This is a genomic window from Thermodesulfovibrio sp. 3462-1, from assembly GCF_040451425.1.
In the GTDB taxonomy this organism is placed as follows: Bacteria; Nitrospirota; Thermodesulfovibrionia; order Thermodesulfovibrionales; family Thermodesulfovibrionaceae; genus Thermodesulfovibrio; species Thermodesulfovibrio obliviosus.
In genome coordinates, this window is the sequence record NZ_CP144374.1 from 403701 (window position 1) to 634386 (window position 230686).

A 230686-nucleotide genomic window follows, 5' to 3' on the forward strand; every position below is an offset into this window, starting at 1 on the left:
CAGTTGGGTATCTTGACAAAATTGCAGATTCTCTTTACAAACAACAATCTTTAATTGGTGCGAGACTGAGTAAAATTGAAAGCATCAGCGATTATAATCTTGAAGTGGAAAAAAATACAAAACAGACCCTTTCAAATGATCAGGATGTAGATGCTGTTCAGGTTATTTCAGAACTAAACCAGACAATGACAGTACTGCAGGCGATGAGAGTTACTCTTACAGATTTCTTTCGTAACACACTCTTTGATTTTCTGAGGTAATTTTGTTAGTTCTTACAAGAAAACAAGGACAATCAATAAGAATTGGCGATGATATCTTAATTAAAATTATCGAAATAGAAGGTTCACAGGTAAAAATTGGCATTGAAGCACCAAAAGGAGTAATCATATTTCGTGAAGAGCTTTATGAAAAACTTCGTGAAAGTAATATAGAAGCATTGAAAACCTCTAAGGAGCTTAAACCTGAAGACATAATGAAAGGAGCATCAAAATGATAATTATTAAAACAACACGTTTTGGCGAGCTTCAGATTGATGAAAATGAAATAATTACCTTTCCTTACGGAATTCCTGGAATTCCATTTGAAAGATTTATTGTAAGAGAATGCCTTGATCCTGTAAAATGGCTTATTGCTGTTGATGATCCTGATGTGGCAATGCTTATTGTTTCTCCATTTAAATATTTTCCAACCTATGGATTTCAATTAAGTGATGAAATTGTTAGTCTTCTTCAAGCAGAAAAAGAGGAAGAACTTGAAATTTATGTGGCTTTGCTTAAATACAACGATGGTGTAGCTGTAAACTTGAAATCTCCTTTTGTGATAAATAAAAATAAGAAAATTGGAGCTCAAATTTTACTTGAAGATGAACGCTATGAATTCAAAGTCCCAATAAAAAGATAAAAAATGAAAGTTTGGAAGGCAAAAGCAAAAATTGATTTAAACTTCAATGGGTATGAATTTAAAATCAAACCCGGTGATAAATTCCTTTTTGCTGAAGATGTTTTTAAGCTTCTTCCTGAAAATGTGGGTAAAGCCTTTGAGCAGACTCACAGTGTGCTTCCACCTTTCTACAGAGGTGAACCCCTTAATGGTAAAACTCTTCTTGTGATAGCTCAGGCTGCAATTGGTGATGCTTTATGCATGACTCCTGCATTAAGGGAGATTAAAAAGCGATATCCAGATATGACTTTGAATGTGAGTATTTCAGGTAGAGCAAGACCTGTGCTTGAAGGACTTTCATATATTGACAGTCTTGTTCCGATGCCAATTCCTTTTAAAGAAGTTTCAAGGTCTCACTACATTGTAAAAACTATTGAGATGGTTAACACTCCTCAGTTTGACAATCTCAGCCTCATTGATTACTATCTTTGGAAGCTTTATATTTATAAAGCAGAAAAGGAAACTCCAGATATTCAAATAGATGAAGCTGTGCTTAATGAGATGAAAGAACGATTTGACAAAATAAGACAAGCCTCTGGTGGCAAAAAAGTTTTACTTTTTCACTACCTTGCCTCATCTGTGCATAGAACACTACCTCCAAAGCTTTTAAAAGAAATAGAAGATTTAATCTGGAATGAGTATGTTCCTGTTATATGCTCACTTCCTGAGGAAGATATAACTGTAGAGACTGCTTTGGATGTTTATGGAATAAGGGCTGCAAATTTCTCAGTTTTTATGAAGGATATAAGATATCTCATTGCATCTGTAGCACTGTCAGATGCTGTTATTACAGCTGATACTGCAACACTTCATATAGCAGCAGGACTGAATAAGCCAACTGTGCTTGTTTCAGGACCAATTGATCCAAGCTTTCGTGCTGAAAATTATTCAACAGTTATTCCAGTAAGAGCAAACTATACAGGCCAGAGCTGCATTTCACCATGTATGAGGCATGCAACCGAAGGACCCTGCATTGAAGCCCAGATAAAAAGACAGTTTTATAGCCCTTGCATAGAAAGCATTCCTCCAAAGGTGATTTATTTCGCTCTTAAAGATGCTGAATTAATGATTCAAAAGGAATATGAAAAACCTGAAAAATGTATTTTATGCGAATTCAATGGCAATATTCCTCTCTTTGAAGTAATAAATGGTTCAAGGGTTTTTGAATGTCCATCATGTGGTTTACATTTTACATATCCAATGAAGATAATGGATTATGATGAAGCATATAGAAAAGAGCATAAAGATTTGTTAGATTTTGCAAATATTGCTTATGAATCCTATCTTAATGTGGAAGAGGAAACAAAAGAAATAGAAAAATGGCAAAATCTTCCCAGATTTAATGTTCTTATTCCAATTCTTTCACAGATTCCTAAGGGAAGACTCCTTGATGTTGGCTCTTCAACAGGATTTTTTATGTTAATTGCAAAGAAATTTGGATTTGAACCCTTTGGAATGGAAGCTTCAGAAAAAGCTCAGAAAATTGCAAGAGAAAAATACAAGCTCAATGTTGTTCAAGCAATGTCTTTTGCTGAACTTACTGATGATTTTAAAAAACCATATAAAGTTATTACAGCCTTTGAGGTCTTGGAGCATGTGCATGAGCCTTTAAATTTTTTGAAAGATATTTACTTTCTTCTTGAAAATGAAGGATTTCTTATCTTAAGCTGTCCACCTTTTTATAAATTTGAAAACACAGCTAAGGGATACAGAAAATACAAATGGTGGTATGGTGATTATCCACCAAATCATGTTACCCGATGGAAACCCTGGACACTTTATTATGCCCTTAAAAAAGCAGGTTTTGATGAAGTCCACATATTTACAGAACCTTTGATCCCAGGCACAGTTCTTGAAGGTGTAACTCCTCATGGATTTAATCTAAGGCTTGCTGATGGAAAAATTGTAGAAGTTGATGCCAATGTGACAAAAGCAGTTGTTTTAGAAACCTTAAAGCCTTTATATCTTAACTCACGCTTTCTTGGGAATTTTCAATATGCAATAGCTGTGAAAGGAAAAGTTTCAATCAATCTTGAAGAAATTATAAAAAAAGCAATAAAATATTCAGCAGTTGAAATAATCTGGGGAAGAGGAGATTGATATGCATTTTGATCCAGCTATATTTTTTTGGATTTTTCTCGTAATAATCGCAATTCAGCCAATTATAAGACAAAAACTCCTTGAAAATGCCAGAATGAGGCTTATTGCAGAGATAGAGAGAAAAAGAGGTAGCCGTGTAATACTTCTTGTTCATAGGCAGGAAACGATGAGTTTTCTTGGTTTCCCGATTATGAGATTCATAGATATCAATGATTCTGAAGAGGTTTTAAGAGCAATTCATTTAACCGATGATGACATGCCAATTGACCTTGTGGTGCATACTCCAGGTGGTTTGGCAATAGCTGCAACACAGATAGCAAGAGCTCTTTCAAGACAAAAAGGAAAAGTTACAGTTTTTGTCCCTCATTATGCAATGAGCGGTGGTACTTTGATTGCTCTTTCAGCAGATGAAATTGTAATGTGTGAACATGCTGTACTCGGTCCTCTGGATCCGCAGATAGCAGGACAGCCTGCTGTTTCAGTTTTAAGTGTTCTTCAGAAAAAGCCTTTAAATGAAATTGATGACAGTACCTTAATTCTTGCAGATCAAGCTGAAAAGGCGATAAGGCAGATGAAGGAAACAATAATAGAAATTCTTTCACATAAGCATCCGATTGAAAAAGCTCAGGAAATTGCAGAAAAACTTGTCTCAGGGGAATGGACTCATGATTATCCAATAAGCACAGAAGAGGCGAAAAAAATAGGACTTCCTGTAAACACTGATATGCCCAAAGAGATTATGCTGCTTATGAATCTTTATCCTCAGCCTGTAAGACAATCAGTTGAATATATCCCTGTAAGAAAAACTGGTAAAGTATAAATTTCATTTAGCTTTGAAAAAGACTCAGAGATTTTTTGCACTCCATCGATATTTATAAGATTTTGAGCATTCTTTTTAAAAAATAATTTTTCCCTTTTTCAGATAGAGTTCAAAATCGGCAACTCTTTTAGCTGAATCTTTATCATGTGTTGCGATGATTATGATTGAATTAAGCTTTTGTTTTAGTTGAATAATTATGTTTTCTATTATTTCTACATTTTCTTCATCTACAGAGGCAGTTGGTTCATCAAGAAATAACACTTCTGGTTCTAAAACAATTGCTCTTGCAATGCCCATTCTTTTTACTTCTCCGCTTGAAAGAGTAAGGGCATTTTGTTCTTTTTTATGAAGCAATCCAACAAAATCAAGAGCTTTTTCAACCCTTGCTTTTATTTCTTTTTTATTCATCCCTCTTACTTTTAATCCGTAAGCAACATTTTTAAAAACTGTTGTATTGAAAACTCCAATGTTTGGTAAAAGCAGTGTAATTCTTCTTCTTAAATTTAAATTATTCTCAATGGTTTTAATGCTTTCGGAATAAATAACCTTTCCACTGTCAGGATTTTCCAAGAGTGCACAAATTCTTAAAAGAGTTGATTTTCCCGATCCATTTGGCCCCATCAAAACATAGATTCCGCTTTTTTCAAATGAAAAGGAACAGCTATCAAGAACTAATTTGCCATTGTAAGATTTTGTAATGTTTAAAAGATTGAGACTTAAAGCCATTGAAATTCCTTTGTTCCCTTTTTCTGAATTGAAAACAAAACAATGTTTATTGCAAAGGAAATTGTAAGCAGCACAATCCCAAGCGCCATTGCGAGTTCAAAGTTACCTTTGTCTGTTTCAAGTGCGATGGTTGTTGTCATAACACGGGTATATCCTGCAATGTTTCCTCCAACAATAAGTATTGCTCCAACCTCAGCCATAACTCTTCCAAGTGCTGCACAAACTCCAGCCATTATTCCATATCTTGCTTCATTTATAATTGTAAGAGTCATTTGAAAAGCTGTAGCTCCAAGAGTTTTTGCAGCAAGTTTCACCACAGGGTCCACTTTAACAATTGATGAATGAGTAATTGCTGCAACAATTGGAAAGGCAAGGATGCTTTGAGCAATAATCATCGCAGAGGGAGTATAGAGAAGGCTTAAAAAACCAAGCGGTCCGCTTCGGGACAGCAAAAGATAAAGAAACAATCCAACAACAACAGGAGGAAGCCCCATGAAGGTGTTAAGTAATGTTATGAGAGTGTTTCTGCCAAAAAAATTTTTTAAACCAAGCACAGCTCCCGCAGGAATACCCAGAATTGTTGATATCACGAGAGCTGTGCCTGAAACCCTAAGAGACAAAAATATTATCTCTAAAAGTTCTCTGTCAAGATGCAGGATAAGATAAAACGCCTGCTTGAACGACTCTAAAATAAAATTCATTTTGCATTGGGAATAAACAACTGATTTCCAAATTTGTCCTTAAAAGATGCTATTGCATTTTGCCCTTCCTTTGATATGATCCAGTTTATAAACTCCATTGCTTCTTTATATTTTACATGTTTATGTTTTTGGGGATTTACTGCCATAACACCATATTGATTAAAGAGAATTGGATTACCTTCAAAAAGTATTTTCATATCAAGCTTGTCTCTTATAGCAAGCCATGTTCCTCTGTCAGTAAGGGTGTATGCTCGCTTTTCATTTGCGATTCTTAAAGTCTTTTCCATTCCCTGACCTGCTTCAAGATACCATTTCTGTCCCTTTGGATTAATTCCTGCCATTTCCCATATTTTTAGTTCTTTTACATGGGTGCCTGATTTGTCACCTCTTGAAATAAAAAGGCTTTGTGAGGAAGCAATTCTTTTAAATGCATCTGTTGCTTTCTTTAATCCCTTTATTTTTGCTGGATCGTTTTCAGGACCCACAATGACAAAGTCGTTATAACAAACATCATGACGGTTTACAAAATAGCCTTGTTGGACAGCTTCAAGTTCAAGTTCTTTTGCATGAACAAATACTGCATCAGCATCTCCTCTTTTTCCCATTTCAATTGCTGCACCTGTTCCTCTTGCAACGACCTTTACTTTAATGCCTGTTTTTTTCTCAAAAATTGGCAGAATATGGTTGAGTAATCCTGAGTTTTCAACCGAAGTAGTTGTAGCAAGAACAATCACCTTTTCCTGAGCAGTTGAAACAGTTGCAAAGAAAAACAGTAAAAAGAATACACTTGCTAAAATTTTCATCTTACTCCTCCTTGTATTTGATTATATATAACGATGTCCATAAAAAATTAAATTTTGAAATTTTTAATTTCCTTTTCAAGAAATTTTTTAAAATTTTTATGAATTCTCCAGAACTGATCAATTGCTTTTTCAGCAACCTCTGTAACTGTAGTTCCACCGCCACTTTTACCACCAACTTGTGTTTTCACAAAGGGCTTTCCTGCTTGTCTATTCATTGAATTTATAAGTTTCCATGCCTGCCTGTATGACATGTTCAAGGATTTAGCAGCCTTTGAAATTGAACCATACTGCTTGATTTTCTCAAGTAGTGTGACTCTTCCATAGCCAAGAAAGGTTCCTTCGCTGCCTTCAATCCATATTTTCCCTTTAAGTTCATAGCCTTTCTGTTTTCCGCTGCCAGTAATACAAAACTGATGTGGATCTTTTAATGCTTTTCTTCCTCTTTTTTTCACGATATGGAAATATACAATAAAATATAACGAGATGTCAAGGATCTTCAGCCTGACATCTCGTTATACAGGAGAAAATGGAGGATGCTGTTACGCCAGATTTTGTCAGACTCGCAATTGCAGAAAAGATAGTTTTATCACGAAACACTTTCATTTTCATTCCAAGCCTGATGGAAGCATTCCCCGCTTTTTTATATTTTTCGCTCGTTAAGAAATCTTACCCAAACAGGACAGTGACTCAATTAGCTTAATTCTAATGGCAATTTTTAAATGAAATTTTTTCTTGACAAATGAGAATGATTTTCATTAAAATAAAAATAGAAAAACTTTCAAGGAGGTGATTAAAATGCCTTGGGGAGACAGAACAGGACCTCTTGGAGCAGGTCCAAGAACAGGCAGAGGATTAGGATATTGTAGTGGTTTTGCAACTCCAGGATATATGAATCCAGCGCCAGGTAGAGGTTTAGGAAGGGGTAGAGGATGGAGATGTTTTGGAGGTTTTAGAGGAAGATTTAGATGGTTTTGGAGAACACCTTTTTTCGGAATTTCTTCAAGAGAGGAGGTGGATTTACTCAGAGAAGAAGCAGAAATGCTTAGAAAAAATCTTGAAGCTGTTGAGAAGCGTTTGAGTGAGCTTGAAAAAGGTGAAACAAAGTAAACCGGAGGTTTTGCCTCCGGTTAAATTTTTATTAGGAGGAAAAAAATGAAAAATATTGCAATCTTAGCATGCACAATGATTAGAGAACAAAATCTGTGTCCTGGTGATGCAAAATGTCTTGTTGCTTTTATGCATAAAGAAGGAGAATTTGAGCGTTATAAAAATGAAGATGCTGCTATTGTTGGAATTATGAACTGTGGTGGCTGTGAAGGAAATAAAAACAGAGCAGTGTGTAGCCTTGCTCTTTTAAAATCGCAACTTGCAGATCTTGGTGAAAATGTTGATGTTTTACACATCGGAACATGTATTATGAAATTTTGTCCGAGAAAAGAAGATATCATATCAGCTATAAAAGAAAAAGCAGGTATAGAAGTAATTGAAGGAACACATAAATATTAAATATGCACCACCAACAATTTTTGGTAAATAGGAGGTTAAAATGAGATTAGCAATAGCAACAGAAAATGGGTATGTAGCTCAGCATTTTGGAAGGTGCCCTGGCTTTACGATAGTTGACATTGAAGATGGAAAAATTATAAATAAAAATTTAATTGAAAATCCAGGTTATAAAGCTCACCAGCCAGGCCAGGTTCCGATGTTTTTAAGAAATCAAAGTGTGACTCATGTTATAGCAGGTGGGATGGGTCCAAATGCTGTGATGAATCTTCAGGCAGCAGGAATAAAGGTTATTGTTGGAGTAACAGGAAAAGTGGAGGATGTTATTGCTCAATTTCTGAGCGGCACACTGAGTGGCGGAGAAAGTCTTTGTGAGCATGGTCATGGAAACTGTAAACATTAAAGGTTAAAGGAGGAAAAATCGTGAAAATATGCATTACATCGCAGGGTAATGATTTAAACTCAGAGCTTGATCCAAGATTTGGTCGTTGTAAGTATTTTATTTTTATTGATACTGATACAATGCAGTATGAAGCAGTTGAGAATCTGTGGAGGGATGCTCAGCAGGGAGCAGGCACGCAGGCAGGTCAGTTTGTTGCCTCAAAAGGCGTTAAAGCTTTAATTACTGGCAAAATAGGACCAGGTGCAGAAAGAGTTATAAAAGCAGCAGGAATAAAAGTTCTTGAAGCTCATGGTAAAATAATAGATGTAATAAATAAACTTCAGGAGGAGGGTAAATGACAGAGAAAAAGGAAAGCTGCCAGTGCGATGAAAGACAGGAAATTAAAAAGGATATTGCCTTAAAGGCAACTGTTTCTGCAATCAAAAAGAAAATTTTAGTTCTTTCAGGTAAAGGAGGAGTTGGCAAAAGCACTGTTTCAACAAATCTTGCTGTAGGACTGTCACAAAAGGGCTATCATGTGGGATTGCTTGACATTGACATTCATGGGCCGAATATTCCAAACATGCTTGGCTTGCAAGGATTCCCTCCGCTTATAACTGATATGGGGCTTTTTCCCATAAAAATGTATGATAATCTTCAAGTGATTTCAATTGGTTTCTTCCTTGAAGAAAAAGATACTCCTGTTGTATGGCGTGGACCTTTAAAACACAGGATGATTGAGCAATTCTTGACCGATGTTCGCTGGGGAGCGCTTGATTATTTAGTTGTTGACTCTCCTCCAGGAACAGGAGATGAAATAATATCAATTGTTCAGCTTCTTGATAAGGTTGACGGAGCAGTTATTGTTGCTACACCACAGGATGTTGCATTAGCTGATGTTCGCAGGTCAATAAAATTTTGTCTTGAAGGCTCAATTCCTGTACTTGGGATAGTTGAAAATATGAGCGGATTTGTGTGCCCTTATTGTGGTAATACTGTAGAAATATTCAAAACTGGTGGAGCAGAAAAGCTTGCGCAGGAATACAAAGTGCCATTTCTTGGTAAAATTCCAATTGATCCGAAAATTGTTGAAGCTGGAGATGATGGAAAGCCTGTAATGATTTATTATCCGAATAGCAAACCAGCAGAGGCTTTCTCAAATATAATTAACAAAATTATGGAAGTCTTAAAAGTATGATTATTGACTTAACTATTCTTTTTGATAACTATCCTCAAGAGGAAGGGTTTGAAACAGGTTGGGGATATAGCTGTTTTGTAAAAAAAGCCTATGGTGGAATTCTTTTTGATACAGGAGCAGATGGAGAAAAATTGCTTAGAAACATCCAACGAGCAGGGATAAAGCCTGACAGAATTACAAGAATTATTATCTCTCATTTTCATAAGGATCATTCAGGTGGCTTAAAAGAGATTGCAACAATTAGCAATAAAGCTGAAATTTATGTAGGTGCATCACTGTATGAAGAGATAAAAAAATCATTGCCCTCAGCAAAAATCTACAAAGTAGACTCTGAGCCTCTTGAGATAATGAATGGAGTTTATCTTACAGGTGAGCTTGGAGAAAAGATAAAAGAGATATCCCTTGTTATAGATACAGGCAGTGGTTTAGTAATTGTTACAGGCTGTGCTCATCCAGGGATAAAGGAAATCATAGATAAAGCTCATCAAATAGTTAATGATAAAATATTTGCAGTTATAGGAGGGTTACATCTTAAGGATAAAAAGGAGGATGAAATAGCTGATATAATAAAATTTCTTAAAAATGAAGGAATAAAATACATTGCACCTTCTCATTGCACAGGAGATCTTGCAAGATCGCTTTTCAAAAAAGCATTTGGTAAAGGTTTTATAGAAGTAGGAGTGGGAAGTCATATATATATTGGAGGCTCCTGTGACTATGTCTAATCCTTTTGAATCTTATGTTACTGAGTATGACAAGTGGTATGACTCAGAAAAGGGAAAGATTATATATGAAAATGAAGCAAAATGTATTCAAAAGTTTCTTGGCAGTTGTAAAGATAGAATTCTTGAAGTAGGAGTTGGGACAGGAAGATTCGCTGTTTTATCCAAAAATGTTACAGGAGTTGATAAAGCATTCTCTCCACTTAAAATAGCAAAACTGAGAGGAATTCCAGTGGCAAGAGCAAAGGCAGAGGTTTTACCTTTCAGGGACAAAACTTTTTCCTGTGTAATGTTTATTGTAACTCTTCCTTTTGTTGAAAATGTTTTCCTTGCACTTAATGAAGCAAAAAGAGTCTTAAAAGACAACGGTAGTATAATTGTTGGAGAAATCTTTCTTGATTCTTATTTAGGCAAATTATATGAAGAAAAGAAAAGACAGGGACATCCCTTTTACAGATTTGCAACATTTTATCATTTCACTGAGTTTCAGGAAATACTCTCTCAATGCTGTTTAAAAACTGAAAAAGTCTTTGGAACATTGAAAAATTTTTCCTTTCAGAATCCTGAGCCTGAAGAACCTGAGGAAATAGACATAAAAAATTTTGAAGAATTACCAGGTTTTGTATGCATGGAGATAAAAAAATGGTAATTTCAGTGGCAAGTGGAAAAGGTGGAACAGGAAAGACAACAATTGCTGTATCTTTGGCATTAAGTATTGAAAACTCTCAGATAATTGATTGTGATGTTGAAGAACCAAATGCGAGGCTTTTTTTAAATCCAGAAATAAAACAAAAGATTGAGGTAACCTCTGTTATTCCTAAGGTTGATAAAGAAAAATGTAATCTTTGTGGCTACTGTAGCAACGTCTGTGCTTACAATGCCTTAAGCGTGATTAAACTTGACAGCTCAGGTGATGTTATTTTATTTCCTCAACTGTGTCATGGATGTGAAGGATGTATTTTGCTATGTCCTGAAAAAGCAATGCAAAAAGACTATAGAACAATCGGAGAAATCACAGTGGGCAGCAGAGAAAATGTTGAATTTATTGAGGGAAAGCTTAATATTTCAGAAGTTCTTGCCCCTAAGATAATTGAAGAAGCAAAGAAATTTATAAAGCCAGATAAAATTACAATAATTGATGCACCTCCAGGAACATCATGCCCTGCTGTAGCAGCTGTTAAAGGCTCTGATTTTTGTATTCTTGTTACAGAGCCAACTCCTTTTGGGCTCCATGATCTTGAGCTTGCCTACGAGGCAACCAGAGCTTTAAAGATTAAATCAGGCGTTATTATAAATAAAAGTGGAGATGATCAGCTTATAGAAGAATTTTGCAGAAAAAATAAAATCCATGTTTTACTGAAGATTCCTTTTAACAGAGAAATAGCAGAAACTTATTCAAAAGGCATTCCCCTTGTAAAAGCAATGCCTCAATATAAAGAGATTTTTCAGAAAATTTATAAAGATATAAAGGAAAACCTATGAAACAGATTTTGGTAATAAGTGGAAAAGGTGGAACAGGGAAGACATTTTTTACAGGATGTCTTGCAACTGCTTTACATAATAAAGTTTTAGTAGACTGCGATGTAGATGCTGCAAATCTTCATTTACTTTTACATCCGCAAATAAAACAAGCTCATGATTTCATAGGAGGAAAGATTGCCCTGATAGATAAGACTAAATGTATTCAGTGTGGAGTATGTAAAGAAGTTTGTAAATTTGACGCAATAGACAATGATTTTCAAGTTGAGGAACTTTCCTGTGAGGGTTGCACAATCTGTAGCTATGTATGTCCTGAAAAAGCCATACTCCTTAAGGACAGAGTTTCAGGTCAGTATTTTGTATCTGAAACAAAATATGGCACCCTTGTTCATGCTCAGCTTGGCATAGCACAGGAAAATTCAGGGAAGCTTGTTACAAAGCTTAGAGAGCTTGCAAAAGAGATTGCGCAGATAGAAAAAGCTGAGTATATAGTAATTGATGGACCTCCTGGGGTTGGCTGTCCTGTTATGGCTTCAATGACAGGTGTTGATCTTGCTATTGCAGTAACAGAGCCAACCCTCTCAGGAATGCATGATCTTAAAAGATTGATAGAGCTTGCAAAGCATTTTAAGGTGCCTGTTAAGGTTGTTATAAATAAATATGATTTGAATGATGAAATGAGTTCACAGATGGTTAAAGAGCTTGAACATTTAGGCATTGAAGTTTGTGGCAAAATTCCATTTTCAGAAGAAATTTTAGCTTCAGTGAAAGCATGCAAACCTTTTTTAGAGTTCGCAAAAAACAGTTTAGCCAGTGAGATTGCGGGACTGATAGATAAAATTATTTAAAATTAACCTTAACCATGTGAACTGAGCAAGAGATGCAAGGGTCATAAGCTCTTACAAGCATTTCAAGGGCAAGTGTTATCTCTTCTTGAGACTGGTTTATGATTTCTGGAACGAGCTTTAACATGTCAAGCTCTATGTTGTGTGTATTTTGATTTGTGGGAATAACACAGTTTGCATTTCTAAATATTCCTCTTTCATCGCACTCATAGTGATGAATCAACAATCCACGTGGAGCTTCAACAACACCAACTCCTTCTCCAGCACGCTGTGGAAGTTTACCAAGCTCATTTATATCAGGAACAATTATCTCATCATAGTTTATTCCCTTTTGCCAAAGAAGCTCTACAATTCTTATGGCATCTTCAACACAATGAACACACTCAACAATCTGAGCTACGGTATTAAAATAGGGATTTATGCATTTTGGTTTCAGATTCAAAACCGTGGCTGCTTGCTTTGCTTTTGGATGAAGCTTTTCATGATTTAGATTAAATCTCGCAAGTGCTCCCACAGCATATGACTCTCTATGCCAACGAGTTCTTTTAGCAGTTGCATAGGGAACAATGAATTCATTTGTAACATTTTTATATTCATATTTGCTCACTCTGTATCCATCTGTTGAACCAATATCTCCGTATAGCAGTGGATACTCATCTTCATCGTTAATAAGTGCTACATACTCTGTGTCTCTTTCAAACTCTGGGAAAGTGAGTTTACTGAAAAGTTCAACAGTAGCCTCCACATCGTGCTTTAGCTCCAGAAGCCTTTTATGCATCTCTTCAAGATCACCTGGGTTTGGAAGTTTTGTAAATCCACCAATAACCGCACTGATTGGATGAACATGCCTTCCAACAAGTATGTCACACAGTTCATTGCAGAGCCTTTTCATTCTAAGTGCTCTTCTTACAAAATCAGGGTTAGATTTTATAAGAGGAACAAAACTTGGAACACCAACAAGGTCTGGAGCAACGAGAAGATATATATGAAGAATGTGACTGTCAAGCTGTTCATAATGAAGTAGAAGCTTTCTTAAAAGTGTGGTTTGCTCAGTTGGTTTTATTCCCAAGGCGTCCTCAGCTGCCTGAATTGATGCAAGAGTGTGTGCACAGGAACAGATTCCACAGATTCTACAGGTTATGTGAGGTGCTTCATAAATCGAACGACCTCTCAGGAATGCCTCAAAAAATCTTGGAGACTCAACGATTTCAAGTCGGCAAATTTCGAGCTTTCCATCTTTAACTTCAACTACAATGTTTCCGTGTCCTTCAACACGGGTTAGATAATTAACATTAATACTAATGTTTTGAGTCACGATTTATCAAGCTCCTTGCACTTGTTATACATCTCTATTTTTTTTATTAAAAAATCTTCAGGTATATTGTATTTTTTAAGAACTTCTTTGAAACCCTCTATATTTGGATTAATTGTAAGTCCTCTACAACCATAGCAGATATTGCCATTATTAATACACCATGAGTTACATCCTGCCTTTGTAACAGGTCCCATACAGGTAAGTCCTCTATCATACATGCAGATATTTTCATTTAGTTTGCATTCAACGCAAACAGGATACTCAGGCACATAATAGGGTATTCCCTGAAGTATGCATTTAACAACAGTAAGAAATTCTGGCTGGTAAATGGGACATCCATTAATAAAATAATCTACCTTTACAACCTGATGCACAGCTTTTGTATGAATGGTAGGGAAAAATTTATATGACTCACCATAAACATATTTACCCACTTCTTCAAGCTGAAAGGAGTTTTTCATTCCATTAATACCACCAATTGTGGCACAGGAGCCGAGAGCAACAAGAATTTTGCTGCGCTCTCTTATTTTTTTAACTCTCTGCACAGCATGTTCATCTGTAATGCTTCCTTCAACAAAGGCTACATCAAACTCTCCATCCCACTTTTCAGACATTACTTCTCTGAATTCAACAACTTGGACAATATCAAGAACATCAATCAGTGGTTCACCTATGTTTGCCACCTGAAGCTGACATCCTTCACAGCAGGCAAAATCAAAAAATGCAACTTTTGGTTTACTCATCAGAGTGCCTCTGCCATATCCATTATTTCTTTAAAAGTGAAAACAGGACCATCTTTACAGCAATAAAGATTTTGAATCTGGCACCTTCCACATTTACCCATCCCGCATTTCATATGTCTTTCAAAACTGAGCAAAATCTGATCAATTGGTAATCCCTTTGCAAGAAGCTCTTTTATTACGAACTTATACATAACAGGAGGTCCTACAACTGCAGCATAGGTCCTCACAGGATCAATATCAACTCCAGGGATTAGTGAGGTAATCAGTCCTACATTTCCTTTCCAGTCAGGGTCTGCTCTGTCAACAGTACAGGCAAAGTGTATATCAAGCCTTTTACTCCAGTCTTCAATTTCATCGGCAAAAAGAAGCTCTCCAGGGGTTTTGCATCCAAAAAGTATATGTATTTCGCCGAAATCTCTACGGTTATCAATTGCATAAAGTATCAATGATCTCAGCGGTGCAAGTCCTAACCCCCCAGCTATTATTAATAGATCGTGTCCTTCAATCATTTTTATTGGGAATCCATTCCCATAAGGACCTCTAACTCCGATAATGTCTCCAGCATTTAATTTATGAAGAGAGTTTGTGACTTTTCCAACTGCTCTTACGCATATTTCAAAGTATTCCCTATTAAGAGGAGAAGAACATACAGATACAGGAATTTCACCTATTCCCATTAAAGAGACCATTATGAATTGACCTGGTTCAAAATCAAGCCATGTGCTATTTTCAAAAGCTATTTTGAAAAGTTTTTCCTTTTCTGTGAGAGGTTTTATATCCAGAATTCTTGCTTTTTTTAGATTATAGGGTGAATCCTTTATAACCACTTGCGCCATATTTTTGTCTCTGACTCCTTTATGAGAGATGTCAAAACTTCTTTAAGATTAATTTTTGCCATACATGTTCTGGAGCATCTTCCACAGCCTGTACAAAAAACCATACCATAACGGTCAATATGATATCTGAATTTTCTGTAAAATCTATGTCTCTGTCTTGCTGAACGCTCTCTGCGAAAATCTATTCCACCTGCAACCTTTGCAAAAGGATCAAGTTGACAGGAAAACCACACTCTGTATCTTTCACCTGCCTCAAGACTTAAATCAACTTCTTCTTTTATATCAAAGCAGTAACATGTAGGGCATACTGCTGTGCAGTTTCCGCAACTAAGACACCTCTGTTCAAGCTCTTTCCATACAGATGCATTAAAGGAACGGTCAAAAAGGTCTGGAAGATATCTTCTTTCTGTTGGAACTTCGTTATTAAATATTTTTAGTTTTTTCTCTCTCAAGGCTTTAAGTTCTTTTATATGAAATTCCTCTGCAGGTTTAAATAACTCTGTTTTCTCAATTATATCAGAGCCTTTTGAAGAATGAATGTGAACTATAAAATAATCCCCAAGTTCTGTAAACATCAAATCATATCCTGTTGTTGGTATATGGGCACCAACAAATGAACAGCTTGCATACTCATCGCAATAATCATTACACTCAAGCCCTATTATTGTTATATGTTTTTTTCTTATTAAATAGCCAGTGTCTTTAGGTTTGTCTGAAAGAACCATATTAAGGCATTTTATTCCAGCTATATCACAAGTATGGACACCAAAAAGGATTAAATTTTCATAGTCAACAGTAGGTTCAATTTTTAAATTCTCTTTTACATCAAACTTTAACAAGGTTTCTTTCTGTGGCATAAAATATTTCTTTGGTGGAATTATTGTTGGAATATATTTAAGACTCACTTCATCAGCAGATTTTATTTCTTGAAAAGTATAATTTTTAAATCCCTTATAAACAGGTGCAGCCACTTTGGAAAAAGAAATTAAAGAGTTTATGAAATCATTAATTTTTGATTTTTCAAGTATTTTATATTGTTCAACTTTCATTTTCTGCCCAAAAAAACAATGAATTATAGTTTTTCAAAATTAATTTTGTCAATATATTTGTGAGCAGATTCAGAATGAGAGAGTTCTTTTTTTGCTACTTTATCAAGAATCCCATTAATAAAGGCAGCACTTTCTTTTGTGGAATATTTTTTTGCTATCTCCACTGCTTCATTTATTGTGACCTGATAGGGTATATCATGACGAAATAATATTTCATAAATTGAAAATCTTAAAATATTTTTGTCAATCGGTATAATTCTTTCTAAATGCCATTTTTCAGTATATTTTTGAATTGTTTTATCAATAACATCAATGTTTTCAATTGTTCCTTCTATCAATTGATTTGCAAATGTTTTTATATCATGATCCTGTTCTTCATTATTTCTTTCCCAGAATTTTTCAATTTCTTCCTGCAATAAATTATAATCACACATTTTCCTTGTATTTTCATTCATTTCACAGGCATATAAAAATTGTAAAACATATTCCCTTGCTTTTCTTCTCTTCATTTTTACCTGATTTCTAAGGCTATTTCAACTCTTCCATAACTCTTGCCATTTCAATGGCTACCATAGCTGCATCCCATCCTTTATTCCCTGATTTTGAACCAGCTCTTTCTATTGCCTGTTCAATAGTATCAGCTGTAATTACTCCGAATGAAACAGGAATACCTGTTTCTAATCCAACAAGGGCAATTCCTTTTGATACTTCAGCAGCGATGTAGTCAAAATGAGGAGTTGCACCTCTGATCAATGTGCCAAGACAGACAATTGCATGGAATTTACCAGTTTGAGCTAATTTTTTTGCAATTATGGGAATTTCAAATGAACCAGGAACTCTCACAATCTCAATGTCTGTCTGCTGTGCTCCGTGCCTTATTAAAGCATCAATAGCACCTTCAAGAAGGCGTGAAGTAATAAATTCATTGAATCTGCTTACAACGATTCCAAATTTTAGTCCCTGCGCATCAAGTTTTCCTTCAATAATTTTCATGTTTTCCTCCTATGGATAGAATAATTCAAATCTTCTCATTCTAACATTTATTACTAAAGCAATTCCTATAAAATTAGCAACTAATGTTGTTCCACCATAACTCATAAATGGTAAAGGAATTCCTACTACTGGCATGATTCCAAGAGTCATTCCAATATTTATGAAAAAGTATAAAACAAAAATTGAAGTAAAACCTATTGAAAGAAGTTTTCCAAACTCATCCTTAGCAATTATTGAGGTTTTCCAGCATCTGATAAAAAGTGTAAAATAAAGCGTTAAAAGTATGAAGCATCCTATAAATCCCCATTCTTCTGCAAAAATAGGAAAAATAAAGTCAGTATGTCTTTCCGGAAGAAATTTTAAAGGTCCCTGTGTACCTTCAAGAAATCCTTTGCCAAAAAGTCCACCAGAGCCTACTGTAATTACTGATTGCATAATGTTGTAACCAATTCCTTTTGGATCTATGCTCGGGTCAATAAAAGCAATTAATCTATTTTTCTGATATTCCTTCAGTCCTTCCCACAAAATTTCCCATAAAAAAAATATTGAAATAATAAATATAAAAAGAAGAAGAATAAGCAATCTTACAGGAAGCCCTTTATAAATAATCATTATAAATGTAATTGCAAAAAGCAACACTGCTGTTCCAAGGTCAGGCTGTTTAATAATTAGCGAAAATGGTATTATTCCAAAAATGAGTAATGCCTTCAGAGTATCCTTTATTGATAGAGGAGATTGTTTGTCTTCCAGAAAGGCTGAAATACTTATGATAAAGATTATTTTAAATACTTCTGAAGGCTGAAATGAAAAAAATCCAAGATTTATCCACCTTTTTGCACCCATTGCTGTTTTACCTGTAAAAAGAACAATAATAAGAAGTAAAATTCCTATTATATAAAAGATTAGCCAGAAATTTTTTAGCTTGATATAGTCAAAGGTTACAAAAGCAATCAAAGTTAATGTGGCTATTGCAAGCCATATTAATTGTTTAACATAAAAAGGAGGTTGTTCTCCCTCATCAAGAGGTGGTCTTGTGGCACTATAAAGTGTTAATATACCGAGAATGCATATAAAAAAAACTATAGCAAAAGTAATCCAGTCAAAATAGCTAATCAGCCTTCTATCAATTTTTAACATTTAGTTGCCTCTTTTTAAGAATGTATCCTTCAAGAATGTTTTTTGCTACAGGTGCTGCAACAGCTCCTCCACTTCCTCCATGTTCAACAATTAAGGAAAAAGCCATTTCAGGATCGTCCGTTGGAGCAAATCCAATAAACCATGCATGGTGTTCAATATTTTTATATGATACTTTTTCTTTCAATTTTTTGCTAATTACCTGAACTGTTCCTGTTTTGCCGCCAAACTTTATAATATAAGAACGAGCTCCTGAAGCTGTTCCTTCTGGTTCATTTACCACTGCTGATAATGCTTTTTTAATTATTTCAAGATTTTTAGGATTAAGATTCAAATTTTCCTTTTTAGCCTCATTACCTCTGATTATGTAAGGAGTCACCTTGACCCCTTCATTTACTATTATAGCCATAACTCGAGCCATCTGCAGTGGAGTTACTTTCAAAAATCCCTGTCCAATGGAAGTATTAAATGTATCTCCTAAAAACCATGAAGCTTTTTTGTCATTTTTTTTCCATTCATCATCTGGAACTAATCCTGCTTTTTCATCTGAATTAAATCCTGTAGGACTACCCAGACCTAACAAGGTAGCATATTTATGTATTTTCTTTATTCCGAGAATTCTGCCAAGTTCATAAAAATAAACATCACAAGATTCAACAAGAGCTTTTCTGAGGTTGACAGGCCCATGTCCTCCTTTTTTCCAGCATCCAAATGTCCAGGCTCCAAAACTTATACCTCCAGTGCAGTTTACCAGTACTTTATCAGGAGTTATAACTCCTTCTTCAAGTCCAGCCAGTGCAGTAATTACTTTGAAGGTTGACCCAGGAGCATACAATCCTTGAATTACCCTGTTAAGCAAAGGATTTTGTGGATTATTTATTAATTCATTCCAGTAATGTTGTGGAACACCCTCTACAAATATATTTGGATCAAAGGATGGAGAACTCACTAATGCTAATATTTCTCCTGTATCGGGTTTTATTGCAACAAAAGCTCCTGTTAGAGTTTCCAGAGATTTGTAGGCTGACTCCTGAAGTAAAGCATCAATTGTTAAATAAATATCTTCACCTTTTACAGGAGGTGATTCTTTTATGAGTCTCAATTCCCTGCCCAGAGCGTCAACCTCTACGATTTTTTCTCCAGGAGTTCCCCTTAGTTTGTCATCAAATATTTTTTCCAATCCTGTTTGTCCTACCATGAAATAGGAAGGCAAATTTTTATATTGGAGGTTATCTTTTATTTGTTCTTCAGTGATTTTACCGAGATATCCTAATAAATGAGCTGTTGCAGGACCAAAGGGATAGTGCCTTTTTATTTCTGTTTCTATTATTAAGCCTGGCAGTTCTGAACGCCTTGCTTCCAGCATGGCAATTTCTTTAAATGTCAAATCTTCCTTTATTCTAATAGGCATATAAATACTTTCATATTTCTTACTGAGCTTTTTTTCTATTTCTTCTGCTGATAGGTTAAGAATTTTAGCTAAAATATTTATGTCAACTTTATATGCATATTCAGGAGAAATTGAAACAGCAAAAGAAGGAATATTTTCAACCAGCGGTATGCCATTTCTATCATAAATAATTCCCCGTGGAGCAGGTATTTTTATTATTCTAATTCTATTTTGTTCAGCAAGTTTTTTATACTTCTCTGTATTAAGTATCTGAAGTTGCCAGAGCCTTAGCAGAATTATAATAAATATTAAAAAAATCATAGTGGCAAATATATAGTCCTTTTTTCTCATGGCTTTCTCCAACTCAAGAGCAAACCTATTGGCACATTGATAAGTCCTTTTATAAATAAAGCTTTAAAAAGTTGAAGATTTACACTAAAATTAAAAAAATATATCATAATCGAACTATAGATAACCTCGTCTATTAAGGTAAAAATGAAAATGACCAAAGCTTTGAAAGTTTCAGTCCAGTGAAAAAAGAGTTGCCTGACCAGGATAATTAATAAAACACCTGTAATTGTTTTAGATATGATTGCAGGACCAACTATTCCTTGAAAAAGATCTTCTACTGCCCCAACAGTTACAAAAAATAACACAGGTAAAGTTTCTGAAGGTGCGATTTTTTTTTGTTCTACCTTTGGGAAAAAATAATGTATAACAAAAAGATAAATCAATAAAAAGGAGAAATTGAAATTTATGTTGCCAATTGTAAAAGCCTGTTCAACAAAAAAGGTAAAAAATATGAATATGAACCATTTAATTACAAATTTCATGTTAAACTTTTGATTATCGCCACTTCTTCGATTTTTGAATCTGACTGATATGGAATAACTTCTATATTTTGGAAAAATCCTTTTTTGCTAATTTTTTTTACTACTCCCACTTTAATTCCTTCAGGAAAAATGCCATCTGTTCCAGAGGTAATTAATCTGTCTCCAACCATTATATCTTCTTCTAAAGGAATATATTTAAGAGCACACAGACTTGTCCCTGTCCCGCTTACTATACCTTCTGAGCGAGTTCTTTCAACTCTAACAGCAACAGAAAAGTTTGGATCAGTCAGCAAAAGTATTTCTGAAAAATTCGAAGAGGTAAAAATCACCTTTCCTACTAATCCATTTAGTGTTATTGCAGGCATTCCTGTCTTTATCCCGTGGTTAGCTCCTTTATTTATCCAGATAGTTTTAAGGAATTTATTTGATCCAGCTCGTATTACTTTGGCTATTGTTACGATTTCTTTATTTTTTTCTTTCAGATTTAGTAGTTCTTTTAGTCTTTGATTTTCTAAAATAAGCTCATTATAAGATTTCTGTTCTAAAGTCATTTGATATAGTTTTTCTTTTAATTTTCTATTTTCTTCTTTGAGATATAAAATCTCAGAAAAAAAATTTTTTAAAGATTGCACAGGTGAAATGATAGGCGAAAAATCAATTTTACCAAAACTGATTAGCCCCCTAGATTGGTAGCTTACAAGAAAAAAAGATATTACACATATGCCAATTATAATTAAAGTTGTTGTTTTTTTTATCATCAGTTAACATTAAGAGAAACTCTTTTGAGAAGGTCAAGCTTGTCAAGCATTGCACCGCATCCTTTAACAACAGCCTTTAGCGGATCTTCAGGAATTATCACAGGGACTCCTGTATGTTCTCTTATAAGGATATCTAATCCTCTCAATAAAGCTCCTCCACCAGCCAGAACTATTCCTTTGTCTGCTATATCAGAGGCAAGCTCAGGAGGTGTGTTTTCTAAGGTAACTTTTATTGTATCAAGAATAATAGATATAGGCTCCTGTAAAGCTTCTCTGATTTCTTCCTCAGTAACAGTTATTGCTTTTGGAATTCCTGTTATTAAGTCTCTTCCTTTAATTTCCATTGTTCTGTCAGAATTCATAGGATAAGCACTACCAATATTTATTTTAATTAGTTCAGCAGTTCTTTCTCCTATCATTAAGTTATATTTTCTTTTGATGTAGGCTATTATTGCTTCATCCATTTTATCTCCCCCGACCTTTACTGCCTTTGAACAGACAATGCCATCAAGAGAAATTACAGCAACATCTGTGGTTCCACCTCCTATGTCAACTATCATATTGCCAGAAGGTTCACCTACAGGAAGTCCAACTCCTATTGCTGCAGCCATAGGTTCTTCTATAAGATAAACTTCTCTGGCACCTGAAGCAATTGCAGCATCTTTAACAGCTCTTTGTTCAACCTGAGTTATACCTGAAGGCACTCCAATTATAATTCTTGGTGAAATAAAACATTTTCTATTATGAGCTTTTGTAATAAAATACTTAAGCATTTGTCCTGTTGCGTCAAAATCAGCTATAACGCCATCTTTAAGAGGTTTTATTGTGATAATATTGGATGGAGTTTTACCCATCATTTCTTTTGCCTCAGTGCCAACAGCAACCACTTTCTTGCTGTCTCTTCTTACAACAACAACGGAGGGTTCATCGCATACAATTCCTCTACCTTTTACATAAACCAGAGTATTTGCTGTTCCGAGGTCAATTGCCAGGTCATTAGAAAATTTTCCTACTATTTTTTGAAGAAACACCATTGTCCTCCCTGATATAGATTTAATTATTATTTTAAAATATTTTAGATTTATTCTTCTATGACTGAAGTTTTAGCCATGTAATCACCTAATCTTTTAGCATCTGGATCACCGACAATAAGTGTAAATTCAAAGGCAAACAATGCAACGCAAATTATCCAGCCAATAATTGGTATCAGTAAAAAAAATACTGATAAAGCTAAAGGTAAATTTCTAACTATGGAGTCTCTAAAATCTGCTTTACTCTGTCTGTCTGTGTTAATAACTTTCAGCCTTAAAAATTTTTTTCCAATACTGCAACCTTTAAATAAACCATCACTTATTAGTAAATAAAAAATTCCTATAAAAAATCCTCCTTCATGAAAAATTTTCCACAGGGCTGCAATAATCAGTAAGTCAATTAACTTAGCAATGCTCCTGAAAAAAATATTACCATGTTTTGATTGATTATTAATCATTTTTATTGTTCTATTTTTATTTTAAATATTCTATAATATATTAGCACTTGCCTCTTTTTAATATAAACAATTATGATAGGATACAATAAAATTTGTTGATAAAGCAAAATGTGAAAATAGAAATTTACAGAGGAGGGTAAAATGGGTAATAAAATTGTAAGGGTGAGTTGTTGGTTGAATTTTATTATTTTTTTGTTATTTTTTTATTGTATATCATTAACTCATGCAGAAATTATTGCTAAACCAGGAACTTTTGATCATTTTCAGTTTGATGTCCCGGATGTATTGACAGCTGGTAATGAATATAAAATATTTATCATAGCATTTGATGCCTTTGGTAATCCTGTTACCATGCCTGCTGAAAGCCTTAAAGAATATAAATTAACTGTAACAGGCTCAGCTATGATATCACCTTCTCAATTTAAGTCAAGTGAAATAACTCAGTCAGGTCTGGCAATTAGATTTAAGGATGAGAAGGCAGAAGAAGTTGTGATTTCACTTTATGAAATTAATAGTCCTTTCCCCATTATTGAAAAAAAGATAAAAATTCTGCCAGCAGAGATATCTAATCTTAATATAAAAGTGCCTGCTTCAGCAAAAGCTGGTAGTGATTTTGAAGTATGGATTTCAGGTAAAGATCGTTTTGGTAATGTTGTTTGTAAAGATTTTGAACCTAAGGATTTGAATTTATTTTTTAAGGGTGATGTGTCTCCTCAGATAAAAGAAATTCAGTATATACCTGAAAGCTGTAATGTGAGAGTAAAACTTTTTTCAGAAAAAATTGGAATTTTCCAAATTGAAGCAGATTTATTGAATAAAAAAATCACAGGTAAAAGTGAAAAAATAGAGATTTTAAATGGTCCTGTAAATTCTTTTATTGTTAATGCACCTGAAAGCGCTGTTGTTAATGAACCTTTTGATATAACCATATTGGCTATTGATAAATTCAATAATTTTGTTAAAGATTTTGCAACACAAAAAGAAAAAATAATAATAGAAGCACAAGGCAAAGGTTATATCTTCCCTTCTGAGTTATCATCTTATGCCTTTTCAGATGGAAAAGCTAAAATTAGCCTTCGCTATGATAGAGCTGAGGATATAAAAATAGTAGTTAAAGTTGCCAATGACAGTTCAATAAGAGGAGAAAGTGGTGTTGTAAAAATTGTTCCACCGAAAGTAAAAAGATTTGAAATCATATCACCTGAGACAATTATTGCAGGGCAGAAATTCAAAATAAAAATTATTGCTTATAATCATCTTGACAAAGTTATGTCCAATTACAATTTGTATGGCAGTACAGTTATATTAAAATCATCAGGTTCAGGTACTCTTACTCCTAATAAAGTTCCTCCATCAGAATTTATTAATGGAGTTGCTACTGTTGAAGTGATGTATGATAGGGCAGAAAAATTTAATATCTTTGCAACAACAGAAGAAAAAGAGATTCCTTCAAGGGAAATTAAAATTGCTGAAGAAAAGAAAATAGAAAAACCAAAGAAAAAAATAGTTGAAAAAAGAGAAGTAAAAAAAGCAAAAACTAAAAAAAGAATTGTCAGTAAAGATCAGATTTTAGAACTTAAAAATATCTCTCTTGTTGAAACAAAAAATAGTTCCTCCATCACTCTTTTTATACCAAATGTGGATAAATACGGTGGATATTATCCAAAAACAAAAAAAGAAGGAAAAATTATGTCAGTTTCATTAGAAGTTTATCCTGTTAAAAATAAGTTAGAAGCACCGATAAAAATTGAATCAGATTTTATAAAGGAAGTTTCTTTATCTGAAAAAGAAAACAAAATTATACTCAATATAACCCTTAAAAAGCCTCTTAAATATCGTATTACAAAGAAAAAAGATGAACTTCTTGTAGAGTTTAGGAGACCTTAATGGGTTTATTTGACAAACTCAAGGAAAAATTAAGCAAGACAAAGCAACATATTGTTGAAAAAATTGAGGCTGTTGTTCCAGTAGGTAAAAAAATTGATGAAACAACAATAGAAGAAATAGAGGAGATTTTAATATCCTCTGATGTTGGTATACAGGCAACAGAACAAATTACATCTATTCTAAGAAAAAAAGTAAAAGAAGGAGCATTAAAAGACTACAGCGATCTCAAATCTCTACTTAAAAATGAGCTTTATAAAATTCTTGAAAACGGAACCAGTCTAAATTTATCCTCAAAACCTGCAGTAATCATGGTTGTTGGAGTAAATGGAGTTGGAAAAACTACAACTATTGGGAAGCTGGGTTATAAATTCATAAGTGAAGGTAAATCTGTTGTTTTTGCTGCTGCAGATACCTTTAGAGCTGCAGCTATACAACAGCTTGAAATATGGGCAAACAGAGTAGGAGCTGATATTGTCAAACATAAAAGTGGTGCAGACCCAGCTGCTGTTGTTTTTGATGCAGTGCAGCATGCCAGAGCAAAAAAAAAGGACATAGTGATTATAGATACAGCAGGAAGACTTCATACAAAGCAACCATTAATGGAAGAGTTAAAAAAAATCAACAGAGTTATAAAAAAATCAATTCCTGAAGCACCCCATGAAATTTTGCTCATATTAGATGCTACAACAGGGCAGAATGCTATTAAACAGGCTCAACTTTTTAATGAAGCTATAGGATTAACAGGAGTTGTAGTAACAAAACTTGATGGAACAGCAAAAGGTGGCGTTATTTTCGCAATAAAGAAGGAAATAGGCATTCCTGTTAAATTAATCGGTATAGGCGAAGGAATTGATGATTTAAAGGAGTTTAACCCTAAAGAGTTTGTTGAAGCTTTGTTTGATTAAATTGCGGGGAGAGGATTTGAACCTCTGACCTTCGGGTTATGAGCCCGACGAGCTACCAGACTGCTCCACCCCGCGATAATTTTAATATACCTTAAATAAACATGGTTTGTCAAATGCAGATTGTAATTGCTTCAAGAAATAAAAAAAAGACAGAAGAGTTAGGGAGAATTCTTAAAGATCTTAATATAGAACTTCTTTCAATTAACGATTTTCCAGAACTTGAAGAAGTTGTAGAAGATGGACTAACTTTTCAGGAAAACGCTTTAAAAAAAGCACGATATGTATGCCAGAAAACAGGCTTGCCTGCTTTGGCTGATGATTCAGGTCTTGTGGTTGATGCATTAGGAGGTGCTCCAGGAGTAAGGTCAGCGAGATATGCAGGAGAAAATGCAACTGATGAGGATAATATTAAAAAACTTTTAAAAGAATTAGAAGGAATTCCTCTGGAAGAAAGGACTGCTCAATTTGTATGTTGCATTGCTCTGGTTTTTCCGAATTCAAAAGAATATTTATTTTGGGGTTATGTGAAAGGTAAAATTACAGAGACTCCAAAAGGAAGCTATGGTTTTGGATACGATCCCGTTTTCATACCTGAAGGCAGTTCAGTAACTTTTGCTCAGATGTTACCTCATGAAAAGGACAAAATAAGTCATCGCAAAGAGGCACTTGACAAATTAATAGAATTTTTGATAAAACTAACGACAAATTTATAAGGAAAACTTATTGCAAAATTATAAAATTTAAGTTGCTTTTTAAGCAATAATAGGTTAAATTATAAACCAAAAGTTAATTTTAATCTCAAAAGGAGGAAAAAGTGAGATTAGTATTCTTAGGTGCTCCAGGAGCAGGAAAAGGAACGCAGGCAAAAAAATTGGTGGAAAAATACGGAATTCCTCAGATATCAACGGGAGATCTTTTAAGAGCAGCAGTTGCTCAAGGAACGCCTCTTGGAAAGGAAGCAAAGGCATACATGGATAAAGGTGAGCTTGTTCCAGATTCAGTTGTTCTCGGGATGGTAAAGGAAAGGCTTGCACAAGATGATTGCAAAAAAGGTTTTATTCTTGATGGCTTTCCAAGAAATGTTGCTCAGGCTGAAGCCCTTGACAAGATGCTTGCTGAAATGAACATTCCGTTAGATTTAGCACTCAACCTTGATGTTCCTTTTGATGATTTAATGAAAAGGCTTACAGGTAGAAGAACTTGTAAGTCCTGTGGGCAGATGTACAATATCTATTTCTCTCCACCAAAAGTTGATGGCAAGTGTGACAAATGTGGTGGAGAGCTTTTTCAGAGAGATGATGATAAAGAGGAAACTATTAGAAAAAGACTTGAAGTTTACAGGGCTCAAACAGAACCATTAATTGATTACTATTCAAAAAAAGGAATTCTTAAAACTGTATCAGGCACAGGTAGCATAGATGAGATATTTAGCAGTATCTGTGCAATCTTAGAAAAAATTAAATAAGGAGGGAAAGGTATGCCAGATGTAAGAATTAAAACACTGCCACCGCCACATGGTGGAAAACTTGTGGAGAGAGTTGTTCGTGACCCTGAGATGGCAAGAAAACTAATGGAGAAGTGCTCTGCAGTTTATGACATTAAGCCAACCCTTTTTAAGGGCAATCCTGTAAGAAATGTTTACAGGGAAATAATGTCTGTATGTTATGGATTTTTCAGCCCTGTTGAAGGCTCAATGACAAAGGCTGACTTGGAAAGTGTTCTTGAAAAGAGAAGACTTACCAGCGGTTGGGTTTTCCCCTATCCAATTCTTTTTGACATTTCAGAGGAAGACTTTAAAAAGCTTAAAGTTGGACCAGGTGATTGGCTTCTCTTGAGACTTAAGGGAGAACCCTTTGCAATTCTTGAAATTGAAGAAGTTTATGAAATCGTGCCAGGTGATGTTGCTGTAAGAACCTTTGGAACACCTGAGAAAAATCCTGAGGTTGTAAAATTTCCCTTTGACCAGAAGCACACTGGGTATAATATTTACTGCTCATTAAATCCTATTATTCTTGCTGGAAAATACACAATAATAAATGAACCAAAAATCAGACCACCATTTGACAGATTCTGGTATCCACCAAAGAGAGCAAGAGAAGAGTTTGAGAAAAGGGGATGGACCACTGTTATAGCACATCAGACAAGAAATGTCCCCCATACAGGTCATGAAGCATTGATGAAAAATGCAGCATATATCGGTGATATAGAACCTTCTCATGGTATTGTTGTCAATGCAATAGTTGGTGCAAAAAGAATTGGAGATTTTCCTGATGAAGCAATCGTTGAAGGCCATGAAATGATTCATCTTGCTGGCTATATTAAACCTGAGCGTCATCTTGTAACCTTTACACTATGGGATATGAGATATGGAAATCCAATTGAATCTCTCATTCATGCAGTAATCAGACAGAATATGGGAATTTCCTTCCATATGTTTGGAAGAGACCATGCTGCATTGGGTGAGTATTATGATATTTACGCAACTCAAATTCTATGGTCTAAAGGTATTCCAAGCTTTGGTTTTGATGCTCCACCATATGCAGTGGAAGGTGGATTTTATATAAGGCCTCAGAACATTGCAGAATTCTGGTATTGTCCAAAATGCCTTGAATTTGCATATTCTGGTAATTGTAATCATAAGGGTATATACTCAAGATACTCTGGAAGCTTTATCAGAGGACTTATAAACGAAGGCGTAACACCACCACCACAGATTTATAGACCTGAAGTTTACAAGGTTGTTGTAAAATGGTGGCAGAAATTTGGATATCCATTTAATAATGAGAAGTATCTAAAAGAGAGGGAAGAAAGACTTGAGGTTGATCTCCCTCATATGGAACTCCCAGCTCACTTAAAAAAATAAAGGAGGTGAAAGATGGCTAAGTATTTTGGCGTAATAATTGATGAAAAAAGATTGGCAGCTATAAAGGGAACTCCCTTAGAGGAAAAAGTTGAGCCAATTTTTGGTGGAGCATTAAAGCGTCTTGTGATTGAGGTTTCTGATGAACTCGGGCAGAAAGTTATTGAGCAGTTTTCAAAAGCAAGATTTGATGCAAGAGGATTTATTGAAGAGACTCCTGCTGCATTCAAAAGATTAGTATTTAAGAAAATTGTAGAGAAAAAATCTTTGGGTCCAGAGGTAATAGAGGCTGCTGTTGCTGAGATCCCTTCAATTAAAGAAGAAATTGCAAAAGAAGACAGAGAGCTTCCAGTTCCCGATATTGACATAAGTGATATACTGGAACTACAAAAGAATCCAGTACAAAAACCAGCATAATAAAACAAAAAAGGAGGTTAAGCTATGCCAAGTTTTGTAATTCAAGAGAAGTGTGATGGTTGTAAAGCACAGGACAAAACTGCATGTCAGTACATTTGTCCTAATGACCTTATGGTTTTGGACAGAGAGAAGATGAAGGCTTACAATCAGGAGCCTGACCAGTGCTGGGAGTGCTACAACTGCGTAAAGATTTGCCCTCAGCAGGCAATTGAAATAAGAGGTTATGCAGACTTTTGTCCTCTCGGTGCAAGCGTTATTCCAATGAGAGGTCAGGACGCAATTATGTGGACAATTAAATTTAGAAATGGCTCTATTAAAAGATTCAAATTCCCGATCAGACTTACACCAGAGGGTTATTGGAATGCTGACAATATCTATGCAGGACTTCCTGAGCCTGATTATTCAAAAATTAAACAACCTGGCTACTTTAATTATGAAGCCAGAAAAGAATAACTAAAAAGGAGGGATAACATGGAAAAAGAGACTTGCACATTTTCATACTGTCAGAGACCAGATGTTGTTGAGATTGAAACAGATTTTCTAATCATTGGTGGTGGAATGGCTGCTTGTGGTGCTGCATTTGAAGCTTGTAGATGGGCAACACCAAAGGGGATTAAAGTAACACTTGTTGACAAAGCAGCAATGGATCGTTCTGGTGCAGTTGCAATGGGTCTTAGCGCTATTAACACCTACATTGGTGAAAATAAAGTCGTTGACTATGTAAAATATGTTCGTGCAGACCTGATGGGAATTATCAGAGAAGACCTTGTGTATGACCTTGGCAGACATGTTGATGATTCTGTTCATATGTTTGAGGAATGGGGTCTTCCAATCTGGAAAAAAAGCGATGATGGTTGGTCGCTTGATGGATTCCAGGCAAGAGACCAGGGCAAACCAAAGCTTAAAGATGGTGGAGTTCCATGCCGTTCAGGTAAATGGCAGATAATGATCAATGGGGAATCATATAAGGTTATAGTTGCAGAGGCTGCTAAAGCTGCCCTTGAATTTAACAGAAAAGCAACTGGACAGGCTCAGAATATATATGAGAGAGTATTTATAGTTAAACTTCTTAAAGATGCAAAAGAGCCTAACAGAGTAGCAGGTGCAGTTGGCTTTAGCGTAAGAGAAAACAAAATTTATCTCTTCAAAGCAAAGGCTATTCTTGCAGCCTGCGGTGGTGCAGTTAATGTTTTCAGACCAAGATCAACCAGAGAAGGAATGGGAAGAGCATGGTATCCAGTATGGAACTCTGGTTCTGGATATTACCTTGGTATTACTGTTGGTGCTGAATTGACAATGATGGAAAATAGATTCGTTCCTGCAAGATTCAAAGATGGATATGGTCCAGTTGGTGCATGGTTCCTCTTCTTTAAAGCAAAGGCAAGCGACTCCCTTGGAAATGACTACTGCGCTAAGGATACTCCAGAATTTCAGGATGCTGTGAAGAAATATGGAAAATGGGCAGAGGCTTTAGGAACTGCTATTAGAAACCATCTGATGATGCAGGCTATGAAACAGGGTAGAGGACCTATTCTTATGAATACCCACACTGCAATGCAGGAACTTGCAAAGCAGATGGATGCAAAGAGACTCAAACACCTTGAAGCAGAAGCATGGGAAGACTTCCTTGACATGTGCATTGGTCAGGCAGGATTGTGGGCAGCCTATAATGTAGAGCCTGAGAAGGTTCCATCTGAAATTATGCCAACAGAGCCTTATCTCCTTGGCTCACATGCTGGCTGTGCAGGATTCTGGGTAAGCGGACCTGGTGACATCCCCGGTGCACCAGCAGAGTGGTTCTGGGGCTATAATAGAATGAGCACAGTTAATGGTCTTTTCATGGCTGGTGATATTGTTGGTGCATCAGGACATAAGTTCTCCTCAGGTTCACATGCAGAGGGAAGAATTGCTGCAAAAGCAGCAATTGCCTTCATACTTGATAATTCAGGATACACACCAACAATAGCAGAAGATCCAAATGCTCTGGCAGCAGAGCTGTATCTGCCATTTGAGCTTTATGAAAAATATAAGACCTACTCAACAGATCCAAAAGTTAATCCATACTACATCAAGCCCGATATGTATCAGGCAAGACTCCAGAAGATTGCTGATGAGTACTTTGGTGGAGTTGGAACATGGTATATGACCTCTAAGACAATGATTGAGGAAGGTCTTAGGAAGCTTCAGGTTCTCAAAGAGGATGCTTCAAGACTGGCTGCAGCAAATCTCCATGAGCTTCTCCGTTGCTGGGAGAATGTACACAGAACACTCTCACTTGAAGCTCATGCAAGACACATTCTATTTAGAGAAGAATCCCGTTATCCTGGCTATTACTACAGAGGAGACTTTGACTTTGTTGATGATAACAACTGGCGTGCTTTTGTCAACTCAGTTTATGATCCAGCTACTGATACATTTACACTTAAGAAAGTCCCATACGTCCAGATATTCCCAGACTAATACAGAGTCAGATTTGGGAGGGGATTATCCCCCTCCCTTTAATTTTAAACATTGAAAAGAGATGATTATAAAAATTCGTAATGCAGTCAAAGCTGTATTACGAATTTTTGTGTTTAAGAATTTATTTAAAGGAGGCTACCGATGAGCGCTGAAACAAACCGCATCTTGGTAATTGGTGGAGGATTCAGTGGGTTAACTGCAGGTATTGAGGCTGCCGAGACAGGAGCAGAGGTTATAATTGTTGAGAAAAATCCTTATCTCGGCGGAAGAGTTACTCAGTTGAATAAATACTTTCCAAAAATCTGTCCACCAATGTGTGGTCTTGAGATTAATTTCAGGCGTATAAAAGTTAATCCAGCAGTAACATTCTACACCATGGCAGAGGTTACATCAATTAGTGGTGGACCAGGAGATTATACAGTAACAATAAAATTGAATCCTCGTTATGTAAATGAAAACTGTACAGCCTGCAATGCCTGTGCAGAAGTTTGTCCAGCTGAAAGAGATAATGATTTCAACTTTGGATTGAACAAGACTAAAGCTATTTATCTGCCGTTTGAACAGGCTTTTCCTCTTAGATATGTCATTGACAGAACAGCATGTCCAAAGGATTGTGCAGCTCCCTGTGTGGATGCCTGTAAATATAATGCAATAGACCTTAATATGCAACCTCAGACAATTGAAATTAAAGTTAACTCAATAATTGTCGCAACAGGTTGGAAGCCTTATGATGCTTCAAAGATAGATAATCTCGGATTTGGAAAGGTTAAAAATGTTATAACAAACATGATGCTTGAAAGACTCGCTTCTAAAAATGGGCCTACCCAGGGACAGATTTTAAGACCATCTGATGGAAAGCCTGTTGAGAGTGTTGCCTTTGTTCAATGCGCTGGAAGCAGAGACGAAAATCATCTTCCCTTCTGTTCATACATCTGCTGTCTTGCTTCTCTGAAGCACACGCTGTATATAAAAGAGCAAAATCCTGATGCTGAGGTTACAATCTTTTACATTGACATAAGAACTCCGGGCAGATATGAAAAGTTTTTCAATCAAGTTAAAGAACAAACAGGAGTTAATCTTATCAAAGGAAAAGTTGCTGAAGTCCAGCAGGATAAGGATTCAGATGATGTTATTGTAACTGCAGAAGATATGCTCAGTGGAGAAAAAATCAGGAAAAAAGTAGATATGGTAGTTCTTGCCACAGGAATGCAGCCAGAGGGCTTTGAAATAAAAATTCCAGGGCTCAAGTACGCAATAGATGGATTTGTGGTTGACTCTGACGGCTTATATTCTGCAGGTTGTGCAAAAGCTCCAATGGATGTAGCAGGTTGTGGAAAGGATGCCACAGCTGCAGCCCTCAAGGCAATTCAGACTGGAGTAAGGAGGTAATCTATGGAAAAGAAAATAGGACTATATATCTGCAAAGGCTGTGGTATAGGTGAAGTAATTAACACGGAAAAGATTGTAAATATAGCAAAAAATGCATTAAGAGTTCCAGTAGTAGCTGAGCATGATGTTTTATGCAGCAAAGAAGGTATTAAATTAATAAAACAAGACATTGCTGAGCAGGGAGTAAACAGCATCGTTATAGCAGGATGCTCTCCAAGAGTTAAAACCTATGAATTTACCTTTCCTGGTTGCTTTGTAGAGAGAGTTCCTCTTAGGGAGCTTGCTGTCTGGGCAATAGAGGATGATGCTGAAAAACAGCTTGCAGCGGAAGATTACATTAAAATGGGAGTTATAAAGGCTCAAAAAGGAGATATTCCAGAGCCCTACATTATTGAAATTGCTAAATCAATTCTCGTAGTAGGTGGTGGAATCTCAGGAATGACAGCAGCGATAGAGGCAGCTCGTGCTGGATATGATGTTGTTCTTGTTGAAAAGGAGGCTGAGCTTGGAGGTTTTGCAAGAAAACTTTACAAAAGAGTGCCAACAGATGATTTTACAAAGGGAGTTCTCGGAGATGTTAATCTTGAGCCACTTATAAACGAAGTTACATCAAATCCAAAAATAAAGGTTTATACATCGTCAAAAATTGAAAGAATTGATGGACAACCCGGTGATTTTGATGTAACCATTCTTAAAGGAGACTCTACAGAAACCATTAAAATTGGTGCTATAATTCAGGCAACAGGATGGAAACCCTATGATGCTAAAAAACTTGCCAAGAAATATGGATACGGTAAGTTCAAGGATGTAGTCACTAATTTTGAGTTTGAAGAAATTGCAAAAAATAACAATGGTGTAATCAAGAGACCTTCTGATCACAGAGTTGTTAAATCTGTTCTTTTTGTTCAGTGTGCAGGGCAGAGAGACCCTGAGCATATTCCATATTGTTCAGGAATGTGCTGTGCTACAACACTTAAGCAGGCAAGATATGTTACAGATGGTAATCCTGACGCTATAGCAATGGTTATTTACAAAGATATTCGTACTCCAGGAAAGCTTGAATATTATTACAAAGAAGCTCAGAATACACCTGGAGTTATGCTTGCCAAAGGAGAAGTTACAGGAATTAGAGAAGAATGGGATAAATTGATTGTTACTGTGGAAGACTCTTTAATTGGCGAAAAAGCTGAAATAGAAGCAGAAATGGTTGTTCTTGCCACTGGAATGGTCCCAACAACAAAAGAACCGCAGGATTATCTTATTGGACTCGCAGAGGCTGCAGCAAAAGGTGATGAAGCAAAGGCAAAATATATTGAGACAACCAAAAAACCGGAATTCATTCTTAATCTTGGATATCGTCAAGGACCTGAACTTCCTTTCCTTGAGGGTGGATTTGGTTTTGTTGATTCTAATTTTATCTGCTTCCAGTATGAAACCCGTAGGACAGGTATATACGCGGTTGGACCAGTGCGTCAACCTATGAATATGGCTGAATCTCAGGAAGATGCCCGTGGTGCTGTATTAAAAGCAATTCAATGCATTGAACATGTTGCAAAGGGAATGGCTGTTCATCCAAGAGCATGGGATACTTCTTATCCAGAACCAAATCTTTCAAAGTGTACAGCATGCAAGCGCTGCACAGAGGAGTGCCCCTTTGGTGCAATTGATGAGGATGAAAAAGGCATTCCATTCTATAAACCAAACAGATGCCGTAGATGCGGGACTTGTATGGGTGCATGTCCAGAAAGAATAGTTTCATTCAAAGACTACAGCGTGGATATGATTGGTTCAATGCTTAAGAATGTTTCTGTACCGAGTGAAGATGAAAGACCTCGTATTATAGTGCTTTGCTGTGAAAATGACGCATTTCCTGCAATAGAGACAGCAGCATTTCACAGACTCAAACTTGACCCTGCATTGAGATTTATTCAACTAAGGTGCCTCGGCTCTATGAACCTTGTCTGGATTGCTGATGCTCTTTCAAGAGGTGTGGACGGAATGTTACTGCTCGGATGTAAATTTGGCGAAAACTATCAGTGTCATTTTGCAAAAGGCAGTGAGCTTGCCAAATACAGACTTGGTAAGGTTCAGGAGACTCTTGACAGACTTCAACTTGAATCAGACCGAGTTCAGATGTATGAGGTAGCAATTGATGAGTACTGGAGAATTCCTGATATAGTAAATGAATTTATGGAGAAAATTAGACAAATCGGTCCTAATCCATTTAAGGGCTTCTAAGGAGGAAAGATATGGATACAATAAAACCAGATTTACAGTTTGCAAAAGAGATTATAAAAGCAGGCGGAGAATCTTTGAAAAAGTGTTATCAGTGCTCGACATGCACTGTTGTATGCCCGCTCTCACCTGATAAAGCACCTTTTCCAAGAAAAGAGATGCTTTATGCTCAGTGGGGGATTAAGGAAAAACTTTTCCAGAATCCTGATATATGGCTTTGCCATCATTGTGGTGACTGCACAGCCTACTGTCCAAGAGGAGCTAAACCTGGCGAGGTTTTAGGTGCTGTAAGAAAGCTCATGATACAAAACTATTCTCCACCTAAGTTTCTTGCAAAATGGGTATCAGATCCTAAGTATATTTTGCTCATATTCCTTATTCCATTGCTTTTCTTTCTCGGTGAAATGGCAGTTCTGGGTTACTTCAGTGGAGCAGAGATTCCAAGAGGGGAGAATGGCGAGATGTCCTATGTGGCTTTTTTGCCTGCAGTTCCATGGATTGATGTTCCTTTTATGGCATTGGCAGCTTTTGCAATAATTTGCTTTTACAATGGCGTTAAGCGATACTGGCTTGACCTTGCACAAGGAACGGAGATTAAGCGCAAGGATATATACGGATGCATATGGGAAACCATAAAAGACATACTCCTTCATAAGAAATTTCAACTCTGCGGTGTAAATAAAGGAAGATATACAGCTCATATTCTTGTTCTTTATGCCTTTATCGGACTTGCTATAACAACTGGTATAGCTGCTTTTTATGAATGGGTGCTGAGATGGGAGTCTCCCTATCCGCAGACAAACATTGTGAAGATTATCGGAAATATAAGTGGAATCGCGCTTATTATAGGAATGTTCCTTGTGATTGTAAACAGAAGTAAAAATTCGGCAAAACAGGGACTCGGAAGCTATTTTGATTGGCTACTTATTACGATAATTGCTGGAGTGGGTGTTACAGGATTTCTTGCTGAAATTCTGAGACTTGCTGATGTAGAAACTCTTGGATATGCCTCATACATTGCTCATCTTGTATTTGTATTTGTTCTTTTTGCATATGCACCTCACTCAAAGATGGCACATATGGTTTACAGAGCAACTGCAATGGTTTTTGCAAAAGCATCATTGAGAGAGGAAGCTTCCCTAAGGCAGGAAGAAGCAGCATAGAGAAAGGGCGGCTTATGCCGCCCTTAAATTTTTATTTTTCAAAAACGAGTTTCTCACTAACAGGTCCAAGAAGTGTTATTGAAAAATCTTTTTCTTTTAAAATTGATGCCATATCCCTCACTTCATTAAATGTAACTGATTCGAATTGCTTTATTTGCTGCTGAAGAGTATAATACTGTCCAAAATATAGCTCCTGATAGGCTAAATTGTGCATTACTGAGCTTGGAGATTCCTGAGAAAAAATAATTTGCGATATTGTCTGAGTTTTTGCCCTTTTAAATTCTTCCTTTTTCAAGTTTTCAGGAATTTTTTTTAATATTTTAAAGATTGTTTCCACTATTCTATTTATTTTTTTAGGTTCACAGGCAGTATAAACTCCAAATAAACCTGTATCATGATAAAAGGAAGTAAAAGAATAGATATTATAAACCCAGCCTCTTTTTTCTCTTATTTCCTGAAATAGTCTTGAGCTGACGCTTCCACCAACAATACAGTTAAGCAGAATTAAAGCATATCTGTGAGGACTGTTGAAAGGGAAAGTCTCTGTTCCCATACATAAATGGATTTCGTTTAAGTCTTTTTCATGGATTTTAATACATGGAGAAAAAAGGGAATTACTATTTATCACGACATTTTTAAAAATTCTGGGTTTGATGTTTTTCTCAAGGCTTTCAATTAATCTTTTTTCATCAAAACTTCCTGCGCAGCTTATAATAGAGTTTCCGTAAAACTCATTATAACGGTCAACAATATCTTTTCTGGTTATTGTTAATACTGCTTCCTCTCTGCCAAGAATAGGTTGTCCAAGTCCATCTGGGAATGAGTTTTCCATAAAAAGATCATGAACAAGCTCATCTGGTGTATCATTTATTGTTCGGATTTCGTCAAGAATAACAGAACGTTCTTTTTCTATTTCTTCCTCAGGAAAAAGGGGATTTGAATAAATATCTCCAATAAGTTCTATTGCCTGAGGCATGTAAGTATCAAGAACTTTTATATAAATTGAAGTAAACTCTCTTGAAGTAAAGGCATTTATATCTCCTCCCAGAGTATCAATTTCAAGAGATATTCTGTGCGCATCCCTCTTTGGAGTTCCTTGAAAGAAAAGATGTTCTATGAAATGGGATAATCCATTTTTTGAAGAAGGTTCATGTCTGGAGCCATGTTTTATCCATACTCCAAGCACAAAAGATCTGTAGCCTTTCATTTCATTCATTAATACAGGGATGTTGGAGGACAGATAGGTTTTTTTAATCATAAAGATTAATTTTTTGCGATAGTTCTGGCTTCAATTTCTCTTAAAGCCTCTTTTCTGCTCAGGCGAACCCTTCCAAGTTCGTCAATTTCAATTACTTTTACAGGAATCTCATCTCCCACTTTTAGTACTTCAGATACTTTATGAATTCTTTTATCAGCAATTTGAGATATATGTAGTAATCCTTCAACTCCTGGCATTATTTCAACAAAAGCTCCAAAATCTGCTATTCTTGTTACTTTACCCATGTAAATTCTTCCCAGTTCTGCTTCCTGAGTAATTCCTTTAATGATCTCAATGGCTCGTAGAGCTGAAGCTTCTTGGGAAGATGCAATTTTGATAATTCCCTCTTTATCTTCAATGTCTATTTTTACCCCTGTTTCTTCTATAATGCTTTTAATTACCCTTCCTCCTGTGCCAATTATATCTCTAATTTTTTCAGGTTTGACCTGTATTTTATATATTCTTGGAGCATATGGAGAAAGCTCTTTTGGCTGACTGATGGTTTCATACATTTTTTCGAGAATAAATAATCTTGCATGCTTTGCCTGCCCTAAAGCTTTTTTAAATATTTCATAATCTATGCCAGGAATCTTCACATCCATCTGAAAGGCTGTTATACCTTTTTCAGTTCCTGCTACTTTGAAATCCATATCACCATAATGGTCTTCCATCCCGAGTATGTCAGTAAGTATCACAACTTCATCGTCCTCTTTAATGAGGCCCATCGCAACCCCTGCTACATGAGCTTTTATTGGAACTCCTGCATCCATCAAAGAAAGACTTGCTCCGCATACAGTTGCCATTGAGGATGAACCATTTGATTCAAGAATGTCTGATACAACTCTTATGGTATATGGAAATTCGTCCTTAGAAGGAATTACATACTGTAGAGCTCTCTCTGCAAGATATCCATGACCAATTTCTCTTCTTCCAGGTGCTCGTAAGGGCTTAACTTCTCCTACACTGAATGGCAAGAAATTATAATGAAGCATAAATGTTTTAAATATTTCTCCTTCAAGAGAATCAACTTTTTGTTCATCTTCTGAAGTGCCAAGAGTTGTTGCAACAAGTGCCTGTGTTTCTCCTCTTGTAAATAAAGCAGAACCATGAACTCTTGGTAATATTCCCACCATGCATGTAATTGGTCTTATTTCATCAGGTTTTCTACCATCCACTCTCAGTCCTTTTTTTACAATTCTCTGGCGCATAATTTTTTTTACTACTTTATCAAAGGCACTACTAATCTTGAGGAAATCTATCTCTTCTGTACTTAAATTTTGTATGCATTCATTAAGTAGTTCCTCAAGCGCCTGCTGTCTTTCAAGCTTTTTTTGTAGAAATAAGGCATTTTCAATTTTTCCTGAAATGATATTTAAAATGGCTTCTTTGAGATTTTCATCTTCTTGGGCTTTAATTTCTCTTTTTGATTTTCCTGCTAAAAGAGCAAGTTTTTTCTGGATAGCGATTGTTTCTTTTATATGAGTGTGAGCAAACTTTAAAGCTTCTATTAGAATTTCTTCAGAACACTCTTGAGCGCTACCTTCAACCATGGTAACAGCTTCTTCTGTGCCTGCAACCACAAGATTGAGGCTGCTTTTTTCAGATTCTTCATTGTCAGGATTTAAAACAAACTTTTCTCCAATTAGACCAACTCTCACAGCTCCCACAGGTCCATTAAATGGAATATCAGATATAGTCAAAGCAGCTGAAATTCCAATTATACTTAGAATATCCGCAATGTTTTCATCTCCATAAGAAAGAACAGAGGCAATTCCCTGGGTTTCATAATTAAATCCTTCAGGGAAAAGAGGCCTTATAGGCCTGTCAATCAGACGGGAAACCAGAATTTCTCTATCCGTTGGTTTACCTTCTCTTTTAAAAAAACCTCCTGGAATTTTACCTGCAGAATAGGCTTTTTCCTGATAGTCAATGGTTAGTGGAACAAAATCTACTCCTTCATTAGGAGTTTTTTCAGCAACTATAGTACATAATACATATGTATCACCATATTTTACTAAAACTGAGCCATTTGTTTGTTTTGCAAAAACGCCTGTCTGTAAAATAAGTTTTTTCCCTTTAATATCCAGTTCTACTTCCATGTCCCCTCTTTTTCCTTCAATTATTTTCTAATATTAAGTCTTTCAATGAGCTTATCATATCTTTCTCTGTCAATCTTTTTGAGATAGTTTAGAAGCTTTCTTCTTTGTGCAACTAATTTAATGAGACCTCTTCTTGAATGATGGTCTTTTTTGTGAATTTTAAAGTGTTCAGTTAAATAATTAATTCTTTCAGTTATAATAGCAATTTGTACCTCAGGTGAACCTGTATCAGTTGGATGCATTTTAAAACTTTCAATAATCTCTTTTTTTCTTTCTGGAGAAATTCCCATACCTTTCACCACCTTTCCTAAAAGATTAACTTTAAAAATTAACATAAAATTAAAGATTTAGTAAAGTTTTAGGCTTCGGTACTGACTGAAATAAGCTTAAAATCACCTTCTAATTCCTTAAGAAGGTTTAATCTATTTTGATGACAGCTCAATATAATTACCTGATTTGATTTTGCAATGTCCTGGATTAAATATTTCATGCCCTTAACAAATCTTTCATCATCTGAGTGGGCGAAGGGCTCATCAAGTATTAAAGGAATTTTTATATTGTTACTTAAAGCCTGAGCAAGAATGACTCTCACAGTAAGGTATATCTGTTCCACCATTCCTCCGCTGAGTTTACTTTCAATTTCTTTCTCCGATAAAGCATATTCAATTTCTGGCACTTTTATATTAAAGGAAAGGTCTTTGTTAAAAGATATGTTTACTGTTTTGCCTGTTATTTTACTTAAAAGCTCAGAAGCTGATATATTTAATTTTTCAGCCCAGACTGCATGATGTTTCTTTGTAATATTTTCAATTACTTCAAAAGATTTTTGTAAGGCTTTCTTAAATCTTTCCAGAGTTTCTAATCGCTTTGCTAAAGTCTCTATCTTTTCATCTATCTCTTCAATTTCTTTTCTGTACTGAATAATTTTTTCATAATCCCTCTGAAGTTGATGAATTTTGTCTTTTAAATCCTCTTTAGCCCTGAGTAGTTCTTCTTTTTTCTGTTCATATTTTTCAATATCTTCATAATTTATTTCCCCATCAGTGAGAATTCTTGATTCATAAAAGTTTATTTCCTCATTGGAAAGAAGATTTTTCTTGAATTCTTCAATTTTTTTCGCATTTTCTATAAATTCTTTGATTTCTTTCCTGTGCATATTCATTTTCTTAAATACATTGAAGAATTCCTGTCTGTCATTTATAAAAAATTTAGAAATCAACTGGTCTATATTCTCAGAAAGTCTTTGAGTTTTCAGTTGCAATTCTTTTATTTCATTGTTTAATTTTTTGTTTTCACTGTAAAGTTTGAGTTGATAAAAAAGTAGAGGAATACATAGGGCAATTCCTGAGTAAAATATTTTATTTGTTAATCCTCCTATGATGCTTAATAAGGCTATTATGAGAACCAGAAAGTATATTTTTTTTGATAAATTTTTTATCTCACTATGCCTCTGCTGTTTTGATTTTAAACTCTGTAGCAATGCCTGCATTTCATTTTCGTAAAGAATTATAAATTGCTGCTCTTCAGATTTTAGATTTTCAAAATCTCTATAAAAATCAACGAATTTTTTAAATTCCTTTAATTCCTGATTTCTTTTTTCAAGTTTCTCAATCTCTTTCCTGTAAAAATTATCTCTATGAATTTTCCATTTAGCATAATTACTGTCAATCTCTATTAGTTTATTGTTTATTTTTTCTAATTCATGCATTTTTTCAGCATAATTTTCAATAAGTTCTGCCTGCAAGTCTGTCAAATTTTTAAAATATGACTTTTCTTTTTCGTATTTAGCAATTTCTTCTCTCCATATTTTTATTGCTGTATCCAGCTTGCCCTTTGTAGCAAAAGGAAAGAGTATGCCCGTATGAATGCTTTCATGAAGTGCCTCTTTTATTTTGGCTAAGGCTACTGATGCTGAAGTATCCTGAAAACCTGTATCAATAGCTCTCTCTAAAAAAGATGTAATTGAATAAAGCTCCTTTGTATTTATTCCTGCCTTTTGAGTTAAAAAAGAAGTATTGATAAAAATTTCCCGTGATAGATTAAAAATAATCTCTCCTGGTAATTTTCTTATAATTCTTCCTTTATTTTTGGTCTCAATTTTTACTGGATTTCCATTCTTAAATATTTTATATCCATCGTAATTTCTTATAATCTGATAGAAATCATTTTCCGATTCAATCTCTATCTTAATGGTGCCATTGTGTAAAAGATGAGAGCCTTTTAGAGGATATAGGGCTTCAAGCATAGAGTTTGCAAGAAGGGATTTGCCAGCTTCATTTTTGTCAAAAATAATACAGCAGGGATGTTCAAAAATAAATTCCCTTAGCCTGTATATTCCTACATTTTCTATGAATACTCTTTTTATTTTAATCATAAAATTTTGGTATTAATGTTTTCCCGGCAAAAGCATCAAGTCCGTATATTAAAGCATCTTCAATAATTTGTTTTTCCTCATCCTTTGCCAGTTCTCTCATTTTGAGCATTTCATTAATAAAGAGTCCAATCGTTGTTTCTGGTGAGATTTCCTTTAATCTCTCAAATCTCTCAATATCAAATTTTGTGAATTCAGAAATGTCAAATAAAATTTTATGTTCAGAAAAAAGTTCTTTTAAATAGCTAATATTTAAATCTCCCATGCCTTTGATTTTTAAAATAAAAAGGGTATCCTGAGGAGCATCACTCTCTGTGATTTCAGTAGATATTATATTTTTGACTTTTTCAATATTTTGAGAGGCTGAAATCTCAATTTTTTTGATGGAAAAATCACTTAACCCTACAAATTCTGTTTCAATTTTTGTTTTACCACTGTCTTTTACAATTTCAACAATCAGTCCACCCCTTTTACCATATTCATAGATTGAAGTTGGCACCATACTTCCTGAATAGGCTGCTTTTATTCCTGAGTCATCATAGATTTCCGAGTAATTATGATAATGTCCTAAAGCAATGTAATCAAAGCCTGATTTTAAAATATCACTGTCTTCAAAGGGATGCCAGATTTCTTTGCCTTCAGGATTAAAGTTAATTCTTGATGCGTGAATAACTGCTATATTAATTTTTGATGGATTAATATCTTCGATTTTATCAAAAGCTCGCATTTGTCTGCTAAGACAGGGTTTTCCATAAATATTTACATTTTTAAAGGAGAAATATGAAAATGTCGGTTTTTTAAATATTTTCACATTTTCTTGCCATCCTTTAAATCTGAGTATATTAAGAAGTTTTTCATCATATGGACAATTAGGTGCTAAAAAATCATGATTTCCAGGTGAAATAATAACAGGTTTTGGATAGATTAATTCAAAAACTTCGTTTAAAAACTCTATATCTTCCCTGTAAATTTTATCATTTTCAAAAAAATCTCCTGCCACTATCATGGCATCAAGCTGCTTTTCTTTAATGATTTTAAATGCTTTTAAAAGAGCTTGTTTACAATAGTTAAGTCTATCTATTCCCTTGATTTTTAAACCTAAATGAAGGTCAGAAATTTGTAAAAAATTAAATTTCATTCTTTTATTATAAAAAAATACTTGACATTATATGAAAAATTTGGTATTGTTTACATCAAATCCTTAATTTATCAATAAAAAGGAGGTAAGTAGTTATGACAAAGGCAGAATTAGTAAGCAAAATTGCAGGGAAGGCAGAGCTTACAAAGGCTGAGGCAGCGAAGGCACTGGATGCTACAATTGATGCGATTAAAGAAGCTCTCAAAAAAGGCGACAAGGTTACATTAGTAGGTTTTGGCAGCTTCTATGTTTCAAAGAGAAAGGCAAGAAAGGGAAGAAATCCAAGAACTGGACAGGAAATTAAGATTCCTGCAACAAAAGTTCCTAAATTTACAGCAGGAAAATCTTTGAAAGAAGCAGTAAAGTAATCTCTGAAAATTTATTTTAGGGGAGGAGAAAATCTTCCCCTAAATACTTTTTAAAAGTGAAGGATTGGTCTGAGTTTCTTTTAAAACATATCTTCAGAGAAAAAATTCCTCCGAAACAGCAATTAAAAAATTTAATTCTAAAAGCTTCTGAGCTTTTTACTTTTTCAGATTTTAAAAGACCTATAGATTACATGAAAAATCAGGATATTTTAAAAGGCTATCTTGCCTATTTTTTCCCTGTAAATTTGTCAAAAGTATATGGAATTCTTAAGGAGCTTTTCAGGCATCCTTCAATTTCTCATAAAAAAGATTTAAAAATAGTTGACATTGGTTGTGGTCCCTGTCCAGCAGTTCTGCCAGTTTTTAAGCTATTTGAGCAAGGAATAATTTCAGCAGGCTATATCAGATATGAAGGTGTTGAATTAGAAGATCAGGCTATGAATTTTGCAAAGGAAATGATTGAGAGATTTAAACCATATAATTTGTCAGTAAATTATGAATTTTTAAAAGCTGATGCATCTGATGTAAAAACTTATGTTGAATTGAAAGAATTAAAACCTGACATAATGATTTTTTCAAATTCTATGGGAGAACTATTCGATAAACAAGGAATAAGCCAGGAGGACTTTATAAAATTCATAAAGTATTTTATTTATCGTAATGAAAATTTTACTCTAATTATTATTGAACCAGCAACTAAAAGAAGTTCTATGAGGCTTCATAAACTCAGAGATAGCCTGATTGATGAGCTTAAACTTTATCCTTACAGCCCTTGTCTGAATAATCTTGCATGTTCTGCTCTTAAAGCAAACAACTGGTGTTATGAAGAAAGGAGATGGATTCCTCCAGAATATCTTTCGTTTTTAAGCGCAGTGGGACTGCAGGTAAATTATCTTAAATTTAGCTATGTAATTTTAAGAAAAGATGGGATAAACATAAAAGATACTTTTCCAGAACATGAGATGGTTATAAAAAACACTTCCCATCTTCTCAATGAAAAAGGAAAAAGCAGATTATGGGGATGCTGGGATGGAAGACTTGTTGATATTGAGAGATTAAAAAGAGACTATATAGAAGATGATTGCTGGCTGAAAATTAAAAAAGGCTGCTATTTTTCTTTTTCTGAGTTTATTGAAGTCTCAGAAAAAAAAGTCCGCATTCCTAAAAATTCTAAAATAGAAATTTTTTACTGTCCTGAAATTGTATCTTTTATTTCCTTGTAGGCAAGACGGGCAATCGCTCCTGCAGTATGAACTTTAAGTTCCTTTTTATTTTCACCTGAAGCTTCTTCTAATTCTTTAATCTTCTTTAATGCTATCTCAGGGTCTGAGCGAAGTATCATTCTTACTGTATTTTTTGTAATTCCTACTATGCTCGCTATTTCTTCCTCGCTTTTTAAAAATTTTTCTTTAAGCACAACTGCATAAGAAGCCCTTGCTAAAGCAGGAAGCCATGTAAGACTTCTGTATTCAGCAAGTTTTCTAATTCCACCAAGAAGCTCAATTGTTTTGAAAAAAACTTTTTGTGTAATCTCCTCAACATCAGAAGATTCATCTTTTTGAGGCTTGACTTCAATAACCATTTTTTACCTCCCAATAGGTTCAAGGATTTTTACAAGTCCTGTTTCTGTTATTTCAAGAAAATGCGTTTTTGTATCATGACCTGAAAGTCTACAACCATCAATTCTGAAAAGTCTTACAATATCACCGATTTCTTTTTTATAAAGTTTCATTTTGTATGCAGAATCAACCAGTTCTTTAGCTAAAACCATTGTTCCATCAACAATGTGTCCTACAGCATATCCTCCTGCAGCCTCTGCAGTAAGTTCTTCGTGTCCGCTTCTTTTTTGTGATACAAGGAGTGCTGTTTGATACCATTTTTTTAAAAAATTGAAAATTTGCCTTACCACAACTCTTGCAAGCATTTCTTTATTTTCAAAAAGCCCTGTAACAGAATCAATCACTGTAAATTTAACTTTATAGTTCTGAATTACATAGGCGAGAGTGGAAAGAAGTTCAGGAATATTTTCCCTTAAGCTTCCATAGGAAGCAGCATCAATCAAAATTATGTTGTCTTCAAATTTCTCAAAATTATATCCCATTGCCTGCGCTCTGAGCCTAAGCCCAGCAACAAGAAAGTTTGCAGGAGCCTCAACAGTTATAAAGGCTACTTTATATCCCTTTCTTGCCTGTTCTACAGCAAATTGTTCAACCATTAATGATTTTCCTGTGTCTGAAACTCCTGTAATATTAAAAACAGAGTAGGCTGGAATTCCTCCAAGAGGCTGATTAATAAGCTTACCATCTTTTAGTGTAACTATATAAAAAAGCTTGTCAAGCCCTTCAATTCCTGTTGAGACTCCTTCTATTTCTGGAGCTTTTTCAAGTGCCTGTTTAGCTGTAAATATAGCCTTCTTAACAGGCTCAGGATATTCTTTCTGTTCTTTTAATGTTTCTGTAATTTCAGTTTCCTTTTTCATTTTATGTCTTCAAATTTTTAATCAACTCTTCCACTGTAATGGCAGGCATTGTCATGAGTTGAACTGTGCCTCTTGAACCAAGTTCAACAGACATTTTCATCACTGTGATATTATCTGGAGCCTCAATAATGTTTACAAAATCATAGGGTCCAAGAACAGCATACTGCGCAATTAGCCTGACTCCCATTTTTTCAATCTCCTTGTTGACTTCAGTAATTCTTTCAGGCCTTTCCTTTAAAGTCTCTCTTCCTTCATCTGTAAGAGTGCTTAAAATAACATAGTAAGGCATAATACACCTCCATTATTTTTTTAAATTATACCAATTTTTTTAGTAAATTTTTTATAATTAAATTATGGATTACATGGTGATTTTCATAACAGCACCTAATGAAGAGGAAGCAGTAAAAATAGCAAAAACTCTTGTTGAAGAAAAACTTGCAGGTTGCGTAAATATCATAAAAAATATTCGTTCCATTTATTCCTGGCAGGACAAAATTGAGGATGAGCCAGAAGTTCTGATGATAGTTAAAACACGCTCTGAGTTGTTTGAAGAGCTTGAAAAAAGAGTAAAATCACTTCATTCCTATACAGTGCCCGAGATTATAGGATTAAAAATTAAAAAAGGCAGTGAAAGCTATTTAAACTGGCTTAGTGAGGTTACAAAATGAAAGAGGAAGCTTATACTTCTTTGATCTGTAAGAAATTTTGCAACTACTATAAACCTGGCAAAGAAACTGAATTATGCGGAGGATATTTTTATCTCAAGCAATATATTACCTCTCGTGAGTTAGATGGAATTATTGAGATATTTCATTTAAATAATGAGGCAGTACCAGTTCAGGGTTTATCCTTCCTCTGTGATAAATGCGATTTTAGAGAAGATGGATGTGATTTCTTTGTCAATAAAAGCCAGATACCCTGTGGAGGATATCTGATAATTAGCAGACTCCTTTATTATTTAAATTTCTGAAAAAGGAGGAAGTGTAGTTTTTCTTACTCTCACTGTATTTGCATGTGCTTGCAGTCCCTCAAGGCTTGCAAGCACCTCAACATATGAAGCAAGTTTATTAAATCCTTTTTTGCCAACCTTTATAAGAGAACTTCTTTTTAAAAAATCATAAACTCCTAAGGGAGAGAAAAATCTTGCAGTTCCAGATGTTGGAAGAGTATGATTTGGTCCTGCCACATAGTCTCCAATGGGCTCAGGAGTCCATTGCCCTAAGAATATCGTTCCAGCGTTTTTTAAAAGGGGTAACAGTTTTTCAGGATTTTCTGTCATAATCTCAAGATGTTCCGGTGCAATCTCATTGGCAACATCACATGCTTCATTCAAAGATTTAACAATTATAATGGCTCCGAAGTTTTTAAGAGATTTTTTAGCTATTGATGCCTTTGGTAAAGATTTAAGCTGTACTGATATTTCCTTTTTTACTGCCTCTGAAAGCTTTTCAGAATTTGTGACAAGAATGCTACATGCCATCTCATCGTGTTCAGCCTGACTGAGCATATCAGCAGCTACAAAGGCTGGGATTGCTGAGCTGTCAGCAATAATAAGAATTTCACTCGGTCCTGCAATCATGTCTATGTCCACTTCACCGAAAACAAGCTTTTTAGCTGTTGCCACATAAATATTTCCCGGTCCTACGATTTTATCAACCTTTTTTACTGTCTCAGTTCCATAAGCCATTGCTCCTATTGCCTGTGCTCCTCCAATTCTGTAGACTTCCTTTATTCCGAGAAGATGTAAAGCAGCACATACTGTTGAATTTAGTTCTCCATGAGGCGTGGGAACACATATTGCAATCTCCCTTACTCCTGCAACCTGAGCAGGAATAATATTCATGAGAACCGTTGACGGATATGAAGCTTTGCCTCCTGGAACATACGCTCCTAAACGCTCAATAGGTCTTATTAGCTGTCCAAGGGTAATATCTTCCTCTTCATACTGCCAGGAGTTTTCAAGTTGATGTTCATGAAACTTACGGATTCTTTCTGAAGCAAACCTGAGTGCATCAATGACTTCCTTTGAGACATTATCTGCCTTTTTTTTGATTTCATCAGGTTCAATTTTAAGAGGAAGGTTGTGTCTGTCAAACAACTTTGTATATTTAATTAGGGCTTTATCTCTTTTTTTCTTAACTTCATTGAGGATTTTTTTAACATTTTCTTCAATTTCAGGCTCAGATGTTGACCTTTTACGGAGTTTTTTTATAAACCTTTCAAGCTCTATTTTATCTTTGATCGTAAGCATAAACCCAATCCAACCTGCTTTTCAGTAACTGTATCTCTAACTATAGCCTCATAGATATCTTCTGCTGTTACTATACTTCCACCGGGTCTTCCATATAAATAAACTTCAGCCATGCCATTTACAGCAAGCCTTACATCTTCAACCATCTGTCCTGCATTGAATTCAACAACAATGAATTTTTCAATTTCCTGAGCAAGCTGTCTTATTGGCTCTTCAGGAAATGGAAAGAGTGTGATTGGTCTTAAAAGTCCTATTTTAATTCCTTCCCTTCTGAGCCTTTTTATTGCTGAAATTGAGATTCGTGCGGCAGAACCGAAGGCTACAATAACAACCTCTGCATCCTCAATAAAGTAGGTCTCATATCTGACTTCCTTTTCTTTCCACTGTTGATATTTTTCCTGTAGCTTCCAGTTGCGTTTTTCAAGCTCTCCTTCTCCCATAAAAAGAGTTCTTATGAAACGGGATGGTCTTCCTTTTGCTCCAGTTAAAGCCCAGGAGGATTTATCAAAAGTTTTTAATTCTGGAAATCTCTGAACAACGGGCTCCATCATCTGGGCAATTACTCCGTCTCCAAGAATCATTACTGGATTTCTCCATTCGTCTGCCTTTTCAAAGGCAAGTATTGTATAATCCCACATCTCCTGAACACTGAAGGGAGCATATACAAGCAAACGATAATCTCCATGTCCTCCCCCTTTTACTGCTTGAAAGTAGTCAGCCTGACTTCCTGATATATTTCCAAGCCCTGGTCCCCCTCGCATCATGTTTACAATAACTGCTGGCAACTCAGCACCTGCAAGATATGATATTGCTTCCTGCTTAAGACTTATTCCTGGAGAGCTTGATGAAGTCATTACTCTAACTCCACATGCACTGGCACCGTAAATCATGTTTATTGCAGCGATTTCACTTTCTGCCTGAATAAATACCCCTCCTGCCTCTGGCAGCTTTTTTGATAAGTATTCAGGGATTTCATTTTGAGGTGTTATAGGGTATCCTGCATAAAATTTTAATCCTGCCTGAATTGCAGCTTCTGCAACAGCTTCATTTCCTTTCATTAAGATTTTATTCATGAAAAGCCTCCTATATATTTTCAATAAATTCCTCAGATGGAATGCCACCCTCGGAATGAAGAAACAGTGCATCTTTCATGATTTACTGAATATAATTACTATATCATCTACAAAATTTACTGTCAATATTTTTTGAATTGTATGATATAATTTATAAACTTTCCTATCAGGAGGCTAAAATGAAGGCAATTATGAAGGCTTTTAATAGAGCTGTTGCCCTTGACAGCAGTATTCATAGAAATTTAAAAGTAAAAATGCCAGAAAACTACTCATTCATGAAGAATGTTGAGATTGTTCCTCTTACTTACTCTGAAATTTTATCTGCTACAATGTATTATCCAGTTATGTTCGGTCTTCAGGAAGGAGTTGTTTTCCCCTTTGCTGTTACAGGAATTAACGGTAAAAATATATTTTTAAAAGAAAACGGAGAATGGAAGGTTGACACTGTTCCAAATGTTTGCAAGCACTATCCTTTTGGAGTTTTCAAAGAAGTAGATGAATATACAATTATTTTTGATGAAATTTATGCATCTGAAGATGGACAAAGATTGTTTGACGATGAAGGAAATGAAACTGAATTTTTTTTCACAATAAAACAGGGACTTACAGAACTTGCAAGAGATTTTCATGATGCAGAGGAGTGTTCAAAAGAGTTATTTGAAGGAGGATACTTAAAACCTTTAAATCTTGAAGTTGATACAAAACTCGGTAAAATGCAGTTTCACAATACACTAATGGCAAACATTGAATATCTTTCCAAGCTCCAGCCTGAAAAGCTTTATACTGTCAATTCAAAGGGTTATCTTTTAATTCTTCATGCTCATTATCTGAGTCTTAGAAATTTCAAGCTTTTTGATATATTTGCAGAGTTCTGAGATTAAAAATTCTGTTTCCAGACATTTTCTTTCTTTACATACATCTGGAAAACAGGGTTTACAGCTTTCATAACGAATTACTGTAAGATTTGCACCGATAGGATGCCAGACTTCAGGATCTGTTGGACCAAAAATAACAATTGAAGGAACTCCAAGATAGCTGCTTAAGTGGCTTACTCCACTGTCAAGCCCAATATAAAAATCTGCTTTTAGAAGAATTTTTGCTATTTCAACAGGATGCTCTGCATAAACTGAGTTTTTAAAGTTTTTTACCAGCTCAGATTCAGCTGGTCCAAGTAAATAAAGAGTCTCAAATCCGTAGTCTTTTAAAATTTTTTCCAGCTTATAGAAAAAAATTAAATCAGGATTTTTCTTTTTTGAACCACTTCCAGGATGAATGATGCAAAAATTATCATGTTTTATTTCTGAAAAAGGCAGTGTAAGAACCTTTGAAAAAGTTTCATTCTGAAATCCAAGTTTTTTTAAGTAATAATCAACAATCCAGAGCTGCTCTCCTGGAATTGGATTGATATAAATTGAGTTATTGCTATGTAAAATATCCCTGTTTTGTGAAAAAATTATATTTAAATCAAACTTCTCTTTTGGCTCATAAAATATTGTTTTTTTGCAAAAGCCTGCTTCTTTAGCGAGATTAAAATATTCCGTATTTCCCCACACAGTCACTTCATATCCCTTTTTTACCAGAATTTCAAGAAGTGGATAAACAAGGATACTGTCTCCTAAGCCTGCCATGCGATAAACAAGAGCTTTCATGATATAATTTTAAATCATGTATAAAATTAGAACAAATCGTGGAGAAATTTTTGAAGCTAATAAAGAAACACTTCTTCAGATTTTACAAAAACATGGAATATATGTTCCTACATCTTGCGGAGGCAGGGGAAATTGTGGAAGATGTAAGATTAGAATCTTAGAAGGTAAGGTAAAATCAGACTCATTTTTCGGAATATCAGAATATGAAAAAGCAGAAGGTTTTGTTCTTGCTTGCCAGAGTTTTCCAAAAAGCGATCTTCAAATTGAATTGCCTGCTCAGTTAATTACAGTCTCTGAAAGAATAGCTCTTGCAAAAGCAGAACTTATTGAAAATATTTTTAAAACTCAGCCATCTCTTTTAAGTCCCCTTGTTGAGAAACTTCATTTAAAAATAGACCCCCGGGAGGCTCTGGCGGATTTTGAAAATTTAAAAATCGCAGCTTGTAGAACTTTATCAATATCACGAAAACTTGCAGCAGAGCTTTCAGATTTTTTAAGACAAAATCAGTGGAATATAACTTTAGTATTATCAGAGGATGAAATTATTGATTTTCTTTCAAAAAGACTCTATGCAGTAGCCATTGATATAGGAACCACAACTGTGGCAATGGCGCTGATTGATCTGGAAAAAGGCAGGATTCTTGATGTGGCAACCTGTTACAACTCTCAGATTAATTACGGAGATGATGTAATTACAAGAATTGTCTTTGCAGAGGAAAATCCTCATGGACTTAATGTTTTAAGAAAATGCATTGTTGATGATATCAATGCTCTTGTCAATACAGTTTTACTAAGGCATGAAGATGGCAAAATTTACTGTGTTATTCTATCTGGCAACACTACAATGTGTCATCTTTTCTGGGGAATTAATCCAAAGTATATAAGACAGGAGCCTTACACTCCTGCTTTAAACTATTACCCTGTGTGGAGAGCTTCTGATGCCCGGCTTTTGCTGGAGGCACAAATACCTGTTTACACTTTTCCCTCTGTTGCCGGTTATGTAGGAGGAGACATTGTTTCGGGAGTTCTGGCATCCGGGCTTTACAACAATGAAGAGCTCTCATTATTCATTGACATAGGAACAAATGGTGAAATTGTTATTGGAAACAGAGAGTTTCTTGTTACTGCATCAACCTCTGCAGGACCATGCTTTGAAGGAAGTGGAATAAGCTGTGGAATGCGAGCAACTCAGGGAGCTGTGGAGTCTTTTAAATATCATAGAGAAAGTGACAGTTTTGAAATTAAAGTTATAGGCAATGTAAAACCACAAGGAATATGCGGAAGTGGAATGATAGATATTGTCTCCGAACTTTTCAGTAATGGAGTCATTGATCAGAAAGGCAAGCTTCTTCCTGATAGATCCAGACACATTGTCTTCAGTCAACTCTCACGCGATGATTCAAGATTCATTATTTCATCTGACTGTTACATAACTCAATCAGACATTGACAATATTATCAGGGCAAAGGCTGCTATCTATGCAGGGGTCTCAACACTTCTTGAAGAAATGGGGATAAGTGAAAAAGAATTAAAAAAAGTTTACATAGCAGGAGGATTTGGTGAGTTTTTAGATGTGAAAAAGGCTATTAAAATAGGGATGTTACCGAATTTTCCAGAAGAAAGGTTTATTTTTTTAGGTAACACATCCTTAACAGGTGCTGTTTTATGTCTCTTAAGCAAAGAGTTATGGAAAGCAGCAAATGAAGTTGCTCAAAAAATGACATACATTGATCTTTCCCGTTCTAAAAAATTCATGGATGAATATATTTCTGCGCTCTTCCTGCCACATACAGATTGGGAAAGATTTAAATAATTAAGTTAAAATAAGCATAAATCAACTTTGGAGGATAGGATGAGAGTTTTCAATACATTGACCAACAGGCTGGAGGAATTTGAACCTTTGAATGACAAAAAAGTGGGCATTTATGCCTGTGGAGTTACTGTTTATGACCTCTGTCACATTGGTCATGCAAGAAGTGCTGTTGTTTTTGATGTGATTGTGAAATATCTTAGATACAAAGGCTATGAAGTTAAATTTGTGCGAAATTTTACAGACATTGACGACAAAATTATAAATAGAGCCAATAAAGAAGGTGTATCATGGAAGGAGATTGCTGAAAAGTATACAGAAGAATATTACAAAGACATGGATCATCTTGGAATAGCAAGAGCTGATGTAGAGCCAAAGGCAACAGAACATATAAAAGAGATGATAGAGATAATTCAAAAGTTAATTGAAAAAGGATATGCCTATACAGTAGATGAAGGTGATGCAAAGAGTGTTTATTTTTCCGTAGAAAAGTTTCCTCAATATGGAAAGCTTTCAAAGAAAAAGATTGATGAGCTTATGAGCGGTGCCAGAGTTGAGGTGGATGAAAGAAAAAAGAGTCCTCTTGATTTTGCCTTATGGAAGGCATCAAAGCCTGGAGAACCCTGGTGGGATTCACCCTGGGGTAAAGGAAGACCTGGATGGCACATTGAGTGCTCTGCCATGTCAATAAAGTATCTTGGTGAAACCCTTGATATTCACGGTGGCGGTGCGGATTTAATATTTCCCCACCATGAAAATGAAATCGCTCAATCAGAGGCATATACAGGAAAAACATTCGCAAAATACTGGATTCACAACGGATTTGTAACGATAAATAAAGAAAAGATGTCAAAATCTCTCGGAAATGTTTTAAATATCAGGGATTTGCTTGAAATCTATGATGCTGAGGCTTTGAGGCTTTTTCTTCTTTCAAGTCATTATCGCAGTCCCATAGAGTTTACCCATGAGTATGTAAAAGAGGCTGAAGCAACCCTTGATAGAGTTTATAGCACAATAATGAGAATTGATGATTTTGAAAAAATTGAGCCAAATGTCAGAAACAGCTCAAATTTTGAAAAAATTAAGTCAGACTTTGAAAATCTTAAACCAGATTTTGAAAGAGCAATGGATGAAGACTTCAATACTGCAAGGGCGCTGGCAGTAATATTTGAATTCATTAAAGAGCTGAATCGGTTCATGGATAAAAGACCTTCCGGTAAAGAAGAAATAAACCTGCTTTTTAATTCAAAAAAAATCATCAGAGAACTCGGCAGTGTCTTAAATTTATTTCAGAGGGAGCCAATTCAGTGGCACAGGGATTTGCTTAAAATTAAGAAAATTGAGATTACAGAAGAGGAAATTAATATGCTCATAGAAGAAAGATTTCAGGCAAGAAAAAACAAAGATTGGCAGAGGGCTGATAGCATCAGGCAACAACTTCTTTCAAAGGGAATTATTCTCGAAGACAAACCAGATAGAACAGTATGGAAAGTAAAAATTTAATGTATATTTATGGTGTAAATCCTGTTGTTGAGGCTTTTAAAGTTCCACAGGCTTTAAAAGAGGTATTCATAGCAAAAAAAAGGATTCTAAAACTTAAAGAAATCATTGAACTTGCTGAGAAAAATTCAATTCCTGTGAAAATTGTTGATGAAGCATTTATTGAAAAGATTTCACAGGGAGTTCATCAGGGAGTAGTTGCAAAGATAAAACCAAAGGAAACAATAACGCTTGATGATGCTTTAAATATTGCATCACATAAAAATGAACCTGCCTTTTTCTTGATTCTTGATTTAATTGAAGATCCCCAGAATTTTGGAAGCATATGCAGAGTTGCTGATGCAGCAGGAGTTCATGCAATAATTTATCAGGAAAGACGCTCTGCAGGATTGGTTCCTTCTGCATGGAAAGCCTCAGCTGGAGCTCTTTGGCATGTCAATCTTGTGCAGGTCAACAACATCAAATATGCAATAAGGGCTTTAAAAGAGCATAACATTAAAATCTACGGAGCTGAGGCAAAGGCAGAAAAGCTTTATTGGAAGAGCGATTTTACTCAACCAATGGCTTTAGTGGTTGGTTCTGAAGGAAAAGGAATAAGGCAGACAGTGCTTTCTTTATGTGATGAAGTGGTAAAAATCCCGATGAAAGGTAAAGTAAACTCATTGAATGTATCAGTTGCTACGAGCCTGCTTGCTTTTGAAGTATTAAGACAGAGAAGTAAAATAATTGATTGAATCAAAAATAAAATAAGGAGGAAGCTGTGGATGAAATTATTAAAGCAATTATTCTTGGAGTGATTCAGGGAATTACAGAGTTTTTGCCAATTAGCAGTACCGCCCATCTTGTAATTACGCCATGGATTTTTGGATGGAGTGGTGAATTGAACTCTTTAAGCTTTGATATTGCTGTTCATTTGGGTACTTTAATTTCACTTATTTACTGCTTTTGGAAAGACTGGATTGAAATTCTCTTTAAAGATACAAGAATGCTCGGGTTTTTGATAATTGGAACCATCCCTGCTGGTATAGCTGGTGTGGCTTTTCATGATTTGATAGAAACTTCCTTAAGAAATCCCTTAGTAATTGTTTTTACTCTTGTAGCTGTTGGCTTTTTAATGCTTTATGCAGAAAAAATAGGGAAAAGACAGCGAAGCTTTGTAACACTTTTTGATGCAATAGTTATTGGTTTAGCTCAGGCAATAGCTTTAATTCCTGGAGTATCGCGCTCAGGAATCACAATTACTGCAGGATTATTAAGAGACCTGACAAGAGATTATGCTGCTAAATTTTCTTTTTTGTTGTCAACTCCTGCGATTGCAGGTGCTGCATTCCTTGATTTTCATAAATCATTAAAATTAAATTATTCCCATGATTATTCACTTTTTATTGTGGGAATTATCTCAGCAGCCATAACAGGGATTATTGCAATTAAATTTCTTCTCAGCTTCCTCAGAAAATACCCTCTGAATCTTTTTATATACTATCGATGGATTTTAGCAGGAGTGATTTTTTTGTTATATTTTCTTAGAAGCTAATGCAGAAAAAGATATATAAAAAATCTAAAAAATTTATTCCCGTTCGAGAAATTGAAAGAGGTGCAAATTCTCACACTTTATCTGCTTCTGATATAGTTAAATCAGTTTTACTCGTAGCCTTAGCAGTTTATGTTTCTGTATGTCTTTTTAGCTATAGTTTTCTGGATCTCTCTTTTCTAACTTATACAAAATCAAAGCCTGTAAACTGTGGAGGAGTAGTGGGTTCTTATTTGGCTGATTTTTTATTAAGCATATTTGGAGTTGGAGGATTTTTAATCCCCCTTTTGCTTCTTTTTTTAGGGATAAAAAGATTTAATGGCAAACCTATTGCTTTTAGAAAAATGCCATATATTTTAACTCTTTTATTTTCTTTGTCTGTTATGCTTGAACCTTTAAGAAAAATTATTGAAACTTATAAAAAGCTTCCCACTGGAGTTTCATGGATAGCTTTTCATGGGAGTGAAGCTTTTTTATCGCTCGCTGGAACTTATATTTTATGGAGTTCTGTATTTATTGCATCAGTTATTTTGCTTAAACCTGAAATAATAAGAAGAAAGAAAATGGAAGCTTCTGAAAAATCTACTTCTGAGAAAGAAATATCTGAAAAAGAAATAAAGGTGGTTAAGGTATCAAAATCTGAAGAACCAATAAAGGATGTTAAAATTTCAAAAACAAAACAAATTGAAAAAGAACAAAGAGTTGAAACAGAAAAAAAAGGTTTTCTTATTCCACCACTTTCTTTACTCAAGGTTGAAAAAACAGATGAGAGTATTTCAAAGGATGAAATAATAGCATCTGCCCGTAGCATTGAGGCAAGATTTGCAGAATTCGGCATTCATGGCAGCATAAAAGAAGTTCATCCAGGTCCTGTTGTGACAATGTATGAGTTTGAGCCAGCAAGTGGAATAAAGCTGAGCAGAATAATTACCCTTAGTGACGAGCTTGCTCTTTCTCTGAAAGCTCAGAGCATAAGAATATACCCAATTCCTGGAAGGTCAGCAATAGGCATTGAAGTTCCAAATAAAAAGCGGCATATTGTAAGACTTGGTGAAATTATCGCCTCTGAAAAGTTTCAGAACTCATTATCCTATCTTACTCTTGCACTTGGGAAAGATATATATGGGAATCCTGTTATAACAGATCTTGCAAAGATGCCTCATCTTTTGGTTGCGGGTGCGACAGGTTCTGGTAAAAGTGTTTGTCTCAATACAATGATACTCAGTCTTCTTTATAAGGCAACTCCTCATGATGTGAGGCTTTTGCTCATTGATCCAAAACTTCTGGAACTTTCAGTTTATGAAAATATTCCCCATTTAATGTCACCTGTAATTACAGACCCAAAAGAAGCATCAGAGGCATTAAAGAAAGTTATTGTTGAAATGGAGCGTAGATACAAACTTTTTGCATCAAGAGGCTTCAGAAACATAGAAAGTTTTAATCAATCAGTGCAAGAAGATGAAAAAGTTCCATATCTTGTTGTATTTATTGATGAATTTGCAGACCTTATGTTTACAGCACCAACAGAGGTTGAACAGGCTGTAACCCGCATTGCTCAAATGGCAAGAGCATCAGGAATACATCTTGTTGTTGCAACCCAGAGACCAAGTGTTGATGTAATAACAGGCATAATAAAAGCAAACTTTCCTGCAAGAATTGCCTTTCAGGTTACATCCAGGGTAGATTCCAGAACAATACTTGATACACAAGGGGCAGAGAAGCTTCTTGGAAGGGGTGACATGCTTTTTATGGTTTCAGGTGTGAAGATAATCAGGGTTCATGGTGCTTATGTAAGTGAGGAAGAAGTAAAAGCAGTTACTGAATATCTTCGCAGTCAAGGTAACCCGGATTACTCCCTTTTTGAATCAATTCAGATTCCTCAAGATAAAAAGGAAAATGGCAAGACAGAGGAAACAAACAGGGATGAACTTTATCAAGAAGTTATTGAATATGCTCGCCAGGCTGGAGAGATTTCAATTTCTCTTATTCAGCGAAAATTCAAAATAGGCTATAACCGTGCAGCAAGAATAATGGATTTACTTGAAGAAGACGGACTTGTAGGTCCGCCTCAGGGTGCTGGTAAACCGAGAAAATTTTTGGGATAAAATTTAACTTGCATTTTCTGAAGAAGTTGTGCTATTATAAAAATTGTCTGGTGGCTATACCGGAGGGGAAACACCCGTTCCCATTCCGAACACGGAAGTTAAGCCCTCCAGGGCCGATGATACTATGATCGCGAGGTCATGGGAAAGTAGGTCGCTGCCAGGCATTTTTTATTTATACAAAACCTTTCTGTAAAAATCTACCTTTATAAATTCCTATTAAAACAGCATAGAAAAATTTTACTTTACTTTTTATGATGTAGCATGTTATAAAAGATTAGCTTTGCATTTTGCAAGCTTTTAGCACCTGCCATTGGTGGGAGAATTAAAAGGAGGTTTTAAGAAGTATGGCTTTTGAAGGACGTGTTAAGTGGTTTAACGAGTCAAAGGGATTCGGGTTTATTCAGCAGGACGGCGGACAGGATGTCTTTGTCCATTACACCTCAATTAAGGGTGATGGATTTAAGACTCTGAAACAGGGTGACAGAGTGAGATTTGATGTTGTTGAAGGAGATCGTGGACCTAAAGCAGTTAATGTAGAAAAAATCTGACAACCCGAGGGACCTCATACGAGGTCCCTTCTATAAACTTTCCTATGCCTCTTCCAGAATGGGTTAAAAGCCAGCTTAAAGAAATTAAAAAAACGCAGAATTTTTTAAAAAATCGCAGATTAAACACTGTATGTGAAACTTTAAGATGTCCCAACAGAAGTATTTGTTATAAAGAGTCAATTGTTACTTTTATGATTCTTGGCAATGTATGCACAAGAGGATGTAAATTCTGTAATGCAGAGAAAGGAATTCCTGAAAAAATTGATTCTGAAGAGCCTTTAAGAATTGCCAGAGCAGTTAAAGAGCTTTCCCTGAAATACGTTGTCATAACTTCCCCAACAAGAGATGACCTAAAAGATGGTGGAGCATCTCATTTTGCAAAAACTGTGAAAGAAATTAAAGAAATAAATCCAGATACTTTGGTAGAAGTTCTTGTTCCAGATTTTCAGGCAGACATAAAATCCATCAAAAAGGTTTTGGATTCTGATATTTCAGTTTTTGCCCATAATATTGAAACAGTGCAATCCCTTTATGGATATGTAAGAGTTGGTTGTTATAGCCGTTCATTAAAAGTTCTTGAATCTGCAAAAAATTTTAATTCAGAATTAATTACAAAATCAGGATTCATGATTGGATTTGGCGAAAGTATGAGTGAAATATTTCAGACAATAAAAGATTTAAAAAATGCAGGTTGCGACATTATTACAGTGGGACAGTATCTTCAGCCTTCAAAAAAAGCTCTGCCTGTAGTAGAATATAAAAAAGTAGAAGTATTTGATGAAATTGCTGATTTTGCTTTAAAAGAAGGCATTAAAGTTGTTTTAAGCAACCCTTTAATAAGAAGCTCTACAAGAGCTTATGAAGCCTATAAAGCAGTAAAGGTGGGAGAATATGGAAAACTTTGAATTTTTTAATCCAACAAGAATAGTTTTTGGCAGAGGCACAGAGAATAAAATTGGTGAGATTCTTAAAAAAGACGGAGTTAAAAAGGTATTATTTGTTTATGGTAAAGAGTCAATAAAGAAAATAGGACTTTATGAGAGAGTCCTCAAGGCATTAAAAGACAATGATATTGAATTTATTGAACACAGCGGAGTAAAGCCAAATCCTGTGCTCAGTCATACAAAACAAGGAATTGAAAAAGCCAAAGCAGAAAAAGTAAATGCCATACTTGCAGTGGGAGGTGGTTCTGTTATTGATGAAGGAAAGACAATTGCAGTAGGAGCTAAAAGTGAAAAAGATGTATGGAGGTTTTTTAAAAGGCAGGATGAGATAAAATCTGCTTTGCCTGTTTATACAATTTTAACTCTGGCTGCAACAGGAAGTGAGATGAATGAAAATGCTGTAATCACAAATGAAGAAACTCAGGAGAAACTGTCAATCTCCTCAAAATATATATTCCCTAAGGTTTCTATACTTAATCCTGAATTAACCTTCAGTGTTTCTGCACAATATCAGGCATATGCAGCAGTAGATGCTATTGCCCATACAGTAGAGTACTATTTCAGTGGTTCTTACTGCCCGATGATTCAAAATAGATTTATTGAAGGATTAATTAAAACAGTTATGGATACTACAGAGAGCATTCTTAAAGAGCCTGACAACTACAATGCCCGTGCAGAGTTTATGTGGGCTGCAACTCTGGCTTTGAATGGACTTGCAAAATTGGGGATAAGAGGAGGAAGTTTTCCCAATCACATGATTGCTCATGCATTAGGTGCTCTTTATGATCTTCCACACGGTGCCTGTCTTAGCATCATTATTCCAGCATGGATGAAGTGGTATAAGGATAAAAATCCTGCACAGTTTAAAAGATTTGCAAAAGAAATATTTAATAAAGAAACAGCTGATGACGGAATTTCAGAGCTTAAGGCATGGTTTAAAAAAATTGGTGCACCTGTCAGTTTGAAAGCTGCTGGAGTCAAGGATTTTGAGATCTCAAAAATTGTTGATAATGCTTACAACATCGCTCATGTATGGCAGATAGGTTACACAAAAGAGACATTGACAGAAATAATAAAAAATGCAAATGATTAAATAAAAAATGGAGGGATAAAAATGTTTGATTTTCCAAGAATTAAAAGACTGCCTCCTTATGTATTTGCAGTGGTAAATCAATTGAAAACTGAATTGAGAAGAAAAGGTGAGGACATCATAGATCTTGGAATGGGAAATCCTGATCTACCAACTCCAAAACATGTAGTGGAAAAGCTATGTGAAGCAGCAAAGAATCCAAAAAATCACAGATATTCAGCAAGCAGAGGAATCACTCAATTGAGATGTGCTATTTCAGAGTGGTATAAAAGGAGATTTAATGTTGATATCGACCCTGAAACAGAGGCAGTTGTTACAATTGGTTCAAAAGAGGGTTTGAGCCATTTACTTTTAGCAGCAGTGCAACCCGGTGATGTGGTGCTTTCTCCATCTCCAGCTTATCCAATTCATCCCTATGGAGCAATAATTGCCGGTGGAGATGTGAGAACCTTTAGTGTATGCCCTTGTATGGATTTCTTTGAGGAACTTGAACGAGCTTATAAAAATTCATGGCCCAGACCCAAGATTTTGATAATTAATTTTCCTCATAATCCAACAACAGCAGTGGTAGAGGATCTTGACTTTTTTAGAAAAGTGGTTGACTTTGCTAAAGAAAACAACATTATGGTCATACACGATTTTGCCTATGCTGATCTGGTTTTTGATGATTATAAAGCTCCAAGTTTTCTTCAGGTTCCAGGGGCAAAGGATGTGGGAGTTGAATTTTTCTCTATGACAAAAAGTTATTCAATGGCTGGATGGAGAGTAGGCTTTTGTGTTGGCAATAAAGAGATTGTTGGAGCACTCACGAAAATAAAAAGCTATCTTGACTATGGAATGTTTCAGCCAATTCAGATTGCTTCAATTGTAGCATTAAGAGGACCGCAGGATTGTGTTGAAGAAATAAGAAAAACTTATGAACGCAGAAGAAATGTTCTCATAAAAGGATTAAATCAGGCAGGCTGGAAAGTTGAACCACCAAAGGCAACAATGTTTGTGTGGGCAGAGATTCCAGAACCTTTCAAAAAAATGGGTTCTCTGGAGTTTGCCAAATTTTTAATAAATGAAGCAAAGGTTGCTGTATCTCCAGGCATAGGTTTTGGTGAAGGAGGAGAAGGTTTTGTCAGATTTGCTCTTGTTGAGAATGAACACAGAATAAGGCAAGCTTGTAAAGGTATTAAAAGGGCATTAAATTTGATTCCTCAGGTAAAGAAAATTAGAAAAGTAGGATAAGGAGGGGTAATGAAACAGGTTAGGGTTGGTGTTATTGGCTTTGGAACAGTTGGAACGGGAACAGTAAAAATTCTTCTTAATCAGAGAGAGTTAATTAAAAAAAGAACAGGCATAGATGTAGTGTTAAAAAAAGTTGCAGATAAAGACATCGAAAGACCGAGAGAAATAACTCTTCCAAAAGAGCTTTTGACAACAGATGCATGGGAAATCATAAAAGACCCGGAAATTGATATAGTTGTTGAAGTTGTAGGTGGCACTACTGTCGCAAAACAATTCATTATGGAAGCCTTAAAAAATGGAAAGCATGTTGTTACAGCAAATAAGGCTTTATTGGCAGAACAGGGAAATGAAATATTTAAAGAAGCTTTATCCAGAGGATTAAAAATTGGTTTTGAAGCCTCTGTTGGAGGTGGGATCCCCATTATTAAAATAATGAGAGAAGGTCTTGTGGCAAACAAGATGCTTGCAATTTATGGAATAATCAATGGAACAACCAATTTTATCCTTACAAAGATGACTAATGAAGGGATTGATTTTCAGGATGCCTTAAGGCAAGCACAAACTTTAGGGTTTGCAGAAGCAGATCCAACCCTTGATATTGAAGGGATTGATTCAGCTCACAAGATTACCATTCTGGCATCTTTAGCCTATGGAATTCCTTTAAGTTTTGATAGAGTTTACTGCGAAGGGATTACAAAGATAACTGCGCAGGATATAGCCTTTGCAAGGGAATTCGGATATAAAATCAAACTTCTTGCAATAACAAAAATTCTTAATGGAGAGATTGAGCTAAGAGTGCACCCCACAATGGTGCCAGAGGATTATTTAATCTCTAAGGTTGATGGTGTTTTTAATGCCATATATGTGGAAGGAGACAGTGTAGGCTCAACTCTTTATTATGGAAGAGGTGCTGGAAGCATGCCTACAGGAAGTGCAGTTACCGCAGACATAGTTGATATTGCAAAGGGTGTTAATACAATGCCCTTTGATTTTTCAGAAAAATACAAAATTAAACCAATGGAAGAAATAGAAAGCATGTATTATTTCAGGTTTACTGCACTTGATCGTCCTGGAGTGCTTTCAAAGATTTCAGGAGTTTTTGGAGAGCACAACATAAGTATTGCGTCAGTAATTCAGAAAGGAAGATCAAAAGCTGGAGCTGTTCCTCTTGTAATTTTAACTCATAAAGCCAGGGAAAAGGATGTACTTGAGGCATTGGAAAAAATAGATAAACTGCCTGTGGTTTCAGATAAAAGTGTGTTTATTAGGGTTGAGGGAGAAGAATCTTAGTGTATTCTATTCTGCAAAGCTTAAGTGAGCAACAGCTTTTAAGATATGACCGTCAGATTATACTTCCTCAGATTGGTTTAAAGGGACAGAGAAAGCTTAAAGAATCAAAGGTTTTAGTAATTGGCATAGGTGGGCTTGGAAGTGTTGTAGCTTACTGGCTTGCTTGCTCTGGTATTGGCTACATCGGGATTATTGATCCTGATACAGTTGAAATAAGTAATCTTCAGCGTCAGATTCTTCATAATGAAGAACATATTGGCATGCCAAAAGTGATTTCAGCGATGGTAAATCTTAAAAAACTTAACAGTGAAATACAGATTCTTCCATATCCTGAAGACATTAACAAGAAAAATGCTATGGATTATATAAAATTTTATGATGTTGTTGTTGCCTGTCCTGATAATTTTGAAACAAGAAAAATTATTAACGAAACATGTTTTAAATTAAACAAACCCCTTGTAATTGGAGCAGTATCAGAGTTTGAAGGACAGGTTTTTGATATAATTCCTCCAGCAGGGCCCTGTTATCACTGTATTTTTGATGGAGCAGAAGACAACACCTCCAGAGGCATTTTAGCTCCTGTAGCAGGAGTAATTGGCTCAATTCAAGCTACAGAAACAATAAAAATCTTGGTTGGTTTTGGAGAGCTTTTGCATGGCAGAATAATTATATATGATGCTTTAAAAGGAGCTTTCAGAGAAGCAAAATTTCTAAAAAATCCATCCTGTCCAATATGTAAATGAAAATAAAAAAAGAAATTTTTGATGAAATGATAAGCCATTGTGTAGCTTCTTTGCCCTATGAAGCCTGCGGAATTCTTGCTGGAAAGCATGATATGGTAACAAAAATTTATAAAATAAAAAATATAGAGAATTCTTCAGTAAGCTATCTCATGGAGCCAAAAGAACAGTTAAGGGCAATGAAAGATATTAAAAACAAAGGGCTTGAAATGGTTGCTATTTTTCATAGTCATCCTTCTGGCTCTGCCTATCCATCCAGCAAAGATATAGAGCTTTCTTTTTATGATGTTTACCATGTGATAGTTGCTTTAGAACCAGATTTTGAGGTTAAATGTTTTAAAATAAATGATGGAAAAGTTTATGAGGAAGAATTAGTTATTGAGCAATGAAAGCAAAAATATTTTATACTGCCATTTTTTTCTTTCTTTTTCTGATTGGTGCATGTGCAGGCTATATATACTGGCTTTTTTCAGACCTACCAGATGTAAAAGCCTTAGAGAGCTATAGACCTATGGAAGCCTCTATTGTTTATTCCTCTGATGGGCAGGTTCTTACAGAGTTTTTCTATGAGAGAAGAAAATTCGTTCCCCATTATGAAATTCCTGACTTGATAAAAAAAGCCTTTGTTGCTGCAGAAGATGTAAGGTTTTACAAGCATCCAGGGGTTGATATTATTGGTATCTTGCGAGCTCTTTATAGAGATATAAAAGCTGGAGGAATAGTTGAAGGAGGAAGCACAATCACACAACAGCTTGCAAAGATGCTGTTTCTAAAACCTGAGCGAAGCATTACAAGGAAGTTAAAGGAGGCAATACTTTCAATACAGATTGAGAGAAAATACACAAAGGATGAAATACTTGGACTCTACTTAAATCAAGCTTATTTTGGAAATAGAGCTTATGGAATAGCAGCTGCATCAGAGACCTATTTTGGTAAATCCTTTAAGGAGTTAAAAATTTCTGAAATTGCCTTACTTGCTTCTCTACCTAAAGCACCATCAGCCTTTAATCCGTTTAAAAGACCAGAGATAGCATTAAAACGAAGAAACATTGTTTTACAGAAAATGCTTGAAGAGGGGTTTATTACAAAGGAGCAGTATGCCGAGGCAGTAAAAGAGCCTATTGCTGAACATCCACACTACAGAAGATTTGAAGCTCCTTATTTTGTCGAGACATTGAGGCAGGAGCTTGAAGCAAAATATGGAGAAAGACTTTATAAGGATGGATTAAGAATTTACTCTACGATTGATTACAATCTTCAAAAAAAAGCAGAAGAAGCTGTGCAGAAAGGGCTTAATGAGATTCACAAGAGGGTAAAGCCTAAGGTTCAGGCAGCATTGATTGCCATTGACCTTAAAAGAGGTTATGTAAGGGCTATGGTAGGAGGAAATGATTTCTGGGAGAGCCAGTACAACAGAGTATTTGCGCTGAGACAGCCTGGAAGTGCCTTTAAACCCTTTGTTTATGCAGTGGCTCTCACTGAAGGCTGGAGTCCTGATGATACAATTCTTGATGCTCCTGTTAGTTTTCCTGGTGCAGTTCAGGGTAAGAGCTGGAGTCCGAAAAACTATAACAATGAATACCATGGTGAAGTTCCACTCCGCAAGGCAATTGCTCTTTCTTTAAATTCTGCCACTGTTAGATTAGCCTCTCAGATAGGCATTAAAAAAGTTGTTGAATTTGCTCAGGAGTGTGGTTTAACAACAAAGATTCATCCATATCTTTCAACAGCCCTTGGTGGCTCTGATGTAAAACCAATAGAGCTCACAGCAGCCTACTCAGTGTTTGCAACAGGAAAAAAAATAAAACCAATTTTCTATGAAAAAATAACTGACCACAATGGTATTACAATTGAAGAAAACAAACCAGAAATAAAAACAGTACTACCAGAGGAAATAGTGGAGCAGATTAGAGAGCTTTTAAGAGAGGTTGTTCTTTCAGGAACTGCTCAGAAAGCAAAGGAAATTGGAAGAGAAGTTTATGGCAAAACAGGGACAACCAATGATTTTTCTGATGCATGGTTTGTTGGATTTGATGACAATTTACTGGTTGGTGTATGGGTAGGAAGGGACAATCACAAGCCAATTGGACCAAAGGAAGCAGGAGCAAGAGCAGCCCTTCCAATATGGATAGATTTTATGAAAGAAGCAGGGCAAATGTTAAAATAAAAAATGGGTAAAATAATTGCCATTGCTAATCAGAAAGGCGGAGTTGGGAAGACTACAACAGCTTTAAATTTGGGAGCCTGCCTCAGTATTGAAGGCAAAAAGGTTCTTTTAGTGGATTCAGATCCCCAAGGAAATCTTACAACAGGAGCAGGAATAGACAGGCATAAACTTAATTTTAGCCTTTATAATTTATACATTAATTCACATCCTCCAGAAAGTGCAAAACTCAGCACAGCTTTTGAAAATCTCTGGATAATTCCATCAACAATAGACCTTGTTGGAGTTGAAGTAGAGCTTGTTCACAGGGAAAACAGAGAGTTTATTTTAAAAAACTTGCTCTTTAAAATTGTTTCAGATTTTGACTATATTTTTATTGATGCTCCTCCATCCTTGGGATTATTGACACTTAACTGTCTTGTAGCAGCAGATTCTCTCATAATTCCTGTTCAGTGTGAGTATTATGCTCTTGAGGGACTGGGATTGCTTATGAGAACAGTTGAACTTGTAAAAGCCAAACTAAATCCAGAGCTTAAAATTGAAGGGATTCTACTTACGATGTTTGATGGAAGGAATACCTTGTCAAGGCAGGTTGCTCAGGAAGTGAGACGCTTTTTTGGTAAAAAAGTTTATAATACAATGATACCAAGAAATGTAACACTTGCGGAGGCTCCAAGTCATGGAAAGCCGGCTGTTTTTTATGATATAAAATCAAAGGGCTCGCAAAGTTATTTAAGTTTTGCTATGGAGTTTTTAAATGAAGAAAGCACTCGGTAAAGGACTTGATGCTTTAATTCCTAAGCAGGAAGAGCAGCTTCAGGAAATTGAAATAGAAAGAATAATTCCAGGTGAGGCTCAACCAAGAACAGATTTTAATGAAGAAGCTTTAAAAGAACTTGCCCAATCCATCAAGGAAAAGGGAGTTATTCAGCCTATTGTTGTATCCCGTGTTGGTGATGGAACTTTTAGAATAATTGCTGGAGAGAGAAGATGGAGAGCAGCAAAAATTGCAGGACTTGAAAAAATTCCAGCGGTTATAAAAGATGTTTCTCCTTCGGAAGCTGTTGAGATTGCACTGATTGAAAATATTCAAAGAGAAGACCTTGATCCTGTTGAAACAGCCTCTGCATTTGACAGACTCATTAAAGAGTTTAACATTACACAGGAAGAACTTTCAAAAAGAGTTGGAAAAGACAGAGCCACAATTGCAAACTATTTGAGAATTCTCAAGCTTCCTGATGAAATAAGACAACATCTTAAACAGGGTACAATAACAATGGGGCATGCAAAGGCAATTCTTTCAGTTGAAGAATCTCAAAAACAGATAGAAATTGCAAATATGGTTATAAAAAAGTCATTGTCTGTGAGGCAGACTGAAGAGCTTGTAAAAAAAATAGATAAACCCAAGCCTTCCAAGGAAATTATTCCGGAAATAGCAGAACTTGAGGATAAACTTACTTCAGAGCTTGGATATAAAGTTAAGATTTTACATAAAGGTAAAAAAGGCAAGCTTGAAATATTTTACAACTCCCTTGATGAGCTTGATGGTATTTTACAGAGAATATTTAGAAAATCCTTCCTTGATTCATGAATTCATTGAGCTCAAGTTTTTTACTGTGTTATGAATTTCAATGAGAAATTTAAGAAGCTCTTTGAACTCTTTAAGAGGAATCATATTCGGACCATCGCATAAAGCTCTGTCAGGCTCTGGATGGACCTCAAAGAACAATCCGTCAACTCCACAGGCAACAGCTGCCCGAGAAAGATAGGGAATAAACTCTCTCTGCCCTGAGGAGCATGTTCCAGCACCTCCAGGAAGCTGAACTGAATGAGTTGCATCAAAAACTACAGGTACACCCATTGAGCGAATTATTGGAAAACTGCGGAAATCGACGATGAGATTATTATATCCAAAGCTTGTTCCTCTTTCTGTAATGATTATTTTTTTGTTATCAGTAGATTCAATCTTTTCAATTATATTTTTCACATCCCATGGAGCAAGAAACTGCCCCTTTTTAACATTCACAGGTTTTCCAGTTTTCCCTGCTTCCACAATCATATCTGTCTGTCTGCATAAAAAGGCAGGAATCTGAATAACATCAAGAAAATCTTTTGCAATTTGTATCTCTTCCACTGAATGAACATCGCTCAGAATTGGTAGATCAAATTCTTCTTTCACTTTATTTAATATCTCAAGCCCTTTTTTTATTCCAGGACCTCTGTAAGACTTTATTGATGATCTATTTGCTTTATCATAGGAAGATTTAAATATTAATGGAATTTTCAAGTTCTGAGTAATTTCCTTTAATTTTTCAGCAGTTTTAAATAATATTTCTTCAGATTCTATAACACAGGGTCCTGCTATGACAAAAAGTTCGTCTCTTTTTATTTCAATGTTACCAATAGAAAACATTATTTTTTCTGCTGTAATTCAAAAGCTTTTTTAGCTGCCTCTGCAGCCTGTTTTGCTTCTTCTGCAGCCTTTCTGGCTTCTTCAGCAGCTTTTTTTGCTTCTTGTATATCTTTTTCAGTTTCTTTTTTCTCCTCTTTTGTTTCAATTTTTTTAATTATAGAGGGGGTTGTTGCCAGTTTATAAATTTTTTCATCTGCTGAAGGGCTTCCCCAATCACTAATTTTTACAATATAACCAGAATTTCTATCAGAAATCCAGAGTTTGCCGTCAATCCAGACCATTGCTGAAGGAAATGTAACATAGCGAGAATTTGAGATTTCCTCAATAACCTTTCCATTTACAGTATCTAATCTCAGGATTTTTACATTATCCGATGAATCAGACGGAAGAGCAGGATTTATAATTCCAGCGACTATCAAATATTTTCCATCCCATGCTAAAGCAGTAGGATAGCTAACAGGTGAGAGATATTCTTCAATTACTGAGCCATCTTCTGTAGTTATTTTAAATACCTTTCCTCTTTTAGAGTCAGCAATCCAGAGATATTTTCCATCAAATGTCATGTCTTCAGGATAGATTTTGTTTAATTGAATACTCTTAATTGTTTCTCCCTGAGGAGTCAGTTTAATAAGTCTTTTATTCGCTGCATCTGCCGCCCATATGAAGCCAGAATATGCTGTTTTCTGCCATGCAAGTCCTGTTATATAAGGTGGATTTTCCTTTGATGTTATTGTTATTGGATAGTTATTTAGAGAATAGTGGCCCTCATATCCTATGAAAGAGCCAGCAGTAGCTGTGTCTATGTTTTCTAAAAAAACAATTATGCCCTCCTTTGCAATTATAAGATTTTTACCATCCCATGTAATTGCTGATGGAGCTGTAGGAAAAGTTTCTCCAACTCCGGCAATATCTGTCTTTACCTGCTGTGTACATCCAATAGCAAAAATTATAAGTATTGCTAAAAATAATCTTCTCATTTTTAACCTCCTCAATCTGAACTAATCCTTATTATACAATCTTTGATTACCTCAAGCAACCTTGCAAGATTTTCCTCTGAAATAACAAGTGGAGGCATGATTACTATAACATCGCCGAGCGGTCTGAGCCACACTCCGTATTTTCTTGCTAATCTAACTACTTTCCAGCCAGTCTGCTCTTTCCATGCAAAAGGCTCTTTTGTTTTTTTATCCATTACAAGTTCTATTCCGGCAATCATTCCTTTTTGTCTTACATCTCCTACATGGGAAAGCTCTGCTATCTCTGAAAGCTTATTTTTCAATAATTCGATTTTCGGTGGAAGATTCTCTAAAGTTCTATCTTTTTTAAATATTTCAAGACTGGCAATGGCTGCTGCACAAGCTAAGGGATTTCCTGTGTAGGAATGTCCGTGATAAAAGGTTTTTCTTTCTTCAATTTCACCTAAAAAGGCATTGAAGATTTTTTCGTTCACCGCAGTAACTGCCAATGGCATGTAACCATTTGTTATTCCTTTGCTAAGGCATATTATATCAGGAGTTACCTCTTCATGTTCACAGGCAAACATTCTGCCTGTTCTTCCAAAGCCTGTTGCCACTTCATCAGCAATTAAAAGAATTTCATATTTGTTGCATAGCTTTCTTAGCCCCTTTAAATATCCCTGAGGCCATACAATTATACCACCCGCACACTGAACAATAGGCTCAACTATTACAGCCACAATTCTTTCATGATTTTGCCTTATTATTTTTTCCATTTCACCAAGGCAAGCAAGTCCACAGGATGGAAAGTTTAGCTTTAATTCACATCTGTAGCAATAGGGTGCAGGTGCCTGAATTGATTTGCTTAGCAGGGGTTTGTAAATCTCATGAAAAAGCTTAATTCCTCCAACGCTTACTGCACCTATTGTATCTCCGTGATAACCTTCTTTTAGGCTTACAAATGTATCTTTTTCCTTGATGCCCTGATTAACCCAGTACTGATAGGCAATTTTCAGAGCAATCTCAACTGCTGTTGAGCCATTGTCAGAGTAAAATATCTTTGTAAGAGGCTCACCCCATGGAAGTCTTTCAATCAGCATTTCAGCAAGATTTTGTGCAAGCACTATACTTGGTTCATTACATGCTCCAAGCAATGTGGAGTGTGCAAGTTTGTCGATCTGTGCTTTGACTGCCTCATCAATTTCAGCTCTTCTATGCCCGTGAATGTTTACCCAGAGGGATGATACTCCATCAAGATACCACTTTCCATCAATGTCCTTTAAGAAGCAGTCTCTGCCTTCAGTAAATATTACGGGTTCTTCAGTAAGCCATTGATTCATCTGTGTAAAAGGATGCCATATGTATTTTTTATCCCATTCAATAAGAGTTTTTTTATTCATATTGCCCTCCAGATTTATTTATATTATACACAACAAAATTGCTCAATAGAGAGATTATTGAGCTTATAAATTTAGATTTTTACCTGTAAAGATGTTGACCTCAAGAGGCACTTTGAGATCAAAATTTTTCATTTCATTCTTGACAATTTCTTTCACCTCTTCAATGATATTTTCTTTCACTTCAAGAACTATCTCATCATGAATCTGAAGAATAAGCCTTGCATTCATATTTTTTGTTTTAAGATGTCTGTATATTCTTATCATTGCAATTTTTATAATGTCTGCTGCAGTTCCCTGAATAGTAGCGTTCACTGCTATTCTTTCTGCCTGCATTTTTAAAAACTGATTTGGACTGTTAATTTCTGGCAGGGGGCGAATTCTTCCAAAAAGAGTTTTTACGTAGCCATTTTTTCTTGCAAAAGAAATTGTTTCCTCAATAAATTTTTTCACCATTGGATATCTTAAAAAATAGAGCTCAATCAGTTCCTGAGCCTTTTCATAGGGAATTTTTATTGAGTCAGACAGTCCAAAGGGACTTATTCCATAAGAAATGCCGAAATTTACAGTCTTTGCAATTCTTCTATGATCCTCTGTAACAGCTTCTTCAGGTATTGAAAAAATCTCAGATGCTGTTGCTCTGTGAATATCCTTTCCTTCATGAAATGCTTTGATTAGAGAAGTATCATTACTCATATGAGCCAGAAGTCTTAACTCAATCTGAGAATAATCAGCACTCATAAACAGATATCCATCTTCAGGTATAAAGACTTCTCTTAAGAACTCTGCCCATTGTCCCTTTACAGGAATGTTCTGTAAATTAGGCTCACTGCTGATAATTCTTCCTGTTCCTGCTACGGTTTGAGACCATTTTGTATGAATTCTTTGTGTTTCAGGATTTACACAATCTCTGAGAGGAATTAAATAAGCTGTCAAAAGCTTATTTAGTATGCGATGATTGATTACTTCCTGAGGCAGTTCATGTTGTGTGGCAAGCTCTTCAAGAACTTCCATTTCTGTTGAACGAGCCTTTTTACCTCTTTTTCTGCTCTTAAGTCCAAGCCTGTCATATAGAATTTCTGCCAGCTGTCTTGGTGAGTTAATATTAAACTGTTTCCCTGCAATTCTGTAAATTTTTTCCTTGATTTTATCAATCTCTGTAGATACAATTCTGGTAAGAGCTTCAAGTTTTTCAAGATCAACCTTTATTCCTGCTTCCTCCATGTGGAAGAGTACTTCAATAAGAGGCATCTCAATATCAAAATAAAGTTTTTCAAGCTCCTTTTCTTTTAATTCGTTGTTTAATTTTTCATAAAGCTCACGCATATAACAAACAGAATTTTGAGAATCATTATAGAACTTGCCAAGATATTCAAGCACAAGCTCATCAAAATTATATTTACCTCTGTTTGGATTTATAAGATATGCTGCTATCATAAGATCAAAGTAAGGAGGTTCAAGTCTGATGCCTGAATTTTTCAATCTCCTGAGTGTTTCCTTTACATTGAATAAAACTTTTAATGCTCGAGAAGACAGAATCAATTCTGAATCATCAAGGGATATTTCATATACATCTCCATTAATACCAACATTAAGAGTATTTTCATCAATTGATACTGAAAAACTTCCTTTTTCTTTTATTTTTTTAAGTAATGTTTGAACATCAGTTTTTTTGTTTTCTGATTTTTCTATCTGTGGCTTTATATAAAGTTGCATTGTCTGCTTTAGAAGGCTTGTGAATTCAAGTTCACGAAAAATTTTAGCAAGTTTTTCCGTGTTCTGCTTCTTTATTTTAAGCTCCTCAAGTTTAATTTCAACAGGAGCATCCTTTTTTAACATTACAAGTTCTTTACTGAGCTTCACCGCTTCAATGTTTTTTCTTAAAATGTCTGCGACCTTTGAAGGTTTTATAATATCAAGATTTTTAATGATGTTTTCCACAGAGCCATATCTCTTTAAAAGCTCTAAAGCTGTTTTTTCTCCAATTCCTTTTACTCCTGGAATGTTGTCAATAGAGTCACCCACCATAGCCATAAAATCATTAAGTTTTTCAGGAGAAATTCCGTATTTATTAATGACATACTTTTCATCAATTATAATGTTATTGAAAGGGTCATAGATTTTTACATTCTGCGAGACAAGCTGTAGCATGTCTTTGTCAAGACTAACGATATAAAAAAATCCTGAAGGCTGAAGTTTAAAAATGACAGAGGCTACTATATCATCAGCTTCGTATCCGGGAATTTCTATTCTTTTGATACCCAGAGCATCAACAATCTCTTTTATATATTCAATCTGGAGTGGTAAATCCTTGGGTGTCTCAGGCCTTGTTATTTTATATTCTTCATATATTTTATGCCTTTTAGTTGGATGGGGACTGTCAAAGGCACAAAGCATGTATTCGATATTTTTTTCTTTAAGAAGCTTAAGAAGCATTCTTGTAAAACCATAAACAGCATTTGTTGGGATACCACGACTGTTACTCAGTCCTTTTATAGCATGATAGGCTCTGTAAACAAAACAGCTTCCATCAAGCAGATAAATTTCTTGCATATTTTTAGAATACCATAGAAGATGTCTTTTTTTGTGATTTTGATTTATAATTAAAAATTAAATAATAAAATCAGAGGTGAAGTAGTGACAGATATAGAATTCTTAAAAGAAAAGGCAAGACAGTTGAGAATTGAAATTGTAAAAATGCTTGCTCAGGCAGGCTCTGGACATACAGGAGGAAGCCTTTCTGCAGCAGATATTGTAACTGCTTTGTATTTTTATAAAATGAGACATGACCCTAAAAATCCTCAATGGCAACAAAGAGACAGATTTGTTCTTTCAAAAGGTCATGCAGCACCTCTGCTTTATGCAGTTTTAGCTCTTACAGGATATTTTGATAAATCTCTTCTTGGCACTTTAAGAAAAATTGGCTCTCCTCTTCAGGGTCATCCATGCTGCAGAGAACTGCCAGGAGTTGAAGTTTCAACAGGTTCTCTTGGGCAGGGGCTTTCTGTAGCCTGTGGAATTGCTCTTGGATTAAAAATTGATAACATTCCAGCAAGGGTTTACTGTTTGTTAGGAGATGGAGAAATTCAGGAAGGACAGGTATGGGAAGCTACCATGACTGCTTCTCATTACAAACTTGACAATCTCTGTGCTATCATTGATCACAACAATCTTCAGATTGATGGAGCCTGCACCGAAGTAATGAATATAAAACCTATAGAGGATAAATTTCTTGCCTTTGGATGGAATGTATTTACAATTGATGGGCATAATATGCAGGAAATTGTTGATGCTTTAAATGAAGCTGAAAAAATAAAAGGAAAACCTACAGTAATTGTGGCAAATACTCTGAAAGGTAAAGGAGTTTCCATATTTGAAGGAAAGGTTCAGTATCATGGAGTAGCTCCAACACATGAGGAGCTTGAAATTGCACTTAAGGAGTTAAAGGATGGGAAAAATTAATGAGGCTTGTTTATTAAATGATGTTTCCCAGTTTTATGGAAAAGAGATTGCAACAAGAGATGCTTATGGTATTACACTTGTTGAATTAGGCAAGAGAAATCCAAATATAGTTGTTCTTGATGCTGATCTCAGCTGTTCCACAAAGACTGCCAAGTTTGCAAAGAGCTTTCCAGAAAGATTTTTTAACATTGGAATTTCTGAACAGGATATGATTGGAGTTGCTGCTGGACTTGCTCTTACAGGTAAAATTCCCTTTGCTTCCACATTTGCAATTTTTGCCACTGGAAGAGCATGGGAACAGATCAGGCAGACTGTTTGTTATTCAAATGCAAATGTAAAAATTGTTGCAACTCATGGAGGAATTACAGTTGGCGAGGATGGAGCAACTCATCAGGCAGTTGAGGATGTAGCACTTATGCGTGTTATCCCCGGGATGACAGTTATTGTTCCAGCAGATGCCTATGAAACTGCACAGGCTGTAACATTGGCAGCAGAATACTACGGACCTGTTTATATAAGACTTGGAAGGGCAAAGGTTTCTTCAGTAATGCCTGAAGACTATAAATTTCAGATTGGAAAAGCTTATCTATTTAAAATTGGCAGGGATGTAAACATAATAGCAAATGGAATTATGGTTTCAGAGGCATTGAAGGCTTCAGAAATTTTAAATAAAGAAGGAATAGATACAGGTGTAGCAAATTTTTCCTCTGTTAAACCAATTGATGAGCAAACTTTATTAAAAATTGCAAGGTCTTCAAAGTTAATCATAACAGCAGAGGAACACTCAATAATTGGAGGTCTTGGTTCAGCTGTAACTGAGTTTATTTCTGAAAATCATCCTACTGTAGTGAAAAGAATCGGGATAAGAGATACCTTTGGATGCTCTGGTTCATGGAAAGAATTGCTCAAACTTTATGGTCTTACAGCTGAAAACATTGTTCAAACAGTGAAAGATTTTTTTAAAAAATGATAACGTTCCAGGGAGTTTATAAATACTACAGCGGAGTGGCTGTTTTACAAAATGTTTCATTTAATATAGAAAAAGGTGAGCTTGTATTCATAACAGGTCCTTCTGGAGCTGGTAAAACAACACTTCTTAAATTAATCTTTGGAAGCGAATTCCCGGATGAAGGTGAAATAAAGGTGGCAGATTTTGAACTCAGCCGAATAAAACAAAAAGAGATACCAAAACTAAGAAGAGTGGTTACCTTTGTTTTTCAGGATTTTAGATTAAGGCAGGATTTAACAGTTTTTGACAATGTGGCACTTCCTTTGAGAGTTATTGGAGAAAAAGAAAAAGAGATTAAAATAAAGGTTTTTGATGTTTTGAAAGATGTTGCCTTAAGACATAAAGCAGACAGCATTGTTAAAACTCTATCTGGTGGTGAACAGCAAAAAGTTGCCATAGCAAGAGCTATTATTACAAATCCTCAGATTATTCTTGCTGATGAGCCTACAGGAAATCTTGATCCTGAGGCATCACAGGATGTAATAAATCTTTTTAAAAGAATAAATAACAAAGGTTGTAATGTTGTCATTGCCACACATAATAAAGAACTTTTTAAAAATTCTTCTTACAGAGTTTTAAATTTAAAAGAGGGGAAAGTTCAATGAAGATGCAGCTTCAATCAGCAATTAAAGGATTATGGTTCAACAGATGGTCATCTTTACTGTGTATGGTTAGTATTGGCATATGTTTCTTTATTTTTACAGCAGTATTTTTACTGCTTTACAATCTTGAAATTTTTACAAAAAAGCTTTCTGAGAAAGCAGCCATAGTTATATATATAAAAGAAGGCACAACTCAGGATGAAACTTCTTCTATGATTGCGAATTTAAAAAAAATGGGAGTTTTTTCAAAAATTCAATATATTTCAAAAGATGAAGCTTTAAACGAAATGAAAGATCTTATTGATCCTGCATTAATACAACTTATTGGATACAATCCCCTTTCTGATACAGTAGAGGCTTTCATAAAAGAGGAAAATCTTAAAAATATTGAAGAAATAACAAAAAAAATCAAAGAAATAAAAATTGTTGATGATGTTTATTATCCAACCAAAATCATATCAGGATTGAAGACAATAAAGGTAACCATGTGGAATTTTGCTATTGCTGTGCTTTGTTTTATTTCAATTGCAATTTTATTTATAATTTACGCTACTGTAAAGAGTTTTTACTGGAAAAAAACTGAAGAAATTGAGATTTTAAAACTTCTTGGAGCAACTCCTTCCTTCATAAGACTGCCTTTTTTAATTGAAGGAGGAATCATTGGATTGGGAGGAAGTATTTTTGCAACTGTTTTAATTATTTTGATATACTTTGCTTTACATTCAAAAGATATTTTAACTTACCTGCCAGCAGTGACTCAGATTGTTTTTCCTGTTGAGGTTTTTTATGTATTGCCAGTATTTGGTGTAATTTTTGGGATGCTTTCTTCTTTTTTTGCACTTGGTAAAATAAAATATCAATAAAGATGAGTAAAAAGTTACACATTATAATAGCCCTATTTTTTATTGTTGTGAGTTCTGTTAGTTTTGCTGCTCAACCAAAAGAAGAATTAAATCAGATAAAAAAAGAGCTTAAGATCCATAAAAAAAAGCTCGAGGAGACAAAAAAAATTGAAGAAAATGTTCTTGAAGATTTAAAGAGAGTTTCAAGACAACTTAGTGAAATAGAAAAAAACATAAAAAATCATCGTGCAAAGATAAAAAGCCTGCAGATAAGAATTGCAGAAACAGAAAAAGGGATAAAAACTTACAGCGCTCAACTTGAAGAGAGAAAGATTTATCTAATAAACAGAATAAAAGGAATTCAGAAACTGAGCAAAGAGCCTGATGTAGCATTGATAATTTTAATGGAAGAAGACACAACAAAGGCATTTCGTCTCATGAGAAATACTCAAAAAATTGTTAACATTGATAAAAAACTAATACAACAATATAAAGCAGAACTTGGTAATTTAATACTGCAACAAACAGAGTTAAAAAAACTTTATGCCTCATTAAAGCAGGAAGAGGAAGCTCTTAAAAAAACCGAGGAAGCTCAAAAGCAAAAGAAAAAAGAAAAAGAAGTTTTACTTGCTAAGGTAAGACAAAATAAAGCCCTTTATGAGAAAAAAATTAGGGAACTTGAAGAAAATGCAAGAAGGCTTACAAGACTTCTTCAGGAAACTGAAAGAAAAGAAAAAAGAACAGGTAAAATAGAATCTTTGCCGCAGGGAGGTTTTACTAAAAAAAGAGGAAGTCTTCTATGGCCTGTGAGCGGTCCTGTTGTTGCCCATTATGGCAGCCAAAGGGATCCTGTTTTTAATGTTCCAATTATGAGAAGCGGAATTTACATTCAAGCACAACCTGGCACTCAAGTAAAAGCCTCTGCTGACGGTAGGGTTGTTTATGCAAATTATTTTAAAGGATATGAAAACCTTGTTATAATAAGTCATGGAGATGGTTACTACACAGTCTATGGTAATCTTGGTTCAATGAGCGTGAAGGAAGGTTCGTATGTTAAAGCAGGGCAAGTCATTGGAGCAGTTGGAAGTAATTCAAATATAGATACGCCAGCCTTGTATTTTGAGGTTAGATATAGAGGAAAACCACTTAATCCAGAACAGTGGTTAAGAAAATGAAAAGGAGGAATAAATAAGAGATGAAAAAAAAGATTAAGATTTCAGCATTAATCTTTATTATTGCCTTTATGGGAATAATAATAGGAAGATGGTCAGCAGCTCAAAATACAGATAGTATTTACGAGGATTTAAGGACATTTACTGAGGTTTTTACAACAATAAAGAAAAATTATGTTGAAAATGTTAATCCCCATGAACTCATAATATCTGCAATTAAAGGAATGGTTAATTCTCTTGACCCTCATTCTGCCTATTTAACTCCAGAAGCCTATAAAGAATTTCAGACAGAAACTAAAGGTGAATTCGGAGGAATAGGAATTCAGATTGGGATAAAAGATGGTAGTTTAACAGTAATTGCTCCGATTGAAGACACTCCTGCATGGAAAGCTGGAATTAAAGCAGGTGATAAGATTATAAAAATTGATGGGCAGTCAACAAAAGATATGAATATAAATGATGCTGTGTCAAAAATGCGTGGGCCAAAAGGAAAACCTGTTACTCTTACAATACAAAGGGATGAATGGAAACAACCTAAAGACATCACAATTATAAGAGACATAATCAAAATTAAAAGCGTAAAATACAAAATGATTGATAAAGAAATTGGTTATATAAAACTCATTCAATTTCAAGAAGGCACAGCACAGGATCTGGCAAATGCATTACAAAGTCTTAAAGAATCAGGAATGCAAAGCCTTATTCTTGACTTAAGAAATAATCCTGGAGGACTTCTTCAGAGTGCAGTTGATGTTTCTGAACAATTTTTACCTCCAAAGCATCTTGTTGTATCAATTAAGGGAAGAACAGGAGACAAAATCGATTATTATACTGAAAATTTAAGGCCTGCTTACACTGATATTCCTATGATTGTTCTTGTAAATCAAGGTTCTGCCTCTGCATCAGAGATTGTTGCAGGAGCTTTACAAGACTGGGGCAGGGCTTTAATTGTCGGAGTGCAAACTTTTGGAAAAGGTTCTGTTCAGAGCCTCATTCCTTTAAGTGATGGATCTGCTTTGAAACTTACTACAGCGAAATACTACACACCAAAAGGAAGAAGCATTCATGGAGTTGGAATAATGCCAGATATAGTGGTAAAACTTGAAAGCAAAAATGGCAAGGAAGTTCCTGTAATTAGAGAAAAGGATCTTGAACAACATCTGAAGGGAGAAAAAGTTGAACCTCAGGAAAAGGCTCCTCAAGAGGTTGATGAAAAAGATGATACCCAGCTTCAGAGAGCAATTGATATTTTAAAAAGCTGGAAAATAATGGAAAAATTAAAAAAGGCAGCATAACACTGTAAAGAATTTTCAATTTTCTGTTAAAATATTTTTTGACCTCCCGCGAAAGCGGGAGAATTTTATTTTGAGGTATTAAAATGAAAATCGAGGTCTTTGATATACCTGATGAAGGACTTGATATTGAACTGGAAGAAACTCCAAAAATAGAGGGAATAAAGATTACCAAATCTTTTAAAGCAATTTTGAGGATTGAGAAAAAAGGAGCAGAGGTTTTTGTAAAAGGTATTGTTAGTGGAGAAGTTGAACTTCAATGTAGCAGATGCCTTAAGGAATATACGATGCCTATAAAAACCTTAGTGGAAGTTACATATCATCCAATTGAGGAGCTCAGTAAAGAAGAGCTTGTTGAACTTAAGAAAGATGAAATGGATGTAGATTTTTACAGAGAAGGAATAATTGACACAGAAGATATAATTCGCGACCAAATTTTGCTTAATATTCCAATGAAACCTTTGTGTTCTGAAGACTGTAAAGGGTTATGTCCTATCTGCGGGACAGATTTAAATGAATTTAAATGTGGATGCGTAGTTAAAGAAATAGATCCAAGAATGGCTGTATTACAATCACTTTTAAGGAGGATGAAGAAAAATGGCTAATCCAAGACATCGTCATACCCCTTCAAGAAGGGACAAAAGAAGAGCAAATTGGCTTAAAATGGCTGTGCCTACACTTGTTGAATGCCCTGAATGTAAGGAGCCAAAGCTCGCACACAGGGTATGTCCAAATTGTGGCACTTATAAAGGAAAAAAATTCTTAGAGGTTGAAGAGTAATTTAAAAAAATGCTAAAAATTGCTGTTGATGCAATGGGGGGCGATTTTGCCCCTGAAGTAAATATTTTAGGTGCTATAGAAGCAGCTTCAGATAGCGAAATAGAGATTATTCTTGTTGGGGAGGAAAATAAAATAAATGAATTTTTAAAAGATAGGAAAGATTTAAAGGGAAAAATATCTATTTTGCATGTGGAAGAACAGGTTGGGATGGATGAAACTGTCTCAACTGCCATTAGAAGAAAAAATACATCCATGAAAAAAGCTATAGAACTTGTAAAGGAAGGCAATGCTCAAGCTGTTCTTAGTGCGGGTAATTCTGGTGCAATGATGGCTTTAAGCCTTCTTTTACTTGGGAAGCTACCAAATGTTGACAGACCAGCTATTGCCACAGTAATGCCAAGTCTTAAAGGTCATTTTATTCTTCTCGATGCAGGAGCAAATGTTGATTGTAAAGCAGAACATTTACTTCAATTTGCCTACATGGGAAATGCCTATCATAAAGCTCTTTTTAACTCCACTTCTCCCAAAATAGCGCTTCTTAGCATTGGTGAGGAAGCAACAAAAGGAAATGAGGCAACAAAAGAAGCCTTCAGGCTTCTTAAGTCATCAAAGCTCAATTTTATAGGAAATATTGAAGGAAAAGATATATTTTTTGGCTCAGCTGATGTTGTTGTTTGTGATGGTTTTGTAGGTAACATTGTTTTAAAGGTAGGTGAAGGGCTTGCAGAAGCATTGATGAAAATGCTAAAAAGAGAGGTCACAGAGATAATAACTGGAAGGCTTGGATATATGATGATAAAACCAGCTATAAAGAGTTTTCGGAAAAAGGTTGATTACTCAGAGTATGGCGGCGCTCTTTTACTTGGAATTAATGGCACAAGCATAATATGTCATGGAAGATCTTCGGCAAAGGCAATAAAAAATGCAATAAAGGTTGCTGCAGAAATGGCAAAAAAAGAGATTTACAAAACAATCTCAGAAAGTTTAGAGCATATGGAGGAGATTAATGAAAGCACGAATAGTTTCAACAGGCTCTTATGTTCCTGAAAAAGTTTTAACAAACCATGATCTTGAAAAAATGGTAGAAACATCAGATGAATGGATAACTGAAAGAACAGGAATAAAAGAAAGAAGAATAGCATCAGCAGAGCAGGCAACAAGTGATCTTGCCTATGAAGCTTCTATTAAAGCATTAAAAAAAGCAAATTTAACCGCAGAAGACATAGATTTAATTATTGTTGCAACAGTTACACCTGATATGCTTGTTCCATCCTGTGCGTGTATTCTTCAAATGAAGCTTGGAGCAACCCGTGCAGTAGCCTTTGACATAAATGGTGCGTGCACAGGCTTTATTTATGCGCTGGCTGTAGCAGAAAAATTCATAAGAACAGGTTCATCAAAGAGAGCACTTGTCATAGGTGCTGAGACTCTTTCAAAATTTACCGATTGGACTGACAGAACCACTTGTGTTCTTCTGGCTGATGGAGCTGGTGCAGTGATACTTGAACCAACAAAGAAAGATGAAGGAATTAAGATAATAGACATTTATTCAGATGGAACAATGTGGGATTTTATACACATGCCTGCAGGAGGCTCAAAAATGCCTGTCACAGAAGATGTAATTAAACAGAGGCTTAACTTTATAAAAATGAGAGGCAATGAAACATTCAAAGTTGCAGTTAAAACTCTTGAAGAAATTGTTGATGCCACGCTTAAAAAGGCTGGAATTACTTCGTCAGAGCTTGCTTTATTGGTTCCTCATCAGGCAAACATTAGAATTATTCAAGCAATGGCAAAAAGACTTGAACTGCCAATGGAAAAAGTAATGGTAAATATAAATAAATACGGTAATACCTCAGCTGCCTCTATTCCTATTGCACTGGATGAAGCTGTGCAGAATGAAAAAATTAAAAGAGGTGAATATGTTATGCTTGCAGCCTTTGGAGCAGGACTTACATGGGGGTCAGCTTTGATAAAGTGGTAATCATTTTTTCTTTTTTTTTCTATATCTGCTTACATGCCATATCCTTAAAAGGCGTTCAATTTTTTCTTTAAATAGCCATACTATTACCATTACAACCGCTGCTATGCTAGCAAGACTCAAAAATTTTTCATATTCATGATGTCTCAGATAGTCTCCACCAAGAGAAAGAAGAACTGTTCCAAGAAGTCTTCCCACTCCTGCAATTACTGTAAACTCAAGAACGCTGAGGCTGCTTAATCCCAAAAAGTAGCTCAGATAGTCTTTTGGAAATCCAGGAATCAAAAAAAGAAAAAATACTAAAAATGCACCCTTATGATGTAGCAGATAGTCAAACTTACTAAGGACCGTTGGATCAACAACCCTTTCAACAAATGGTCTTCCAAATGTTCTTCCAAGAATGAATGCAACTACTGAGCCAAGCGTAAGTCCGATTGTGGATAAGACTATTCCACCTACAGTTCCGTATAAATAACCACCGAGTAATCCTGTTACTTCACCAGGAATTGGTGCTGCTACTACCTGAAAAGCCTGTAAAAGAACAAAGCCAATCACCCCAAAGGGTCCAAGAGACTGTATAAAACTTTTAAGTTTTTCCTCATTGAGAAATAATTCAATAATTCCAAATTTATAGGCTAAAAAAACAGATAAAGCAATAAGCACTGCAAGGGCTATAAACCTGAGCAGTGCTTTAAAAGTTATCTTATTTTTTACCACGAGATATAAGCTCCATGAAAGGAGTGATTAAATCTATTGGAAGAGGGAAAAGGATTGTTGAGTTTTTCTCAGAGGCAATCTCTTTCAAAGTCTGCAAGTACCTGAGTTGCAATGCAGCAGGCTCTGATGAAATAATTCTTGCTGCCTCTGTGAGTTTTTCAGCAGCTTGAAGCTCTCCTTCTGCATGAATGATTTTTGCCCTACGCTCTCTTTCAGCTTCTGCCTGTCTTGCCATTGCTCTTAACATTTCCTGTGGCAGGTCAACATTTTTAACCTCCACTGCAGTAACCTTAATTCCCCAGGGTTCTGTTTGTGAGTCAATAACCTTCTGAAGCTCTGCATTAATCTGTTCACGATTTGTAAGCAAATCCTGAAGTTCACTCTGCCCGAGAATACTACGAAGGGTTGTCTGAGCAATCTGACTTGTTGCATAGTAAAAGTCCTCAACAGCTGTAACTGCCTTAACTGGATCAATTGGTCTGAAATAAACAACTGCATTGACTTTTACTGAAACATTATCCTTTGTAATAACATCCTGTGCTGGAACATCCATTGTAACAATTCTCAGGCTTACTTTTACTATTTTGTCAATAACTGGCCATATAAGAACTAATCCAGGTCCTTTAACAGGAATTACTCTTCCAAGTCTGAATACAACTCCTCTTTCATATTCTTTAAGAATCTTGATTGCGCTGCTGAGAATGTAAACTGTCAGGAAAATAATTACAATCAAAGTTAAAAGTGAAGTTTCAAAAAACATAAAAAACCTCCTTAAACTTTAAATCTGCCAATGGCAGTGTTAAGCTCTGCACCTAATCTTGCTAAGGCAGTTGCTGTCTGTGCTGACTGGTCAACTGCAAGTGATATCTCTTTTGAACCCTCTGCAATGCTTCCAATGTCCTGTGTTATATGGTCTGTAACTGAGCTCATTTCTTCTGTTGCACTGGCTATTTGCTGTATCATACTCTGCAGTTCCTGTGCTTTGTTTAATATCTGGCCAAGTATCTGTGCTGCCTTCTGGCTTAACTCAACTCCGCTTGCCACCTTCTTTGTAGCATCCTCCATAGAACCCTCTGCAACATCTACCTCACTCTGAATGCCTCTTATCATCTCCGCTATCTCATCAGTTGCCTTTGTTGTTCTCTCTGCAAGCTTACGCACTTCATCGGCAACCACAGCAAAGCCACGACCCTGCTCTCCTGCCCTTGCTGCCTCAATTGCTGCATTCAATGCAAGCAGGTTTGTCTGATCTGCAATGTCTTTAATTACTGTCACAATCTCTCCAATCTGGCGGGAACGATCTCCAAGAACATTTATTACTTCTGAAAGTTTCTGAATTGCTCCTTCTATTACTTTTATTTCATTGGCTGTGTTAAGTGTCATATCTCTTCCATCTTTAGCTACTTTTGCAGTTTCAACACTCACTTCTGCTATGTTTGAAGCATTTTTTGCTATGTCAACAACTGTCTGGCTCATTTCCTCTGCAGCACTGGCTATCTGACTGGCACGCTCTGTTTGAGATTTGAGATTACGGGATATCTCCTCTGTTGTTGCTGAAAGTTCTTCAGAAGATGAAGCAAGGGAGGTTGATATGGTCTTTGACTCTGCTATCAATTTCTTAATGCTTGCTATTGCCTCATTTAGTGATTGAGAAATCACTCCAAGTTCGTCTTTACTTTCCATTTTTACATTAACTGATAAGTCTCCCTTTGCGACTTTTTCAAGTACTTCTTTTAATTCTGTAACTGGATTTTTAACAGAACGAGAAATAAATATAGCAAAGCCAATGCCTATTAGAATTGAAGCAGCTGTGAAAATAACTATAACTAAAATTTCTCTCATGATAATTGAATTTATCTTTTCAAGCCTTGCATTAAGTGTTTTATTATGAAAAGCTACCTGATCATCAAGAGCTTTTTCAAGGCGATCAAGCTTTGGTGAAACTTCACGATTAAAAATTTCTATTGCCTCCTTATTTTTCCCTGCCATTGAGAGTTCTATTATTTTATTGTTTGCCTGAGCTGCATCACTTATTGCCTCTTCAAGGTTTTTTATAACTTGCGCACCTTCTTTTGTATGGGTTATCTTTTTTATTGCCTCTAATTTTTCCCTGTATTTAGCTCTATTTTCATCAATGGCTTTTTTAAGCTCCTGTTTTTTCTTTAAATCTTCAGTAAGCATCATATCTTTTACATTATTAATTATTTCTACAACAATCCTTCTTATACCCACTGCATAGTTGAGTTTTTTAATTCTTTCGTCAATATCTGAAACATCACTTTTTATGAATTGTAATTGAATAAGAGTTATAGCACTTGATAAAGCTAAGAGCAAAATTAAAACTCCAAAACCAACTGTGAGTTTTTTACCAATTGTAAGGTTTTTAAACATTCTTAATCCCTCCTTTTTTATTTTTTCATTACATTATAAAGTAATCTCATTTATTTTTCAATCAGTTTTCACTACGGCTATATCAAAAAGTTTTCCGCCTCTGAGACCCCTTTCTTTTTTTGAGAAGAATTATAAAATATTGAGTATAATAATAAATAAAAACTGTATTGGAGGGTTTTATGGAATGGGAAAAGGTAGTAGACAAAATAAGAGATTTGATTTTAGGGGAGATAAAAGAGGAGTTAAGGGATTTTAAGGCAACAGTTTCAGGACAGCTTCAGGGATTTGCAATTGCCCTTGACTCAATCAATACAAGAATGAATTCAATTGAATCAAGACAGGCAAGCATTGAGTCTGAACTTAAGGACATAAGACGGGCTATTGATGAAACGAACAAAAGGATTGATGATACTAATAAGCGAATTGATGAACTCAGGGTTGAGCTTAAAACAGAGATTATGATGAATACACAGAGGATTGATGATACGAACAAAAGGATTGATGATACGAACAAAAGGATTGATGATACGAACAAAAGGATTGATGAAACGAACAAAAGGATTGACGATACTAATAAGCGAATTGATGAACTCAGGGTTGAGCTTAAAACAGAGATTATGATGAATACACAGAGGATTGATGAAACCAACGCCAGACTTGATGAATTATTTTTAGAGGCATCAAAAATCAGAGCAGACCTTAATAAAGCTTTATCTCAGAAAGAAGCTATTGATGATATGAGATTGAGAATTCAAAGGCTGGAAGATAAAGTATTGACTGCTGCATAAATTCATTGAAGATTCCTCAGCATTAACAGACACATCGCAGAATATAAAAATGGCAAACTCAAAATTGTTTATGAATATCCAAGACAGAGCATAAAAAAGATTTTCTATTCAGACCGAGCTGGAGTTTTCTATGAAACTGGAAATGGCATAGGCTTTGTAAAAAATGGTAGTGCGCTTGAGTTCCTTCAAAGTGAGAATTTTGAAGCATTTCTTAAAAAAAAGCATTTATGTCTTTTTTGTGAAAGCCCTGGCAGTGGCAGAGTTTAAAAAAGAAAGAAAAAACAGCTTTTTGCCCAGTATAATCAGCGTCAACTAAGTTTAAATGATTTAGCAGAAAATATTAGAGCCTCTTCAGAGTTGAATGCCTCTGATTTGAATCAAATCTTAGGTAATGTCATACAGGATAAAGTTACTGAGGTAATAAAGGATAAGATTGACAACATGGGAGAAAAACTTTTTGATAAACTTGATGAGAAATACAAGAAAACATGGGGATCAAAAATAAGTGAACACGCTTTGCCAGTTTTGAAAATTGCAGTGACAGCAAAAACAGAAGGTGCAGCTTCAGAAAGAACTTTAAATCTTGAAAAAATAAGTCTTTTATGGTATAAAAAAGTATGCTACTTCAATCAAAAAAAGGGCTTACACTTGTAGAAGTAGCCATTGTTCTTGTGATACTGGGCCTTTTAGTAGGTCTTGGTGCAAGCCTTATTGGTCCGCTTACAAAAAGGGCAAAACTAACTGAAACAAGGGATATTGTGAATGCAGCTACAGAGTCAGTGATAGGTTTTACGGCAAAAAATAATAGATTGCCAACATCTACAGAATTTCCTCAAGTAGTAAGAAACCCTAATGATTCATGGGGGAAAGGACTTGTTTATTTTGTTGACAGTGCCTTGACTAATCCGCCATCTAATCCTGCTGAAGGAATTTGCGGAAGGAAAACCACAAATGTAATTGTTTGTACAGATGCAAACTGTAACAATCAAATTCAGAATGTAGCTTTCATAGTAGTAAGTGGTGGTCCGAATTACAATGTTCAAACAGGACCTTTAACAAATTCTCCATGCCCTCCAGGAAAAACATGCTATAGAGTGTATCCGCAAGATACTCCAAATATTGATGATTATTCTGGTGATTTTACAAGGCAACAAGAGTATGATGATATTGTTAAGTGGGTAAGTCTTGATGAGCTTAGAATAAAAGCAGGATGTCAGGGAGCTCAGCTTAAGATTTTAAACAATGAATTACCGTACGGTTATGTAGGACAATCTTATGAAGCCAAAATTTATGCGGAAGGAGGAGTCCCTTTCAGTAGTGGCGGAAAATACAGGTGGTGTATAGAAGTTAATCCTTCTCTTTCAGGATTCGATGTTAGTCAACTCACAATTTCATCAGATTGTTTAGGACTTGCAGAAGCCTCATGGAGGCAGGCTGACTATATCACAATATCTGGCACCCCAAACACACCAGGAACTTATCTGCTTACTTTTTTTGCAAGAGATAATCAAGACCCGACAGGTTCAAATGATAACATTGCTCAGAAAACTCTGGTATTAACCATAAATCCTTTTGGCGGCGGCGGAGGAGGAGGTGGTGGTTGTGCTTCCTATGCTCTTAGTATTTCTAATCAGGGAAATTCAAAGTCCTTTAGAATTGATTCAGGACCATGTCAAAACTTAGGCAATGGAGACAGTAGTTATATATCAGGTCTGGGTAATAGTAGTGTTTTAACTGTTTATATAAACACTTGGTGCTGGGGCACTATATTGCTTTCTGGAACGATGCAAAATCTTGATACCAACGGTGATTGTCAGGTTAATGTATCATGTCAAGGTAATAATTGTATCGCTAATTAAGAGGTTGAATGATATTTAAAACTAAAAAAGGCATACCACCAGGTCTTTTAACAATTATAAGAGCAAATGAGAAAACTCCGAAAAAACCTATTTTTTTAATAATACTATCATTACTGATTGTTGCCATCGGTTTTGTTGGAAGTTTTATTTATAATCATTATATAGAATCAGAATTAAAAAGCTCTAACAAGCCTGTTCAATATTCAACATTAGGGCCAAACCCTTCGCAAGAAAAAAAATATACTCAATCAAGTACAGAACCAGCTTCTGTACAAGTAAAATCTATGGAAACAGAAAACATTAACCAAAATTTAAAGACAAAACATACAACAAAACCTTTAAAGCAGGAAAAAGTAGCAAAGCAGACTACACAAAAAAAGCAGTCTAACAAACCTGCTGAAATTCCTTTTGAACAGTTTAATGCAGAAACAGTCAAAGCAGTAGATTATCTTTACAGAGCTCAGGATTTTGAATCAAGGGGAAATTACTCTGATGCAATCTCCGAATACAGAGAGTATCTTAGAATTACGGGAAAGCAGGATCCAAAAATTCTTGATAAAATTGCAACCCTTTATCTCATGATTGGTGATCTTAGAGAAGCTTCCCATTATGCCCAGCTGAGCCTGAATCAAGCTCCGGATAATGTTTCAATAATCATTAATTACGGTGTAATTCAGGCAAAGATGGGAAATCTCACAAAGGCTGAAGAATGTTTCAGAAAAGTTCTTTCTATGAACCCGGACAACAAAACAGCACTTTATAATCTCGCACTCTTAAAGGAAAAGAAAAAACAATACGAAGAGGCATTGAAACTATATGAGAGACTTTATCAACTTGGTGATCCTCAGGCTACTGAGGCAATTCAGCGCATAAGGTCATATAAGTAAGTTGAATGCATCGGGAATGAATTTTATAATCTCTGATATCTGAGTTGATGGTTCTGGAGTTGACAGCTGTCCTGCAATTCTGTTAATCCTGGCTGCCATACTACATGCTTTTTCTACTTCATATCCTGAATCAATTAAAGCAGAAACTATGCCTGTGAGGCTATCTCCTGTTCCACCAATTGGTTCAAGAGCTTCAATACAAGGTTCTGATACAATATCTATGATTCTGCCCTGCTTTACAATATAGTCTGCCCTGCCTTTAACAAGCAGATATTTTGCCGCATTTTTATGTTTATAGGCTCTCTCAATGAGTTCTTCAACTCTGCTTTCATCCTGAAGGAGAAAACCTCTTGTGTAAAAGGGATGTGGAGCTTTTTCATCAGCTAAAAAAGCAAGCTCTCCAGGGTCTGGTGTAAAAAGGTCAAAACAGCTGGCGTTGCCACTCATCTTTGCTGCATACATAAATCCTGCATCAGCTATTAAAAAAGGGCGTTTATATAATTCTCCAATGGCAAGCAAAATTTTATTACACCAATCAGCATCTGGCATTAAGTAGTGAAATGTAAGTGTATCAAAGTCATGATTTTTAATTTCCTTGACAAAAAATTCATATAATCTCCTGCTTCCGTAGCCTTTTCCTGTATCTCCTGCGAGATAAACATATAGCGCAGCTTTACCTGATATTTCAAGAATTTTGCATGCTGATGCAATCAGAGCAGGTGTGCCTCTCTGTATGGAAATTTTTCTACCCTCTACAATTAAGAAATTGCCTTCAAGCTGAGCCTTTCCAGAAGTAACAGGAAAATCTTCTTCTGGAACAGTGCCTATGACTGCAAGCATAATTCTTTTATTTTATCATAGGCTAACTGAAGTGCATATCCACAGAGAGTATGTCCGAGCATTCTCGGCTCTGTTGCTTCATTAATTTTTTTACCAATCAAGCAAGCTGCCAGATATGGAACATCAGGGCATCCTCCACCTGAAACATTAACAATAGTAAGGCTACTTTTATGAACAGTTATTTTCATGTTTGCTGCCCTTACCATGATAAATCTTCCGTAGTCTTTAACATGAAAGAGGTCAACAGGTTTTAAATTGCCATCATTGGAAGGCAAAAAATCAAGGGGCATAAGCCTCTGAGCTTCAAGAACATTAAGGATTCCCATTGCTTCCACAACAGAAAATTCTATTGCAAGGTCACATCCTTTTCTTACATGTGGAGGTGGTCCTACAACTTTGATCTCATATCCATGCTCTTTTAGAAGCCTCTCAGCTCTTATGACTTCTGATGTGTTTTCAAAGATAAGAATTCCTCTCTGAGTGGGAGTAGTCCTGTGTTTGAATAATTTTTTCAATATCTTCATTATTCACCTGCTCAGTCCTTTTTAATTCTCACTTTGTAGCCTGTTGTCTCTTCGGTTATCTCTACAATCTGCCATCCCATTGAAGTAGCAGCACGGGACACATTCTCCTTTGATGTATCAGTATCAACAAGAATCTCTATCTCACCTTTGCCGAGCTTTTTTATTGCCTCAAGAGTTAAAAGCACAGGCTCAGGGCATGAAAGTCCTCTTGCATCAACAATTTCAGCCATTTTTTTACCTCCTTCTCATTGTTAAACCAATTATTACGCAAACTATTAACCCAATTATTGTTGCCACAGCTCCATTTGGACCAATTCCTGCTGGACTGCTTGCCAATCCAAAATTGTGTGCCACTGCTGCACCAACAATCATACCAGAGGCAAAAACTGCAGCATCTGCATCTCCTTCTCCTGAAAGAAAAAGTTGTCTACCAGGACAACCACCTGCAAGGGTAAAAGCCAGTCCGGCAAGAGTCATTCCAAGAAAGTTCCACAATTGCATTGTATGGGCAATTGGTTGTTTTTCAAAGCCAGGATTAAATTGTCCGAGTATAAGATTTGTAATTAAAGCAGCGATGAAAAATGCAGCCACGCCTGAAAATAAATGCCCCTGCTTGAAAAGTATTAGGTCTCTGAATGCTCCCATTGTACAGAATCTGCTTCTCTGAGCAAGAACACCGATTAACAAAGCAATCCCAAGTGATATAAACAAAGGAGCATGCTGTGAGCCAGGTCCCTTTATACTATAAAATAGCAGCATTCCTCTGCCTTCACCTGCTGGCTGAGGATCAATCAGTAATAGTAAAAGAAAGCTCAGCATTAAAAGAGGAAAGGCAATTCCAGCAGCCTTTGATGGAGCTGATTGAGTTCTTCCCAGTGAATAACCAGCCTTAAGAAACCTTGTTCCAATCCATATCCCAAAAATTAACCCAAGTAAGCCAAAAATAGCGTTTCCGTCTCCACCTGCAAGCCTTAAAATTGTTCTCCATGGACACCCTAAAAACACCAGTGCACCTATCATTGCAAAAACACCAAGAATGAATCTTATAAAAGGTGCTGAACCTCCACGAGGTCTGTATTCTTTAAAGGCAAGGGCAGAAAGAAAAGCTCCAAGAACAAATCCTATAATTTCAGGTCTCATATACTGAACAACTGCTGCCCTGTGAAGTCCCAGCGCGCCTGCAATGTCTCTTTCCATACAGGCAACACATATACCCATGTTTGGTGGATTTCCGAGATTCTGAAGCACAGGAGCAAGCACACCGATAATTAAACCAACAAAAATAATGCCACTTCTTGTGGCAAAGAAATTCTTAAACTCCATCTGCCTTCCTCCAGAATTTTTTGAATATTTTACTTTAGTAATGCCGATATGTAAAATTGTTTTTTTCAATAAATCATAGAATATTGATAGATTTTTCCAATGCCTTTTTTGCTATTCCGGGGCTTTATCCTGTTACTTGCCTCTCACCCCCTTCTTGCCCATTTGAACAATTTTGAACCATCTTGAACTTTTTTAAAAAGGAGAATCTCTCACCTGTGCGGTGGTGTTGGAAAAGGTTCAGATTGAACAGGATTTATGCGACCAATTTCAATCCATTGCTTTCTCATCAGCATATCGTAAATTCTGTAACTTATGTTAAAATTATCCCGTGGCTTTATTCCATAACCATTTGCGAAAGAAATTAAATATATAATGAGATACAATCCAGATGCAAGGATTTTCCTACACTATGGAGACCTCTCAGATTCAGGTCAAATTATGCACCTAATATATAACATTCAACCTGATGAAATATACCACCTTGGAGCTCAAAGTCATGTTAGAGTAAGCTTTGATATACCAGAATACACAGGCGATATAACAGGACTTGGAACTACCAGAATACTGGAAGCCATAAGAAGAAGTGGGATAAAAACAAGATTTTATCAGGCCTCCTCCTCAGAAATGTTTGGAGCATCTCCACCCCCGCAAAATGAAAAAACACTCTTTTATCCAAGAAGCCCTTACGCGGCGGCAAAAGTTTACGCATACTGGATGACGGTAAACTACAGAGAAGCTTATAATCTATTTGCCTGTAACGGAATACTGTTTAATCACGAAAGTCCAAGAAGAGGAGAGACATTCGTAACGAGAAAGATAACAAGAGCTTTAGCACATATCTTAGCAGGAAAGCAGAATAAACTTTACCTTGGTAATCTTAATGCAAAAAGAGACTGGGGATTTGCACCAGAGTATGTAGAGATGATGTGGTTAATGCTCCAAGCAGATGAGCCAGATGATTATGTAGTAGGAACAGGAGAATCACACTCAGTAAGAGAATTTGTAGAAAAAGCATTTAGTTATGCAGGTATAGAGATAGAGTGGAAAGGAGAAGGAGTAGAAGAAAAAGGTATACGATAGCAAAGATGAGAGAGTGTATAAGTAAAGGATTTAGGGTGTGTTATAATTATACGATATGAAAAAGAACTATGGTATAAAAAAGATTATAATACCCGTAAGTAAAGAAACATTTAACTTGGTGGCAAAATTGTGAAAGCAGTTATTCTTGCAGGTGGTAGCGGGACAAGGCTTTACCCTACAACGAAAGTAATAAACAAACACTTTTTACCCATCTACAACAAACCTATGATTTACTATCCTCTATCCTTGGTTATGTTGCTTGGAATAAGAGATGTTCTTTTCATCGTAAACCCACAGGATTTAGAAGACTTTAAAAATCTTTTTTCAGATGGTTCTCATCTTGGTATGAGAATAGATTACAAAATTCAGGAAAAACCTAACGGTCTTGCTGAGGGCTTAATCCTTGCTGAAGATTATTTAAAAGGTGATAAAGTGCTTTACCTTCTTGGAGATAACATATTCTTTGGCCATGATTTGGTAAAGATTTTAAAAGACGCCATGTTAGAAGTTGAAACAAAAGGAGGAGCTTACGTTTTTGGTTACTATGTAAAAGACCCAGAAAGGTTTGGAATAGTTGAGTTTGATGAAAATGGAAAGGTTTTATCTATAGAAGAAAAACCAAAGAAGCCTAAGTCTCACTATGCAGTTGTAGGAGCATACTTTTTTGATGAAAATGCTTCCCAGATAGCGAGAAACGTAAAACCTTCAGACAGGGGAGAGCTTGAGATTACATCAGTTTTAGAAGAATACTTAAAAAGGGAAGCTTTGAAGGTTAAACTTCTTGGTAGAGGTTTTGCATGGTTTGATGCAGGAACCCACGATAGCTTTTTGGAAGCTGGAGAGTTTGTAGCCACCATAGAAAAAAGAACGGGCCTTATGATCGGATGTATAGAGGAGATAGCCTATCGGAACAGATGGATAACAAAAGAAGAGCTTTTGGAGTTAGCAAAACCGTTAAGTAAAACAGATTACGGTAGATACTTGGAAGCAATTGCAGAGGAAAATCCATGAACTTTGAATTTATAAGGTTAGAAATTCCAGATGTAATCCTTGTAAAGCCTAAAATCTTCAAAGACCAAAGAGGTTTTTTCTTAGAATTTTACAAATCATCTGTGTTTAAAGAAAACGGTATAGACGTTTCTTTTGTGCAGGACAATCACTCAGGCTCTGTAAAAGGTGTTTTAAGAGGTCTTCATTACCAGAAAAAACCAAAAGCTCAGGGAAAGCTTGTAAGATGTGTAAAAGGAAAGATATTCGACGTTGCCGTTGATATCAGAAAAAACAGTCCTACATTTGGGAAATGGGTGGCAGTTTACCTTTCCGAGGAAGACCAGAATATGCTTTGGATTCCAGAAGGTTTTGCCCACGGATTTTTAGTCGTTTCCGATTATGCTGAAGTTGTCTACAAAGTCTCCGGTGCTGAATACTCACCTCAACACGACGCAGGAATAAGATGGGACGACCCGGATATAGGAATAAAATGGCCGTTAGAAGGCATAGAAAATGTAATTCTTTCAGATAAAGACAGTAAACTCCCATATTTAAAAGATTTAAAAGAGGAGGATTTACTTTGAAAATTTTAGTGACAGGTGGAGCTGGTTTTATTGGAAGTGAGTTCGTAAGACAGGCAGTAAAGCAAAACCATAACGTCTGCGTTGTAGATGCCCTAACTTACGCTGGAGATACAGAAAGATTAAAAGAAGTAGAACACTATATAACATTTTACCATGCTGATATAAGAGATTACGAAGAGATGGATAGTATCTTTGCCAAAGAAAAACCAGAAGCTGTTGTGCATTTCGCTGCAGAAAGCCATGTAGATAGAAGCATTTTAGAACCAAGGGGATTTTTACAAACAAACATAGAAGGAACGTTCAACCTTTTAGAGCTCTCAAAGAAATACGGTGTCGAGAGGTTTATAAACATATCTACGGACGAAGTTTACGGAGAACTTGGAGAAGAAGGAAAATTTACAGAAGAAACACCTTTAAAACCAAACTCCCCATACTCAGTCAGTAAAGCCTCACAGGATATGTTAGGAAGAGCCTATTACAGAACCTACGGTTTACCGGTAATTACTGTAAGGCCATCGAACAACTACGGACCTTGGCAGTATCCAGAAAAGCTTATACCAGTAGTAATAGTTAAGGCTTTAAAAAACCAGCCTATACCAGTTTACGGCACTGGAAAAAACGTAAGAGAGTGGCTTTATGTATCGGACTGTGCCGAAGCGGTCTTAACTATTTTAGAAAAAGGGAAAATCGGTGAAGTATACAACGTGTCCAGCAGTGAAGAAAGAAGGAATATAGAAGTGGTAAAAGCAATACTTGATATACTGGGAAAACCTCACAACCTGATAGAGTTTGTAAAAGATAGACCCGGACACGATTACAGATACTCTACAGACTCTCAAAAAATATACAGAGAGCTTGGTTGGAAGGCAAAAACAAAGTTTGAAGAAGGCTTAGAAAAGACCGTTAAATGGTATTTAGACCATCAAGACTGGCTTGAAAAGAAAGTTAAAGATTTAGAAGAATTTTGGCAGAAGGTTTACAGAAAATGAGATATCTTATAACAGGTGCAAAAGGGCAACTTGCAACTGAGTTTATAAAACACTTTCAACAACAGTCCGTAGAATACTTTGCATTTTCCAAAGAAGAACTTGACATTACAAACTTTGATACAGTTTACAAAACATTAAAAGAGATAAAACCAGATGTAGTTATAAACTGCGCCGCTTACAACCTTGTAGACAACGCAGAAAAAGAGCCAGAAAAAGCTTACTCTATAAATGCTGTAGGTCCTTACAACCTTGCTTTGGCATCTAAAGAAATAAAAGCTAAGTTTATACATTACTCAACAGACTACGTCTTCGATGGAACAAAAGAAGGTCTATACACCGAAGAAGACACTCCAAATCCTTTAAACGAATATGGAAAAAGTAAACTTTTAGGTGAAAATCTGGCTAAAATTAACGAAAATAGCTTAATATTCAGAGTTAGCTGGATATACGGTGAAGGAAAACAAAACTTTCTTTACAAGCTCTTGAGTTGGGCTAAAGATAATGAAGTTTTGAAAGTAGCTATAAATGAGTTTTCAGTACCAACTTCTACTTCCTTCATAGTAGATAAAACACTCAAAGCTATAAACAAAGAACTTAGAGGGCTTTACCATCTTGTTCCTAACGGATATGCTTCTCGCTACGAATGGGCAAAGCTCATCTTAAAGAACTATGGTATAAAAAAGATTATAATACCCGTAAGTAAAGAAACATTTAACTTGGTGGCAAAAAGACCAAGCTTTTCGGTCCTTGACAGTGATAAAATACAAAAAGGGTTAAATGAAGTCTTTGAAGAATGGGATGAGATATTTATCAGATGGTGTAGAACTCAGTAATGAATAAGAAAAGGTTTATAGAAAATATTCTTTCTTTATATCTTTTACAGGTTGTAAATTACATCTTACCTTTGATAACTTTACCTTATCTTGTAAGAGTTTTGGGACCTGAAAAGTATGGTCTCATTTCTTTTGCGCAGGCATTTTGTGGATATTTTCAAATTCTGACCGACTATGGTTTCAATCTTTCAGCAACAAGGGAGATTTCTATACACAGGGAGGATAAAAATTTAGGGTATTTAAAAACCTGAGCATTAATTCAAGGAGAATTGATAAAAATATAAAAAATAAAAATAGGTTAAATAAGTTTTTTGATAATATCCTCATTTACATAAGCATAACATTATATAATTATATAATTTGTTAAGATTGCGAATAGATAAACAAAGCAATTTAGTAATGAATAAGACTGCTCAAATCCGTGGAAGTCTTCTATCTCGTAACACACTCCTGAACTTCATAGGTCAGGCAGTTCATATGCTTGCGAGCATAATTACTATCCCTTTCATTGTTCGTGGGCTCGGGATTGAACGGTTTGGACTTCTGTCATTAGTGTGGGTGATTTTTGGATATTTTGCTATATTTGATTTAGGTATAGGTAGAGCAACTACTAAATTTGTAGCGGAAGCTTTGGGGAAAGGGGAAGAAAATGAAATTCCGCACCTTGTCTGGATAGCGGTTACGATCCAAGTCATATTGGGTATTGTTGGTGCCCTTGCTTTGATTGGAATTACACCTTTGCTTGTTGAGCGTATCCTTAAAATTCCTTCAGACCTTATAGGTGAAGCAAAAGCCACTTTTTACGTTCTTGCCTTGTCATTGCCAGTGGTTTTTATCTCAGGCTCCTTTAGGGGTCTTCTTGAGGCAGTCCAACGTTTTGATTTAGTCAATGCCGTAACAGTTCCAGCTAGTGTATTGAACTATATTCTTACTTTAATAGGGATAGGATTAAGTTTAAAATTACCTGGTATAGTGGCTTTAATACTATTTTCAAGGTTTGGGGTATTAGCCGCTTTTGTGATGCTTAACCTTCGCATTATGCCATGGCTGAGGAAATATTCAGTATCTTTCTCTCTTTTTTCTCTTTTTCCTCGCCTCTTTTCCTTCGGTGGATGGGTTACGGTTTCGGGCATTGTAGGACCGATTTTAGTATATTTAGATCGATTTCTTATTGGGGCACTTATCTCAATGTCTGCGGTAGCATATTACACAGCTTCATATGAAGCTGTTACTCGTCTTTGGATTATTCCAAGTAGCTTAGTTATGGCATTATTTCCTGCTTTTAGTGCTTTAGAAGGAATGAGAGATAGGGAGAGACTTCAATTTTTCTTTATTCGTTCTGTTAAATATATCTTTCTGACATTAGGATTAGTTGTTTTAATTATATCGCTATTCGCTAAAGAAATCTTACAAATATGGCTGGGGGTTGACTTTGCAATGAAAAGTGAGGCAGTTCTTCAAATCCTTGCCCTTGCTGTGTTGATTAACTCCCTTGCTCATTTTCCTTTTGCACTTCTTCAGGGTATAGGACGCCCTGATCTTCTTGCTAAGTTTCATCTGCTCGAACTTCCTATTTACGTCGGCATGGCAGGTGGACTGGTTAAAGTTTGGGGAATTACTGGAGCAGCGTTGGCATGGACCCTATGAGTAGCACTTGATGCTCTTTTGCTGTTCGTTGCTACATTTAAAGTTTGCAGTTTCTCGTCTCGTGTGTTTACAGTTAGTAGCATAACGCTCGCAGGAGTTACCATTTTGTTACTTGTAAGCATGACTGTGGGATTAAAATTCTTGGTTGGTGTTCTCTCCTTTTTTGCTAAGCTTATGCTCTTTGTAGTTCTTCTTAGCTTTTTTACCTATTTTATCTGGATAAAGCTTTTACTTTTAGATACTTCAGATAAAAGAATAGTTCTGAAAGAATGGATAAATTTATGGCGAAGAATCAAAAACATATTATAATAAATCAAGGCATACGTGTTTGGGATATTAGAACGTGGCTGCTGTGCGGTGATGAGGGGGTACTTCTTTACCAAGGACTTAAAGATCGCCTTTTTGGGGCACCGGGTATTTGGACGCTTATGCGATGTTTGAGGTGTGACCTTGTGTGGTTGAATCCACGTCCTATTCCCACCGATATCCATAAACTCTATTCAGAATACTACACACATCAGTTAGAGAACTCACCAAAGGAAAGCTTTGCGAGTCTGCGTAGGGCTATCAAAAACAATATTTTGCGACGATATGGTTATTCAGTAGATATAAAGGGAGGATTACTTGACTTACTGGGACGAATCTTTTCTTGTATAGGTCCTCTCAAGGAAATCGTTGGTGGAAATATCATGTATCTTAAGGCAATTGATGGAGGCAGGCTTTTGGATGTCGGCTGTGGAAGTGGAAATTTCTAGGCTCAGATGAAAGGATTGGGATGGAAAGTTGTTGGAGTTGACCCTGATTCAAAAGCTGTGCAAATTGCAAGGGAGGAGTTCGACCTTGAGGTTTTTCAGGGTACATTGGAGGAAGCTAAATTTCCCGATAATAGCTTTGATGTTATTACTATGAATCATGTTATTGAGCATGTTCCAGACCCGATTGTGCTTCTTACTGAGTGCCGTAGAGTTCTCAAGCCAGAGGGAAAGTTGATGGTAGTTACACCGAATATCGGCAGTTTAGGACGACGCTTATTCGGTGAATATTGGCTACATTGGGATCCTCCACGTCATCTGTTCCTATTCTCACCTAAATCGCTACGGACATGTGCTGAGCGGGCAGGATTGATTGTTCGGGCTATTTGGACTACTTCTAAGGGAGCACGTTTTCTATGGGAGGCAAGCTATTTGATCAAGCGAGATGGGAATCTACCCGGGGTTCACCTCAAAGACAGGACACGCGATTGAAATTGGAAGGTTTAGTTTTCTGGGCGATAGAATACATTCTTAACTATGTGGGGGTTGGCGAAGAAATAGTGCTTGAAGCGACTAAATAGGTGGAGTGATAGAACTAGTGCATAAAAAAGATGTATGCTGTAAGCGAGCAAGACCCCGTTCTAAGTTTGCATGAAACCTTAACTAATAGAGAAAATAAAAGATTGCTTCGAAAATTTTGAAGAAAGGTATAAAGACTTTGATTATTACAGGCAAGTTATAAAAAACGAACCTCAAAAGTTTGTAGAGGATTTGAAAAAAATTTTTGTTAAAGTAGAGAAGTAAAATAATAAATGATTGACATAAGTAATACCAAAATAATGAAAACAAATAAAATTCCAAATTTTTTTATTGTTGGAGCACAGAAAGCGGGGACAACTTCTCTTTACGAGTATCTCAAAGAACACCCTGAAATATATATGTCTCCCGTAAAAGAACCTCATTACTTTGCAAAAGACCTTGACTATGAAAACATGAGACGAGATATGAAAAGAACTACGATTTTTATAAGAACTCTTGAAGAGTATCTTGAACTTTTCAATGGTGTAAAAAATGAAAAAGCAATAGGTGAAGCATCTCCGTCTTACCTTTACTCAAAGGTTGCAGCTTATGAGATAAAAAAGTTCAATCCAGATGCAAAAGTAATAATGATTTTGAGAGACCCGGTCGAAAGGGCTTACTCTCATTACCTTATGAACTTAAGAGATGGTTTGACTTCTGAGAAAGATTTTATAAAAGAAGTTTTGTCTGATTTGAAAAAACCTAAAAAAGGATGGGGTATTTCACATCTCTATATTGAGTTGGGGTTATATTATGAGCAAGTGAAAAGGTATTTAGATACATTTCCGAAAGACAATGTGAAGATTCTTCTCTACGAAGATTTTAAATTAAACACTTATGAGGTTATCAAAGATATTTTCAGTTTTCTCGGGGTTGAAAATAATTTCTACTCACCTAAGTTTGAGCATATTTTCATGGAAGGAGTTACGGTGAAGTATCCGAAATTGAACAAATTGCTAAAGATGATATACTCAGATTACAAGAACTATACTGACCCCCATAGGGAGTGGACACGGTAAATGTGTAGAGCCAGGCATTCTCACTCCCTCTTCTGACTGGACAGCCGAGGGTTGAAGAGCTGCAGACTTTCTGCATAAGCAGAGGGAAATAACCTATCAAGGAGGTAAAAAGAATGAAACAGAGGAAATGGACAGTAGATGAAAAATTGGCAATAGTCCTTGAGGGGCTAAAGGAAAAGGGGGCTTATCAATGGCTCATATGATGATAATCATTACAGGGCAGAGATAGAGAGGCTTCAGAAGGCCATCGGCAAGCAGGCCATACAGATAGAGATTTTAAAAAAACGGAAGAGCTAATGGGAACAAGGTAGAGGCGGTGCAGTGGCTTAAGGGTTCAGGATACACCATAAAAGATGCCTGTAAAGCTCTGGGGATATCAAGGAGCAGCTATTATAGTGCTGCCAGGGGGAAAGGTGTTAATGAGAGGGAAGTATCTCTTAAGGGATAACGAGCTTGTTGAAAAGATAAAGACAGGGCATCCCTTTTGGGGATACAGGAGAGTGACTGCCTGGCTAAGGCATAGAGAAGGCTTAAAGGTGAATCACAAGAGGGTTCAGGGGATCATGAAGAAACATGGGCTGCTTACACCGAGACAGTTCATAAGGCAAAGAGGAGTTCTCAGAGGAGCAAACCCAGGGCTGAAAGACCGAGGCAGTATTGGGGAATAGATATGACGGAATTCATGGTATCTTCTATTGGATGGGTATATCTGGTAATAGTGCTTGACTGGTATACGAAGAAGATAGTGGGCTGGAATCTCACATTAAGGAGCAGGGCAGGAGAATGGGAGGAGGCACTGGAGATGGCAGTAGAGAAGGAATTTCCAGATGGTGTAAGAGGGCAAAGGCTAAAACTTATAAGTGACAATGGTTCGCAGCCGACAGCTACCTCATTTATGAGGGATATGGCAACACTCGGTATTGAGCAGATATTCACCAGTTATGATAATCCAAAGGGCAATGCAGATACCAGAGAGGATGATGAGGACAATAAAAGAGGAGGTAATCTGGCTTAATGAGTTTGGGAGTTTTGAGGAGGCAAGGGAAAGGATAGGAAGATGGATAGAGGTTGATTATAACAAACTATACGTGCACAGTGGGCTGGGCTATATAAGTCCAGAATAATTTGAGGCTGAGTATAAGAGAGAATATTTCCTGGAGGCAGCATGACATCTACATCTTTAGGGCATAAAAAATGTCTTGACAAATGGGGCTGCAGCACAGTATACTTCTGTAGAACTTCAACATAAAGTTCTTGAATGGTGGTGGTGGGGGATTAATATGGCGGAGGTGAAAAGATTGTCAAAGAAAAAGTTCTTTGACTATATAGAATGGGATCCAGTAACTAAACTATATGTTGGTATTATTCCATATGTTCCTGGAGCCCGCTCTCAAGGGAAAACCTTAGAAGAACTAAACCAGAATCTTAAAGAAGTTTTGGAATTATGTTTAGAAGAAATGGAAGATATTGAAGAAAGTTATATATCACATTACCAACAGGGGTAACGGAGGGCAGGAAGTTTTTCACAGGGATTATGAAGTCTGAATCCTCTTAAAACAGAAGGGATTAAACTGCGGTGAAAGGTGAAGGGATAGTTAGATGATAGTGAAAAATACATTTTATAGCACTATAAATGCGTTTTTAAGGTTTTCATCCACAGCTCTACTTTACATAATCCTTGCTCGTGCTTTGGGAGTTGAGGAGTTTGGGCGGTTTGCTTTTGCTTTATCTTTTAGCGGCACATTTCTAACATTTATTGATTATGGGTTCAATCTTTTAGTTGTTAAAGAAGTATCCCAGAATCCAGAAAAGATATCAGATTTAGTAAAGTCAATTATAAATGCAAAGATACTGTTATCTTTATTCTTTACATTAATTTTATTTTTAACCCTTAAAATATTAAATTATCCGAAGGAAACTGTAATTATAGTTGCCATATTGTGGTTATCAGTCATCTTTTATTCTTTTGGTTTTTTCTTTAATTTGGAGGCAGCATGACCTCTACAACTTTAGGGCATAAAAAAGTCTTGACAAATGGGGTGGGGTGCAGCACACCCAGAAGGCTATGGCTTAAGAGGATAAAGGTGGGAGGGGTGGTCTTGTGAGAGAAGGTTTAGTAAATATACACAGATTTTTAGACCATGCAATAAAGCTTTCTCTTGAAGCTGGCAGAGAGATATTAAAGATCTATAACAGCGATATCGTCTCTTCTTCCACCAAGTCTGACAGCTCACCCCTTACAAGTGCAGACCTTACCGCCCACAGATTACTTTCTGAAGGTTTATCATCTACTGACCTGCCTGTCCTCAGTGAGGAAGGAAGGGATCTTTCCTTTGATATTCGTAGACAGTGGTATTATTTATGGCTGATAGACCCTCTTGATGGCACAAAGGAATTTTTGAATAAAAACGGAGAGTTCACAGTAAATATAGCCCTTATCAAAGAAAACTCTCCTGTTATTAGGAGTAATATACGCACCTGCAAAAACATCCTCTATTATGCCTTAAAAAATCAGGGAGCTTGGAAGGTGAAAGGAGAGATAAAAAAGAGACTTCCTGAGTATAGAAGGGGCGAGAGCGAACCTTTAGTTATTACAGGAAGCAGGTCTCATCATACTGAGGAATCCAATAAATTTATAGAAAGATTGAAATCCCTTTATGAACAGATTGAATTTGTGCAGGCAGGAAGTGCTCTGAAATTTTGCCTTGTCGCTGAGGGAGTTGCGGATATATATCCAAGATTCGGTCCAACCATGGAATGGGATAGTGCAGCAGGACAGCTCATCGTGGAAGAAGCAGGTGGTAAGGTTCTTGATGCCAGAAACAGCACACCCCTGGTGTATAATAAAAAGATTTTAAAAAATCCGCACTTTGTTGCATTAAATAATCATCGGCTTAAAGAGGTTTCATGGATAGCGTCTATAGCAGGGTCGCAGAAAACAATGTAGTATGGCACAATGGCTTCGTGAACCGAGTAGATAGAAACGAAGCCTATGGCCATAAAAGCGGTCTCATCTGGTTTACAGGATTATCCTCCTCAGGAAAGTCAACGATTGCCCATGCCTTTGAAAAGAGACTCTTTGAAGAAGGTATAAAGTGTTATGTCCTTGACGGAGACAATATCAGACACGGCCTTAATGCTGATCTCGGGTTCTCTGAGAACGACAAGAGAGAAAACCTAAGGCGCACAGTAGAGGTAGCGCGACTTATGGTTGATGCCGGGCTTATAGTCCTTGCTGCCTTTGTATCACCCTTCAGAAGAGACAGGCAATATATCAGGGAGCGTTTTAAGAATGATAATTTCCTTGAGGTTTATGTGAGATGTTCTGTTGATGAGTGTGCAAGGCGTGTTCCAAAGGGCTATTATGAAAAGACAAGGGCTGGTATCATAAAAGGTTACACAGGGGTTGATTCTCCCTATGAAGAGCCAGAAAACCCTGATCTGATACTGGATACAGAGAAGATGGACAAAGAAAGTTCCATATCGCTTTTATATGAAACCCTGATGAACAGAGGCTGGATTGGATGATAGCTATGATGGGTGCAATAAGCAGGTTATTAAACCTATCCTCAAGAGATAGCCACCTTTCAGAGATACTGAAGGGAGGAGGTATCTCCTTTTTGATGAGCATCATTACTATTGCCTTTGGATATCTCTTCACTCTTATTGTAAGCCGTGCTTATGGAGCAGAGGCGATGGGCATTCTGTCCCTATGCGTCACCTTTATTGGTGTGGCTACACTCATTGGTCAGCTCGGTTTTGAAACATCACTTGTGAGATTTGTGGCTCAGTATAATTCAAATGGTCAGCGTTCACTCATAAAGGAAGTCTACGCAAAGGTGCTAAAAATAGTAATACCGTTGTCAATCTTAGTGTCTGTGCTCATATTTATAAATGCAGACATTATTTCTCAAAAGGTCTTTAATAAACCGCACCTTGAAACATACTTCCGGATAGCCGCCTTGGCAATAGTTCCGATGGTGCTCCTGAACATCAATAAACAGGCCCTGAGGGGACTGAAGAGGATTGGAGAATTCGGTCTTCTCGATGGGGTGATAAATTACTTCTTTGCTCTTATGTTTCTAATTTTATTTAGTCTTTTGCTTGAAAGAAAAACTATATACCCTGTAGTAGCTTATATTGTAGGTATTATTTTTGCAACAGTTCTAAGCAGCGCACTATGGTTTAGACAGATAGAGATACGAAGCCCTTCTGTGGCAATAAACGAGATCAAATACCGTAAGCTCTTAAGCGTCTCTATTTCCATGTTTTTCATCGCGTCAATGCATATGATAATGCAATGGATAGATACCATTATGCTCGGCATCTTCAGGACAGAGGCAGAGGTTGGGATATATAATGTTGCACTGAGGTTAGCCAATCTTACCGCAATAAGCCTTTTTGCCATTAACTCTATTGTAGCACCAAAGTTTGCAGAACTCTATGCGATCAAAGATATGGAAGGTCTTAAACAAACAATTCAGCATTCCACAAGGCTTATATTCTGGTTTTCAGCTCCTGTGCTTTTAGCCTTTATTCTATTGCCGGGCTTTTTCCTCGGATTCTTTGGTGATGAATTCAAAAGAGGAGCTATGGCACTTATAATATTATCCATAGGTCAGTTTGTAAACTCTATATCAGGCTCGGTGGGATATTTTATGAATATGACAGGAAGGGAGAGGGCATGCCAGAACATCCTAACTATTGCCACATTGATTAATATTTTGTTAAACTATTTATTAATACCAGTATTTGGAATGATAGGGGCTTCGATTGCTACGATGATCAGTATTGTCTTTTGGAATCTCGCCTCTGTAGTCTATATTAAATATGATACAGGTATTTTAACCTTATATATTCCTAAGCTTTTGTTATAAGTTTCTGTTAACGAGACAATTGAAATATACTGCTAAACAAGGAGGTATGTTAAATGGACAAAGTTCTTATTGAAAAGCCCCTGGAAGAGAAGGAATTATACAGTAAGAAGGTGGTTCAGGAGACCTATGAAAGATATGGCAGAGATGTGGGAGTTGCCTTTAGCGGAGGAAAGGACTCCACAGTCCTTCTTCATCTTGTAAGATCTGTGTTCGATGGCAGGATCCCATGGAAGGTTTTTACACTTGACACAAGTGCAGAATTTAAAGAGATCAAGGATTTTGTCCATAAAGTTACCGATGAATGGAATCTTGAGTTAATAGTTCTTAAAAATGAGGAAGCCATAAAAAAAATAGAGATCGCAAAAGACAAGGTTGAGTGTTGTTACCTTCTTAAGGTAGTTCCGATAAATAACGCTATCAAAGATTATGGGCTTAAAGCCCTTTTGACGGCGGTTCGATGGGACGAACAGGAGGCAAGGATTAATGAAGAATTCTTCACCCAAAGGGAAAATCCACCGCACATGAGGGTTCAACCGATATTACATTTCAGGGAAATTGATATCTGGTCATATATAAAAAAATATAACATTCCTTACTGCGAGCTTTATAAAAAGGGTTACCGGTCAATTGACTGTGAACCATGCACAAGGCTTTGTGGAACTGACTGGACTGAAAGGAGTGGGAGAGCACCCGAAAAAGAGAAAGTTATGAAGCGATTAAAAGAAATGGGATATTTCTAAAATTATTGACATTACCAAGAAAGGAGAAATTTTTATGGATAATGTTTTACTCAACAAGGAGTATAGAAGGTATGTAGGTCCTGTTGAATTTTATGATATAGTTAGTGGATTACAATTTATAATTTTATTTTTATTGGGTCTAAGGGAAGAACATTTTCTTTTAGACATTGGATGTGGCTCTTTGAGGGGGGGGAAGCTTTTAATCCCTTATCTACTGCCAAATAGGTATTATGGAATAGAACCAAATGAGTGGCTAATTAAAGAAGGGATAAATAATGAAATAGGAAACGATATGATCAATATAAAAAAACCTTCTTTTAGTAAAGTTAGTGATTTTACATTAAGTGTGTTTAATTTAAAATTTGACTTTATATTAGCTCAATCTATTTTTTCTCACGCAGCACCAACACAAATTCGTAAATGTTTATCAGAGGCAAAGAAGGTTATGAAGCCTACATCACTTTTTGTAGCCACTTTTATGGAGGGTAATGACGATTATAAAGGTAACAAATGGGTTTACCCTGGGTGTGTTACATATACACTTAATACAATTTATAAGATGTGTGGAGAATATGGTTTAAATTGTAAGAAAATTGATTACCCCCATCCAAATGGACAAACATGGATAGTGATACATTTTCCAGAGAATGAATCATCTATATTATCTATATTGTATAAAGATAAATTGAAGGAAATATTTAATATGAAGGCATTGGAAGATTCACTTCATACATGTAAAGAAAGGCTCTCAAGATTGGAGTCCCATCCCTATGTTAAAGTCGGACTAAAAATAAGAAGGTTTTTTCTTAAATTTAAACAGCATTTTGATAAAATTTATAATAAAAAATGAAAAAGCGATTCCCAAATATAGTTTTGATAGTATGTGATACATTAGGTGCTAAACATATGTCCTTATATGGATATTGGAGAAAAACAACACCAATGCTGGAGAAAATGGTAGAAAAAGATAATTTTGCAATCTATACAAGATGTTTTTCTCCAGCACCATGGACTGTACCAGCACATGTTTCTCTTTTTACAGGTTTATATCCATCTGAGCACCTCACGGATGGAGATAAACTTTTTTTAAGTAAAAATTTTTATACTTTACCTGAAATAGTTAAAAATGCAGGTTTTACCACAATTGGAATAACAAATAATGCTCTTGTGTCTCGTTTATTTGGTTATGCTCGAGGTTTTGATAAATTTTATGAAGTATGGAATATATTTGAAGAAAAAGATAACGAGAAAGCTATTGTCAGCAATTTTTTAAAAAAAACTGATTTAGAGAAAATTAAATTTCTATTGAAATCATCAAGCCGGTTTCCTTTAAAAGTATTATTCAAAGTAGTAGTTAATGGAGTCTACAAAAAATTAAGACCCTTATCTAAAGATGCTTCTTCTTTTACTCTTAAGTCATTTAAAATATATAAAAAAATCTTAAAAGAATGTAGGCAACCTTTTTTTATATTCATAAACTTGATGCAAACGCATGATAAATATAATCCTCCGCAAAAATACCGGAATATTTTTATTAAAGATAACCCTAAACTTGAGCATAGACACCGTAAGGAAACAGAGTATTTGCATTATGCAATAAAACCTTTTGAAAAAAATTATTTAGAATACATGGAGGGATTATATGATGAAGAAATACTTTTTTTGGATGAGATACTTTTCAGGATGTATGAAGAAATTAAAAAATTAAAAATACAAGATAATACTTTATTTATTATTACGGCCGACCATGGTGAGTTATTTGGTGAACATGGACATGTTCATCATTTATTTACTACATACAACGAACTAATTCATATCCCTTTGATTATAAGTTATCCAAAAGAATATGGGATAAAAGGCGAGATTAATAATCTTGTTCAACTTCATGATTTATTTGCAACTATTCACAGTATAGTAGAATCACCATTGCCTGCTCCTAACAGTTCAATTGCTCTCATGGGGAATGAAAAAAGGGATTTTGCATGTTCCCAGTTATTAGATGTAGGATTTAAAATAGATGCTTGCAAAGAAAAAAATCCTGATTTTGATCCTGATAATTTTAGTTTTAATTGTAAAGAAATTGCTTTGATAAATAAAGATTTATATAAATTAATAAAAAGAAGTAATGGACAGCAAGAGTTATATAATTTGCAAAAAGACCTGTATGAAACTCAAGATCTGATGAAACTGCGAAATATGAATATTCCAGAAATCAATTTCCCAAAATTTGAACTATTATGAGTGAAAATTCTACCATTTTTTTAATCAGTCTTTTGCTACTCCTTTTTGCATTGTATTGCAGAATTACAATGAAGAGCTGGTTTGCTCCTGGTGCTTTTTTTGCATTAATCTGGACAGTTTACACTTTATTGCCCATTCTACTAACACAATATGATATGAAACCTTTAGGAGTATTGTGGATATTTTTTATGGTTTTTGTAGTATATTTGGGAAGTGCTGTTGTTACAACCGGGATAGGCATTAATAAATCAGTTAGTTACCCAACAATTAATATGCATAAATATTTTTTGAATAATCTAAGATTTTTAAATGTGTTAATAATATTATTTAGTATATTAGGACTGGGAGGTGTTGTTATTTTAATTATTTCTTTAGGAAAGGAACTAACCGTATTTTTTTCTTTAGCTTCTCTTTCGAAAGTCGCCAATGAGTACTCTGTTTTAAGATATTCAGATCCATCTTATAGAGAACCTGGAATGGCTATTTTACTATCTTCTTTCGTATATGCAAGTAGTTTTCTGGGAGGCATACATTATGTAATTTCACTAAAAAGATATCAAAAATTCATCGCATTATTCCCTTTGATAATAGGGGTAGGATATTCATTAATTTTAAGCACTCGAGCGAGTTTTTATTTTCCTTGCATATTATGGATAAGTTCTTACATTTCTATAAAGATTTTTCTTATTAAAACAAAGTTTCCACTTTTTACAGTTCGTAATATGATTTTACTCGGTTTACTAATAACAATAATTACAATATCTTACATCTTTTTACAAATATTAAGATGGGGTGCAAGCGAAATTAACATGGAGTATGTTTATAGCGCTTCTCCTTTCCTAAAAAGTGCTTTTTTAGGAAGTCCTGTATTATTTTCACAATGGTTTTCAGAACATTGGTCTGATGATATTATTCCAACTCTCGGAGCCTATACCAATCCATTTTATAAATTCTTCGGGGGTCAAATAATGCGTTATGAGTCAACGCCGCTTTCTGATGAGTTAGGTTCTGAATCAACTGTTTTTACATTATTTCGTGATACTATAGAAGACTACACAATTTTCGGTTCCATTTTTATTTTCTTACTTTATGGAATATTTTGGGGTTATAGTTATAAAAAAGTTATACAAGGTAAAATCACATATTTACCATTTTTGAGTGCTTTTTATAGTATTGCTGTGGCAAGTATTACCAAATTTATATTTGGATTTACTACAATACTGTTTGCATGGGTTATGTTCTTCATTATTTGGTGTTTGGTTAATAAAAAATGGAAGATAGAAAAATGCAAATTTTAATTATTTGTATTAATTATAATAACGATGAAGAAACTTTTTCTTTTATAAAAGAAACACTAAGGATAAGTAGAGACCGCAGGCTGAAAATAATGGTAGTTGATAATAGCGAAAAAGACAAATTAAAAGACAAAATAAAAGAGGTAAAACAAGTTTTGTATTATCACACTAATAAAAATCTTGGATATTTTGGAGGAGCATGGTTCGGATTAATTCAATATTTAAAAGAAAATCCTTTGCCTGAATGGGTCATTGTATGTAATACTGATATCCAATTTGAAGAAAATTTTTTTAAAAAATTAATCGAATATTATCAGAACAGTATTTACGCAATAATTGCGCCAGATATTATACTTGAAACATCAAAACTACCTTCTTCTCGTAAGCATCAGAATCCACATTTTATTACTCGTCCATCAAAATTTAGAATGTATTTTTATAAATGGATTTTTAAATATTATCCTTTGTATCTTTTTTGGGAGCTTATTTCAGGCATAAGATATGAAATAATAAATCATTTGTCTAAACAGAAAAATAAAAACATAAAACCACAAGAAATATATGCACCTTTTGGTGCCTGTATAATTTTCCATAGAAACTACTTTGAAGCAGGGGGAACATTGAATACAGAATGTTTTCTTTTTGGAGAAGAGATATTTGTTGCAGAAACCGCTCGCAAATTAAATCTTCGCATTCTTTATGACCCTGAGCTTAAAGTTATACATCATGAACATTCTTCAATCTCTATTCTCAAATCTAAACAGAAGGCATTTTATGCATATCAGTCTATTAAATACTATATTGATAAATTTTTCAAAGGGTAAAGATTAACCATGTGTGGAATTTTTGGAGCTGTAAATCTAAAAGGAAGTTTTTCAAATAATGATTTTGATAAGTTTGTCTTTTTAACGGATATGGTAGCTTACAGAGGTCCTAATGCATCCGGCTACATTGCTATAAATCTGAAAGAAAAATCCGAAAATAAAGATAAATTTGAAATTTTTCTTGGTCATAGAAGGCTTTCAATAATAGATCTTTCTGAAAATGCTAATCAACCTCTAAGTGATGGTGAAGGATTATGTATAATATATAATGGTGAAATTTTTAACTACTTAGAATTAAAACAGGAATTAAAACAAGAGGGTTTTATATTTAAGACAAATTCTGATACTGAAGTTATATTGAAAATTTATAAAAAATATGGAGAAGATGGATTTAGTAAATTAAACGGGATGTGGGCCTTTGCTATATTGGATATACCTAATAGAAAAATAATTCTTAGTAGAGACAGATTTTCTATTAAACCCTTGTATTATATACAAGACCGAGGCAGATTTTATTTCGCCAGTGAAATTAAACAACTTCTCCCACTTTTACCAAAAAAGGAGCTTAATCATACCGTTATGTTTAAATATATTGAACAAGGACTTGTAGATTATGACGATGAGAGTTTTTTCAAGAATGTATATAAAGTAAAACCAAAACACAATTTTGTTATCCATCTTGATACTGGAGAAATTAAAATCAGCAAATATTGGGATTATCAAATTGAAGAAATGCCAAATTTAACACTTAATGAAGCAGCAGAAAATTTTCGCCAGCTTTTTATAGACAGCGTTAAAATCAGGTTGAGAAGTGATGTAAAAGTTGGAGCCTTACTAAGCGGTGGCTTAGATTCATCGTCAATCTCAATAATAGCAAACAAATTACAAGACAAGTTTTGCACTTATTCTGTTATCTCAAAAGAAAAAAAATATAGTGAGGAAAGGTATATTGATATTATTACGCAAAAAGCAAAAATCGAAAATCATAAAATTTTATTCAAATTCAATGATGAAAAGATATTCTTAAAATATATAGACAAAGTCATTTATCACAATGATGAACCTTTTTGTGGTTTTAGCGCTGTGGCGCAGTATATGGTATTAGAGACATTGAGAAAAAATAGTGATATTGTAGTTGTTCTAAGTGGGCAGGGAGGAGACGAAATATTAATGGGTTATTTAAAATATTTTTTCTTCAACATTAGAAATTTAATTAAAACAAGTGCTTTCAAAGAGGCATTGACTCAGCTAATGAACTCCTTTATCAAAAGAACTATGGTTTGGCAATTCAAATTAAGTGAAGCAAGAAGATACCTCCCTTTTCTTATTAGGAAAACTCCTAAGTCTTTTTTAAAAATTAATGATACCCTTGAACCTATATGGGAGGCTAATAATTTAAAAGAAAGACAAATCCTTGACATTGATAAATATTCGGTTCCTGCACTCACTCACTACGAAGATAGAAATTCTATGGCACATTCTTTAGAGATAAGGCTGCCTTTTTTAGATCATAGATTAGTAAATTATGTTTTAAATCTACCAATTGCTTTTAAACTGAATAGTGGATGGAGTAAGTATATTCTCAGGAAAGCTATTTATGAGTTGCCCCACCAAATAAGATGGAGAAGAGATAAACAAGGATTTATTATACCTGAAAAATTATGGCTTATGAAAGAATTTTCATCGTTAATAAATAAAATTTTTACTAAAAGTATATTAGAAGAAATGGGAATTATAGATAGCAAGTTGTTTTTGGAATACTATCATAAATTTCAGAGAGGTAAAAAAGATATCTGGTATACAGATATTTCAAGAGCTCTAATTGCTGAAATGTGGACAAGAAAATTTTTTATGAATTAAAGGGTTAAAATGAACATATGGCTTATTCAAACAGGTGAACCTTTGCCTATTGATAATAGCATCAAAAAGATGAGGACTGCTATTTTAGCAGACAAACTCGTTGAAAGAGGGCATTCTGTTTTATGGTGGGCAAGTGCTTTTGACCATTTTAAAAAGAAGTGGATATTTAAAAAAGATACACAGTTTGAAATCCAAAAGAATTATAAGATTTTTGCTTTAAAAGGCATTGGATATAAGAAAAACCTCTCCCTTTCTCGCTATATTGACCACAGGATTATTGCATGGAAATTTAAAAGACAGGCTTCTGTAATACCGAAGCCAGATGTAATAGTTGCATCCATGCCGCCACATGATTTAGCGTACCAAGCAGTTATGTTTGCAAAAAAGAATAATATTCCCGTATTGGTAGATATACGGGACCCATGGCCTGATATATTTCTTGAGCATATTCCTAAGCCACTACAAGGAATCGCCCGTAAATTGCTTGTTATAGATTTTCAAATGATAAGAAAAACTATGCAAATGGCAGATGGGCTAATTGCGGTAACAAATACTTTTCTTGAATGGGGGTTGAAGTATGCAACACGTGAAAAAACGCTCACGGATAAGATATTGCCTATTGGATATAAAAGACAAAAGACCCTCAACGATTCTAAAACTGCTAAATTTACGCATTTAATTGAAGAACTCAAGGATAAATTTATAATATTCTTTGTCGGAACAATGTCAAGAAAATATCATAATCCCTCTATACTTTTAGAAGTGGCGGAAAAGCTAAAAAATGAAAACATTCATTTTGTTATTGCAGGAACCGGAGAACTATTTGATGAATTAAAAATCGCATCAAAAAATCTTAACAATGTAACTTTGACTGGGTGGCTTAATCACGATGAAATAGAATTTTGGTTAAAGCACGCAAAAGTCGGTGTGTGCCCTGTTGCAAGAAATGCAAGTTTGCTTACAAATAAGAGTTATGCTTACCTTTCAGCTGGGCTTCCTGTTATATCTGCTTTTCAGGGAGACCTAAAAGAAATCATTGAGAAATATCAGATTGGATTTTATTATCCACCAAATGATGTTGAAGCACTAACAGATTTTATTAAAAAACTTTACAATGACAAAGCTCTTTATGCTAAAATGTCAGAAAATGCTCGCAAGCTCTTTGACGAAATGTTTGATGCTGATAAGATATATGAGGAGTATGTAAAACATATAGAAACGGTTTATAAGAGGCATAAAGAATGGGCTACTATGAAATAACAGAAACGCCAGGGCTGAAAGCAACACAGGAGCAGATAGAAAGGCTATATCATAGATATCACTTTGCTCATCAGTTTGCTGAAGGGAAGGATGTTTTAGAGGTTGCTTGTGGTGCTGGCATAGGACTTGGTTATCTTGCAAAGGTTGCAAAGAATGTAATAGGCGGTGATATTGATGAGAATAATGTTAGCATTGCTAAGAAATACTATGGCGATAAAATAAAAGATAAAATAAAAATAGAGATAATGGATGCTCATAACCTTCCCTTTTCAGAAGAAACCTTTGACTTAGTTTTACTTTTTGAAGCTATATACTACTTAAAAGAACCTCAAAAATTTATACAAGAAGCCAAAAGAGTTTTAAGAGAAGAAGGAATTCTTATTATATGTACAGTTAACAAAGAGTGGGAAGATTTTCATCCATCTCCATATTCTGTTAAATATTTTTCTGTTCCTGAATTATACGAAGCATTAAGAAATGAATTTAAGGAAGTTAAGCTATTCGGAGCATTTAAAGTAGAAAAACATGGAATAAAGAACAGAGTAGTTTCTTTTATAAAGAAAATGGCTGTAAAGTTAAATTTAATTCCAGGAAGTCTGAAGGCAAGAGCATATCTTAAAAGAATATTTATGGGAAAGCAAAGGCCTCTCCCTTACGAGATAAAAGAGGGGATGGCAAATTATACAGAACCTGTTTCAATACCTGTGGATAAACCTAATAAAGAATTCAAAATAATTTATGCAGTTGCAAAGAAATAAAATATAAGGAGTAAAGATGGGTGAAATAAGAAATGTTCCATTTTTCAATTATCCATATGTATTTACTTCTAATGAAGAAAAGTTTTTATCCATTATAAGAGATGTTGGAAGGCGTGGTGCATTTATATTGCAGAAGGATTTGGAGGAGTTTGAAAATAATATTGCCAAATATGTAGGAGCAAAATATGCAGTCGGAGTTGGTAATGCAACTGATGGGCTTCATCTTGCCTTAAGAGCAGCAGGGATAGGACCAGGTGATGAGGTAATTTTCTGTTCTCATACAATGGTGGCAACAGCTTCAGCTATATATTTTACAGGAGCTACTCCTATTCCTGTTGAATGTGGGAGGGATCATCTCATTGATCATCAATCTGTAGAAAAGGCTATTACTTCACGCACAAAAGCCATTATGCCAACCCAGTTGAATGGAAGAACAGCTAACATGGATGAGTTACAATCAATAGCTGATAAAAATAATTTAATTATTGTTGAAGATGCTGCTCAGGCACTGGGCTCTAAATTTAAAGGAAGATGTGCAGGAACTTTTGGTCTTGCTGGGGTTGTGAGTTTTTATCCTGCTAAAACACTTGGATGTCTCGGAGATGGAGGTGTAGTTTTTACAAATGATGAAAAAATATATAAAAAACTCAGAATGCTTAGAGACCATGGAAGGGATGAAACAGGTGAAGTTATAATATGGGGATTCAATTCTCGTCTAGATAACATACAAGCAGCTATTCTCAATTATAAACTTTCTTTCTATGAGCAAGAGATTTCCAGACGCAGAGAAATAGCAGGTCTTTATCAGAGCCTGCTCGGAGATGTAAAAGAGATAGGTCTTCCTCCTGCGCCTAACAGTGATCCTGAGCATTTTGACATATATCAAAACTATGAAATAGAAGCCGAACGAAGGGATGAACTTAAAGAATATTTAAGTAAAAATGGGATCGGAACAATAATCCAGTGGGGTGGCAAAGCAGTTCATCAATGGGAAAAACTTGGGTTTAATGTAAAACTTCCATTTACAGAAAAAATGTTCCAAAGATGTCTTCTTTTGCCCATGAATACATCTTTAACTGACGATGATGTTTACTATGTAGCAAATAAAATTCGAGAGTTTTACGGATATGGTAGCAAGTAGGATCAAGTATGCTTAAAAGAGCTTTTGATATAATAGTTTCAAGTATCGGATTAATTTTTCTAACCCCTCTTTTTTTAGTAATCGCCTATTTAATTAAAAAGGAAGATAGCGGGCCTATTTTTTACCGTGGGATAAGAGTTGGTAAATATGGGAAGCCTTTCAGGATATATAAGTTTAGAACAATGATTGTAGATGCTGAAAAGATTGGAGGTCCTTCTACAGCTGATGATGACCCACGAATAACAAAAATTGGAAGATTTCTCAGAAAATATAAGATTGATGAACTGCCACAGTTAATAAATGTCTTGAAAGGAGAGATGAGCATTGTGGGTCCTCGCCCTGAAGTTCCATTTTATGTTAATATGTTTACTGAAGAAGAAAAGAAGATATTAACAGTAAAGCCTGGAATAACAGATTGGGCATCTCTGTGGAATCCTGATGAAGGAGCAATTTTAGCTGGTTCTCCTGATCCAGAAAAAACATATATGGAAAAGATAAGACCTACTAAAATAAAGCTACAGTTAAAATATGTTAATGAGCATTCTTTTTTAACAGATTTAAAAATTATTTTTTTGACTGTTTTAACAGTTATAACAAAGAAAAAATATATTAATGAGGAAAAATGAAATATTCTAAAAAATTTTTATTGGATTTATACGAAACTATGCTAAAAATAAGAATTGCTGAGGAGAGCCTTGTTGAGCCAATCTTAGAAGGCATAATAAAAACACCGTGTCATCTTTATTCTGGTGAGGAAGCAATAGCTGTAGGTATATGTGCAGCCCTTAAAAAGGAAGACTACATTTTTGGAAATCATAGATCACATGGTCATTACATTGCAAAAGGTGGTAGCCTAAATGAAATGATTGCTGAAATATATTGTAAAGAGACAGGATGTTCAAGAGGTAGAGGAGGTTCAATGCATCTTATTTGTCCTGAAGTTGGACTTCTTGGAGCTGCACCAATTGTTGCTGGAACTATTTCTCTGGCAGTAGGTTCTGCTTTAGCCTCTAAAATAAAAGGAGAAGATAGAGTAACAGTAAGCTTTTTTGGTGATGGTGCAGCAGGAGAGGGAGTTTTACATGAATGTCTAAATTTTGCAGCCCTAAAAAAACTACCTATCATTTTTGTTTGTGAAAATAATCTCTATTCCACTCATATGCCAATTAGAGAATGTAGGGTTAATCCATATATTTATAGACTTGCTATACCATTTGAAATTAAAAGCTTTAGAATTGATGGGAATAATGTTTTAAAAGTTTATGAAACTGCTAAAAAAGCAGTTGAATTATGCAGGTCTAAAAATGGGCCTGTATTTATAGAATGCATTACTTATAGACTTAGAGGTCATGTAGGCCCTGATGATAATATTCAGGGAGTTCATACAGATATCAGATCAAAAGAAGAAGTTGAAAAATGGAGGAAAAGAGATCCAATTGTAAGATTTGAGAGATTTCTTATTAAGAATAAAATAATCACAAATAAAGAGATAGAAGAAATAAAAAGAAAGATAGAGGAAGAAGTAAAAAAGGCTCATATTTTTTCTAATAATAGCCCGAATCCAAAAAAAGAAGAGGTGAATAAATATGTCTTCAAAGAATAGAAAACTTCAGTATAGTTTGGCAATAAATGAATCTCTTCATCAATTGATGGAATCAGATGAGTCTGTTTTTATTATAGGACAGGGAGTTAAAAGCCCTTGGTATGTTGGGAATACTTGTAGAGGTCTTCTTGAGAAGTTCGGTTCTGAGAGAGTTATAGATACACCTGTATCTGAAAATGCTGTAACCGGAGCAGCTGTTGGTGCGGCTATCGCAGGAATGAAACCAATTGTTGTGCATCCAAGAATGGACTTTATGCTTTTTGCCATGGATCCAATTATTAACCAGGCAGCAAATTGGCATTATATGTTTGGAGGTAAATTAAATGTTCCTGTGGTAATATGGGGAATAATAAATAGAGGCGGTGAACAGGCAGCACAGCATTCTCAGGCTCTTCATAATTTTTTTGTCCATGTTCCAGGCTTAAAAGTTGTGATGCCCTCAACCCCATATGATGCAAAAGGATTGATGATTTCAGCGGTTCAGGATCCAAATCCTGTTGTCTATATAGACGATAGATGGCTTTACAGAATTGAAGGTGTGGTTCCAGAAAATACGTATTCTGTTCCAATAGGTAAAGGAGTTATAAGAAAAACTGGCAAAGACATAACCATTATTAGTATTTCTTATATGGTTTTAGAATCATTAAAAGCAGCAGATCATTTAGGAAGAGAACACAACATAGATGCAGAAGTGATAGATTTGAGAAGTCTTAAACCATATGATACTGAAATAATTTTACAATCTATAAAAAAAACAGGAAAAGTTGTTATAGCAGATGTAGGTTGGAAGACAGGAGGTTTTTCGGCAGAAATATTAGCATTTATATCGGAGAATCTTTTTGATTATCTTCATTCACCACCAAGAAGAGTCGCTTTACCAGATGCTCCTGCACCAGCAAATAGAGTTTTAGAAGAAGCTTATTATCCAAATTACAGAGATATTATGGAAGCAGTAATGAAAGTTATGAAAAAGTAATAAATGGACGGAATAAAAAACTTTCTTAAAAATCTTTTAAAACCAACATCTTTTAAACGAACAGTTTTCTTTTTAGTATCAGATATTTTAATTGCCATATTTTCTCTTTATTTTGCCTTCTTAATTCGTTTTGATTTTAGTCTTCCACCCCAGTATGTTAGATTGTTTGTAATAGCTTTCCCATTTTTTATTTTCATTAAGATTGCTCTTTTTTATATTTTTAATCTTTACAAAATCTCATGGAGGTATGTTTCTCTCTTAGAGCTTTTAAAAATTGGCAATTCTACATTAATTGCTACACTTGTTTTAGTATCCAGTGTTTTTGCTTTAAGAAATTATACCCCTTTTTCAAAAATCCTACCATTAAAGTTTTACAGGGCTTTTTCATCTATTCCAATAAGTGTAGTTTTTATTGATAGCTTGCTTTTCTTTATTGCTACTTCTACTTTGAGAATATCAAAAAGATTTTATCTTGAAATAATCAAAGGAAGGCAAATTAAAAAAGGGTTAAGGACAATAATAGTTGGTGCTGGAAATGTTGGGGAGATGGTTTTAAGAGATATAAAAAGACAAAATTACACTGAGTTTTATCCAATTGGTTTCTTAGACGACGATAAAAGAAAAATCGGAGCGTATATCCATAATATTAAAGTTCTGGATAGCATTGAAAATCTTGAAAAGATTGTCAAAGATTACAATGTAGAAGCTATTATAATATCAATCAATTCACTTAGTCATAAAAAACTTACAAAGATTTATATTGAAGCGAAAAACTGCGGGGTAAAGACAATTAAAATAATACCCAAAATATACGATTTTGAGAAACCTGAAATCACTCTAAAAAAGCTTGAAGATATAAAGATTGAAGACCTTTTAGCAAGGCAGGCTGTTAGAACAGATTTTAAAAAGGTTGAATCTTTTCTTAAGGGAAAAAGAATTCTTACCACAGGAGCAGGAGGGTCAATCGGAAGTGAAATTGTTATGCACGCACTACAGTTCAACCCCTCAGAGCTTATTCTTCTTGACATTGATGAGACAGAACTATTCAATATGGAAGTAAAAATAAGTAAAATTCCTTACAGCGGAAAATTACATTTTATTGTTGGAGATATAAGGGATTTTGAAAAAATGAACAAAGTTTTTGAGAGATTTAAACCTGATATAGTTTTTCATGCAGCAGCCTATAAACATGTGCCAATGATGGAGTATAATCCTGATGAAGCAGTTAAAGTTAACATCTTTGGAACTTATAATTTAGCAAAGCTATCTACACAGTACAATGTAGAAAGATTTGTCCTTATTTCTACAGATAAAGCAGTAAAACCGAAAAGTGTTATGGGAGCAACAAAAAGAGTGGCTGAATACATATGTAAGGCATTTAATGATTCCTGTAAAACAGAATTTATCTCTGTAAGATTTGGCAATGTTATTGGTAGCAGAGGGAGTGTTTTACCAGTGTGGTTAGAACAATTAAAACAGGGTGGTCCACTTACAGTAACTCATCCAGATATGAAAAGATACTTTATGACTATCCCTGAGGCTGTTTCATTAGTTCTCTTAGCTTCAGCAGTAGGCAAGGGTGGAGAAATTATGGTTCTTGATATGGGAGAACCAGTGAGGATAATTGATCTTGCTGAAACTTTTATAAGAATTCATGGCTTAGAGCCTTATAAAGATATTGATATAAAATTCACAGGAATAAGACCAGGTGAAAATCTTTTTGAGGATATTTTGACTGCAGAAGAAGGTACTATAGCAACAAAGTATGAAAAAATCTTCATTGCAAAAGAAAATAAAAATTTGTCCATTAATGAAATTGAAAATTTTTTAGATAATATAGGAAAAATAATGATTAATGGTAACTCAGATCTCCTGATAAAAAAGATTTTACAAGATTTTTGTAAGAAAATAACTAGTTAGTTCATGGTCAAGTCAATACTGACTCTCCACAGTTTATTATGACAAGTGTTTTGGTTTTATGGATAGTTTTTAGAGAACAGATGGCACATACAAACAATAGTTATCAAAGATGTTCCACCCTACACTATCGTCGCTGGTGTTCCAGCGAGGGTAATTAGAACAATTGCTGAAGATAAAAACAGCAGATAATGATAAAAGGTGACCCGAACGCTTATTGAAAATTGAGAAAAATTTGATTTGGCGTCGGCTATATGGAAAATTATCATACTTGTTTTAATCTTTCTTTTCTTCGCTTGTTCTCCCAACAAACCGTCGGGGAAAACGCTCGCCGGAAAGGTGTTCCTCAGCGACACAGCTGATTTTTCGGGCATTAAAGTTTCCCTCTACAACCTCCCTCAAATTGACACTTCAATCTTAAACCCTGCGACAAAATTTAAACTTTCCCCAGCGGACCTTCATATCTTCTTTTTTGACCACAGGTATCAAAAGCCGTTTGCACAGACTATACTGACCCCCATAGGGAGTGGACACGGTAAATGTGTAGAGCCAGGCATTCTCACTCCCTCTTCTGACTGGACAGCCGAGGGTTGAAGAGCTGCAGACTTTCTGCATAAGCAGAGGGAAATAACCTATCAAGGAGGTAAAAAGAATGAAACAGAGGAAATGGACAGTAGATGAAAAATTGGCAATAGTCCTTGAGGGGCTAAAGGAAAAGGGGGCTTATAAATGGCTCATATGATGATAATCATTACAGGGCAGAGATAGAGAGGCTTCAGAAGATAATGGTAAGCAGGCCATACAGATAGAGATTTTAAAAAAAACGGAAGAGCTAATGGGAACAAGGTAGAGGCGGTGCAGTGGCTTAAGGGTTCAGGATACACCATAAAAGATGCCTGTAAAGCTCTGGGGATATCAAGGAGCAGCTATTATAGTGCTGCCAGGGGGAAAGGTGTTAATGAGAGGGAAGTATCTCTTAAGGGATAACGAGCTTGTCGAAAAGATAAAGACAGGGCATCCCTTTTGGGGATACAGGAGAGTGACTGCCTGGCTAAGGCATAGAGAAGGCTTAAAGGTGAATCACAAGAGGGTTCAGGGGATCATGAAGAAACATGGGCTACTTACACCGAGACAGTTCATAAGGCAAAGAGGAGTTCTCAGAGGAGCAAACCCAGGGCTGAAAGACCGAAGCAGTATTGGGGAATAGATATGACGGAATTCATGGTATCTTCTATTGGATGGGTATATCTGGTAATAGTGCTTGACTGGTATACGAAGAAGATAGTGGGCTGGAATCTCACATTAAGGAGCAGGGCAGGAGAATGGGAGGAGGCACTGGAGATGGCAGTAGAGAAGGAATTTCCAGATGGTGTAAGAGGGCAAGGGCTAAAACTTATAAGTGACAATGGTTCGCAGCCGACAGCTACCTCATTTATGAGGAATATGGCAACACTCGGTATTGAGCAGATATTCACCAGTTATGATAATCCAAAGGGCAATGCAGATACCAGAGAGGATGATGAGGACAATAAAAGAGGAGGTAATCTGGCTTAATGAGTTTGGGAGTTTTGAGGAGGCAAGGGAAAGGATAGGAAGATGGATAGAGGTTGATTATAACAAACTATACGTGCACAGTGGGCTGGGCTATATAAGTCCAGAATAATTTGAGGCTGAGTATAAGAGAGAATATTTCCTGGAGGCAGCATGACCTCTACAACTTTAGGGCATAAAAAATGTCTTGACAAATGGGGCTGCAGTACAGAAATATTTCGTATGTGCCAATCCTCATTCTTTGGAAGTTGCAAGAACTGATTCCCTATTCCGCGAAGCGATAGAGAAAGCTGATCTTGTAGTGCCTGATGGTATAGGTATTGTATTAGCATCTAAGATACTTGAAGGTAATATCCGTCGTCGTATTACTGGATATGACATTTTTTATGGTGTAAGCAAGGAATTGAACAAGAAAAAATCATATTTTTATTTTTTTCTTGGTTCTACAGAGAAGGCATTGCAAAAAATAAGAGAAAGGATGGAAAAGGATTTTCCCAATATAAGGATTATAGGAACTTATTCTCCTCCTTTTAAATCCGAGTTCAGTGAGGAAGAAAATCGTTTAATTTTAGAAATGATAAACAAAGTAAAACCAGATGTTTTAGGATGACAGCTCCTAAGCAGGAAAAGTGGATTTATAAGAATAAAGACAAATTAGATGTAAAGTTTTTAGGACCAATCAGTGCTGTTTTTGATTTTTATGCAGGAATTAAAAAGAGACCACATCCTATTTTTCAAAAAATGGGATTAGAATGGTTTGTAAGATTTTTAATGGAACCTTACAGATTGTGGAGGAGGAATATAGTTTCTAATCCTAAATTTCTTTTAAGAATTATTCATCAATATTTTAGTCAAAGTGAGGTTCGGAGGAAAGAGTAATAAAAATTTGATTAATTTTGTTCGGACGTGGTAATTTATGTTAGTATTAATCTTTCGTTGGTTTTTATTAAAAATAAGAGAGGTATACATCATGAAAGCTGTTATTTTGGCAGGTGGTAGCGGAACAAGGCTCTTTCCTTTGTCGAGGAAGAACTTTCCTAAACAGTTTTTGAGTATAGATTCAAGTAAAAGCCTTTTTCAAAAGACAGTTGAAAGATGTTTAAAGGCTGTTGAAAACGTAAACGATATAGTCATCATAACTAACAACGAATACCAGTTCCATGAAAAAACCATATTTAAAGACCGCTCAAAAGTACATAATGTCAGGTAATTACTACTGGAACAGTGGAATGTTTGCATTTTCTATCAAAACAATATTTGAAGAGTTTGAAAAACACTCTGTTTGGTCTGATATTGGGTCTTGGGATAGTGTTTATGAAGTCCTTGATAAAGACGAGAATAAAAATGTAAAATTCGGAAAGGTTGTAGATATAGATACAAAAAACTCATTAATTCTTGGAAACGAAAGAATTATTGCCACAGTTGGAGTGGAAGACCTTATGATTATAGAAACACCGGATGTAATAGTTGTCGCCAAAAAAGGTGAAGGACAGAAGATAAAAGATTTAGTGTCCATATTAAAAGAAAACCCAGAAACAAAAAAAAATAACAGAGTTTTATAAAACAGTTTATAGACCTTGGGCAAGTTATACTGAGCTTGAAAAAAGGGAAAGGTACAGAATAAAAAGAAGTGAACACTGGGTAGTGGTAAAAGGAACTGCAAAAGTTATCTTAGAAGATTCAGAAGGAAACAGAAAAGAGATTTTTGTACACGAAAATGAAAATGTATTTGTCCCTAAGACTGCAAAACACAGACTCGTAAATCCAGGTAAAATCCCACTTGAGATAATAGAGGTTCAAGTTGGTGAATACGTAAAAAAAGACGATATTGTAAGATTTGAAGACAGATATAAACGAGGTTAAAAAATGATTAAGTTTGTAGCTATAGCTTTTTTTGTCAATCTTTTAATTATTATTTTAGCTAAAAAATATAGAGCTTTTCTTAGTGATTATTTTCATATCGGACCTTCGACTTTTCATACTCACCCTACTCCAAGAGTCGGTGGGCTTGCTGTATTTTCAGGAATTACTTTAGCATTGCTTTTAGCAAATTTTCCTCTCTTGGTTCTATTTTCTTTACCTGTCTTTTTAGCAGGTCTCTTAGAAAGACCTTTCAGGAAAACTTTCCCCTAAAATTAGAATAATTTTTCTTATAATTTCAGCACTTTTAGTTTTTAAATTTCTTGAAGTAAAAATTATAAGAGTTGATCTTCCTTTTTTTGATCCCCTTTTGAAAATTGAGATAATTTCACTTTTGTTTACAGCCTTTGCTATTGTTGGAATAGTTAATGCTATAAATATAATTGATGGATTTAACGGGCTTGCAAGCATGGTTTCCATAATGATTTTTATGGCTATTGCTTTTGTTGCCTATAAACTTGGAGATTATGAGATAACAAGTATATGTGTAATAGCCTCTTTTTCTCTTCTTGGTTTTTTTTCTTTTGAACTATCCCTTTGGCTTTGTCTTTCTCGGTGATGGAGGTGCATATTTTACGGGGTTTTTAATAGGGATTTGTAGTATCCTTCTTGTAAAAAAACATCCTCAAGTTTCTGCCTGGTTTGTGTTTATGGTAAATCTTTATCCGATTTACGAAACCCTCTTTTCTATTTATAGAAAATGCATTTTAAGAAAAAGATCAGCTATGAGCCCAGATGGACTTCATCTTCATATGATAATTTATAAAATTTTTATAAAACGCTTTTTAAATCTTTATGCTCCAGATGTTAGGAATCCTTTAACTTCTGTTTTTCTCTGGATTATTAATGCATTTGCAATTGTTCCTGCTCTTTTATTCTGGGATAATACAAAAATTCTTATTGTCTGTTGAATTTTTTTCTGTATATTTTATACTTACCTTTACTGGAAGATTTTAAAGCTCAGGCTTAGGGAATAAGCAACAGTTTTTCAAAATCTTTTTTTTATGTTATACTTAACTATGCCTGTGACAGAGATAGAAATTTATGATGCATTAAGAAACAAGATTGGAGAGGAATCTGCAAAAACTCTTCTTGAATTCATTGATTTAAGAGTAGAGAAAGAGTTTGAAAGAAAAAAGGATTTGCTTGCTACAAAACAGGATATTGTTGAATTAAGAAGTGCAACAAAGCAAGATATTGCTGAGTTAAGGAATGCTACAAAGCAAGACATTGCTGAGCTTCGGGCTGAAGTAAAGCAAGACATTGCTGAGCTAAAAGCTGAGCTTGAAGTAAAAATAGAAAAAGTAAAGACTACGCTTATAAAGTGGATGTTTATATTCTGGGCAGGGCAGGTTGGTGTTCTTGTTGCAATCTTAACGCTGTTTTTCAGGGTTTTAAAGTAAGAGCTTCTCAACAGACAAGGGCATAAAAATTTTCTGAATACTCTACAAATGTTTTATTAACTCTCTCATTAAATTCAGGTGTCAATACAAAAATTTGAAACTTTTAATCTTTTATTTTATAATTTTAGATTATGCAAATTACTAATGGAGGGTACTATGCAAGAAACTATGAAAAATTACTATGAAGAAGTCAAAAACTTTAGACTCAATGTTCCCGAGAAATTTTCTTTTCCTCTGGATGTTTTTGACAAATGGAATGACAAAACAGCATTAATCTGGACAGATGGACATGAATTAAAAAAATTCAGTTTCCGCGACTTAACCATACTTTCAAGCAAACTCGCTGGAGGATTCAAAAAATTAGGAATAAATAAAGGTGACAAAGTTTTAATACTACTTCCAAACAAACCTGAATGGTGGATAGCTGTTCTTGCAACTATGAGAATTAATGCTGTTGCCATACCTGGGACAACACTTCTTACAGCAAAAGATATTGAATACAGACTTAAAGCAGCTGATGTGAAAGCTGTTGTTTCAGACAGTGAAAATGCCCCAAAAATTGAAGAAGCTGTTAATAAATACGGTAAGGATGTGATTTTAATCAATACTGAAAATCAATCTGGATGGCATAAATATGAAGAACTGCTAAAAAGCGAAGCATTTCTGGGTGAGAAAACCTTTTCCAATGACCCAGCATTTATATTTTTTACATCAGGGACAACAGGGCTACCTAAGATGGTTCTTCATACTCAGGTGAGTTATCCTCTTGCTCATATAATAACTGGGAAATTCTGGCTTGATTTAAAGCCTGATGAAATTCATTGGAATATTTCTGACACAGGATGGGCAAAAGCTGCATGGTCAAGCTTTTTTGGACCATGGAATATGGGAACAACGGTTTTTACATATTATAGAAAAGGAAAGTTTTCACCTTCGTTGATTGTGGAAACATTAAAAAAATATGAAATAAATACTCTCTGTGGACCTCCTACTGCTTATAGAATGATTGTCAAAGAAATTCCTTTGAGTGAATTAAAATTTAAAACAGTAAGACACTTTGTTGCAGCAGGTGAGCCTCTAAATCCTGAAATAATTAACCTGTGGAAAGAAGCTACTGGACAATACATCTACAACGGATATGGGCAAACAGAAACAGTAAATACTCTTGCTATGTTCAGATTTGTTCCGATGAAGTCAGGAGCAACAGGACTTCCAACCCCTGGTTTTGAAATAGATATTGTTGACGATGAAGGAAAACCCCTTCCTCCTGATACAGAGGGAAACATTGCAATTAAAATAAATCCTCAAAGACCTGTCGGACTTTTTCAGGAATACATTGGCGACAAATTAGAGATGGCTGCTGCCTTCAGAGGCGAATGGTATTTTACCCGTGACAGAGGGTATAAAGATGAGGAAGGATATTTCTGGTTTGTTGGCAGAGAAGACGATGTCATAATAAGTGCTGGATATCGTATTGGTCCATTTGAAGTTGAAAGTGCTCTTATTAAGCATCCTGCTGTTAAGGAAGCTGCTGTGGTAGCAAGTCCTGATGAAGTTAGAGGAGAAGTTGTTAAAGCATTTATTGTTCTTGCCCAGGATTATGAGCCTTCTGAAAGTCTTGTTAAGGAAATTCAAGAATTTGTGAAAAAAGAGACAGCACCATACAAATATCCAAGAAAAATAGAATTTGTTGAAGAACTTCCAAAAACAATAAGTGGTAAGATAAAAAGAAAGGAACTCAAACTTAAAGAGTTTGGTAAATTAAAATAATATGTCATATATAGCAGTAATAGGAGCAGGAAGCTGGGGAACAACCCTGGCTTCCTTACTTTCAAAAAAAGGATTTGATGTAATAGTCTGGGCAAGAAAAAAAGAGATTGCTGATGCTATTAATTTTAAAAAAGAGAATCCCTTATACTTACCTAACATTAAACTACCAGATAATTTAATTGCCACTGATGATATATTTGAAGCAATTAAAAAAGCAAGATTTATTATAAATGTTGTTCCAACTCAGCATATCCGGAGTGTTTTTATTTCCCTGAGGGGTAAATTAAATGATGAAAATATAATTGTAAGTGTCTCAAAGGGCATAGAAAAAGAAACTCTAGAAACACCTTCAATGATTCTTGAAGAAATACTAAATAAAAAGGCTTATGTGCTTTCAGGTCCTTCTTTTGCAATTGAAGTTGCTCAAGAAAAACCAACAGCTGTAACAATATCTGGTGCTGAAAAAACACAGAGACTGCTTTTACAGGAAATCTTTAACACTCCATATTTCCGCGTATATGAACACGATGATCCTCTGGGAGCTGAAATCGGAGGAGCTGTAAAAAATGTTATTGCAATTGCCGCTGGTATTTGTGATGCTCTTGAGCTTGGCAATAATGCAAAAGCAGCACTCATTACAAGGGGATTACATGAAATCATAAGGCTTGGTAAAAAAATGGGAGCAAAAGAGATAACCTTTTCAGGATTAAGTGGACTTGGGGATCTTTTTCTCACATGCACATCAAAGCTCTCAAGAAATTTCACTGTTGGATACAGGCTTGGCAGAGGTGAATCATTAGAAGAGATTTCAAAAAGCATGCGAGGAGTTGCAGAAGGGGTTGAGACAAGTTTTTCTTTGATGCAACTTTCAAAAAAACTTGATGTGGAAATGCCAATTACATCTGAAGTTTATCAGGTTATTTATGAAGGTAAATCACCTCGACAGGCAGCATGGGATTTAATGAATAGAACTTTAAAGCCCGAGTTTTATTAATTTAAATCAAGTTTCATAATAATCCCATCTTCTTCAGGTAAAAGATAATATTTTTTTCGCATTCCCACTTTTTTAAATCCCATCTTTTCATAAAAACTGATTGCCTGTGTATTTGATACCCTTACTTCAAGAAAACAGGATTTTACAGAGTTTTTTATCTCATCCAGAAGATTTCTCATAAGTTCTGTTGCAATTCCCTTTCTTCTCAGTGCAGGTTTTACAGCAATTGAAAGCAGTTCTGCTTCATCCAGTATTTTTCGCAAAACTATATAACCAGCAATTTCTCCATTAAATTCAGCAACTTTGAGAATGGATTGAGGATTTAAAAGCTCCTCTCTGAAGGATTTTAATGACCAGGGCATAGAAAAACTCTGTTTTGCAATCTCTAAAACCGCTAAAAGGTCTTCTTCTTTAAGCTTTCTTATAATTAAATTCATCCAAATTTTATTTCTGCTTCTGATTTCCTCAGATAAACAGGCTTTAAATCTTTTGCATGAATTGCTTCTTTTAATCTTTGTAATGCAACAAAGGCTACAATGGCTGGATCTGGCAGTGAATATACCTGAGGTAATAGTATAGCTTTATTACCAAGCTTTTCAATCAGTTTTTCTTTATAAAGTTCTGCACCACTTCCAATAAATACTGTTTTTTCTTTAATCCACTGGATCAAAGCTTCAAGATTAATTACAGAATCCTCCTTAATTCGCTGAATTTGTGTTTCTGTCCATTTAAACAAAGCAGCAAAAACTTCACTTTTTCTTGCATCCAGAATCGGACATATTTGATATTTACAATAAGGAAAACTCCAGGCAATAACTTCAAGAGTTGAAACAGGAATAACTTTTTTTTGTGTCATAAAACAGAATCCTTTCACTGTGCTTACTCCAACTCTTAAGCCTGTGAATGAACCTGGTCCAGCAGTAATTGCATAATAATCAATTGTTTCAATGGGAATTTTCATAATCTCAAGAACATGAGCAATCTCTGGAAGAAGTTTTTCAGAATGTCCTGCCATAAATTGCATTGTAGATTGAGCAATTAATTTTCCATCTTCTAATACTGCTATACCTGCAAATTTTGTTGAAGTATCAATTCCTAAGATTCGCATTTTTCTATTTTAACAATATATCTTTTACCATTTACATAAGGAAGGTTGAACTCTTTTATCTCTGTCCTGTATTGTTGTGGCAACTGTTTCATCTCCTCGTGAAGTTTAAAGGATTTACTTATTAAAAAATATCCGCTGTCTTTTAGTAAATGCTCACATTTTTCAACAAATTCTTTCAGGCTCCATAATGCTCTTGAAACAACAATATCAAATTTTTCCTCAACTTCTTCAGCTCTGCTCTGATAAACTTTAATGTTAGAAAGATTAAGCTTTGTCTTTAAATTTTTCAAAAAGGCACATTTTTTCCATGAAGGTTCTACTAATGCTATTTTTAAATCATTTCTTACAGTTGCAAGTGGCACACCAGGAAAACCAGCACCGCTTCCAATGTCTGCAATGCTCAATGGTTTCTGAGGAATAAAAGATAGATACAAAAGAGAGTCTAAAAAATGTTTTACTACTATTTCTTTTTCATCTTCAATGGAAGTTAGATTGTAAACTTTGCTCCATTTCTTTAACTCAGCAAGATAAATCAAAAATTTATCAACCGTTGCTTCATCGTTGAGATTTAAACATTCTTTTAGAAAAGTTTTTAAATCTTTCATAAATTTATTTTTTACTGCCTGCGCCCTTTTGGACAGCTACCATAAGTATTGATATTGCTGCAGGGGTAACTCCAGGAATTCTCATTGCCTGACCTATTGTTCTTGGTCTAACTTCATTAAGTTTCTGAATCACTTCTTTTGAAAGCCCTGGCAGATTAAAATCAAAATCTGCTGGGATAACTTTTTCCTCAAACTGCTTCATCCTTTCAACCTGCTCCAGCTGTTTGGCAATATAGCCTTCATATTTAATATGAATTTCAACAAGTTCTTCAATTTCCCTTGTAAGATTTTCCTGAGAGGGGGCGAATTTTTTTATAAATTCATAAGTGACTTCAGGTCTTTTAAGAATTTTATCAAGGGATATGGCTTCCTCTATGGGAGTTGTTCCAACTTCAGTCAAAGCTTTATTGAGTTGCTCTGAAGGTTTTATAATTGTGGTTTTCAGTCTTTTGATTTCCTTCTCAAGAGCTTGTTTTTTCTTTAAAAATTTCTCATAGGTTTCCTCATCAACTAATCCAATACGGTATCCATATTCTCTGAGCCTGAGGTCTGCATTGTCATGTCTGAGAAGAAGTCTAAATTCTGCACGGGATGTAAACATTCTGTAAGGCTCCTGCGTGCCTTTTGTAACGAGATCATCAATTAAAACTCCTATATATGCCTCATCTCTGCCAAGAATAAGAGGTGCCTTTCCTTTTATCTTTAACGCAGCATTAATTCCTGCCATCAATCCCTGTGCAGCAGCCTCTTCATATCCGCTTGTTCCATTTATTTGACCTGCAAGATAAAGTCCTTCAATTCCTTTAACCTCCAGGGTATGATTTATTTGTGTTGGATAAACAAAATCGTATTCAATAGCATACCCAGGTCTCATAATTTCTGCCTCTTCAAGTCCTGGAATGGTTCTTACAAAGGCAATCTGAACATCGTAAGGCAAGGATGTAGGGATTCCATTGGCATAGTATTCTTTTCTGCTTAATCCTTCTGGTTCAAGAAAAATTTGATGTCTTGGCTTTTCCCTGAATTTTACAACTTTATCTTCAATGGAAGGGCAGTATCTTGGTCCAATTCCTTTAATTTTTCCACTATAAAGAGGTGAACGGTCAAGATTGTTAAGTATAATTTCGTGAGTTCTTTCATTTGTGTAAGTGATATAACAGGGGACCTGTGGATTTGTAATTTCCTCTGTTGAATATGAAAATGCTGGAGGAGGAAAATCACCCCATTGTTCCTCTGTTTTTGAAAAATCAATTGTCTTTGCATCAATTCTTGGTGGTGTTCCTGTTTTAAGTCTGCCAATTTTTAATCCAAGCTTTTTAAGGGATTCTGATAGCCTCTTAGAGGGAAACTCTCCTGCTCTTCCTGCTTCAAAAGAATCAAGCCCTATATGAATCAATCCATTTAAAAATGTTCCTGGAGTAACTATTACAGCCTTTGCTCCGTAAAAAACACCTAAGGATGTAATTACTCCTTTAACCCTGCCATTTTCAACAACAATCTCCTCAACCATTGCCTGCTTTATTGCAAGATTTTCAGTTGCTTCAAGAAGTTTTCTCATGTGTACATTGTAAAGAATCCTGTCAGCCTGGGCACGCAAAGACCAAACAGCAGGTCCCTTTGAACGATTGAGCATTCTGAATTGAATACCTGACATATCTGTTACCTTTGCCATGATGCCACCCAGAGCATCAATTTCTCTTACAAGATGACCCTTTGCAAGTCCGCCAATGGCAGGATTACAGCTTAGCTGTGCGATTGTGTCAAGATAAATGGTAAAAAGAGCTGTGCTGAGACCCATTTTTGCACAGGCTGTAGCTGCTTCACAGCCTGCATGACCTGCTCCAACAACAATTATGTCAAAATCTTTTTCTTTATACATTTTTTAATACTTTATTTAAAAATTTGGATGCAATAGATTTCAATGGATTCATTATTCCTAAACAAAATCATCTTAACTGTTATCTTAAAATACTGTCAATTTTCTTCCTTTATATTGCGGTAAATATAGTTTTTTATTATAATAAATGAGATGAGTTTTCCTGTATTCAGGCATACAATTTCCAGATTTAGAGAGCTTTTGGAAGAAGGAGACCAAAAAATTTCTCAATTAATAAAATACGACCCTGTCATTGCCTATCTTATATTTCAGGAAGTTAACAAACCCTGCGGAAAAATAGAAATAACAAACTTTTCTCAGATGATAAACTATCTTGGTATAAAAAAAATTGAAGAAATAATAATTCAAAGAGAACTTTTTCTTGAAAATGAAGACTTGTATATATGGATATATGGAATTTTGAGTGCTGAGATCTCAGCTTTGATATCAGAAAAATTTTCTCATATTCATCGTGATGAAGCATTTTTTACAGGATTGTTTCCCTGTCTTGGATTGCTTTTTATGACCAATGAATTTCCTAAATACAGAAGGATAATTCATTTTCTCATAAAACTTCCCTTAGAAGACAGGGTTTTTCTTGAAGAAAAAGTTTTTGGAACAAATCATATTGAAACTCTTAAAAGAAACATTATATGCCCTCCCTTTAAAGAAGTAGTGAATATTTTGAATAAAATGTTTCCGAAAGATGGAGTAAAAGATATAAAAACTCCTGTTCCACCTAAAGGCTCCACACTGCAAAGTTGCTATGATTTAGCATTACTTGCAGATCTTTCTGCATATGGTGCTCAGGCTTTGATGTTTCCTTCAGTTGTTGACAACAGGGAGTTATTCCTTGAGCTTGCGAAAAGATACTTCCGTATAAAGGAGTCTGATTCTCTTGAAATTCTTCAGAGTGTAATGGATAGATTCCTTTCCATTGCAAAGGAATTTAATGTAATGGAAGAGCTCCAATTCTCCACTGAAACATTTTATCAGCTTAAACAATTCAGGTTTGAATCAAAGAACGCTGTTTTTGCTAATATGTTGAAAAATTTATTTGAAGAAAACGCTAAAGACAGGAACATATTTATTTATGGAGGACCAGCAGTGGGTAAAAGACTTCTTGCAGCAGCACTTTATACAGCTCAGGATAATCCTCGCAGAGAAAAACCATTTGTAATGATTTTTTGTGATATAGAAGAAGAAACTCTTGAAGAAGAATTTTTTGGAATAAAAGAAGGATATCTTGGAAAAAAGGGTAAAAGGGGAGTGCTAAAAAATGCAGAAGGAGGAACTCTTGTAATAAAAGAATTTGATCGAATGCCGATAAATTTTCAGAATAAACTTGAAAAAGCAATTAGTTCTGGTAGGTTTTACAGAGTTGGTGACATAAACCCTGTTGAATTTCCTGATGTAAAATTTATCCTAATAGGGAAGGAAGATATAAGGGTGAAAGCAGCGCAGGGGGAATTTTCAAGCTCTCTTATTAAACTCATTAATCCTGTGTTTATTAGAATCCCTTCATTGAAAGAAAGAAGAGAGGATGTGTTTTACATAGCTGGTGAAATTGTTAAAAAATATAATCTCAATATTGAAGACAAACTTACACAACCAGAAATAGTTGAAAAATTTAAAACTGATCCATTCCCGAACAATCTGAGAGATTTAAAAAGATTTTTATTTCTTCTTTATATCCAGCGTCTTCTTAAATTTTAAATATTCAACCCCACCAACTAAAGAAGCAAAAACCTGAGACATAAACCATAGCAATGATACTGCCACAACTTGAGCTTTACCGAAGGATTTTCCGAAAAATATAATAAAACACCATTCTCTTACTCCAATACCGGAGACTGAAATTGGAAGCATTGAAATCAGTATTATAATTGGCAGGAATATGCATACTTCAATAAAAGACACTGAAATGTCAATTCCGAGAAAAATTACATAAACTGAAACAATTATAGTAAACTGAACGAGGAAAGAGTAAAAAATCGCCTGCAAAATCTGTTTTCTCGTGAAGCTTAAAACATAATCATGGAATTCTTTGAAAAATTTAATCTTTCCAAGCAGTAATAAAAAAAGGCTTGCTAAAATAAATGATAAAAAACTTAAAGGCACACTCCACATAAGCCTGTGCTGTGGAAGATTTTTATAAAACAAACAGAAAAATGCAAAACCTATCAATAATAAAGCAAAAAGCCCTGTGTATCTCTCCATAAAAACTGATGCTAAAGCCTTTTTAAGTCCTGCTTTTTCCTTGATCATAAAAATTTTTATTAAATCGCCTCCAATTATTCCAGGCAAAACATTATTAAAAAATGAACCAATAAGATAAAGTGAGAAAAGCTCTGAAACCTTTAAATGCTGCTGAGGTAGAAAAATTTTCCACCTGAGCGTTGATATGTAAGAAGAAAGAATGTATAAAAACGAGGCAGATAAAAAAATTAACGGATTTATCAGAAAAAGGGTGTTTAAAACATGGGTGATATCAATTTTTTTAAAAAGATACAAAATCAATAAAACAGTTACAGCAAAACGAATGAAGAATTTTATATATTTTTTCAATCTCCGGGTCCCAGAATTTTCTTTAAAATGTAGATTGGTTTTTTCTGAGCTTCGTGATAAACTCTGACAATCATCTCACCAAGAAGTCCCATACCAATAAAGTTAAGGCCTATCAAAACAGAAAAGAATCCACCAAGAAGAAGGGGTCTTCCACCAATTGATATGCCTTTAAATATCTTAAGAAAGACAAGATATCCAACAATCACTGCACCAAGAACCATGAATAAAACTCCAATTGGACCAAAAAACTGAATTGGTTTTGTTGAAAAGCTATGTAAAAACTTTACAGTAACAAGGTCTAAGAGTACTTTAACAGTTCTTCCAATTCCATATTTTGACTTTCCTTTGTATCTTGGATGATGTTGTACCTCAATCTCTTTTATTTTAACTCCGTACCAGCTTGCAAGGGCTGGGATAAATCTATGCATCTCACCATAAAGCTTGAGATTTTTAACCACTTCCCTGCGATAGGCTTTTAAAGAACATCCGTAGTCATGAATTCTCACTCCTGTAACCTTTCCAATAAGCCAGTTGGCAACTATGGAAGGAAGTCTTCTTGACAGGAATGGGTCTTTTCTTTTTTTTCTCCATCCACTTACCAAATCAGCATCCTTTATTGCTTCAAGAAACTTTGGAATATCAGCAGGATCATTCTGCAGATCTCCATCCATTGTAATAACCACATCTGCACGAGCAAAGTCAAATCCTGCAGCAAAGGCTGCTGTTTGTCCAAAATTTCTGCGGAAACTTAAAACCACCACATGTGGATCACTTTGTTGAATCTCTTCAAGATATTTCAATGTACTGTCAGTACTTCCATCGTCAACATAAATTATTTCGTAAGTAATTGGCAATTTAGTTAGAATTTCTGTGAGCTTTTTATGAAGCTCTTTTATATTTTCTTCTTCATTGTAAAGCGGAATTACAACTGATAAATCCATCCTTTTTGCCTCCTTCAGTAGGTTTCTGGTACTTTTAACTGCATACCTTTAAAATTGTAGCATCTAAAAATCGTATAATCTCTAATTTTAACTCTTTTTTTATAAACTGTAAAATACTCTGGAACACATCTTTCAAAAGCAGAAGAAACCTGAGGTTCTGGTGAATCTTTCTGACCATAAACAACATAAATTCCATGAATTTTGCCATGGAGTTCACTATTTATTGACTGCCACAGGTCATACTGATTCATTCTTCTGCCAAGATTTATGCAGTAAACACGTGGGTTTCCTTCTACATAAAAAGCAAGCTCACTTGAAATCTGATATCTATCAGAGAAAATGATTACTTTACCAGAATTCTCAAGTGATTTTTTTACTTCTGAAACTTTTATTCCTAGTTCTTTCCATCCTTTAAGCCTCGCTGAAGGATCTATTTTTTCAGGTAGATTTAAATATGCAATTGCATAGTTTATGAAAGTAAAACACACAGCAATAATCACTGTCAGAAATGTGAGTTTTTGAAAAATTTTTCTTTCCCAGCAATAGGCAATAATAATTACGAACACAACATAGGCTGGCATTGCCCAGTTTGCCTGAACCTTTCCCTGAAGGCTTTTAAGTAAAAAGAAAATAAGAATAGGCGTTGAAAAACAGATAAGAAACCATTTTATATCAGGCTTAAGGCTTAAGGCTGAAGGTCTCAGAATTAAATACAATCCAAAAATAAATGCTCCCGGAGTGACAACCGCAAGTTGGCTTCCAAAAAATTCGGCAAAATACTTTAAAGAAATTTTAAATCCCTCATAAACATGTGCCTGCCCTGCAGTGTGTTTAAGTGTAACCCAGTCATGCTGGGCATTCCAGATCATTACAGGAGAAAAAACGATGATGGAAATTATTAAAGATGCATAAAGCCATGGATTTTTTAAGTTCTTGCATAACCCTTTCTTCAAGAAATAAAGGAACATACAAAAATAGAAAAAAGCCATTGTATACTTTGTAAGAAGTCCAAGCCCTATTAATAAACCAACAAGCAACCAGTAATTCATCTTCCCCTCTGCTGCAAGAATGAAAAAATACATTGAAACAATCCAGAATAAAATAAAGGGGCTGTCAATTGTAAAAAGCACACCAAATGTTGAAAATAAAGGAATTAATTGAAAAAGAACTCCACTTATGTATCCTGCTTTCTCATCAAAAAGTTTTTTGCCAATCTTATAAACAAAAAAGCTGCTCAAAAATGAGCAAACTACAGCAAAAATTCTCACTCCAAAAGGATTATCACCAAAGAGCCATGTTGAAAAAGCAATTGCATAGGCAATCATTGGACCCTTGGAGTAATAGCTTAAATCAAGTCTTCTTGACCATTCCCAGTAATGAGCTTCATCAGGGCTGAGATCTACTGGTCCATGAATGATAAAATAAATTCTGAAAAGGCTCAGAATTATAAGGAAAAAGTAAAAAAATCTTTTCATGTTTACCACTGATAAAGTAGCTTTAAAAACTCCGTAACCGATAATTAATCCCAGCAAAGCACCACCAAGCACATCCGTTAGCCAGTGAACACCAAGATAAAGCCTTGACACACCTATAAGCATGGCTACTGAAATAACGTAGATTGAAATCAACCTGGATTTCCATAATCTTTTACCAAAAAGAATTAAAACAGTAGCCACTGTTAAAGCATTTGTTGCATGATTTGAAGGGAAACTGTAAGAAGCTGTGCATCCAACAACTGCCCTAAAATACTCTGTATGACATGGACGAACCCGCTGAACAAGATTTTTAATTTCAAGAGAAAACCAATCAGAAATAAATACGCCGACTGTAATAGCTGTAACTAAATATACAATTTCTATGTAATTTTTTGTTTTGAAGTATCTGTATATCATGAAAAGAAATACCGGAAGCCATAAAATATAGCCCCGCTGTGTAAAAAAAACCATTAAAAAGTCCAGGAAACTGTTTGACAGGGTCTTATGAAAAAATAAAAATATTTCCTTTTCCATTTTCAGTTTGAAATTATAACATGTTATAATTCCATTATGCCTGTTTTCGTAAAAGATAGTGAAAAATGTGTTGGATGCCTCATTTGCATGTTTGCCTGTGCTCGGGCACATCAAGCAGTAGGGCTTGAGAGTTCCTGCATAAAGGTTCGTTCTCATGGTGGAATATCAAGAGGTTTTTTAGTGTCCGTATGTCGTGGATGTGAAGACCCGCCCTGTGCAAGGGCCTGTCCAGAGGATGCTCTGATTGTGAGAAAAAGCGGTGGTATATTATTAAATGAAGCTAAATGCAGTGGTTGTGGATATTGTGTTAAAGCCTGCATACTTGATGCAATAGGATGGAATGGTTCAATCAATAAACCAGTAGTATGCCTTCAATGTGGAGAATGTGCAAAAAGCTGTCCATACAAAGTATTGGAGTTTGTAAGAAAATGATTAAAGAAGACATTTTAAAAAGAGTTTTATACATTGACCTTACAAAGAAAAGATTCTGGATTGAGGAAAGACCTGAACTTTTCTCAAAATACATTGGTGGTACAGGAGTTGCAGTAAAACTTCTTGAAGAAAACTGTCCACATGATCTTGAACCATTTTCTCCTGATAATCCAATTATTTTTGCAGTAGGACCTTTAAACGGTCTTTTCCCGATAGCATCCAAAACTATTGCAATGTTTAAGTCTCCCCATACTGGAAATCTTGGTGAATCCCATGCAGGTGGAAGAAGCGCAATTGCTATCAGAATGGCAGGATATGGAGCAATTGTTATAAAAGGAAGAAGTGAAAGACCATGTTATGTTGCAATTCATGGAGATAAAGTTTTTTTCAGAGATGCTACAACACTGTGGGCACTGGAAGAATCAGCAGGAAGAATAATAAGAGCACATGAGCCTGGTGCTGGATTAAGAACAATAATGAGAATTGGACCAGCAGGAGAAAGACTTGTAAGCTTTGCCTGTGTAACTTTGGAAACTTACAGACATTTTGGAAGACTTGGACTTGGTGCAGTATTCGGAAGTAAAAATCTTAAAGCTATTGTAATATCCGGCAAAAGAAACCTTCCAGTTACTCATTTTGCAGAATATAAAAGCCTCTATGGTAAGCTCCTAAAAGAGCTTTTAGAATCTGAAAAAATGAAAAAATATCACGAACTTGGCACACCTGCAAATGTGCTACCACTAAGTTTTTCAAAAGGAATTCCAATAAAAAACTTGCTTACAAATGAATTAACAGGTATTGAAACTCTGTCTGGTGAAGCCTTTGCTCAGAAACATCTTGGAAGGAGAGTTGCCTGTGCTCACTGTCCAGTTGCATGCATTCATCTTGCAGCATTAAGAAAACCATATGAAGATGAACCTTATTTTTATAGAACGGTTTATCTGTCTTATGATTATGAGCTTATCTATGCTCTTGGTTCAATGTTAGCAATTACTAACTCTGAGGATGTTTTAAAACTAATCGAAGTAATTGAAGATATTGGAGTTGACGCAATCTCTGCAGGAGTTATCCTTGCATGGGTTACAGAAGCTTTTCAGAAAGGAATAATAAATGAGAAACAAACTGAAGGAATTATTCCTGAATGGGGACATGCTGATACTTATGTTGAATTAATAAGAAAAATTGTTTATGGAGAAAGCGAATTTTATAGAGACATTGCCAGAGGAATTGATTACGCTTCTTCAAAATATGGAGGAAGGCAGTTTGCTTTAACATATGGGAAAAATGAAATGCCTGGTTATCATACAGGATTAGGTGCTCATCTTGGATATTTATTTGGTGCAAGACACAGCCATCTTGACTCTGCTGGATATGCCATTGACAGAGAAGCAATGACAAAGCCTGTATCGCCAGAACAATTAGTTGAAAAAATTCTTAATGAAGAGCAGTGGAGACAGATTCTTTCAAGCCTTGTTATATGCTTTTTTGCCAGGGAGATTTATACTCCTGAGGTTGTAGTTAAATGTTTAAAACTTGCAGGATTTGATTTAACTGAACAAGAGCTTTTAAAAACAGGCAGAGAAATCTATGCAAACAAGTATCGCTTTAAAGTTCAATGTGGCTTTGATATTGAAAATTTAACTCTGCCAGAAAGAGTTTTTGAAACTCCTTCAAGCATGGGATTGATAGACAGGGAGTTTTCAGACAGAGCAATTGCATTACTAAAAGAAAATATCAAAAGTTTGTTATAATTTCTCATGCGAGAAAAAATTAAATACTGCATCTTTTTTCTTTTTATAGCGTTTTGTTTTACTAAACCAGCTTATGCAAAAGAGATTGTGGTTCTTACAGTAAATGGTATTATAAATCCGCCTCATGCTGAATACACAATAAAAGGCATTAAAAAGGCTCTGCAGATAAATGCAGAAGCAGTTATAATTCAGCTTGACACACCAGGAGGACTTGACTCATCAATGAGAAGCATAGTTAAAGAGATGCTGAACTCTCAAATCCCCATTGTTGTATATGTTTGTCCAAAAGGTGCTCGTGCTGCCAGTGCAGGTGCTTTTATAACAATTGCAGCTCATATTGCTGCAATGGCTCCGGGAACTAATATTGGTGCTGCTCATCCTGTGGCAGTAGGTGAAAAAATGGACAAAACAATGGCAGAAAAGATAACAAATGACGCAGTTGCATATATTAAATCAATTGCCAAACAAAGAGGAAGAAATATTGAATGGGCTGAACAGGCTGTAAGAAAAAGTATATCATCAACAGAAACAGAAGCATTAAAACTTAAAGTAATTGATTTAATTGCAGAAGATATTGAAAGCCTCATAAAAGACATAGATGGATGGAAGGTAAAAACAGTGCGTGGAGAAGCAATTTTAAACACAAAGTCGGCAAAAATACATAAAATTGAGATGAATTTCAGAGAAAGGCTTCTTAACTTCATAAGTGATCCAAACATTGCCTACATTCTTTTAATGATTGGCATTTACGGAATTATTTTTGAACTAAGTAACCCTGGAAGCATTCTACCAGGTATAATTGGTGCGATTTCTTTAATTCTTGCCTTTTACAGTCTTCAGACACTTCCGATAAACTATGCTGCTGCAGGATTAATTCTTCTTGGTGTTATTTTATTTATTCTTGAGCTTAAGATAGCTTCTCATGGATTGTTAACACTTGGTGGCATAATATGTTTTATACTTGGTTCAATAATGCTTTTTGATACTGCGAATCCTTTATTTAAACTCTCTCTCTGTGATTATTCCTGTAACACTGGTAACAGCATTGTTTTTTGGTGTGCTTCTGAGGCTTGCATATAAAGCCCATAAAAGAAAACCTGTTACAGGAGTGGAAGAACTCATTGGTTTAGAAGGGATTGCAAAAACTGATATTGACAGCTCCTCAGGAATGGTTATGGTTCATGGAGAACTCTGGCAAGCTCGTTCAGATGAACCAATAAAAAAGGATGAAGAAATTGTAGTGCAAGACATAAAGGGACTTACTCTTCGGGTGAGGAAAAAGAATTGAAGGCTCTTGTTACAGGTGGAACAGGTTTTATAGGAAGCCATCTTGTAGAGACTCTTTTAAAAGAAAATTACGAGGTTTACTGCATAGTTAGAAATCCGTCCAGACTTCGTTTTCTTAAAGGGCTTAATGTAAAAATTATTAAGGCTGATCTTTCGGATAAAGAAAGCTTAAAAAAAATTGAATGGCATTTTGACTATGTGTTTAATCTTTCAGGAATAACAAAGGCAAGCCATCCAGAAGAGTTTTTTCAGTCAAACTACATTGGCACAAAAAATCTTGCTGAGGTAGTGGTTGAAAGAAACTTCGCTGTCAAAAGATTTATTCATGTAAGCAGTCTTGCAGCTGTAGGACCATGTCTGGATGGTATCCCTGTAACAGAAGATACAGAGCCATCTCCTGTATCTGAGTATGGAAGGAGCAAGCTTCTTGGAGAGCAGGCTGTTAAATTTTTCAAGGATAAAATACCCATTACGATAATAAGACCTCCTGCGGTGTATGGTCCAAGAGACAGTGATTTTCTTACATTTTTTAAAATGATTAAGGCAGGAATTGTTTTATATCTTACGAAAGGCATCTATTCAATGATATATGTGGATGACCTTGTAAGAGGTATAATTAATGCATCAAAAATAGATAAAGCAACTGGAGAGACCTTTTTCATTGCAGATGCTCAACCATACAATACTGACGAAATAGTTGAAGCTATATCAAAAGCTTTAGGTAAAAAACCTGTTAAGATAAAAATTCCTCGGGCAATTGGCATGTTTTTCATAAGAGTCTTTCAAAAATTTGACAAAAAAAGTATAATAAATAGCGATAAACTTCAGGAGCTTATCCAGCCATGCTGGGTTTGCTCTACGAAAAAAGCCGAGCAGTTGCTCGGATTCAAAACAAAAACTAAGTTAAAGGAAGGGATGGAATGGACAGCAAAGTGGTACAGAATGAATCAATGGATATAAGAAAAACGGATCCTTTTGAGAAGTGTTTTAAATTTAAAGAACAACTCCAGAAGATCCAATCCATGGGTATTTATCCTTACTTCAGAATGATTGAATCTGCTCAAGGACCAGAAGTAATAATGAATGGCCGAAAAATGATTATGATTGGATCAAACAACTATCTTGGGCTTACAAATCATCCAAAGGTTAAAGAAGCTGCAATCAATGCAATTAAAAAATATGGAACTGGATGTGCAGGCTCAAGATTTCTTAACGGAACTCTTGACATTCATGTAGAACTTGAAGAGAAACTGGCAAAATTTACAAGAAAGGAAGCTGCTCTTGTCTTTACCACTGGATTTCAAGTAAATCTTGGAGTAATTTCATCATTGATCGGGAAAGATGATGTTGTAATAATTGATAAAATGGACCATGCGAGCATTGTTGACGGATGCCGTCTCTCCTTTGGTGAAGTAAAAAGATACAAGCATAATGACATGGAAGATCTTGAAAGAATTCTTAAGGAAACTGAAGGAAAATCTAAACTTGTTGTAGTTGACGGTGTATTTAGTATGGAAGGTGATATAGTGAAGCTTCCTGAAGTTGTAGCTTTATGCAAAAAATATGGTGCAAGGGTAATGGTTGATGATGCCCATGGAATTGGTGTTCTTGGTAAAACAGGGCGTGGAACCGTGGAACATTTTGAACTGGAAAAAGATGTTGACCTTATAATGGGAACATACAGCAAGTCTCTTGCCTCAATTGGCGGATTTATAGCAGGCGATAAAGATGTTATAAACTATATCAAGCATTTTGCGAGAGCATTCATTTTTAGTGCAAGCCCTCCACCTGCATCAGTTGCTGCAGTTTCAGCAGCAATTGACATAATTGAAAACGAACCAGAAAGAAGAGAGCAACTCTGGAAAAACACAAATAAAATGTTAAAAGGATTTAAAGAACTGGGTTTTGATATCGGAGTAGCAGAAACACCGATAATTCCTGTAATTGTAGGAGATGATGAGCTTGCATTCAAGTTTGTTATGATGCTTCAGCAAGAGGGAATTTTTGCAAATGTAGCAGTTTCTCCTGCTGTTCCACCTGGAAAAGCGCTCATAAGAACAAGTTATATGGCAACTCATACAGATGAACACCTTGATAAAGTTCTTGAGGCATTTCATAAGGTTGGAAAAGCATTGGGAGTAATTTAGAGTTTTTGAAATTTATATTCACTGCGAAAAAATAGTATACTAAATTATGCTATTCAGCAGTGAAATAATTGAAGAACTTGAAAAGCTTGATCCGCATATAAGGTCTGCTTTTCTGAAAATTCTTAAACTTATTGAAAAGGCAATAGGTGAAGTAGTAAAACGTGAAGATTTTCTTGAACTTAAAAAAGAAGTTGAAAGACTGGCAAACATTGTAACTGAACTTGCTGAAGCCCAAAGAAAATCCGAACAAAGACTTACCCGAATTGAACAAACTATTGCTGAACTTGCTGAAGCCCAAAAACGCACTGAAGAAAGACTTAACGAACTTGCTGAAGCCCAAACAAAATCCGAACAAAGACTTACCCGAATTGAACAAACTATTGCTGAACTTGCTGAAGCCCAAAAACGCACTGAAGAAGAACTGAGACAACTTATAGGTGAACACAAGAAAACAAGAGAGCAACTTGGAGGACTCACTCACACAGTAGGTTATGTTCTTGAAGACAGAGCATACAAAGGACTACCTGAACTAATAAAAAGAGATTTTGCTCTGCAAACCATAGATTTTATTAAAAGAGACTACATTGAAATTTCACCAAACAGATACGAAGAGATAAACATCTTTGGCAAAGGTAGAACAGACGGTAAAGAAAAATGGATACTCGGAGAATGCAAAACCCAGCTTAAAAAGACAGACATAGACAGCTTTCTCAACAAAATCAAAAAAATTGAATCACTTCTCAAAGGAGAAAAAATACTCATAACAGTTACCTATCAGGCATCACCACCTGTGAGACAGTATGCTCAAGAAAAAGGCGTAAAAATTTACTTCTCCTATGAAATGCCTCTATAATTAAAAATTATCTTGCATAAATAGCTTCAACTCTGGAACGAGTGTTTTCCGGTCCTTCTGCTTCTGAAATTATAGTATAAATATAACCTTTGTAACCTGCGCCTGATTTTGAATAGGCAACTCCTGTTACTTCATATCCTGGTAAAGTTTTATATGCACTTAAACACACTGTAATTTTGTTTTTAAAAAGCCTATCACTTCCATAAAGTTTAAAATTAATCTCAATAGGCTGAGATGTGCACTCTCCAAGACTGTATTCATTAAATGAACCTGATTGAATCATTATTACCGCAGAATGAACTCCTCCAGCTGCTGCATCTCTCACTGAAGCATATGTTTTTATTGTCTGAGATGAGCCAAGCAGTTTTATAAGGGCAAAATAAAGTCCTGCCAGTGCTAACAATGCAAAAAGAGCTATAAGGATCGCAGAAAAAAGAGCCATTCCTCTATTGTTTATTGATAATTGTTTAATGAAATATCTTGCTCTATAACCTTCCATCTATACCACCTCCCTGTATTATTCCACCATGTAGGATCTATATTAGGACCTCCTCCGCATAATGTACTAAACCCTGGTTGAGCTGACGGAGTACTCTGAGCTGAACCAACCTGAAAAATCAGGCATATTCGAAATAACTTAAGATTATGATTTTGAATATCCGAAGAAGAAACCGCATCTTGATAGTTAATTGAATTACCCCTCTGTATTCCTGCTTTGACTCTAAATCCATTGGGGAAAACGCAGGAGATAACTGGCTGTTTTGCCTGATAACCAGGCTGCCCTTGTGTTCCAAGAGTTTTAGTAAGATTCCATGTTCCACTGGCGCATTCCTTAGGTAAGTTTGTCTGCGTAAGATTATAAATAACCATAAAAGATTGAGGATATTTATAATCATCGTTTGTTGTAGCATAAAAAGCAATCCCACTCATACCTGTTAAATCACTGCATAAATAGTCAGAATTTGATGGACATAAATTTGTTTTATTTACAGGATCAAGGACAATATACCATGCACTGGGAAACTCACAGTTCTGTCCTAAAAAATTCTTACTTTGTATTGTTAATGTACCATTCTTCACTACTGCCCAGCATCCTGACCATCTTTCTGCCCTTGAAGCTAAAGAAGGAAATTGTAAAGTCCCTCCAGATATTGTTGTGTTAGATGCCAATGTATTAGCATCAATTCCAAAGCCTGCGGACTCAACATCTTTTAAAAGTTGATTTACAAGCACAGCTACATCAGACTCCTGCTTTGCAAACAAGTGCCTTGTTACATTTTCCTTTGCTATAAAGCGATAAGCAGAAATAATCCCTCCAGCCAGAATCCCCATTATAGCAATAACAATAAGGATTTCAACAATTGAATACCCTTTTTTCATTTCTTCTCCTTAATTACCAGAGTTGCCATTTTCTTAAGTTCATCTGTAAATGGCTCAAAATACCATACCATTACTGATGCTGCCTTGCCAGTTTCTCTTCCATAATCATCCACCATTCTTGCGATATTGACTGCTACATAAATTCGTCTTCCTGAAAATCCCTCATATGTGCATACTGGAAGTGTTGTAGGACAGTTGCCTCCTTTGCAAGAACATTGTGCGCCAGCATTGTTTGCTGATGGATAAAGCCTTAGATTGGAAGAAACATTAATTGGATTAGAAAGAGTTGGTGAGCCTATGTCGTAAAACTCTGGGTGTTGTTCAAAAAAAACGCATGATGTAGAGCTACATTGAACATTATTCCACTCAGATTTATTTGTATAAAGTATTGATGTAATACCACTTCCATCGCTTGCATAGGGAAGAGTCTCAATATAAGATGCAAATTGTCTTGATATCTCAGTTGCTCTGTCCTTCATTTTTGCTCTTGTAGTGAATTTTTCGTATTCAAGAATACCTTTTAAAAGCCCGAGCATGACAACTAAAACAATAATCGTTGCAATCAAAAGTTCAATCAATGTAAAGCCTTTGCTATTTAATCTGGACATTTCTCTGTCTCTACTCTTATTCTTCCATACCGAGAGATGCATATTAATCTTGTTGATCCTCTATCATTTCTGAGCGTAATACTGCTACTACCAAGTCCACAGCTGGTATTATAACAATATCCTCTTCTGTCAAAAACCACAGTTAATGTATCTGCTGAAATCCCGGTTAAAAAATTATTTCTACTGACAATAGTATCATTATCAGTTAATTGACAATCTCCATCATCTTTAAATATTATATAGTTTTTTACATCAATTTTTATTCCGTGAGGCTCTTTTGCTATTGACTGTGACCTTATCCAGCTTATTTCATCTGCAAGCATGTTTGCCTGACGCACAAGCTCTCTTTCTGCTTTATATCTTGCATATTGAGAAATACCCACATACATAAGAATTGACAGAATAGCAAAACTCACCAAAAGCTCAAAAAGGCTGAATCCTGCTATTTTTCTATCCATGAGATGAACCTGCTTTCATATCCTGGGGCTACTTGTTGTCCTATCCTTAAAACAGCTCCTGTTGATACCTGCACAAACTTTGTATATTCTTTTGAACTTGTTCCCTGAGTAATCTGGAACGGATTCCCAAACGGAGGAGCGCCGCTTCCAATAGGAATTTTTGCATAAACAGTTACAGTACCTTGTGTTCCACTGGTTGCAAGACTTGAAAGCACAGCAGGTCTTGGATTAGGAGTTCCTGTCTTGTAATATAACGCCATCAATTCAGTATTTCCTCCATAAGCGCAAATATCTTGTGGAGGAGCAAAAACAAGCACATCAACATTTCCTCCAAACACAGCCGGCTGAGATATAATAGCCTCTCCAGGAAGTTGATAATACCATCCATGCTCAGGTTCAACTGCTGTAGTTACAGCAGTTGTATCATAAACAACATCAACCTGACTACATCCAGAAGAATCACAGGAGCAGATCTTTTTTACCTCTGTTACTGTTGCCTGAATTTGAGTGCTGGTTGTATTTGCCATTCCTGAACTACCCAGAATATAACTACAACCGCTTTCCTTACATTCATCCTTAAATCCAATAAAGTAGTTTGTATATGAAATTGTTTTATCAGTATTATTAAGATATCTTCCTGTGCCAAAAAATACCCATAGCTTGCCAAATTCATCAACAGTAAAATTCGCTGCTGCAAATACTGGCCTTGAAACTGAAACAGCTTTAGTAATATCACTATCTGAAAGTCCAGATACGGTCTTACCTTTTAAATAAATCCTGTAAAAATTTCCAGAGTTTGTGGTATATGTCCCAAAGTAAAGCACATCATCAGAGTAGTCAAAATCAAAATCAACAGGCATGATATCGCCAACTGCTGCTGTTACTGTCTGATTCCCGTCTTTTACTGTCAGAGTTTTTGTAAGGTAGCCATCAGCAAGTCTGAAAAAATATATTTTTGCAGTGGAAGAGCTTTCCCCTTTAGGATCATTCGGACCAGAGCCAATCACTAAATACCAATCATCAGCTTTCAACACAGCTGGAAAAGAAAGAGTGAGTGTATTATCAGGTAGACGGCTCTCCCACACAAGCTGAGGTGATGTAGGATCAGTAATATCAAGCACAAATACACTTGATGAATATTGAGGATTTGTCTGTGGAATCGCCTTCCCTCCAAATCCCATTGCTCCAACAAGAAGAGTTCTCCACTGTCCGTTAATCTTAGCATCAACAACAATGGTTCTATAATCAACTGTTGGAACATGGCAGTAATCAGATTTTCCATACCAGATTAAATATGGTATGGCATTTTTTGGTATAAATGCCCATTCTTCTTGCCCGATTTTATCAGTTCCTGTATCATTAGGTGCATTCTGAATTTTTGTAGGGTGTTCAGGATCTCGCTGATTTACAGCTGTGCCCACTCTAAAGGCATGAAGCATTCCATCGTTTGCTCCAACAAACGCAATTGTTGGACGATTTCTATAGCTATTATTTCTAATAAATTCAGCATAGGAGCTATCTCCATATTTTATGTGGTAAATATTTACAGGCTGATCAGAGACAACCGAAGGGGTTGAATTTATTATGTCTCCAAGCTTCCATGTTGCTGTCAGGTTTGCATTGCAAAAAGAACTTATCTTTAATTCTCTCGGTCTCTGCACATAGGGAAGACTCTTACATGTTGAATCATTTGATAAATCCTCACCTCTGAGATATCTTATTATGCAGCCAGCCTTTGTTGAATCAATTGTTGAGTCAACTGTCTGCCAGATACTGGCAAGATATGATGCTTCAGAAGTGTTGAAATTTGTTAGAGTTCCGTCTTTGTTGTATTTTATTGTTCTTACTGATGCGGAGTTTTGTGCAAGCTGGCATCCACTGTCAAAAACTGCTTTAACCTGATTTAAGTCTTTAATATCTTCAAGTTGACATGCATTGTTTCCACTGTCAGTATCACCTACAAGAACCGCTATTTTTGTCTCGTCTTGAACTTTGATAAACTGAATAATTTTATCCCAGGTATTTTGTGCTATATCAAGAATTTTATTTACCACACTGTCTTCTCTTAAATTCTGTTTTAGGTCAACCCAGAAACTACGTAAAAATCCAAGCCAGCTTAGTTCTGTTCCATCATCTCTCTGATATTTTGGATAAAAATATGGCTGAATAACAAGACTTGATATTCCTGTCCTTGAAGCAAGGGTTGCCACAGTAGAACCAGAGGAAGCTCGTCTGAGTATGTCAAATAAAGCATTTTTTATTGCCTCTTTTATCTCAATTGCATTAGAAGCTGAATAAAAAGTATCAGGCTTGCCGTCTCCATCTTTATCCCAGTCAGAAGAAGATGGTGGAAGATTTGCACATGAGCTTCCTCTACCGCAGTTAGAATCATCACAACAATCATCAATTGGTCCACAGTATGATTTAGGATAATCACTAAGACCGTCAGGCCATTGTTTGCTTCTATTAAAGGAGCCATACATGGCAACCTGTTTCAGTGATTTTTCTCCTGTTCCTCCAAGCCAGAGTCCTATGCCATAAATTGCCTCAACATAGGAAAAAATGTTTGTTTTTGAATTAGTGAATCCCTTTTTGTGAAGCCAATAAGCAGGAACAACAGGATCTGCTGAATTACGCTCATATCCTGTGTTTATACTGCATGTTCTTGTCACCGGCTTTCCACCATAATTCCACTGTCCATCAGTAAGAAGTATTACAAAGTTTTTAGCACATGCTACAAGCTTGAGCTCGCTTCCCTCACATACTCCATTATTATTTTCATCAAAACATTGATACATTGGATTACGCCACTGATCTCCTGCACCTTGTTGGGGAGTAAAACCTCCATATTCAGGCGTATTCTGTGCAAAGTAGTTATATGCATCCCACAAAGCTGGAGCAGTAGGAGTTGAACCAGATGGGGATTCATAGTTTATTGCAGCAATTAAATTTTTATATGGATTAACACTGTCAAAATTAGAACTTCCAGTAAAATCTCCAATGTATACTTTATTACTTCTTACACCTGTGTCACTATAAAACATTACTCCCAATCTTGGTTGCAAACTTAAATTTCTAAATTGAAAGGTTAGACTATCCGTTATCCTTTGCCATGGAACTTTTACTCTTTGTCCTGATTCTGATTTAAGAACACATCCATAACTATCACAGCTAAGCTGGGCAGAAGGCTGTCCGTAAAGTTCAGGATCACATCTTTTTGGATCATTTGATGTGCATGAATCAAGGCGTCCTCCTGTTATTGCCCATCTTACAAGGTCAACCCTTTTCATATAGAGGAAATTAAGACAAGCACCTTGATATTTTTTAGATGTACTTATATCATTAGACCTGTTAGGACATGTAGAAGCAGTTCCTGTTGTTTCTTGCCAATAACCCGTCGAAGAATTATATTGATAAATTTTATCCGGGCTAAAGTATCCCTCTTCATTTCCATTGTATGTCCATCCACATCCTGATGAGTTGAGACAGCAGCCGCTTTTAGAAGCGTCTGGATTATAAGCACACCATGACATTGAACCACTTACATCTATTACAAATAGAACATTCGGAGAAGCACTTTGAGCTATTGATGGAGGACTATAACAGTAATTTCCCATATCAATTGAAGTTGACTGTACAGCTGGATTATCCTTAATTAGCAAACAAATCAGAAATAAAAAGACAAATAAAAAAAGCTTTCTCATATAAATCACCTTAAAAGAGGAGTTGTTATTCTATGAATTTTATGCTTATTGCAATCGGATGAATCAATTCCAAAATAAATCACTTTGTTAATAAGTAAATCCTTTGGAAGCCCTTTTTCAGTTAAAAATTCCCTCAGACCTGCACAGGAAGAACTTAAAACTTCAATTTTTATTTTACCAGTATCAGGTTCATATTGTATAACTTTTCCAGCAAGAAAAAGCTCATCAACAGAATTGCCGATAACTGGAACGACAATTATTGATAAAACTATTAAAATGGCAATAAAAGAGCCTCTCACTTTTAACCTCTATTTTTTTCTTATTTACATTATAGTTAGATGAATTAATAAAAATCGTGAAAGTTATGTGAAAGTTTTAAGAATTGCATAGGTGTATTTTTTCTTTTCTAAGACTGCCTCAGCCATAGTTTAATCTAAATTGAAATTGTTATTTGTCAATTAAAAATCAATACCGCTATAAAATGTTCACCCTTTGCCCTGTATTTCAGTTGAAGTTTGTTACTTCTACAAAGATATTCTGCGATCTGTAAGCCCAGTCCAGAGCCTTTGACAATCTCTGTGAAATCGTTTCTAATAGCAACAGCATTCCTGAAAATTTTTATGTGAATTTTGCTATGAGCATATCTAAAGGCATTGTCAAGTAATAAAAAGACTATGGTTTCCATTGCTTCTAAATTGTTATAAACATTAACTTCTTTCTTACTAAAAAGGATTTTTTTATCAGATGCAAATTTTGAATTTACATTTTTAATTAATTCTGTCAGATTAATTTTTTGTCTTGATCTGGCAGTTTTTGGCAGTTTTTTGATCGTCTCCATTGTTTTTTTTAACTCAGCACCAATAATATTACAGCTTGTTTGCATTCTTTCAAGAACTCTGCTTTCTGGGTTTAATCTTAATATTTCTATGTTTGTATTCAGAGTTGAGAGAAAATTACCGATTTTGTGTGACAAAACAAAAAAGAGAAATCTCAGAAATTCTTCTTCTTCCTGTTCTTTCCTGCTTATTATATTCAGAATTTTATAGAACAAATAGCTTAAAACCAGAATAAGTAAAACTTCCCATATCAATATGGTCTTAGAAAATCTCTGGAATCTATCAGTGATATAACTTTCTTCAAAAAACAATTCATTTTCATATGCTTTTATGTAATAAGGAAGCTGATAGTTTTTATTTTGTTTTAAGATTTCTCTATATAAAGAAAGGATTTCTTCTTCATATTTATGTTGCTGTTCTTTGAAAAAATTTATTGTTATGAAGTTTATAACAGAAAAAATAAGCACCACTGATATGGCAAAAGTGAGAAATATTTTTACTTGAAAATTCAATACCTTAATTCTCCTTTATATTGTCTAACATGTATCCTCTTCCTTTGTATGTTTTAATACTGTCATGAGGCAGAATTTTTCTCAGCTCCTTAATGTAAGCTCTTACAACTTCATCTCCCACTGCTTTTCCACCCCAGACATAGTTTAGAATTGTTTCAGAGCTAACTATTTCTCCCTTTCTTTTTATCAATAGAGTTAATAAATCCCACGCTGTTTTTGAAAGTTTTATTTCTCTGTTATTTTTCCAAATTGTTTTTGCATCAATATTGATCGTAACATCTCCGATATTTAAAATACTTTCTATTTGAACTCTTTTGCTTAATGCCCTGACTCTCAGTAATAGCTCTTTTGGTTCAAAAGGCTTTGAGAGATAATCATCGGCTCCTCTTAAAAAGCATTCTTCTTTGCTTGAAAGCTCGGTTTTGGCTGTAAGAATTAAAATCGGCGTATTTATTTTATTGCCTCTAATAAATGTTATTAAATCTTCTCCATGGGAAAATTTTAACATAAGATCAAGGACAATCACATCAAATTCATAAACTTTAAGAAGATTTGGGAGTTTTCTCTCATCGTGAATCCATACTGTTTCGATGTTATGAAGTTTGAAATACTCCTGTATGCTTTCACCAAGAGCTTTGTCGTCTTCAATGAGAAGAATTTTCATCAATTGAATATTACATTAAATCAGAAGGTTTTTCAAGAAGATAAGGAGCAGACATTGTGTCTGCTCCTTTATTGGAATTAATACATATCAGGGGAAGGCATTGGAGGTTTCTTTTCTTCTTCTGGAATTTCAGATACTAAAACTTCAGTTGTAAGCATCAATCCTGCAACAGAAGCAGCATTCTGAAGAGCAGTTCTTGTAACTTTTGTAGGATCAATAATGCCTGCTTCCATCATGTCAACAAACTTTTCCTGATATGCGTCATATCCAAAATTGATGTTGCTGTTTTCTTTAACTTTTTCAACGATTAGGGTGGCCTCAACTCCTGCATTTGCTATAATCTGTTTTATTGGTTCTTCAAGGGCTTTTTTAACAATCTCTATACCAAGTTGCTGATCATGATTGTCAGCTTTTAAATTCTCAAGAGCTTTCTGACATCTTAGCAGTGCTACTCCACCGCCAGGAACAATTCCTTCTTCAACAGCAGCCCTTGTTGCATTCAAAGCATCCTCTACTCTTGCTTTCTTTTCTTTCATTTCAGCCTCAGTTGCTGCACCAACATTGATTCTTGCCACTCCACCTGCAAGTTTTGCAAGGCGTTCCTGAAGTTTTTCACGATCATAATCAGATGTTGTTTCCTCAATCTGAACTTTTATCTGTTTAATTCTTGCCTGAATCTTCTGAGGATCTCCTGCTCCTTCAACAATTGTGGTGTTGTCTTTGTCAACAATGATTTTCTTTGCTCTTCCGAGGTCATCAATCTTTACATTTTCAAGCTTAATTCCAAGATCCTCTGAAATTACTGTTCCGCCGGTAAGAATGGCAATATCCTCAAGCATTGCCTTTCTTCTCTCTCCAAATCCAGGTGCTTTTACTGCACAAACCTGAAGCACTCCTCTTAGCTTGTTTACAACCAATGTGGCAAGAGCTTCACCTTCAACATCTTCTGCAATAATTAAAAGGGGTTTGCCCATTCTTGCAATCTGCTCAAGAATTGGAAGGAGGTCCTTCATGCCTGAAATTTTCTTATCATGAATTAAAATAAAGGCATCCTCAAGAACACATTCAAGACGCTCAGGATCAGTTATAAAATATGGTGAGATATATCCACGGTCAAACTGCATTCCCTCAACTATGTCAAGAGTTGTTGCCATTCCTTTTGCTTCTTCAACAGTAATAACACCATCTTTCCCAACCTTGTCCATTGCCTCAGCAATAAGTTCACCAATTGAAGCATCATTATTAGCAGAAATTGTTCCTACCTGTGCTATCTCTTTTTTATCTGCAACAGGCTTTGAAATCTTTTTAAGTTCCTCAACAACTGCTTCAACAGCTTTATCAATTCCCCTCTTTAGATCCATTGAATTAGCACCAGCTGATACATATTTAAGACCTTCTTTGTAAATTGCATAGGCTAATACAGTTGCTGTGGTTGTTCCATCACCGGCAACATCAGAAGTTTTTGATGCAACTTCTCTTACAAGCTGTGCACCCATGTTTTCAAAGGGATCTTTAAGGTCTATTTCTTTAGCAACTGTAACTCCATCTTTTGTTACATTGGGAGAACCAAATTTTCTCTCAATTACTACATTTCTTCCCCTTGGTCCTAATGTTGCTTTGACGGCATCTGTAAGAATTGTAACGCCTTTAAGAATTGCTTGTCTTGCTGAATCACCAAATATTAACTGCTTTGCTGCCATATCATCCCCTCCTTTTTTTATTTTTCTACTATTCCAAGAATTTCTTCTTCTTTAATAATTAAATACTCTACATCGTCAATTTTGATTTTTGAACCAGCATATTTGTCAAACAGAACTGTATCACCTACTTTTACCTCTTTTACCTCTGAACCAACTTCAATCACCGTGCCTTTCTGAGGTTTTTCTTTTGCCACATCCGGCACATAGATTCCTCCAGGTGTTTTTTCAAGCTCTTCAGATGAAAACTTTACAACTACTCTGTCTTTAAGTGGCTTAATCTTCATATCCTCCCTCCTTTTTATTTTATTGATGAATTATTAGCAACTAACTTTATCGAGTGCTAATATAACCTGAAATTGAGATTCCAGGCAAGGTTAAATAAAACAATTTATAGCCAGTTTTTAACTATTTTTATACAATATTTTTGTTTTTTGTCATTTTTTACTGTCTTTCTTTAAAATACTTTCAATCCTAATTTGAGATAGACAAGCCCTGTTTCGTTTATTTAGAGATTCCTTGTATCCTGCGAATGTGCTCGAAGTGACTGTTTACTTGTTAAGAGGAATCTTGACATTTTCCCTGTCTGTAGTTTCTATCTAAAAATGTAGCTATCACGCAAGAAATGATTTTATATCGGCAAATTCAGTAAAATCATTTCAATGGCATCTGCTGTGTTATAATAGTTTCAATAAATGAATTTCTTTAGAATAAAAAAAACCTATTATTCAGCAAGAAGGCTTCAGGAAATAATTAATGTCTTTATAAAACATGGATTCGGGCAGATAATTGATCAGATTCATCTGGGGAGATTTATAGCTTTAAAGAAAAGAATAAGAAGTTTCGGAAGATGGCCATCCTATAAAGTCCCGAGTCTTGCTGAAAGACTGAGAATTGCCTTTGAGGAGCTTGGTCCTACTTTTATAAAACTTGGCCAACTTCTTTCATCACGACCAGACATTGTAAGCATTGCCTATGCAAAGGAATTTAAGAAACTTCAGGATAGGGTTCCTCCATTTGAAACAGAAAAAGTTTACGAAATCATTGAAAAAGAACTTGGAGTGAGCATTGAAAAAATTTTTGATAGCATTAATCCTGAGCCTCTTGGTTCTGCTTCAATTGCTCAGGTTCATGAAGCAGTACTAAAGGATGGTAAAGAGGTCATTGTAAAGGTGCGACGGCCAGGGATAAAACAACAGATTATGCTTGACCTTATAATACTTAACAGTCTTGCAAAACTTATTGAAAAACATGTTCCTGAAAGTAAAATTTTTGATCCTGTCGGAATTGTTGATGAGTTTTCGCGATCTATTACAAAGGAGCTTGATTTCAGAAGGGAAGCAAGAAATGCTATGATTTTCAGGGAAAATTTTAAAGATGACCCAGATGTTTATATCCCCTATGTCTTCAGAGAGTTTACTACAGAAAAAGTTCTTGTTATGGAAAAAGTTGAAGGACTAAGAATTGATGATGTAGATGCAATTAAAGAAAAAGGATTTGATATTGAAGTTCTTTTAAAAAAGCTAATTGAGATGTATTTTAAACAGATTTTTGATCACGGATTTTTCCACGGTGACCCACATCCTGGTAATATTCTTGTAACAGAAAACTTTCAGATAGCTCTTGTGGACTTTGGTATAGTTCAAAGAATTGATGAAAAATTCAAAGAAGCTTATGCAAATGTAGCACTGGCAATAATAAATCAGAACACTGACAAATTAATAACAGAGTATCTCAAACTCGGTATTATTCCTGAAGAGATTGATAAAGAAAAACTTAAAGAAGAACTCAAGGAAGATATAGAAGAACTACTTTTCCCAATTTATACCTACAGAATTGAGGAGATTAAAATATCAGAACTTATTGAATCAATCATGAAAGTAGCATTAAAGCACAGATTGAGATTTCTTCCTGAACTCTTATTGATTGACAAGGTTTTAATAATGCTTGAAGGATTGACAAGACAGCTTTGTCCAAAAATATCTATTATTGAATTACTGAAGCCCTATGCAAAAAAAATCATATCTAAGAGACTGCATCCAGAGTTTTATCTGAACAAAACTCTTAAAGGACTGAATGAATTTAAAGAGGCAGCTTTAAATATTCCTTTTCAATTGAAAACTCTTCTCAGGAAGGCAGTTAAAGATGAGATAACTGTTCGCATGTATCATGTTAATCTTCCTGAATTTATCAAAGATATTGATAAAGCAAGCAATAAAATTGCCTTTGCTCTTATTGTAAGTGCTATGATACTAAGTTCAGCAATAATGCATGCAACTGAGGTAAAACCTTTAATATATGGAATTTCTCTTTTTGGGCTTATTACAGGTGTTTTTGCATTTTTTCTTGGTTTGTGGTTGATCATATCAATAATCAGATCAGGGAAATTGTAATGCAGGAAGTTGTTTTGCTGTTAGAAGAATTTTTTTGATATAATTTAACATGTTTATACTTTTGCAAATAGTGGTATTTTTAATGTTTGTAACCTGTAATGCCTTTGCTGATAGAATTTGTGTCAAGATAATTGATGGTGAAAGAGTCTATACAAATATATGTGAGAACAAAATATCTTTGAAAAAATCATACAAAATCAAAAAATTTTCTTCATCAAACACAGTTTCAGCAATATCAAGACAGGAGCTTGAAAAGATTGTTGAGGAAAGATCAAGATTTTACGGAGTAGACCCAAGATTAATAAAAGAGATGATAAGGGAGGAAAGCGGCTGGAATCTCTATGCAGTTTCACCAAAGGGTGCAATGGGAGTAATGCAGCTTATGCCAGGTACAGCAATTCTTATGGGTGTAAAAGATCCCTTTGATCCTGTGCAAAATATAGATGGTGGAATAAGATATATGAAATATCTTATTGAAAAATTTAATGGGAATTTTCAACTTGCCCTTGCTGCCTATAATGCTGGACCCGGTCTTGTTGAAACTCTTGGAAGAATTCCAAATATTGCAGAAACAAAGAACTATGTAAGAAGAATATCTTTAAGATATTCTGGAAGTTCTTCCCGGTATAACATTAAAAGACCAATTAAAGCTGTTGTGCTTTCTGATGGAACTGTTATATACACAAACAGGGAGGATCTTTACATATGGACAACACAATAATAGAAGAAATAAAAAGACTAAAAAAACAGAGGAATGCCATAATTCTTGCCCATAATTATCAGCGGGAGGAGATACAGGATATTGCCGATTTTGTTGGAGATTCTCTTGAATTAAGCAGACAGGCAGTTCAGGTTCAATGTGATGTTATTGTTTTCTGCGGAGTTCATTTTATGGCTGAAACTGCTGCAATACTTAATCCTGATAAAACAGTTCTGCTTCCTGAAATTGAGGCTGGATGTCCTATGGCAGATACAGTAGATGTCAAAGAACTCAAAGAATGGATAAAAAAATATCCTTCATCACCTGTTATTTCTTATGTTAATACTACTGCTGAGGTCAAAGCATTAAGTTACGCATGCTGCACCTCTGCCAATGCTCCTCAGATTGTAAAAGTAGTTCCATTTGACTCAATTATCTTTGTTCCTGATAAAAACCTGGCAGACTGGGTAAAAAAACAGGTTCCATATAAGGAAATTATTGCATGGAATGGATTCTGTCCAACTCATCACATGATAAAAAAGGAAGATGTGATTCGTACTAAAAAAGTTCATCCAGATGCTCTGGTAGTTGTTCATCCTGAATGCCGTCCTGAAGTTATTGAACTTGCAGATCATGTTGCCTCTACCAGTGGAATGGTAAGGTTTGCAAAAGCCTCACAGGCTAAAGAATTTATAATTGGCACAGAAATTGGACTTCTTTACAGGCTAAAAAAAGAAAATCCTGGGAAGAATTTTTATCCTCTTAAAAGCACAATGATATGCCCAAATATGAAATTCACAACTCTTGAGAGCGTTCTTTTAGCACTAAAAGAAAATCAATATGTAATTAAAGTTCCTGAAGACATAAGAATAAAAGCCTATGAAGCAGTTCAGAGAATGTTCACTCTTGTGTCTTGATGCTTAAGAAAATAATCATTGAAAAGATAAAAAAATGCGGTGCCATTTCCTTTGAAGATTTTATGGAAATGGCTCTTTATTTCCCGGAGCTTGGTTACTACACAAGAGCTGATATAAAAATTGGAAGGCAGGGAGATTTTTTTACAGCTTCTCATCTTAGTTCAGTATTTGGTTTTTTATTGAGTAAAGAGGTAGAAAATGTTTATCAAAATCTTAATTGTCCTCAGGATTTTACAGTGACTGAAATAGGTCCTGGAATGGGATATCTTGCAAAAGACATTCTTGATGAAATCTCAATTCCTCTCAAATACAATCTCGTAGAAATAAATCCATCGCTAAAAGATTTACAGCAGCAAAATCTTAAACAACACTCTGATAAAACTCAATGGGTAAACTCAATTGAAGATTTAGAACCGTTTACTGGAGTATTTATATGTAACGAAGTTTTTGATGCTTTACCTGTAAGATGTTTTGAGATATCTGAATCAGAAGAGATTATGGAGGTTTATGTAGATTTTAAAGATTATGAATTAATTGAAGTTCTTTTGCCCTGCAGGAAAAATACTTTGCAGTATATTGAAGAGTTTGCTCCATGGGTTTTGAAAATAAAAGGATATCGTTCAGAAGTAAATTTAAAAATGAAATCATTGATTGAGATTCTCAGTAAAAAATTAAAAAAGGGATTTGTTTTGATTATTGACTATGGCTATAATTGTCAAGAATACTATCATCCTGAAAGAAAAAAAGGAACTCTGCTTTGTTATTATAAGCATTCAATTACTGAAAATCCCTATATAAACATTGGTAACCAGGACATAACAGCCCATGTAAATTTTACAGCATTAGAAAAATGGGCAAAGCAGGCAGGATTTAAGGTTGAGGGACATCTCTCTCAAAGCAAATTTTTTCTTTCCCTTTGTGATGAAGCAGTTTTAAGGGAGATTTATCAAAAAAATTTAATACAACATTTTAAGAGGCTTGTGCTCCCCCAGGGAATGGGGGAGTCACATAGAGTGATGATTTTATCAAAAAATTTAGATTCCCATTTTCGTTAACTCTTTTATAATTGCCTGTCCTATAACATTTCTCTGAATCTGATTTGTTCCCTCATATATTTGAAGAATCTTTGCATCACGCATCATCTTTTCAACTGGATAATCCTTCATATATCCTGAGCCACCCATAACCTGAACAGCATCAACTGTCACTTTCATAGCCACATCTGTTGCAAAGGTCTTTGCCATAGCAGAAACCTTTGTAATATCCTTTGCTCCACTGTCAATGTATCTTGCAACGGAATAAACAAGGGCTCTTGCAGCTTCAATCTGAATTGCCATGTCTGCAAGCATGTGTTGCACTGCCTGAAAACTTATAACAGGCTGACCGAATTGTATTCTCTGCTTAGCAAACTTTGCAGCTTCTTCAAAAGCACCCTGAGCAACTCCAACTCCCTGTGCTCCAACTCCAACACGGCTCTGGTCAAGTGTTTTCATGGCAACAATAAATCCCATACCTTCTTTTCCGAGAAGATTTTCCTTTGGAATTCTGCAATCTTCAAATATTAACTCTCTTGTTGCCGATGCTCTTATTCCCATTTTATTTTCTTTTTTGCCGAAACTAAATCCAGGAGTTCCTTTTTCAACGATAAATGCTGATGCACCTCTTGGACCTTTAGCTTTATCAGTTAAAGCAATGACTGTATAAATTTCTGCTTCTCCACCATTTGTTATCCATTGTTTTCTGCCATTGAGAATGTAGTAATCTCCATCCTTTGTAGCAGTTGTCTGAATTCCTCCTGCATCGCTTCCAGCATTTGGTTCTGTAAGTGCAAAAGCAACAAGGCGCTTGCCATCTGCTATGTCTGGTAAGTATTTTTTCTTTTGTTCTTCAGTTCCAAAAAGAAGAATTGGATAAGTTCCAAGAGCATTAGCAGCATAGGTAGTTGAAACTCCGAGACAGACTCTTGAGAGCTCTTCGACAACAAGACATAGTTCAAGGCTTCCTGTGCCAAGACCACCATATTCTTGTGGAATAAATACCCTGAACATATCTGCCTGCGCAAGAGTATTCATAATTTCCCATGGGAATTCACCTGTTTCATCAAGTTCTGCTCTTACAGGTTTAACATGCTCCTCTGCAATCTGCCTTGCCAGGTCTTTTATCATTCTTTGTTCTTCAGTTAAAAAGTAATCCACCTCTGACCTCCTTTAACCTGATATATCTGCACCCTCAATAAGAAGGGTTGGAGACCCGATATTTCCAAAGAATTTTAAATCATTTCCTGCTGCCTTAATATTCTTGAAAAGCTCCTGAATATTACCGGAGTATACTGACTCCTTTACAGGATATTTTAATTCTCCATTTTCTATGTAAATTCCAGAAATGCCAACAGAAAAATCTCCACTAACAGGATTTGCTGTATGCATGCCCATAACCTCCAAAATGTAGATTCCTCTGTCAACCTGTTTTATTAAATCCTCTACAGAGGTTGCTACTGTTTCAATATAAAGGTTCGTTGGTCCTACTGATACTCCTCTGTCTGTTCTTATAGCATTTCCTGTAGATGATGTTCCTGCACGCTGGGCTGTATATGTATTGTGCAAAAGTGATACTAAAACACCATTTTTCACTATAAATTTTTCTGTGGTGGGAACACCTTCACCATCAAAGGGTGATGAACCAAATCTTTCAGGAAGCAATCCATTGTCAATAATGTTCAATTTTTCATTTATAACCATCTGTCCGAGTTTTTCTGTGAATAAAGACCTGCCAATTTGATAGTTTTCTGCAGAGAGAGAATGACTTATAAGTTCAAGAAATTCAGAAGCAACAAAGGGCTCTAAAACTGCAAACCCTTTAAAAGATTTAATTTTTTTTGGATTAAGAAGCATCAAAGCTTTTTTCCCTGCTTCACAGGCAACTTCTTCAAACTTAATGTTTTTTAAAAATCTTTCTGTCCTGTAAGACCATCCCATCTGTGAGTCATGCTCCTCAGCAATGGCTATGATATGTGCTGTAACAGCAGTAAAAGGCTCATAAACAGAGAGTCCTTTTGAATTTATTATGCCCTTTTCCTCAATCGTAATATTTATCTCTGCGTTTCTGAGTTTTTTAATTTTTCTATCAAAAAAAGCGGATTTTTGCATGTCTATCAGTATCTGAGGCAGGTTTTCTTTTATGGTTATTAATTCTTCGTCAAAGACTCGTAGTTTTTTTATTTGTTGGGGTTCTGGAAGAGTTAAGAATTCGTCTGGTTCAGATATTCTGGCAATTTCAGTTGCCTGCTGCAATGCCTCTGGAATTTTATCCAATGTAGTGCAACTTGACATTCCAGCTTTTTTATCTTTTATTATTCTTATTGAGAAAAACTCCTTAATGGCATTCTTTTTTTTATCAACATCTAAATCCTTGCCTTCCGCTGAATAAATCTTTTTTCTTAAAAAATAAATTTCCCAATCAGCATTAATGTGAGGAAGTTTATTTAAAATTTCATTCAAAATATGTTGCTGAGGCATAATCGGACTCCCATACAGTAACACTGTAAAGTTTCACAGGAACTTGGCTTAATTTATCCCTCAAAGATATGTATATCCATCTTGCTATATTTTCACTTGAGGGATTTATCTCAGTAAATGGAGAAATCTGATTTATAAAGGAATGGTCAAGTCTGGAGATTATCTCTTCAGTGATTCCTTTTAATTCTTTAAAATCAATAGCAATACCGATTTCATTAAGATTTTCAGCAATTACCTCTACTTCAACCTTCCAGTTGTGTCCGTGAATATTCTCACATTTTCCTTTGTAACCTCTTAGCTGATGAGCAGCATCAAATCCTGTAATGATCTTTAATTTGTACATTATTTATTTGATTTCTTTCTTAAATACTGTTATATAAGGAAGATTTCTGAACATCTCCTGATAATCAAGCCCGTAACCAACAACAAATTTATTAGGAATTTTAAAGCCAATGTAGTCCACAGGAACATCAACAATTCTTCTTTCTGTTTTATCTAAGAAAACGCATATTTTTAAGGAAGATGGATTCATTGAAAGAATTTTTTCTCTTATGGTTTTTAAAGAAAATCCTGTATCAATAATATCATCAACGAGAAGTATATCTTTCCCCTGAATCTCTTCTTTTGGAAAATAATAGATTTTTACTTCACCAGATGATTTATCTTTTATATAACTGGATGCAATAATGAAATCCACCTTTAGAGGTGTTTGAATATATCGTATTAGATCTGAAAAAAACATGAATGAACCTTTTAAAATACCTATTACAACTAAGTCTTTATTGGCATAGTCTAAGGAAATTTTATATGCGAGTTCTTTAACTTTTTTTTGAATCTGCTCTTCTGTAATAAGCGGTGTTCCTATAAACATAGTTAAACATTATAACAAAAAATAAATATTTTTAGAAAGAATTTGAATCTTTCTGACAATTACCGATAGAAAACTCACTTTCGTTTCTCAGAGATTTTTTGACAGCTCTTGCTCTTTAAAGTCGTTCAATCCAGCTTAATCCTCATGGCAATCTTATATAAAATAAAAAAATCGTGTATAATGTATAAAAATTTATGAGGAGGAAAAAATGGCACAGGTAGGTAATGAAAAAATTTTAGGAGGGCTCGGGTCTATTTTTATTATTTTGGGTTTTATACCCTGGATAGGCTGGTTATTAGGTATAGCGGGGATTGTTTTGTTGTTTATTGCCATCAATAAACTGGCTCAGATTTTTTCAGATAAGAATATCTTTAATAAGTTTTTAACTGGGTTCTTGATTAGCACAGCAGGAATACTCCTTGCATTTATCTTTGGAATGTTTTCAATGATACCTTTAATGATGGGCAATTTTTATCACGGCATGAACCATATTCCTACAGGTGGATTAATTTTTTTCTTCCTTATTTTTTATGCTTTAAATATTACTGGAATGTATTTTTATCGCCAATGTTTTAATCTTTTACATCAGTACACTCAGATAAATCTTTTCAGTCTCGCAGGCATTTTCATGTTCTGGGGTGCTGTTGGAATTATACTTTTTGGTTTAGGTGCTATTGCGATCTTTGTAGGATGGATACTGCTTGCAATAGCTTTTTTCAGTCTTCCAGAGCATTATGAAGGAAAAAATACTGTATAAATTTGAAAGAGATTTTAATTGTAAAGTATAATTTTAATTTAAGTCTCATGCAAAGTTTTCTCTATAAAAAAACTTGCTGGAGGAGCTAATGAGAATTATTGTCTGCATTAAGCAGGTTCCAGATGTTACAGAAGTAAAAATTGATCCAAAAACAAACACTCTTATAAGAGAGGGCGTTCCAAGCATCATGAATCCCTATGATTTGCATGCTGTTGAAGCTGCACTGCAGATTAAAGAGGTTACATCTGGAAAAGTTACAGCTGTTACGATGGGACCACTTCAAGCTGAAGAGGTGCTTAGAGAAGCAATATCAATGGGTGTTGATGATGCAGTTTTACTTACAGACAGACGCTTTGCAGGAGCAGATACATGGGCAACTGCTTATACCCTTTCTAAGGCAGCAAAAAAAATCGGTTTTGATTTGATAATCTGTGGAAAACAGGCAATTGATGGTGATACTGCTCAGGTTGGACCAGAAATGGCAGAGTTTCTTGAGATTCCCCATGTTGCATATGTAAGGAAAATTGAAAAAATTGACTCTCAAGAAATGATTGTTGAAAGACTTATGGATGATTGTTATGAAAAAATATGGATTTGCTTGCCTGCATTGATTACAGTGGTAAAAGAATTAAACAATCCCCGTCCACCTTCAATAAGGGGCAAAATGATGGCTAAAAAAGCAGTAATTCCAAGATGGAATGCTGATGACATTGAAGCAGAACAAGACAGAATTGGACTTAAAGGTTCTCCAACAATGGTTAAAAACATATTTGCACCTCCACCAAGAGGTGAAAGAAGAATTCTTGAAGGCACACCTGACGAACAGGTTAACATACTTCTTAAAGAACTGAGGAGGTTGGGATGCTTATAAGAATTGATATAGATAAATGCACAGGCTGTGGAACCTGTGTAAATGTATGTCCCTTTGGAGCAATTGAATTGAGAAATTTTAAAGCATTTATAACAGAAGCATGCACTCTTTGTGGTGCCTGTATAGATTCATGTCCAGAATCTGCAATAATTGATGAAAGACAAAGAGAAGAAATAAAACAGGAAGATTTTAAAGGGATATGGATATTTGCAGAGCAATCACAGGGCAGAATTGCCTCTGTAGCATATGAATTGCTTGGAATCGGAAGAAAACTTGCAGATGAACTCCAAACAGAGCTTTCTGCAGTCGTATTTGGACAGTCCAAAGAAATAGAAGAACTTATTAAATGGGGGGCTGATAAAGTTTACTATATCGATGATTCTGAGTACTCTAATCTGGATGATGAATTATACGCCAAAACTCTTGTAAAATTAATAAATCAGCATAAACCTGAAATACTTCTTGCAGGAGCAACAGCCATAGGTCGCTCTTTTATTCCAAGAGTTGCAGCAAGACTGAGGGTCGGACTTACAGCAGACTGCACAGGTCTTGAAATTGACAAAGAAACAGGAAATCTTCTTCAGATTCGTCCTGCATTTGGTGGAAATATAATGGCAACAATTGTTTCTCCAACAAGCAGACCTCAGATTGCTACTGTAAGACCTCGAGTAATGAAAAGAGGTGAATACAATCCAGACAAAAAAGGTGAAATAATAAAAGTTGAAGCTCTTGAGCCAACAGGCAGGGTTAAAATTCTTGAAAGAGTTAAAGATACATCTTTGTGCAAGGTAAATCTTCAGGATGCAAAGGTTATTGTTTCAGGTGGCAGAGGAATTGGTGGACCTGAAGGCTTTAAAATGCTCTGGGAGCTTGCAAATCTTCTTGGTGGAACAGTTGGAGCTTCCCGTGCAGCAGTTGATGAAGGCTGGATTCCCTATGCTCATCAGGTTGGACAAACTGGAAAAACAGTCTGTCCAAAGCTTTATATAGCCTGTGGGATCTCTGGAGCTGTTCAACATCTTGTAGGAATGCAATCCAGCGATATAATTGTTGCAATAAACAAAGACCCCAATGCACCAATATTTAATGTGGCAACCTATGGAATTGTTGGTGATGTAAAAGAGATAGTGCCTTTAATGATAAGAAAACTTAAAGAAGGAGTCTCCGAATGATAGCCTTTGTTTTTCCCGGACAGGGTTCACAGTATGTTGGAATGGGTAAGGATTTATTAGAAGTTGCAGGAGATTTATTTAAATTAGCCGGTGAAATTCTTGGTTTTGACCTTGCAAAGCTATGTATTGAAGGACCTCAGGAAGAACTCAACAAAACAGAAAACACCCAGCCAGCCATACTCACTGTATCTTATGCTTTGCTGAGAGAGGTTTTAGCTTCAGGAATATCACCTGTTTTTGTGGCAGGACATTCACTTGGAGAATACACAGCTGCAGTTTGTGGAGGTGTTTTCTCCTTTGAAGATGCTGTGAAAATTACAAGAAAAAGAGGCGAGCTTATGCAAAAAGCTCAGCCAGAGGGCGTTGGTAGCATGGCTGCTGTTTTAGGGCTTGATGAAAATATTCTTAAACAAATCTGTGAAAGTATTACAGATTTTTATGTTGACCTGGCAAATTTAAACTGTCCTGGACAGATTGTAATCTCAGGACACACAGAGGGAGTTAAAAAAGCCTCTGAGCTTGCAAAACAAAAGGGAGCTAAAAAGGTTGTGCCGCTTCAGGTAAGTATTCCATCTCATTGCATGCTTATGAAAGATGTGGCTCAGGAGTTTGAAAAGTATTTGAAAAAATTTAGTTTTAATAATTCAAAATTTCCAATTGTAAACAATGTTTCTGCAGAGGCAACTGAAGATGCTGAGGCTGTGCAGAATGCTCTTGTAAAACAGCTTTACAGCCCTGTCAGATGGCAGGATTGTGTAAAATACATGATTTCAAAGGGAGTAAATACATTCATAGAGATTGGTCCTGGAAAAGTTCTTTCCGGACTTATAAAGAGAATTGATCCGACAGTTAAAACTTACAATGTAGAGAGTTTGAACGATTTAAAGAGTGTTAAAAAGGAGGATTTAAAATGAGAAAAAAACTCGGAATTGTAGGCGCAGGAAATGTGGGCGCAACTCTTGCTTTATTTGCTGCGAACAGTGGATTATGTGATGTACTGCTTTACGATATTGTTGAGGGAATGCCTCAGGGCAAAGCGCTTGATATTCTCCAGAATACCGCTGTATTGGGCATAAAAGCATATATTACAGGAACAAACAATCTTGATGATCTTGCAGGCTCTGATATTGTAGTAATTACAGCCGGACTGGCAAGAAAACCCGGAATGAGGAGAAAAGACCTTCTCATGGCAAACGCTGAAATTGTTGGAGGAATTGTAAATAAACTTGCACCGATCTGTCCTCAGGCAATATACATAGTTGTTACAAATCCAATGGATGTAATGGCTTATGTAACCCTTGCAATCTCAGGTGTGCAAAGACAGAGGGTTCTTGGCATGGGAGGAATTCTCGATTCAGCGAGATTTAAAACATTCATTTCAATGGAACTTGGAGTTTCACCGAGGGACATAGAAACAATTGTGCTTGGTGGGCATGGACTTTACATGGTTCCTCTTGTAAGATTTACAACTGTAAAAGGTATTCCTCTTTCAAAATGGCTTTCACAGGACAGAATTTCCTCTCTTGTCCAAAGAACTCGTGAAGGTGGTGCTGAAATTGTCTCTCTTCTTAAAACAGGCTCTGCCTATTATGCTCCTGCTCAATCAACCTTTGAGATGGTAAAGGCGATAATTCTTGATGAAAAAAGACTGTTGCCATGCTCTGTTTATCTTGACGGAGAATATGGTGCAAAGGATGTATTTAATGGAGTGCCGGTTGTGCTTGGTAAACAGGGATTGGAAAAAATAATTGAGTTTGAACTTACAGAAGAAGAAAAATCAGCGTTTGCAAACTCTACAGAGGAAGTAAGCAATATGATAAAAATTCTCAAAGAGGAGGGTAAGATATAAAATGGAAAAAACTCTTGTTATCATTAAACCAGATGCTGTAAAGAAAAATCTCATTGGAGAGATAATTTCAAGATTTGAGAAACAGGGACTGAGGGTTGCTGCATTGAAAAAAATCAAGATGACAAAAGATGAAGCAAAAGGTTTTTACATTGTTCACAAGGACAGACCTTTTTATGAATCTCTAACTGATTTTATGTCTGAAGGACCTATTGTTGTGATGGTTTTAGAGGGTAAGGATGCAATAGCAAAGGTAAGAAAGATTATGGGAGCAACAAATCCTACTCAGGCAGATGAAGGAACAATTAGAAAAGATTTCGGTGAATCTATAGAAAGAAATGCAGTGCATGGTTCTGACTCCCCTCAATCAGCAGCCTATGAAATTCAATATTTTTTCTCAGCGTTAGAAATTCTTTAAGAAATTCGGGTCTCCTGATAAATAGGGAGGCCCCAGCTCATTCAAGAAATAATTAAAGCAGAGAGGCATAAATGCATAATTTGAAATAAATCTAAAAAATTCATGTTTAAAGTTATCACTAAAAAAGCCGGATTTTAGAGAATTCTGGATTTTTTCAATACTCCAGAATGCAACCTCTTCAATTTCATTTTTGTTAAAATCAAAAGGTCCTTCATGAATTGTCCAGTATGTATAAACAAGCTCACTCTCATATTCATTTGAATGAATATATGTGTAAAGAAACCTGAGATTTTCAGGAACAACTCCAAGTTCTTCAAGCATTTCTCTTTTTGCTGCAGTTAAAATATTTTCTCCAGGCTTTATGTGCCCTCCAACCGAAGTATCCCACTTACTCGGTGCAACATCTTTATGAGATGCTCTTTTTTGAAGAAGTAACTCACCTTTTAAATTAAAAACCAGAACATGAACAACTTTATGAAGCATTGATGGGTTACCGTGAATAAAACTTCTTGGAGCTATTGATATGACTCTACCATCCTTATCAACGATTTCAAGAAACTCTTCCATTATACCCCTTTTCCATCAGAGTTTAAATATTTTACCTATTATTTGAATATTTTTCAATACATCGAATTGCCTCTGTGGTACTATATTGAAATGTCACACTTTATTACTAATTTAAGATGTCACATATATGTTAGCCTACTTCTTATAGAGGATAAAGCTATAAGGAGGAGGCTAAATTGAAAGAGAGTATATTGTTACGGAGGAAGAATTGAAGAGACATTTTGTAATGAAAGAGGTTATTGAAGGGAAGATGAGGCTTTCGTTTAGGATTAAGCTACAGGCAGATATTAAGGCTTAAGAAGAGATTTCTATCTCTGGGGGTTGAGGGTCTTATGAGGCAAAAGCCTGAGAAGCCCTCAAATCTTAAGGTAACAGAGGAAGATGCCAAAGGAAGGGATGCTTCTGAGATGGACTCATCTCAGCCCAGATTGATTGAAGAGATAAAGGAACCCTGGTGGCTTATTGCAATGGTAGATGATGCATCAAGGTATATCTACGCAGAATTCCATTCCTCTGAGACGGTATGGGTGAGTATGGCAGTTTTAAGGGTATACAATATTGTAAACTTTCATTATTGAGTTAGTAGACAGTTTTACTTTATACCTCATTCTATTGCTTTTAGAGTGTTTTTTGAGAGTTTTTTTATTCTCTTTTAGATTTTACATAGGGCGATTCAATGACTTGAAATTATCAGGAGATAATTGATATGATAATTTTAATATGAAGTGAATGCTTAGTTAGAATACTTTAGTAGCGATTAAAAATTTCCCTCCAAGATTCACCATTAGATGAAGAACTTCCTCTGGCTCCATTAGGATTCCAGATTAAATTAATTTAAAAAATATCAGGCAGTATGCCTGAGAAAGGAGGTTTTATGGAAGAAGAAAACAATTTATCCGTCAACCTCCGTGTGCTTGTTACATACTTTCCAGAGATCGTTGAATGCCTTCATACTCCTAAACTCGGTGGCAAATGTAAAGGATGTGAATTTAAAGATGAATGCAGGGTAGTTGCAGTAGTCGGATTTCTTATGAATAGAGAAATAATGGGATTGTCCACAGGAACATCTGATACAGAACTGATTAATTAAAACTCTGAAGGGAGGGGACAACCCCTCCCTGCATTATTGTATAAAAGCTTCCTAAAGCACTGAAATTGACTAAAGGGAGAGTAAAATTTTAACATTCATAATATGAGCATTCATGAGTTTGTCCATCTTCATGTACATACAGAATATAGTCTCCTTGATGGAGCAATAAGAATTGATGAATTAGTTGAACAGGCAAAGAAATACAATATGCCTGCTGTGGCAATAACTGATCATGGAAATCTTTTTGGAGTAGTGGAATTTTATAAAAAAGCCACTAAAGCAGGGATAAAACCTATTATAGGTTGTGAGGTATATGTAGCTCCTCAGAGTCGTTTTGATAAAACAAAGATAAAAGCACCAGGAATGCCAGAGGAAGCATCATTTCATCTTACTTTGTTGGTGGAAAACGAGGAAGGATACAGGAATCTTACCCGACTTGTTACTCTGGCTTATACTGAAGGGTTTTACTACAAACCAAGAATTGATATGGAGCTTTTAAATCAATACTATAGAGGACTTATTGCTCTTTCTGGATGTCTTAAAGGAGAAATCCCACACAGTATTGTTCATGGAAACATTGATAGAGCTGAAAAGACAGCAAAAGAATTAAAAGACCTATTTGGAGAGAACTTTTTCCTTGAAATCCAGTCAAACAGCCTTGTTGAACAGGAGATTGCAAATAAAGGATTAATTGAGATTTCAAAAAAATTTAATATTCCTTTGGTTGCTACCAATGACTGTCACTATCTTTACAGGTCAGATGCAAGGGCACATGAAATTCTGCTTTGCATCCAGACTGGCAAAACTATAAAAGACGAAACAAGACTGAAGTTTCAAACAGACGAGTTTTACTTTAAATCTCCAGAGGAGATTTATTCAGCATTTATTGAAATTCCTCAGGCACTGAAAAATACTCTTGAGATTGCAGATAGATGTAACTTCCATTTTAAACTTGGTGAATACAAGCTTCCAAAATACCATGTTCCCGACGGATACTCAGCAGAAGAATATTTAAAACAACTTGCTCAGGAAGGATTAAAAGAGAGATTTAATGGCAATATCCCTGAGGATTATATAAATCGTCTGGAAGAAGAACTCAAAGTTATAACAAAAATGGGTTTTGCTTCATATTTTCTCATTGTATGGGATTTTATAAATTATGCGAGAAGAAAAAAAATCCCTGTTGGACCTGGAAGGGGTTCAGTAGCAGGAAGCCTTGTTGCTTATGCACTCAAGATTACCGATATAGATCCCATAAAATACGGGCTACTTTTTGAAAGATTTTTAAATCCTGAAAGAATAAGCATGCCTGATATTGATGTGGATTTCTGTAAGGACAGAAGAGAGGAAGTAATTAAATATGTTACAGAAAAATATGGAGTTGACAGAGTTGCACACATTATAACTTTTGGAACAATGGCTGCAAGAGCAGTTGTAAGAGATGTGGGGAGAGCATTAAACATTCCCTATGGTGATGTAGATAAAATTGCCAAAATGATACCATTTGCATGTCCATCTTTACAGCAAGCTTTAAATTTAGAACCAAGACTCAAGGAACTTTACGATAAATCTGAAACGATAAAAGAATTAATTGACATAGCTTTAAGACTTGAAGGACTTGTAAGACACTCATCTCAACATGCTGCAGGCGTTGTTATTTCTCCTGAGCCTCTTGAAGATATAATGCCGCTTTATAAAAATCCAGGTGAAGAGACTGTAATAAGCCAGTTTGATATGAAAGCCCTGGAAGATATTGGATTGCTTAAATTTGACTTTTTAGGTCTTAAAACCCTCACTGTTATTGATGACACAATAAAATATGTTAAAGCTCAGGGTAAAGAGCTGAAATTAGAAAACATTCCTCTTGATGATAAGGAAACATATCAACTTCTTTGTTCAGGACAGACAACAGGAGTATTTCAGCTTGAAAGTAGAGGTATGAGAGAATTACTCAAGAGAGTAGAACCTCAGAGATTTGAGGACCTCATTGCCCTTGTAGCCTTATACAGACCCGGACCCCTTGGCAGTGGTATGGTTGATGATTTTATTAAAAGAAAAAAAGGACTGGTTCCCATTCATTACGATCTGCCAGAGCTAAAAGAAATACTTGATGAAACCTATGGAGTAATTCTTTATCAAGAGCAGGTTATGAAAATTGCCAATAAAATTGCAGGGTTTACAATGGGACAGGCAGATGTTTTAAGAAAGGCAATGGGTAAAAAAATTCCAGAACTGCTTATGAGTCTTAAGGAAGAGTTTGTTCAGGGAGCCATAAGAAACGGAGTGACACAGGACAAAGCAGAAGCTTTATTCAATATAATGGCAGCTTTCGCTGAGTATGGTTTTAATAAATCCCATTCTGCTGCCTATGCTTATTTAGCATACATTACAGCTTATTTAAAAGTTCATTATCCTAAAGAATTCTTTGCAGCAAACCTTTCAAATGAAATGGGAGATACAAATAAAATTGTTAAATTTATAAATGAATGCAAAGCATGGGGTATAGAAATTAAAGGACCTGACATAAACGAAAGCGACAGAGTCTTTACTGTAAGGGAAAATTCCATAAGATTCGGACTTGAAGCTGTCAAAGGAGTAGGAGGCTCTGCCCTTCAATGTATTCTCAATGAAAGGAAAAAGAAAAAATTTACATCAATGACTGATTTCCTGAGCAGAGTTGACACAAGAAAAGTTAACAAAAAAGTGATAGAATCCCTCATTAAAGCAGGAGCATTTGATTCTCTTTATCCTCAATACACTGCCAATCAGGCAAGAGCTATTGCAATGCATGAACTTTTATCCTTTAAAGGCAATAAACTACCTGGTGGATTATTTTTTAATGAGCAAATTATAGAGCCATGGGATAATGAAACTGTACTGAGTGAGGAAAAGACAGCGCTTGGTTTTTATCTTACAGGTCATCCAATGAAACCGCTGAGAGCAGTTTTGAATAGGATGGGGATCTGTACAATTGCTGATATTTTTGATACTGCAGAAGATGAGATTATTGAAATTGAACAGGAGCAGGAGATAAAAATAGCAGGCATTGTGGAAGAAGTAAAAAGTAAAGCAAAGGAAAAAGGTGTTACTGCTTACATAACAATAGAAGATGAGACAGGCAGGGTTGAGGTTGTAATTTATCCTGAACTTTTTAAAAAATGTAGCAATATTTTAACAGAAAAAAACTCAATTATCATTAATGGCATTGTATTTAAATCTCCTGATTCAACAAAATTTCTTGCAAGACAGATAGAAGATATGAAAAATCTGGATTTAAAAATAAAGTATGAATTAAGTGTTGACTGTTCAGACATGGAGAAAGCTTATAAAACTTTGAAAGAAATAAGACAATGTCTTGAAGAAACCCGTAATGGAGAAGGCAAAGTATATATATGTTTAAATCTTGCTGACTGTCATGTTATAATTTTAAGTCCTTTTGAACCGTGCCTTGATTTTGAAACAAAAATACAAAAAATTGAAAATTGTCAGGTGAGAATATTATGACTTATTATCTTGACTTTGAAAAACCCATACAGGAGTTAGAAACAAAAATTGAAGAACTGAAAAAGCTTTCAGATGGCAGTGAGATTGACCTTACTCAGGAGATAAAAAGGCTTAATAAAAAATTAAAAGAATTAAAATCTGAAGTTTACTCAAATCTTACAGCATGGCAGAAGACCCAGCTTGCGAGGCATCCTGAAAGACCTTACACTCTTGATTACATTTCAATGATTTTTGAAGATTTTATTGAGCTTCACGGAGATCGCCGTTTTGGAGACGATCCTGCTGTAGTAGCAGGAATAGGTAAAATTGATGGTGCTTCTTATGCAGTTATAGGACATCAGAAAGGAAGAACAATAAAAGAAAGAATTTATCGAAACTTTGGTCAGGCTCATCCAGAAGGATACAGAAAAGCATTAAGAGTTATGAAACTGGCAGAAAGATTTTCAATGCCTGTCATTACAATGATTGATACTCCGGGTGCTTTTCCAGGGATAGGCGCTGAAGAAAGAGGTCAGGCTGAGGCAATTGCAACAAATCTTATGGAGATGTCTTTGCTGAAAACACCTTTGATTGGGATTGTAATAGGTGAGGGTGGAAGTGGAGGCGCCCTTGCGCTCAGTGTGTGTGACAAAATTTTTATGCTTGAACATTCTGTTTATTCAGTTATATCTCCTGAAGGATGTGCAGCTATACTGTGGAAAAAGAATTCTGATGTGGGAGTGGAAGACTATATGAAGGCAGCGGAAGAACTCAAGCTTACAGCCCAAGATCTGAAGAAATTCGGGATCATTGATGATATAATTCCTGAACCACTTGGTGGAGCTCACAGACAACCGCATGAAACAGGTAAAAGAATCAAAAACAGAATAATCAGCACCGCAGCAGAACTTAGTAAAATACCAGTAGAAGAACTTATTAAAAAAAGATACGAAAAATTCAGGCAAATTGGAAATTTCTGGAGTTCATCTCGTAGTAGAAAGTAAAAAGTCTTTAAATTTTTCTGGGATAATCCATTCAATTCCGAGTTTATTAGCCCATTTGATTAAACCTTGATCACCCGTTACCAGTGTTGCTTTAAGCTCCATAGAAAGAAATATGAGATCAACATCTTCTTTACTGTCAATAATACCTTCACGGAGTGCTTCTCTGTATTTTTTTCTTAAATCTTTAATTACTTCATCAGGTTCTTTCTGTGTGACATTTCTTACAGCATTTTCTGCAACTCTCAAGCCTTTATTTATTCTCTGCCTCATCTCTTCAACGAGCTCATAAAAAAATATTGCCGGGCACTGACTTCTGTGTTTATCAGGAGATTTGATTCTGATTAAAAAATAAAAATCTTTCGGAATTTTTTTTTCATCAACAAAATACATTAACTCCTTAAAAACAGTAGAGGGAATATAAAATTCAAGATTTTTAGCTTTTTTAGCTATTTTTATAAATTCTTCAATCGCCTGTTCAGGACTTTTACCAAAAAAATTTCTTATATCAGGATTTACAAAAACGCTTGTATCAAGAACTATTTTTCGTTTTCTACAAAAAAAATCAATCATTTCAGGATTTCACAGCCTCTCAGGTCAACCTCAAAACTACTCCATGTTCCACAAACAGGGCATCTTCCTACCCATTCTTCAAATGTTGAATGACATGCCCTGCATAGATAAGACAAGGTTGATACCTGTGTTTCAGGGCAAAGTTCTTTAAATTCAGAGATAGCTTTCGTTATCTGATTTCTTCTCATGTAAAGATATCCTTTGATGCAATGTAGTTTTGGAGTTGAACATATGGCTGGATCTATAGAAGACAAGATTTCTATGGCATCATCAATCATTTCCAAACGATAATAAAGTCTGCCAAGAAGAAATTTAAGCTCCACATCATCAGGCTGCTCATTTATTGCTTTGAAGTAAAATTGAATTAGTCTTTTAGGATCACCTATACTGATAAGTAAGTCTTCAAGTCTTATGAGCAAAATTTTTGATTTTAAATTGTCGTATGATTTCTGAAGAAACTCAATTGCTTCCTTAACTCCCTCTTTTGAAAGAATGACCTCTGTCATTCCAAGATAAGCAGGTACAAATTCAGGATAGTTATTAATAAGGCTTGAAAAAACCCTTCCTGCCTGTTCAATCTCGCCAGATTCAAGGTTTACTCTCCCGTACTCGTATGTATATCCTACAAGTTTTTTTTCTTCCTCTGCTTTTTTATATTCAGGAACAAGTTTTAGAATCTTTTTCTGAAGACTGATCAGATCTTCCCATTTTTCAAGTCGTTCCAGAATATTTCTCATTTTGTAATGTGCCAGAGGGCTATCTGGTTCAAGATTTATGATCTGTTCAATATATTTAATTGCGAGTTCATTTTCATTCATTTTTTCCATAACATTTTCCAGAGAAAAAAGAGGAACAATATTTTTAGGATCAAGTTCATAGGCTTTTTTGTAATATTTAAGTGCAGTTTTATAGTCTTCTTCCTTCATTGACAGGTCCCCAAGCCTTATGAGAGCATCTACATGTTCTGGTTCTTCTTTCAATATCTCCTGTAAAGCTTCTTTTGCTTCTTGAACTTTGTCCCTCATGATGTCTCTCAGTGCCTTTGCATAGTAATCCTTTATTTTTTCTTCTTTTTTTTGCTTTTTTTGCAATTGAAGTTTACTTATCAGATTGCTTGTGTCTCTGATAAAAAAGACAATAAAAACAAAAAAGGCTCCAAAACTTAAAGAAAGAAGCATTAATCCTATTTTTGGCATCTCATAAGATGCACCAAATGGAACTTTAATAATTACCATTTCTTTATTTTCCATGGCAAAAAGTCCGATAACTGTGAGAAAAACAAGAAGTAGAAAAATCAAAAATTTTGACATTTCATGTACCTCTCACTCGTGCAGTTTTTTAATTATACCTTAAAAAAGCAAGAAAAATTAATAGCAATTGACAAAATAACATATATATATGTTATTTTTAAAAAATCGGGGCTGTAGCTCAGTTGGGAGAGCGCTTGAATGGCATTCAAGAGGTCGGGGGTTCGACTCCCCTCAGCTCCATTATAAATAATTTCAATAACTTACAAACCTTATGCATTTGCGAAAATCTCCAAATTGTGCACTTTTTGTGCAGTTGATTTTTGTCCGAGCACACTATCCAGCACATCCACCGCTTTAATTTTATGGCTTGGTGCAAGTGAGAATACCTTAAGGTCATGGTCAGTGTTTTATGGCCTAAAAGTTCTTTTACAGTTGTTAGATCAACCCCTGCCATAACAAGGTGAGAAGCGAATGTATGCCTTAGATCATGGAATCTAAAGTCTTGAATCTTTGCTCTTCTACATGCAGAAGCAAAGGATCGCTTAACATCCTGGTAAGGCTTACCAGTTGCAGGATCATAGAATACGTAAGGTGTATCAAGCCGTCTTAAAAGTCCATTAAAAGTTATTCTAAGAGTATCATTTATTGGTATCTCCCTTCTTTCACCATTCTTTGTTTTATCAAGGAAGATAAAACCATGCTTCAGATCAACTTGATCCCACTTAAGGTTAAGAAATTCGCTCTTACGCATACCAGTATTTAGAGCACATATCACAATAGGCCTCAGGTGAGGATCACAAGCATTGATAAGGGTTTGACACTCTTCTTTGGATAAGAATCGTAAACGTCTATTGTTTTCTTGTAAGAATTTAACTTCCTTACACGCTTCAAGGTCTCTTCTTCTACCATGTCCCATTCTACAGCCTTTGTAAACATGTGCTTTATTGTGGCAAGCCATCGGTTACAGGTTGCAGGCTTGTTACCTTTTTGCAATATTTCAGTTTGGTATTGTTCTAAGAGCATTGAACTGAAACGCCTAAGAGGTAGGTTACCAAAAACTTCGTTTAACTGGTTAATGATGTATTTCTTACTCTTAAAACATCTTTGCCTCTCTGCCCATTTTGAGTATTACTCAGCAATTTCATTGAAAGTATGGTTTGCGATATGTTTTATCTCAGGTTGTTTGCCTTCTTTTATGGATTGCCTTTTTTTAATAAGCAAAGCCTCAGCGTCTTTAAATTTTGTAGAGCCTGATGATTCCCTGATAATCCTTCCATCAAGGCCAGCATAATGAATCCAATAAATATTCCAACGCTTAAAGATTCCTTTTGCCATGTTTTGTTACTTTGTTTTTACTTTCTTTTCTAATCTTTACAATTTTTCTTTTTGGATAAAAAGTCCCTTATCAACTTTTGAGAAAAAGTCCTGGTAGTATTTTTCATCATCAATTTGTTTCACCTCCATAATACCACCTCTTTGATCCAAAACTTTTACCTGAAAATTGACACGGACACGAGATTGTTTGCCAAATTCACTTATATTTGCTGTGCATTCTATAATTTGGGCCTTTCTATATGGAGTTTCCCTGCCTCCAAACGCCACACCAAGTTGAACCCAAAATTCACTTGCTTTATCTGTAGCATCTAAAGTTTTTTCTGCAGTTAATAGACCAATATCTGGGACAGCATTTTTTACAATAAAGCCATCATCCTGAAGCACATTAAGCATAGCTTTCATAACTATTTTGATATCATTGGTGTCAAATGTTCGAGTTTGAAATTCACGAATTTGTAATTGTGTCTTTGGTGGAGTAATTTCTGTTGTAGCACAACCAAAAATAAATATGCTCATTATTACTGAAAATATCCAAAACTTCCTCATATTTTTACCTCCCTTTAAAATTTGCTCGAATGGTATGAGAATGACTCTACTTTATTATCCTTACCAAATTTTATAATTACTGTGAGCGTTTTCTGTGTAACACTGGCTGCTCCAGCTTCTCTTGAATAACCTCCACCTATCCCACCCAAAATAAGTGTTGTTTCGGGAATCCCGCCTGCTCCTATCCCACCTCCTATACCACCACTGTCTTTTGAATATGATGCCTCGGTAGCGATTTTATCATAAACCCACGTTTCTTTACCTTCGCTATCTTTGGTCACAATGTTTGGGGAACCTAAAGCACTCACAACATCTGCTTGGGACATTCCAATACGAATTTCTTTTTGAACGATGCCTAAAGTTATCTCTCTTTCTTGAGATGAAGATAAGTTTTTTTGATGCTGAATAGGCGTCATACAACCATAAAATAAAGTTGAAAATACTAAACATAGAATTTGCCAAGACATCCACTTGGTATTACCTCTTCGATAAATCCCTCTTGCCATGTTTTTCCCCTCCTTTTTTTCTAATTCTTTAATGAAAGACTTAATCTCAAAATTGTTTCAATTCCTCATAGGTAGGCTCGCAAACATCTAAAAAGTACAATTGGGTAGTTTATTCTATTATTAGTTTCAATTCCTCATAGGTAGGCTCGCAAACGAAGCACAGCTGAGGTGCTATCTCAACTGCTGGGATTGTTTCAATTCCTCATAGGTAGGCTCGCAAACGAGGGAAAGGTTCTTAACCAGGAAGAGCTGGAGGCGTTTCAATTCCTCATAGGTAGGCTCGCAATATGCAAAAAATTGTCTCTTCCAACCCACCGATGGAGTTTCAATTCCTCATAGGTAGGCTCGCAATTTGTATCTAATGGTAGTGGTAATCGCATTGTGAATGGTTTCAATTCCTCATAGGTAGGCTCGCAATCATAGCACTTCATCACCACCTCACTATAGGAATTGACCGTTTCAATTCCTCATAGGTAGGCTCGCAAACGAAGCACAGCTGAGGTGCTATCTCAACTGCTGGGATTGTTTCAATTCCTCATAGGTAGGCTCGCAATTCATGAGTGATGAGCTAAATAACAATAGCAACGCCGTGTTTCAATTCCTCATAGGTAGGCTCGCAATTCCTCCTGGATTTTTTCTTTCCCCCCGAGTCTTTCTGTGTTTCAATTCCTCATAGGTAGGCTCGCAAACAAAAATGAAATTTGAAGAAATCATTAAAAATTTAATGTTTCAATTCCTCATAGGTAGGCTCGCAAACTCGTCGAATGGCCTGGGGGAGACTGGAACTGTGCAAGTAGTTTCAATTCCTCATAGGTAGGCTCGCAATTCAACAAATGAGTAGTAGATGGAAAAATTGCTTTACCAGTTTCAATTCCTCATAGGTAGGCTCGCAATAGGAGATATGAGAGAAGGGGGAACGTATTTATCTCCACGTTTCAATTCCTCATAGGTAGGCTCGCAATCCAGCCTCCAAAGGAGGCTTTGGGAGGGTCAGTTGTAGTTTCAATTCCTCATAGGTAGGCTCGCAATCGGCCAATTTTATATGGCCCTCCAAAAATTAAAAGCTGAGTTTCAATTCCTCATAGGTAGGCTCGCAAACATATAAACTCCATTCTTTAAAGCACTTGCCCAATCACGTTTCAATTCCTCATAGGTAGGCTCGCAAATTGAGCCAAGAAACAGGTATTCCAATCCCTGACCTGAGTTTCAATTCCTCATAGGTAGGCTCGCAAACCTGGGAAGAACTTCACCCTCGCTATTTACGGGGGTAGTTTCAATTCCTCATAGGTAGGCTCGCAAATTTATTGAGTTCAGTATTTCCTGTATGTCTGAAGTATGTTTCAATTCCTCATAGGTAGGCTCGCAAATCATCTTTTATTTCTTTTCCTAAAGCTTCCAATTCTTGTTTCAATTCCTCATAGGTAGGCTCGCAATGCTGTTGACTCTTTAGCTTTTTCAAATTCTGTATTATCCTGTTTCAATTCCTCATAGGTAGGCTCGCAATGTTGGAATATCCGTGCTTTCACGGATATCCCATTTAGTTTCAATTCCTCATAGGTAGGCTCGCAATGAAATGTAATAATTCCCCGCCAAAGGCGGAGATGTAATGTTTCAATTCCTCATAGGTAGGCTCGCAAACACTCCTGCTCCTGATCCTGTGGCTTAGTAGAAACTGGTTTCAATTCCTCATAGGTAGGCTCGCAAACTTGTTTGATGGGGTCTGCTGGACCCCAAACAACTGCGTTTCAATTCCTCATAGGTAGGCTCGCAAACTTGGACAGCTATCCTGTGTGTTTATTCTCATAGGTACGTTTCAATTCCTCATAGGTAGGCTCGCAAACTCAACAGAGATGAGGTATGGATAGGCTTGGTAGTCTCGGTTTCAATTCCTCATAGGTAGGCTCGCAAACGACAAATGATGTATGCTGTATTTTCCTATCTTTTCTGCGTTTCAATTCCTCATAGGTAGGCTCGCAATAACAGTAGTTCCATCATCAATAGCATCCTGAAGTCCATGTTTCAATTCCTCATAGGTAGGCTCGCAAACGGCTTAAAAAGGCTAAAGATGCCAATGCCTGGGTAAGTTTCAATTCCTCATAGGTAGGCTCGCAAACAAAGTAGAAAGCGACAAGTGTATTAAATGAGTTAGGGTTTCAATTCCTCATAGGTAGGCTCGCAAACCAACTATCTTGAAACAAAAATCCCTGTTCAATCTCCAGTTTCAATTCCTCATAGGTAGGCTCGCAAACCCATGATATCCACTACTTTATCCGAGGCAAATTTTATAGTTTCAATTCCTCATAGGTAGGCTCGCAAACTCCAGAAGTGGCATAGATTGTAGAATTAAACTGAAAATACGTTTCAATTCCTCATAGGTAGGCTCGCAAACTCCCGCCGTAATGGCTTTTGCTACAGCTTTTGATGCCGGTTTCAATTCCTCATAGGTAGGCTCGCAAACCTCTCAGTTGAAGTGGCAGTGTGCCCTTCTGGCCAGGTTTCAATTCCTCATAGGTAGGCTCGCAAACGGGGCTATGCCCCTATGATCCAGAGTACCCAAAGAGAGTTTCAATTCCTCATAGGTAGGCTCGCAATTTCCATACATCCCATGTTACTGAAACACCTATCCAAGTTTCAATTCCTCATAGGTAGGCTCGCAATTTCCATACATCCCATGTTACTGAAACACCTATCCAAGTTTCAATTCCTCATAGGTAGGCTCGCAATTTCCATACATCCCATGTTACTGAAACACCTATCCAAGTTTCAATTCCTCATAGGTAGGCTCGCAATCGTAGTCAGAATATATCCTTTTTTGCTGAAAAATCTGTTTCAATTCCTCATAGGTAGGCTCGCAAAATAATAGGGTATTTTGACCCCACCATAAGGCATGGTAGTTTCAATTCCTCATAGGTAGGCTCGCAACATATCCACTCCAAGATGTCTGTGATACTCGAAAAAGGTTTCAATTCCTCATAGGTAGGCTCGCAAATCAAACCCTGTATCCTCTACAACGGCAACGGATACCCAGTTTCAATTCCTCATAGGTAGGCTCGCAAATGTACTTCTAAAGTGGCAGAAAGGACTGTTGATAAGAGTTTCAATTCCTCATAGGTAGGCTCGCAAATGTGTTCAAAATGTTGGATACAACTCCACCAACTCCAAGTTTCAATTCCTCATAGGTAGGCTCGCAATTTCTTGCAAGCTGAACCAATTTTGGATTAGCAAACAGGTTTCAATTCCTCATAGGTAGGCTCGCAATCATAGCACTTCATCACCACCTCACTATAGGAATTGACCGTTTCAATTCCTCATAGGTAGGCTCGCAATACGTTTAGACAGCCCTCTTCCTGTATTTCCACAACTGTTTCAATTCCTCATAGGTAGGCTCGCAATATATACAATAAGAAAAGCGGCAAATTGGCTGTCTTCTCAATAGTTTCAATTCCTCATAGGTAGGCTCGCAATGGGGGCCCTATACATAGACATAGAGGGGGGAGGCGCGTTTCAATTCCTCATAGGTAGGCTCGCAATTGGCAATATGGATGGCAGTGTCAACCGCGGCAAAAGAGGTTTCAATTCCTCATAGGTAGGCTCGCAATGTCCATAAAAGTTAGGTTTTGCTTCCCAAAAATTGGGTTTCAATTCCTCATAGGTAGGCTCGCAATTCCGCAGCTTAAAAAGGAGGTGCGAGGATGTATTGTTAGGTTTCAATTCCTCATAGGTAGGCTCGCAATTAGGGTACTCGAGAGAGCATTCCCTGAGAAACCCCGGTTTCAATTCCTCATAGGTAGGCTCGCAATCCTCCAAATTCTAATGCATTCAACTGTTTCCGCTTTAAGTTTCAATTCCTCATAGGTAGGCTCGCAATTAATCAGACTCTAACTCGTTTAGTAGGGCATTGGTTGTTTCAATTCCTCATAGGTAGGCTCGCAATCCATCTGGGAAGACCTCTCCCGGAGGGATTTCACAAGTTTCAATTCCTCATAGGTAGGCTCGCAATCGGTATTTGATTGCATCCGTATATGTTCCGCATACAGGGTTTCAATTCCTCATAGGTAGGCTCGCAATTTTATAAGAATGTGAAAGCAGTAGATATACTTCTGTAGTTTCAATTCCTCATAGGTAGGCTCGCAATATGTAGATGTGAATCTGAGTCAACTTACCAGCATGGGTTTCAATTCCTCATAGGTAGGCTCGCAATCTATATAACAACACTGATAATACTACTCCTGCATGGGTTTCAATTCCTCATAGGTAGGCTCGCAATCCTGTCTTTAGAGTTACATAGTTTGTTCCCGGGGAAAGTTTCAATTCCTCATAGGTAGGCTCGCAATGGAAAATGCCCGCAACACCAACAATTTCAGGAAGCAGTTTCAATTCCTCATAGGTAGGCTCGCAATGAAATATGCCAGTTTTTTATGACGAAGGGTCCTGGAGTTTCAATTCCTCATAGGTAGGCTCGCAATGCAATGAGATCCCTGTATTTGTTTTGACCCAGGATTGGTTTCAATTCCTCATAGGTAGGCTCGCAATTGGCAATATGGATGGCAGTGTCAACCGCGGCAAAAGAGGTTTCAATTCCTCATAGGTAGGCTCGCAATTTCTCTAGGAGTAGTTATATTACTTGCAACCCTCCCAGTTTCAATTCCTCATAGGTAGGCTCGCAATGGTTATTACAGTTAGAGGAAACTGGATTGTATATTTGTTTCAATTCCTCATAGGTAGGCTCGCAATAAAGAATCTGGAGAAAAAAGCGGGTACGAGATACTGGTTTCAATTCCTCATAGGTAGGCTCGCAATTTACCTCCCTTTGGCTTATTGTCGGTAAACAGATCAGGTTTCAATTCCTCATAGGTAGGCTCGCAATGTCTCAAATAACTGGAAAGCACCTTATCCATCAGATGTTTCAATTCCTCATAGGTAGGCTCGCAATGCTATTAACTGTAGTAGCTTTTCAGTCTGTTCTGCTTGTTTCAATCCCTCATAGGTAGGCTCGCAATCAGGGGAGCTTACCCCTGAACAGAAAGAAAAACTCCGTTTCAATCCCTCATAGGTAGGCTCGCAATTCCGTGCTAATTCTTTACATCTCCCGAGAAGTAGAGTGTTTCAATCCCTCATAGGTAGGCTCGCAATTTGTTAATGGAAGGAATTCCAAGACTTCCGTACTTTCGTTTCAATCCCTCATAGGTAGGCTCGCAATGTCACCGTCGGGGGTAAAGCTGATCGACAGCGTTGGTTTCAATCCCTCATAGGTAGGCTCGCAATAAATTAAAGGGGGTAAAGATGAAAATTAGAGAATTGAGTTTCAATCCCTCATAGGTAGGCTCGCAATAAAGTAAGAAGTGGACTGAAGAGGATGTCAGGAAGAGTTTCAATCCCTCATAGGTAGGCTCGCAATATACAGTGTCCGTCGGGGCAAACAGTATCTGGTCCAGGTTTCAATCCCTCATAGGTAGGCTCGCAATCTGCTTGGTTTTACGGGGCTTGTAAAGTTTGTAAAAGTTTCAATCCCTCATAGGTAGGCTCGCAATCCAGAAGTGATTACCTGAGAAAACTTATCTTTCCATAGTTTCAATCCCTCATAGGTAGGCTCGCAATCTTTTTTTATTCTAATTTTATTTTAATTTATTTTGTAGTTTCAATCCCTCATAGGTAGGCTCGCAATAGCAGCCAGAGGATTTTCTCCGGGTAGCTCAGAATAGTTTCAATCCCTCATAGGTAGGCTCGCAATTGTCTTTCACAAGTAGTGATTCCCCAGGCTTAGCCGTGTTTCAATCCCTCATAGGTAGGCTCGCAATTTTTATGCCGTGGCCACCAAGGCCATGGCAACATATTGTTTCAATCCCTCATAGGTAGGCTCGCAATCAACTTAAAGAACTTCCAGCACCACCAACTAAACCAGGTTTCAATCCCTCATAGGTAGGCTCGCAATTTAGTGAGTTGGGAAGGGTGAAGCAACAGAATGGGCGTTTCAATTCCTCATAGGTAGGCTCGCAATAAGATAAAAACAGTCAGGGTCAACCTGCCTGTTGAAATGTTTCAATTCCTCATAGGTAGGCTCGCAATGAATTATTCTTCTTGCTCCAGACTGGCAGTTATCTCTATGTTTCAATTCCTCATAGGTAGGCTCGCAATACAGCTGAGCAAGTAGTTAAAATTATTGGGCTTCCAGGTTTCAATTCCTCATAGGTAGGCTCGCAATAAGCTATGGGAACTGCTCTGTGCTTTGCTATTTTTCATAGTTTCAATTCCTCATAGGTAGGCTCGCAATAAAAATTCCATAAATCTTGTAGTTCTGTTTCTTCGAGTTTCAATTCCTCATAGGTAGGCTCGCAATGAATACAAAACCTTACCTACCATTTTACACAGGAAAGTTTCAATTCCTCATAGGTAGGCTCGCAATAAGGATATTTTGTTAAAGTGGCAAAAGAGCATGTTGAGTTTCAATTCCTCATAGGTAGGCTCGCAATTAAATAACTGATTATCGTGTTCCTCATGAGGAAAAAGTTTCAATTCCTCATAGGTAGGCTCGCAATCTTGCTCCTGATCCTGGGGCTGAGTAGAAATAGTTAGTTTCAATTCCTCATAGGTAGGCTCGCAATTCCAAGCTAAAAAGCTTCATAGTTTCAGGCAAAGAGAGTTTCAATTCCTCATAGGTAGGCTCGCAATCAGCAAGTTTTTGTAAAACCAGAGCCTGACCTCTACTGTTTCAATTCCTCATAGGTAGGCTCGCAATGAATACAAAACCTTACCTACCATTTTACACAGGAAAGTTTCAATTCCTCATAGGTAGGCTCGCAATTTTTAGACGAATTAATTCATGAGCTTATTGAAGAAATGTTTCAATTCCTCATAGGTAGGCTCGCAATTTTACCATAGGGTGGGAACGCTTCTATGGGGACAAAGGTTTCAATTCCTCATAGGTAGGCTCGCAATTTGGGATATTATTCAAATGGCAAAAGAATTTACTTGTGTTTCAATTCCTCATAGGTAGGCTCGCAATTCAAAAAGTCAGAATTGCCGCAGAGAACAGACTAAGAGGTTTCAATTCCTCATAGGTAGGCTCGCAATACATTTCAAATCCCGCTTTTGCGATTGAGTTCGCCAGTTTCAATTCCTCATAGGTAGGCTCGCAATTCATTTTCCTGATGTTGATAACAAGACATTAGATGCATGTTTCAATTCCTCATAGGTAGGCTCGCAATTTCTTATACAAATATTTAAAAATTAAACTTGAAAAAAGTTTCAATTCCTCATAGGTAGGCTCGCAATAAGATTGAGAATGTTGGTAATGTAAATTTGAATGATTAGTTTCAATTCCTCATAGGTAGGCTCGCAATTCCCTACAAATCTTTCTCAAAAAATACAGAAAAGAGTTTCAATTCCTCATAGGTAGGCTCGCAATTGGTAATTGGTATGCATTGCCTCGCAAGATTGAGGAGTTTCAATTCCTCATAGGTAGGCTCGCAATTTTGTCATTGAAAATATTTTTTTTATCTCTATTGGGTTTCAATTCCTCATAGGTAGGCTCGCAATAATTTTAACAAAATGGCAAAGGCAGCAATTAGTTCGGTTTCAATTCCTCATAGGTAGGCTCGCAATAGTTAATATTTAGTAGCAACAGATGTTAAAAATGAGTGTTTCAATTCCTCATAGGTAGGCTCGCAATCTTGTCAAGCAATAAATCATCATCAATGTATTTTTTGGTTTCAATTCCTCATAGGTAGGCTCGCAATAGTTAATATTTAGTAGCAACAGATGTTAAAAATGAGTGTTTCAATTCCTCATAGGTAGGCTCGCAATAGGTAGACCCCGAAAAACTATCAGAAATTTCTGAGAAGGGTTTCAATTCCTCATAGGTAGGCTCGCAATGAGGAGAAACTTTGGAGCTTATACTTTACCGTGTCTAGTTTCAATTCCTCATAGGTAGGCTCGCAATGCATAGAAGGTGTCAAAGTCCGATAGCAAAACTCTTGTTTCAATTCCTCATAGGTAGGCTCGCAATTGGCAGGGAGGAGGTGGTTATATTGAGAAAGATTCTTGTTTCAATTCCTCATAGGTAGGCTCGCAATATTATCAAATAGCAGAGGTTGACCTCAGAAATTATAGTTTCAATTCCTCATAGGTAGGCTCGCAATTTATCCCCCTTTGGCTTAAGGGCAGTAAACAGATCAGGTTTCAATTCCTCATAGGTAGGCTCGCAATCCAAAATCACCTTTGCCATAGTCTTCCTCCTTTTTTTGTTTCAATTCCTCATAGGTAGGCTCGCAATTTGTATTCCTCATGATTCATAAATACAGCTTTAGCCTGTTTCAATTCCTCATAGGTAGGCTCGCAATAATGATGCACTGGCAGTTCCTCCGGGTTTTGTCTTAGTGTTTCAATTCCTCATAGGTAGGCTCGCAATTGAGACTACTGCCAACGGCATAAATTTCTTTTATGAGTTTCAATTCCTCATAGGTAGGCTCGCAATCCCTTCAACATCAACAATTTCAGCTTTCTGAAGCAGGTTTCAATTCCTCATAGGTAGGCTCGCAATTCAAGCCACATTTCTGTTTCAATTTTTCCGTATTGTCGTTTCAATTCCTCATAGGTAGGCTCGCAATCTACTTCAAACGAAAAACTTGAAAATAGCTATTTTCTGCGGTTTCAATTCCTCATAGGTAGGCTCGCAATTGAACGATGCTACTTTTTACCCCAAGCTCACTTATGTTGTGTTTCAATTCCTCATAGGTAGGCTCGCAATTATGCACAGGATAATAAGATGGCACAAGGAGAATTCGTTTCAATTCCTCATAGGTAGGCTCGCAATAAATTGATAAAGTTAATTCAATTTCTACGCCTCCAGTTTCAATTCCTCATAGGTAGGCTCGCAATTCTTGATGAGGCCAAGGAAAGACTAAAGAGAAAATGTTTCAATTCCTCATAGGTAGGCTCGCAATTCTTCCTCAAAGAGTACAGAAAAGACAACGACTTATTTAGTTTCAATTCCTCATAGGTAGGCTCGCAATATATCTACAGTTACACCGCCAATGTCCTTATATACAAAACGTTTCAATTCCTCATAGGTAGGCTCGCAATTGGGAGGAGCTACCAGCATCATTGCTCTTTTCCATTGTTTCAATTCCTCATAGGTAGGCTCGCAATTACTTTCATAAGATATACGGGGTCACAGAGAAGTTGTTTCAATTCCTCATAGGTAGGCTCGCAATACCCTGAGCGCGCGGAAGAATACGCAGAGTACAGGGTGTTTCAATTCCTCATAGGTAGGCTCGCAATGCATAGAAGGTGTCAAAGTCCGATAGCAAAACTCTTGTTTCAATTCCTCATAGGTAGGCTCGCAATTGGCAGGGAGGAGGTGGTTATATTGAGAAAGATTCTTGTTTCAATTCCTCATAGGTAGGCTCGCAATATTATCAAATAGCAGAGGTTGACCTCAGAAATTATAGTTTCAATTCCTCATAGGTAGGCTCGCAATTTATCCCCCTTTGGCTTAAGGGCAGTAAACAGATCAGGTTTCAATTCCTCATAGGTAGGCTCGCAATCCAAAATCACCTTTGCCATAGTCTTCCTCCTTTTTTTGTTTCAATTCCTCATAGGTAGGCTCGCAATTTGTATTCCTCATGATTCATAAATACAGCTTTAGCCTGTTTCAATTCCTCATAGGTAGGCTCGCAATTTAGAAAAAAAGATAGAGGGTATTGACAAAGAGGAAGAGTTTCAATTCCTCATAGGTAGGCTCGCAATGTGGAGAGCATCATCCAGAATAGATTATCTATGTATTTGTTTCAATTCCTCATAGGTAGGCTCGCAATGAAAAAGCTCGCAGGGACATGGGAAGGCGAGTTTTTGTTTCAATTCCTCATAGGTAGGCTCGCAATAAATTGAGCAGGGCATTAAAAAGTGCACTGTCATTGAGTTTCAATTCCTCATAGGTAGGCTCGCAATCAACAAAAATGTATATACTGTCAGAAAGTGGATATCCGTTTCAATTCCTCATAGGTAGGCTCGCAATGTTTACAAAAAGTTGCTTACAGCAGAAAAGAAAAAGAAGTTTCAATTCCTCATAGGTAGGCTCGCAATCTGAATACATCCGAGAGCTTGCGGAGAGTATCAGGGAAGTTTCAATTCCTCATAGGTAGGCTCGCAATTTGTCGGTTCTATATAAAACCAGCAGGGGGAGAACAGTTTCAATTCCTCATAGGTAGGCTCGCAATATTGTTTTTGTGAATTATGGGAGGGTTGCAAGTAATAGTTTCAATTCCTCATAGGTAGGCTCGCAATGATACTCTGTATAGTCTCCCTGGTATGTCTGAAAAGTGTTTCAATTCCTCATAGGTAGGCTCGCAATTGTATCCATTTATCAAGAAGTATGACTGCTGCTACTGTTTCAATTCCTCATAGGTAGGCTCGCAATTAGGGTGGAGGCAAAATACAGTGATATTCGACGAAGAGTTTCAATTCCTCATAGGTAGGCTCGCAATGGATGGGAAGTTGGATTTGCAAACTCTATACATGACGGTTTCAATTCCTCATAGGTAGGCTCGCAATACACCAGTGGAAAGAGATTTTCCATGGGGGAAAAGAGTTTCAATTCCTCATAGGTAGGCTCGCAATGAACTAAACTACAGGCAACAGTAGCAGGAAATGGCTTGTTTCAATTCCTCATAGGTAGGCTCGCAATGGTATTAATTTTGAAATCTGGTTTTTTATTTGGTTCTGGTTTCAATTCCTCATAGGTAGGCTCGCAATTCAGTTTTTGTCTCAGGGTTTGTATATAGTAGATAATAGTTTCAATTCCTCATAGGTAGGCTCGCAATGACTCTTTGTGATGGAGTTACCAAGGCATATCGTAAGTTTCAATTCCTCATAGGTAGGCTCGCAATTTGGAAACGCGGTATATGGTGTGTATGTGTACGAAAGTTTCAATTCCTCATAGGTAGGCTCGCAATTCAGTCGGTTTCTTTAAAGTTGGGGGTGATGTAGGAAAGTTTCAATTCCTCATAGGTAGGCTCGCAATTAATTTCTGCCATGCTGGCACCCCCTATTAATTTTTTGTTTCAATTCCTCATAGGTAGGCTCGCAATAAGAATTATTGTTATGTAATCGATGACCCCGAGGAGGTTTCAATTCCTCATAGGTAGGCTCGCAATTCTTTTCCAAAAAAAGAAATTGCTTTTGATTTCCCTAGTTTCAATTCCTCATAGGTAGGCTCGCAATATTTCCCTGATAAAGTAAAAAAGAGAGGAGGTGATAAGTTTCAATTCCTCATAGGTAGGCTCGCAATAATTTCCCCCTCTTAACCCAATCCCTGTGGATTGGAGTTTCAATTCCTCATAGGTAGGCTCGCAATTCTGAAGACCCAATCAGAAAGATAAATAGCTTTTACTTGTTTCAATTCCTCATAGGTAGGCTCGCAATCAGGATGCGTGAGATATACCAGATATCAGTTCCACTGTTTCAATTCCTCATAGGTAGGCTCGCAATCTAGGGATAAAAGGAAATATCCTTTCAATCGTAATAGGTTTCAATTCCTCATAGGTAGGCTCGCAATTTCTATCAGTGACGGATATTTTGTGATTCTTCTGTCGTTTCAATTCCTCATAGGTAGGCTCGCAATGTATTCCTTGAAGCCATGGAGGTAAACTTCCTTGTGGGTTTCAATTCCTCATAGGTAGGCTCGCAATCCTGTTGAAAATGAACTCAAAGCACTAAGAGTAACTCGTTTCAATTCCTCATAGGTAGGCTCGCAATCGTGTAAAGTCGAGTTTACAAGGAGTTGCTTACAGCGTTTCAATTCCTCATAGGTAGGCTCGCAATTAAAGTGGAAAATTACAAAAATCATAGACCTTCAAAGGTTTCAATTCCTCATAGGTAGGCTCGCAATTTTATGAATTTGGAATCTCCTTTGAGGAGAAACACCCGTTTCAATTCCTCATAGGTAGGCTCGCAATCTTTAGGGTTATCCTTGTTTTCAACTACATAGTTAGTTTCAATTCCTCATAGGTAGGCTCGCAATTTCACAATCTTGATTTCTGCCCCTACCGTTATATCCTGTTTCAATTCCTCATAGGTAGGCTCGCAATGAGTCAATGTATTCTTTTACAATTGTTTTTGCGTCTTCGTTTCAATTCCTCATAGGTAGGCTCGCAATGTTTGCAGGCGAATATGGAATGACTTTATTGTAGTTAGTTTCAATTCCTCATAGGTAGGCTCGCAATAGATTGATCAGGGCATCAGAGGATGCCCTGTTATTGAGTTTCAATTCCTCATAGGTAGGCTCGCAATGGAAATAGAGAACGGTTGAGGAATCCGCTATTTGTCTGTTTCAATTCCTCATAGGTAGGCTCGCAATATAAACTGGGATGAAATACGAGAGATTGTAGGTATAGGTTTCAATTCCTCATAGGTAGGCTCGCAATCTACAGTAGTAATCAAAAAAATTGATCTTCATGAAGTTTCAATTCCTCATAGGTAGGCTCGCAATTCAATCGGAGAAACAGGCTTGTTAAAATTTAGAGATAGTTTCAATTCCTCATAGGTAGGCTCGCAATAAAATACAAGAAATTGCTAAAGATTTTGGAATTAGTCTGTTTCAATTCCTCATAGGTAGGCTCGCAATTCGTCTTCTGCCGTTAAACATTCAAAAATTTGATAGGTTTCAATTCCTCATAGGTAGGCTCGCAATCGCTCCGTGAATGGTTGCACACTATAAAGAATATGTAGTTTCAATTCCTCATAGGTAGGCTCGCAATTTTGGTGATCTTGATGCTATAAAAAAACTACAACAGCGTTTCAATTCCTCATAGGTAGGCTCGCAATACGAAAGAACTAGAGGAAGAGTTGAGCTATTATATAGTTTCAATTCCTCATAGGTAGGCTCGCAATATCTACTTCAGGTGGCAGACTTTTCAGTCCTGGGTCGTTTCAATTCCTCATAGGTAGGCTCGCAATCTTTGAGGAGTTTAATAATGCTTGCTCCCCCAACTTGTTTCAATTCCTCATAGGTAGGCTCGCAATTTTTTTTGTCAATTTTGTCTTTATCAAAAAAGTAAATGGTTTCAATTCCTCATAGGTAGGCTCGCAATAAAAAATTTTGATATAATTAAAGTAGAATAAAAAAAGTTTCAATTCCTCATAGGTAGGCTCGCAATATATTCTCTCCTACTTGCTCAATATGCATTCTCAAAATGTTTCAATTCCTCATAGGTAGGCTCGCAATCCATTTTTTATGCGAAAAATCAAAACATAATTTTCAAAGAACAATAGAATTATTTTATTTTTTATCATAAGTTCCCTTAAAAAATCAACTTTTCCTTCGTCGCTGTCCCAGCATTTTTGCATTATCAGGGATAGACGAATCTCAGAGTATCACCTCTTCCCCTCCCTTCTCTATGCCCATTATCTCCCGCCTTGTATACCAGCCTGTCCTGAAGGTATAGATAATGATGGAGTCCTCCTCTTCATTGATTATCTTCCTTAACTCACTCTTGAGCTTCTCAAGCCTTGCCACTGTTATCTCTCCCTCAAATACAGAATTCTGCACCCAGTGTAGATACTTTCTGCAAATCTTCAAAACGAGCAACAACTGGAAAATGCTCATCAACAAGACAGTCGTGTAGATACTTTCTGCAAATCTTCAAAACCTTCTGAACCCTTTCTTCTTTGACATCATAAACAAGTATTACATTCATTCTACCATGAGGTTATAAAAGGTCTGTATTCTTCATCCCCTATGAGATGCTTCTCTATCTTGTAGAGTTCAAGCCTTATCAATTGTCTGTAAGACACATGTCTGCCGAGCCCTCTGTGCTCAAAAGTTGCCTTGAGCCGCTCATCCATCTCTCTTACAAAAACCTCTCTCCCCTTCTCATTCAAAACAATTCCGTCAAGCTTCTGTTCAAAATGCTGTGGTTTAATGATTCCTTTATTTACCAGTGTAAATATCACCCTGTCTGCAATGATCGGCTTAAAGACCTCTGCTACATCAAGATTAAGTGAAAACCTCCTGAAATTCGTGGTATGCAAGAAACCAATCCTGGGGTCAAGATGGGTATGATATATTTCGCTAAGACAGACTGTATAGAGAATAGAATTTGCAAAACTAATAAGGGCATTTAGCCGATTTTTTGGTGGTCTCCTTGTTCTACCTTCAAATATAAAATGCTCATTATCCAGAATCCTGTCAAAGGCATAGTAGTATTGCTCCCTTATGTTTCCCTCAATCGCCATCAATCCCTCTGTGTCTTTACAGGATTGTAGCGATTGAGAAATTGATTCTATTTTCTGAATATACTTTTCCAGTTGTTTTCCTCTATTTTTATAATAAGCAAGCACCTTTTTTATGTTCTCCACAGCACCCTCTACAAATTTCCTTGCAAGGATGAGCCGTTTTGATGGGTCAAGATAATGTTCAGCCTGCTTTAGTATCATATATCCAGAATTCAGATGCTGTCTTGGATAGTATGAGCCCACATAGTAGCCGTAATAGTTGAAAAAGTGCATTATAATTTCGCTTTCTGTGAGGAATTCAAGAAGTCTCTTGTTTATTGAAACTTCACCAAAGATAAAAAGTTCTGATGTGTTTTCTACAGGGATGTATTTTTTGCCTTCTTCAGTTTCAAAATAGAGTGTGTTTCCTTTTCTTTTTAGTTCGCCATCTGAAAATATGTAAATCGTCCTTTTCATGACCAGCAAAACTCCTGATAACCACATTTTGAACAGAATTTTGTTTTTTGTGCTTGCGGAGGTATCTCCATTTTAATTATTTCTTTAATCTGGGCTTGCGCTTCAATGAGCTCGGCTTTAAGCTCTTTTGTAAGGGTAACAATGATTTTTTTCTTTTCTTTTGGAAAGAGAAGTTGCCCAGTAGCTTCAATACCGAGTTGTTTTAGCCTCCACAGATAAAAGGCAAGTTGCATCCTTGCACTTTTCTCAAAACGAGAGCTTTTCTTAACCTCACCAATCACCACATTTTCACCTTCTGTTTTTAACAAATCTATAACAATGTTTTCAAGATGAATCTCTTTTCTTTCCCTTTTGTATGCTTCTTCTGACAGTAGCCTGCCAATCTCAATAAATGGATTTTCCTGCCATGGTGTAAGCTGCCTTGACATAAGCCAGACCTCCCGGGGGCAGATGTAATAATACCAGATAAGGGTTCCAGTGGGGTGCATTGAATTCACCATAACAATAGCCCTGCTTTGGTTTTAAATCCTGTTTCATGGTCATAATAATCTTCAAGCTGATTTTGAGAGATGTAATAAGTATCCATAATTTTTGGAGGTAGATTTTCAGTATTTGCTGGAATAGAAATGATATAATCGTAAAAATCTTTGCGAATTTGCAAAAATTCTTTTTTCCGTTCAAAAAGGTTTTTAATCATTTTAATTCTTTCAAATTCCTTCCAAACTTTTACTGCTCTTTCGTCGTATTCAATAAATACATCTATTTCTGGATAGTCTTCCTCTATCAGTTTAAAATCAGAAATTGACAACTCATCCGTCTCCTGTTTATCATATCTCAATCTGGAAACAGCCTCTAAAATTTCTGAGGATTCTGTCTGATTCAGTTTTTCAGTAATTTGTTGGAAATAGGTATCAAGTAGCTGGAAAAGCTGTTTTTCATTAAAAAATTGCCTTGCAGATAGAAGTTTCTCTGTAATATCAATTAAAACAGGATCATAAATATAGGATGCATAGCGTCTGCCATGTTTGTCCGTAAGAGTGAATACTTTAACTGTGCCTTTTTTATTACCAGCATTTCTGTTACACCTTCCAGCAGACTGGATTATACTGTCAAGAGGAGCGATATCCCTGTAAACTATGTCAAAATCTATGTCTACTCCAGCCTCCACGAGTTGAGTGGACACAACTAATTTGTATTTTCCATTTCTAATTTCCTCAATTCTTTTTTGCCTTTCTAATGGAACAATATGGGTGCTGAGAAATGTTTTTGATATAGAATTGATTTTAAGAAGTGAATAGAATTTCTTGGCAGATGCAATTGTATTAAAGATAAATAGTTTTGAATTCTCTGGATTTTCATCAATTTGATTGACAATTTGTTCAATTTTGACTGGATTTTCAATTTCCGAGTATAACTCTATTCTATTAAGGTTATCATAATATTTAGAGGGCTCTGTTATGCTAAATATTTCATTCTTATCAAATATCAGCGGTTCGGTAGCAGTCATAAGAATGACATATGAATTAAATTTCTCTGCAAGTAACATCAGGATTGTTTTGATAAGTTTCCAATACTTAATAGGTATAGATTGTATCTCATCAAGTATTATAATTGAATTGATAAAGCGGTGGAATTTTCGTAAACTACTGTTTTTATTCGAAAACAATGTGTGAAAGAGTTGAACGAAAGTTGTTATTATTATTTCCGAGTTCCATCCCTCTATCAATAATTCCCCTTCTTGAGTTTCATATTCCTTTTCTTCAGTTTTGTAAAAAATCTCTGCAAGATGATGGTGTTTGAGCATGATATTTGATGTGGGATTTGTTCCGTTTTCTTCAATTACTTTTTCAATGACCTGAGCGTTTTGCTCAATTATGCTTAGAAAAGGTAGAGAGTAAATTATTCTTGGATTGACTTTCAATTTTCTGAGCTCGCTTTTTAGTTTCAATGCAAAGGAAAGACCGGTAAGGGTCTTTCCAAGTCCTGTGGGTAAGTTGATAGAATAAAATCTTTTATTCAGATCAATATCTTTTTTCATTACCTCATGGTAAGCTTTAGTTCTTAGTTCATTAATTATGGACGGGATGGGTTTTACTTTTATTAAGTAGTTCTTTACCCAATCTTTGTCATCATAAGTCTTTCTTATCGGAATATTGGAATTTTCAAGAACTACGTCGGTTTTGTCTGCATCAAGAAGAAGCGAATAAATAAGATTTAAAGTGAGATAAGGTGTCAAATCTTTGTTTTTCCTTATTAATTTTTTGTAAAACTTTAATTCTCTCTCAAATTCGTTAAACCATGTATTAATCAATAGCTTTGTTAGCAAAACGGGAAGTCCTTTTTGATGCAATGTATTGCACAATGTGGAAAAAGAATGATTATTAATGCTTTCAAGCTGTGTTTGTAGTATTTGAAGATTTTTTTCATCAAATAGTGATGTTTCATCCATTACATCTATCAGGTCATCGTGATGCCTCCTTACCGCAATGTAAGCAAAAAGGGGCAAGAATACATTTTCATTACATGTTTTTTGACAAAATTCTTTTACGATAAAGTAGGTACATATAGCAGAAAAGAGACTGTGCGATGAATATTCAGACTTTAATTTTTGCTTAGCTGACTCTTCTGCAAAAAGATAATCCTGAAAATATCTGGTTGACTTACCTATATCGTGAGTAAGACCAATTATTCGTGCAACCTCTTTAAGCTCATTCTGAATAGCTAACGGTTTCTCTGATAAGAAATATTCCATCAAATCAGCTACATTGATGAGATGGTCTTCCAGTAATTTATCTGGATGGGAATACAAATTAGAAGAAGACGATATTTTCCCCATTTTCAAGATAGTAAAATTTTTTCAAATATGCTGTAATTGTCCTCCCTTCTGGCTCATAAATAACATCACCGTAGTTCTCAACGATTCTTTCTGGTGTCATCCTTATAGGAATTTTTTCCTTGAAGTATTTTCTCCCCTCCTGTAATTCTATGCCCTTGTTTATGAGCATGCTTACAGGTACTACAGTAGAAATCTCGGTCCTGGGTTTTTCCATTTCTCTTGTATCATAAACTCCAACAAAACAAAAATCAGCAAGAAGTTCACTTAAACCTAACGAAACTGTATAAAATGATTGATGGGATTGAACCATATTGATGAGTTTGTCAAAAGTATCTTTATCTTGGTGCCAGACATAGACTCTGTATTTTGGTGTCTTAACAAATTCAGTTAATATCTGAGTGCGTGGCTCATGATTTTTCTTTTTAATAAGAAGAAGGTATTTGTTGTCTTTAGTGTTTATTAGATTTATTCCCATTCGCACTTTTTTTATAGGGTTTATTATCCTTAAGGCGATTTTGCAATTGTCATATCCAAAAATATTTAAATATTCATTTTTTGGAGCGCCATAAATCGCACCTAATATGCCCGCAACTGTTGGAGGTGGTGGAAAAGAAAAGGTAAGAGGTGATGTAGTGGTGTAATATTTTCGGAAATGAGCAAAATCACCGTATAAATCAAACACAAGCACTTTCATAGTTAAAACCCTAAAAAGTGAGCTCCTCTACAGTGAGATCACTTAATGCACTTTTTAAATCAATTTCCTCGCCATTTCTGATAAGCCTGACTCTATCATCAACTTTTACTCTGACTTTTTCTATTTTGTCTTTATATTTAGCAAGAGTATCAATAAGCTTGGTTACATCTATTTTCACTTCTGATATATCTCTTATAGCTTCATCAGGGATCTCTGATTTTAAAGATATAAGTTTATCAAGTTCTCCAATGTAAAAATTTAGTCCTTCTTTATAAACAATCTGTAAAAGTATTCTTGGCATCTGTCCAAACTTTGAGCCTGAGATAAGATTTTTCGTTCCATTCCACATTCCCTCAAGCATTAAATCTATATCTTCTTCAGTAAGAGGAATATTTTGAGTTGTAGCAGCCTTTTCATTTACGACTCCATAGAAAACAATTAAAGAGTATGGAAGAATATACCGTTCTGTAAAGGTGCCTTGTTGTCTGCCAGTTGCAGAAGGCATAACTGTAGTCCCTTTGATATAAGTTAAGTCAACTTTATGTAAAGACCTTCCATATTTGAACTGAACCGGACCTGTAAGCGTAATTGTTCTATTTTCTACAGCAGTGGTGCAGCCAAAAAGACGAATATCAATACATCTTTCAATTATGGAACTATCGGCAAAGTCGTTCAATCTTTCCTCTTTTGTTTTGAGACTTCCATCTTCTTTCCTGATCTCACGAATAAAAATTTCCTGACCTTTGTAATCGTATAAATAATCTCTAATAGTTCTTTTCAATCTCACATCAGTAACAATGGTTGCTCCTGTTTCCTCATCAATCCTCGGCTTGTTTTCATCAACAGGGTCTCCGTTTGGATTGGCATCTTTCACATCATAGAGAAACAAAATTTCTGAACGATTTTTTACTAATTCTGGCATGTTAACCTCCTTATAAAATTTCTTCTGGTTTATTTAAGACCTTTCTTTGTCTGAATTCGCCGAGTTCCATATATTCAGTCTTTTTATTTGCAGGTCTATGGGCAAAGTCAAGCATCTTCTTAAGTTGCCTAAGCCTATCAGTTTCCCAGAGGGATGACCTGTTTTCTTGAAGTTTCTCGAAAACATATTCTTCAAAAGCCTTTTTAAAGCCTTCAATCTCTGAAGTTTTATCATCAAGACCGTTCCACTCTGAAAAAAGGTCCTGATAACGGTTTTGTCTGTTAGATAGATAAAGCCGTGGCTTAATTTCAACAGAGCCAAGTCCGAGGGGCTTTCCCATGCCGAGTTTATGGGCAAGACCATCTGGCAGGGAAAGGGCAAAGAGTAGGGCACCAAGTTCAACCCTTGAAAGGTTTTCAAAACGGATTCTGCCTTGAAAAATAGAGCCTGGTTTTATGGGAGTTAAAATAGTATGCTGAGTTTCATATATTCCAATTGACTGATAAATAATGTTCCTGAGGTTGTCTGGCAAATTAGTAAGGTTTATTTTTATTTTTTTGTTTTTCTCTTCTAAAATGTAAGGTTGAAAATCCTCTTTTCTAATCAGATGCTTTTTCAGTAGTTCGTTGAATTCTTTTTCATCATAAGATATTTCCACCTCTTCCCATCCATTTCCATCCCTGTGCCAGTAGAGTTTGTAGCCGCGGATTGGATTGGCAGAATTATAATGAGCAAGATTTTTAGGATGGTCCTTGAGATTTTCAGGTCTCTGCTCAAGATAGTGTTGAAATGATGTTGGTTTTGGTCCTGAAAGAATCTGTGGGATAACGCTTGGCATAATGGCATCCTCTGGATTTCCCTCAAGATAGGCATCTTCAAAAAATACTCTTGAGGCATAGGTTTTTTCGTTCCCAAAGATAGCCTCAGGGATGTCTAAAACAGCTTTTTTCAATTCAGCAGGCACATGGTCTCCAATGGTCTTTTCATAGGCAAGGCGGAACATACCTGTGTGACCGAAGGAGATTCTATCTTCACCCTTTGTATCCTTATATCTCACATAGAAACAGGGCACGCCATCTTTCGCAAGTTTTAGCAAGTCTGGAACTTTATCACTTCTGTTTTTGTCATCCTTATAGTTTTGAATATCAATTTCGGGAATTTTAAACGCCTTTGCATCTTTATCAGGATATTCTATAAACCAATCTCTCTTTTTATTTTCCATTGGACCAGAAACAACAATGTACCCATTGTTTACTTTATAAAATTTGAAGTCTTCATACCTCTTGCCTGTTTGTTCAATCATTTGGCGTGCTTCAGATTTGAGTATCTGTCTGAATCCTTTTGCTGGTGTAATGAAATAATCAAAGCCTTTTTTGGTTAAAATTCCAGCAGACATTTTATATTGAGTTTTTTTACTATTTTTATCAAAAGAACTCATCTTTCTCTGATATTCTTGTCGCAGATTCTTGCATTTGTCAGCAAGTCCCCTATAATACAACCTTGAATCCTCAAAAAACCCAAACTTCCCATAACTCATTATCTCAACCATTGTCCTTATCATGCCGCGCAGGGAGCTGCCAGGGATGCGGAGAAGTCCACCAGGGGAGAAGAAGTCGGGATTAATGTATTGTTGGTCTTTTTCTTTTTCTATCCTTATCTTTTCTTTGTATTCATCCTCAGTTAAGGTATCCCTGATATAAAAAGGTGTGAGGGTCTTTATCTCAAGGTCTATGTAGCCTGTGAATCTGTCAGTGTGGTATCTATCAAAATCTGGCGGGTTATCAACATGCACAACTTTATGATTAAGCGGAATAAAATTGTAAGGAGCTCTGGCATAGATATCATTTGAGGCTGGTCTGGGATTTCTCTGTGAATGACGCGTTTGAAGATCCCTCTGTGGTGATGAACTTCTTTTTGTGTAAATCTCTTTCCCTTCGCAGAGTATTTTTACAACCTGCCCGTTTTCTCTTTGCACCTCCACCTCTTTGCCGTCTAAAGTGTTATCTTTTGGTCTAAATCCAGAAACCGGCATTGATTTATTGTTTTGAAAAATCAGCCTTGCCTCAAATTCTCCCTTTTTTGTCTTTGTGATTTGAAGTTTTGCTTTCTCCATACTCAAAGCCTCCTTTCAAATAAAGCTTCCATTTTTTAAGTTTGTCTTTTGATACAAATTCTTTTATGAACTCAAGGGCATCTTCTCGTAAAACATTACATTTCGCCTTTGTTAAATCCTGTAAATCGGCAATCTACATAGGAAGCCTGATAGGTCTCAGGATGAAAATCTATGTAGTTGCGGGTCTTTAAGAAGAGGCGATTCTTCCTGTTGTCCACAGGAATCTCATCAAAAGGTAAAATGAGTTCTGTTCCCCTTTCTTCAAAGAGCCTTATCCAGCCATCAGATAGCTTCTCTCTATCGGTCCCCCACAAAACCTGATTTGCATCTACAACATAGGTTTCTTCTCCTTCATCATCAATCCTTAATCTACCTCTCAAACCAACATCTAATCGCCATATAAGGAGCTCTTTTTGTTCATTGAATAGCCTCAATCTCTGGATGTATTTTTCTTCAATAGATTCATTATTAAAAAAGAGCAAGGCATTGTTTTTAATCCTTCCAATCAGCACCTTATAATCAAGATAGGCTATAACAAAGCCATCTGAATTAAAAACTGAAAGGGCGGATTTTATGTTGTCTATGTTTATTGTTTCAGCCTTTGATTTTATCCTTTTAAGCTCCAGCCCATTTGCATTTAACATGTGGCACCTCCATTATTTACAAGGGCTTTGACAAATTCCTGTAATTGTTGTTTTTCAGAGTCATTCAGTCGGGTCGGATCCTCAAAAACTATTTCCCTGTCATCCCACTTAATTATTGCCTTTCTGCCTTCAAGCACTCCCCTTCCTATTGCCTTTTCACCTCCTACCGGCAAATCTCCTGTCCAGAGGTCTTTTAATACAAGGAGCATTAAGCCTGCTTCATGTTTTTTATAATCATTAATTGTCATTCTGACATTAAAGATTTTTTCATCTTTTCCTCTAAACAATGGCTTTGTTTCAAGAAGGGCTGATTCAATTGTTCCACCTGTGAAACGGTCTATCTTTATCCTTGTCTGGACCTCTTCAGGATAACCCTCAAGGACTGTCTCTTCAATAAGAATCCTGCCTTTCTTTGCAGTTTTCTTTTCTTCTTCAACATCTCCAAAAAGGTCTTTGATTATTGTCTCAGGCTTTTGTAGTGTATTTACAATCCTTTCTGCCCTTGCCCTGATGGCGCCTTTAAGGGAAGTGCCTGGAAGGACTGGCTTGCCCTTTGATTTGATGTGCTCTGTATCGGGCATATCAGGCTCTATGTTATAGGAGCGAATGATAAGGGAGTTTTTAATTACAAAATCAGCATTGATGCTGAAGGTCCTCTGGGTTAACCTGATAGGTTCAATATTGAAGTCTATAGGGTTTGAGAAATCTTGCTTTAGCCACCTAAAGACATCTTGCTTCTTTGAAAAGTCAAATTCACAGATACTTTGCTCAACTAATTTTATCTTTCCAAATCCACTGTTTGTCTTTGCCCCGATTCTGATTTTTTCACTTTTAAGAAGATTAATTATAGTCGCAAGCATCTGTTTTTTGAAGTCATCCTCATTGCCATTGAGGTTAACTTCAATATTAAGTTTAAATTTAGCCCCTGGTTCAATCACTTCGTAATCAAATTTTGCCCCTTTCTCTGCAATCCCTTTTTTGTTGTCAATCTTTACTCCATCCCTTATAACAACCTCTACATTCCCCTCAGGCATAAGGTCACTCACAATAATTGAACTCTGTTTCAGGTCTTTGTGCCCTGTGTTATCTTTCTTTGGTGTGCCCCAGAATTCTTCAAGTTTTTTCTTGTAGGAGTTGTCTAATTTAATTGCATGCCGAAGCACTCCTGTAAAAGAGGTTGCTGGGATGTAGGGCTTCCCATTCGCATCACGAATAACATCCATGTCAGAGTTTTCATCCCTTCCACAGCCAATCATTGCTGGAGAGACAAGTTCTATTTTGCCTTCAAGAATTAGCTTTCCCTTTATCATTTTTTCTCCTCCTGTTTCTTCTTTTTCCTCATAGTTGATAAGAAGGTTGTTAGATAGATTTTTTCAAGCTCTTTTTTAAAGTCAGCATCATTTTCTGGTTGATAGGAGATTTCATTGCAGAGATAGGCTAATTTATTTATTTGCCTGATCTCATGACTTACATCAACTTTGAAGTTAGTTAAATACTCATAAAGGTCTGCGTTCTTACTTCTACACTTTTCAAGATTAATTTTTGCTTTATCTTTAAGATTTTGTAATTTTTTTGTTAATTCTCTTTTATTAACAGCATCTTCCAGCTTTGCAAGAAGTGATGCTGGGGGTAGATTATTAAAATCCTTTGCGGTTTTGATTGCCATTATCTGAATGTACTTTTTAAGATTTTCCTTGATTATATTTTCAATTAACTCCTTTACTTTTTCTGGTGGAGCACCTTCTGGTCTGGGTGGCTTTGTCCTTTCTTCATCTTTTATTGTGATTTGATTCTCTTCTGCCTGCCATCCAATGACAAACCTGCCAAATCCTTCATGAGTCCGCATTCCGATGCCTTTTTTCTGAAGGTCTCTCAACCTCTGTATATCTCCATCTTTCAGCTCAACAAGAAAACATGAGCCCGCCCTGAAGCATACTTCCTGCGGGGTTTTGAGCCTCCATATAGAGAGAAAACCCTCTTCTTCAGTCTGTTTTATAAAGGCTTGCTTGATTTTGCATCCAATAGCCTTCTCAAACCCTTTAATGTCAGTAGTAGAGTATCCATATTCATTGTAAACAATCGTGTCTGAAAGGAGGGTAATTACTGCACTTTGAATATCATCAATCTCAGTTTTAATTTCGCCTGTGAAATCCACTGGTTCTTTATCTAAGAGCCTGAATTCTATCTTTCCATACTGATTATTCCTTGACCTACCAAGATAATAGATGCCATCCCCTATAATGCTCATAAAATCTTTAATATCCTTGTCCTCTCCGATTATGTATCCTTCAAAGGTCTGTCCTTCATTAATTGACTCATAGTTAAATATGAGACCTTCCTTTGAAGTTCCCCGCTCTCTATCTCTGGCATGATGGAAGTTTAAGGATTTTTTTACAGGAAACTTGTAAAGATAATTACCTGAAAACCTGACATAACCATCTATTCCTTTTGTTTGTTTATCAAACTCTTCATTTTGAAACAAAAGGTCATAGGCATTTCCCTTTTCTTTTTTGTCTTCCTGAACTGAAAGAGGAATAGGGTAATAATGATAGTTTTCATAAATGATATAGGCATTTGTAATCTTCAACTCTCCTTTCAAAAACCATCTGTAAAAGGTCTCATCTTTATGGGCATTTTCACCAAGCCTTCTTTTTTTGATATATTCATTTGCAAACATGCCCCTCAGGTGAGTGCCAGGGATGAAGTCAAGGGTTGACACCATGTTTGGGTCGCCTGTGTTTGAGGCAAAAAGGAGTGGTGAGAGCGATTTAATGCTATATCTTATTGCTTGCATAAGACCTCCAGTTCATTTATAAAATTTATTTCATTTGAACCATCGTAAAGTTTACATTCTACTTCACCATAGCCTCTGTTTCTCTTTGTGCCTAAACGCCTCAGGTTTTTCACTGCAAAATAGAGGAGCTTTACATCATCAATATCTGCATCTATACTGCCTTCAAATACAAGCCCCTTCTTTGCCACCCTTATTGTCCTCAATGAGTGTTCTTCTGCTGTGCCTGTGGTCTCATCAATTGCGGTCTGCTGTCTGATTTCTGTATATTGCTCTATAATGCCTTCGCGAGATATCAGACCACTGTATTGATTCATTAAATAGGCAAGCCATTTTTTTATGTCATCATATCCTTGTATCGTCAGATTGGAAAAATAAACTGGAGCTGATTTATCATTGCCAGGTTTTCCAAATATGGAAGTTACAATAGAATATTTATTTTCAGTTTTGTCTTTTTGCAAATCTAATACATTAATTCCTGCAGATTCAAACATTTCACAAATCTCAATGGCTGAGTCCCTTAAACATCCTTTAATCCTTTTTGATGGGATATAAGGGATGCCATATTCGTCAAATACAATATCAGAATCTATAATAGCTCCAAAGCCTTCTCCTGAGCCTATGAGGCAAGGTGATTTGAGTTCAATGGTAAGTTTATATATCTTCATCTGCTACCTCCATTTAAGGCAGATTCTGGATAGAGTTCTATAAGCTCTATCATATCAAAATAGGGAGTCTGATTGCCTTTTATAATCTCTGAACCATCGAAGTCTTTATATTTCGGCAGTTTAAGTTGCCTTGCACTTAATTCTTCAATAAATAGTTCTTGAGCGTCTTTATCCATATAAAGCACCTGCCTTAATTCCATGAGCTTTGAGCGGGGAAATTTTGTTTTGCCATTGTCTTTTTTCTTAAACTCTGAAACAGCACTGAGAAGTTCATAAAAATCCTGAATTTTGTAAGGTCTCAGAACAAGGCTTTTTACATTAGGGGCTTTATAATGACTTTCTCTTATATCATCAAGACTTCCCGAAAATCCTCCATAAGCAAGATGGAAGTCAAGCCAGGAGCCATTGTCATTTTGATCTTTTCTTTTTCTCTTTGCTGATTTACAAAGATCTTCACTTAATTCATAACCCCTATAAAAAGGATACTTTGTTTTTGTTATTGCAATGCCAGCACAGGCAGTTAAAGGCTTTCCATCTGATACTTTCTGCCTTTCAAACTCTTCAAGAAAGACCTTTGCAAGCCATATTCCAAGCCTTCCCTCAGAGACAAAGGTTATGTCATCACCTCCAATAATAATGGGGCGTAATGGAAGGATTTTTTTGCCATCTTCCTGCCTCAGTTTTATCTCCTTTTCAATTTCTCCCGCATGTTTAACTATTTCTGTAAGCATTGCTTTAAAAGCATTCATGGTTGCATTTCTGACCGAGCAGGAAAATTTTCTTAAAGTAATAAGATCCGTTTGAGCCTTCACCCTCTCTCCCATATCATTACCATCTATGTGAACTATGGCTATGTGGCTGTCTTCTCCTTTGCTCTGTCCAAGTTTGTCAAGCTCATCTGTAAAGGTATATTTTTTATCAAGGTTTAATTCTTTCAGGATTTCTATTATTTTTCTTTTTGCTTTCTCTGCAGCCTCAATTTTAGCATTGGATACAGAGGATATGTAATCTTGTTCTTCATCGGGTAGATTTCTGCACCAGACTTCCCTTGATAATCCCGTGCGAGGACACTCTGCTGTAATGCCATGCCTTCGGATTATTGTCTGTGGAACAAAGCTTGCCTTATTTTTTGCAAGGGTTTTAAAAAGTATCTTGAGGCTTGAAGAAAAGTTATTCAAATCTATTTCTCCAAAAGCACAGGCAGGGATTATCCCGGGTGCATGAATGAGTAATCTCAGTGTCCATTGTTTTATAAATTCCTGAGCCCTGTTTTTCTCCTTAAATAACAAAAGGGCATTCCCGCCACCAATATAGCCAATCTCAAAGGGCACTCCATTTTCTTTTATCCGAATTCTATCAGGCTCTGTTTCCCACGCCTCATAATATTCTTCTGTTAATTCAGGAAACATTTCCTTGTTCACCTTTTTAAGATGACTATCATAAATATCCTCAACTATATAGGATGCACCTATGTTTTCTTTAAGATTGTTTGTGCTGAAGACATACCTCTGGATTGAGACCGTATCAAGCAAAACAGCGAAAAACTTATCTTCCATAAATAACCTCCGGTTATGATTATTTGATAAAGTCTTTTATCCTATTGATCAGGACTGATTCTTTTAGGTCATCCTCACCAAGAACTAAGATGTTTTCTTTGCCTTCTGTATCAATCTCAAGCTCTTCCTGAAGTTCATTCCTTTGAGATTTATTAAGCCTTGTAATCAGCACAGCCCTTGCCTCCTTGCCACCAATCTGTCTTGTTCTTAAGAATATCTCAAAACCCTTGCTTTTACAAATATGCCTCTGCGAGGCTGTAGTACAAGAAATTCCTATCAGTTGATAACCTTTCAAAAGGATTATATCAAGCTCAAACTTCTGATGCTGGCTGGACCATTGTTTCTTTTTGATTTCCCAGTTACGGTCAATTTCTATGTTTTGCCCTGTCAGGTTATTTTTCAGAACATCAAATACATATAGTTCGAGCCATTTTCCATCAAGAAACTTCACCGCTTGTTTTAAACAATCATTTGATTTAGGCTCTCTGAAAGAGCCATCATTATTGAATAATATATAATCCTCTGGCATTGATCTTATAATCTCCAGGAAACTTCCCTCTGCCCTGAAATTTTTCAGATCGTCTTTTAAGTTTCTTATTTTTTCTACCAGTTTGTCTTTTTCTTTAGGATTTTTACTGGTAAAAAGGTCTCTTTGATATTTGTTAAACCAATCTTTAAGTTTATCTGCCTCAATAAGTTCCTTAAACTTATTAACGGCGTTTTTGAATAAATCAATTTCCTCCGAGGGCTTGTTTTTTCTTTCAAACTCATGAAGACTTATCAATTCCTGAATGCTTAGCCCTATTTCATTTCTAAGGTCACCCGTAATCCTGCCATTTATATCATCTACTATCTGGAATGTCCTGGCATCAAGATATGAGAAAGAGGCTTTTATATTATTTTCTCTGGCTTTTTCCTCAAGCCACCTGTAAACATGCGTTCCCATTACCTTTGTTCCTCCTGTATAGTTGAGATGGACAGAGAAAGTTGAATTGAGTAATGGAAGAAGTCTTGCATCAAGGTTTCTTCTGATCTGGCTTGCATCACTGATGTTAGAAAGATGAATAAATTCAAAGGTAAGATTGTTTTGATGATGAGAGTTAAGAAGCTCTTTAAGGGTGTCACAATAATTTTTTGTTCCTCTCTGATTATTGGTTTCTTCTGAATAGATTAAAAAAATATTTTTGAGATTTTTATTTTGGGCAAGAAAATATTCAGCCACGACAAAATTGGGCAATGGATTAGTGCCAGTTAATAAAATTAAGTTACAAAATTGGTAATTCATGTTTTTCATAAACAATTTTTGCGATTTTCTCGTAAAGATTCATTCCGCAGGCAAAATAAAAGTTTATCTCATCCACAGACATTCTCCATCCATCACCAGCCTGCAATAAATACTTAGATGCTTCTTGTGCAATCAATCTTTTACCTTTATCAAAAGTCTCATATTCTTCTAATTTATTCTGCACTTCTGGCAGTAATGCCTTTATATCTTTTTCATCCATTTTTAAGCTTTTTAATTTTTTCATAAATGGTGGTTTTGATTCCCTTTCAGAATACTGTTTATTTAATAGCATCTGTGTTAGCGCACCAAGTAAAAATATGCCTCTTTTTTCAGGTGCATTCAACGACTTACCGTATTTGTTAAATATTTCGTCAAAAAGGTTTGGTTCCATATTTACCTCCTCAAAATTTATTAAACCAAGTTTTTCAAAAAATACCATACACATCCTTGCATCTCTAATCTTAAAAAGATAAAACTCATTATTCATAAAATCTCTTCTTATGTTTTGCATAAAAAACTTAACTAAAAAATTAAAATCAATTCTCTGACCTCTAAAAATAGAATCAACTATTTCAAGAAAATATTTGTCAAGGTCGGTTTCTCTTTTGTCTTCATCAGATTTATAGAAAAATGATCTTACTTTACCGAAATTAAATTCTTCATTAAAAAGCTTGTCCACATAATTTTTTGCATCAAAAATAGTTTTTAGCCTTGATGGGAAAACATCCTCTATGAGAAGCAGAATTCTCTCTGCACTCCGCTGGCTTTCAAGAAAGAGGATATTTAAAGTCAGAACATCTTCCTTTTTAGAAAGGTATTCAAGTATCTCGTTTTCATCATCTGTTAGCCTTTTTACAGTTCTTTCTTTAAGGGAAATACTTTTATGGGTGTCAGATAAAATTTCTAGTATTTCTTCTACAACTTCCGGTCCGCCCAATAAAAATTTTGGAATTAGTTGATATTTCATACCGTAAAATTTAAAGGTTAGCTTATCCTTAATAAAATCCCTACCCTTTTGAAGTAAATCACGACATTCCTGACAGACTGGAATGTTTTTCCAGTAGTTCTTTTTGTTAAATTCCGTAATAAAGCCGGGCTTGTCATCGGTATCAAATTGATAGACATGTGTTCTTGCAGAAACTGTATCTTTTACTTCACCACAGATAGAACACGTCCTATCTTTAGAAGAGGACCTACCAATTCTTTGAGAAATATTGAGGTTAAAAATTTCCCTGAACAATCTAAAATCTCCAAGGTATTTATCATTTATCCTTACTGAAAGAAATTTAGTTGATTTTTTAGGTAGTTGTTTTACTTGATCAACTATTGAGGACAAAATCTTGGATTTTTCCTGTTGAAGCACATTGTTAATCTTTCTGATTTTATTAAGGTCTTCAGGTTTAAGATTTGGGGTTCGCTCATAATTTTTAAACCAGTTGATGATTTTTTCAAAGGTTTTTTTAGGTTCCTTGGGGTTAATTGGTGCAAATGGCGATGGTCTGTTACCTTTACTTTCTCCAGTTTTATAAAGATATCTATCTATTTTTTCTGCAATGAAATCTTCAAGTTCAATCGCTTTAAATGACAAGTTAGAATCAAGCACTATAAAAATTATTTTCCCTTCTATTTTTACAGTTGGCTGAGATACAAATCTACCAATTTCTTTAACTGCTGAAAGCATTTTATTTACCTCTGCTTGTATATGTTATAGTTAAATACTCACCAACAGCAATAACATTTTCTTTTGTAAGTTGAGGATAATTTTTTAGAATTTCTCCTATCTCCCATCCATTTGAAAGTAATTCAAGGTGAAATTCAATGGATTTGTTGGTGAGTTTTATGACTGGTTTTCTTTCCAGGATGCCCTGATTTCTCACTCTATCTTTGTAATACATTTTTCGCCCTATTGCCTTTATTTTTATCAGAAATTCATCTTTTTGTCAATCGCACCAATCACTACATTCTCACCTTAGCAAGAAATTTCATATAGCATAGATTTTTTCTTCTTTGAGTATCTCTAAGGAATATTCAATTGCAGCAATAATGTCTTTTTTTGTAAGTTGTGGATAGTTTTTAAGTATTTTTTCTATATCCCAGCCGTTTGCAAGGAATTCAAGTATAAACTCAACTGAAATCCGAGTTCCTTTTATAATTGGTTTCCCAACAAGGATCTCTGGATTTATCTCTATTCTATCTCTATACTTCATGTTGCACCTCCACGGTTTGTTCTTCCTCAGCCTTTGAAGGGAAGGAAAAGGCAAGTATTACAAGGGCTGTCTTTGTGTTTTCAAAATCCTCATTAGCCAGTCTAAACACTTCTTTCATTTCCTCGTCCGTTGGAAGATGTATCTTTTCTTCTTGTTCAAGCCTTAATCTTCCTTCTCTTAGCATCTTAGCAATTGTCTCTTCAAAGTCTCTTGAATCCTTCCTTGCATTTCTTATATCATCAGCATATCCATACTTTCTTTCTCTTATAAAATATCTCAATGTTCTTGCAAGGCTTTGTAATGCGGGGTTTTCAATTATTTCCTGCTTTATCATAGCAACCTCCTTTAAAAGATATTTTACTGTTTCAGGATATAAAAGATTTACCCAGTTATTTGTTGATGTCTCCTGAACATAAAGACGGGGGAATTTAAGTAAGGAATCATTATTAAAATTTTCAAGAGCATTTGCTAACTCAATGAGGGAAGAAATTTTTGGCTTTTCATTATAGTTTCCAAGTAGCTTTTCAACGGTTGCACTATTGTATGGTGAGTATGAAATAAATTTTGAAAAGTTTATAGCATTCACTACTGCTGTTTGTTCCACAACTGTATCGCGACGATTATCTTTCGAGACTAATGTCAGATGAAAAAGGAGTTGTAATTCATTAATGATATCACATATGGAAGGCACTCTTGCTAATAGCCCAATTGAAAAAGTCGTTAAGGGTTGAAGGTCTGAAAGCCAAAAGTTGTGCAATGTTTTTTGTAATGAAAACAGCTTAATTAATTCTTCTTTTTTGAGATTTTTTCAGGCAAAGGTAAAACCAAAACATATTTTGTATTTTTGCCAGTCCCCATCTGGATAACAAAACCAAATGAATGAAGTCCTAATACTGCTAAATATCCACAAATTTCACATAAGTTCATATTAAATTTATCATAAATTTTATCTCTAAAATATGGCTTGCCAGCATGAAAAGAGGAGATAAGTATTAATCCGCTACTTCCTCCAAATTTGTTTACATCTTTGTGTCCACAGAAGATATGTTTTTTAAAATTAAAATCTGCGAATTCGTTTAATTGATAGAAGCTTTCTAAGTTATGGTTTTGAAATAATCCTTGTAGTCGTTCGGTGCTCTCTTTTTTTGTTGAATATTTTCCTTTATCTTTTGCCTTTACCTCTAAATCAAAAAACCTATCGGAAGATAAAATTCTTTCAAGAATCATTAAAAATGATTGTTTAAATTTGTCTGATGAAAAATTATCAAGCTCTATTTGATAAAAATCTTGCTGAGGGGTGATATGAAAATCACACCCTGCCTCAATGCCCACCCTTGCCAGTCCATAGGCAATTTTTACTTCTAAATCAGGAAAACCTGTTGCCGGAGTGTAGAGGGTTATAATTTTCTTTCCTGAAACTCTTTTACTATTAATTCACCTTTATTTAATATCTTTATTCTAAAAATTCTCCCTGTATCATCTTTTTCATCTTCTATTAAGTTGTATAGAATAAGGCGTTCAATTTCCTTCTCATATTCTTTAAAAATTTCTTCACATTCTTTACCAGAACGAGGCTTTTTATCAGCAAGAATTTTTAATAAATCAATTTCTCTTCCTTTAGGAATATAGAAAAGTGGTGGGAAGGTTATAACATCCTCAAATTCCTCATTTAAGTAATAAACTTCACTGTAAGTCATAAATCCAGCCAGAGCACAGGCAATAACATGGGCTTTAAATCCACCTGTAGGGTTGAAAAATACTTTATATCCTTCCTCTTTTTTCCTATTTGCTAATCTGATTAAATGGTCAAGCATATCAGAAATACCGTGTGTGAAACTTTTAATTCTGTCTTCACCAGTATAAGTTTCCATAAAATATCCCGGAAATTCTTTTGAAACATATACAGTAAAATCATTTTCTCTCATAAACCTTTTAAGAGTTCTTACGCAAATCTTATTTACAGGTGTTTTTGTTCCAGTAAAGTAGACCTCAATTTGATTTTTTGAATTCTCTATTTTTCTCAGAAATGAGTTCAATTCAGCAGAATATTTCTTGGGATCTTTACAGACAAAATTATAAATTTCATCTAATTTTTTTGGATTTTTAAGAAAGTCTATCCAGAATTCATTATCAGGGAGTTTTTTGTCTTTTAATTCTTCTTGGACTTTTTGATAATTTGTGATTATACTTACACCTACATTTATTATGTGAAACTCCTTCATAGTTAAACCTCCTCAAAAACTCCATATCCTAAAGATGTTTTTGCACCTATGCCAAAGTTCTTAAGAGCGTCTTTCAGTAAATTTTCTGCTTTAGTTAGTAAATCTTTATCTCTTGATGCAAGATAAAATTGGAATTTCGTTTTTTCAATTGTTAAAAATTTTATAGGAACTGGATTTTGCCAGTCAGTTGGTGGTTTATCGCCTCCATAGTAATCTGGATAGTGAGGATTCATAATATCTATTTTTAATTCTATGTTTTCATCTGGATAGGCATCAAAGAAAATTACCTTTCCTTCTTCTTTTTGAGTGCCAAAGATTTTGATTAAATCTTGAAAAGATATGGTATCCAAAAAGAGACTTAAAGATTCGTCACCGTTTTCTAATTTCTTTGAAACCTCTTCGATCGCTTTTTCTATCCCTAAATTATTTTTCTTTGCTAATTCCTCAGCAAACCTCAAGACTGCCCAATGTCTTGTTACTCCTTTTATTGCACTTCCTGGAATATAGGGAATTCCATAGATGTGGTGGAGTGTCATTGATGTTTCCTGTGGATGAGATGCACCAAGACCAATTACAAGACGCCAGGATAAAGCTAAAGAGAAGTCTTGTATTACAAAACCGTTTTTCTCAAAATCTTCTTTTATAGTTTTTTTAATCCTCTTTAAAAGAGTCGGAACATAATCATTTTTAATTCTTTCAAATTCTTTAATAACCAAATATAAGTATTTGTCTTTGTTTTCCTTTTCTTCCCCGTCAACTAAACTTTCAGGAATAAATTTCCCAAAGATTAAAGAAGGATTTTTAACAAAGTCGGAAGATGCATCATAAACCCAATCTTTCTTTTCCCATTTCTTTTTTCTTTCGTCAAACCTCTCAATTCTTATTTTTGAAATAATGCTCCCTAAAATTCTTTGGGTATCCTTTGAAGTATAAAACAAGTAGTCTTTGCTGTATTTTTCGATAATTCTTCTTTCTTTATTCCTCATTCTTCCTCCTCAATTAACCCTTCAGCAAATCTTTTAAGCCATTGTAAGAAAGCAAGGATTTCCTGGGTTATATAGCGATAATCTTGAGAATTGCAGGAGATAACCCATTTAACAAGGTCAGCTTCACTCTGTTGCATAGAAATTCTTGTGGTATGGTTGCTTTTCATATATTCTGTTAATTGCTTGTAAATTAAATCATAGGCATTTTCTTTTTTACTCTTTGCTTTGACAAAAGCAAGTGTTTGACCAAGTCCATTTGATAAAACCATTGAAGGAATTTTTTTTACATATGATTTATATTCTTTTTGTTTTTTAGATTCACCCTGGAAGGTTTGTTTGGCTTCTTCAACACACCTATATGCAAATTCTGCCCTTCCTTTTTCAAGTTTGGTTATGAATGATTCTTTTTCAGCCATTTTATCCTCCTATTTAAAAATTTGAATTCTTACTAAACCTTTCCCTATTGTCTGATTTCCACCAATTTGAAGGACCTCAGGACATCCTGATTCAAAGAATTCCAAAACTTTTTTTGCTTCCTCTTCAGGGGTATTTCCTTTTAGAACTCCTTTTGCCTCTTCTTTCTCAACCCTTACCGGTGAGGCCATAGCAAGGGAATAAAGAATTGTATCCTGAGGTAAATACTCCTCTGTCCAGAGAGCACCTGATGCAACAGTTCCAGTTTTGTTATCTATTTTTGTCCTTGTGATTATTTCAGTAGATGTCTTAACAAATTGGGTAAAATCATCATTAGAAAGGATTACAAGGTCTTTTTCAAGTTTTTTCCGCCAGAATTTGTATGGGGCATTTGTGTTTGTATCTGGAAAAATTTTTTCAGAAAGAAACTCCGCTATTTTGGAAGTTGTTTCAGATTCTCTTACTTCAAAAGTGTATTCTTCAAGAACTACCTTTGACTCAATACAAATATTTGTTTGTTGAGGCAAAGTATTTTCTAAAGTTGAAAAATCAATATTGAGTTCATTTGGAATTTCCCTGGCAAGCCTTAGATCTTCCTTAAACCTTTCTAAAACCATAGGACAAGTAATCCAGGCAAAGACCCCTTTTAGTGACTTTACAGGAAATAACAGAATCCTTGCATCAGTAAAGGCAAGGGCGCCAGCATGAGCTTCTCCATCTTCAGGACCAAAGATATTGTTAATTGCTTGTTGGTACAAAATTAATTTATTTCCGTCTCTGTCAGTGTTTTCTACTTCTTTACCATTTTTCTTTTCCCTCCAAATCTCTTCAATATTTTTAAACTCTTTTTTCAGACAACCTATAACTTCATTATTTAATAAACGATATTGCTTATTCTGTTTGTCTAATGTTAATTGACTTTCAAACGCCTCTCTTATACACCCTTTCAGCCCCGATGCCTCAATCTTTGGAAAGTCGGTGTACCTTTCTCTTTGTATTGGTAAATCAACAAGTCCTAATTCTCCACCACTACCCGGATGAAGAGGTGTTTCTGCTATGATAAAAAATAGTTTAATTTTTTTAAACATGGCTTACCTCCTTTTTTACTGGTAAAATAGTTTTTTCTCTATCTTTAATAATTGGGTAATTTCTTTTAAATTGTTCTATATATTTAGAATGGTCAAATTTTTCATATACAAAATCATAAATTATAATTGATGTCACTTCACCTATAGGCGAGAGGTTAAAAGAATATAAAAGTCTAATATGTGTTTCATTTGTTGATTTAAAAATAAAAACTCCTTCTTCTTCATCAATTACTGGTCCATGTCTTAAATCATTCTGATCTGTCAAATTAATAATCTTTTTGATACATGATGACTTATTCTTTTCATTTTTTAAAAAAGTTTTTAGCCTTCCATATAATTCTCTTACAGCATTTTCTATTCTTCTTTTATGTGGTTGAGGAAGTTTAAAATATTGCGACTGCGTAGGAATATACACTATTATATTCTTTTGGTAGAGTTGCCAGAAAATTTTACCAATTGGATTTAACTCTGCAAGCTGAAGTTGGTTATCTATCCAGATTAAAGATTTTAATTCTTCATAAAATTGATCATATTCAGAATAATCCTTTTTAAATTCATTTAATTGATCTATACCTTTTTCAAATTTTTCAAGTATATGAGAATATTTTTCAAAGATCCCCCAATTTATACTTATTGGTGTAGGAGAAATTTTTATCAGTGCATCTGTGTCTTCAAAAATGTAATAAATTGGACATCTGTTAATCTGACCAAGGATTGTTAAATATGGAATGGTTGCTTTATATCCACCAGTAATATTAATAATAACATTTTCCCAAGAGCCTTTTGAAATTTCGTCAACTTTCTTAATTAAATTACTCATTCCTTCCATGAATTCTCTTTTGTCCCAAATTTGAAGTTTAGGAATTTCTATTATTTTAACTTCGCAATCTTTAAATTCATCATAATATTGAGTTATAGCTTTTTGTAAAATTTCAGCAGCAAGACGACTTAAAGCGGTATCAGAATATAAGAGATGTATTTCAAAATCTTCATTGAGTTCTTCTTTTAATTTTATTAAACTTTTAATTTCTGCTGAGACATTTTGCTTATGTTTTTCAAACCATGTTCGGTCTAATCCTTTTTCAATATTTTTTCTTCTTTGCGATTCACTATCCAGATTTTGGGCGTTGATTTTGTTATTCTTGAGATGGTTATAGGCATTTTTAAAATTCGTATCATCATTTTTTTCAATATAATTTTCAAATAATGATGTTCCAACCATTGTGATTATCTTTTTCATAGTTTCACCTCTCCAACTAAACTTAATCCAAACCCATCCTCAGAGTTTATATCAGATATATTTTTTAAATGAAAAGCATCTTTAATCTTATCCGGCGTTGAATCATCTAAAATTTCAAAGTAATAAACGCTTCCAGCAGGAACTGCTTTGTACATTGGTTTTGGCTTTTTTCTTGCCAGATCCCAGCCACCAATTAAAACAAATTTCCCAATTGCACAAGCAATAAGTTTAAGTTTTATTCCATTAAATTCTCCTTCAAAACTACTTTCATCAATCCAATCAGGAAGCCAACCTTTTTTAAATATTGCTGGTATTGCGAAATAAATCTTAAACCTTCTGTTTTCAAACTTAAATTTTACATTTTGCAAGCTTTCCATAAGGCTATTTTGAATTTTTTCTATTTGTGCTGTTTTACCTTCCCCACCAAGCTGAATCAATCCTTTTTCTGGATAATTGTTTATACCTTCAATTTCAATATATAAACTTGCTTTTTTATCAAGCCTTATCATTGGGATTCTGTATAGATATCCCTCTTCGGATGATAATGTTTTTCTACTTCTTTTTATTCCTGTTTTTAGCTCTTTGGTAAATAATTTGTCTTTTTCTGTATTTTCTGTATATTTTGTATAATTGGTTATTTCCTTTCCTTCTAAATAATCCTTTAATCTATCTCTATCAAGCAACTCATCTGCTTCCTCTAACTCGGTATCACTTTTATTAACCAAACATTTTGCCAAGTTATAATCAGATATGAAAATTTCTGGCTTATTTACTAAATCAATATCATATAATTTTTCATCTTTTTTTCCTTTTTCTTTAAGCAAATCCTTCGGAACAGGGAAATATAAGATATCTTCTAAAGCAAGTAATGGACCCTTTATTTTCAAACTTCCTTTATTTTCAAGCGTTCCAAGTTCTTCTTTTAGTTCTCCTTTTTTAAATTTTTCTAAATTTCCCCATTCAAAAATAAGCCATGTTCTAATTGCTCCATAAACCGTTGATGGATATGGAGGAAAGACAGGATTTGCCCAGGTTTCAGCACCCATTGAAAATGGTCTTCCATCTCTAAAAAATAATGTATCGAGTGGTTTAATCTTATAAAACATCTATTCCCCCTTATTCATAAAACTTGCAATTTCAAGAAGATTTGTGAAGTTATCTATATCTTCTCCTGTCCGCCAGAAAAGTAATTTTGCTTTATTGTAGAATTTTTCAACAATTTCTTTTCGGCTCTTACTTTCACCATTATAAGCCCTTGTCAATAATCTTTTTAGTTCTGTGTTAAAAATCTCTCCGGTCAATCCGAAACTACCTTCTTTCTCTTTTATTTTTGCAAACTCCTGTTTTAATTTTTGTATAAATCCATCTGAGATATAATTTTTATTTTCTCTATTCATACAATCTTTTAAAGTTTTCAGAATTTCTGTTGTCAAATTTCCGTCAATCAACCATTCAGCAATACCAATCCTTTCTTCTCCAGATCTCTTCATAAGTAAAATGGCAAATTTATTTTTTTCTTCCTTCTTTGCTTCCTTTTTCATCTCAAATACCTTATCAATCACAATCTTTAATGGCTCCTTATAATGGGCAATAACCACCCCCATTGAACAGGTTGCCTTTTTACCCATGGTTAAATAGTAAACCCCGTCTTTCAGAACAAAACCAGAAGTATTACTCATATCTACTTCTATATTGCCATTTTCAAATTTTATCTGTCCTGAAAAAGCCCATCTTAATTTTTCCATTACATCAAATAAATCTCTTAAATTAACAAAAGCTAAAACATCATCACCACCAGCATAAATGAGTTTCCCAAGATGCTCCTTTTCAACAATTTTCTTTACAAATTCAATTGCATAATTTCTTAATGCTGTTGATATGGCGGAATGAATAGCCGGTGTTAAAATCTTTTTGGGAACATATTTTTCTAATTCTTTTTTAAATTCTTCGGGCAATCTTTCCCATACCTCTGAGTTATAAGCATGTTGAATCTCTGGCAACAATTCCCCCGAAAGCCATCTTCCCATATTGTCTCCATCAAGATAAAGGATTGCATAGTAAGGGCTTGGTTTCTCAACTTTATCTGTAATTTTCTTTAACTTCTCCTTTAATTCTTCTATTTCCTTTGTATTAATATCAATTCCTTCCTTTTCAGTATAATTTTCTTCATAAAACCACGAACCCTCAAGGTTCTCTGTAATTTTGTTTTCTAATTTTGGCAGAGGTTTGACTTTTAAGTAATCCTTTTTCGCCAATTCGTGAAACCTTTTTACAAACTTATAAAATTCATCTTTCGCATTTTCGATTGCCTTTTCTTTAAAATCAGCACTTGCAACCTCTGCAGTTGAAGGAAAAGAGAAATCTTTAAAGGCATCGCTTACTTTTTCTTTTAGATGAATATCAAAAGTTCTCTTTAACAAGCATAAAGAGCAAAGCCCTTCTCCATCGGAAAGATATTTCTCACTTATTTTTTTAGTAAGGTCTAATGCATCCGGATTGTATCTCTTAAATTTATCTTTGTTTTTGCTTTCCCAAAAGAAAACTACATTTCTTTCTCCACAAACTGAACATTTTCTTCCTGCTTCTGGATTTTGCCTAAATTCCCTCAAATTCTTTCTTGCTCCCATTGATTTTTCTAAAGCAGTGTAAAGAAGTTGATAGAGAAAGCCGATATTCGGTTCATATTCACCTTTATCTTTCCCAAAATCCCATAATTCCTGCCAATTTTTTAATTTTTCATCTGTAAAAAAATCCTTCAAATCTTCTTTATAAAATTTTTTAACTTTTTTATCTTCACCTTTTTCATCTTTTTCCAAAACTTCAATTATACCCAAATCCCTATCTCCTTTTCTCCAAGGAATAGCAACCCAGTAGATTTGAGGAAAGTCAGAAAGTTGATTATATACTATGTTTTTTTGACTATCATTTAAGCTTATTTTTAACTCTTTAAAAATTGTATCCCTTGCGGCAGTAATCTCGTCTTTAATTGCTTGTCTCATTTCATTTGCAAGGTTTTTTATCTCCGTTTCATCTGTTGTTTGAATTATCGCTACAAACCTGTTTGGAATCGTTGGTAAAGCAATATCTTTTAAATGTGGATTTTTAATTGATAGCCATTTTACCTTTTCGTTTTCAAGATACCAATCCATAAAAGGCTGCCTATACAAATCAGGATATATAATTGATGTTGGACCATATTTCTCTATAACGTTTTTCATAGCAACAAATGTCAAATAAGAAAGCATAAAACTTCCCATAAAGAAATCTTGCGTCTTTCTTGCTTGTGAGATAAAAGATTGAACAGGACCTATTGTGAAAAGGAAAAGTGAGTTGTTTTGCCCTTTGCTTTCTTGAGTTTTTTCTCTTAAAAAAACTGCGTTTATTGCCGTTGATATTTTTAGATGCTCCCATATTGAGTGATCAGGAAACCTTGTATATGCGGGAAGCAAAGGAATAAATTTTTTCAGATTCTCATCTGTTTTCTCAATGAGCTCTTCTAATAGATTTCTCCAGATTAAAAGTGATTTTTTTTCATCTTCTACAAATTTATATTCTTTTACTATCTCTTCTAAAATTTCTCTAATTTTTTTAATCGCCTGCTCAAATTCAATACCTTCAACTTTTATCTTTTCATCAGAAAGCGGATGCCTTATTTCTGTAAGTTTCTTTGACTTTGGAAGCGAACTTCTTTCCATACATGAAGCAATCTGGTCTGAATATTTTCCTTCCTCAATTCCTGAAACTCCAAAAATCTCTGCATACTCTTTTACCCTTCGCTCATGCGTAGGTATATCAAAAGGTTTATCTACTGGGTCGTGAAAGAATTTTTTAAGAAAATCATTATACCAACTCATCACTCAACCTCTCCTTTAATGTTTTATATAAATCTTCAAGAATTTTTACATATTTTGTCTTTATTTCTTCAAATATCTCTCTTGAAAACTCTGCTGAATATTCATGAACAAGTCTATTTCTTGTCTCTATCATCTCCATCCATGTTATTTCATCTTCAATCAAACCATTTATTTTTGCCTGTTTAAAACATTCTCTCGGATTTTTACAAATAATTCCTAAATCCTCGAGATAAATTCTTATCGCCTTCCATGAAAGTTCATAGCAAAGTTCAAACCTTTTTATCACTCCATCAATATCCAAGTCATCAACTGCTTTTTCTACCGCAATTTTTAGGTTTTGGATTGCTTTTTCAAAATCAAAAAATGTTCTTTTAACCCTTTCTCTCATAAATTATTATTCCTTCTCTTTCTATCTTTTCTTTAAGTTCTTTATTTGCTTTTTTTAAATCAACTATATCTATTGGAGCAATGATATCTATTCCACCTATGAATTTTCCGCTCTCAACTGCAATATCAATATCTGCGTTTCTATGAGCATCTCCTCTTGCCCTTGAACCGAAAAGAATTATCTTTTTAGGTAAAATTTGGTTTTCTATCTTATGAATAATATTATTTAAAATTTTTGGCTGTGATAAAATATATTCCTTACCTTTATTTTTTAATTCATTCCAGAATTCATCAATGAGTTTATAATCTGGTTTTTGAATCCTACTACCAGCTTTTATAATTGTTCCTTCTTCTAAGAACTCACTTGATAAGCGTATAACAAGCCAAGCAAAACCATTTATTGTTTTAATTAATTTAAAAATTAATGGAGATGACCGACGATTTATTTTTATGTTCCCTTTTTCAGCAATGGCATGTTTTCTTGGTAATCCAAAGACTGCTGTATCTAAAACATTAGATTTATGTTCTTTCCTAAAATCTAAATAAATCTTGCCTATATTATTTAAAGCATCTTTCCAGTTAGGAAATAGCTGGTTGGAGATAATTATTCTTGAAAAAGATAGATTTGAATATTCTGAAACAAAATTTGAAGGAAGGCCTCCTCTTACGATTTCAAAACATTTATGAAGATTTCCCTTTAACCAATTGAAAATTTCATCTGAACTGCTTCCTTTGGGGATAAAATTAATTCCATATGTCTCACCTTCTATCTTTTTTACAATAATATTTCCTCCACCTCTTCTTGCCCTTGTTCCAAAACCACCAAGATAAATTGATGCCCAGAGAGAGGCAATAGCATTTTTGAAAGATTTTTCATCAAAGGAGGATAGCTCTATATTAAATTCAAATCCATCTTTTATAAATTTTCTTTCCTGTCTTGGCAAAACCGTTGAATAAAGTAAATATCCTATTCCAGCATCCTTCCCTGCCAATGATTGAGTATCTTTATCAAAGTGCCAATCTAAACCATAGTCATTTTTTAAATTCCATCCAATGAACTGATGGGCTCGCTGAGGAATCACTTTTATCCTTACCTTGCTTTTTCCTTCCTTCTCTCCTGTCCCACCGAAAATCTCTGCCTCTTCTTTTTTCAATTTATCAATATCACTTTCAGCCCTTATTGCCCTCCACCAAAACCTCATCATACCTTTAAATTCAGATGGTCTTAACTCAGGAGTTCTACTATCCGCTCCTGCTATAAACATTGGCGTTATGACTTGGCATAAAAGACTACATCTGTTCATTTGCTCACCTCCTTACATTCACACTATTAACATATTTTACAATATCCTCCACCATTAACCATCCACCATAGCAATCTTTGTCATCTTCTTTCAGATATCCTTTTCTTTCCACTGCAGCAGAAATATTGCAGAGTTTTAATATGTGATGAATTAAATATGCCTGAAGCCTTCTTTGATGCTGTTCTAACAGCCTGCAACCTTTAGCCCAGACTCTTAGATCTCTTGCCATATCTTTTAAATCCGCAACTTTAAGACTTTTTGCTTCATTTGGAAAATATTTTTTATCCAATTTATCTATTTCTTTATGCCAATCTATATTTCCATCAAAGTCAGCTATTCCATCAACAATCGCTTGTACATCAGGTCTCTCGATATTATCTCCAAGAAGTCCGCTATCAGTATGATGAATTGCTATAGCAAAAATTACTGCATTTTTTAAATTTTCATCTACATCTTCATTTGTTAATTTTTTATAAAGAAACCCTGCACCAATTGGAGCATGAGATGGAAGCTTTTTATTTGTACGTAAATTTTCCTGCCATTTTTTTGTCAGTTTCCCAAGGTCGTGAAACAAAACTATCTGTTTTAATATATCTTTGCAGACAGATGCATCTCTTAAATTAAAAATCCTTAAAATTGTCTTTTCAAATAAAGGATAAATTACTTCGAATTTCTCTAATGCTTTTTCAATGTGATCAGTATAGCTTTCATCTGGAGCACTTTTAAATAAAATATGATGTGTCATTTTTCACTCCTATGTTTTCATCATAATCATTTTTCTCAAGAATATACTTGCTAAATGGGGTAATTTTTCTTATCTCTTCAAAATACCATTTTTTAGAATCAATGTCATATTTAACCTTGTATTTTAAGATTTTATTTTCAAAAAGCATCCATGCTACACCTATGTCAACATCTATTGAATTTTCTTTAAAATTAGTATTGTTAATGCTGTCTTGGATTCTATCCTTTTCTTTTACCTTCTCCAATAGAAAAGTCAACCACAACTAAGGTTACTGGTTTGCTATTTCTTACCTGAATGTTTTCTGGTTTTCTATCAGCATATAAAACGCATTCATACAAATCAATTAAACGTATCTCTTGCCTCATAATCGCTTGCTTTATAATCAAGGGTTTCGTTGACAAAACGGCAGACCTCTAAAAAATGGCGAATTGGGATATCGCCATGCTGGACTTTAACAGTAATGTGTGGAGAAATTTTTTCAGCATATTTTTTAATTCTCTCTGCGATACTATTTACAAGAACTCTCATCGGCAATACATAAATCATACAAGGTGCTATTTCAAACTTATTATTGATAAATTGTGATAAAAAGGGCACTAAAACTGCTTCTGTTTTTCCAGAGCCTGCTGGAGCTTTAAACAGAATTGGAAGATTTCCTTGATATATTTCCTCCGACACTTTAATTTGAAACTCATAAGGCTTAAATCCAAAAATTTTCTGGAAAACTTCCATTCTCAACTTACTTCCTTCATTTTCCTTTTTTACTTTAAATCATATCAAAGTCTCTCCCTCTGTATCAATCCCATGGAGGGGATGAGGCTTAATTTTGCTTCAATTCATTCTTTATCTTTTCTTTCGCTTCTCCATACCTCTATACATCCAAAGCCAAGGGAGTTTTTTGCGCCAATGCCTGCTTCAAAAGCCATTGTAAAAAGTTCTTCTGGAAGATTGAGTTCAAATACTCCATCCCATCCCTTTATCACTGTGTTTTTGTAAATAACGATCCTCTGGTCTTTTGAGTTTACTTTGTAAGGTTTTATTGAGCCTTCCAGTATTGTGCTTCCTCGCCATGTTCTTAGCTTTCTTTGCAAATTTTTAATTAACAATTTTTCAAACTCTTTTTCAAAGGGACAGTAATAGTAGGTTTTTCTTTTTCCATTAGCGGTTTCAAGGGTGCTATAAACAGTGATAGGTGAAAGAGTTTTAACATAGATTCTGTCTTTGTAAGCAGGTGGTCCTTCTACCTGTACTGATGATAAAATCATGTTTTCACTGCCAATTCTTAATGTGCCAGCTTTAAGCAGAGTCATTGCAAAGGATTGAATAAAATCATTAAACGGAGATGAGATAATTAGACTTACATTGCCATACAAGTATATCTTACCTTCTTTTACATGGGCTTTTTCAGAGGGAATAAGCCTTGAAAAGGTAAAAAATTTCATCCTTCGTTGTGTCTCAGGGTCTTTAAAGCCTCTGTCATGAAGATTTTCTCCAATATGAGATTCAAGATGATGATATATAAATCCCTGAATGATTTCGTTGTAATGGCAGGGTAGGGTGATAAAGGATTTTTCAGGATGATAGAATTTAATTTTAAGTCGCATTTTTACCTCTCTAATTCATTTGAGTTTAATTTATTTGAGACTGTTTAAAAACTTGAAATTTCCTGAAAATAATGTTTTTTTCATTTATTCTCCTTCTGGTTTGTATTCAATGTAGGGTTTTATATCAAGAATCGGAGTTCCATCATACATATCAAGTCTTCTTACTTTGATTATGTTATCTCTTACATCAATAACTTCAAGCACAGAAAGTCCTATTGGATTTGGTCTGTGAGGTGAACATGTGCTGAAAACCCCTCTTGTTTCGTTTAAATGCGGTGGCTTCTGAATAAGTTTTTCAGGGCTGAATGCAGGAGATTTGTGAAAGCAAAATATGACAACTATTTTATCTCCTGCCTTTATATCCCTTAATCCAGGCTGATACTCTGGCTTAATAACAATCTCTCCTTCCACATCAGAGACACTCCAGTGTCTTGGAAGGCTTTCTGCTTTAGTTTTTACATACCCAATTGGTTTGAACTTATACTCTTTCATAAATCTTCTGAAGTCTGTTCAAACATTAAAAATTTAGTTTAAGTATATCATTTTTTTACCATTTTCAACAACTTCAATGACAATTCTTAATCTCATTTTATGACTTTAAAGATTAATTATTTTTGTGATAATATAGTTCTATTAAATGATTGAGAACTGGATCAGTGAAATAAAAAGACATCCTGAAAGCAGTTCCATAGGAATGATTCTTATTCATAATGGAATTGTCAGAGCAACTTCTAAAAATGGAAAACCTGTGAGGGGTATGCGTCTTTCTTATAATGCTAAAAAGTTAAATATGCTCATTGAAGAGATTAAAAAGCAACAAGGAATTGTAGAGATTAAAGTCTGGATAAATGAGGGAGAATTAAAAATTGGTGATGATATAATGAAGGTGCTTGTGGCAGGCAGGCTTCGCACTGATGTTTTTCCTGCGTTACAGGAGCTTGTAAGTAAAATAAAAAATGAAGTTGTCAATGAAGAAGAGATTTTTTAAGTTTTTCATTTTCTTTTTACCTTTTTTACTTTTTGCTTGTATTCAGGAGATAGACCCTCTTTCTGGTAAGAAAGTTTACACTCTGCTTTCTACTGAGCAGGAGATATCCATTGGGCATCAGATCATTGCCTCTGCAATAAATGAAAATGATGGTTTATATCCTGACAGAGAAGTTCAGAACTATATAAGAGGGATTGGAGAAAAGATTGCTTCAATTACACCAAGAAAAGTTGATTACCGTTTTTATGTTGTAAACTCTTCTGAAATAAATGCTTTTGCCCTGCCCGGAGGACCGGTTTTTATAACAAGAGGGATTTTATTAAAAATGGATAAAGAAAGCGAACTCGTGGGAGTCCTTGCACATGAACTTGGACATATCAATGCAAGACATCATGCCAAATTTCTGGAAAAAACTTATGGAATGAATATTCTTTTAAACATTCTTGGCATAGCATTGCATGAAAGTAAATATGCTGATGCAGTAATGAGTCTTGCCCAGGTTTCATCAGGACTTCTTCAGCTTAAATTTAGCCGTGATCAGGAAAATGAAGCAGACTCTCTTGGGGTAAAATTCAGTTATCAGGCTGGCTATGATCCAGAAGGCCTTTTAAGCATGTTTGAAAAGTTCAAAGCAATGCAAAAGGGTGGAAATGTTGAATGGCTGAGCACTCATCCTCTGCCTGATACAAGAATAAAAAATGTTCAGCAAATGATTTCAAGACAGTATCCTGATTCTTATAGACTTAAGCAGGATAGCGAAAATTTTCATAGGATTCAATCAATTCTTAGATCTACTAAAGAATCTTATGATTATGTTGAAAGAGCAAAGAAATACATAAAATTCCATAATTACTCAGAGGCTTTAAGTCTTCTTGATAAGGCAATAGCAGTTTATGGAAGTAATCAGGCATACACTTATAGAGCACTTGTAAATTTAAATTTAAAAAGATACTCTGAAGCAATAAACGATGCTAATAGAGCTATACAGCTTGACAGTCTTTATTTCTATCCATTGCTTATAAAAGGAGTAGCTTTGACTCATACAGGAAGATGGAATGACAGTATAAATACTCTTGAAAAAGCTAAAAAATTAGTTAGTGAAAATCCTGATACATATTACTATCTTGGTGTTGATTATCAGGCAGTGGGAAATAGGGCTAAAGCTATAGAAAATCTCTCCACAGCACTGCAATTTACTGATGGAAAGCGTGGCTGGGAAGCAGATGCACAGAGGAGATTGAGAGTTTTAAGAGGATATTAAGGAGTGAACAATGAAAAGAGCGCATCTTTTTATAAGTGGAAGGGTTCAGGGAGTTTTTTACAGAGCATTCACACAGGAAGTTGCTCATTCTTTAAAATTAAATGGATGGGTGAGAAATTTAAGAGACGGAAGAGTTGAGGCAGTATTTGAAGGTGATGAGAATGCGATCTCTCATGCTATTCAAAGATGCAAGGAAGGACCGCCTTATGCAAGGGTTGACAATATTGAGATAATATGGGAAGAACCTGAAGGATTGAAGGGATTTGAAATAAGAAGAACAGCTTGACTAAACTAAAGTTTAAAAGTTTTAATAAATGCTAAAGAACAAGGGGTATCCCAATGAAAACACTCATTAAATTATTTGTTTTGATTGTTATTTTTTCTTTACTCCTTAGTTGTGGTGGGAAAGAGGCTATTAAAAAAGAAGAGTTTGATCCTGTAGTTTATCTAAAGAAAGCAGATGAACTTATAAGTAAAAAAGAGTATGAAGAGGCAAGAAAACTTCTTCTTGAAATAAAAAACAGAGAATCAGCAAAGGAGTATGCTCCTCTTGCTCAGCTCAAGATAGCTGAGTCGTATTTAAAAGAAGATGAACCTGAGCTTGCAATTACTGAATACAGAAGATTCCTGGAACTTTACCCTGAATCTACCTATGCTCCTTATGCTCAATACAGCATCGGAATGGCTTATTTCAGACAGATAGAAGGTGCTGAAAGAGGAGCAGGCACTGCTCAAAAAGCACTGAATGAATTTTTAAAGCTTGAAAAGATGTATCCAAGACATCCTTATGGAGAAATTCTTCCTTTGAGAATTCAGAAATGTAGGAACATTATTGCAGAGGGCGAGCTTTTAATTGGTAAATTTTATCACAAAAAAGGCTCTTATAAAGCTGCTATTGGAAGATTTGAGGGAATTTTGAAAAACTATCCAGATTTTAAAAATCTTGATGAAACTCTTTATTTACTTGCAGATTCATATAAAAATCTCAATATGACAGACATGGCAAAGCAGTATATTCAGCTTTTAAAGGAAAAATTTCCAGACAGTCATTTTGCAAAAAAAGCAGAAGGACTTAAAATTCAATAAATGGCTAAGCTTTTTCCAGCTTTTATTGACATAAAAGGTAAAAAGTGTGTTGTAGTTGGGGGTGGTAGGGTTGCTGAAAGAAAGATAAAAACACTGCTTCATTATGGAGCAAGAATAACACTAATAAGTCCTGAAATTAACGAGAACATAAGAAAAATCGTTGAAAAAGGTCAGATAGAGTATATAAAAAAGCAATTCAGTAAAGAAGACATTGATGATGCGATTTTAGTTGTGGCTGCTACATCAGATGAGAAACTTAATGCTCAGATAGTAAAGAATGCTAAATTTTTGGTAAACTGTGTCACTGCTACAGATGTCTCAGAAATTGGCGGTTTGTTGTATAATGTTCCAGCAATTTTTAATAAAGCAGATTTAACCATAGCTATTTCTACTGATTTTCCCGCATTGAGTAAACTTCTCAGGGATGAAATCTCAAAATCATATGGCAAAGAATTTGCATTATATTTGAGATATCTTAAAAAGCTTAGAAAAGAAATTCAGAAAAAAATCCCTGAAACTAAAAGAAGGCAGGAAATTTTTAAAAAAATTGCTTCAAAGAAAATTGTGTCAATTTTGAAACAGTATGGTTTTAAAAAAGCAAAACAGGAGGTTGAAAAAATCCTAAATGAAATTTAAGGTAGCGGTGATAGGTGCTGGATATTTTGGACAAAGACATATAAAAATGCTCACTCAGATGCCTGATGTGGAGATTGTTGGTATTGTAGATAAAGATGTAGAAAAAGCTAAAGAAGTTGCACAGCAGTATAAATTGAAATATTATGTTGATTATGCGGATTTATTGAAATTTACTCCTATTTTTTTTGTTGTAACACCAACAATAACTCATTTTGATATAGGAATGGATTTAATAAAACATGGTAAAGCAATTTTTATAGAAAAGCCTTTAACTGGAAGACCTGTTTTTGCAGAGATGCTTCTTGATGAGGCAAAAAAAAGAGATGTAATAATTCAGGCTGGATTAATAGAAAGATATAATCCTGTAGTGAAAACTTTCTTTGAACATTTGAAAGAACCTTTTTTTATTCAAACAAAAAGAGTATCTCCTTTTGTTGGAAGGGCCACTGATACAGATGTTACTTATGATCTTATGATACATGACCTTGATTTAATATGGATGATGCTTAAAAAATCTGGAGATTTTGAGTTGACAGATATAAAAGTATTTACCCAGAGTATTATAACTTCAAGGATTGATTATGCCTCTGTCTGGATGGAGTTTGAGACACAGAAAGGAATTACTAAAGCTCATCTTACAGCAAGTAGAGTTTCCTCGGAGTTTTGCAGAGAAATCTCTGCTGTGCAGCAAAATAGTGTAATTTATGCTGATTTGATAAATAAAAAATTAAAAGAAGTTGATAAAGATGGTAAGATTAATGAAATTCCTGTGCATAATGTAGACAGTCATCCTTTATATGAGGAAATAAGAGATTTTTTAAACTCAGTAAAACAAAAAAAGTTTTCTCAACAGGCAGCATCTCCTCAGGAAATAATTGAAGTGCTCAAAATAATAGATAAAATAAACGAAGGGAGATAGGATGAAACCATTTATTGACTTGCAAACACAATACAGAAATATCAAAGATGAGATTATCACATGCATAAATGAAATTCTTGAAAGTTCCCATTATATTCTTGGCAAAAATGTAAAAGCCTTTGAAGAGGAAGTCAAATCATATCTTGGTGTAGCAGATGCAATTGGAGTTGCCTCAGGCACAGATGCCCTTCATCTTGCTCTTAAAGCTTTAGACATAGGTTATGGAGATGAAGTAATAACAACTCCTTTTACTTTTTTTGCCACAGTTGAAGCTATTCTTTATGTGGGAGCAAAGCCTGTTTTTGTTGACATTGAAGAGGATACTTACAATATTGATCCTGAGAAAATTGAAGAAAAGATTACTCCAAGAACAAAGGCAATTATTCCAGTTCATATATTCGGAGCTCCAGCAGATATGATAAAGATAAATGAAATTGCCAGGAAATACGACTTAAAAGTAATTGAAGATGCTGCACAGGCTTTTGGCGCAAGAATTGGAAATAAAAAAGTAGGAAGTTTTGGTGATGCTGGTTGTTTTAGTTTCTATCCAAGCAAAAATCTCGGATGTTTTGGTGATGGTGGAATGGTTGTTACAAACGATATGAAAATAGCAGAAAAAATAAAGATACTCAGAAATCATGGTTCCAGAGGAAGATATCTTCATGAAACCATTGGTTTAAATTCAAGGCTTGATGAAATTCAAGCAGGAATTTTAAGGATTAAAATGAAGCATATAGAAGAATACAACGAGCAAAGAAGAAAAAAAGCATTTCTTTACACTAAACTTTTAAGTGATGCTGTAATAACGCCGAAAGACAAGGATAATTTCTATCATGTATATCATCTTTACAGTATTCGATCTTCAAAGAGAGATAAAATAAAAGAAACTTTATCAAATCATGGAATTCCTTCAGTAGTTTACTATCCTCAACCAATGCATTTGCAGAAAGCCTTAAATTTTCTTGGTTATAAAGAAGGGGACTTACCTGTTGCAGAGGCTGTAGCAGGAGAGATTCTTTCTTTACCAATGTATCCTGAACTTCCCGATGAGGAAGTTTATGAAATATCACAGATTATATTGAGATGTCTGCAAAACTCTTAATAGTTGCAGGTGAATCATCAGGAGAGCTTTACGGTTCTTTGCTTGCTTCATATCTTAAAGAAAAATTTGAACTTATTGGAATAGGCGGTAAATACATGGCTCAATCTGGAGTGAAGCTTATCGGAGAGATTACCCATTCTTTTGGTGGCTTTGAGGTGCTCGGACATATAAAAAAAATAAGAAAAAATATGGAAGCTGCTACAAAAGCCTTGAAAGAAGTTCAGGGTGTTATATTAATTGATTTTCCTGATTTTAATCTTACTCTTGCCAAAAAAGCTAAGGAAATGGGAAAAAAGGTTCTTTATTATGTGAGTCCTCAGATTTGGGCATGGAGACATGGAAGAATAAATATCATCAGGAAAGTTGTTGATTTTATGGCTGTTGTTTTACCATTTGAAGAAACTATATATAAAAAAGCAGGTGTTCCTGTGAAATTTGTTGGTCATCCTATGTTTGAAGCTATGATAGAGGAATTGCCAGATGAAGAACATACACAGTATAGAAAATTTTTAAGAGAAAAATACGGAATTAGTCAGGATACAGTAGTCACATTAATGCCTGGTAGCAGACCTTCTGAAATAAAGAGAAAAATGCCTTTAATGTTAGAACTTATAAAGATTTTCCCTTCCTACCATTTCATAATTCCAAAAGCACCAAATATTGAATTCAGTGAAAGCACTCTTAAGAAAATCACATCTTCAGGAAATGTAACAATTTTGAAAGAAAAATCCTTTACTGCACTGGCAATGAGCGATGTTGCAGTAATTACATCAGGCACATCCACACTTCAGGCAACTTTGCTTAAAATTCCTATGGTTGTTATTTATAGGTTAAATCCTCTATCATACGTTATTGGTAAAGCTATCATTAAAGGCGTGAAACACATTACTTTGCCTAATGTTATTGCTGATTTTATGAATCTGGGCGATGTTAGAGTGCCTGAATTTATTCAGAAGTTTGATACGAAAATAATCGCAGAACAGGTTAATCTTTTACTTTATGACAATGCTTACAGAGAAAAGATTATTAATTTTCTTGACAGCATCAGAAAATATTTTGTCGGGAAAAAAGCTTCCCTGGAAGTTTCGGAGATATGCAAGCAACTTTTTTAATTTACAGTTTTTTATATTTAGTCGCTCTAATGTTTCTGCTTCCTTTTGAATACTTTAAAAGACCTGTTTCTTTAAGAAAAAGATGGATAAGGGAAAAATTCGGATTTTTTAAAAAAAATGACAAGATTGAAGTATTCAAGCCTAAAATATTGATTCATGCGGTCTCAGTTGGAGAAGTAGTGGCTGTATCAAGGATGATTAAAGAGCTTTCCAGTAAGTATGAGATAATTCTAAGCACAATCACTGACACTGGACAGAAGATAGCTCAGGATAGATTTAAGAATCACAATGTGAAGGTAATTTATATACCTTTTGACATTCCATTTGCAATTAATAAAACTTTAAGACATTTTAAGCCTGTTGCACTGATTCTCACTGAAACAGAACTTTGGCCTAATTTGATAAGAATCTCTTCTAAAAAAATTCCCGTAATCCTTGTAAATGGAAGAATGAGTGATAAATCTTTTAACGGCTATAGTAAGATTAAGTTCTTCATTAAGTCTTTACTTAAACGATTGACTCTACTGTGTGTTCAGGAAGAGAGATACAAGGAGAGATTTTTAAATATTGGTGCAGAGGAACAAAAAATCCATGTGACAGGGAATATGAAGTTTGACATTGAGTTAAGGGAGATTCACTTTCCTTGGGAAAATGCTATTGAACAACCTGTTATCCTTGCGGGAAGCACCCATGAACCAGAAGAGGAGATTATTTTAGATGCTTTCCTCAAGCTTAATATTACTGGCACTCTTATAATTGCACCAAGACATCCAGAAAGATTTGAAGTAGTTGAAACTCTTATAAAGAGAAAAATTGCTGAGTCAAGTAAAGAAATCTCTTTTTCAAAATTAAGTGAAATGCCTTCTGTCTTCAGTGTTAAACCTTTAGCCTATGTTGTCCTTGTTGATCAGATGGGAATACTTGGCAGTCTTTATCGTATCTGTGATATTGCAATTATAGGAGGAAGTTTTATTGCCCATGGAGGGCAAAATCCTCTGGAGCCAGCTTATTGGAGGAAACCTATAGTCTGCGGTCCCTTTATGCATAATTTTCCATTCATAGAAGAATTTTTAAATCACAAAGCATGTATAATGATTGATAAAGCCTCTTTACCAGAAATTTTGAAAGAATTAGCAGAAAATTCAGAACTAAGACAGACAATAGGTAATAGAGCCTATCAACTTTTTTTGAATAAATCAGGTGCAACAGAAAAAACCTTGAGGCTGATTGAGAAAGTTATTCCTTAGCAAGTTTTTCAAGTAGGGAAAGTTTATCAGTCTGTCCTATTACAATCAATGTGTCTCCTTCTTTAATAAGAGTTTGCGATGTTGGATTGAATTTCATTCTTCCATCTGCTCTTTTTATTCCAAGTATGATGACTCCAATGTCCCTTCCTATACCACTCTGGGCAATTGTTTTTCCGACAAGACCTGAACCTGAAGAAACTTTTATTTCTTCTATCTGAATCTCAATATGTTCAGAACGGGTTGCAAATTCAATAAAATCCACTACAGTAGGTCTCAAAATTGTATGGGCAATTCTAAGTCCACCGATAAAATAAGGAGATACTACTTTGTCTGCTCCAGCTCTCTTAAGTTTAGATTCTGCTTCTTTATCAATTGCCCTTGCTACTATAAATAGATCAGGGTTTAATTCCCGTGCACTTAAAACTACATAAAGATTTTCTGCATCTGATGGCAGAACTGTAATAAGTCCCTTAGCTTTTTCTATCCCTGCAGACTTTAAAACATCGTCATGCGTTGCATCACCTTCTACATATACAAATTCTTCATCTTCAGGGAGATTAATTTTATTTTTTTCAATAACTACAACTGGCATATTATTAGCCTTAAGTTCTTTAACTATAATGCTTCCCATTCTTCCATAGCCACATACAATGTAATGTTGTGCTAATCCATCAATTTTTTTTCTCATTCTTCTTTTTTTGAAAACCTCCTTTATTTCTCCTTCAATTATTATTTTAGCTCCTGTGGTAAGACTATAGGTAAAGATTCTAAAACCATTCAATATAAGAATAATTGTAAAAATTTTACCAGGCTCATCAAGGTCTTTAACTTCTTTAAAACCAACTGTTGCGAGAGTAATTACAGTCATATAAAATGCATCAATAAACTTCATATCTTCAATAATCATATATCCTGCTGTTCCGAAAACAAGCACTGCAATGATAAGAAGTAAAATCAAAACAAATTTCCTGCGAATGAGATTCATTATAATACCTTTCTTCTTTCTGAACCAAACATTATGGTTCAAAGCATGGGTGATATTTACGATGATAAGTTAAATGAAGTCTTCTGAAAAAATCAAGACTCAGGATTAAGTGAAAAATACGGAATTTAATTTGGAGTTAAATAGCTTTTTCCCACAATTGACTATTTATAGCACAAGTCTATTATAATTATCTATTCTAACTCTAACTTAAGGAGATTGTTATGGATGAGAAAACCTTATCAAATTTAATAAGAGAGGCAGTAAGACAGGAAATCAATCTTTTAAAAAATGAATTAAAGGAAGAGCTTAAAAATTTTGCAACGAAGGAAGATCTGAAAGCCTTTGCAACGAAGGAAGATCTGAAAGCCTTTGCAACGAAGGAAGATCTGAAAGCCTTTGCAACGAAGGATGACCTGAAAGCCTTTGCAACGAAGGAAGATCTGAAAGCCTTTGCAACGAAGGATGACCTGAAAGCCTTTGCAACGAAGGAAGATCTGAAAGCCTTTGCAACGAAGGAGGACCTGAAAGCCTTTGCAACGAAGGAAGATCTGAAAGCCTTTGCAACGAAGGAAGATCTGAAAGCCTTTGCAACGAAGGAAGATCTGAAAGCCTTTGCAACGAAGGAGGACCTGAAAGCCTTTGCAACGAAGGATGACTTTCTTGAGTTTGAAAGGCGGTTAAGTGATGCTATTGAAAAAATAAGAGAAGGAGTAAGGCTTTATTTGTATGAATTGGAGAGACAGATTGTTGAGATAAAAAGTAAATTAAGATTCTATGACTTTGATTTTATAGCAAGACAGAATGACACGATGATAAAAATTTTAAAGGATCTTTATGAGGAAAAAACGGTCATATCAAATAAACTTAAAGAACATGAAACCAGATTAGAAGAGATTGAGGTTATGTTAAAGAGTTCTTAAGAATGTTTTTTTCTCTAAGTATAGGAGTGGGAGGAAGTAAAAGTGGAACTGGTAAGACCCTTTTCATAGAAAGTTTTATAAAAATATTAAAAAAACAATTTCCTGCTCAAATCAATATTATTGCAGTAAAATATACAAAAACATCTCTCTATTCCTCAATTATTAAAGAGCCTTCAATTATTGAAACAGAAGGAAAAGACACATCAAGGATAAAAAAAGCTGGAGCAGACTATGTTTACTTGGTAAAGGCTACAGAAAATGATTTACCAGAGATTGCTGAAAGGTTAAAAAAGGAGTTTTTGGGTCATATATACCAGAATGATAAAAAAAGGGTTGTTTTCATTATTGAGGGGAATTCTCTGGTAAGAATTATGCAGCCTGA

The 230686-nt window shown here is 35.4% G+C and carries 235 protein-coding genes, 2 tRNA genes, 1 rRNA gene, 4 pseudogenes and 1 CRISPR repeat array (2 of these 243 only partly in view); of the genes and pseudogenes, 140 read left to right on the plus strand and 102 right to left on the minus strand.

The window, feature by feature from the left end:
* The 5 genes in view from flgL to V4D31_RS02010 are tightly spaced (at most 3 nt apart) and all read left to right on the plus strand, a layout consistent with a single transcriptional unit that may run on beyond the window.
* Positions 1-260, plus strand: the 3' portion of a protein-coding gene (gene flgL / locus V4D31_RS01990; protein WP_353686577.1) for a flagellar hook-associated protein FlgL. The gene continues 1162 nt to the left of window position 1, outside the view; 260 of the gene's 1422 nt are visible here — the last part of the coding sequence; its start codon lies off the left edge, out of view; the stop codon is at positions 258-260.
* A gap of 2 nt (positions 261-262) precedes the next feature.
* The gene (csrA, locus tag V4D31_RS01995; RefSeq protein WP_353686578.1) at positions 263-493 is read left to right on the plus strand and encodes a carbon storage regulator CsrA; all 231 of its coding nucleotides are present in this window, start codon (positions 263-265) and stop codon (positions 491-493) included.
* Positions 490-900 carry a flagellar assembly protein FliW gene (gene fliW / locus V4D31_RS02000; RefSeq protein ID WP_353686579.1) on the plus strand — a complete coding sequence of 137 codons (411 nt, stop codon included), beginning with the start codon at positions 490-492 and terminating at the stop codon, positions 898-900. Before csrA ends, fliW begins: the two co-directional genes overlap by 4 nt.
* Before the next feature lie 3 nt (positions 901-903).
* Positions 904-3039, plus strand: a complete 2136-nt coding sequence (locus V4D31_RS02005; protein WP_353686580.1) for a methyltransferase domain-containing protein — start codon at positions 904-906, stop codon at positions 3037-3039.
* A gap of 1 nt (position 3040) precedes the next feature.
* On the plus strand, positions 3041-3859 hold the full coding sequence (locus V4D31_RS02010; protein ID WP_353686581.1) for a hypothetical protein: 819 nt from the start codon (positions 3041-3043) through the stop codon (positions 3857-3859).
* Between the two features lie 75 nt (positions 3860-3934).
* Here the strand turns inward: V4D31_RS02010 and V4D31_RS02015 are convergent, their stop codons facing one another.
* From V4D31_RS02015 to V4D31_RS02030, 4 genes are read right to left on the minus strand one after another with little or no spacing between them, the layout of a single operon-like run.
* Positions 3935-4585, minus strand: a complete 651-nt coding sequence (locus tag V4D31_RS02015) for an ATP-binding cassette domain-containing protein (RefSeq protein ID WP_353686582.1) — start codon at positions 4583-4585, stop codon at positions 3935-3937.
* Positions 4576-5286, minus strand: coding sequence for an ABC transporter permease (locus V4D31_RS02020; protein WP_353686583.1), 711 nt, complete (start codon positions 5284-5286; stop codon positions 4576-4578). The genes V4D31_RS02015 and V4D31_RS02020 overlap by 10 nt, the downstream gene beginning before the upstream one ends.
* On the minus strand, positions 5283-6089 hold the full coding sequence (locus tag V4D31_RS02025; RefSeq protein ID WP_353686584.1) for a substrate-binding domain-containing protein: 807 nt from the start codon (positions 6087-6089) through the stop codon (positions 5283-5285). The genes V4D31_RS02020 and V4D31_RS02025 overlap by 4 nt, the downstream gene beginning before the upstream one ends.
* Positions 6090-6136: 47 nt before the next feature.
* Positions 6137-6541: a LysR family transcriptional regulator gene (locus V4D31_RS02030; RefSeq protein WP_353686585.1), complete on the minus strand. Its 405-nt coding sequence runs from the start codon at positions 6539-6541 to the stop codon at positions 6137-6139.
* A 343-nt stretch (positions 6542-6884) separates the two neighbouring features.
* Between V4D31_RS02030 and V4D31_RS02035 the strand changes: the two genes are divergently transcribed.
* From V4D31_RS02035 to V4D31_RS02075, 9 genes are all read left to right on the plus strand, one after another.
* Positions 6885-7196, plus strand: coding sequence for a DUF5320 domain-containing protein (locus tag V4D31_RS02035; RefSeq protein WP_353686586.1), 312 nt, complete (start codon positions 6885-6887; stop codon positions 7194-7196).
* 75 nt (positions 7197-7271) lie between these two features.
* Positions 7272-7595 (plus strand): CGGC domain-containing protein, encoded by a 324-nt coding sequence (locus V4D31_RS02040; RefSeq protein WP_353687072.1) that lies wholly within the window; start codon positions 7272-7274, stop codon positions 7593-7595.
* Between the two features lie 40 nt (positions 7596-7635).
* Entirely contained in the window at positions 7636-7995 is a 360-nt protein-coding gene (locus V4D31_RS02045; protein WP_353686587.1) for a NifB/NifX family molybdenum-iron cluster-binding protein, read from the plus strand.
* 20 nt (positions 7996-8015) lie between these two features.
* Positions 8016-8333, plus strand: coding sequence for a NifB/NifX family molybdenum-iron cluster-binding protein (locus V4D31_RS02050; protein ID WP_353686588.1), 318 nt, complete (start codon positions 8016-8018; stop codon positions 8331-8333).
* Complete coding sequence (locus V4D31_RS02055) at positions 8330-9172, plus strand: Mrp/NBP35 family ATP-binding protein (protein WP_353686589.1); 843 nt, start codon at positions 8330-8332, stop codon at positions 9170-9172. The genes V4D31_RS02050 and V4D31_RS02055 overlap by 4 nt, the downstream gene beginning before the upstream one ends.
* Positions 9169-9897 (plus strand): MBL fold metallo-hydrolase, encoded by a 729-nt coding sequence (locus tag V4D31_RS02060; RefSeq protein WP_353686590.1) that lies wholly within the window; start codon positions 9169-9171, stop codon positions 9895-9897. The genes V4D31_RS02055 and V4D31_RS02060 overlap by 4 nt, the downstream gene beginning before the upstream one ends.
* Complete coding sequence (locus V4D31_RS02065; protein ID WP_353686591.1) at positions 9890-10543, plus strand: class I SAM-dependent methyltransferase; 654 nt, start codon at positions 9890-9892, stop codon at positions 10541-10543. The genes V4D31_RS02060 and V4D31_RS02065 overlap by 8 nt, the downstream gene beginning before the upstream one ends.
* Positions 10537-11376 (plus strand): ATP-binding protein, encoded by an 840-nt coding sequence (locus tag V4D31_RS02070; RefSeq protein ID WP_353686592.1) that lies wholly within the window; start codon positions 10537-10539, stop codon positions 11374-11376. The genes V4D31_RS02065 and V4D31_RS02070 overlap by 7 nt, the downstream gene beginning before the upstream one ends.
* A complete protein-coding gene (locus tag V4D31_RS02075; RefSeq protein ID WP_353686593.1) occupies positions 11373-12221 on the plus strand; it encodes an ATP-binding protein in 849 nt (282 codons plus the stop codon). Before V4D31_RS02070 ends, V4D31_RS02075 begins: the two co-directional genes overlap by 4 nt.
* On the opposite strand, the gene V4D31_RS02080 is transcribed toward V4D31_RS02075, so the two are convergent.
* The 12 genes from V4D31_RS02080 to V4D31_RS02135 all read right to left on the minus strand — a co-directional run bounded on the left by V4D31_RS02080 (position 12214) and on the right by V4D31_RS02135 (position 22758).
* Positions 12214-13533: a Ni/Fe hydrogenase subunit alpha gene (locus V4D31_RS02080; protein ID WP_353686594.1), complete on the minus strand. Its 1320-nt coding sequence runs from the start codon at positions 13531-13533 to the stop codon at positions 12214-12216. The two genes, V4D31_RS02075 and V4D31_RS02080, sit on opposite strands and share 8 nt — an antisense overlap.
* The gene (locus V4D31_RS02085) at positions 13530-14276 is read right to left on the minus strand and encodes a cytochrome B (protein ID WP_353686595.1); all 747 of its coding nucleotides are present in this window, start codon (positions 14274-14276) and stop codon (positions 13530-13532) included. Before V4D31_RS02085 ends, V4D31_RS02080 begins: the two co-directional genes overlap by 4 nt.
* The gene (locus V4D31_RS02090) at positions 14276-15112 is read right to left on the minus strand and encodes an FAD/NAD(P)-binding protein (RefSeq protein WP_353686596.1); all 837 of its coding nucleotides are present in this window, start codon (positions 15110-15112) and stop codon (positions 14276-14278) included. Before V4D31_RS02090 ends, V4D31_RS02085 begins: the two co-directional genes overlap by 1 nt.
* Positions 15094-16161: a 4Fe-4S dicluster domain-containing protein gene (locus tag V4D31_RS02095; protein WP_353686597.1), complete on the minus strand. Its 1068-nt coding sequence runs from the start codon at positions 16159-16161 to the stop codon at positions 15094-15096. Before V4D31_RS02095 ends, V4D31_RS02090 begins: the two co-directional genes overlap by 19 nt.
* Before the next feature lie 23 nt (positions 16162-16184).
* Positions 16185-16670 (minus strand): transcription antitermination factor NusB, encoded by a 486-nt coding sequence (gene nusB, locus V4D31_RS02100; protein WP_353686598.1) that lies wholly within the window; start codon positions 16668-16670, stop codon positions 16185-16187.
* A gap of 19 nt (positions 16671-16689) precedes the next feature.
* On the minus strand, positions 16690-17154 hold the full coding sequence (gene ribE, locus V4D31_RS02105; protein WP_353686599.1) for a 6,7-dimethyl-8-ribityllumazine synthase: 465 nt from the start codon (positions 17152-17154) through the stop codon (positions 16690-16692).
* Positions 17155-17163: 9 nt separating this feature from the next.
* Positions 17164-18291, minus strand: a complete 1128-nt coding sequence (gene rodA, locus V4D31_RS02110) for a rod shape-determining protein RodA (RefSeq protein ID WP_353686600.1) — start codon at positions 18289-18291, stop codon at positions 17164-17166.
* Positions 18278-20029, minus strand: coding sequence for a penicillin-binding protein 2 (mrdA, locus tag V4D31_RS02115; protein WP_353686601.1), 1752 nt, complete (start codon positions 20027-20029; stop codon positions 18278-18280). Before mrdA ends, rodA begins: the two co-directional genes overlap by 14 nt.
* Positions 20026-20412, minus strand: coding sequence for a hypothetical protein (locus tag V4D31_RS02120; RefSeq protein ID WP_353686602.1), 387 nt, complete (start codon positions 20410-20412; stop codon positions 20026-20028). The genes mrdA and V4D31_RS02120 overlap by 4 nt, the downstream gene beginning before the upstream one ends.
* Positions 20413-20507: 95 nt before the next feature.
* Positions 20508-21269, minus strand: coding sequence for a rod shape-determining protein MreC (gene mreC, locus V4D31_RS02125; RefSeq protein WP_353686603.1), 762 nt, complete (start codon positions 21267-21269; stop codon positions 20508-20510).
* The gene (locus tag V4D31_RS02130; protein WP_353686604.1) at positions 21269-22303 is read right to left on the minus strand and encodes a rod shape-determining protein; all 1035 of its coding nucleotides are present in this window, start codon (positions 22301-22303) and stop codon (positions 21269-21271) included. The genes mreC and V4D31_RS02130 overlap by 1 nt, the downstream gene beginning before the upstream one ends.
* Positions 22304-22350: 47 nt before the next feature.
* A complete protein-coding gene (locus V4D31_RS02135; protein ID WP_353686605.1) occupies positions 22351-22758 on the minus strand; it encodes an RDD family protein in 408 nt (135 codons plus the stop codon).
* Positions 22759-22899: 141 nt separating this feature from the next.
* On the opposite strand from V4D31_RS02135, the gene V4D31_RS02140 reads away from it, so the two are divergent.
* Together V4D31_RS02140 and ftsY are read left to right on the plus strand one after the other, a co-directional pair.
* The gene (locus V4D31_RS02140) at positions 22900-24645 is read left to right on the plus strand and encodes a hypothetical protein (protein ID WP_353686606.1); all 1746 of its coding nucleotides are present in this window, start codon (positions 22900-22902) and stop codon (positions 24643-24645) included.
* Positions 24645-25550 carry a signal recognition particle-docking protein FtsY gene (gene ftsY / locus V4D31_RS02145; protein WP_353686607.1) on the plus strand — a complete coding sequence of 302 codons (906 nt, stop codon included), beginning with the start codon at positions 24645-24647 and terminating at the stop codon, positions 25548-25550. Before V4D31_RS02140 ends, ftsY begins: the two co-directional genes overlap by 1 nt.
* Position 25551: 1 nt before the next feature.
* Here ftsY and V4D31_RS02150 read toward each other — a convergent pair.
* A tRNA-Met gene (locus tag V4D31_RS02150) sits at positions 25552-25625 on the minus strand.
* 38 nt (positions 25626-25663) lie between these two features.
* Between V4D31_RS02150 and V4D31_RS02155 the strand changes: the two genes are divergently transcribed.
* The 9 genes from V4D31_RS02155 (at position 25664) to qmoC (ending at position 36074) form a co-directional block, all read left to right on the plus strand.
* Positions 25664-26263 carry an XTP/dITP diphosphatase gene (locus tag V4D31_RS02155; RefSeq protein WP_353686608.1) on the plus strand — a complete coding sequence of 200 codons (600 nt, stop codon included), beginning with the start codon at positions 25664-25666 and terminating at the stop codon, positions 26261-26263.
* A 101-nt stretch (positions 26264-26364) separates the two neighbouring features.
* The gene (locus V4D31_RS02160) at positions 26365-27015 is read left to right on the plus strand and encodes an adenylate kinase (RefSeq protein ID WP_353686609.1); all 651 of its coding nucleotides are present in this window, start codon (positions 26365-26367) and stop codon (positions 27013-27015) included.
* A 12-nt stretch (positions 27016-27027) separates the two neighbouring features.
* Positions 27028-28413 carry a sulfate adenylyltransferase gene (sat, locus tag V4D31_RS02165; RefSeq protein WP_353686610.1) on the plus strand — a complete coding sequence of 462 codons (1386 nt, stop codon included), beginning with the start codon at positions 27028-27030 and terminating at the stop codon, positions 28411-28413.
* 12 nt (positions 28414-28425) lie between these two features.
* Complete coding sequence (locus V4D31_RS02170; RefSeq protein ID WP_353686611.1) at positions 28426-28827, plus strand: hypothetical protein; 402 nt, start codon at positions 28426-28428, stop codon at positions 28825-28827.
* A gap of 24 nt (positions 28828-28851) precedes the next feature.
* Positions 28852-29280: an adenylyl-sulfate reductase subunit beta gene (gene aprB, locus V4D31_RS02175; protein ID WP_353686612.1), complete on the plus strand. Its 429-nt coding sequence runs from the start codon at positions 28852-28854 to the stop codon at positions 29278-29280.
* Positions 29281-29298: 18 nt separating this feature from the next.
* The gene (gene aprA, locus V4D31_RS02180) at positions 29299-31287 is read left to right on the plus strand and encodes an adenylyl-sulfate reductase subunit alpha (RefSeq protein ID WP_353686613.1); all 1989 of its coding nucleotides are present in this window, start codon (positions 29299-29301) and stop codon (positions 31285-31287) included.
* 141 nt (positions 31288-31428) lie between these two features.
* Entirely contained in the window at positions 31429-32676 is a 1248-nt protein-coding gene (locus V4D31_RS02185; protein WP_353686614.1) for a CoB--CoM heterodisulfide reductase iron-sulfur subunit A family protein, read from the plus strand.
* Between the two features lie 3 nt (positions 32677-32679).
* Positions 32680-34914: an FAD-dependent oxidoreductase gene (locus V4D31_RS02190; protein WP_353686615.1), complete on the plus strand. Its 2235-nt coding sequence runs from the start codon at positions 32680-32682 to the stop codon at positions 34912-34914.
* An 11-nt stretch (positions 34915-34925) separates the two neighbouring features.
* On the plus strand, positions 34926-36074 hold the full coding sequence (gene qmoC / locus V4D31_RS02195; protein ID WP_353686616.1) for a quinone-interacting membrane-bound oxidoreductase complex subunit QmoC: 1149 nt from the start codon (positions 34926-34928) through the stop codon (positions 36072-36074).
* Positions 36075-36105: 31 nt separating this feature from the next.
* On the opposite strand, the gene V4D31_RS02200 is transcribed toward qmoC, so the two are convergent.
* The 5 genes from V4D31_RS02200 to V4D31_RS02220 form a co-directional block, all read right to left on the minus strand.
* A complete protein-coding gene (locus V4D31_RS02200; protein WP_353686617.1) occupies positions 36106-37281 on the minus strand; it encodes a pitrilysin family protein in 1176 nt (391 codons plus the stop codon).
* Between the two features lie 56 nt (positions 37282-37337).
* Positions 37338-39431, minus strand: coding sequence for a polyribonucleotide nucleotidyltransferase (gene pnp, locus V4D31_RS02205; protein WP_353686618.1), 2094 nt, complete (start codon positions 39429-39431; stop codon positions 37338-37340).
* Positions 39432-39451: 20 nt separating this feature from the next.
* Positions 39452-39721, minus strand: coding sequence for a 30S ribosomal protein S15 (rpsO, locus tag V4D31_RS02210; RefSeq protein ID WP_353687073.1), 270 nt, complete (start codon positions 39719-39721; stop codon positions 39452-39454).
* A 68-nt stretch (positions 39722-39789) separates the two neighbouring features.
* On the minus strand, positions 39790-41805 hold the full coding sequence (locus V4D31_RS02215) for a hypothetical protein (RefSeq protein ID WP_353686619.1): 2016 nt from the start codon (positions 41803-41805) through the stop codon (positions 39790-39792).
* Positions 41798-42940, minus strand: a complete 1143-nt coding sequence (locus V4D31_RS02220; protein ID WP_353686620.1) for a metallophosphoesterase — start codon at positions 42938-42940, stop codon at positions 41798-41800. Before V4D31_RS02220 ends, V4D31_RS02215 begins: the two co-directional genes overlap by 8 nt.
* A 95-nt stretch (positions 42941-43035) precedes the next feature.
* On the opposite strand from V4D31_RS02220, the gene V4D31_RS02225 reads away from it, so the two are divergent.
* Positions 43036-43308 (plus strand): HU family DNA-binding protein, encoded by a 273-nt coding sequence (locus V4D31_RS02225; RefSeq protein WP_353686621.1) that lies wholly within the window; start codon positions 43036-43038, stop codon positions 43306-43308.
* Between the two features lie 56 nt (positions 43309-43364).
* The gene (locus tag V4D31_RS02230; protein WP_353686622.1) at positions 43365-44531 is read left to right on the plus strand and encodes a small ribosomal subunit Rsm22 family protein; all 1167 of its coding nucleotides are present in this window, start codon (positions 43365-43367) and stop codon (positions 44529-44531) included.
* Here the strand turns inward: V4D31_RS02230 and V4D31_RS02235 are convergent.
* From V4D31_RS02235 to V4D31_RS02245, 3 genes are read right to left on the minus strand one after another with little or no spacing between them, the layout of a single operon-like run.
* Entirely contained in the window at positions 44495-44890 is a 396-nt protein-coding gene (locus V4D31_RS02235; protein ID WP_353686623.1) for a hypothetical protein, read from the minus strand. The genes V4D31_RS02230 and V4D31_RS02235 overlap by 37 nt on opposite strands.
* Before the next feature lie 3 nt (positions 44891-44893).
* The gene (locus tag V4D31_RS02240) at positions 44894-45787 is read right to left on the minus strand and encodes a KaiC domain-containing protein (RefSeq protein WP_353686624.1); all 894 of its coding nucleotides are present in this window, start codon (positions 45785-45787) and stop codon (positions 44894-44896) included.
* Position 45788: 1 nt separating this feature from the next.
* Entirely contained in the window at positions 45789-46076 is a 288-nt protein-coding gene (locus tag V4D31_RS02245) for a GYD domain-containing protein (RefSeq protein ID WP_353686625.1), read from the minus strand.
* Between the two features lie 64 nt (positions 46077-46140).
* Between V4D31_RS02245 and cutA the strand changes: the two genes are divergently transcribed.
* Entirely contained in the window at positions 46141-46455 is a 315-nt protein-coding gene (gene cutA / locus V4D31_RS02250) for a divalent-cation tolerance protein CutA (RefSeq protein ID WP_353686626.1), read from the plus strand.
* On the plus strand, positions 46452-46757 hold the full coding sequence (locus tag V4D31_RS02255; RefSeq protein WP_353686627.1) for a hypothetical protein: 306 nt from the start codon (positions 46452-46454) through the stop codon (positions 46755-46757). The genes cutA and V4D31_RS02255 overlap by 4 nt, the downstream gene beginning before the upstream one ends.
* Here the strand turns inward: V4D31_RS02255 and hisD are convergent.
* Both hisD and V4D31_RS02265 read right to left on the minus strand, forming a co-directional pair.
* Positions 46746-48038, minus strand: a complete 1293-nt coding sequence (gene hisD, locus V4D31_RS02260; protein WP_353686628.1) for a histidinol dehydrogenase — start codon at positions 48036-48038, stop codon at positions 46746-46748. The genes V4D31_RS02255 and hisD overlap by 12 nt on opposite strands.
* Positions 48014-49111 carry a 3-methyl-2-oxobutanoate dehydrogenase subunit VorB gene (locus V4D31_RS02265; RefSeq protein ID WP_353686629.1) on the minus strand — a complete coding sequence of 366 codons (1098 nt, stop codon included), beginning with the start codon at positions 49109-49111 and terminating at the stop codon, positions 48014-48016. The genes hisD and V4D31_RS02265 overlap by 25 nt, the downstream gene beginning before the upstream one ends.
* 179 nt (positions 49112-49290) lie before the next feature.
* Here V4D31_RS02265 and V4D31_RS02270 point away from each other — a divergent pair, with 179 nt between their 5' ends.
* Positions 49291-49986: a SapC family protein gene (locus tag V4D31_RS02270; RefSeq protein ID WP_353686630.1), complete on the plus strand. Its 696-nt coding sequence runs from the start codon at positions 49291-49293 to the stop codon at positions 49984-49986.
* On the opposite strand, the gene V4D31_RS02275 is transcribed toward V4D31_RS02270, so the two are convergent.
* Entirely contained in the window at positions 49918-50760 is an 843-nt protein-coding gene (locus V4D31_RS02275) for a glycosyltransferase family 9 protein (protein WP_353686631.1), read from the minus strand. The genes V4D31_RS02270 and V4D31_RS02275 overlap by 69 nt on opposite strands.
* Positions 50761-50776: 16 nt before the next feature.
* Here V4D31_RS02275 and V4D31_RS02280 point away from each other — a divergent pair, with 16 nt between their 5' ends.
* The 16 genes from V4D31_RS02280 (at position 50777) to V4D31_RS02355 (ending at position 67306) form a co-directional block, all read left to right on the plus strand.
* Positions 50777-52573 carry an ASKHA domain-containing protein gene (locus V4D31_RS02280; protein WP_353686632.1) on the plus strand — a complete coding sequence of 599 codons (1797 nt, stop codon included), beginning with the start codon at positions 50777-50779 and terminating at the stop codon, positions 52571-52573.
* A gap of 39 nt (positions 52574-52612) precedes the next feature.
* Entirely contained in the window at positions 52613-54073 is a 1461-nt protein-coding gene (cysS, locus tag V4D31_RS02285) for a cysteine--tRNA ligase (protein WP_353686633.1), read from the plus strand.
* A complete protein-coding gene (gene rlmB / locus V4D31_RS02290) occupies positions 54073-54804 on the plus strand; it encodes a 23S rRNA (guanosine(2251)-2'-O)-methyltransferase RlmB (protein ID WP_353686634.1) in 732 nt (243 codons plus the stop codon). The genes cysS and rlmB overlap by 1 nt, the downstream gene beginning before the upstream one ends.
* 26 nt (positions 54805-54830) lie before the next feature.
* Positions 54831-55604 carry an undecaprenyl-diphosphate phosphatase gene (locus V4D31_RS02295; protein WP_353686635.1) on the plus strand — a complete coding sequence of 258 codons (774 nt, stop codon included), beginning with the start codon at positions 54831-54833 and terminating at the stop codon, positions 55602-55604.
* Positions 55604-57706, plus strand: coding sequence for a DNA translocase FtsK 4TM domain-containing protein (locus V4D31_RS02300; protein WP_353686636.1), 2103 nt, complete (start codon positions 55604-55606; stop codon positions 57704-57706). The genes V4D31_RS02295 and V4D31_RS02300 overlap by 1 nt, the downstream gene beginning before the upstream one ends.
* Before the next feature lie 46 nt (positions 57707-57752).
* Positions 57753-57869, plus strand: a 5S ribosomal RNA gene (gene rrf / locus V4D31_RS02305).
* 181 nt (positions 57870-58050) lie between these two features.
* Positions 58051-58254 carry a cold-shock protein gene (locus V4D31_RS02310; RefSeq protein WP_353683323.1) on the plus strand — a complete coding sequence of 68 codons (204 nt, stop codon included), beginning with the start codon at positions 58051-58053 and terminating at the stop codon, positions 58252-58254.
* 44 nt (positions 58255-58298) lie between these two features.
* Entirely contained in the window at positions 58299-59159 is an 861-nt protein-coding gene (gene lipA, locus V4D31_RS02315) for a lipoyl synthase (protein WP_353686637.1), read from the plus strand.
* On the plus strand, positions 59146-60291 hold the full coding sequence (locus V4D31_RS02320) for an iron-containing alcohol dehydrogenase (protein WP_353686638.1): 1146 nt from the start codon (positions 59146-59148) through the stop codon (positions 60289-60291). The genes lipA and V4D31_RS02320 overlap by 14 nt, the downstream gene beginning before the upstream one ends.
* 21 nt (positions 60292-60312) lie before the next feature.
* Complete coding sequence (gene alaC, locus V4D31_RS02325; protein ID WP_353686639.1) at positions 60313-61521, plus strand: alanine transaminase; 1209 nt, start codon at positions 60313-60315, stop codon at positions 61519-61521.
* A gap of 9 nt (positions 61522-61530) precedes the next feature.
* Entirely contained in the window at positions 61531-62811 is a 1281-nt protein-coding gene (locus V4D31_RS02330; protein ID WP_353686640.1) for a homoserine dehydrogenase, read from the plus strand.
* Positions 62811-63554 (plus strand): HesA/MoeB/ThiF family protein, encoded by a 744-nt coding sequence (locus V4D31_RS02335; protein ID WP_353686641.1) that lies wholly within the window; start codon positions 62811-62813, stop codon positions 63552-63554. The genes V4D31_RS02330 and V4D31_RS02335 overlap by 1 nt, the downstream gene beginning before the upstream one ends.
* Entirely contained in the window at positions 63551-63940 is a 390-nt protein-coding gene (locus V4D31_RS02340; protein ID WP_353686642.1) for a M67 family metallopeptidase, read from the plus strand. Before V4D31_RS02335 ends, V4D31_RS02340 begins: the two co-directional genes overlap by 4 nt.
* Complete coding sequence (locus tag V4D31_RS02345; RefSeq protein WP_353686643.1) at positions 63937-65718, plus strand: PBP1A family penicillin-binding protein; 1782 nt, start codon at positions 63937-63939, stop codon at positions 65716-65718. Before V4D31_RS02340 ends, V4D31_RS02345 begins: the two co-directional genes overlap by 4 nt.
* Before the next feature lie 3 nt (positions 65719-65721).
* Complete coding sequence (locus V4D31_RS02350) at positions 65722-66492, plus strand: ParA family protein (protein WP_353686644.1); 771 nt, start codon at positions 65722-65724, stop codon at positions 66490-66492.
* Positions 66473-67306: a ParB/RepB/Spo0J family partition protein gene (locus V4D31_RS02355; RefSeq protein WP_353686645.1), complete on the plus strand. Its 834-nt coding sequence runs from the start codon at positions 66473-66475 to the stop codon at positions 67304-67306. Before V4D31_RS02350 ends, V4D31_RS02355 begins: the two co-directional genes overlap by 20 nt.
* On the opposite strand, the gene kdsA is transcribed toward V4D31_RS02355, so the two are convergent.
* The 4 genes from kdsA to polA all read right to left on the minus strand — a co-directional run bounded on the left by kdsA (position 67301) and on the right by polA (position 73034).
* Entirely contained in the window at positions 67301-68128 is an 828-nt protein-coding gene (kdsA, locus tag V4D31_RS02360; RefSeq protein ID WP_353686646.1) for a 3-deoxy-8-phosphooctulonate synthase, read from the minus strand. The two genes, V4D31_RS02355 and kdsA, sit on opposite strands and share 6 nt — an antisense overlap.
* Positions 68128-69105: a hypothetical protein gene (locus V4D31_RS02365; protein WP_353686647.1), complete on the minus strand. Its 978-nt coding sequence runs from the start codon at positions 69103-69105 to the stop codon at positions 68128-68130. The genes kdsA and V4D31_RS02365 overlap by 1 nt, the downstream gene beginning before the upstream one ends.
* Positions 69106-69116: 11 nt before the next feature.
* Positions 69117-70484: an adenosylmethionine--8-amino-7-oxononanoate transaminase gene (bioA, locus tag V4D31_RS02370; RefSeq protein WP_353686648.1), complete on the minus strand. Its 1368-nt coding sequence runs from the start codon at positions 70482-70484 to the stop codon at positions 69117-69119.
* Between the two features lie 63 nt (positions 70485-70547).
* Positions 70548-73034, minus strand: a complete 2487-nt coding sequence (gene polA, locus V4D31_RS02375) for a DNA polymerase I (protein WP_353686649.1) — start codon at positions 73032-73034, stop codon at positions 70548-70550.
* 84 nt (positions 73035-73118) lie between these two features.
* Here polA and V4D31_RS02380 point away from each other — a divergent pair, with 84 nt between their 5' ends.
* The 10 genes from V4D31_RS02380 to V4D31_RS02425 all read left to right on the plus strand — a co-directional run bounded on the left by V4D31_RS02380 (position 73119) and on the right by V4D31_RS02425 (position 81624).
* The gene (locus tag V4D31_RS02380; RefSeq protein ID WP_353686650.1) at positions 73119-73943 is read left to right on the plus strand and encodes a transketolase; all 825 of its coding nucleotides are present in this window, start codon (positions 73119-73121) and stop codon (positions 73941-73943) included.
* A complete protein-coding gene (locus V4D31_RS02385; RefSeq protein ID WP_353686651.1) occupies positions 73930-74913 on the plus strand; it encodes a transketolase family protein in 984 nt (327 codons plus the stop codon). The genes V4D31_RS02380 and V4D31_RS02385 overlap by 14 nt, the downstream gene beginning before the upstream one ends.
* Positions 74910-75557 carry a cell division ATP-binding protein FtsE gene (gene ftsE / locus V4D31_RS02390; RefSeq protein WP_353686652.1) on the plus strand — a complete coding sequence of 216 codons (648 nt, stop codon included), beginning with the start codon at positions 74910-74912 and terminating at the stop codon, positions 75555-75557. The genes V4D31_RS02385 and ftsE overlap by 4 nt, the downstream gene beginning before the upstream one ends.
* Entirely contained in the window at positions 75554-76417 is an 864-nt protein-coding gene (locus V4D31_RS02395) for a permease-like cell division protein FtsX (protein ID WP_353686653.1), read from the plus strand. Before ftsE ends, V4D31_RS02395 begins: the two co-directional genes overlap by 4 nt.
* A 2-nt stretch (positions 76418-76419) precedes the next feature.
* The gene (locus V4D31_RS02400; protein ID WP_353686654.1) at positions 76420-77571 is read left to right on the plus strand and encodes a peptidoglycan DD-metalloendopeptidase family protein; all 1152 of its coding nucleotides are present in this window, start codon (positions 76420-76422) and stop codon (positions 77569-77571) included.
* 20 nt (positions 77572-77591) lie between these two features.
* Positions 77592-78863: a S41 family peptidase gene (locus V4D31_RS02405; RefSeq protein WP_353686655.1), complete on the plus strand. Its 1272-nt coding sequence runs from the start codon at positions 77592-77594 to the stop codon at positions 78861-78863.
* Positions 78864-78946: 83 nt separating this feature from the next.
* Positions 78947-79465: a DUF177 domain-containing protein gene (locus tag V4D31_RS02410; protein WP_353686656.1), complete on the plus strand. Its 519-nt coding sequence runs from the start codon at positions 78947-78949 to the stop codon at positions 79463-79465.
* Positions 79458-79640 (plus strand): 50S ribosomal protein L32, encoded by a 183-nt coding sequence (rpmF, locus tag V4D31_RS02415; RefSeq protein WP_353686657.1) that lies wholly within the window; start codon positions 79458-79460, stop codon positions 79638-79640. The genes V4D31_RS02410 and rpmF overlap by 8 nt, the downstream gene beginning before the upstream one ends.
* A 9-nt stretch (positions 79641-79649) precedes the next feature.
* Positions 79650-80687, plus strand: a complete 1038-nt coding sequence (gene plsX / locus V4D31_RS02420; protein ID WP_353686658.1) for a phosphate acyltransferase PlsX — start codon at positions 79650-79652, stop codon at positions 80685-80687.
* Complete coding sequence (locus V4D31_RS02425) at positions 80647-81624, plus strand: beta-ketoacyl-ACP synthase III (protein WP_353686659.1); 978 nt, start codon at positions 80647-80649, stop codon at positions 81622-81624. The genes plsX and V4D31_RS02425 overlap by 41 nt, the downstream gene beginning before the upstream one ends.
* Here the strand turns inward: V4D31_RS02425 and V4D31_RS02430 are convergent, their stop codons facing one another.
* Genes V4D31_RS02430 through V4D31_RS02440 form a run of 3 tightly spaced genes read right to left on the minus strand, consistent with a single transcriptional unit; the run spans position 81625 to position 84729 of the window.
* Complete coding sequence (locus V4D31_RS02430) at positions 81625-82338, minus strand: TVP38/TMEM64 family protein (protein ID WP_353686660.1); 714 nt, start codon at positions 82336-82338, stop codon at positions 81625-81627.
* Positions 82325-83098, minus strand: coding sequence for a slipin family protein (locus V4D31_RS02435; RefSeq protein ID WP_353686661.1), 774 nt, complete (start codon positions 83096-83098; stop codon positions 82325-82327). Before V4D31_RS02435 ends, V4D31_RS02430 begins: the two co-directional genes overlap by 14 nt.
* An 11-nt stretch (positions 83099-83109) precedes the next feature.
* Positions 83110-84729: a methyl-accepting chemotaxis protein gene (locus tag V4D31_RS02440; RefSeq protein WP_353686662.1), complete on the minus strand. Its 1620-nt coding sequence runs from the start codon at positions 84727-84729 to the stop codon at positions 83110-83112.
* 179 nt (positions 84730-84908) lie between these two features.
* On the opposite strand from V4D31_RS02440, the gene V4D31_RS02445 reads away from it, so the two are divergent.
* From V4D31_RS02445 to V4D31_RS02460, 4 genes are all read left to right on the plus strand, one after another.
* Positions 84909-85517 carry a hypothetical protein gene (locus V4D31_RS02445; protein ID WP_353686663.1) on the plus strand — a complete coding sequence of 203 codons (609 nt, stop codon included), beginning with the start codon at positions 84909-84911 and terminating at the stop codon, positions 85515-85517.
* Between the two features lie 372 nt (positions 85518-85889).
* Positions 85890-86171, plus strand: coding sequence for a hypothetical protein (locus tag V4D31_RS02450; protein ID WP_353686664.1), 282 nt, complete (start codon positions 85890-85892; stop codon positions 86169-86171).
* Entirely contained in the window at positions 86135-87376 is a 1242-nt protein-coding gene (locus V4D31_RS02455; RefSeq protein ID WP_353686665.1) for a prepilin-type N-terminal cleavage/methylation domain-containing protein, read from the plus strand. The genes V4D31_RS02450 and V4D31_RS02455 overlap by 37 nt, the downstream gene beginning before the upstream one ends.
* A gap of 8 nt (positions 87377-87384) precedes the next feature.
* Positions 87385-88263 carry a tetratricopeptide repeat protein gene (locus V4D31_RS02460; protein WP_353686666.1) on the plus strand — a complete coding sequence of 293 codons (879 nt, stop codon included), beginning with the start codon at positions 87385-87387 and terminating at the stop codon, positions 88261-88263.
* Here V4D31_RS02460 and V4D31_RS02465 read toward each other — a convergent pair.
* From V4D31_RS02465 to yedE, 4 genes are read right to left on the minus strand one after another with little or no spacing between them, the layout of a single operon-like run.
* Positions 88252-89103 (minus strand): NAD(P)H-hydrate dehydratase, encoded by an 852-nt coding sequence (locus V4D31_RS02465; RefSeq protein ID WP_353686667.1) that lies wholly within the window; start codon positions 89101-89103, stop codon positions 88252-88254. The two genes, V4D31_RS02460 and V4D31_RS02465, sit on opposite strands and share 12 nt — an antisense overlap.
* Positions 89088-89627 carry a DUF3343 domain-containing protein gene (locus V4D31_RS02470; protein WP_353686668.1) on the minus strand — a complete coding sequence of 180 codons (540 nt, stop codon included), beginning with the start codon at positions 89625-89627 and terminating at the stop codon, positions 89088-89090. The genes V4D31_RS02465 and V4D31_RS02470 overlap by 16 nt, the downstream gene beginning before the upstream one ends.
* Positions 89628-89638: 11 nt before the next feature.
* The gene (locus V4D31_RS02475; protein WP_353686669.1) at positions 89639-89857 is read right to left on the minus strand and encodes a sulfurtransferase TusA family protein; all 219 of its coding nucleotides are present in this window, start codon (positions 89855-89857) and stop codon (positions 89639-89641) included.
* Positions 89858-89861: 4 nt separating this feature from the next.
* Complete coding sequence (yedE, locus tag V4D31_RS02480) at positions 89862-90950, minus strand: YedE family putative selenium transporter (protein WP_353686670.1); 1089 nt, start codon at positions 90948-90950, stop codon at positions 89862-89864.
* A 378-nt stretch (positions 90951-91328) separates the two neighbouring features.
* Between yedE and V4D31_RS02485 the strand changes: the two are divergent.
* The 46 genes and pseudogenes from V4D31_RS02485 to V4D31_RS02710 form a co-directional block, all read left to right on the plus strand.
* Positions 91329-92024, plus strand: a pseudogene (locus V4D31_RS02485) (GDP-mannose 4,6-dehydratase); the annotation flags it as partial.
* Positions 92025-92159: 135 nt separating this feature from the next.
* Complete coding sequence (rfbA, locus tag V4D31_RS02490) at positions 92160-93041, plus strand: glucose-1-phosphate thymidylyltransferase RfbA (protein WP_353686671.1); 882 nt, start codon at positions 92160-92162, stop codon at positions 93039-93041.
* Complete coding sequence (gene rfbC, locus V4D31_RS02495) at positions 93038-93604, plus strand: dTDP-4-dehydrorhamnose 3,5-epimerase (RefSeq protein ID WP_353686672.1); 567 nt, start codon at positions 93038-93040, stop codon at positions 93602-93604. Before rfbA ends, rfbC begins: the two co-directional genes overlap by 4 nt.
* Positions 93601-94593: a dTDP-glucose 4,6-dehydratase gene (gene rfbB / locus V4D31_RS02500; RefSeq protein WP_353686673.1), complete on the plus strand. Its 993-nt coding sequence runs from the start codon at positions 93601-93603 to the stop codon at positions 94591-94593. Before rfbC ends, rfbB begins: the two co-directional genes overlap by 4 nt.
* Positions 94590-95426, plus strand: a complete 837-nt coding sequence (gene rfbD / locus V4D31_RS02505; RefSeq protein WP_353686674.1) for a dTDP-4-dehydrorhamnose reductase — start codon at positions 94590-94592, stop codon at positions 95424-95426. The genes rfbB and rfbD overlap by 4 nt, the downstream gene beginning before the upstream one ends.
* A pseudogene (locus tag V4D31_RS02510) lies at positions 95426-95656 on the plus strand (oligosaccharide flippase family protein); the annotation flags it as partial. The gene rfbD and the pseudogene V4D31_RS02510, both read left to right, overlap by 1 nt.
* A 169-nt stretch (positions 95657-95825) precedes the next feature.
* On the plus strand, positions 95826-97073 hold the full coding sequence (locus tag V4D31_RS02515) for a flippase (RefSeq protein WP_353687074.1): 1248 nt from the start codon (positions 95826-95828) through the stop codon (positions 97071-97073).
* 63 nt (positions 97074-97136) lie between these two features.
* Positions 97137-97382: a hypothetical protein gene (locus V4D31_RS02520; protein ID WP_353686675.1), complete on the plus strand. Its 246-nt coding sequence runs from the start codon at positions 97137-97139 to the stop codon at positions 97380-97382.
* 149 nt (positions 97383-97531) lie between these two features.
* Positions 97532-97828 carry a hypothetical protein gene (locus V4D31_RS02525; RefSeq protein WP_353686676.1) on the plus strand — a complete coding sequence of 99 codons (297 nt, stop codon included), beginning with the start codon at positions 97532-97534 and terminating at the stop codon, positions 97826-97828.
* A gap of 6 nt (positions 97829-97834) precedes the next feature.
* On the plus strand, positions 97835-98317 hold the full coding sequence (locus V4D31_RS02530) for a class I SAM-dependent methyltransferase (protein ID WP_353686677.1): 483 nt from the start codon (positions 97835-97837) through the stop codon (positions 98315-98317).
* 320 nt (positions 98318-98637) lie between these two features.
* Positions 98638-99423, plus strand: coding sequence for a sulfotransferase (locus V4D31_RS02535; protein WP_353686678.1), 786 nt, complete (start codon positions 98638-98640; stop codon positions 99421-99423).
* A gap of 316 nt (positions 99424-99739) precedes the next feature.
* On the plus strand, positions 99740-99871 hold the full coding sequence (locus V4D31_RS02540; RefSeq protein WP_353686679.1) for a hypothetical protein: 132 nt from the start codon (positions 99740-99742) through the stop codon (positions 99869-99871).
* On the plus strand, positions 99843-100091 hold the full coding sequence (locus tag V4D31_RS02545; protein ID WP_353686680.1) for an IS3 family transposase: 249 nt from the start codon (positions 99843-99845) through the stop codon (positions 100089-100091). The genes V4D31_RS02540 and V4D31_RS02545 overlap by 29 nt, the downstream gene beginning before the upstream one ends.
* A 2-nt stretch (positions 100092-100093) precedes the next feature.
* On the plus strand, positions 100094-100438 hold the full coding sequence (locus tag V4D31_RS02550; RefSeq protein ID WP_353686681.1) for a DDE-type integrase/transposase/recombinase: 345 nt from the start codon (positions 100094-100096) through the stop codon (positions 100436-100438).
* Entirely contained in the window at positions 100404-100547 is a 144-nt protein-coding gene (locus V4D31_RS02555; protein ID WP_353687075.1) for an integrase core domain-containing protein, read from the plus strand. The genes V4D31_RS02550 and V4D31_RS02555 overlap by 35 nt, the downstream gene beginning before the upstream one ends.
* Before the next feature lie 156 nt (positions 100548-100703).
* Positions 100704-100928, plus strand: a complete 225-nt coding sequence (locus tag V4D31_RS02560; RefSeq protein WP_353686682.1) for a type II toxin-antitoxin system HicB family antitoxin — start codon at positions 100704-100706, stop codon at positions 100926-100928.
* A 94-nt stretch (positions 100929-101022) separates the two neighbouring features.
* Complete coding sequence (locus V4D31_RS02565) at positions 101023-101421, plus strand: oligosaccharide flippase family protein (RefSeq protein WP_353686683.1); 399 nt, start codon at positions 101023-101025, stop codon at positions 101419-101421.
* A 103-nt stretch (positions 101422-101524) separates the two neighbouring features.
* Positions 101525-102370: a 3'(2'),5'-bisphosphate nucleotidase CysQ gene (gene cysQ, locus V4D31_RS02570; protein ID WP_353686684.1), complete on the plus strand. Its 846-nt coding sequence runs from the start codon at positions 101525-101527 to the stop codon at positions 102368-102370.
* Positions 102331-102951 carry an adenylyl-sulfate kinase gene (cysC, locus tag V4D31_RS02575; RefSeq protein WP_353686685.1) on the plus strand — a complete coding sequence of 207 codons (621 nt, stop codon included), beginning with the start codon at positions 102331-102333 and terminating at the stop codon, positions 102949-102951. Before cysQ ends, cysC begins: the two co-directional genes overlap by 40 nt.
* Positions 102948-104300: a flippase gene (locus V4D31_RS02580; protein ID WP_353686686.1), complete on the plus strand. Its 1353-nt coding sequence runs from the start codon at positions 102948-102950 to the stop codon at positions 104298-104300. Before cysC ends, V4D31_RS02580 begins: the two co-directional genes overlap by 4 nt.
* A 53-nt stretch (positions 104301-104353) precedes the next feature.
* On the plus strand, positions 104354-105040 hold the full coding sequence (locus V4D31_RS02585; RefSeq protein WP_353686687.1) for a phosphoadenosine phosphosulfate reductase family protein: 687 nt from the start codon (positions 104354-104356) through the stop codon (positions 105038-105040).
* Positions 105041-105074: 34 nt separating this feature from the next.
* Positions 105075-105890, plus strand: a complete 816-nt coding sequence (locus V4D31_RS02590; protein ID WP_353686688.1) for a class I SAM-dependent methyltransferase — start codon at positions 105075-105077, stop codon at positions 105888-105890.
* Positions 105887-107281, plus strand: a complete 1395-nt coding sequence (locus V4D31_RS02595) for a sulfatase (protein WP_353686689.1) — start codon at positions 105887-105889, stop codon at positions 107279-107281. The genes V4D31_RS02590 and V4D31_RS02595 overlap by 4 nt, the downstream gene beginning before the upstream one ends.
* 68 nt (positions 107282-107349) lie before the next feature.
* Complete coding sequence (locus tag V4D31_RS02600) at positions 107350-108579, plus strand: O-antigen polymerase (protein ID WP_353686690.1); 1230 nt, start codon at positions 107350-107352, stop codon at positions 108577-108579.
* On the plus strand, positions 108567-109400 hold the full coding sequence (locus V4D31_RS02605; RefSeq protein ID WP_353686691.1) for a glycosyltransferase: 834 nt from the start codon (positions 108567-108569) through the stop codon (positions 109398-109400). The genes V4D31_RS02600 and V4D31_RS02605 overlap by 13 nt, the downstream gene beginning before the upstream one ends.
* A 9-nt stretch (positions 109401-109409) precedes the next feature.
* Complete coding sequence (gene asnB / locus V4D31_RS02610) at positions 109410-111260, plus strand: asparagine synthase (glutamine-hydrolyzing) (RefSeq protein ID WP_353686692.1); 1851 nt, start codon at positions 109410-109412, stop codon at positions 111258-111260.
* A gap of 9 nt (positions 111261-111269) precedes the next feature.
* Positions 111270-112520, plus strand: a complete 1251-nt coding sequence (locus tag V4D31_RS02615) for a glycosyltransferase family 4 protein (RefSeq protein ID WP_353686693.1) — start codon at positions 111270-111272, stop codon at positions 112518-112520.
* Complete coding sequence (locus tag V4D31_RS02620) at positions 112502-113278, plus strand: class I SAM-dependent methyltransferase (protein ID WP_353686694.1); 777 nt, start codon at positions 112502-112504, stop codon at positions 113276-113278. Before V4D31_RS02615 ends, V4D31_RS02620 begins: the two co-directional genes overlap by 19 nt.
* A gap of 16 nt (positions 113279-113294) precedes the next feature.
* Positions 113295-114419, plus strand: a complete 1125-nt coding sequence (locus V4D31_RS02625) for a DegT/DnrJ/EryC1/StrS family aminotransferase (protein ID WP_353686695.1) — start codon at positions 113295-113297, stop codon at positions 114417-114419.
* A gap of 8 nt (positions 114420-114427) precedes the next feature.
* Complete coding sequence (locus V4D31_RS02630; RefSeq protein WP_353686696.1) at positions 114428-115045, plus strand: sugar transferase; 618 nt, start codon at positions 114428-114430, stop codon at positions 115043-115045.
* Positions 115042-116022, plus strand: a complete 981-nt coding sequence (locus V4D31_RS02635) for a thiamine pyrophosphate-dependent dehydrogenase E1 component subunit alpha (protein ID WP_353686697.1) — start codon at positions 115042-115044, stop codon at positions 116020-116022. The genes V4D31_RS02630 and V4D31_RS02635 overlap by 4 nt, the downstream gene beginning before the upstream one ends.
* The gene (locus tag V4D31_RS02640) at positions 116006-116998 is read left to right on the plus strand and encodes a pyruvate dehydrogenase complex E1 component subunit beta (RefSeq protein ID WP_353686698.1); all 993 of its coding nucleotides are present in this window, start codon (positions 116006-116008) and stop codon (positions 116996-116998) included. The genes V4D31_RS02635 and V4D31_RS02640 overlap by 17 nt, the downstream gene beginning before the upstream one ends.
* 3 nt (positions 116999-117001) lie before the next feature.
* Positions 117002-118918, plus strand: coding sequence for a nucleoside-diphosphate sugar epimerase/dehydratase (locus tag V4D31_RS02645; protein ID WP_353686699.1), 1917 nt, complete (start codon positions 117002-117004; stop codon positions 118916-118918).
* An 852-nt stretch (positions 118919-119770) separates the two neighbouring features.
* Complete coding sequence (locus V4D31_RS02650; RefSeq protein WP_353686679.1) at positions 119771-119902, plus strand: hypothetical protein; 132 nt, start codon at positions 119771-119773, stop codon at positions 119900-119902.
* Positions 119874-120122 carry an IS3 family transposase gene (locus V4D31_RS02655; RefSeq protein ID WP_353686700.1) on the plus strand — a complete coding sequence of 83 codons (249 nt, stop codon included), beginning with the start codon at positions 119874-119876 and terminating at the stop codon, positions 120120-120122. The genes V4D31_RS02650 and V4D31_RS02655 overlap by 29 nt, the downstream gene beginning before the upstream one ends.
* Before the next feature lie 2 nt (positions 120123-120124).
* Positions 120125-120469 (plus strand): DDE-type integrase/transposase/recombinase, encoded by a 345-nt coding sequence (locus V4D31_RS02660; protein ID WP_353686701.1) that lies wholly within the window; start codon positions 120125-120127, stop codon positions 120467-120469.
* The gene (locus V4D31_RS02665) at positions 120435-120578 is read left to right on the plus strand and encodes an integrase core domain-containing protein (protein WP_353687075.1); all 144 of its coding nucleotides are present in this window, start codon (positions 120435-120437) and stop codon (positions 120576-120578) included. The genes V4D31_RS02660 and V4D31_RS02665 overlap by 35 nt, the downstream gene beginning before the upstream one ends.
* Before the next feature lie 129 nt (positions 120579-120707).
* Positions 120708-121076: a WecB/TagA/CpsF family glycosyltransferase gene (locus V4D31_RS02670; protein WP_353686702.1), complete on the plus strand. Its 369-nt coding sequence runs from the start codon at positions 120708-120710 to the stop codon at positions 121074-121076.
* A complete protein-coding gene (locus V4D31_RS02675; protein WP_353686703.1) occupies positions 121073-121345 on the plus strand; it encodes a WecB/TagA/CpsF family glycosyltransferase in 273 nt (90 codons plus the stop codon). Before V4D31_RS02670 ends, V4D31_RS02675 begins: the two co-directional genes overlap by 4 nt.
* 91 nt (positions 121346-121436) lie before the next feature.
* A pseudogene (locus V4D31_RS02680) lies at positions 121437-122329 on the plus strand (sugar phosphate nucleotidyltransferase).
* A gap of 3 nt (positions 122330-122332) precedes the next feature.
* Entirely contained in the window at positions 122333-122599 is a 267-nt protein-coding gene (locus V4D31_RS02685; RefSeq protein WP_353686704.1) for a hypothetical protein, read from the plus strand.
* A 22-nt stretch (positions 122600-122621) separates the two neighbouring features.
* Positions 122622-122945 (plus strand): hypothetical protein, encoded by a 324-nt coding sequence (locus V4D31_RS02690; protein ID WP_353687076.1) that lies wholly within the window; start codon positions 122622-122624, stop codon positions 122943-122945.
* Between the two features lie 91 nt (positions 122946-123036).
* Positions 123037-123297: a hypothetical protein gene (locus V4D31_RS02695; RefSeq protein WP_353686705.1), complete on the plus strand. Its 261-nt coding sequence runs from the start codon at positions 123037-123039 to the stop codon at positions 123295-123297.
* Between the two features lie 93 nt (positions 123298-123390).
* Positions 123391-123789, plus strand: coding sequence for a hypothetical protein (locus V4D31_RS02700; protein WP_353686706.1), 399 nt, complete (start codon positions 123391-123393; stop codon positions 123787-123789).
* A 156-nt stretch (positions 123790-123945) separates the two neighbouring features.
* Positions 123946-125559 carry an acyl--CoA ligase gene (locus tag V4D31_RS02705; RefSeq protein ID WP_353686707.1) on the plus strand — a complete coding sequence of 538 codons (1614 nt, stop codon included), beginning with the start codon at positions 123946-123948 and terminating at the stop codon, positions 125557-125559.
* 1 nt (position 125560) lies between these two features.
* Complete coding sequence (locus tag V4D31_RS02710) at positions 125561-126553, plus strand: NAD(P)H-dependent glycerol-3-phosphate dehydrogenase (protein WP_353686708.1); 993 nt, start codon at positions 125561-125563, stop codon at positions 126551-126553.
* Here V4D31_RS02710 and rimI read toward each other — a convergent pair.
* The 4 genes from rimI to mnmG are packed head-to-tail and all read right to left on the minus strand — an operon-like array spanning position 126550 to position 130145.
* Positions 126550-126990 carry a ribosomal protein S18-alanine N-acetyltransferase gene (gene rimI, locus V4D31_RS02715; protein ID WP_353686709.1) on the minus strand — a complete coding sequence of 147 codons (441 nt, stop codon included), beginning with the start codon at positions 126988-126990 and terminating at the stop codon, positions 126550-126552. The genes V4D31_RS02710 and rimI overlap by 4 nt on opposite strands.
* The gene (tsaB, locus tag V4D31_RS02720) at positions 126987-127661 is read right to left on the minus strand and encodes a tRNA (adenosine(37)-N6)-threonylcarbamoyltransferase complex dimerization subunit type 1 TsaB (protein ID WP_353686710.1); all 675 of its coding nucleotides are present in this window, start codon (positions 127659-127661) and stop codon (positions 126987-126989) included. The genes rimI and tsaB overlap by 4 nt, the downstream gene beginning before the upstream one ends.
* Positions 127649-128266 (minus strand): 16S rRNA (guanine(527)-N(7))-methyltransferase RsmG, encoded by a 618-nt coding sequence (gene rsmG / locus V4D31_RS02725; RefSeq protein ID WP_353686711.1) that lies wholly within the window; start codon positions 128264-128266, stop codon positions 127649-127651. The genes tsaB and rsmG overlap by 13 nt, the downstream gene beginning before the upstream one ends.
* Positions 128267-128270: 4 nt before the next feature.
* Positions 128271-130145 carry a tRNA uridine-5-carboxymethylaminomethyl(34) synthesis enzyme MnmG gene (gene mnmG, locus V4D31_RS02730; RefSeq protein ID WP_353686712.1) on the minus strand — a complete coding sequence of 625 codons (1875 nt, stop codon included), beginning with the start codon at positions 130143-130145 and terminating at the stop codon, positions 128271-128273.
* 150 nt (positions 130146-130295) lie between these two features.
* Here mnmG and V4D31_RS02735 point away from each other — a divergent pair, with 150 nt between their 5' ends.
* A complete protein-coding gene (locus tag V4D31_RS02735; RefSeq protein ID WP_353686713.1) occupies positions 130296-131858 on the plus strand; it encodes a sigma 54-interacting transcriptional regulator in 1563 nt (520 codons plus the stop codon).
* Here V4D31_RS02735 and V4D31_RS02740 read toward each other — a convergent pair.
* Genes V4D31_RS02740 through V4D31_RS02750 form a run of 3 tightly spaced genes read right to left on the minus strand, consistent with a single transcriptional unit; the run spans position 131820 to position 135543 of the window.
* The gene (locus tag V4D31_RS02740; RefSeq protein ID WP_353686714.1) at positions 131820-132710 is read right to left on the minus strand and encodes a lysylphosphatidylglycerol synthase transmembrane domain-containing protein; all 891 of its coding nucleotides are present in this window, start codon (positions 132708-132710) and stop codon (positions 131820-131822) included. The genes V4D31_RS02735 and V4D31_RS02740 overlap by 39 nt on opposite strands.
* Positions 132707-133651 (minus strand): glycosyltransferase family 2 protein, encoded by a 945-nt coding sequence (locus tag V4D31_RS02745; RefSeq protein ID WP_353686715.1) that lies wholly within the window; start codon positions 133649-133651, stop codon positions 132707-132709. Before V4D31_RS02745 ends, V4D31_RS02740 begins: the two co-directional genes overlap by 4 nt.
* 14 nt (positions 133652-133665) lie before the next feature.
* Positions 133666-135543 (minus strand): glycosyltransferase family 39 protein, encoded by a 1878-nt coding sequence (locus V4D31_RS02750; RefSeq protein ID WP_353686716.1) that lies wholly within the window; start codon positions 135541-135543, stop codon positions 133666-133668.
* 153 nt (positions 135544-135696) lie between these two features.
* Here V4D31_RS02750 and V4D31_RS02755 point away from each other — a divergent pair, with 153 nt between their 5' ends.
* From V4D31_RS02755 to V4D31_RS02785, 7 genes are read left to right on the plus strand one after another with little or no spacing between them, the layout of a single operon-like run.
* The gene (locus V4D31_RS02755) at positions 135697-136092 is read left to right on the plus strand and encodes a 4Fe-4S binding protein (protein WP_353686717.1); all 396 of its coding nucleotides are present in this window, start codon (positions 135697-135699) and stop codon (positions 136090-136092) included.
* Positions 136089-137843, plus strand: a complete 1755-nt coding sequence (locus V4D31_RS02760) for an aldehyde ferredoxin oxidoreductase family protein (RefSeq protein WP_353686718.1) — start codon at positions 136089-136091, stop codon at positions 137841-137843. Before V4D31_RS02755 ends, V4D31_RS02760 begins: the two co-directional genes overlap by 4 nt.
* 6 nt (positions 137844-137849) lie before the next feature.
* A complete protein-coding gene (locus tag V4D31_RS02765) occupies positions 137850-138923 on the plus strand; it encodes a nodulation protein NfeD (protein WP_353686719.1) in 1074 nt (357 codons plus the stop codon).
* Entirely contained in the window at positions 138859-139131 is a 273-nt protein-coding gene (locus tag V4D31_RS02770; protein WP_353686720.1) for an NfeD family protein, read from the plus strand. The genes V4D31_RS02765 and V4D31_RS02770 overlap by 65 nt, the downstream gene beginning before the upstream one ends.
* Positions 139128-140090 carry an NAD(P)-dependent oxidoreductase gene (locus V4D31_RS02775; RefSeq protein ID WP_353686721.1) on the plus strand — a complete coding sequence of 321 codons (963 nt, stop codon included), beginning with the start codon at positions 139128-139130 and terminating at the stop codon, positions 140088-140090. Before V4D31_RS02770 ends, V4D31_RS02775 begins: the two co-directional genes overlap by 4 nt.
* Positions 140051-141277: a pyridoxal phosphate-dependent aminotransferase family protein gene (locus tag V4D31_RS02780; protein ID WP_353686722.1), complete on the plus strand. Its 1227-nt coding sequence runs from the start codon at positions 140051-140053 to the stop codon at positions 141275-141277. Before V4D31_RS02775 ends, V4D31_RS02780 begins: the two co-directional genes overlap by 40 nt.
* Positions 141278-141323: 46 nt before the next feature.
* A complete protein-coding gene (locus tag V4D31_RS02785; protein WP_353686723.1) occupies positions 141324-142130 on the plus strand; it encodes a chordopoxvirus fusion protein in 807 nt (268 codons plus the stop codon).
* Between the two features lie 7 nt (positions 142131-142137).
* On the opposite strand, the gene V4D31_RS02790 is transcribed toward V4D31_RS02785, so the two are convergent.
* The 10 genes from V4D31_RS02790 to V4D31_RS02835 form a co-directional block, all read right to left on the minus strand.
* A complete protein-coding gene (locus V4D31_RS02790; protein WP_353686724.1) occupies positions 142138-142629 on the minus strand; it encodes a hypothetical protein in 492 nt (163 codons plus the stop codon).
* Positions 142584-143510, minus strand: a complete 927-nt coding sequence (locus V4D31_RS02795) for a prepilin-type N-terminal cleavage/methylation domain-containing protein (RefSeq protein ID WP_353686725.1) — start codon at positions 143508-143510, stop codon at positions 142584-142586. The genes V4D31_RS02790 and V4D31_RS02795 overlap by 46 nt, the downstream gene beginning before the upstream one ends.
* Positions 143507-144118: a prepilin-type N-terminal cleavage/methylation domain-containing protein gene (locus V4D31_RS02800; RefSeq protein WP_353686726.1), complete on the minus strand. Its 612-nt coding sequence runs from the start codon at positions 144116-144118 to the stop codon at positions 143507-143509. Before V4D31_RS02800 ends, V4D31_RS02795 begins: the two co-directional genes overlap by 4 nt.
* Positions 144106-144576 carry a prepilin-type N-terminal cleavage/methylation domain-containing protein gene (locus V4D31_RS02805; RefSeq protein ID WP_353686727.1) on the minus strand — a complete coding sequence of 157 codons (471 nt, stop codon included), beginning with the start codon at positions 144574-144576 and terminating at the stop codon, positions 144106-144108. The genes V4D31_RS02800 and V4D31_RS02805 overlap by 13 nt, the downstream gene beginning before the upstream one ends.
* Complete coding sequence (locus V4D31_RS02810; RefSeq protein ID WP_353686728.1) at positions 144561-148238, minus strand: PilC/PilY family type IV pilus protein; 3678 nt, start codon at positions 148236-148238, stop codon at positions 144561-144563. The genes V4D31_RS02805 and V4D31_RS02810 overlap by 16 nt, the downstream gene beginning before the upstream one ends.
* Before the next feature lie 47 nt (positions 148239-148285).
* The gene (locus V4D31_RS02815) at positions 148286-148579 is read right to left on the minus strand and encodes a hypothetical protein (protein WP_353686729.1); all 294 of its coding nucleotides are present in this window, start codon (positions 148577-148579) and stop codon (positions 148286-148288) included.
* 155 nt (positions 148580-148734) lie between these two features.
* Positions 148735-149628, minus strand: coding sequence for a hypothetical protein (locus V4D31_RS02820; RefSeq protein ID WP_353686730.1), 894 nt, complete (start codon positions 149626-149628; stop codon positions 148735-148737).
* 4 nt (positions 149629-149632) lie between these two features.
* Positions 149633-150292: a response regulator transcription factor gene (locus V4D31_RS02825; RefSeq protein ID WP_353686731.1), complete on the minus strand. Its 660-nt coding sequence runs from the start codon at positions 150290-150292 to the stop codon at positions 149633-149635.
* Between the two features lie 77 nt (positions 150293-150369).
* The gene (groL, locus tag V4D31_RS02830) at positions 150370-151992 is read right to left on the minus strand and encodes a chaperonin GroEL (RefSeq protein ID WP_353686732.1); all 1623 of its coding nucleotides are present in this window, start codon (positions 151990-151992) and stop codon (positions 150370-150372) included.
* Between the two features lie 17 nt (positions 151993-152009).
* Complete coding sequence (locus tag V4D31_RS02835; RefSeq protein ID WP_353684277.1) at positions 152010-152276, minus strand: co-chaperone GroES; 267 nt, start codon at positions 152274-152276, stop codon at positions 152010-152012.
* A gap of 408 nt (positions 152277-152684) precedes the next feature.
* Between V4D31_RS02835 and V4D31_RS02840 the strand changes: the two genes are divergently transcribed.
* Genes V4D31_RS02840 through V4D31_RS02855 form a run of 4 tightly spaced genes read left to right on the plus strand, consistent with a single transcriptional unit; the run spans position 152685 to position 157054 of the window.
* On the plus strand, positions 152685-154382 hold the full coding sequence (locus tag V4D31_RS02840) for an AarF/ABC1/UbiB kinase family protein (RefSeq protein ID WP_353686733.1): 1698 nt from the start codon (positions 152685-152687) through the stop codon (positions 154380-154382).
* Positions 154383-154431: 49 nt separating this feature from the next.
* On the plus strand, positions 154432-155103 hold the full coding sequence (locus V4D31_RS02845) for a lytic transglycosylase domain-containing protein (protein WP_353686734.1): 672 nt from the start codon (positions 154432-154434) through the stop codon (positions 155101-155103).
* Entirely contained in the window at positions 155088-155999 is a 912-nt protein-coding gene (gene nadA, locus V4D31_RS02850) for a quinolinate synthase NadA (RefSeq protein ID WP_353686735.1), read from the plus strand. The genes V4D31_RS02845 and nadA overlap by 16 nt, the downstream gene beginning before the upstream one ends.
* Positions 155999-157054, plus strand: a complete 1056-nt coding sequence (locus tag V4D31_RS02855) for an SAM-dependent methyltransferase (RefSeq protein ID WP_353686736.1) — start codon at positions 155999-156001, stop codon at positions 157052-157054. The genes nadA and V4D31_RS02855 overlap by 1 nt, the downstream gene beginning before the upstream one ends.
* Here the strand turns inward: V4D31_RS02855 and V4D31_RS02860 are convergent.
* Genes V4D31_RS02860 through hpt form a run of 4 tightly spaced genes read right to left on the minus strand, consistent with a single transcriptional unit; the run spans position 157034 to position 160385 of the window.
* Positions 157034-158194 (minus strand): acyl-CoA dehydrogenase family protein, encoded by a 1161-nt coding sequence (locus V4D31_RS02860; protein ID WP_353686737.1) that lies wholly within the window; start codon positions 158192-158194, stop codon positions 157034-157036. The two genes, V4D31_RS02855 and V4D31_RS02860, sit on opposite strands and share 21 nt — an antisense overlap.
* A gap of 12 nt (positions 158195-158206) precedes the next feature.
* Positions 158207-159514: a metallopeptidase TldD-related protein gene (locus V4D31_RS02865; protein WP_353686738.1), complete on the minus strand. Its 1308-nt coding sequence runs from the start codon at positions 159512-159514 to the stop codon at positions 158207-158209.
* The gene (gene queD / locus V4D31_RS02870) at positions 159489-159857 is read right to left on the minus strand and encodes a 6-carboxytetrahydropterin synthase QueD (RefSeq protein ID WP_353686739.1); all 369 of its coding nucleotides are present in this window, start codon (positions 159855-159857) and stop codon (positions 159489-159491) included. Before queD ends, V4D31_RS02865 begins: the two co-directional genes overlap by 26 nt.
* A gap of 3 nt (positions 159858-159860) precedes the next feature.
* Positions 159861-160385, minus strand: a complete 525-nt coding sequence (hpt, locus tag V4D31_RS02875) for a hypoxanthine phosphoribosyltransferase (protein WP_353686740.1) — start codon at positions 160383-160385, stop codon at positions 159861-159863.
* A 208-nt stretch (positions 160386-160593) separates the two neighbouring features.
* Here hpt and V4D31_RS02880 point away from each other — a divergent pair, with 208 nt between their 5' ends.
* The 6 genes from V4D31_RS02880 (at position 160594) to ndk (ending at position 165449) form a co-directional block, all read left to right on the plus strand.
* Positions 160594-161142: a DUF996 domain-containing protein gene (locus V4D31_RS02880; RefSeq protein ID WP_353686741.1), complete on the plus strand. Its 549-nt coding sequence runs from the start codon at positions 160594-160596 to the stop codon at positions 161140-161142.
* Between the two features lie 88 nt (positions 161143-161230).
* Complete coding sequence (locus V4D31_RS02885) at positions 161231-162013, plus strand: electron transfer flavoprotein subunit beta/FixA family protein (protein WP_353686742.1); 783 nt, start codon at positions 161231-161233, stop codon at positions 162011-162013.
* On the plus strand, positions 162004-163185 hold the full coding sequence (locus V4D31_RS02890) for an electron transfer flavoprotein subunit alpha (protein WP_353686743.1): 1182 nt from the start codon (positions 162004-162006) through the stop codon (positions 163183-163185). The genes V4D31_RS02885 and V4D31_RS02890 overlap by 10 nt, the downstream gene beginning before the upstream one ends.
* Positions 163182-164099 (plus strand): ACP S-malonyltransferase, encoded by a 918-nt coding sequence (gene fabD / locus V4D31_RS02895; RefSeq protein WP_353686744.1) that lies wholly within the window; start codon positions 163182-163184, stop codon positions 164097-164099. The genes V4D31_RS02890 and fabD overlap by 4 nt, the downstream gene beginning before the upstream one ends.
* Positions 164096-165034, plus strand: coding sequence for a malate dehydrogenase (gene mdh / locus V4D31_RS02900; protein WP_353686745.1), 939 nt, complete (start codon positions 164096-164098; stop codon positions 165032-165034). The genes fabD and mdh overlap by 4 nt, the downstream gene beginning before the upstream one ends.
* A 1-nt stretch (position 165035) precedes the next feature.
* Positions 165036-165449 (plus strand): nucleoside-diphosphate kinase, encoded by a 414-nt coding sequence (gene ndk / locus V4D31_RS02905; RefSeq protein WP_353686746.1) that lies wholly within the window; start codon positions 165036-165038, stop codon positions 165447-165449.
* On the opposite strand, the gene V4D31_RS02910 is transcribed toward ndk, so the two are convergent.
* Positions 165435-166016 carry an NUDIX domain-containing protein gene (locus tag V4D31_RS02910; RefSeq protein ID WP_353686747.1) on the minus strand — a complete coding sequence of 194 codons (582 nt, stop codon included), beginning with the start codon at positions 166014-166016 and terminating at the stop codon, positions 165435-165437. The two genes, ndk and V4D31_RS02910, sit on opposite strands and share 15 nt — an antisense overlap.
* A 332-nt stretch (positions 166017-166348) precedes the next feature.
* Between V4D31_RS02910 and V4D31_RS02915 the strand changes: the two genes are divergently transcribed.
* The 4 genes from V4D31_RS02915 (at position 166349) to V4D31_RS02930 (ending at position 171593) form a co-directional block, all read left to right on the plus strand.
* A complete protein-coding gene (locus tag V4D31_RS02915) occupies positions 166349-166594 on the plus strand; it encodes a hypothetical protein (RefSeq protein WP_353686748.1) in 246 nt (81 codons plus the stop codon).
* Positions 166595-166890: 296 nt separating this feature from the next.
* On the plus strand, positions 166891-167106 hold the full coding sequence (locus V4D31_RS02920) for a hypothetical protein (protein ID WP_353686749.1): 216 nt from the start codon (positions 166891-166893) through the stop codon (positions 167104-167106).
* A 102-nt stretch (positions 167107-167208) separates the two neighbouring features.
* Positions 167209-170610 carry a DNA polymerase III subunit alpha gene (locus V4D31_RS02925; protein ID WP_353686750.1) on the plus strand — a complete coding sequence of 1134 codons (3402 nt, stop codon included), beginning with the start codon at positions 167209-167211 and terminating at the stop codon, positions 170608-170610.
* Complete coding sequence (locus tag V4D31_RS02930; protein ID WP_353686751.1) at positions 170607-171593, plus strand: acetyl-CoA carboxylase carboxyltransferase subunit alpha; 987 nt, start codon at positions 170607-170609, stop codon at positions 171591-171593. The genes V4D31_RS02925 and V4D31_RS02930 overlap by 4 nt, the downstream gene beginning before the upstream one ends.
* On the opposite strand, the gene V4D31_RS02935 is transcribed toward V4D31_RS02930, so the two are convergent.
* Together V4D31_RS02935 and V4D31_RS02940 are read right to left on the minus strand one after the other, a co-directional pair.
* Entirely contained in the window at positions 171573-172163 is a 591-nt protein-coding gene (locus V4D31_RS02935) for an RNA ligase partner protein (protein WP_353686752.1), read from the minus strand. The genes V4D31_RS02930 and V4D31_RS02935 overlap by 21 nt on opposite strands.
* The gene (locus tag V4D31_RS02940) at positions 172160-173473 is read right to left on the minus strand and encodes a tetratricopeptide repeat protein (protein ID WP_353686753.1); all 1314 of its coding nucleotides are present in this window, start codon (positions 173471-173473) and stop codon (positions 172160-172162) included. Before V4D31_RS02940 ends, V4D31_RS02935 begins: the two co-directional genes overlap by 4 nt.
* A gap of 107 nt (positions 173474-173580) precedes the next feature.
* Here V4D31_RS02940 and V4D31_RS02945 point away from each other — a divergent pair.
* Positions 173581-173653, plus strand: a tRNA-Ala gene (locus V4D31_RS02945).
* On the opposite strand, the gene V4D31_RS02950 is transcribed toward V4D31_RS02945, so the two are convergent.
* From V4D31_RS02950 to tsaA, 38 genes and pseudogenes are all read right to left on the minus strand, one after another.
* Positions 173619-174329 (minus strand): site-specific integrase, encoded by a 711-nt coding sequence (locus tag V4D31_RS02950; RefSeq protein WP_353686754.1) that lies wholly within the window; start codon positions 174327-174329, stop codon positions 173619-173621. The two genes, V4D31_RS02945 and V4D31_RS02950, sit on opposite strands and share 35 nt — an antisense overlap.
* A 212-nt stretch (positions 174330-174541) precedes the next feature.
* The gene (locus tag V4D31_RS02955) at positions 174542-174748 is read right to left on the minus strand and encodes a hypothetical protein (protein WP_353686755.1); all 207 of its coding nucleotides are present in this window, start codon (positions 174746-174748) and stop codon (positions 174542-174544) included.
* A 36-nt stretch (positions 174749-174784) separates the two neighbouring features.
* Positions 174785-175294 (minus strand): hypothetical protein, encoded by a 510-nt coding sequence (locus V4D31_RS02960; RefSeq protein ID WP_353686756.1) that lies wholly within the window; start codon positions 175292-175294, stop codon positions 174785-174787.
* 14 nt (positions 175295-175308) lie between these two features.
* Complete coding sequence (locus tag V4D31_RS02965; RefSeq protein ID WP_353686757.1) at positions 175309-175800, minus strand: hypothetical protein; 492 nt, start codon at positions 175798-175800, stop codon at positions 175309-175311.
* Positions 175801-175854: 54 nt separating this feature from the next.
* A CRISPR array of direct repeats spans positions 175855-189022; the repeat unit is 29 nt; unit sequence GTTTCAATTCCTCATAGGTAGGCTCGCAA.
* A 141-nt stretch (positions 189023-189163) separates the two neighbouring features.
* The gene (gene cas2 / locus V4D31_RS02970; RefSeq protein ID WP_353686758.1) at positions 189164-189403 is read right to left on the minus strand and encodes a CRISPR-associated endonuclease Cas2; all 240 of its coding nucleotides are present in this window, start codon (positions 189401-189403) and stop codon (positions 189164-189166) included.
* 13 nt (positions 189404-189416) lie between these two features.
* Positions 189417-189494: pseudogene (locus tag V4D31_RS02975) on the minus strand (CRISPR-associated endonuclease Cas2); the annotation flags it as partial.
* Between the two features lies 1 nt (position 189495).
* A complete protein-coding gene (gene cas1b / locus V4D31_RS02980) occupies positions 189496-190488 on the minus strand; it encodes a type I-B CRISPR-associated endonuclease Cas1b (RefSeq protein ID WP_353686759.1) in 993 nt (330 codons plus the stop codon).
* Positions 190485-190988, minus strand: coding sequence for a CRISPR-associated protein Cas4 (cas4, locus tag V4D31_RS02985; RefSeq protein WP_353686760.1), 504 nt, complete (start codon positions 190986-190988; stop codon positions 190485-190487). Before cas4 ends, cas1b begins: the two co-directional genes overlap by 4 nt.
* On the minus strand, positions 190982-193324 hold the full coding sequence (gene cas3, locus V4D31_RS02990) for a CRISPR-associated helicase Cas3' (protein ID WP_353686761.1): 2343 nt from the start codon (positions 193322-193324) through the stop codon (positions 190982-190984). The genes cas4 and cas3 overlap by 7 nt, the downstream gene beginning before the upstream one ends.
* A complete protein-coding gene (cas5b, locus tag V4D31_RS02995; protein ID WP_353686762.1) occupies positions 193299-194018 on the minus strand; it encodes a type I-B CRISPR-associated protein Cas5b in 720 nt (239 codons plus the stop codon). The genes cas3 and cas5b overlap by 26 nt, the downstream gene beginning before the upstream one ends.
* A gap of 10 nt (positions 194019-194028) precedes the next feature.
* Positions 194029-194940, minus strand: a complete 912-nt coding sequence (cas7b, locus tag V4D31_RS03000; RefSeq protein WP_353686763.1) for a type I-B CRISPR-associated protein Cas7/Csh2 — start codon at positions 194938-194940, stop codon at positions 194029-194031.
* 10 nt (positions 194941-194950) lie between these two features.
* The gene (locus V4D31_RS03005) at positions 194951-197053 is read right to left on the minus strand and encodes a TIGR03986 family CRISPR-associated RAMP protein (RefSeq protein ID WP_353686764.1); all 2103 of its coding nucleotides are present in this window, start codon (positions 197051-197053) and stop codon (positions 194951-194953) included.
* A gap of 95 nt (positions 197054-197148) precedes the next feature.
* Positions 197149-197697, minus strand: a complete 549-nt coding sequence (csx19, locus tag V4D31_RS03010) for a CRISPR-associated protein Csx19 (RefSeq protein WP_353686765.1) — start codon at positions 197695-197697, stop codon at positions 197149-197151.
* Positions 197691-199007 (minus strand): RAMP superfamily CRISPR-associated protein, encoded by a 1317-nt coding sequence (locus V4D31_RS03015; protein ID WP_353686766.1) that lies wholly within the window; start codon positions 199005-199007, stop codon positions 197691-197693. Before V4D31_RS03015 ends, csx19 begins: the two co-directional genes overlap by 7 nt.
* Positions 199004-200491, minus strand: a complete 1488-nt coding sequence (locus V4D31_RS03020) for an RAMP superfamily CRISPR-associated protein (protein ID WP_353686767.1) — start codon at positions 200489-200491, stop codon at positions 199004-199006. The genes V4D31_RS03015 and V4D31_RS03020 overlap by 4 nt, the downstream gene beginning before the upstream one ends.
* Positions 200479-201156, minus strand: a complete 678-nt coding sequence (locus V4D31_RS03025) for an RAMP superfamily CRISPR-associated protein (protein ID WP_353686768.1) — start codon at positions 201154-201156, stop codon at positions 200479-200481. The genes V4D31_RS03020 and V4D31_RS03025 overlap by 13 nt, the downstream gene beginning before the upstream one ends.
* A complete protein-coding gene (locus V4D31_RS03030; RefSeq protein ID WP_353686769.1) occupies positions 201153-202712 on the minus strand; it encodes a hypothetical protein in 1560 nt (519 codons plus the stop codon). Before V4D31_RS03030 ends, V4D31_RS03025 begins: the two co-directional genes overlap by 4 nt.
* Positions 202713-202731: 19 nt before the next feature.
* The gene (locus V4D31_RS03035; protein WP_353686770.1) at positions 202732-203934 is read right to left on the minus strand and encodes a DUF1887 family CARF protein; all 1203 of its coding nucleotides are present in this window, start codon (positions 203932-203934) and stop codon (positions 202732-202734) included.
* Positions 203935-203977: 43 nt separating this feature from the next.
* Positions 203978-205678, minus strand: coding sequence for a TIGR02556 family CRISPR-associated protein (locus tag V4D31_RS03040; RefSeq protein ID WP_353686771.1), 1701 nt, complete (start codon positions 205676-205678; stop codon positions 203978-203980).
* A gap of 1 nt (position 205679) precedes the next feature.
* Entirely contained in the window at positions 205680-205892 is a 213-nt protein-coding gene (locus V4D31_RS03045; protein ID WP_353686772.1) for a DUF433 domain-containing protein, read from the minus strand.
* Between the two features lie 87 nt (positions 205893-205979).
* Positions 205980-206204 carry a DUF433 domain-containing protein gene (locus V4D31_RS03050; RefSeq protein WP_353686773.1) on the minus strand — a complete coding sequence of 75 codons (225 nt, stop codon included), beginning with the start codon at positions 206202-206204 and terminating at the stop codon, positions 205980-205982.
* Positions 206194-206895, minus strand: a complete 702-nt coding sequence (gene csa5, locus V4D31_RS03055; RefSeq protein WP_353686774.1) for a type I-A CRISPR-associated protein Csa5 — start codon at positions 206893-206895, stop codon at positions 206194-206196. The genes V4D31_RS03050 and csa5 overlap by 11 nt, the downstream gene beginning before the upstream one ends.
* Positions 206896-206987: 92 nt before the next feature.
* Positions 206988-207536, minus strand: coding sequence for a hypothetical protein (locus V4D31_RS03060; protein WP_353686775.1), 549 nt, complete (start codon positions 207534-207536; stop codon positions 206988-206990).
* Between the two features lie 65 nt (positions 207537-207601).
* Entirely contained in the window at positions 207602-208426 is an 825-nt protein-coding gene (locus V4D31_RS03065) for a putative CRISPR-associated protein (protein WP_353686776.1), read from the minus strand.
* A gap of 2 nt (positions 208427-208428) precedes the next feature.
* A complete protein-coding gene (gene cmr6 / locus V4D31_RS03070) occupies positions 208429-209412 on the minus strand; it encodes a type III-B CRISPR module RAMP protein Cmr6 (protein WP_353686777.1) in 984 nt (327 codons plus the stop codon).
* A complete protein-coding gene (gene cmr5, locus V4D31_RS03075; RefSeq protein ID WP_353686778.1) occupies positions 209409-209828 on the minus strand; it encodes a type III-B CRISPR module-associated protein Cmr5 in 420 nt (139 codons plus the stop codon). Before cmr5 ends, cmr6 begins: the two co-directional genes overlap by 4 nt.
* Positions 209829-209837: 9 nt before the next feature.
* Positions 209838-210914 (minus strand): type III-B CRISPR module RAMP protein Cmr4, encoded by a 1077-nt coding sequence (gene cmr4, locus V4D31_RS03080; protein ID WP_353686779.1) that lies wholly within the window; start codon positions 210912-210914, stop codon positions 209838-209840.
* A complete protein-coding gene (locus V4D31_RS03085) occupies positions 210907-212154 on the minus strand; it encodes a putative CRISPR-associated protein (RefSeq protein ID WP_353686780.1) in 1248 nt (415 codons plus the stop codon). The genes cmr4 and V4D31_RS03085 overlap by 8 nt, the downstream gene beginning before the upstream one ends.
* The gene (gene cmr3, locus V4D31_RS03090; protein WP_353686781.1) at positions 212151-213260 is read right to left on the minus strand and encodes a type III-B CRISPR module-associated protein Cmr3; all 1110 of its coding nucleotides are present in this window, start codon (positions 213258-213260) and stop codon (positions 212151-212153) included. The genes V4D31_RS03085 and cmr3 overlap by 4 nt, the downstream gene beginning before the upstream one ends.
* A complete protein-coding gene (cas10, locus tag V4D31_RS03095; protein WP_353686782.1) occupies positions 213261-216008 on the minus strand; it encodes a type III-B CRISPR-associated protein Cas10/Cmr2 in 2748 nt (915 codons plus the stop codon).
* Positions 215995-216396, minus strand: coding sequence for an HI0074 family nucleotidyltransferase substrate-binding subunit (locus tag V4D31_RS03100; protein ID WP_353686783.1), 402 nt, complete (start codon positions 216394-216396; stop codon positions 215995-215997). Before V4D31_RS03100 ends, cas10 begins: the two co-directional genes overlap by 14 nt.
* Positions 216380-217699 (minus strand): type III-B CRISPR module RAMP protein Cmr1, encoded by a 1320-nt coding sequence (cmr1, locus tag V4D31_RS03105; RefSeq protein WP_353686784.1) that lies wholly within the window; start codon positions 217697-217699, stop codon positions 216380-216382. The genes V4D31_RS03100 and cmr1 overlap by 17 nt, the downstream gene beginning before the upstream one ends.
* Before the next feature lie 4 nt (positions 217700-217703).
* On the minus strand, positions 217704-218444 hold the full coding sequence (locus tag V4D31_RS03110) for a CRISPR-associated endonuclease Cas3'' (protein ID WP_353686785.1): 741 nt from the start codon (positions 218442-218444) through the stop codon (positions 217704-217706).
* Complete coding sequence (locus V4D31_RS03115) at positions 218422-218688, minus strand: hypothetical protein (protein WP_353686786.1); 267 nt, start codon at positions 218686-218688, stop codon at positions 218422-218424. The genes V4D31_RS03110 and V4D31_RS03115 overlap by 23 nt, the downstream gene beginning before the upstream one ends.
* Complete coding sequence (locus tag V4D31_RS03120; RefSeq protein ID WP_353686787.1) at positions 218663-218809, minus strand: hypothetical protein; 147 nt, start codon at positions 218807-218809, stop codon at positions 218663-218665. Before V4D31_RS03120 ends, V4D31_RS03115 begins: the two co-directional genes overlap by 26 nt.
* A complete protein-coding gene (locus V4D31_RS03125) occupies positions 218784-219176 on the minus strand; it encodes a DEAD/DEAH box helicase (protein ID WP_353686788.1) in 393 nt (130 codons plus the stop codon). Before V4D31_RS03125 ends, V4D31_RS03120 begins: the two co-directional genes overlap by 26 nt.
* Before the next feature lie 104 nt (positions 219177-219280).
* A complete protein-coding gene (cas6, locus tag V4D31_RS03130) occupies positions 219281-220048 on the minus strand; it encodes a CRISPR-associated endoribonuclease Cas6 (RefSeq protein WP_353686789.1) in 768 nt (255 codons plus the stop codon).
* An 84-nt stretch (positions 220049-220132) separates the two neighbouring features.
* On the minus strand, positions 220133-220540 hold the full coding sequence (gene tsaA / locus V4D31_RS03135) for a tRNA (N6-threonylcarbamoyladenosine(37)-N6)-methyltransferase TrmO (RefSeq protein ID WP_353686790.1): 408 nt from the start codon (positions 220538-220540) through the stop codon (positions 220133-220135).
* A gap of 145 nt (positions 220541-220685) precedes the next feature.
* Here tsaA and V4D31_RS03140 point away from each other — a divergent pair, with 145 nt between their 5' ends.
* Genes V4D31_RS03140 through V4D31_RS03180 form a run of 9 tightly spaced genes read left to right on the plus strand, consistent with a single transcriptional unit; the run spans position 220686 to position 228399 of the window.
* Complete coding sequence (locus tag V4D31_RS03140; protein WP_353686791.1) at positions 220686-221036, plus strand: molybdenum cofactor biosynthesis protein MoaE; 351 nt, start codon at positions 220686-220688, stop codon at positions 221034-221036.
* Complete coding sequence (locus V4D31_RS03145) at positions 221017-222297, plus strand: M48 family metalloprotease (RefSeq protein ID WP_353686792.1); 1281 nt, start codon at positions 221017-221019, stop codon at positions 222295-222297. Before V4D31_RS03140 ends, V4D31_RS03145 begins: the two co-directional genes overlap by 20 nt.
* A gap of 10 nt (positions 222298-222307) precedes the next feature.
* A complete protein-coding gene (locus tag V4D31_RS03150) occupies positions 222308-222583 on the plus strand; it encodes an acylphosphatase (RefSeq protein ID WP_353686793.1) in 276 nt (91 codons plus the stop codon).
* A gap of 53 nt (positions 222584-222636) precedes the next feature.
* A complete protein-coding gene (locus tag V4D31_RS03155; RefSeq protein WP_353686794.1) occupies positions 222637-223383 on the plus strand; it encodes an outer membrane protein assembly factor BamD in 747 nt (248 codons plus the stop codon).
* Entirely contained in the window at positions 223384-224019 is a 636-nt protein-coding gene (locus V4D31_RS03160; RefSeq protein ID WP_353686795.1) for a bifunctional precorrin-2 dehydrogenase/sirohydrochlorin ferrochelatase, read from the plus strand. It begins immediately after the preceding gene.
* A complete protein-coding gene (locus V4D31_RS03165) occupies positions 224009-224938 on the plus strand; it encodes a Gfo/Idh/MocA family oxidoreductase (RefSeq protein WP_353686796.1) in 930 nt (309 codons plus the stop codon). The genes V4D31_RS03160 and V4D31_RS03165 overlap by 11 nt, the downstream gene beginning before the upstream one ends.
* Before the next feature lies 1 nt (position 224939).
* Positions 224940-226040, plus strand: coding sequence for a DegT/DnrJ/EryC1/StrS family aminotransferase (locus V4D31_RS03170; protein ID WP_353686797.1), 1101 nt, complete (start codon positions 224940-224942; stop codon positions 226038-226040).
* On the plus strand, positions 226022-227152 hold the full coding sequence (gene lpxB / locus V4D31_RS03175; RefSeq protein WP_353686798.1) for a lipid-A-disaccharide synthase: 1131 nt from the start codon (positions 226022-226024) through the stop codon (positions 227150-227152). Before V4D31_RS03170 ends, lpxB begins: the two co-directional genes overlap by 19 nt.
* A gap of 29 nt (positions 227153-227181) precedes the next feature.
* Positions 227182-228399, plus strand: a complete 1218-nt coding sequence (locus V4D31_RS03180; protein ID WP_353686799.1) for a 3-deoxy-D-manno-octulosonic acid transferase — start codon at positions 227182-227184, stop codon at positions 228397-228399.
* On the opposite strand, the gene V4D31_RS03185 is transcribed toward V4D31_RS03180, so the two are convergent.
* On the minus strand, positions 228389-229384 hold the full coding sequence (locus V4D31_RS03185; RefSeq protein ID WP_353686800.1) for a potassium channel protein: 996 nt from the start codon (positions 229382-229384) through the stop codon (positions 228389-228391). The genes V4D31_RS03180 and V4D31_RS03185 overlap by 11 nt on opposite strands.
* A gap of 221 nt (positions 229385-229605) precedes the next feature.
* Here V4D31_RS03185 and V4D31_RS03190 point away from each other — a divergent pair, with 221 nt between their 5' ends.
* The gene (locus V4D31_RS03190) at positions 229606-230304 is read left to right on the plus strand and encodes a hypothetical protein (protein WP_353686801.1); all 699 of its coding nucleotides are present in this window, start codon (positions 229606-229608) and stop codon (positions 230302-230304) included.
* A 2-nt stretch (positions 230305-230306) separates the two neighbouring features.
* Positions 230307-230686 carry the 5' portion of a molybdopterin-guanine dinucleotide biosynthesis protein MobB gene (locus tag V4D31_RS03195; protein ID WP_353686802.1) on the plus strand. Its footprint extends 307 nt past the window's final position, so the window shows 380 of its 687 coding nt (coding positions 1-380); its start codon is at positions 230307-230309; its stop codon lies off the right edge, out of view.

Bases quoted from the DNA above. Each gene is read 5' to 3' on its own strand.
- fliW (WP_353686579.1), top strand. From the start codon at position 490: ATGATAATTATTAAAACAACACGTTTTGGCGAGCTTCAGATTGATGAA.
- V4D31_RS02005 (WP_353686580.1), top strand. From the start codon at position 904: ATGAAAGTTTGGAAGGCAAAAGCAAAAATTGATTTAAACTTCAATGGG.
- V4D31_RS02010 (WP_353686581.1), top strand. From the start codon at position 3,041: ATGCATTTTGATCCAGCTATATTTTTTTGGATTTTTCTCGTAATAATC.
- V4D31_RS02015 (WP_353686582.1), bottom strand. From the start codon at position 4,585: ATGGCTTTAAGTCTCAATCTTTTAAACATTACAAAATCTTACAATGGC.
- V4D31_RS02020 (WP_353686583.1), bottom strand. From the start codon at position 5,286: ATGAATTTTATTTTAGAGTCGTTCAAGCAGGCGTTTTATCTTATCCTG.
- V4D31_RS02025 (WP_353686584.1), bottom strand. From the start codon at position 6,089: ATGAAAATTTTAGCAAGTGTATTCTTTTTACTGTTTTTCTTTGCAACT.
- V4D31_RS02035 (WP_353686586.1), top strand. From the start codon at position 6,885: ATGCCTTGGGGAGACAGAACAGGACCTCTTGGAGCAGGTCCAAGAACA.
- V4D31_RS02040 (WP_353687072.1), top strand. From the start codon at position 7,272: ATGATTAGAGAACAAAATCTGTGTCCTGGTGATGCAAAATGTCTTGTT.
- V4D31_RS02045 (WP_353686587.1), top strand. From the start codon at position 7,636: ATGAGATTAGCAATAGCAACAGAAAATGGGTATGTAGCTCAGCATTTT.
- V4D31_RS02055 (WP_353686589.1), top strand. From the start codon at position 8,330: ATGACAGAGAAAAAGGAAAGCTGCCAGTGCGATGAAAGACAGGAAATT.
- V4D31_RS02060 (WP_353686590.1), top strand. From the start codon at position 9,169: ATGATTATTGACTTAACTATTCTTTTTGATAACTATCCTCAAGAGGAA.
- V4D31_RS02065 (WP_353686591.1), top strand. From the start codon at position 9,890: ATGTCTAATCCTTTTGAATCTTATGTTACTGAGTATGACAAGTGGTAT.
- V4D31_RS02070 (WP_353686592.1), top strand. From the start codon at position 10,537: ATGGTAATTTCAGTGGCAAGTGGAAAAGGTGGAACAGGAAAGACAACA.
- V4D31_RS02075 (WP_353686593.1), top strand. From the start codon at position 11,373: ATGAAACAGATTTTGGTAATAAGTGGAAAAGGTGGAACAGGGAAGACA.
- V4D31_RS02085 (WP_353686595.1), bottom strand. From the start codon at position 14,276: ATGAGTAAACCAAAAGTTGCATTTTTTGATTTTGCCTGCTGTGAAGGA.
- V4D31_RS02090 (WP_353686596.1), bottom strand. From the start codon at position 15,112: ATGGCGCAAGTGGTTATAAAGGATTCACCCTATAATCTAAAAAAAGCA.
- V4D31_RS02095 (WP_353686597.1), bottom strand. From the start codon at position 16,161: ATGAAAGTTGAACAATATAAAATACTTGAAAAATCAAAAATTAATGAT.
- nusB (WP_353686598.1), bottom strand. From the start codon at position 16,670: ATGAAGAGAAGAAAAGCAAGGGAATATGTTTTACAATTTTTATATGCC.
- ribE (WP_353686599.1), bottom strand. From the start codon at position 17,154: ATGAAAATTATTGAAGGAAAACTTGATGCGCAGGGACTAAAATTTGGA.
- rodA (WP_353686600.1), bottom strand. From the start codon at position 18,291: ATGTTAAAAATTGATAGAAGGCTGATTAGCTATTTTGACTGGATTACT.
- mrdA (WP_353686601.1), bottom strand. From the start codon at position 20,029: ATGAGAAAAAAGGACTATATATTTGCCACTATGATTTTTTTAATATTT.
- mreC (WP_353686603.1), bottom strand. From the start codon at position 21,269: ATGATAAAAAAAACAACAACTTTAATTATAATTGGCATATGTGTAATA.
- V4D31_RS02130 (WP_353686604.1), bottom strand. From the start codon at position 22,303: ATGGTGTTTCTTCAAAAAATAGTAGGAAAATTTTCTAATGACCTGGCA.
- V4D31_RS02135 (WP_353686605.1), bottom strand. From the start codon at position 22,758: ATGATTAATAATCAATCAAAACATGGTAATATTTTTTTCAGGAGCATT.
- V4D31_RS02140 (WP_353686606.1), top strand. From the start codon at position 22,900: ATGGGTAATAAAATTGTAAGGGTGAGTTGTTGGTTGAATTTTATTATT.
- ftsY (WP_353686607.1), top strand. From the start codon at position 24,645: ATGGGTTTATTTGACAAACTCAAGGAAAAATTAAGCAAGACAAAGCAA.
- V4D31_RS02155 (WP_353686608.1), top strand. From the start codon at position 25,664: ATGCAGATTGTAATTGCTTCAAGAAATAAAAAAAAGACAGAAGAGTTA.
- sat (WP_353686610.1), top strand. From the start codon at position 27,028: ATGCCAGATGTAAGAATTAAAACACTGCCACCGCCACATGGTGGAAAA.
- V4D31_RS02170 (WP_353686611.1), top strand. From the start codon at position 28,426: ATGGCTAAGTATTTTGGCGTAATAATTGATGAAAAAAGATTGGCAGCT.
- aprB (WP_353686612.1), top strand. From the start codon at position 28,852: ATGCCAAGTTTTGTAATTCAAGAGAAGTGTGATGGTTGTAAAGCACAG.
- aprA (WP_353686613.1), top strand. From the start codon at position 29,299: ATGGAAAAAGAGACTTGCACATTTTCATACTGTCAGAGACCAGATGTT.
- V4D31_RS02185 (WP_353686614.1), top strand. From the start codon at position 31,429: ATGAGCGCTGAAACAAACCGCATCTTGGTAATTGGTGGAGGATTCAGT.
- V4D31_RS02190 (WP_353686615.1), top strand. From the start codon at position 32,680: ATGGAAAAGAAAATAGGACTATATATCTGCAAAGGCTGTGGTATAGGT.
- qmoC (WP_353686616.1), top strand. From the start codon at position 34,926: ATGGATACAATAAAACCAGATTTACAGTTTGCAAAAGAGATTATAAAA.
- V4D31_RS02200 (WP_353686617.1), bottom strand. From the start codon at position 37,281: ATGAAAGGCTACAGATCTTTTGTGCTTGGAGTATGGATAAAACATGGC.
- pnp (WP_353686618.1), bottom strand. From the start codon at position 39,431: ATGGAAGTAGAACTGGATATTAAAGGGAAAAAACTTATTTTACAGACA.
- rpsO (WP_353687073.1), bottom strand. From the start codon at position 39,721: ATGGGAATTTCTCCAGAAAGAAAAAAAGAGATTATTGAAAGTTTTAAA.
- V4D31_RS02215 (WP_353686619.1), bottom strand. From the start codon at position 41,805: ATGATTAAAATAAAAAGAGTATTCATAGAAAATGTAGGAATATACAGG.
- V4D31_RS02220 (WP_353686620.1), bottom strand. From the start codon at position 42,940: ATGAAATTTAATTTTTTACAAATTTCTGACCTTCATTTAGGTTTAAAA.
- V4D31_RS02225 (WP_353686621.1), top strand. From the start codon at position 43,036: ATGACAAAGGCAGAATTAGTAAGCAAAATTGCAGGGAAGGCAGAGCTT.
- V4D31_RS02235 (WP_353686623.1), bottom strand. From the start codon at position 44,890: ATGGTTATTGAAGTCAAGCCTCAAAAAGATGAATCTTCTGATGTTGAG.
- V4D31_RS02240 (WP_353686624.1), bottom strand. From the start codon at position 45,787: ATGAAAAAGGAAACTGAAATTACAGAAACATTAAAAGAACAGAAAGAA.
- V4D31_RS02245 (WP_353686625.1), bottom strand. From the start codon at position 46,076: ATGCCTTACTATGTTATTTTAAGCACTCTTACAGATGAAGGAAGAGAG.
- cutA (WP_353686626.1), top strand. From the start codon at position 46,141: ATGGATTACATGGTGATTTTCATAACAGCACCTAATGAAGAGGAAGCA.
- V4D31_RS02255 (WP_353686627.1), top strand. From the start codon at position 46,452: ATGAAAGAGGAAGCTTATACTTCTTTGATCTGTAAGAAATTTTGCAAC.
- hisD (WP_353686628.1), bottom strand. From the start codon at position 48,038: ATGCTTACGATCAAAGATAAAATAGAGCTTGAAAGGTTTATAAAAAAA.
- V4D31_RS02265 (WP_353686629.1), bottom strand. From the start codon at position 49,111: ATGAATAAAATCTTAATGAAAGGAAATGAAGCTGTTGCAGAAGCTGCA.
- V4D31_RS02270 (WP_353686630.1), top strand. From the start codon at position 49,291: ATGAAGGCAATTATGAAGGCTTTTAATAGAGCTGTTGCCCTTGACAGC.
- V4D31_RS02275 (WP_353686631.1), bottom strand. From the start codon at position 50,760: ATGAAAGCTCTTGTTTATCGCATGGCAGGCTTAGGAGACAGTATCCTT.
- V4D31_RS02280 (WP_353686632.1), top strand. From the start codon at position 50,777: ATGTATAAAATTAGAACAAATCGTGGAGAAATTTTTGAAGCTAATAAA.
- cysS (WP_353686633.1), top strand. From the start codon at position 52,613: ATGAGAGTTTTCAATACATTGACCAACAGGCTGGAGGAATTTGAACCT.
- rlmB (WP_353686634.1), top strand. From the start codon at position 54,073: ATGTATATTTATGGTGTAAATCCTGTTGTTGAGGCTTTTAAAGTTCCA.
- V4D31_RS02300 (WP_353686636.1), top strand. From the start codon at position 55,604: ATGCAGAAAAAGATATATAAAAAATCTAAAAAATTTATTCCCGTTCGA.
- V4D31_RS02310 (WP_353683323.1), top strand. From the start codon at position 58,051: ATGGCTTTTGAAGGACGTGTTAAGTGGTTTAACGAGTCAAAGGGATTC.
- lipA (WP_353686637.1), top strand. From the start codon at position 58,299: ATGCCTCTTCCAGAATGGGTTAAAAGCCAGCTTAAAGAAATTAAAAAA.
- V4D31_RS02320 (WP_353686638.1), top strand. From the start codon at position 59,146: ATGGAAAACTTTGAATTTTTTAATCCAACAAGAATAGTTTTTGGCAGA.
- alaC (WP_353686639.1), top strand. From the start codon at position 60,313: ATGTTTGATTTTCCAAGAATTAAAAGACTGCCTCCTTATGTATTTGCA.
- V4D31_RS02330 (WP_353686640.1), top strand. From the start codon at position 61,531: ATGAAACAGGTTAGGGTTGGTGTTATTGGCTTTGGAACAGTTGGAACG.
- V4D31_RS02340 (WP_353686642.1), top strand. From the start codon at position 63,551: ATGAAAATAAAAAAAGAAATTTTTGATGAAATGATAAGCCATTGTGTA.
- V4D31_RS02345 (WP_353686643.1), top strand. From the start codon at position 63,937: ATGAAAGCAAAAATATTTTATACTGCCATTTTTTTCTTTCTTTTTCTG.
- V4D31_RS02350 (WP_353686644.1), top strand. From the start codon at position 65,722: ATGGGTAAAATAATTGCCATTGCTAATCAGAAAGGCGGAGTTGGGAAG.
- V4D31_RS02355 (WP_353686645.1), top strand. From the start codon at position 66,473: ATGAAGAAAGCACTCGGTAAAGGACTTGATGCTTTAATTCCTAAGCAG.
- kdsA (WP_353686646.1), bottom strand. From the start codon at position 68,128: ATGTTTTCTATTGGTAACATTGAAATAAAAAGAGACGAACTTTTTGTC.
- V4D31_RS02365 (WP_353686647.1), bottom strand. From the start codon at position 69,105: ATGAGAAGATTATTTTTAGCAATACTTATAATTTTTGCTATTGGATGT.
- bioA (WP_353686648.1), bottom strand. From the start codon at position 70,484: ATGAATAAAAAAACTCTTATTGAATGGGATAAAAAATACATATGGCAT.
- polA (WP_353686649.1), bottom strand. From the start codon at position 73,034: ATGCAAGAAATTTATCTGCTTGATGGAAGCTGTTTTGTTTACAGAGCC.
- V4D31_RS02385 (WP_353686651.1), top strand. From the start codon at position 73,930: ATGGGAAAAATTAATGAGGCTTGTTTATTAAATGATGTTTCCCAGTTT.
- ftsE (WP_353686652.1), top strand. From the start codon at position 74,910: ATGATAACGTTCCAGGGAGTTTATAAATACTACAGCGGAGTGGCTGTT.
- V4D31_RS02395 (WP_353686653.1), top strand. From the start codon at position 75,554: ATGAAGATGCAGCTTCAATCAGCAATTAAAGGATTATGGTTCAACAGA.
- V4D31_RS02400 (WP_353686654.1), top strand. From the start codon at position 76,420: ATGAGTAAAAAGTTACACATTATAATAGCCCTATTTTTTATTGTTGTG.
- V4D31_RS02405 (WP_353686655.1), top strand. From the start codon at position 77,592: ATGAAAAAAAAGATTAAGATTTCAGCATTAATCTTTATTATTGCCTTT.
- V4D31_RS02410 (WP_353686656.1), top strand. From the start codon at position 78,947: ATGAAAATCGAGGTCTTTGATATACCTGATGAAGGACTTGATATTGAA.
- rpmF (WP_353686657.1), top strand. From the start codon at position 79,458: ATGGCTAATCCAAGACATCGTCATACCCCTTCAAGAAGGGACAAAAGA.
- plsX (WP_353686658.1), top strand. From the start codon at position 79,650: ATGCTAAAAATTGCTGTTGATGCAATGGGGGGCGATTTTGCCCCTGAA.
- V4D31_RS02425 (WP_353686659.1), top strand. From the start codon at position 80,647: ATGAAAGCACGAATAGTTTCAACAGGCTCTTATGTTCCTGAAAAAGTT.
- V4D31_RS02435 (WP_353686661.1), bottom strand. From the start codon at position 83,098: ATGTTTTTTGAAACTTCACTTTTAACTTTGATTGTAATTATTTTCCTG.
- V4D31_RS02440 (WP_353686662.1), bottom strand. From the start codon at position 84,729: ATGTTTAAAAACCTTACAATTGGTAAAAAACTCACAGTTGGTTTTGGA.
- V4D31_RS02445 (WP_353686663.1), top strand. From the start codon at position 84,909: ATGGAATGGGAAAAGGTAGTAGACAAAATAAGAGATTTGATTTTAGGG.
- V4D31_RS02455 (WP_353686665.1), top strand. From the start codon at position 86,135: ATGCTACTTCAATCAAAAAAAGGGCTTACACTTGTAGAAGTAGCCATT.
- V4D31_RS02460 (WP_353686666.1), top strand. From the start codon at position 87,385: ATGATATTTAAAACTAAAAAAGGCATACCACCAGGTCTTTTAACAATT.
- V4D31_RS02465 (WP_353686667.1), bottom strand. From the start codon at position 89,103: ATGCTTGCAGTCATAGGCACTGTTCCAGAAGAAGATTTTCCTGTTACT.
- V4D31_RS02470 (WP_353686668.1), bottom strand. From the start codon at position 89,627: ATGAAGATATTGAAAAAATTATTCAAACACAGGACTACTCCCACTCAG.
- V4D31_RS02475 (WP_353686669.1), bottom strand. From the start codon at position 89,857: ATGGCTGAAATTGTTGATGCAAGAGGACTTTCATGCCCTGAGCCTGTG.
- yedE (WP_353686670.1), bottom strand. From the start codon at position 90,950: ATGGAGTTTAAGAATTTCTTTGCCACAAGAAGTGGCATTATTTTTGTT.
- rfbC (WP_353686672.1), top strand. From the start codon at position 93,038: ATGAACTTTGAATTTATAAGGTTAGAAATTCCAGATGTAATCCTTGTA.
- rfbD (WP_353686674.1), top strand. From the start codon at position 94,590: ATGAGATATCTTATAACAGGTGCAAAAGGGCAACTTGCAACTGAGTTT.
- V4D31_RS02515 (WP_353687074.1), top strand. From the start codon at position 95,826: ATGAATAAGACTGCTCAAATCCGTGGAAGTCTTCTATCTCGTAACACA.
- V4D31_RS02530 (WP_353686677.1), top strand. From the start codon at position 97,835: ATGAAAGGATTGGGATGGAAAGTTGTTGGAGTTGACCCTGATTCAAAA.
- V4D31_RS02535 (WP_353686678.1), top strand. From the start codon at position 98,638: ATGATTGACATAAGTAATACCAAAATAATGAAAACAAATAAAATTCCA.
- V4D31_RS02545 (WP_353686680.1), top strand. From the start codon at position 99,843: ATGAGAGGGAAGTATCTCTTAAGGGATAACGAGCTTGTTGAAAAGATA.
- V4D31_RS02550 (WP_353686681.1), top strand. From the start codon at position 100,094: ATGACGGAATTCATGGTATCTTCTATTGGATGGGTATATCTGGTAATA.
- V4D31_RS02555 (WP_353687075.1), top strand. From the start codon at position 100,404: ATGAGGACAATAAAAGAGGAGGTAATCTGGCTTAATGAGTTTGGGAGT.
- V4D31_RS02560 (WP_353686682.1), top strand. From the start codon at position 100,704: ATGGCGGAGGTGAAAAGATTGTCAAAGAAAAAGTTCTTTGACTATATA.
- V4D31_RS02565 (WP_353686683.1), top strand. From the start codon at position 101,023: ATGATAGTGAAAAATACATTTTATAGCACTATAAATGCGTTTTTAAGG.
- cysC (WP_353686685.1), top strand. From the start codon at position 102,331: ATGGATAGCGTCTATAGCAGGGTCGCAGAAAACAATGTAGTATGGCAC.
- V4D31_RS02580 (WP_353686686.1), top strand. From the start codon at position 102,948: ATGATAGCTATGATGGGTGCAATAAGCAGGTTATTAAACCTATCCTCA.
- V4D31_RS02585 (WP_353686687.1), top strand. From the start codon at position 104,354: ATGGACAAAGTTCTTATTGAAAAGCCCCTGGAAGAGAAGGAATTATAC.
- V4D31_RS02590 (WP_353686688.1), top strand. From the start codon at position 105,075: ATGGATAATGTTTTACTCAACAAGGAGTATAGAAGGTATGTAGGTCCT.
- V4D31_RS02595 (WP_353686689.1), top strand. From the start codon at position 105,887: ATGAAAAAGCGATTCCCAAATATAGTTTTGATAGTATGTGATACATTA.
- V4D31_RS02600 (WP_353686690.1), top strand. From the start codon at position 107,350: ATGAAGAGCTGGTTTGCTCCTGGTGCTTTTTTTGCATTAATCTGGACA.
- V4D31_RS02605 (WP_353686691.1), top strand. From the start codon at position 108,567: ATGCAAATTTTAATTATTTGTATTAATTATAATAACGATGAAGAAACT.
- asnB (WP_353686692.1), top strand. From the start codon at position 109,410: ATGTGTGGAATTTTTGGAGCTGTAAATCTAAAAGGAAGTTTTTCAAAT.
- V4D31_RS02615 (WP_353686693.1), top strand. From the start codon at position 111,270: ATGAACATATGGCTTATTCAAACAGGTGAACCTTTGCCTATTGATAAT.
- V4D31_RS02620 (WP_353686694.1), top strand. From the start codon at position 112,502: ATGGGCTACTATGAAATAACAGAAACGCCAGGGCTGAAAGCAACACAG.
- V4D31_RS02625 (WP_353686695.1), top strand. From the start codon at position 113,295: ATGGGTGAAATAAGAAATGTTCCATTTTTCAATTATCCATATGTATTT.
- V4D31_RS02630 (WP_353686696.1), top strand. From the start codon at position 114,428: ATGCTTAAAAGAGCTTTTGATATAATAGTTTCAAGTATCGGATTAATT.
- V4D31_RS02635 (WP_353686697.1), top strand. From the start codon at position 115,042: ATGAAATATTCTAAAAAATTTTTATTGGATTTATACGAAACTATGCTA.
- V4D31_RS02640 (WP_353686698.1), top strand. From the start codon at position 116,006: ATGTCTTCAAAGAATAGAAAACTTCAGTATAGTTTGGCAATAAATGAA.
- V4D31_RS02645 (WP_353686699.1), top strand. From the start codon at position 117,002: ATGGACGGAATAAAAAACTTTCTTAAAAATCTTTTAAAACCAACATCT.
- V4D31_RS02655 (WP_353686700.1), top strand. From the start codon at position 119,874: ATGAGAGGGAAGTATCTCTTAAGGGATAACGAGCTTGTCGAAAAGATA.
- V4D31_RS02660 (WP_353686701.1), top strand. From the start codon at position 120,125: ATGACGGAATTCATGGTATCTTCTATTGGATGGGTATATCTGGTAATA.
- V4D31_RS02665 (WP_353687075.1), top strand. From the start codon at position 120,435: ATGAGGACAATAAAAGAGGAGGTAATCTGGCTTAATGAGTTTGGGAGT.
- V4D31_RS02675 (WP_353686703.1), top strand. From the start codon at position 121,073: ATGACAGCTCCTAAGCAGGAAAAGTGGATTTATAAGAATAAAGACAAA.
- V4D31_RS02685 (WP_353686704.1), top strand. From the start codon at position 122,333: ATGATTAAGTTTGTAGCTATAGCTTTTTTTGTCAATCTTTTAATTATT.
- V4D31_RS02695 (WP_353686705.1), top strand. From the start codon at position 123,037: ATGGTAAATCTTTATCCGATTTACGAAACCCTCTTTTCTATTTATAGA.
- V4D31_RS02700 (WP_353686706.1), top strand. From the start codon at position 123,391: ATGTTATACTTAACTATGCCTGTGACAGAGATAGAAATTTATGATGCA.
- V4D31_RS02705 (WP_353686707.1), top strand. From the start codon at position 123,946: ATGCAAGAAACTATGAAAAATTACTATGAAGAAGTCAAAAACTTTAGA.
- V4D31_RS02710 (WP_353686708.1), top strand. From the start codon at position 125,561: ATGTCATATATAGCAGTAATAGGAGCAGGAAGCTGGGGAACAACCCTG.
- rimI (WP_353686709.1), bottom strand. From the start codon at position 126,990: ATGAATTTAATTATAAGAAAGCTTAAAGAAGAAGACCTTTTAGCGGTT.
- tsaB (WP_353686710.1), bottom strand. From the start codon at position 127,661: ATGCGAATCTTAGGAATTGATACTTCAACAAAATTTGCAGGTATAGCA.
- rsmG (WP_353686711.1), bottom strand. From the start codon at position 128,266: ATGAAAGATTTAAAAACTTTTCTAAAAGAATGTTTAAATCTCAACGAT.
- mnmG (WP_353686712.1), bottom strand. From the start codon at position 130,145: ATGTATAAAGAAAAAGATTTTGACATAATTGTTGTTGGAGCAGGTCAT.
- V4D31_RS02735 (WP_353686713.1), top strand. From the start codon at position 130,296: ATGAGTTTTCCTGTATTCAGGCATACAATTTCCAGATTTAGAGAGCTT.
- V4D31_RS02745 (WP_353686715.1), bottom strand. From the start codon at position 133,651: ATGGATTTATCAGTTGTAATTCCGCTTTACAATGAAGAAGAAAATATA.
- V4D31_RS02750 (WP_353686716.1), bottom strand. From the start codon at position 135,543: ATGATATACAGATACTTCAAAACAAAAAATTACATAGAAATTGTATAT.
- V4D31_RS02755 (WP_353686717.1), top strand. From the start codon at position 135,697: ATGCCTGTTTTCGTAAAAGATAGTGAAAAATGTGTTGGATGCCTCATT.
- V4D31_RS02760 (WP_353686718.1), top strand. From the start codon at position 136,089: ATGATTAAAGAAGACATTTTAAAAAGAGTTTTATACATTGACCTTACA.
- V4D31_RS02765 (WP_353686719.1), top strand. From the start codon at position 137,850: ATGCGAGAAAAAATTAAATACTGCATCTTTTTTCTTTTTATAGCGTTT.
- V4D31_RS02780 (WP_353686722.1), top strand. From the start codon at position 140,051: ATGGACAGCAAAGTGGTACAGAATGAATCAATGGATATAAGAAAAACG.
- V4D31_RS02785 (WP_353686723.1), top strand. From the start codon at position 141,324: ATGCTATTCAGCAGTGAAATAATTGAAGAACTTGAAAAGCTTGATCCG.
- V4D31_RS02790 (WP_353686724.1), bottom strand. From the start codon at position 142,629: ATGGAAGGTTATAGAGCAAGATATTTCATTAAACAATTATCAATAAAC.
- V4D31_RS02795 (WP_353686725.1), bottom strand. From the start codon at position 143,510: ATGAAAAAAGGGTATTCAATTGTTGAAATCCTTATTGTTATTGCTATA.
- V4D31_RS02800 (WP_353686726.1), bottom strand. From the start codon at position 144,118: ATGTCCAGATTAAATAGCAAAGGCTTTACATTGATTGAACTTTTGATT.
- V4D31_RS02805 (WP_353686727.1), bottom strand. From the start codon at position 144,576: ATGGATAGAAAAATAGCAGGATTCAGCCTTTTTGAGCTTTTGGTGAGT.
- V4D31_RS02825 (WP_353686731.1), bottom strand. From the start codon at position 150,292: ATGAAAATTCTTCTCATTGAAGACGACAAAGCTCTTGGTGAAAGCATA.
- groL (WP_353686732.1), bottom strand. From the start codon at position 151,992: ATGGCAGCAAAGCAGTTAATATTTGGTGATTCAGCAAGACAAGCAATT.
- V4D31_RS02835 (WP_353684277.1), bottom strand. From the start codon at position 152,276: ATGAAGATTAAGCCACTTAAAGACAGAGTAGTTGTAAAGTTTTCATCT.
- V4D31_RS02840 (WP_353686733.1), top strand. From the start codon at position 152,685: ATGAATTTCTTTAGAATAAAAAAAACCTATTATTCAGCAAGAAGGCTT.
- V4D31_RS02845 (WP_353686734.1), top strand. From the start codon at position 154,432: ATGTTTATACTTTTGCAAATAGTGGTATTTTTAATGTTTGTAACCTGT.
- nadA (WP_353686735.1), top strand. From the start codon at position 155,088: ATGGACAACACAATAATAGAAGAAATAAAAAGACTAAAAAAACAGAGG.
- V4D31_RS02855 (WP_353686736.1), top strand. From the start codon at position 155,999: ATGCTTAAGAAAATAATCATTGAAAAGATAAAAAAATGCGGTGCCATT.
- V4D31_RS02865 (WP_353686738.1), bottom strand. From the start codon at position 159,514: ATGCCTCAGCAACATATTTTGAATGAAATTTTAAATAAACTTCCTCAC.
- queD (WP_353686739.1), bottom strand. From the start codon at position 159,857: ATGTACAAATTAAAGATCATTACAGGATTTGATGCTGCTCATCAGCTA.
- hpt (WP_353686740.1), bottom strand. From the start codon at position 160,385: ATGTTTATAGGAACACCGCTTATTACAGAAGAGCAGATTCAAAAAAAA.
- V4D31_RS02880 (WP_353686741.1), top strand. From the start codon at position 160,594: ATGGCACAGGTAGGTAATGAAAAAATTTTAGGAGGGCTCGGGTCTATT.
- V4D31_RS02885 (WP_353686742.1), top strand. From the start codon at position 161,231: ATGAGAATTATTGTCTGCATTAAGCAGGTTCCAGATGTTACAGAAGTA.
- V4D31_RS02890 (WP_353686743.1), top strand. From the start codon at position 162,004: ATGCTTATAAGAATTGATATAGATAAATGCACAGGCTGTGGAACCTGT.
- fabD (WP_353686744.1), top strand. From the start codon at position 163,182: ATGATAGCCTTTGTTTTTCCCGGACAGGGTTCACAGTATGTTGGAATG.
- mdh (WP_353686745.1), top strand. From the start codon at position 164,096: ATGAGAAAAAAACTCGGAATTGTAGGCGCAGGAAATGTGGGCGCAACT.
- ndk (WP_353686746.1), top strand. From the start codon at position 165,036: ATGGAAAAAACTCTTGTTATCATTAAACCAGATGCTGTAAAGAAAAAT.
- V4D31_RS02910 (WP_353686747.1), bottom strand. From the start codon at position 166,016: ATGGAAGAGTTTCTTGAAATCGTTGATAAGGATGGTAGAGTCATATCA.
- V4D31_RS02915 (WP_353686748.1), top strand. From the start codon at position 166,349: ATGAGGCAAAAGCCTGAGAAGCCCTCAAATCTTAAGGTAACAGAGGAA.
- V4D31_RS02920 (WP_353686749.1), top strand. From the start codon at position 166,891: ATGGAAGAAGAAAACAATTTATCCGTCAACCTCCGTGTGCTTGTTACA.
- V4D31_RS02925 (WP_353686750.1), top strand. From the start codon at position 167,209: ATGAGCATTCATGAGTTTGTCCATCTTCATGTACATACAGAATATAGT.
- V4D31_RS02930 (WP_353686751.1), top strand. From the start codon at position 170,607: ATGACTTATTATCTTGACTTTGAAAAACCCATACAGGAGTTAGAAACA.
- V4D31_RS02935 (WP_353686752.1), bottom strand. From the start codon at position 172,163: ATGATTGATTTTTTTTGTAGAAAACGAAAAATAGTTCTTGATACAAGC.
- V4D31_RS02940 (WP_353686753.1), bottom strand. From the start codon at position 173,473: ATGTCAAAATTTTTGATTTTTCTACTTCTTGTTTTTCTCACAGTTATC.
- V4D31_RS02950 (WP_353686754.1), bottom strand. From the start codon at position 174,329: ATGGGACATGGTAGAAGAAGAGACCTTGAAGCGTGTAAGGAAGTTAAA.
- V4D31_RS02955 (WP_353686755.1), bottom strand. From the start codon at position 174,748: ATGGCAAAAGGAATCTTTAAGCGTTGGAATATTTATTGGATTCATTAT.
- V4D31_RS02960 (WP_353686756.1), bottom strand. From the start codon at position 175,294: ATGAGGAAGTTTTGGATATTTTCAGTAATAATGAGCATATTTATTTTT.
- V4D31_RS02965 (WP_353686757.1), bottom strand. From the start codon at position 175,800: ATGGCAAGAGGGATTTATCGAAGAGGTAATACCAAGTGGATGTCTTGG.
- cas2 (WP_353686758.1), bottom strand. From the start codon at position 189,403: ATGAGCATTTTCCAGTTGTTGCTCGTTTTGAAGATTTGCAGAAAGTAT.
- cas1b (WP_353686759.1), bottom strand. From the start codon at position 190,488: ATGAAAAGGACGATTTACATATTTTCAGATGGCGAACTAAAAAGAAAA.
- cas4 (WP_353686760.1), bottom strand. From the start codon at position 190,988: ATGGTGAATTCAATGCACCCCACTGGAACCCTTATCTGGTATTATTAC.
- cas3 (WP_353686761.1), bottom strand. From the start codon at position 193,324: ATGGGGAAAATATCGTCTTCTTCTAATTTGTATTCCCATCCAGATAAA.
- cas5b (WP_353686762.1), bottom strand. From the start codon at position 194,018: ATGAAAGTGCTTGTGTTTGATTTATACGGTGATTTTGCTCATTTCCGA.
- cas7b (WP_353686763.1), bottom strand. From the start codon at position 194,940: ATGCCAGAATTAGTAAAAAATCGTTCAGAAATTTTGTTTCTCTATGAT.
- V4D31_RS03005 (WP_353686764.1), bottom strand. From the start codon at position 197,053: ATGGAGAAAGCAAAACTTCAAATCACAAAGACAAAAAAGGGAGAATTT.
- csx19 (WP_353686765.1), bottom strand. From the start codon at position 197,697: ATGTTAAATGCAAATGGGCTGGAGCTTAAAAGGATAAAATCAAAGGCT.
- V4D31_RS03015 (WP_353686766.1), bottom strand. From the start codon at position 199,007: ATGATAAAGGGAAAGCTAATTCTTGAAGGCAAAATAGAACTTGTCTCT.
- V4D31_RS03020 (WP_353686767.1), bottom strand. From the start codon at position 200,491: ATGCAAGCAATAAGATATAGCATTAAATCGCTCTCACCACTCCTTTTT.
- V4D31_RS03025 (WP_353686768.1), bottom strand. From the start codon at position 201,156: ATGAAGATATATAAACTTACCATTGAACTCAAATCACCTTGCCTCATA.
- V4D31_RS03030 (WP_353686769.1), bottom strand. From the start codon at position 202,712: ATGGAAGATAAGTTTTTCGCTGTTTTGCTTGATACGGTCTCAATCCAG.
- V4D31_RS03040 (WP_353686771.1), bottom strand. From the start codon at position 205,678: ATGCTTTCAGCAGTTAAAGAAATTGGTAGATTTGTATCTCAGCCAACT.
- V4D31_RS03045 (WP_353686772.1), bottom strand. From the start codon at position 205,892: ATGTATTACAAAGATAGAGTGAGAAATCAGGGCATCCTGGAAAGAAAA.
- V4D31_RS03050 (WP_353686773.1), bottom strand. From the start codon at position 206,204: ATGAAGTATAGAGATAGAATAGAGATAAATCCAGAGATCCTTGTTGGG.
- V4D31_RS03065 (WP_353686776.1), bottom strand. From the start codon at position 208,426: ATGAAGGAGTTTCACATAATAAATGTAGGTGTAAGTATAATCACAAAT.
- cmr6 (WP_353686777.1), bottom strand. From the start codon at position 209,412: ATGAGGAATAAAGAAAGAAGAATTATCGAAAAATACAGCAAAGACTAC.
- cmr5 (WP_353686778.1), bottom strand. From the start codon at position 209,828: ATGGCTGAAAAAGAATCATTCATAACCAAACTTGAAAAAGGAAGGGCA.
- cmr4 (WP_353686779.1), bottom strand. From the start codon at position 210,914: ATGTTTAAAAAAATTAAACTATTTTTTATCATAGCAGAAACACCTCTT.
- V4D31_RS03085 (WP_353686780.1), bottom strand. From the start codon at position 212,154: ATGAAAAAGATAATCACAATGGTTGGAACATCATTATTTGAAAATTAT.
- cmr3 (WP_353686781.1), bottom strand. From the start codon at position 213,260: ATGTTTTATAAGATTAAACCACTCGATACATTATTTTTTAGAGATGGA.
- cas10 (WP_353686782.1), bottom strand. From the start codon at position 216,008: ATGAGTTGGTATAATGATTTTCTTAAAAAATTCTTTCACGACCCAGTA.
- V4D31_RS03100 (WP_353686783.1), bottom strand. From the start codon at position 216,396: ATGAGAGAAAGGGTTAAAAGAACATTTTTTGATTTTGAAAAAGCAATC.
- cmr1 (WP_353686784.1), bottom strand. From the start codon at position 217,699: ATGAACAGATGTAGTCTTTTATGCCAAGTCATAACGCCAATGTTTATA.
- V4D31_RS03110 (WP_353686785.1), bottom strand. From the start codon at position 218,444: ATGACACATCATATTTTATTTAAAAGTGCTCCAGATGAAAGCTATACT.
- V4D31_RS03120 (WP_353686787.1), bottom strand. From the start codon at position 218,809: ATGAGGCAAGAGATACGTTTAATTGATTTGTATGAATGCGTTTTATAT.
- V4D31_RS03125 (WP_353686788.1), bottom strand. From the start codon at position 219,176: ATGGAAGTTTTCCAGAAAATTTTTGGATTTAAGCCTTATGAGTTTCAA.
- cas6 (WP_353686789.1), bottom strand. From the start codon at position 220,048: ATGCGACTTAAAATTAAATTCTATCATCCTGAAAAATCCTTTATCACC.
- tsaA (WP_353686790.1), bottom strand. From the start codon at position 220,540: ATGAAAGAGTATAAGTTCAAACCAATTGGGTATGTAAAAACTAAAGCA.
- V4D31_RS03140 (WP_353686791.1), top strand. From the start codon at position 220,686: ATGATTGAGAACTGGATCAGTGAAATAAAAAGACATCCTGAAAGCAGT.
- V4D31_RS03145 (WP_353686792.1), top strand. From the start codon at position 221,017: ATGAAGAAGAGATTTTTTAAGTTTTTCATTTTCTTTTTACCTTTTTTA.
- V4D31_RS03150 (WP_353686793.1), top strand. From the start codon at position 222,308: ATGAAAAGAGCGCATCTTTTTATAAGTGGAAGGGTTCAGGGAGTTTTT.
- V4D31_RS03155 (WP_353686794.1), top strand. From the start codon at position 222,637: ATGAAAACACTCATTAAATTATTTGTTTTGATTGTTATTTTTTCTTTA.
- V4D31_RS03160 (WP_353686795.1), top strand. From the start codon at position 223,384: ATGGCTAAGCTTTTTCCAGCTTTTATTGACATAAAAGGTAAAAAGTGT.
- V4D31_RS03165 (WP_353686796.1), top strand. From the start codon at position 224,009: ATGAAATTTAAGGTAGCGGTGATAGGTGCTGGATATTTTGGACAAAGA.
- V4D31_RS03170 (WP_353686797.1), top strand. From the start codon at position 224,940: ATGAAACCATTTATTGACTTGCAAACACAATACAGAAATATCAAAGAT.
- lpxB (WP_353686798.1), top strand. From the start codon at position 226,022: ATGTCTGCAAAACTCTTAATAGTTGCAGGTGAATCATCAGGAGAGCTT.
- V4D31_RS03180 (WP_353686799.1), top strand. From the start codon at position 227,182: ATGTTTCTGCTTCCTTTTGAATACTTTAAAAGACCTGTTTCTTTAAGA.
- V4D31_RS03185 (WP_353686800.1), bottom strand. From the start codon at position 229,384: ATGAATCTCATTCGCAGGAAATTTGTTTTGATTTTACTTCTTATCATT.
- V4D31_RS03190 (WP_353686801.1), top strand. From the start codon at position 229,606: ATGGATGAGAAAACCTTATCAAATTTAATAAGAGAGGCAGTAAGACAG.